The 230,686-nt window shown below is 34.0% G+C and carries 191 protein-coding genes and 21 pseudogenes (2 of these 212 cut by a window edge); 66 read left to right on the top strand and 146 right to left on the bottom strand.

Annotated elements, in window-relative coordinates; genetic code table 11:
* The 11 genes and pseudogenes from ATHE_RS01695 to ATHE_RS01645 all read right to left on the bottom strand — a co-directional run.
* On the bottom strand, positions 1–659 hold the 5' portion of the coding sequence (locus ATHE_RS01695) for a hypothetical protein (protein WP_015906950.1). It extends 226 nt beyond the left edge of the window; the window shows 659 of its 885 coding nt (coding positions 1–659); its start codon is at positions 657–659; its stop codon lies beyond the left edge, outside the window.
* A 61-nt stretch (positions 660–720) separates the two neighbouring features.
* A pseudogene (locus tag ATHE_RS01690) lies at positions 721–1,656 on the bottom strand (RHS repeat-associated core domain-containing protein); the annotation flags it as partial.
* Between the two features lie 132 nt (positions 1,657–1,788).
* Complete coding sequence (locus ATHE_RS01685; RefSeq protein ID WP_015906948.1) at positions 1,789–2,526, bottom strand: hypothetical protein; 738 nt, start codon at positions 2,524–2,526, stop codon at positions 1,789–1,791.
* A 3-nt stretch (positions 2,527–2,529) separates the two neighbouring features.
* The gene (locus tag ATHE_RS01680) at positions 2,530–8,637 is read right to left on the bottom strand and encodes an RHS repeat-associated core domain-containing protein (protein WP_015906947.1); all 6,108 of its coding nucleotides are present in this window, start codon (positions 8,635–8,637) and stop codon (positions 2,530–2,532) included.
* A gap of 311 nt (positions 8,638–8,948) precedes the next feature.
* The gene (locus tag ATHE_RS01675; protein ID WP_015906946.1) at positions 8,949–9,887 is read right to left on the bottom strand and encodes a sugar phosphate isomerase/epimerase family protein; all 939 of its coding nucleotides are present in this window, start codon (positions 9,885–9,887) and stop codon (positions 8,949–8,951) included.
* 45 nt (positions 9,888–9,932) lie between these two features.
* Complete coding sequence (locus tag ATHE_RS01670) at positions 9,933–10,976, bottom strand: Gfo/Idh/MocA family protein (protein WP_015906945.1); 1,044 nt, start codon at positions 10,974–10,976, stop codon at positions 9,933–9,935.
* 96 nt (positions 10,977–11,072) lie between these two features.
* Positions 11,073–12,056: a LacI family DNA-binding transcriptional regulator gene (locus tag ATHE_RS01665; protein WP_015906944.1), complete on the bottom strand. Its 984-nt coding sequence runs from the start codon at positions 12,054–12,056 to the stop codon at positions 11,073–11,075.
* Positions 12,057–12,162: 106 nt separating this feature from the next.
* On the bottom strand, positions 12,163–13,428 hold the full coding sequence (locus tag ATHE_RS01660) for an MFS transporter (RefSeq protein WP_015906943.1): 1,266 nt from the start codon (positions 13,426–13,428) through the stop codon (positions 12,163–12,165).
* Positions 13,429–13,473: 45 nt separating this feature from the next.
* A complete protein-coding gene (locus ATHE_RS01655; protein ID WP_015906942.1) occupies positions 13,474–14,169 on the bottom strand; it encodes an anaerobic ribonucleoside-triphosphate reductase activating protein in 696 nt (231 codons plus the stop codon).
* Positions 14,170–14,293: 124 nt separating this feature from the next.
* Positions 14,294–17,149 (bottom strand): UvrD-helicase domain-containing protein, encoded by a 2,856-nt coding sequence (locus ATHE_RS01650; protein ID WP_015906941.1) that lies wholly within the window; start codon positions 17,147–17,149, stop codon positions 14,294–14,296.
* A gap of 29 nt (positions 17,150–17,178) precedes the next feature.
* On the bottom strand, positions 17,179–19,809 hold the full coding sequence (locus tag ATHE_RS01645; protein ID WP_015906940.1) for a 3'-5' exonuclease: 2,631 nt from the start codon (positions 19,807–19,809) through the stop codon (positions 17,179–17,181).
* Between the two features lie 873 nt (positions 19,810–20,682).
* On the opposite strand from ATHE_RS01645, the gene ATHE_RS01640 reads away from it, so the two are divergent.
* From ATHE_RS01640 to ATHE_RS14180, 3 genes and pseudogenes are all read left to right on the top strand, one after another.
* Positions 20,683–21,966 (top strand): AAA family ATPase, encoded by a 1,284-nt coding sequence (locus ATHE_RS01640; RefSeq protein ID WP_015906938.1) that lies wholly within the window; start codon positions 20,683–20,685, stop codon positions 21,964–21,966.
* Between the two features lie 76 nt (positions 21,967–22,042).
* On the top strand, positions 22,043–22,591 hold the full coding sequence (locus ATHE_RS01635) for a hypothetical protein (protein ID WP_143287410.1): 549 nt from the start codon (positions 22,043–22,045) through the stop codon (positions 22,589–22,591).
* Positions 22,592–23,519: 928 nt separating this feature from the next.
* A pseudogene (locus ATHE_RS14180) lies at positions 23,520–24,744 on the top strand (IS256-like element ISCbe6 family transposase).
* 311 nt (positions 24,745–25,055) lie between these two features.
* Here ATHE_RS14180 and ATHE_RS01620 read toward each other — a convergent pair.
* The 18 genes and pseudogenes from ATHE_RS01620 to ATHE_RS01540 all read right to left on the bottom strand — a co-directional run.
* Positions 25,056–25,232 (bottom strand): annotated as a pseudogene (locus tag ATHE_RS01620) (cysteine peptidase family C39 domain-containing protein); the annotation flags it as partial.
* Positions 25,233–25,690: 458 nt separating this feature from the next.
* Positions 25,691–26,468, bottom strand: a pseudogene (locus ATHE_RS15425) (transposase); the annotation flags it as partial.
* 71 nt (positions 26,469–26,539) lie between these two features.
* Positions 26,540–27,130, bottom strand: coding sequence for a CPBP family intramembrane glutamic endopeptidase (locus tag ATHE_RS15325; RefSeq protein ID WP_143287411.1), 591 nt, complete (start codon positions 27,128–27,130; stop codon positions 26,540–26,542).
* Positions 27,131–27,429: 299 nt separating this feature from the next.
* Positions 27,430–27,651, bottom strand: a complete 222-nt coding sequence (locus tag ATHE_RS01605) for a hypothetical protein (protein ID WP_015906935.1) — start codon at positions 27,649–27,651, stop codon at positions 27,430–27,432.
* Between the two features lie 33 nt (positions 27,652–27,684).
* Entirely contained in the window at positions 27,685–27,870 is a 186-nt protein-coding gene (locus ATHE_RS01600; protein WP_015906934.1) for a lactococcin G-beta/enterocin 1071B family bacteriocin, read from the bottom strand.
* Between the two features lie 94 nt (positions 27,871–27,964).
* Positions 27,965–29,365, bottom strand: coding sequence for an HlyD family efflux transporter periplasmic adaptor subunit (locus ATHE_RS01595; RefSeq protein WP_015906933.1), 1,401 nt, complete (start codon positions 29,363–29,365; stop codon positions 27,965–27,967).
* Entirely contained in the window at positions 29,362–31,566 is a 2,205-nt protein-coding gene (locus ATHE_RS01590; RefSeq protein WP_015906932.1) for a peptidase domain-containing ABC transporter, read from the bottom strand. The genes ATHE_RS01595 and ATHE_RS01590 overlap by 4 nt, the downstream gene beginning before the upstream one ends.
* 228 nt (positions 31,567–31,794) lie before the next feature.
* Positions 31,795–31,994 (bottom strand): annotated as a pseudogene (locus tag ATHE_RS14465) (ISNCY family transposase); the annotation flags it as partial.
* Positions 31,995–32,272: 278 nt separating this feature from the next.
* Positions 32,273–34,090, bottom strand: coding sequence for a bifunctional homocysteine S-methyltransferase/methylenetetrahydrofolate reductase (locus tag ATHE_RS01585; RefSeq protein ID WP_015906930.1), 1,818 nt, complete (start codon positions 34,088–34,090; stop codon positions 32,273–32,275).
* Between the two features lie 23 nt (positions 34,091–34,113).
* Positions 34,114–35,355 carry a homocysteine S-methyltransferase family protein gene (locus tag ATHE_RS01580; RefSeq protein WP_015906929.1) on the bottom strand — a complete coding sequence of 414 codons (1,242 nt, stop codon included), beginning with the start codon at positions 35,353–35,355 and terminating at the stop codon, positions 34,114–34,116.
* Positions 35,356–35,423: 68 nt separating this feature from the next.
* Positions 35,424–35,762, bottom strand: coding sequence for an HPr family phosphocarrier protein (locus ATHE_RS01575; RefSeq protein WP_015906928.1), 339 nt, complete (start codon positions 35,760–35,762; stop codon positions 35,424–35,426).
* Positions 35,737–36,714: a DNA-binding protein WhiA gene (gene whiA / locus ATHE_RS01570; protein WP_015906927.1), complete on the bottom strand. Its 978-nt coding sequence runs from the start codon at positions 36,712–36,714 to the stop codon at positions 35,737–35,739. Before whiA ends, ATHE_RS01575 begins: the two co-directional genes overlap by 26 nt.
* Positions 36,715–36,754: 40 nt before the next feature.
* Entirely contained in the window at positions 36,755–38,077 is a 1,323-nt protein-coding gene (locus ATHE_RS01565; protein ID WP_041727004.1) for a gluconeogenesis factor YvcK family protein, read from the bottom strand.
* Position 38,078: 1 nt separating this feature from the next.
* Positions 38,079–38,951 carry an RNase adapter RapZ gene (rapZ, locus tag ATHE_RS01560; RefSeq protein ID WP_079504049.1) on the bottom strand — a complete coding sequence of 291 codons (873 nt, stop codon included), beginning with the start codon at positions 38,949–38,951 and terminating at the stop codon, positions 38,079–38,081.
* Between the two features lie 14 nt (positions 38,952–38,965).
* On the bottom strand, positions 38,966–39,910 hold the full coding sequence (gene murB / locus ATHE_RS01555) for a UDP-N-acetylmuramate dehydrogenase (protein WP_015906924.1): 945 nt from the start codon (positions 39,908–39,910) through the stop codon (positions 38,966–38,968).
* A gap of 61 nt (positions 39,911–39,971) precedes the next feature.
* Positions 39,972–40,604, bottom strand: a complete 633-nt coding sequence (locus ATHE_RS01550) for an SOS response-associated peptidase (protein ID WP_015906923.1) — start codon at positions 40,602–40,604, stop codon at positions 39,972–39,974.
* A 4-nt stretch (positions 40,605–40,608) separates the two neighbouring features.
* Complete coding sequence (locus ATHE_RS01545) at positions 40,609–41,436, bottom strand: HAD-IIA family hydrolase (RefSeq protein WP_015906922.1); 828 nt, start codon at positions 41,434–41,436, stop codon at positions 40,609–40,611.
* Positions 41,433–42,707: a glycosyltransferase gene (locus tag ATHE_RS01540; protein WP_015906921.1), complete on the bottom strand. Its 1,275-nt coding sequence runs from the start codon at positions 42,705–42,707 to the stop codon at positions 41,433–41,435. Before ATHE_RS01540 ends, ATHE_RS01545 begins: the two co-directional genes overlap by 4 nt.
* A 195-nt stretch (positions 42,708–42,902) precedes the next feature.
* Between ATHE_RS01540 and ATHE_RS01535 the strand changes: the two genes are divergently transcribed.
* The 3 genes from ATHE_RS01535 to ATHE_RS01525 all read left to right on the top strand — a co-directional run bounded on the left by ATHE_RS01535 (position 42,903) and on the right by ATHE_RS01525 (position 45,875).
* A complete protein-coding gene (locus ATHE_RS01535; RefSeq protein ID WP_015906920.1) occupies positions 42,903–43,280 on the top strand; it encodes an ArsR/SmtB family transcription factor in 378 nt (125 codons plus the stop codon).
* A gap of 19 nt (positions 43,281–43,299) precedes the next feature.
* On the top strand, positions 43,300–45,387 hold the full coding sequence (locus ATHE_RS01530; protein ID WP_015906919.1) for a heavy metal translocating P-type ATPase: 2,088 nt from the start codon (positions 43,300–43,302) through the stop codon (positions 45,385–45,387).
* A 71-nt stretch (positions 45,388–45,458) separates the two neighbouring features.
* The gene (locus ATHE_RS01525; RefSeq protein ID WP_013289631.1) at positions 45,459–45,875 is read left to right on the top strand and encodes a bifunctional nuclease family protein; all 417 of its coding nucleotides are present in this window, start codon (positions 45,459–45,461) and stop codon (positions 45,873–45,875) included.
* A gap of 6 nt (positions 45,876–45,881) precedes the next feature.
* On the opposite strand, the gene ATHE_RS01520 is transcribed toward ATHE_RS01525, so the two are convergent.
* From ATHE_RS01520 to ATHE_RS01475, 10 genes are all read right to left on the bottom strand, one after another.
* Positions 45,882–47,345, bottom strand: a complete 1,464-nt coding sequence (locus tag ATHE_RS01520; RefSeq protein WP_015906918.1) for a PIG-L deacetylase family protein — start codon at positions 47,343–47,345, stop codon at positions 45,882–45,884.
* Positions 47,346–47,808: 463 nt separating this feature from the next.
* Positions 47,809–48,357, bottom strand: coding sequence for a hypothetical protein (locus ATHE_RS01515; protein ID WP_015906917.1), 549 nt, complete (start codon positions 48,355–48,357; stop codon positions 47,809–47,811).
* Between the two features lie 4 nt (positions 48,358–48,361).
* Positions 48,362–49,600 carry an AAA family ATPase gene (locus ATHE_RS01510; RefSeq protein WP_015906916.1) on the bottom strand — a complete coding sequence of 413 codons (1,239 nt, stop codon included), beginning with the start codon at positions 49,598–49,600 and terminating at the stop codon, positions 48,362–48,364.
* A gap of 54 nt (positions 49,601–49,654) precedes the next feature.
* Positions 49,655–50,248, bottom strand: coding sequence for a TatD family nuclease-associated radical SAM protein (locus tag ATHE_RS01505; RefSeq protein ID WP_015906915.1), 594 nt, complete (start codon positions 50,246–50,248; stop codon positions 49,655–49,657).
* 27 nt (positions 50,249–50,275) lie between these two features.
* Entirely contained in the window at positions 50,276–51,040 is a 765-nt protein-coding gene (locus ATHE_RS01500) for a TatD family hydrolase (RefSeq protein ID WP_015906914.1), read from the bottom strand.
* Positions 51,037–52,998: a methionine--tRNA ligase gene (gene metG / locus ATHE_RS01495; protein WP_015906913.1), complete on the bottom strand. Its 1,962-nt coding sequence runs from the start codon at positions 52,996–52,998 to the stop codon at positions 51,037–51,039. The genes ATHE_RS01500 and metG overlap by 4 nt, the downstream gene beginning before the upstream one ends.
* 59 nt (positions 52,999–53,057) lie before the next feature.
* Positions 53,058–53,618, bottom strand: a complete 561-nt coding sequence (locus tag ATHE_RS01490; RefSeq protein ID WP_015906912.1) for a DUF6512 family protein — start codon at positions 53,616–53,618, stop codon at positions 53,058–53,060.
* A gap of 2 nt (positions 53,619–53,620) precedes the next feature.
* Complete coding sequence (locus ATHE_RS01485; protein WP_015906911.1) at positions 53,621–54,349, bottom strand: 2-phosphosulfolactate phosphatase family protein; 729 nt, start codon at positions 54,347–54,349, stop codon at positions 53,621–53,623.
* 28 nt (positions 54,350–54,377) lie between these two features.
* The gene (locus ATHE_RS01480; protein WP_015906910.1) at positions 54,378–55,016 is read right to left on the bottom strand and encodes a nucleotidyl transferase AbiEii/AbiGii toxin family protein; all 639 of its coding nucleotides are present in this window, start codon (positions 55,014–55,016) and stop codon (positions 54,378–54,380) included.
* A gap of 30 nt (positions 55,017–55,046) precedes the next feature.
* A complete protein-coding gene (locus ATHE_RS01475; RefSeq protein WP_041727001.1) occupies positions 55,047–55,352 on the bottom strand; it encodes a DUF6922 domain-containing protein in 306 nt (101 codons plus the stop codon).
* A 159-nt stretch (positions 55,353–55,511) separates the two neighbouring features.
* On the opposite strand from ATHE_RS01475, the gene ATHE_RS01470 reads away from it, so the two are divergent.
* On the top strand, positions 55,512–56,063 hold the full coding sequence (locus tag ATHE_RS01470) for a hypothetical protein (protein ID WP_015906908.1): 552 nt from the start codon (positions 55,512–55,514) through the stop codon (positions 56,061–56,063).
* A 66-nt stretch (positions 56,064–56,129) separates the two neighbouring features.
* Here ATHE_RS01470 and cheB read toward each other — a convergent pair whose 3' ends face one another.
* The gene (cheB, locus tag ATHE_RS01465) at positions 56,130–57,197 is read right to left on the bottom strand and encodes a chemotaxis-specific protein-glutamate methyltransferase CheB (protein WP_041726999.1); all 1,068 of its coding nucleotides are present in this window, start codon (positions 57,195–57,197) and stop codon (positions 56,130–56,132) included.
* Positions 57,198–57,445: 248 nt separating this feature from the next.
* On the opposite strand from cheB, the gene ATHE_RS01460 reads away from it, so the two are divergent.
* Entirely contained in the window at positions 57,446–57,892 is a 447-nt protein-coding gene (locus ATHE_RS01460; protein ID WP_015906906.1) for a DUF3842 family protein, read from the top strand.
* On the opposite strand, the gene ATHE_RS01455 is transcribed toward ATHE_RS01460, so the two are convergent.
* Positions 57,877–58,407 (bottom strand): FmdE family protein, encoded by a 531-nt coding sequence (locus ATHE_RS01455; protein ID WP_015906905.1) that lies wholly within the window; start codon positions 58,405–58,407, stop codon positions 57,877–57,879. The two genes, ATHE_RS01460 and ATHE_RS01455, sit on opposite strands and share 16 nt — an antisense overlap.
* Positions 58,408–59,261: 854 nt before the next feature.
* Between ATHE_RS01455 and ATHE_RS01450 the strand changes: the two genes are divergently transcribed.
* From ATHE_RS01450 to ATHE_RS01440, 3 genes are all read left to right on the top strand, one after another.
* Positions 59,262–60,224 carry a S8 family peptidase gene (locus ATHE_RS01450; protein WP_015906904.1) on the top strand — a complete coding sequence of 321 codons (963 nt, stop codon included), beginning with the start codon at positions 59,262–59,264 and terminating at the stop codon, positions 60,222–60,224.
* Between the two features lie 24 nt (positions 60,225–60,248).
* Positions 60,249–61,082, top strand: a complete 834-nt coding sequence (locus ATHE_RS01445; RefSeq protein ID WP_015906903.1) for a hypothetical protein — start codon at positions 60,249–60,251, stop codon at positions 61,080–61,082.
* 100 nt (positions 61,083–61,182) lie between these two features.
* Positions 61,183–62,571 (top strand): hypothetical protein, encoded by a 1,389-nt coding sequence (locus tag ATHE_RS01440; RefSeq protein WP_015906902.1) that lies wholly within the window; start codon positions 61,183–61,185, stop codon positions 62,569–62,571.
* A 487-nt stretch (positions 62,572–63,058) separates the two neighbouring features.
* Here the strand turns inward: ATHE_RS01440 and ATHE_RS01435 are convergent.
* Positions 63,059–63,376 (bottom strand): annotated as a pseudogene (locus ATHE_RS01435) (transposase); the annotation flags it as partial.
* A 147-nt stretch (positions 63,377–63,523) separates the two neighbouring features.
* Positions 63,524–64,778: pseudogene (locus ATHE_RS01430) on the bottom strand (IS110 family RNA-guided transposase).
* Between the two features lie 271 nt (positions 64,779–65,049).
* Between ATHE_RS01430 and istB (ATHE_RS01425) the strand changes: the two are divergent.
* Positions 65,050–65,370 (top strand): annotated as a pseudogene (gene istB / locus ATHE_RS01425) (IS21-like element ISCsa9 family helper ATPase IstB); the annotation flags it as partial.
* Between the two features lie 63 nt (positions 65,371–65,433).
* On the opposite strand, the pseudogene ATHE_RS01420 reads toward istB (ATHE_RS01425), so the two are convergent.
* Positions 65,434–65,883 (bottom strand): annotated as a pseudogene (locus tag ATHE_RS01420) (transposase); the annotation flags it as partial.
* 727 nt (positions 65,884–66,610) lie between these two features.
* On the opposite strand from ATHE_RS01420, the gene ATHE_RS01410 reads away from it, so the two are divergent.
* The 6 genes and pseudogenes from ATHE_RS01410 (at position 66,611) to ATHE_RS01385 (ending at position 72,803) form a co-directional block, all read left to right on the top strand.
* Positions 66,611–67,573: a S8 family peptidase gene (locus tag ATHE_RS01410; protein WP_015906901.1), complete on the top strand. Its 963-nt coding sequence runs from the start codon at positions 66,611–66,613 to the stop codon at positions 67,571–67,573.
* A 24-nt stretch (positions 67,574–67,597) separates the two neighbouring features.
* On the top strand, positions 67,598–68,533 hold the full coding sequence (locus ATHE_RS01405; RefSeq protein ID WP_015906900.1) for a hypothetical protein: 936 nt from the start codon (positions 67,598–67,600) through the stop codon (positions 68,531–68,533).
* Between the two features lie 13 nt (positions 68,534–68,546).
* A complete protein-coding gene (locus tag ATHE_RS01400; RefSeq protein ID WP_231503228.1) occupies positions 68,547–69,893 on the top strand; it encodes a hypothetical protein in 1,347 nt (448 codons plus the stop codon).
* A 718-nt stretch (positions 69,894–70,611) separates the two neighbouring features.
* A complete protein-coding gene (locus tag ATHE_RS01395) occupies positions 70,612–71,106 on the top strand; it encodes a S8 family serine peptidase (protein WP_231503227.1) in 495 nt (164 codons plus the stop codon).
* 24 nt (positions 71,107–71,130) lie between these two features.
* Positions 71,131–71,987, top strand: a pseudogene (locus ATHE_RS01390) (hypothetical protein).
* A gap of 123 nt (positions 71,988–72,110) precedes the next feature.
* Positions 72,111–72,803 carry a hypothetical protein gene (locus tag ATHE_RS01385; RefSeq protein WP_015906896.1) on the top strand — a complete coding sequence of 231 codons (693 nt, stop codon included), beginning with the start codon at positions 72,111–72,113 and terminating at the stop codon, positions 72,801–72,803.
* A 955-nt stretch (positions 72,804–73,758) separates the two neighbouring features.
* On the opposite strand, the pseudogene ATHE_RS01380 reads toward ATHE_RS01385, so the two are convergent.
* A pseudogene (locus ATHE_RS01380) lies at positions 73,759–74,022 on the bottom strand (IS1634 family transposase); the annotation flags it as partial.
* A gap of 67 nt (positions 74,023–74,089) precedes the next feature.
* Here ATHE_RS01380 and ATHE_RS01375 point away from each other — a divergent pair.
* A pseudogene (locus ATHE_RS01375) lies at positions 74,090–75,335 on the top strand (IS256 family transposase).
* A gap of 9 nt (positions 75,336–75,344) precedes the next feature.
* On the opposite strand, the pseudogene ATHE_RS14460 reads toward ATHE_RS01375, so the two are convergent.
* A pseudogene (locus tag ATHE_RS14460) lies at positions 75,345–75,473 on the bottom strand (IS110 family transposase); the annotation flags it as partial.
* Positions 75,474–76,084: 611 nt separating this feature from the next.
* Here ATHE_RS14460 and ATHE_RS01365 point away from each other — a divergent pair.
* The gene (locus ATHE_RS01365) at positions 76,085–76,306 is read left to right on the top strand and encodes a hypothetical protein (protein WP_231503226.1); all 222 of its coding nucleotides are present in this window, start codon (positions 76,085–76,087) and stop codon (positions 76,304–76,306) included.
* Between the two features lie 77 nt (positions 76,307–76,383).
* On the opposite strand, the gene ATHE_RS01360 is transcribed toward ATHE_RS01365, so the two are convergent.
* Positions 76,384–76,680 carry a hypothetical protein gene (locus tag ATHE_RS01360; protein ID WP_015906895.1) on the bottom strand — a complete coding sequence of 99 codons (297 nt, stop codon included), beginning with the start codon at positions 76,678–76,680 and terminating at the stop codon, positions 76,384–76,386.
* Positions 76,681–76,899: 219 nt separating this feature from the next.
* On the opposite strand from ATHE_RS01360, the gene ATHE_RS01355 reads away from it, so the two are divergent.
* From ATHE_RS01355 to ATHE_RS01345, 3 genes are all read left to right on the top strand, one after another.
* On the top strand, positions 76,900–77,577 hold the full coding sequence (locus ATHE_RS01355) for a response regulator transcription factor (protein WP_015906894.1): 678 nt from the start codon (positions 76,900–76,902) through the stop codon (positions 77,575–77,577).
* Positions 77,574–78,959 (top strand): sensor histidine kinase, encoded by a 1,386-nt coding sequence (locus ATHE_RS01350; protein WP_015906893.1) that lies wholly within the window; start codon positions 77,574–77,576, stop codon positions 78,957–78,959. Before ATHE_RS01355 ends, ATHE_RS01350 begins: the two co-directional genes overlap by 4 nt.
* A 118-nt stretch (positions 78,960–79,077) precedes the next feature.
* Positions 79,078–79,536, top strand: coding sequence for a DUF3842 family protein (locus tag ATHE_RS01345; RefSeq protein ID WP_015906892.1), 459 nt, complete (start codon positions 79,078–79,080; stop codon positions 79,534–79,536).
* Here ATHE_RS01345 and ATHE_RS01340 read toward each other — a convergent pair.
* The 7 genes from ATHE_RS01340 to ATHE_RS01310 form a co-directional block, all read right to left on the bottom strand.
* Complete coding sequence (locus ATHE_RS01340; protein ID WP_015906891.1) at positions 79,512–80,051, bottom strand: FmdE family protein; 540 nt, start codon at positions 80,049–80,051, stop codon at positions 79,512–79,514. The two genes, ATHE_RS01345 and ATHE_RS01340, sit on opposite strands and share 25 nt — an antisense overlap.
* 23 nt (positions 80,052–80,074) lie before the next feature.
* The gene (gene tsaA / locus ATHE_RS01335) at positions 80,075–80,509 is read right to left on the bottom strand and encodes a tRNA (N6-threonylcarbamoyladenosine(37)-N6)-methyltransferase TrmO (protein WP_041726978.1); all 435 of its coding nucleotides are present in this window, start codon (positions 80,507–80,509) and stop codon (positions 80,075–80,077) included.
* 37 nt (positions 80,510–80,546) lie between these two features.
* Complete coding sequence (locus ATHE_RS01330; RefSeq protein ID WP_015906889.1) at positions 80,547–81,311, bottom strand: ABC transporter ATP-binding protein; 765 nt, start codon at positions 81,309–81,311, stop codon at positions 80,547–80,549.
* Between the two features lie 3 nt (positions 81,312–81,314).
* The gene (locus ATHE_RS01325) at positions 81,315–82,391 is read right to left on the bottom strand and encodes a FecCD family ABC transporter permease (RefSeq protein ID WP_015906888.1); all 1,077 of its coding nucleotides are present in this window, start codon (positions 82,389–82,391) and stop codon (positions 81,315–81,317) included.
* A gap of 28 nt (positions 82,392–82,419) precedes the next feature.
* Positions 82,420–83,565, bottom strand: coding sequence for an iron ABC transporter substrate-binding protein (locus ATHE_RS01320; RefSeq protein WP_015906887.1), 1,146 nt, complete (start codon positions 83,563–83,565; stop codon positions 82,420–82,422).
* Between the two features lie 205 nt (positions 83,566–83,770).
* Complete coding sequence (locus tag ATHE_RS01315) at positions 83,771–84,232, bottom strand: type II toxin-antitoxin system VapC family toxin (protein WP_015906886.1); 462 nt, start codon at positions 84,230–84,232, stop codon at positions 83,771–83,773.
* Positions 84,220–84,477 carry a hypothetical protein gene (locus ATHE_RS01310; protein WP_013431220.1) on the bottom strand — a complete coding sequence of 86 codons (258 nt, stop codon included), beginning with the start codon at positions 84,475–84,477 and terminating at the stop codon, positions 84,220–84,222. Before ATHE_RS01310 ends, ATHE_RS01315 begins: the two co-directional genes overlap by 13 nt.
* A 259-nt stretch (positions 84,478–84,736) precedes the next feature.
* Between ATHE_RS01310 and ATHE_RS14890 the strand changes: the two are divergent.
* From ATHE_RS14890 to ATHE_RS14885, 10 genes and pseudogenes are all read left to right on the top strand, one after another.
* A pseudogene (locus ATHE_RS14890) lies at positions 84,737–85,076 on the top strand (IS481 family transposase); the annotation flags it as partial.
* Positions 85,072–85,241, top strand: a pseudogene (locus tag ATHE_RS15320) (argininosuccinate lyase); the annotation flags it as partial. The pseudogenes ATHE_RS14890 and ATHE_RS15320, both read left to right, overlap by 5 nt.
* Positions 85,242–85,661: 420 nt before the next feature.
* A complete protein-coding gene (locus tag ATHE_RS14570) occupies positions 85,662–85,835 on the top strand; it encodes a hypothetical protein (RefSeq protein WP_015906885.1) in 174 nt (57 codons plus the stop codon).
* Between the two features lie 33 nt (positions 85,836–85,868).
* On the top strand, positions 85,869–86,099 hold the full coding sequence (locus ATHE_RS01305) for a hypothetical protein (RefSeq protein WP_015906884.1): 231 nt from the start codon (positions 85,869–85,871) through the stop codon (positions 86,097–86,099).
* Complete coding sequence (locus ATHE_RS01300; RefSeq protein ID WP_408605149.1) at positions 86,084–86,455, top strand: DUF6973 domain-containing protein; 372 nt, start codon at positions 86,084–86,086, stop codon at positions 86,453–86,455. The genes ATHE_RS01305 and ATHE_RS01300 overlap by 16 nt, the downstream gene beginning before the upstream one ends.
* A gap of 2 nt (positions 86,456–86,457) precedes the next feature.
* A complete protein-coding gene (locus ATHE_RS01295) occupies positions 86,458–86,724 on the top strand; it encodes a hypothetical protein (RefSeq protein ID WP_015906882.1) in 267 nt (88 codons plus the stop codon).
* Positions 86,725–87,122: 398 nt separating this feature from the next.
* A complete protein-coding gene (locus tag ATHE_RS01290) occupies positions 87,123–88,085 on the top strand; it encodes a S8 family peptidase (protein WP_015906881.1) in 963 nt (320 codons plus the stop codon).
* A gap of 24 nt (positions 88,086–88,109) precedes the next feature.
* A complete protein-coding gene (locus tag ATHE_RS01285) occupies positions 88,110–88,949 on the top strand; it encodes a hypothetical protein (protein ID WP_015906880.1) in 840 nt (279 codons plus the stop codon).
* 90 nt (positions 88,950–89,039) lie between these two features.
* Positions 89,040–90,401, top strand: a complete 1,362-nt coding sequence (locus tag ATHE_RS01280; RefSeq protein WP_015906879.1) for a hypothetical protein — start codon at positions 89,040–89,042, stop codon at positions 90,399–90,401.
* Between the two features lie 809 nt (positions 90,402–91,210).
* Complete coding sequence (locus ATHE_RS14885) at positions 91,211–91,672, top strand: hypothetical protein (protein ID WP_232421993.1); 462 nt, start codon at positions 91,211–91,213, stop codon at positions 91,670–91,672.
* Between the two features lie 35 nt (positions 91,673–91,707).
* Here the strand turns inward: ATHE_RS14885 and ATHE_RS01270 are convergent.
* From ATHE_RS01270 to istA, 3 genes and pseudogenes are all read right to left on the bottom strand, one after another.
* Positions 91,708–92,655, bottom strand: a pseudogene (locus ATHE_RS01270) (transposase).
* Between the two features lie 220 nt (positions 92,656–92,875).
* Positions 92,876–93,640, bottom strand: coding sequence for an IS21-like element ISCbe3 family helper ATPase IstB (gene istB / locus ATHE_RS01265; RefSeq protein ID WP_015906876.1), 765 nt, complete (start codon positions 93,638–93,640; stop codon positions 92,876–92,878).
* Between the two features lie 20 nt (positions 93,641–93,660).
* Positions 93,661–94,863: an IS21-like element ISCbe3 family transposase gene (gene istA, locus ATHE_RS01260; RefSeq protein WP_013429593.1), complete on the bottom strand. Its 1,203-nt coding sequence runs from the start codon at positions 94,861–94,863 to the stop codon at positions 93,661–93,663.
* Positions 94,864–95,096: 233 nt separating this feature from the next.
* Here istA and ATHE_RS01255 point away from each other — a divergent pair, with 233 nt between their 5' ends.
* Both ATHE_RS01255 and ATHE_RS14880 read left to right on the top strand, forming a co-directional pair.
* Positions 95,097–95,633, top strand: coding sequence for a hypothetical protein (locus ATHE_RS01255; protein ID WP_015906875.1), 537 nt, complete (start codon positions 95,097–95,099; stop codon positions 95,631–95,633).
* A gap of 134 nt (positions 95,634–95,767) precedes the next feature.
* Positions 95,768–96,261, top strand: a pseudogene (locus ATHE_RS14880) (ISNCY family transposase); the annotation flags it as partial.
* Here ATHE_RS14880 and ATHE_RS01250 read toward each other — a convergent pair.
* From ATHE_RS01250 to ATHE_RS01195, 12 genes are all read right to left on the bottom strand, one after another.
* Positions 96,247–96,777: a CPBP family intramembrane glutamic endopeptidase gene (locus tag ATHE_RS01250; RefSeq protein WP_015906873.1), complete on the bottom strand. Its 531-nt coding sequence runs from the start codon at positions 96,775–96,777 to the stop codon at positions 96,247–96,249. The pseudogene ATHE_RS14880 and the gene ATHE_RS01250 overlap by 15 nt on opposite strands.
* Before the next feature lie 333 nt (positions 96,778–97,110).
* Positions 97,111–97,335 (bottom strand): hypothetical protein, encoded by a 225-nt coding sequence (locus tag ATHE_RS01245; RefSeq protein WP_015906872.1) that lies wholly within the window; start codon positions 97,333–97,335, stop codon positions 97,111–97,113.
* Positions 97,336–97,352: 17 nt separating this feature from the next.
* Complete coding sequence (locus ATHE_RS01240; protein WP_015906871.1) at positions 97,353–97,598, bottom strand: hypothetical protein; 246 nt, start codon at positions 97,596–97,598, stop codon at positions 97,353–97,355.
* 72 nt (positions 97,599–97,670) lie between these two features.
* On the bottom strand, positions 97,671–99,071 hold the full coding sequence (locus ATHE_RS01235; protein ID WP_015906870.1) for an HlyD family efflux transporter periplasmic adaptor subunit: 1,401 nt from the start codon (positions 99,069–99,071) through the stop codon (positions 97,671–97,673).
* Complete coding sequence (locus ATHE_RS01230; protein WP_015906869.1) at positions 99,068–101,272, bottom strand: peptidase domain-containing ABC transporter; 2,205 nt, start codon at positions 101,270–101,272, stop codon at positions 99,068–99,070. Before ATHE_RS01230 ends, ATHE_RS01235 begins: the two co-directional genes overlap by 4 nt.
* Before the next feature lie 321 nt (positions 101,273–101,593).
* Entirely contained in the window at positions 101,594–102,862 is a 1,269-nt protein-coding gene (locus ATHE_RS01225; protein WP_015906868.1) for a TIGR02679 domain-containing protein, read from the bottom strand.
* On the bottom strand, positions 102,859–106,911 hold the full coding sequence (locus tag ATHE_RS01220) for a TIGR02680 family protein (protein ID WP_015906867.1): 4,053 nt from the start codon (positions 106,909–106,911) through the stop codon (positions 102,859–102,861). Before ATHE_RS01220 ends, ATHE_RS01225 begins: the two co-directional genes overlap by 4 nt.
* On the bottom strand, positions 106,895–108,127 hold the full coding sequence (locus tag ATHE_RS01215) for a TIGR02678 family protein (RefSeq protein WP_015906866.1): 1,233 nt from the start codon (positions 108,125–108,127) through the stop codon (positions 106,895–106,897). Before ATHE_RS01215 ends, ATHE_RS01220 begins: the two co-directional genes overlap by 17 nt.
* A 22-nt stretch (positions 108,128–108,149) precedes the next feature.
* Positions 108,150–109,613: a TIGR02677 family protein gene (locus ATHE_RS01210; RefSeq protein WP_015906865.1), complete on the bottom strand. Its 1,464-nt coding sequence runs from the start codon at positions 109,611–109,613 to the stop codon at positions 108,150–108,152.
* A 100-nt stretch (positions 109,614–109,713) separates the two neighbouring features.
* A complete protein-coding gene (locus tag ATHE_RS01205; RefSeq protein ID WP_015906864.1) occupies positions 109,714–110,352 on the bottom strand; it encodes a coiled-coil domain-containing protein in 639 nt (212 codons plus the stop codon).
* A gap of 94 nt (positions 110,353–110,446) precedes the next feature.
* Positions 110,447–111,487 (bottom strand): tRNA preQ1(34) S-adenosylmethionine ribosyltransferase-isomerase QueA, encoded by a 1,041-nt coding sequence (gene queA / locus ATHE_RS01200; protein ID WP_015906863.1) that lies wholly within the window; start codon positions 111,485–111,487, stop codon positions 110,447–110,449.
* Positions 111,469–113,223: a SpoIID/LytB domain-containing protein gene (locus ATHE_RS01195; RefSeq protein WP_015906862.1), complete on the bottom strand. Its 1,755-nt coding sequence runs from the start codon at positions 113,221–113,223 to the stop codon at positions 111,469–111,471. The genes queA and ATHE_RS01195 overlap by 19 nt, the downstream gene beginning before the upstream one ends.
* 161 nt (positions 113,224–113,384) lie before the next feature.
* Here ATHE_RS01195 and ATHE_RS01190 point away from each other — a divergent pair, with 161 nt between their 5' ends.
* Genes ATHE_RS01190 through ATHE_RS01175 form a run of 5 tightly spaced genes read left to right on the top strand, consistent with a single transcriptional unit; the run spans position 113,385 to position 116,859 of the window.
* Positions 113,385–114,005 (top strand): potassium channel family protein, encoded by a 621-nt coding sequence (locus ATHE_RS01190; protein ID WP_013431227.1) that lies wholly within the window; start codon positions 113,385–113,387, stop codon positions 114,003–114,005.
* Positions 114,002–114,667 (top strand): potassium channel family protein, encoded by a 666-nt coding sequence (locus tag ATHE_RS01185; protein ID WP_013431228.1) that lies wholly within the window; start codon positions 114,002–114,004, stop codon positions 114,665–114,667. Before ATHE_RS01190 ends, ATHE_RS01185 begins: the two co-directional genes overlap by 4 nt.
* A gap of 21 nt (positions 114,668–114,688) precedes the next feature.
* Positions 114,689–114,820 (top strand): hypothetical protein, encoded by a 132-nt coding sequence (locus ATHE_RS15125; protein ID WP_015906861.1) that lies wholly within the window; start codon positions 114,689–114,691, stop codon positions 114,818–114,820.
* 29 nt (positions 114,821–114,849) lie between these two features.
* Entirely contained in the window at positions 114,850–116,361 is a 1,512-nt protein-coding gene (locus ATHE_RS01180) for a TrkH family potassium uptake protein (protein ID WP_015906860.1), read from the top strand.
* A gap of 6 nt (positions 116,362–116,367) precedes the next feature.
* Positions 116,368–116,859 carry a hypothetical protein gene (locus ATHE_RS01175; protein WP_015906859.1) on the top strand — a complete coding sequence of 164 codons (492 nt, stop codon included), beginning with the start codon at positions 116,368–116,370 and terminating at the stop codon, positions 116,857–116,859.
* A gap of 34 nt (positions 116,860–116,893) precedes the next feature.
* On the opposite strand, the gene ATHE_RS01170 is transcribed toward ATHE_RS01175, so the two are convergent.
* From ATHE_RS01170 to ATHE_RS01140, 7 genes are all read right to left on the bottom strand, one after another.
* Entirely contained in the window at positions 116,894–117,367 is a 474-nt protein-coding gene (locus tag ATHE_RS01170; protein WP_015906858.1) for a VanZ family protein, read from the bottom strand.
* 184 nt (positions 117,368–117,551) lie between these two features.
* Entirely contained in the window at positions 117,552–117,809 is a 258-nt protein-coding gene (locus tag ATHE_RS01165) for a hypothetical protein (RefSeq protein ID WP_015906857.1), read from the bottom strand.
* Positions 117,810–117,841: 32 nt separating this feature from the next.
* The gene (locus tag ATHE_RS01160) at positions 117,842–118,276 is read right to left on the bottom strand and encodes an SHOCT-like domain-containing protein (protein ID WP_015906856.1); all 435 of its coding nucleotides are present in this window, start codon (positions 118,274–118,276) and stop codon (positions 117,842–117,844) included.
* Positions 118,277–118,281: 5 nt separating this feature from the next.
* Entirely contained in the window at positions 118,282–118,647 is a 366-nt protein-coding gene (locus ATHE_RS01155) for a DUF2089 domain-containing protein (RefSeq protein WP_015906855.1), read from the bottom strand.
* A gap of 205 nt (positions 118,648–118,852) precedes the next feature.
* Positions 118,853–119,839 carry a glycoside hydrolase family 5 protein gene (locus tag ATHE_RS01150; protein ID WP_015906854.1) on the bottom strand — a complete coding sequence of 329 codons (987 nt, stop codon included), beginning with the start codon at positions 119,837–119,839 and terminating at the stop codon, positions 118,853–118,855.
* A gap of 72 nt (positions 119,840–119,911) precedes the next feature.
* The gene (locus ATHE_RS01145; RefSeq protein WP_015906853.1) at positions 119,912–122,050 is read right to left on the bottom strand and encodes a sugar phosphate nucleotidyltransferase; all 2,139 of its coding nucleotides are present in this window, start codon (positions 122,048–122,050) and stop codon (positions 119,912–119,914) included.
* A 39-nt stretch (positions 122,051–122,089) separates the two neighbouring features.
* The gene (locus ATHE_RS01140; protein WP_015906852.1) at positions 122,090–123,283 is read right to left on the bottom strand and encodes a glycosyltransferase family 4 protein; all 1,194 of its coding nucleotides are present in this window, start codon (positions 123,281–123,283) and stop codon (positions 122,090–122,092) included.
* 305 nt (positions 123,284–123,588) lie between these two features.
* On the opposite strand from ATHE_RS01140, the gene ATHE_RS01135 reads away from it, so the two are divergent.
* The 3 genes from ATHE_RS01135 to ATHE_RS01125 all read left to right on the top strand — a co-directional run bounded on the left by ATHE_RS01135 (position 123,589) and on the right by ATHE_RS01125 (position 125,177).
* Positions 123,589–123,951, top strand: coding sequence for a hypothetical protein (locus ATHE_RS01135; RefSeq protein WP_015906851.1), 363 nt, complete (start codon positions 123,589–123,591; stop codon positions 123,949–123,951).
* Positions 123,941–124,492 (top strand): hypothetical protein, encoded by a 552-nt coding sequence (locus tag ATHE_RS01130; protein WP_231503224.1) that lies wholly within the window; start codon positions 123,941–123,943, stop codon positions 124,490–124,492. Before ATHE_RS01135 ends, ATHE_RS01130 begins: the two co-directional genes overlap by 11 nt.
* Before the next feature lie 85 nt (positions 124,493–124,577).
* Entirely contained in the window at positions 124,578–125,177 is a 600-nt protein-coding gene (locus ATHE_RS01125; protein ID WP_015906849.1) for a hypothetical protein, read from the top strand.
* Positions 125,178–125,241: 64 nt separating this feature from the next.
* On the opposite strand, the gene ATHE_RS01120 is transcribed toward ATHE_RS01125, so the two are convergent.
* The 3 genes and pseudogenes from ATHE_RS01120 to ATHE_RS01115 all read right to left on the bottom strand — a co-directional run bounded on the left by ATHE_RS01120 (position 125,242) and on the right by ATHE_RS01115 (position 130,757).
* Positions 125,242–127,077 (bottom strand): glycoside hydrolase family 15 protein, encoded by a 1,836-nt coding sequence (locus tag ATHE_RS01120; RefSeq protein ID WP_015906848.1) that lies wholly within the window; start codon positions 127,075–127,077, stop codon positions 125,242–125,244.
* A gap of 737 nt (positions 127,078–127,814) precedes the next feature.
* A pseudogene (locus tag ATHE_RS14565) lies at positions 127,815–127,982 on the bottom strand (ISNCY family transposase); the annotation flags it as partial.
* 333 nt (positions 127,983–128,315) lie between these two features.
* Entirely contained in the window at positions 128,316–130,757 is a 2,442-nt protein-coding gene (locus ATHE_RS01115; protein WP_015906847.1) for a glycoside hydrolase family 2 protein, read from the bottom strand.
* Positions 130,758–130,937: 180 nt separating this feature from the next.
* Between ATHE_RS01115 and ATHE_RS01110 the strand changes: the two genes are divergently transcribed.
* The 5 genes from ATHE_RS01110 (at position 130,938) to ATHE_RS01090 (ending at position 134,607) form a co-directional block, all read left to right on the top strand.
* The gene (locus tag ATHE_RS01110) at positions 130,938–131,201 is read left to right on the top strand and encodes a helix-turn-helix domain-containing protein (RefSeq protein ID WP_041726970.1); all 264 of its coding nucleotides are present in this window, start codon (positions 130,938–130,940) and stop codon (positions 131,199–131,201) included.
* Positions 131,202–131,268: 67 nt separating this feature from the next.
* Positions 131,269–131,697: a type VII toxin-antitoxin system MntA family adenylyltransferase antitoxin gene (mntA, locus tag ATHE_RS01105; RefSeq protein ID WP_015906846.1), complete on the top strand. Its 429-nt coding sequence runs from the start codon at positions 131,269–131,271 to the stop codon at positions 131,695–131,697.
* 29 nt (positions 131,698–131,726) lie between these two features.
* Positions 131,727–132,125, top strand: a complete 399-nt coding sequence (hepT, locus tag ATHE_RS01100; RefSeq protein ID WP_231503223.1) for a type VII toxin-antitoxin system HepT family RNase toxin — start codon at positions 131,727–131,729, stop codon at positions 132,123–132,125.
* A gap of 19 nt (positions 132,126–132,144) precedes the next feature.
* The gene (locus ATHE_RS01095; protein WP_015906844.1) at positions 132,145–133,767 is read left to right on the top strand and encodes an NAD+ synthase; all 1,623 of its coding nucleotides are present in this window, start codon (positions 132,145–132,147) and stop codon (positions 133,765–133,767) included.
* A 126-nt stretch (positions 133,768–133,893) separates the two neighbouring features.
* Positions 133,894–134,607 carry a SurA N-terminal domain-containing protein gene (locus tag ATHE_RS01090; protein ID WP_015906843.1) on the top strand — a complete coding sequence of 238 codons (714 nt, stop codon included), beginning with the start codon at positions 133,894–133,896 and terminating at the stop codon, positions 134,605–134,607.
* Between the two features lie 189 nt (positions 134,608–134,796).
* On the opposite strand, the gene ATHE_RS01085 is transcribed toward ATHE_RS01090, so the two are convergent.
* The 15 genes from ATHE_RS01085 to murA all read right to left on the bottom strand — a co-directional run bounded on the left by ATHE_RS01085 (position 134,797) and on the right by murA (position 148,434).
* On the bottom strand, positions 134,797–135,735 hold the full coding sequence (locus ATHE_RS01085) for a DUF4097 family beta strand repeat-containing protein (RefSeq protein ID WP_015906842.1): 939 nt from the start codon (positions 135,733–135,735) through the stop codon (positions 134,797–134,799).
* A 141-nt stretch (positions 135,736–135,876) separates the two neighbouring features.
* Complete coding sequence (locus ATHE_RS01080) at positions 135,877–136,476, bottom strand: hypothetical protein (RefSeq protein ID WP_041726965.1); 600 nt, start codon at positions 136,474–136,476, stop codon at positions 135,877–135,879.
* A complete protein-coding gene (locus tag ATHE_RS01075; RefSeq protein ID WP_015906840.1) occupies positions 136,427–136,828 on the bottom strand; it encodes a hypothetical protein in 402 nt (133 codons plus the stop codon). Before ATHE_RS01075 ends, ATHE_RS01080 begins: the two co-directional genes overlap by 50 nt.
* 40 nt (positions 136,829–136,868) lie before the next feature.
* Entirely contained in the window at positions 136,869–137,945 is a 1,077-nt protein-coding gene (gene spoIID, locus ATHE_RS01070; protein ID WP_015906839.1) for a stage II sporulation protein D, read from the bottom strand.
* Positions 137,926–140,220, bottom strand: coding sequence for a SpoIIE family protein phosphatase (locus tag ATHE_RS01065; protein ID WP_015906838.1), 2,295 nt, complete (start codon positions 140,218–140,220; stop codon positions 137,926–137,928). The genes spoIID and ATHE_RS01065 overlap by 20 nt, the downstream gene beginning before the upstream one ends.
* A gap of 215 nt (positions 140,221–140,435) precedes the next feature.
* Positions 140,436–141,104 (bottom strand): PspA/IM30 family protein, encoded by a 669-nt coding sequence (locus tag ATHE_RS01060; protein ID WP_015906837.1) that lies wholly within the window; start codon positions 141,102–141,104, stop codon positions 140,436–140,438.
* Positions 141,105–141,140: 36 nt separating this feature from the next.
* Complete coding sequence (locus tag ATHE_RS01055; RefSeq protein WP_015906836.1) at positions 141,141–142,475, bottom strand: hypothetical protein; 1,335 nt, start codon at positions 142,473–142,475, stop codon at positions 141,141–141,143.
* 27 nt (positions 142,476–142,502) lie between these two features.
* Positions 142,503–143,057 (bottom strand): Uma2 family endonuclease, encoded by a 555-nt coding sequence (locus ATHE_RS01050; RefSeq protein ID WP_015906835.1) that lies wholly within the window; start codon positions 143,055–143,057, stop codon positions 142,503–142,505.
* Positions 143,058–143,085: 28 nt separating this feature from the next.
* The gene (locus ATHE_RS01045; RefSeq protein ID WP_015906834.1) at positions 143,086–143,880 is read right to left on the bottom strand and encodes an SDR family oxidoreductase; all 795 of its coding nucleotides are present in this window, start codon (positions 143,878–143,880) and stop codon (positions 143,086–143,088) included.
* A gap of 6 nt (positions 143,881–143,886) precedes the next feature.
* Positions 143,887–144,360, bottom strand: a complete 474-nt coding sequence (folK, locus tag ATHE_RS01040; protein ID WP_015906833.1) for a 2-amino-4-hydroxy-6-hydroxymethyldihydropteridine diphosphokinase — start codon at positions 144,358–144,360, stop codon at positions 143,887–143,889.
* 4 nt (positions 144,361–144,364) lie between these two features.
* Complete coding sequence (locus ATHE_RS01035) at positions 144,365–144,580, bottom strand: DUF3006 domain-containing protein (RefSeq protein WP_015906832.1); 216 nt, start codon at positions 144,578–144,580, stop codon at positions 144,365–144,367.
* Positions 144,581–144,606: 26 nt separating this feature from the next.
* Positions 144,607–145,737 carry a dihydropteroate synthase gene (gene folP / locus ATHE_RS01030; protein WP_015906831.1) on the bottom strand — a complete coding sequence of 377 codons (1,131 nt, stop codon included), beginning with the start codon at positions 145,735–145,737 and terminating at the stop codon, positions 144,607–144,609.
* Positions 145,738–145,754: 17 nt separating this feature from the next.
* On the bottom strand, positions 145,755–146,699 hold the full coding sequence (locus ATHE_RS01025; protein ID WP_015906830.1) for a biotin--[acetyl-CoA-carboxylase] ligase: 945 nt from the start codon (positions 146,697–146,699) through the stop codon (positions 145,755–145,757).
* Positions 146,692–147,105: a DUF1284 domain-containing protein gene (locus ATHE_RS01020; protein WP_015906829.1), complete on the bottom strand. Its 414-nt coding sequence runs from the start codon at positions 147,103–147,105 to the stop codon at positions 146,692–146,694. The genes ATHE_RS01025 and ATHE_RS01020 overlap by 8 nt, the downstream gene beginning before the upstream one ends.
* An 84-nt stretch (positions 147,106–147,189) precedes the next feature.
* Positions 147,190–148,434 carry a UDP-N-acetylglucosamine 1-carboxyvinyltransferase gene (murA, locus tag ATHE_RS01015; RefSeq protein WP_015906828.1) on the bottom strand — a complete coding sequence of 415 codons (1,245 nt, stop codon included), beginning with the start codon at positions 148,432–148,434 and terminating at the stop codon, positions 147,190–147,192.
* A 185-nt stretch (positions 148,435–148,619) separates the two neighbouring features.
* Here murA and ATHE_RS01010 point away from each other — a divergent pair, with 185 nt between their 5' ends.
* The gene (locus tag ATHE_RS01010; RefSeq protein ID WP_015906827.1) at positions 148,620–149,897 is read left to right on the top strand and encodes a methyl-accepting chemotaxis protein; all 1,278 of its coding nucleotides are present in this window, start codon (positions 148,620–148,622) and stop codon (positions 149,895–149,897) included.
* 41 nt (positions 149,898–149,938) lie between these two features.
* On the opposite strand, the gene ATHE_RS01005 is transcribed toward ATHE_RS01010, so the two are convergent.
* The 7 genes from ATHE_RS01005 to ATHE_RS00975 all read right to left on the bottom strand — a co-directional run bounded on the left by ATHE_RS01005 (position 149,939) and on the right by ATHE_RS00975 (position 158,879).
* Positions 149,939–150,634: an RraA family protein gene (locus ATHE_RS01005; protein ID WP_015906826.1), complete on the bottom strand. Its 696-nt coding sequence runs from the start codon at positions 150,632–150,634 to the stop codon at positions 149,939–149,941.
* Positions 150,635–150,663: 29 nt separating this feature from the next.
* Entirely contained in the window at positions 150,664–151,104 is a 441-nt protein-coding gene (locus ATHE_RS01000; protein ID WP_015906825.1) for a PPC domain-containing DNA-binding protein, read from the bottom strand.
* A 198-nt stretch (positions 151,105–151,302) separates the two neighbouring features.
* Positions 151,303–153,189 (bottom strand): ABC transporter ATP-binding protein, encoded by a 1,887-nt coding sequence (locus ATHE_RS00995; RefSeq protein ID WP_015906824.1) that lies wholly within the window; start codon positions 153,187–153,189, stop codon positions 151,303–151,305.
* The gene (locus tag ATHE_RS00990; protein ID WP_015906823.1) at positions 153,186–155,414 is read right to left on the bottom strand and encodes an ABC transporter ATP-binding protein; all 2,229 of its coding nucleotides are present in this window, start codon (positions 155,412–155,414) and stop codon (positions 153,186–153,188) included. The genes ATHE_RS00995 and ATHE_RS00990 overlap by 4 nt, the downstream gene beginning before the upstream one ends.
* A 19-nt stretch (positions 155,415–155,433) precedes the next feature.
* Positions 155,434–155,883 (bottom strand): MarR family winged helix-turn-helix transcriptional regulator, encoded by a 450-nt coding sequence (locus ATHE_RS00985; protein ID WP_013431266.1) that lies wholly within the window; start codon positions 155,881–155,883, stop codon positions 155,434–155,436.
* Between the two features lie 110 nt (positions 155,884–155,993).
* Positions 155,994–157,613 carry an acyl-CoA dehydratase activase gene (locus tag ATHE_RS00980; RefSeq protein ID WP_015906822.1) on the bottom strand — a complete coding sequence of 540 codons (1,620 nt, stop codon included), beginning with the start codon at positions 157,611–157,613 and terminating at the stop codon, positions 155,994–155,996.
* Positions 157,614–157,628: 15 nt separating this feature from the next.
* Positions 157,629–158,879 carry a 2-hydroxyacyl-CoA dehydratase subunit D gene (locus tag ATHE_RS00975; RefSeq protein WP_015906821.1) on the bottom strand — a complete coding sequence of 417 codons (1,251 nt, stop codon included), beginning with the start codon at positions 158,877–158,879 and terminating at the stop codon, positions 157,629–157,631.
* Between the two features lie 432 nt (positions 158,880–159,311).
* Here ATHE_RS00975 and ATHE_RS00970 point away from each other — a divergent pair, with 432 nt between their 5' ends.
* The 3 genes from ATHE_RS00970 to queE all read left to right on the top strand — a co-directional run bounded on the left by ATHE_RS00970 (position 159,312) and on the right by queE (position 160,721).
* Positions 159,312–159,581, top strand: coding sequence for an AbrB/MazE/SpoVT family DNA-binding domain-containing protein (locus tag ATHE_RS00970; protein ID WP_015906820.1), 270 nt, complete (start codon positions 159,312–159,314; stop codon positions 159,579–159,581).
* Complete coding sequence (locus tag ATHE_RS00965) at positions 159,578–159,988, top strand: PIN domain-containing protein (protein WP_015906819.1); 411 nt, start codon at positions 159,578–159,580, stop codon at positions 159,986–159,988. The genes ATHE_RS00970 and ATHE_RS00965 overlap by 4 nt, the downstream gene beginning before the upstream one ends.
* A gap of 88 nt (positions 159,989–160,076) precedes the next feature.
* Entirely contained in the window at positions 160,077–160,721 is a 645-nt protein-coding gene (queE, locus tag ATHE_RS00960) for a putative 7-carboxy-7-deazaguanine synthase QueE (protein WP_041727300.1), read from the top strand.
* Between the two features lie 69 nt (positions 160,722–160,790).
* Here queE and ATHE_RS00955 read toward each other — a convergent pair whose 3' ends face one another.
* Both ATHE_RS00955 and ATHE_RS00950 read right to left on the bottom strand, forming a co-directional pair.
* Positions 160,791–161,696, bottom strand: a complete 906-nt coding sequence (locus ATHE_RS00955; RefSeq protein ID WP_015906817.1) for a TIGR00269 family protein — start codon at positions 161,694–161,696, stop codon at positions 160,791–160,793.
* A 27-nt stretch (positions 161,697–161,723) separates the two neighbouring features.
* Positions 161,724–161,918: a MoaD/ThiS family protein gene (locus ATHE_RS00950; RefSeq protein ID WP_015906816.1), complete on the bottom strand. Its 195-nt coding sequence runs from the start codon at positions 161,916–161,918 to the stop codon at positions 161,724–161,726.
* Positions 161,919–162,059: 141 nt separating this feature from the next.
* Here ATHE_RS00950 and ATHE_RS00945 point away from each other — a divergent pair, with 141 nt between their 5' ends.
* From ATHE_RS00945 to queC, 3 genes are read left to right on the top strand one after another with little or no spacing between them, the layout of a single operon-like run.
* Positions 162,060–162,461, top strand: coding sequence for a zinc ribbon domain-containing protein (locus ATHE_RS00945; RefSeq protein ID WP_015906815.1), 402 nt, complete (start codon positions 162,060–162,062; stop codon positions 162,459–162,461).
* Between the two features lie 24 nt (positions 162,462–162,485).
* The gene (locus ATHE_RS00940; protein WP_015906814.1) at positions 162,486–162,863 is read left to right on the top strand and encodes a RidA family protein; all 378 of its coding nucleotides are present in this window, start codon (positions 162,486–162,488) and stop codon (positions 162,861–162,863) included.
* Positions 162,864–162,875: 12 nt separating this feature from the next.
* A complete protein-coding gene (gene queC / locus ATHE_RS00935) occupies positions 162,876–163,541 on the top strand; it encodes a 7-cyano-7-deazaguanine synthase QueC (protein WP_015906813.1) in 666 nt (221 codons plus the stop codon).
* A gap of 73 nt (positions 163,542–163,614) precedes the next feature.
* Here queC and ATHE_RS00930 read toward each other — a convergent pair whose 3' ends face one another.
* From ATHE_RS00930 to ATHE_RS00855, 17 genes and pseudogenes are all read right to left on the bottom strand, one after another.
* Positions 163,615–165,363 (bottom strand): peptidoglycan DD-metalloendopeptidase family protein, encoded by a 1,749-nt coding sequence (locus ATHE_RS00930; RefSeq protein ID WP_015906812.1) that lies wholly within the window; start codon positions 165,361–165,363, stop codon positions 163,615–163,617.
* 186 nt (positions 165,364–165,549) lie between these two features.
* Positions 165,550–165,831: pseudogene (locus ATHE_RS14175) on the bottom strand (GH39 family glycosyl hydrolase); the annotation flags it as partial.
* Positions 165,832–165,879: 48 nt separating this feature from the next.
* Complete coding sequence (locus tag ATHE_RS00925; protein WP_015906731.1) at positions 165,880–167,319, bottom strand: ISLre2-like element ISCbe4 family transposase; 1,440 nt, start codon at positions 167,317–167,319, stop codon at positions 165,880–165,882.
* Positions 167,320–167,450: 131 nt separating this feature from the next.
* A complete protein-coding gene (locus ATHE_RS00920) occupies positions 167,451–168,617 on the bottom strand; it encodes a GH39 family glycosyl hydrolase (protein WP_015906811.1) in 1,167 nt (388 codons plus the stop codon).
* A gap of 89 nt (positions 168,618–168,706) precedes the next feature.
* Positions 168,707–169,504 carry an alpha/beta hydrolase gene (locus ATHE_RS00915; RefSeq protein WP_015906810.1) on the bottom strand — a complete coding sequence of 266 codons (798 nt, stop codon included), beginning with the start codon at positions 169,502–169,504 and terminating at the stop codon, positions 168,707–168,709.
* A gap of 47 nt (positions 169,505–169,551) precedes the next feature.
* A complete protein-coding gene (locus ATHE_RS00910; RefSeq protein ID WP_015906809.1) occupies positions 169,552–170,565 on the bottom strand; it encodes an endo-1,4-beta-xylanase in 1,014 nt (337 codons plus the stop codon).
* Between the two features lie 19 nt (positions 170,566–170,584).
* Entirely contained in the window at positions 170,585–172,090 is a 1,506-nt protein-coding gene (locus ATHE_RS00905) for a GH39 family glycosyl hydrolase (protein ID WP_015906808.1), read from the bottom strand.
* A 42-nt stretch (positions 172,091–172,132) separates the two neighbouring features.
* On the bottom strand, positions 172,133–174,226 hold the full coding sequence (locus tag ATHE_RS00900) for an endo-1,4-beta-xylanase (RefSeq protein WP_015906807.1): 2,094 nt from the start codon (positions 174,224–174,226) through the stop codon (positions 172,133–172,135).
* A 16-nt stretch (positions 174,227–174,242) separates the two neighbouring features.
* On the bottom strand, positions 174,243–178,259 hold the full coding sequence (locus ATHE_RS00895; RefSeq protein ID WP_015906806.1) for a family 43 glycosylhydrolase: 4,017 nt from the start codon (positions 178,257–178,259) through the stop codon (positions 174,243–174,245).
* A 105-nt stretch (positions 178,260–178,364) separates the two neighbouring features.
* Positions 178,365–180,152 carry an ABC transporter substrate-binding protein gene (locus tag ATHE_RS00890; RefSeq protein WP_013431280.1) on the bottom strand — a complete coding sequence of 596 codons (1,788 nt, stop codon included), beginning with the start codon at positions 180,150–180,152 and terminating at the stop codon, positions 178,365–178,367.
* Positions 180,153–180,226: 74 nt separating this feature from the next.
* A complete protein-coding gene (locus ATHE_RS00885) occupies positions 180,227–181,246 on the bottom strand; it encodes a carbohydrate ABC transporter permease (RefSeq protein ID WP_015906805.1) in 1,020 nt (339 codons plus the stop codon).
* 29 nt (positions 181,247–181,275) lie between these two features.
* Complete coding sequence (locus ATHE_RS00880) at positions 181,276–182,196, bottom strand: carbohydrate ABC transporter permease (RefSeq protein ID WP_015906804.1); 921 nt, start codon at positions 182,194–182,196, stop codon at positions 181,276–181,278.
* 7 nt (positions 182,197–182,203) lie between these two features.
* The gene (locus tag ATHE_RS00875) at positions 182,204–184,405 is read right to left on the bottom strand and encodes a DUF5696 domain-containing protein (RefSeq protein WP_015906803.1); all 2,202 of its coding nucleotides are present in this window, start codon (positions 184,403–184,405) and stop codon (positions 182,204–182,206) included.
* Positions 184,406–184,432: 27 nt separating this feature from the next.
* Complete coding sequence (locus tag ATHE_RS00870; protein WP_015906802.1) at positions 184,433–186,583, bottom strand: YIP1 family protein; 2,151 nt, start codon at positions 186,581–186,583, stop codon at positions 184,433–184,435.
* Between the two features lie 29 nt (positions 186,584–186,612).
* A complete protein-coding gene (locus ATHE_RS00865; protein WP_041727298.1) occupies positions 186,613–187,461 on the bottom strand; it encodes a carbohydrate ABC transporter permease in 849 nt (282 codons plus the stop codon).
* Between the two features lie 54 nt (positions 187,462–187,515).
* Positions 187,516–188,409, bottom strand: a complete 894-nt coding sequence (locus ATHE_RS00860; protein ID WP_013431286.1) for a carbohydrate ABC transporter permease — start codon at positions 188,407–188,409, stop codon at positions 187,516–187,518.
* A gap of 52 nt (positions 188,410–188,461) precedes the next feature.
* Positions 188,462–191,326 carry an extracellular solute-binding protein gene (locus ATHE_RS00855; RefSeq protein WP_041726955.1) on the bottom strand — a complete coding sequence of 955 codons (2,865 nt, stop codon included), beginning with the start codon at positions 191,324–191,326 and terminating at the stop codon, positions 188,462–188,464.
* Between the two features lie 576 nt (positions 191,327–191,902).
* On the opposite strand from ATHE_RS00855, the gene ATHE_RS00850 reads away from it, so the two are divergent.
* On the top strand, positions 191,903–192,145 hold the full coding sequence (locus ATHE_RS00850) for an AbrB/MazE/SpoVT family DNA-binding domain-containing protein (protein WP_011917919.1): 243 nt from the start codon (positions 191,903–191,905) through the stop codon (positions 192,143–192,145).
* Positions 192,146–192,203: 58 nt separating this feature from the next.
* Here ATHE_RS00850 and rsmI read toward each other — a convergent pair whose 3' ends face one another.
* Together rsmI and ATHE_RS00840 are read right to left on the bottom strand one after the other, a co-directional pair.
* Positions 192,204–193,061, bottom strand: coding sequence for a 16S rRNA (cytidine(1402)-2'-O)-methyltransferase (gene rsmI, locus ATHE_RS00845; protein WP_015906800.1), 858 nt, complete (start codon positions 193,059–193,061; stop codon positions 192,204–192,206).
* Positions 193,058–193,780, bottom strand: coding sequence for a tRNA1(Val) (adenine(37)-N6)-methyltransferase (locus ATHE_RS00840; RefSeq protein ID WP_015906799.1), 723 nt, complete (start codon positions 193,778–193,780; stop codon positions 193,058–193,060). The genes rsmI and ATHE_RS00840 overlap by 4 nt, the downstream gene beginning before the upstream one ends.
* Positions 193,781–193,938: 158 nt before the next feature.
* Between ATHE_RS00840 and ATHE_RS00835 the strand changes: the two genes are divergently transcribed.
* Entirely contained in the window at positions 193,939–194,325 is a 387-nt protein-coding gene (locus tag ATHE_RS00835; protein ID WP_015906798.1) for a response regulator, read from the top strand.
* Between the two features lie 22 nt (positions 194,326–194,347).
* Here the strand turns inward: ATHE_RS00835 and hydG are convergent, their stop codons facing one another.
* Complete coding sequence (hydG, locus tag ATHE_RS00830) at positions 194,348–195,781, bottom strand: [FeFe] hydrogenase H-cluster radical SAM maturase HydG (RefSeq protein ID WP_015906797.1); 1,434 nt, start codon at positions 195,779–195,781, stop codon at positions 194,348–194,350.
* Positions 195,782–195,802: 21 nt separating this feature from the next.
* Positions 195,803–196,048 carry a TM1266 family iron-only hydrogenase system putative regulator gene (locus tag ATHE_RS00825; protein WP_015906796.1) on the bottom strand — a complete coding sequence of 82 codons (246 nt, stop codon included), beginning with the start codon at positions 196,046–196,048 and terminating at the stop codon, positions 195,803–195,805.
* A 370-nt stretch (positions 196,049–196,418) separates the two neighbouring features.
* On the opposite strand from ATHE_RS00825, the gene ATHE_RS00820 reads away from it, so the two are divergent.
* From ATHE_RS00820 to rbr, 5 genes are all read left to right on the top strand, one after another.
* Positions 196,419–197,516 (top strand): glycosyltransferase, encoded by a 1,098-nt coding sequence (locus ATHE_RS00820; protein WP_015906795.1) that lies wholly within the window; start codon positions 196,419–196,421, stop codon positions 197,514–197,516.
* Between the two features lie 2 nt (positions 197,517–197,518).
* The gene (locus ATHE_RS00815; RefSeq protein WP_015906794.1) at positions 197,519–198,145 is read left to right on the top strand and encodes a glycerol-3-phosphate acyltransferase; all 627 of its coding nucleotides are present in this window, start codon (positions 197,519–197,521) and stop codon (positions 198,143–198,145) included.
* A gap of 135 nt (positions 198,146–198,280) precedes the next feature.
* Positions 198,281–199,954 (top strand): glycoside hydrolase family 13 protein, encoded by a 1,674-nt coding sequence (locus ATHE_RS00810; RefSeq protein ID WP_015906793.1) that lies wholly within the window; start codon positions 198,281–198,283, stop codon positions 199,952–199,954.
* 158 nt (positions 199,955–200,112) lie between these two features.
* Positions 200,113–200,535, top strand: coding sequence for a Fur family transcriptional regulator (locus tag ATHE_RS00805; protein WP_079503995.1), 423 nt, complete (start codon positions 200,113–200,115; stop codon positions 200,533–200,535).
* Positions 200,536–200,559: 24 nt separating this feature from the next.
* Positions 200,560–201,096, top strand: a complete 537-nt coding sequence (rbr, locus tag ATHE_RS00800; protein WP_013404300.1) for a rubrerythrin — start codon at positions 200,560–200,562, stop codon at positions 201,094–201,096.
* 68 nt (positions 201,097–201,164) lie between these two features.
* On the opposite strand, the gene ATHE_RS00795 is transcribed toward rbr, so the two are convergent.
* Positions 201,165–201,446 carry an SHOCT domain-containing protein gene (locus ATHE_RS00795; protein ID WP_015906791.1) on the bottom strand — a complete coding sequence of 94 codons (282 nt, stop codon included), beginning with the start codon at positions 201,444–201,446 and terminating at the stop codon, positions 201,165–201,167.
* Positions 201,447–201,671: 225 nt separating this feature from the next.
* On the opposite strand from ATHE_RS00795, the gene ATHE_RS00790 reads away from it, so the two are divergent.
* From ATHE_RS00790 to ATHE_RS00780, 3 genes are all read left to right on the top strand, one after another.
* Positions 201,672–202,844 (top strand): hypothetical protein, encoded by a 1,173-nt coding sequence (locus ATHE_RS00790; RefSeq protein WP_015906790.1) that lies wholly within the window; start codon positions 201,672–201,674, stop codon positions 202,842–202,844.
* Positions 202,845–203,028: 184 nt separating this feature from the next.
* Complete coding sequence (locus ATHE_RS00785; protein WP_015906789.1) at positions 203,029–203,433, top strand: DUF4234 domain-containing protein; 405 nt, start codon at positions 203,029–203,031, stop codon at positions 203,431–203,433.
* Positions 203,434–203,435: 2 nt separating this feature from the next.
* Positions 203,436–203,768: a DUF2752 domain-containing protein gene (locus ATHE_RS00780; protein WP_041726951.1), complete on the top strand. Its 333-nt coding sequence runs from the start codon at positions 203,436–203,438 to the stop codon at positions 203,766–203,768.
* A 12-nt stretch (positions 203,769–203,780) separates the two neighbouring features.
* Here the strand turns inward: ATHE_RS00780 and ATHE_RS00775 are convergent, their stop codons facing one another.
* The 14 genes from ATHE_RS00775 to ATHE_RS00710 all read right to left on the bottom strand — a co-directional run bounded on the left by ATHE_RS00775 (position 203,781) and on the right by ATHE_RS00710 (position 220,205).
* A complete protein-coding gene (locus ATHE_RS00775) occupies positions 203,781–208,004 on the bottom strand; it encodes a C2 domain-containing protein (RefSeq protein WP_015906788.1) in 4,224 nt (1,407 codons plus the stop codon).
* A 44-nt stretch (positions 208,005–208,048) separates the two neighbouring features.
* A complete protein-coding gene (locus ATHE_RS00770; protein ID WP_015906787.1) occupies positions 208,049–208,285 on the bottom strand; it encodes a hypothetical protein in 237 nt (78 codons plus the stop codon).
* Positions 208,282–209,133, bottom strand: coding sequence for a glycosyltransferase family 2 protein (locus ATHE_RS00765; RefSeq protein WP_015906786.1), 852 nt, complete (start codon positions 209,131–209,133; stop codon positions 208,282–208,284). Before ATHE_RS00765 ends, ATHE_RS00770 begins: the two co-directional genes overlap by 4 nt.
* A gap of 15 nt (positions 209,134–209,148) precedes the next feature.
* On the bottom strand, positions 209,149–210,228 hold the full coding sequence (locus ATHE_RS00760) for a glycosyltransferase family 4 protein (protein ID WP_015906785.1): 1,080 nt from the start codon (positions 210,226–210,228) through the stop codon (positions 209,149–209,151).
* 43 nt (positions 210,229–210,271) lie between these two features.
* Positions 210,272–211,387 carry a hypothetical protein gene (locus ATHE_RS00755; RefSeq protein WP_015906784.1) on the bottom strand — a complete coding sequence of 372 codons (1,116 nt, stop codon included), beginning with the start codon at positions 211,385–211,387 and terminating at the stop codon, positions 210,272–210,274.
* A gap of 20 nt (positions 211,388–211,407) precedes the next feature.
* Entirely contained in the window at positions 211,408–212,214 is an 807-nt protein-coding gene (locus tag ATHE_RS00750) for a glycosyltransferase (protein ID WP_015906783.1), read from the bottom strand.
* Between the two features lie 166 nt (positions 212,215–212,380).
* Positions 212,381–213,310 carry a hypothetical protein gene (locus ATHE_RS00745; RefSeq protein WP_015906782.1) on the bottom strand — a complete coding sequence of 310 codons (930 nt, stop codon included), beginning with the start codon at positions 213,308–213,310 and terminating at the stop codon, positions 212,381–212,383.
* A 142-nt stretch (positions 213,311–213,452) separates the two neighbouring features.
* On the bottom strand, positions 213,453–214,418 hold the full coding sequence (locus ATHE_RS00740) for an acetylxylan esterase (protein WP_015906781.1): 966 nt from the start codon (positions 214,416–214,418) through the stop codon (positions 213,453–213,455).
* 221 nt (positions 214,419–214,639) lie between these two features.
* Positions 214,640–216,319 (bottom strand): phosphoenolpyruvate--protein phosphotransferase, encoded by a 1,680-nt coding sequence (gene ptsP, locus ATHE_RS00735; RefSeq protein WP_041726948.1) that lies wholly within the window; start codon positions 216,317–216,319, stop codon positions 214,640–214,642.
* Entirely contained in the window at positions 216,312–216,572 is a 261-nt protein-coding gene (locus ATHE_RS00730; protein ID WP_013431304.1) for an HPr family phosphocarrier protein, read from the bottom strand. The genes ptsP and ATHE_RS00730 overlap by 8 nt, the downstream gene beginning before the upstream one ends.
* Before the next feature lie 79 nt (positions 216,573–216,651).
* Positions 216,652–218,016 carry a PTS fructose transporter subunit IIC gene (locus ATHE_RS00725; RefSeq protein WP_015906779.1) on the bottom strand — a complete coding sequence of 455 codons (1,365 nt, stop codon included), beginning with the start codon at positions 218,014–218,016 and terminating at the stop codon, positions 216,652–216,654.
* Between the two features lie 21 nt (positions 218,017–218,037).
* On the bottom strand, positions 218,038–218,487 hold the full coding sequence (locus ATHE_RS00720) for a PTS sugar transporter subunit IIA (RefSeq protein ID WP_015906778.1): 450 nt from the start codon (positions 218,485–218,487) through the stop codon (positions 218,038–218,040).
* A complete protein-coding gene (pfkB, locus tag ATHE_RS00715) occupies positions 218,478–219,425 on the bottom strand; it encodes a 1-phosphofructokinase (protein ID WP_015906777.1) in 948 nt (315 codons plus the stop codon). The genes ATHE_RS00720 and pfkB overlap by 10 nt, the downstream gene beginning before the upstream one ends.
* Positions 219,426–219,452: 27 nt before the next feature.
* Positions 219,453–220,205, bottom strand: a complete 753-nt coding sequence (locus ATHE_RS00710; protein ID WP_015906776.1) for a DeoR/GlpR family DNA-binding transcription regulator — start codon at positions 220,203–220,205, stop codon at positions 219,453–219,455.
* 191 nt (positions 220,206–220,396) lie between these two features.
* On the opposite strand from ATHE_RS00710, the pseudogene ATHE_RS14170 reads away from it, so the two are divergent.
* Positions 220,397–220,543 (top strand): annotated as a pseudogene (locus tag ATHE_RS14170) (flavodoxin family protein); the annotation flags it as partial.
* Between the two features lie 68 nt (positions 220,544–220,611).
* Here ATHE_RS14170 and ATHE_RS00705 read toward each other — a convergent pair.
* The 7 genes and pseudogenes from ATHE_RS00705 to ATHE_RS00675 form a co-directional block, all read right to left on the bottom strand.
* Positions 220,612–220,962 (bottom strand): annotated as a pseudogene (locus ATHE_RS00705) (polysaccharide deacetylase family protein); the annotation flags it as partial.
* 39 nt (positions 220,963–221,001) lie between these two features.
* Entirely contained in the window at positions 221,002–223,080 is a 2,079-nt protein-coding gene (locus ATHE_RS00700; RefSeq protein WP_015906775.1) for an alpha-amylase family glycosyl hydrolase, read from the bottom strand.
* Positions 223,081–223,291: 211 nt separating this feature from the next.
* Positions 223,292–225,313 (bottom strand): SPFH domain-containing protein, encoded by a 2,022-nt coding sequence (locus ATHE_RS00695; RefSeq protein WP_015906774.1) that lies wholly within the window; start codon positions 225,311–225,313, stop codon positions 223,292–223,294.
* Positions 225,314–225,841: 528 nt separating this feature from the next.
* A complete protein-coding gene (locus tag ATHE_RS00690; RefSeq protein WP_015906773.1) occupies positions 225,842–227,689 on the bottom strand; it encodes a TIGR03986 family type III CRISPR-associated RAMP protein in 1,848 nt (615 codons plus the stop codon).
* A complete protein-coding gene (csx19, locus tag ATHE_RS00685) occupies positions 227,682–228,293 on the bottom strand; it encodes a type III-D CRISPR-associated protein Csx19 (protein ID WP_015906772.1) in 612 nt (203 codons plus the stop codon). The genes ATHE_RS00690 and csx19 overlap by 8 nt, the downstream gene beginning before the upstream one ends.
* Before the next feature lie 7 nt (positions 228,294–228,300).
* Positions 228,301–229,725, bottom strand: a complete 1,425-nt coding sequence (locus ATHE_RS00680) for an RAMP superfamily CRISPR-associated protein (protein WP_015906771.1) — start codon at positions 229,723–229,725, stop codon at positions 228,301–228,303.
* Positions 229,712–230,686, bottom strand: the final stretch of a protein-coding gene (locus ATHE_RS00675; protein WP_015906770.1) for an RAMP superfamily CRISPR-associated protein. It continues 1,299 nt past the right edge of the window; only the last 975 of its 2,274 coding nucleotides appear in the window; its start codon lies beyond the right edge, outside the window; its stop codon occupies positions 229,712–229,714. The genes ATHE_RS00680 and ATHE_RS00675 overlap by 14 nt, the downstream gene beginning before the upstream one ends.

Below are 230,686 nucleotides of genomic sequence, written 5' to 3'. Positions count from 1 at the left end.
CCCGATAGTGTTCTGTACCCTTCATCTGCAAATCTCACTGCCTCAATACCACTCTCAAAGGTTATTAATACTTCTTCTTGTAAATAATATCTTTTCTCATCATCTTCTCCTAATGGACTTTCTAGTAATATATCGAGTTTTCCTTTATTAAACACTATGTTTGTAATACTCATATACATTGGAAGTAGTCTATCTTCAAAATATTCCTTGTATTCTTCCTTTTTATACTCCCATGACATATTCGTAAGCTTTATCCCATTTATTATTTTGTTATCATCTACTTTAATATCTTCCTTTTTCAAAGGTGATACCAGCATTCCTGATACATCCAAATATTCTACCACATAGTTCCTAGTTGGTATTATATAATGTTCAATATAATCTGGTTCAAGTATTAGACTATCTTCAACAATCCATTCAATATACCCAGTATTTTTTGCAACATACATATACAGCCCTTCGTTATGATAAATTGGCTCTATTTTTTTTAACTGCTCCATTAGTTTCCTCCTGTTTTCTGTAGCACAATAGAGCACTGAATAATTCCACCCACCAACCCATACGTAAAATTTTCTTTCATCTTGAATTATCTCTATTAAAAGACCATCATCTTCATACCTAACAGCATTACAATTAACCCTTATGTTTAACCAATTCAACTTCATCAACCTTCTTTATTTTTTTATACCTTATAGGACTATTTTACATCTTACTATCATTTTAATCATCATATCTAAATTTTACTATCGTGTCTTTTTCAATTTTACCATTTTCTTCTACTGGCCCTATTATTTCCAATGTAGGTTTACCAAATTTACTATTCACTCTTGCATTTACTGTTATATTATTTTCAATTTCACCAATATATACAATGTTATCACCTGTTTCTTTTATTCTTACATTCCTTGGCCCTAAATTGTAAAAATCTCTCAAAGCACCTTCAAACCCTCCTTCTCTTGCATATTGTGGCACCTTTGAATTACTACCTTTGCCTTTTTTGGGAAGCTTAATCCGTTTTGATTCTTTTATCAAATCCTCAAGCGTAATCCTCTTCTTAGGTGCTGCTTCTGCTACCTTCCAAATTAAACCTTTTACTCTCTTACTTATATTACCTAACTTCTGTATTAACTTTGCTCCTAATTCTATCGCTTTCTTGCCTAATATAATATCTGCTACTGTTGCTACTATTGTCCCAACTACTATTCCTAACTTCTTTCCATATTCCTTAACTTCTTCATTACATGCTCTGCCACTAAACACTTCTCTTGTATGCTTTATAACATATTCAACAGGTTCTACATACCTATCATATAAACTCTTCAATAATTCCTTTATAACATCACTGTTTAATAATTTCGGTAAAGCTTTTGCTATATCAATAAATGCTCCTATAAACCTAAAACTGATAATATCTCCTAATGCTTTTAATTGTTCCCTTGCAACTTCCCATAAACCCAATCCCAATCCTTGGATTAACAATATGCTCTGTCTTACACTTAGCTCTCCGCTCGGATCTACATATATCAGCGGATTGTTCAAACAATATACATATGGGTTCTGACTTGTAAGCTCGGCTATCTCTCCAAATATCCTGTCCTTGCCTATAAATCTGCCTACCTGCGGTAAATAATATCTTGCTGTGGCATATATATACCCACTCTCTTTATTTTCTGTTAATTTGCTATTGGTTCATATTAAAAATATCAGGGGCTCTCATAAATAATCTGTTTAACAGAGCCCCAAAAATCTTCTGACAAACATGTTGGCCTATTTCCCCTATCCTGTTAACTATAGTTTATCTATATCTTCAATCTCTATCTTAAAATTAGGTCTAAAGTATACCACTACCGGCGACTTCCCTTCACTTCTCTCTATAATCAATCTCTCCATTACCAACTCCCCTTCTTTCCTCTCACTTTCTCCCCTCAATCTTCGCACTCCGTCTATCTCTATATTAAATATCGGCTTCTCAAAATTCTCATAAGTTAAACATAAATCACATATGCCTTCATTTACTGACATGTAAAATGTTAAACAAAACCCTTCTCTATCTCTCTTCCTCCACCAATACTTTTGCTCCTCTTCATTAGCTTCATATGCTTCACTTTCAAACAGGTCTATTAATTCATATACGTTATACTTTATCTTCTGCCCTATACCTGCATCACTCTTCGTTCTCACTTTGTTAATCTCTATCGCAAAATTAGGCTTAAAATATGCTACTACTCCTGCCCTATCCCCTTCCCTTTCTATTATCATCTTCTCACCTTCTTCATCACTCTCTCGCCTTATCTCTTTAACTTCGTATAAATCTAAATCAATTATTCCTTTTGTTTCGTTAAAATATAATGATAAACTACAATAAAACTCATAAACAGACATGTAAAAGTATATACCCATCCCATATTTATCTTCTATACTCCAACTAAATAATTGTTCAATATAACTAATCTCATCAAACTCCTTTTTACCGAATAATTTGTATAAATCATTAATATCATAATTAATCTCATACTCAATACCCATTCTCTATTTCCCCCTTATTTTGTGAACTGTTACAACATCTCCTCTCTCATTTACAACTACTTTTACATCAGAAGTTATATAATCCCACGTTCCTGGATTTTTCCCAGGCTGCCTTTTCCCATGCCTTATCGCATTCTCAACCACCATTGGCGGTATACCTCTAGGATTAACTTTGTCCTTCATAAAACCAATATAGTCTTTTGTTCCTGGTTTATAACCACATTCTTCTGTTGCTATTTTGTGATATTTTTGCACTAAAAAATCTCTTACTTCAGGAATATCAGGAGCCATTCTTTCAAGTGCATGTTGTGTATAATAACGTCCGTTAATGTATTTCCCACCATATGGTGGCAAATCCCATAAAACATCATATTTCTTTACTATCTTCCCTAATTTAACTCTGACTCTTTTTCCTGCCTTGCCAAGAACTGATACTAACTTTCCTGCTACCTTGCCAAATACTCCTGTGCCGCCTGTTGCAAAATCACTTATTATCTCTACTATGTTGCAAACGGCTATTCCTAAATATTTTCCATACTCTATTACCTTGCTGTCACATACAACTCCTCTTCCAAATACTTCTGAACTGAGATTTATTAACCTCTCTACAGGCTCTATATACTCCTTAAAATACCCCTCGGCTAATACACTTGCTATGTCACTAAGTCTTATTACACCTTTTATTATACCAACTACTATGTCCTTGAAAAACCCTAAATTCTTTAGCGATAATCCACCTATTGCTTCTACTATCTTCTGCGCTGCTTTCTTTACAAACGACTCGGCAAACGATTTTGCCAACAACAATATCTGTCTTACACTTAGCTCTCCGCTCGGATCTACATATATCAGCGGATTGTTCAAACAATATACATATGGGTTCTGACTTGTAAGCTCGGCTATCTCTCCAAATATCCTGTCCTTGCTTATAAATCTGCCTACCTGCGGTAAATAATATCTTGCTGTTGCATATAAATATCCGCTCTCTTTATCCTCTTTGTATCCTGTAAATCCTATTACATCTAACCCTCTTATTTTCCCTATCTCTACTACTTTTTCCCCAAATTCGCTATATGCTCTATATCCTTCTACTTTGCCTCTCGCATCAACGATTATCTGAGGGCTGAATAAGTCGTCTGTTAGATAATAGTAGCTATATAGTTTTCCTCTCTCTTTTACTTCTGCTCCTATTATACCATTCCCATATATATACTCTTCTTCTGCTCCAAAATTTGTATTAATTGCTACTAAATCGTCATTTTCACTTGTCTCATCATATACATACTCATATTCTGCTCTGTATTTTTTGCTATTTATTAACTCTTCACATCTTTCCTGAATTCTGCTAACTCTTTCTTCATTCAGATACTTCCTGAGTACATCTCTGCTAAATTTTGATAGCTCTACTATTTTACTTACTCTCTTGCCTGATGAATCGTATGTGTACCAACTTTCTATTCCCCATATTGTATTTACCTTTGTAAGCCTTCCCCGAACATCAAATGTATTTCTTACAATCTCTGTCTTGCCAGATTTTATACTTATTAAGTTCCCTTCGCTGTCATATTCCATTTTGATCTCTGGCAGTTTTATGCAGTCAATAAGTCCTGTGGCCTTTATTTCGTATAACCTCTGTTCATCGTCGTATTTATAGTCAATTACATTTGCAAGTATCCTTCCCGCATACTCTTCTTTTCTTACCCTGTTGCCAAGTGTATCGTAAAAATATCTCTCTTCAAACCCATTTTCTCTTTTTACTTTTATAAGTTGATTGCGTGTATCATACTCATAATATACTTTTCCTTCAGTTATTCCTGCTAATTTACCTATCTCTCTTTCGTTTATCCTCTTTTCTGCATAAATTTTGTTCCCGTTTGGATCATACTTGTACAGTATTTCACTTAGTATCTTAGATTTTGAACCGTAATTTGCAAGTCTTGTCAGCTGTGAAACCGCATCATATTCATAAACACTTCTTACTCCATTTGGCAATATCTTTTCTATTAGATTACCTTTAGCATCATACTTGTACTTTGTCTCTTTACCATCAGTTGTAACTTTTATTAACCTGCCAATAGCGTCATATTCGTACTGCACCAATCGACCGTTAGGATATTTTATTGCAGCTTTTTCTCCTCTTTGGGTGTAACTGTACTCAAATGCTCTGCCTTTGTAATCAACTACTTTTGTTACCCTACCCAAAACATCATATTCATACTTTTTGCTTCCTAACCAATCATTTACTTCAACAAGCCTGTCTAAATTATCATACTTGAACTCCACAGTTTTCCCATCTGCATAGGTTATCTTTGAAAGATTGTTCACTGCATCATATTCATACTTTGTAGTGTTGCCGTTCTTATCAACACTTTCAATTAAATTTCCATCTGCATCATAGGTATAAACTTTTACATTGCCTAACGCATCTTGCTCTGATACCAACTGTCCTCTTTTATTGTATTTGTACTTTATTACTATTTCCTTCAACTGCTCCGAATACTTTTCACCCTTTGTTTTGTTCATTCTTTCTCTCGTCTCTTTTGTTACTCCCATAAATTTGTGAATTTCTATTACGTTATCATTTGAATCATAAACAAATATTTCCCGCGCACCATCAGGCGAAATTACCTCTACAAGTCTATCAACAGCATCATATATAAATGTGGTCTTGTTACCCTTTGCATCAATAATTGCGCTCAGTTTTCCTGTTGGCGTATACTCATATCTCTTCGTATTGCCAAGAGCATCTTTTGTCATGACTAATCTGTCACAGTTATCATAGTAATACTCTGTTACCTGACCATTGGCATCAATATATTTCTTCAAATTACCATTTCTATCATATTCAAATCTGTTTGTTGAACCGTCTGCAAAGGTTATCTTGACTAAATTTCCTTTTAAATTGTATTCATAGCGTGTTGTTGCTCCAACCTCGTCAGTTTCAGTGCTAATTAGCCCAAGCGCATTATAGCTGTATTTTACAATGTTCCCTTGTGCATCTTTTTTAGCAACAAGTTCACCTGCTGGATTGTACTCATATTCGGTTACATTTCCCTGCGCATCGATAATTTTCTTTATCTTGCCATCGTAGGTATACTCGAATTTTGTACTTCTGCCTTTCGCGTCAATTTCTTCTATAACTCTGTTAAGAGCATCATAAACATACTTGGTCTCTTTCCCGCTGCTACTTACTACTCTGGTCACATTACCATTAGGGTCGTATTCGTACTTCACAATAAATCCTTCTTCATCTTTCACTGCAACAAGCCTGTTTAAGTTATCATATGAATATTCTATAAAAGTGCCATCCGGTTTTATTATTTTCTTCAAATTCCACATATTATCGTATTCAAATTTTGTCACCCTACCAACCGCATCTGTTATCTCACTTAGCTTGCCAATTTCATTGTACTTGTAAATTGTTTGTCTTCCAAGCTGGTCAATTATTTTTGTCACATTGCCTTTAGCATCATATTCAAATTCTTGAGACGTATTGTCAGGATACTTTATTGAGGATATATAACCTGCTTTTGTCCACGAAAATGCTGTTTTATTACCCTCGGGCTTAATCATCCCAATTAATCTGTTGAAAGTGTCATACTCATAAGTGGTTATACTTCCCAATGGATCTTTTATTTTTGTTACGTTTCCTTTCTCGTCATATTCTAACTCCTGTACTGCTCCATTTGGAAGAATAACCCTTTTAGGAAGACCCTTTTCGTTATATTCTACCTTGGTTTCTCTTCCAACTTCATCTCTTGTTAATATCACGTTGCCTTTATCATCATACTCAAAAGTAATCGCAGTTCCATCGGGATTTTTAATTTTTATTAAATTGTCTCTACTGTCATATTCAAATTGTGTAACAAAGCCAAGAGGATTAATTTCTTTTATTAGGTTGCCTTTTTCATCATATTCGTACCTGTAACTGTTGTTATTCTTGTCAATATAACCAATTATCTGATTGTTGTCGTCAAAGACATACTGAACTTTTCCATCTTCAAATTCCTGTTCGAATATCCTGTATTTGCCATCTTTTTTATAAACAATTTTAGCTCCATTTGGCTGAATATATGTGGTAGTGTGAGCAACATCATCATACATAAATGTGTGCAAGCTACCGTCTGCTGTTTGCTGACTAATTACTCTTCCTTTTTCATCATATACGTTTACTACTTCTGAAACTCCAAGCGGATTTATTATTTTTGTAAGTCTTCCTTTTTCGTCATATTCATATCTGTATTTGTTCCCCTCAACATCTGCAAACCAAATTAACCTGTCCCTATCATAGCCATATTCAACAAAACGCCCATTGTTATCAGTAACTTTTGTCACATATCCATCTGTATTGTAATGGAAGGTTAAATATCCAATCAAAGATTCAATTTTTACAAGTCTACCATCCTCATAAACCAGAGTTGTTTTATTGCTATTTTCATCTTCTATTGCTATTAATTGTCCGTCCAAATTAAAATAGAATTTGACCTCTCCATTGAGTTCAAGTATATAATCGTTCTGGTTTTTAGTGATAAATTTTTTGTTATCAAAAATTGATATATATTTGCTAATATCTTGATTAAAAACAAAATCTTCTGCATGCCCATCACTAAAGAATACTCTTAGTTTTTCACCCACTTTTTTAAGTTTAAAATCAAATGAGTATCTCCAATTATTGCCAAATATACCCTTGTATGAATCAATAGAATTATAAAATCTGCTAAATACTATCTTGTTACTACCCTCAATAGAAATATCATCAGAACTTGTTACAAAATTACCCACCGCTGGATTTACAGGCTCACCTACTAAACAGCTTGTGCCATTCTCAATGGTCTCAATTCCAGTTTGATATAAAAACTGGTCGCCAGCTGGATGGGAGGGTATTTTTATTGTTCTTGATAAAACTTTACCCTCAACATTATCTGCCACAACTGCAACAGAATAAGTCAACGTGGTTTCTTCAGGAAACGGTTCAACGAATACCTTCCACGAAACTAAACGTTCTTCTCCTGGCTTTAAACTGTCAATAGTTTTTTCAGCTTCTTCTTCAATATCAAGTCCGTCAGGTAATACAATCTTTGCTTTTACATTGTTTACCTGGACTTTTGAATTGTTCATTATATAAGCTGTTACAGTAAAAGGATTTGGATAATAATCATTTTCATTTGCTTGAATTTCACTTACAGATGTTAGACTTACCGCTAAAGGTGGTCTCAGTTCCTGTGTAAATTCGCCTATACCATAATATGTTACAAACTCTTTTTCTTCATTAGGAAGAAGAATTTCATTTTCCCAATATATTGCAACAGCACTGTCACCACCATATGAAGTACCATTAGAAAACCTCACATTTGGGTTAACTGTGTAATTCCATGGAGTACGATACAAATTTGACCAGTGAGCAAATTGAACTCTATCTGGTCTATTTCCTTTATCTGTATAAAATATCCCTTGAGTTATTATAGTGGGATTTGTAAGTGTATCAAAGGCTTGATAATATTCGGGTATATTATCACCAGAAAGTTCAATCTCGTTAGTAACTGCTCCAAGCCCTGGTACTCTAAATGGTGCTCCATCGTTACTTCCAAGCATTGTGTCAAGCATTATCCTAAGACCAATATTTTTAGCTTCTGTTGAACTATTTTTTATTTTATACTTTATCTGAACAGTATCTTCTCTTTGAGTTGTGGCACTTTTGACAATAGAAAGCTCTTGAACAATATATACATCATTTGCTACTTGCTGGCACAATGAAGTGGTTCCACTGTATGAAATGGATGAAGGATTGAAAATAAAGTATGAACCATCAATATTGATTGTTGTATAGCTTGACCATGCATCGGGATGCCCATAAAGCATTATTTTACCATCATCATTTGGATTTGAAGGATCACCTTTTCTTGCTCCTATTGTAAAACGGCCCCTTAAATCATTATTTTCTCCACGTAAAAAATACTCTATAAAATCATTTCCAACAAGCTGTGATGCATTTTGAACTGACGCTGACAGAGAAGCTGAGTTTGTGGAAAAAGTAGTTAAGCGCGAGATTGACTTTGTCGACACTTGTGGAGCAAGACTTTTTTTATAATTTTTATATTCCTCCTCGCTCATCTGAAGAAAATTCTGCTGATCAGAAGGAACTGTGCTGACCTGCTGAGCAAAGGCTGTGAGATTAAAAAATACATTAGTGGTTAAAAAAGATAACAAAAGCAGCAATGACACAACTTGTTTTGTTATTTTTTCATTCTATCTTCTCCCCTCGTCTATATAGTATTTTTTGACAATATTATACTTTTAATTTTTCTTAACTGTCAACTATTTTTATAATTTATATCTTAAGTAAGCATTATAAATAAGAAGGTTGGCAAAAACTAATCTTTGCCAACCGCAAAAATGTATACGTTGTTAAAATATATACGTTGTTATATTTTAGTGATAACATCCTTTAAATATTCAAACCCAAGCTTCAATCCCTCTTTTACTTTTTCTTCAGTCCCTTCATACTCTGGGTCTTCATGTTCTATACTCACAACAAAGTTATAGCCGTTTTGTTTTAGCTCTTTCAAAAATGCTTTCCAGTCAATCTCGCCACGACCTGGCATTCTGTACACCCAATATCCCATATCCCATTCATTTTTCCTTTGAATCTGGCTACCAAAAATGGAATATTTATTGAGCTTGTCTTTCAAAATCTGAGTATCCTTTGCATGGACATGGAATATTTTGTCTTTGAACTCTTTTATGACCGAAACAGGGTTAATACCAAGCCAAAGAAGGTGTGACGGGTCAAGGTTCAAACCAAAATTGTCGTAAGGTAGCCTTGAAAACATTTCTTCCCAAAGTTCAGGTGAATATGATATTGTCCCCATCCATCCACCGTTTGGGTTCCAGCCTGGCATAGGACAGTTTTCTATTATAATAGAAACTCCTTTTTCCTTTGCATACTCCAAAATCTCTTTAAACACAATCTCAAACTCATCAAAGTTTTCCTTGATTGTCTTGTTATAGTTTCTCCCAACAAAGGTCCCAACATACTTGACGCCAAGAAGATTTGCTGCATTAATAACCTTTTTTAAATGATCATGGTAAGATTTTCTTATCACAAGGTCAGGGTGCAGGTTGTTGTCATAGTATGCAAGAGAAGAAATTTGCATATTGTTCTGCTCAAAAAGTTTTTTTATTCTTTCTGCTTGGTCTTCTGTAAGATTTGCAACATCCAATGTTGTACCAGAGTAGTCTCTTGTATTTTTTACAGGCCAGCACGCAACCTCCAGCATCTCAAAACCAATGCTTTTTGCCCACACAACAAGATTTTCAAGGCTTTGTTTTGGCAGGCAGGCTGTTAAAAACCCAAGTTTCATTCTATCGTCAGCTCCCCTTTCCATCTTTAGAATTTGGACCAATGCTTAATAATCAATCCTCACAATCTTGCCAGTTTTTGCTGACTCAAAACATGCAAACACAACTTTCATGGTCTTCAAACCTTCTTCTCCAGAAATTCTTGGTGGTGTGTTTGTCAAGATACAATCAATAAATTCGTCTACCACACCTGATTTTGTTTGTCTTTCGTTTGTCTGCATTGTGTCAAGCTCAAAATATGCTTTTTGACCGTTTGCATATCTTATTATCATCGAAAATTTTGGATCTGCGTAAAGTGTAATTGAACCCTTCTCACAGTAGATTACAGTTGAGTTATCCTCACTTCCCGGGTATGTCCATGAAGCTGTGAGCGTTCCAATCGCGCCGCTCTGTGTCTTTAAAATGCAGACTGCATTGTCGTCAACGTCAATTGGCTGGCCATTTGGATACTTCTTGGAAAGAGTTGTAACAAACGCAGCTGTCTCAACAAACTCCTCACCAAGCAAAAATCTCATAAGGTCAATCTTGTGAACGCCAAGGTCGCCCATAGCTCCAAAGCTTGCTGCTTCTTTGTGAAAAAACCATGTATCGGGCCTGTCTGAGCTCCAACTCTCAGGTCCGCCATGACCAAAGGTTGTTTTAAAACTCAGCACTTTCCCAAGCTCACCGCTTTGTATTACCTCTTTTGCCTTTTTGTGGGCTATATTTAACCTTTGGTTGTGAGCAATCATCAAAAACTTACCCATCTCTTTTGCAGTCTCTACCATCATTCTGCACTCATCTTCGGTTGTTGCCATTGGCTTTTCACAAAGAACATGAGCCCCCTCTTTTAACGCTTTTATTGTAGCATCGGCATGAAGATAATTTGGCGTTGCAACCACTACTGCATCAGGTTTTATTTCTTTTAGCATCTTTTCATAATCATCATAGACATTTCCAACTTTAAATTTTTCTGCAATGGCTTTTGCATGGTCTAAATTCTTGTCACATACAGCAACAAGCTCAACATTGGGATTTTGTTTTGCCTCCGGCGCATGCCTGTGCTTTGTGATTGAACCGCATCCGATTATAGCAAGTCTTAGCTTTTTCAATTTTCCCTGCCTCCTTAATTGTGTAATTGATTACATATGATATTATAACTCATAGTGTAATCAATTACAATGGTTTTAAAATAAAAAATAACCTTCTTATGCAGACTCCCTTGTTTTTATTTCATGAGAAAGTATTATTTTTTGTTTTTCAAAAACGCCTGGACTTTCAAGTGCATCAATTAAAATTTGTGCTGCCTTTTCGCCTATTGAATACATAGGCTGTGCAACTGTTGTGATTGAAGGCTCATACAGCCTTGACATCATTATATTGTCAAAACCTGTCACAGAAAACTCATCAGGGACTTTAAGCCCCAGAGCTTTGGCAGCCTTTATTGCCCCAACTGCCATCAAATCTGAAGAACAGGCAATTGCATCATATTTTTTAAGACAGCAAAGATTTTTTAGTTTCTCATAAAGCTCTGTCCAACCATAGCTGCATCTTATGACATTCTCTTCTCTAAACTGAAGTCCATTTTCCTCAAGAGCTTTTCTGTATCCTTCTTTCCTCTCAAATTCAGAAGGAATGTCTTCGTTTCCAATTGCACATAAGATATTCCTTTTACCTTTTTTAATAAGATAATCTACAATGTCGTAAAACGCTTTTTTATGGTCTATTTCTACACATGATGTGTCCAAAAAAGGATAAAACTCACATGCCTGAACAATCCTTCTTGTATCAAGTCCTTTGCAAAAATCAATCTCAACCTTTGCAGATGCAATTATTGCACCATCAACCTGTTTTCTTTCTATAAGCTTTAAATACTCAGCTGCAATTTCAGGACTGTTTTGTGTTGTACAAAGAAGTATACCATAACCATTCTTTCGCGCTGTATCTTCAATGCCTTTTACAACACGTGCAAAATAGTGATTTGCAATTGTAGGAAGCAATACTAATATTAAGTTTGACTTGTCTTTTCTAAAATTTCTTGCAAGAAGGTTAGGCTTAAATCCCAGCTCTTCTATTGCCTTTAAAACCTTCTGTCGCGTCTGTTCAGAGACCTTTTCTGAGTTATTGAGAACCCTTGAAACTGTTGCAACAGAAACACCAGCTCTTTGGGCAACATCTTTGACTGTTGGCATTTTACACCCCCAGATACTTTTACTTCTGTTTTTTATTTTATATCTTTGGCAATATTCTTGCAACATTTGTAATTATTTTGAATTATATTTAAGCAATACTGCAGAGCTACTTTTCTTTTTGGGCTCTTCTTATTCTTATCTTGAAAAAAATCAAAATTGTGCACAAGAGAGTAAAGATTGTAGCAAGCACAAAAGGCAAACTCTTTGAAAAGGTATAACACTGTCCGGCTATTGCACCAACTGGCATTGAAAAAAGAGAAATCAAAAACATTGTAATTGACAGGACATGTGCTCTTCTTTCATCATCAACAGAATTTGCCAAGATAGCATCAACAAATGAATAATATACTGCAGCCCCTATGCTGCCAAGCACTGTTACAATTATCATCAAAATAAAGCCAAATGTCCCAGGAGGTGCAACTAAAATCAATGCATTGGAAACTGTAATTGAAAACATTCCCCAAAAAAGGACAGTATCATGTTTTTGTTCTTTTAAATTTGGAATTAAAAATATTACAAATATGAGAGCTACCGCACTCCACAGTGTTGGAAATACCGAAATTATGCTATCTGGATAATGCAAAGCTTCGCTTAAATATATATTTTTATATGTGTCTCTGAATATCAGGGCAACGTTGCCAAATATTGTTACAAGCACAATCAAAAGAAGCTGTCCGTTTCTGAACATATACTTTAAACTGTCAAACCACTCAGAAAAACCATTATTATTTTTGTCAGAATTTTCCTGTACAAGCTTTTGCCCCACAGAACTCTCAGATGTAACAAGATGTCTTACAACAATTAGTATATTTACTAAAATCCCAAACGCAAGGACTGTCCATTTAGTTGCAGGTATCAAGCCAAACCTTGCAACAAGGACGCCCATCACAGGCGCAAAAAGGTTACCCATATTCCACACAAATACAGTTACAGAATAAATTGCAACTCTTTCGTTTTCGGTTGCATCTTCCATTAAAAGAAGCCGCCATGCAAGTTCAGGAATTCTCATAAGTCCGTTAAAGATGGTAGCAATTAAAAACCATGCAAAATCTTTGGCAAAGAAAAATATATATGCATACACGCACCACGACAGAAAATCGCCAATGAGGAGAACCTTTTTGCGTCCAAACCTGTTCACAAGCATTCCTGCAAAGGGTGATGTGATAAGCATCACCAAGTTCAACACTGTTGACAGCAGTCCTATCTGGTAATCCTTTACTCCAACTCTTGTCATGTAAAGTGAGGAGTAGATGATAAACATAGCATATGGAATAGTAAAAACGGGCTCAAAAAATAGGATCTTTTTAGCGTTTGGATTTATCTCTTTGAATGCTAAAACAATCTGCTGCAGCTGTGCCTTGAACCTTGTCATAAAAATCACCTCGTATGTGTAAAACCGCTATAAATAGCAAAAAATTTAGACTTTGCCACCAATTTTGATATTGTTAATACCTTCCTGTTTTGCACGATTATAAATCTCCTGCAAGTACTCTATTTCTAAATCTTTGTTTCCGCTTACTTTTTCATCTAAAACTTCAGGTGTGTATTTATATGGTTTTATGATATAAAGCCTGCTATATTTTAAAAGCCTTGCAATATTTAATATATCCTCAACTGTATGAAGGTTTTTGTTTACTGTTGTTCTAAATTCATAATCAATATTTGAATTTTTCAATATCTCTATTGATCTTCTGATTTTGTCAACGTCAGAAAAACCTGTGATCTGGGGGTACTTTTCAAGCGGGGCTTTTACGTCCATTGCAACATAGTCAAGAAGCCCAGCATCTAAAAGCCTTTGCAGTACCTCGGGTTTAGAGCCGTTTGTGTCAAGCTTGACAAGAAGATTCTTTTGCTTTATTTTTTTTATAAACTCAGTTAAGTACTCTTCATTTAAGGTTGGTTCCCCACCTGTAATGCAAACAGCGTCAACTATACCTTTTCTTTTGTCCAAATACTCAAAAAAGATGCTGTCATCCATAAACTTTCCTTTGAAGTTTACAAGCTCTGAGTTGTAGCAAAAAGGACACGAAAAATTGCAGCCACCGAAAAAACAAGTAGCTGCAATCTTTTTTGGATAGTCAACGGTTGATATTTTCATAAAATCAACAAGCATATTCTATATCTCCTTTTAAATGTTTTTTGATAGAGTTCAAGCAAAGTGTGCATATTTTATTTTAACTTCTTTTCACCTTTCTTTGCAAACCTCTAATTTTTTAAAAACAAGGAAAAAAGAAAATCTATTCAAGCTTTTTCCTTACCAATTTAATATTTTGCTCATCCTTGCAGTAAAATTCATATTCACAGCCATTGCAATTTCTATCTAAAGAATCTTCAATAAGCTCAAGTACATCCTTTCTGGTTCTGATATTTCTTATTTTTTTTATCACATCAATTACATTTTCAAGGTGTTCATCTTTTTGCTCATAGTCAAACTTTTTCCCTTCTCTTAACCAGAAGATGGAAGAAAAAATCTTTTTGGAAGGAAATCTCTCTTTCATGGCTTTTGTGTAAATGAAAAGCTGGGGAATGTAAATATTGAATTTTGTATCATCAAAATGAAGGTTTGTTTTAAAATCAACAAGTAAAACTTCATCTTCAAGATGGTACACCTTGTCAATTATGCCATATATCATTTGATTGCTAAGTTTAAAATAAAACGGGAGTTCGCTTTCTTCTTTTATCACTTTATCTTTGATTTCTTTTACAAACTGGCTTTCAAAAAAGTTTAAAATAAGCTCTTTCACAATCTTTTCATCCTCAAAGTTATTTTCAAGCACGGCTAAGGCAATGTTGCTATCTAAGCTTTGAATATTTTTCAAGCTTGTGAGCTCTAAAACTCTGTGCACTGTGGTGCCAAGTACTTTTGCGTTCTGTTGTATCTCCTCTCTTGAACTCAGCTCATCAAAAACTGGAAGACCCATGATGTACTTTAACGAAAACATGGCAGGGCATCTTTTAAAATCCATTATGTGTGAGGGTGACAAAAACTTAAACCTATTTTCAAACTCGTCAGGCAGAATCATTAGAGGTAATACACTGCTAATTGTATTTTTCTGTTTACAAGTAAAATCATTAGATAGATCTTCTTCAGTGTCTTTTATCTCCACAACTTCTTTTTCAATTCCAATCTCTTCTGCCTTTGCGAGAATGTAATTCAAACCCACCTCTTCACCAAACGACTTTACTCCTCCTCTTTTCTTTATAGCTTCTCTTAAGCTTGAGTTTATCATGAAAAGCCCTGCCATCGGTCTTGTTATGGCAACATAAAAAAGCCTTTTAAGTTCTTCTTTTTCCTGCTGTTTTGATATATTCTTTATTCTTGTGTATTCTTTTTCCATCCAAAAAGGAGCAATTATATATTCTCTTGTGCTTGTGTCATAAGAACCTCTCAGTTTTGGACTTCTGCCCGGAAAGTACCCTGTACTTTCGCAAAGTCCGACCAAAAACACTATTGGAAAGCTGAGTCCTTTTGCTGAATGTATGCTAAGCAATACTGCGCTGTCATTAAAAGAAGAAAAGCTCGAAAACCTTTCGCCTTGATAATTTACAAAACTGCAAAGGTCTTCTATCGAAAAGCTTTTGCTCTCTTCTGCCAAGTCATAAAAAAGTCTGACATTTTCGTATGCACACTTGCCAAAAAACTTGTAGACCTTGTAGCTATATTCGAACATGTCTTCAAACTCATACAAAATCTCTGAAATCTTTTTGACAAACAGGTTATCACGCTGTTTTGCAATGAACTTTAAAACATCTTCTGGAACATAACATTCTATTTTGCTCATCTCGCAAAAGAGAAGCGTGAATCTGTCCACTTTAAATATGTCATTTGCAAGAAGTCTCAAGTACCCAGATTTTTTGTCTGGATATTGCAAAATCTCAAGAAGGCCCAAAAGCGGCACTATCTCTTTTTGTTCCAAAAGCCCTCTTTTGAAGTTAATATCAAGTGGAACATCATAATCCTCAAACACCCTTTTGTAAATATGAGCAATGTTTTGAATTTTTCGCGACAGAACTGCAAAGTCAGAGTATTTCACCTTTCTTTTTGGCTTGCCACCCACACTTATCTCAAAACCACTTTCAACCATCTTTTTTATCTTTTTTGCAACATAAATAGCTTCATTTTGAATAATCTCTTCTCTTGTTGGATTTACAATCTCCACAACCTTTAAAAATCCGTCAGCTTGATGCTTATAAGAAAGTGGTTTGTAGTTTGGAAAAAGCATGCTGCTTATCATATCTATCTTTTTGCCAAGCTCAGAGTTTGTTCTAAAGTTTTCACAGAGCTCTAAAACCTGGCTGCAGCTTTCCATTGCTTCATCAAAAACCTCTGGCTCTGCACCCTGAAAACGGTAAATGGACTGTTTTTTGTCTCCAACATAATAAATGTTTTCAGCTATATTTTCAAAGATTGATTTTTGTAAAAAGTTTGAATCTTGAAACTCGTCAACAATCAAGAATTTAAATCTGCTCTTTACATCTCTATTTACTTCTGGAATGCTTAAAAGTTCAAAGGTCCTATGCAAAACCAAATCGTATGTGAGTTCTTTTAAAAACTGGTCATTTAACCTGTCTGATAAGTAATCGAAAACATGAAACATTTCATCTTCAAGGTGGCAAGCTTTTTCAACATACTTTGCTGAATTAAAATACTCCTGTACAATACTTTCTGCGAAGTGAAAATACTCTTCAATGAAAAACCTCTCATGTGACAGTTTCCACAAAGTTTCAGGATAAACTGAAAGATAATGGTCCACAAGCTTTAGTATTAGCCTATTCTGTTCAGGGACAATTTTAAAGTTTGTGTCAACCTTCGCCCATGCCCAGTAAAATCTTAAAAGATACATACAAAATGAGTGTATGGTTTTAATATGAGAGTTTTGAATCTTTGAAATTGTGAGCAAATCAAGCCCTCTTTGTTTTGCTTTTGAGATTATTCTGTTTTTAAGCTCTCTTGCTGCCTTTTCTGTATACGTTATGCAGACAATTTCACTTGGCAAAGCTTTTTGGGAATTTATGAGGTCTATATAAAGGTTTGCTATACTTTCTGTCTTGCCACAGCCAGCAGAAGCAGTATATATGATTATATTGCTCATCTTTCGACCATCCCTCTAACTTTTTGTTTTTAAAACAGAATACAAACATGGCTGTACTCACATGACACACAGTTTTTAAAAGACTGCTCCTTTTGGTAAGTTTCAATATTAGAAAGCTTTTGTATTTTTTCTTTTATATCATTTAAAATCTGTTCATTTAACTTGTCCAAAGGGGCATGAGTAATTTCATAAATATCAAATCGTGGCTCTTCGAAAAGATAAATAACCGCAATCTTATCAAGCTCAAAGATGTAAGTTGCAAGCCAAATTTTATCAATACCTTCATTTTTAGACTCACGCCTTGCCTTTACAAAACCAAATATTTCCTCATCATCCACTTTGACGACAAAATTTGGAAATAGCTGAAGTTCAATACCTTCAACCATCTTTTTTATTACAAGCACTCTTTCTTTCATATTTTGAGGGATAAATTCTTCGACACCATATTCAATCATTCTCTCTACAATCTCTAAGGATATCTGGATGATGTCCAAAGCTGCAAGTTTTTTCACAGGTTCATTGTGGGTATATCGAATGTTTGAAATCAAAAAACCAAGAACTTCTTCGGGCAATTTGCCTAAAAGCATCTTTTGGATACATGAAAACAAAAGCTGCAGATTTGACAAAAAGTGTTTCTCTTCTTTTTCTATTTCATCAATGTCAAACTTTTTAAATGCAAACTTTAACGGACAACTTTCAAGTTCGATAAGTTCCCTATCTTTTATATGGAAAATCTCGGGAACCTGTGAAGTTTTGCAAGTTTTCTCAGTATCCTTTGCATTTACATTTTTTATAAACTTATACTCCCTGTATGTCAGCTTATCGTCACTTGGCATGTAGCTTTTCAAAACAGATACTTCTTCAATACCTTCTAACTCCAAAAATGGGCTCTTGTTTGTCTCTGTTTGGTAGTAACGAGGATATGACATATACACATCATAGGAGTTTAAAACGCTTCTAAAGTGCACAAGGTCTTTTTGGAATATGTAGTCAAAATCCTTTATCTCATCAAGCATAAGCTCTTCTTTTAATCTCATGTTTCGTAAAAATCCTTCAGAATTTGAGCGTGGCAAAATATCATCTGAAAGCCCAATCAGATAAACTTTTTGATAATCAGCGCCCAGAACATCCTGAATGCTGAGAACATTAATGCCGCTTAAAATATTAATCGAAACGTCAACCATCTTCTGAGAAAGAATTGTTTTAAAAATATCCAAAAACTCTTCAAAAGTAAAATCAGAGTCAAATTCTTTAAAATCTTCCTGGCCTTTTTTGAATATCTCATTCAAATGATAAAAAGCCTTTACAAATTCAATGTCATTTACAAATTCGGCATGTTTTGTTATTCCTAATCTCTCAAAAACTTTTCTAGTATTTTCAAGCCAGTTGCTAAATGGTTTTGGCAATCTATCATATTCATTTTTTATTCTCTTTAGTCTATTGAAAACCCGCTGAACCTTTGTGAGGTTTTCAATCACATCTTCAAATGCATATAAATTTGCAAAAAACTCCAGCTCTTCAAGCACTAATTCTATCTGCTCAAACTCTAGAATACTAATATCTTTTATCTTTGAAAACAAAATCTCAAAGTCTGCATTTTCTGTGTTCAAAAATCTATGCGATATTATCCTTTCAAAATTCTTTTTATCAAACTCTCCACCTAAAAACTCTAAAAGCTCTAAAACAAACCTGATAAATCCAAATTCTATAAGGCTTTTCTGATAACTCAGATTTACAGGCAGCATCTCCTCAGAAAATGTTTGTACAAGAGCATCTCTATACCTTTCCATACTTGGCAGTATAATTGCTATCTTGTCAAAATTTACTCTCTTCTCAGCCACATCTTTTTTAATCTCTTTCACAAGAGCGTTTATTTCAAGGATTATATTTGGATAGGAAAACACTTTAAGCTGAGAAGATTTTGAGTTAAAATCCCATTTTGAACCTTGCTCCTTCATTCCAAATACCAGGTCAAACCCAAGCGATTCTAAAAACTTGGCAGTTTCTATGCAGATCTCAATATCATCAAAAAATGGCATGAAAACTTCTATATCAGTTATTTTCTCCGCAACAAGCCTTAGTATCCTTTTTTGGTCGCATCTAAAATCTGGAAAAAATGCTATCTTAGCAGCATTATAGTTTTTAAGTTCAAGTTTGTGTTCTTCAAGAAATTTTATAGCTAAATCCTGAAGATAGGAAAAGTTCACAAGGTTGTTTTGGTCAAGGTATTCCTTGTACTTTTCAAAAAGTTCTTTTATAAAACTATAATTTTCAGCTACTTCAAAAATTTCCCGAGAATAGTCTTTTGACTCTAAAAACATCAAATTCAAAAGGTATATGACCTGGCTTGTAAACTCATATGTCAAAACATTTTCAAAGCTTGTCTTCCCTTTGAAAATACTTTTGAGAAGATGAAATATAATTAAAACTTCTTGATCCCTTGTGATTACTCTCCGTGTCTTTAGCACCTCATTTTTGCCAGGGGTTATTAAATCATCAAATGTAAATATATCAATATCAAAAAGAACTCCGTTTTTCTTAACAAGCCTTTCTTTGAGTTTATTTATAACAAAGCGTCGAGGAAGAATTATAAGTTCATAAGGCTTTGCATCATCAAAAAGGCTTAAATTAAGTTTTTGCAAAAGGTATGCTTTTTTCATTTTTGAGGTTTCTCCTCTCTATAACTTACATTTTTTAATTTATTTAACTTTTTCTTCTTCTGAGAGGTTTACCTTTTGTTCTATTTTTGAAAGTTTGTTTCGCAAATTTTGCTCTTCTACATTTATAAAATCATTCAATTTTACAATTTGTCCTTTTGTAGTTTGTTGTCTTTTTGCAATTTACTAATATTTTATCACAAGGGTAATATTTTTTATCTCATTTGTAACTATTTTTACTCTTCAGTGGTCATATCTTTTTTTGTTCAACAACTTTTTTAATTTACCATAAACTCTATGTCAAAATACATTGAAATATGTCGAATAGAATGAAAACTTATTGTAGTAACCTTATCTCCAATTTTTAGCACTCTCTTTGATTTTATGAAAGACTAGAATGTTTTCTGGTTTTGGATAGTATGTATAATTTGACATTTAACGGAAATTTACCATTATCATGCTGAAAAATTTTCTTACTCTTATTTGTATAATCTGGCAACATCATAAGGCTGCTTGGATTGTTTTCTATTAAATTTTTGTTTCGATATTGACAAAAATTTAATCTATTTAAAAAACAAAAGTTGTCCTACGCAAAATATTGTTTAAAGCAACTTTTTTATTTCATGGTAAGGAATTAAGATTGTGTTTTATTAATTCAAGTTGATGTTTTCTAAACGTAAACCCAACAATTCTTAATATTAGCACAAAGCAAATAATTGGTATAACATCCAGTTTTATCTAATTAGTTCCTTTTTAATTTACAGCTATATTAAAGAATCGTGCAACAATAATTTTTGTATAATTTACTTGCATAGGGGAAAAAATTATTATATAATCTTAATGTGAAATATATTTTTTCGTGAGGTGAAATTTAAATTGGAAATATTAAAGATAACAATATCTGGATTCAAAAATATTGAAAATACGACTATTGAATTTAATCATCCAATAACAGCCATTGTCGGCCCAAATGGTTATGGGAAATCAAATCTTTTGCAAGCACTTGAGTTTGGTAATTATTTTATTAAAAGTGATGAAATAGAAAAGTCGTTTTTTATGAAGCGTCCATCTTTTATACCTATTAACAAAAATATGATAAATTCTGAATTTCATTATGAAATTGAATTTAAAACAACGTTTGTGGAAAAGGAAGTGGTAGTAAATTATGGTTATAAATTTATGTGGCCATCTAAAGATATCAAGCCTTTAATCACAGCAGAGTGGCTTAAAATAAAACCAAATGAAAAAGGTAAAAGGTATTCTGAATATATTCGTCGAACTTCAGATAAAGCTTTTATTAAACCATCACCTAAGGATAGGTGTGATAAAGAAATTAAGATTGAAAACAATAACTTAGTAATTAACAAGTTGAAAAGTGATGATGAGCTTTTTTATCATAAGATAGTGAATGATATAAACAAATTAAATATTGAAATGATAACTAAAGTTTTGCCTGAATTCTCTTTTCATCTAATTCCATCAAAAGGTAATGTGCCAAAACTTACAATAGAAGAAACCGTACTCTTTGATATTTTACCTACAGTATATGATTTAAAAAAGAACTACCCAGAAAAATTTGAATATCTTATGAATGCATTTAAAGAAATATTTCCCTCAATTGAAGAGTTAGATGTTGCTGAAGTAAAACCGCAAAATATTTTTAAAGGACTGCTAAAAGATGAAGAATTTGTAGATAAGATTTATATTATGCGCGTAAAAGAAAAAAACCTAACAAAATCCTTAGATATTTTATCTCTTTCACGTGGAACCTTGCGAATTTTGGCCTTTTTAACATCACTAATATTGGCTGATATAAAAGGTTATCTATTGATTGGATTCGAAGAGTTAGAGGATTCTATTCATCCCAAATTACTACAAAAATTGCTAATGGTCTTGTCAAATATGAGTGATAATTGTAAAATAATAATAACTAGTCATTCGCCATATTTGATACAATTTTTAGATATTGATAACATTTATTTGGCAGTTCCTAATGATAAGGGAATTGCCACATTCAAAAAATTACCTTTGAGTAAACGCAATAAAATTTATAATAATCTTAGAGAAATGGGAATATCTTTAGGTGATTATATCTTTGAGATGTATATAAATCCAGAAGAAGAATTTTTGCAAATGCTAGGAGTAAGAGATAATGATTAAAAGCAATGAACATATGATTGTGTTTTTTTGTGAGGGAATTACAGATCAGATATTTTTCAAAAAAGTGTTAAATTACTTGTATTCATTGAGTTCAAAAAAAGTTGTCATTGAAGGACCTTTAAATGTTAGAGGAGCTGGAAAATGCAGAGATAAGCCGATTAAAGTAATGGAAAACATATATTTGAAAAGAAATGAATTCAAAAAGTATTGTTTTACTGTGTTTATTGCTTTTGATATAGATGTATCTGAGTTCAGTCCAAAACCGCCTTTTGATGAAAAAGAGTTTGAATATGTCAAGAAAGCTCTTATTAAATATAAGAGAATAAAAGATGTAAGTCCAATAAAAGTAGAAAAAATGATAGAAGATTGGTTTCTAGACGATCTTGAAGGTGTCTATAAATATTTGGATAAAAACTACAAAGGCCCTTTTAAAATACCAAAAGGGAAAGATGGTTTTCATAAAATATCTGAGTTATTTAAAAAATACAGGAAAGTATATACAAAAGGCGACTCATGTGAACACTTAATAAATTGTTTAGATTTAGAGATAATTATAAGGAAAAGGTTCGAATCTCTTCAAAAATTATTAGAAATATTTGGGGTAGAAGATAATTTCAAGAAATAAGCTACATAGTTTCTCTACAGCCTTAGTCATTACAATTTATAAAATAAAAATCTCTAAATAAGTGTTGATGTGGTTAAACAAAAAAAGAGCACTTGTTCTGAATACCTGGTACAATATAATCGATAAAAGAACAAAAAATATCAAAGAAAAGAAGGTATCTTGAATAAGTGTTCAACAGTAATTATATTACCAAACTCTCAAAGCCTGAAGATGTAATTATTGAGAACATACTGTAAATTACAACCGACGTAGAAATTCACTTAAAATTGATACAAAATTTCATATCTGCTTTAATTGCAAAGTCCAGACTTCAAAAGTTCACAACTACAGAGTTTAAAGAGTTAAAGAAATACCGATATTGAATAAGAAAACTTAGATTGTATTAAATCGTATTAAAAAGAATGCAGATATATTTGTAAAGTTTGTAAGAAGAGATTTTATAAACAAGTAGATTTTTTACCCAAATATTAAAGAAGGACAAATAGATTAGCAGCATGGAGAACAAGTCAATCAGGAAATATAGTAAGCCTGACAGATGTTGAAAAGCTAGTGATTAATATTCAATATCGATAAGATTGTTTGACAAAGTTAGTTTAGGAGAAGTAAAAATGAGTTACTAGAAATCATATGATATGCATAGATGAATTTAAATGGCATGCTGTGGCTGGATAAAATATCAATGCATAATCGTAGCTCCTTTAAATGATAAGATAATAAATATTTTGAAAGAAAAGATAGACGTCAGGAGGTTCTAATAGAATATTTCAAGAAGTTTGAAGACAGAGAAAAGGTAAAATACATGCTTGATAAAAGTGAAAGGTGGGCATTCAGAACGAGACTATAAATAATTTTGTGTAAAGTATAAGAACCTCCTTCTTGGTAAGAATCACAATATAAACAAAAATATCCAAGAAGGAGGTTTTTTGTTATGGAGAATGTTTTAACAAAAGAGCAGCTCTTAGAGTTTATAAGAAAAAATAATATTCAGAGTGTAAGTGATATTTACGAAAGTTTAAAAGACCTGTTCAAAGATGTACTTCAAAGCTTTTTAGAAGCAGAAATTGAAGAAACTCTGGGTTATGAAAAATATGATATTAAAAACAAACAAACTACTAACTCTCGAAACGGATATACTCAGAAAACCGTAAAAACAAAATTTGGAGAGATGGAAATTGATATTCCAAGAGACAGAGAAGGTGAATTTGAACCTAAGATAATTCCCAAATATAAAAGAGATATCTCTGAAATTGAAGATAAAATAATAGCTTTATATTCCAGAGGGATGACAACAAGAGATATTCATGAACAAATAAAAGATATCTATGGTATTGAAGTATCTGCTGAGATGGTAAGCAAAATTACAGAAAAAATAGTACCATAGAATAAGAGAATGGCAAAATAGACCATTGGAAAAGATATATCCGTTTATTTTCATGGACGCGATCCACTACAAGATAAAAGATGAGGGTAAAATTGTGAATAAAGCTACCTATGTTGTTTTAGGGATTAACATTGAGGGATATAAGGATGTTTTAGGAATATGGATAGGAGAAAGTGAAAGTTCTAAATTCTGGCAAGGTCGATTGAATGATTTAAAGACAAGAGGAGTAGAAGAAGTCCTGCTGTTTTGTGTTGATGGTCTTACTGGTTTGAAAGAAGCAATAGAAGCAGTGTTTCCAAAGAGTGATATTCAAAGATGTATAATCCACCAGTTGAGAAATTCATTTAAGTATGTTTCGTATAAACACATAAAAGAATTTTCAAAAGATTTCAAGAGAGTATACCAGGCAACAAATGAAGAAGAGGCATTTGAGAATTTTTGTCAAATAAAAGAGAAATGGGGGAAACAATATCCTTATGCATTTAGAAGCTGGGAAAGCAACTGGGAAATGCTGACCTCGTTTTTTAAGTTTCCCCCAGAGATTAGAAGAATAATTTATACAACAAACATTATAGAAGGTGTTCACAGACAGTTTAGGAAAGTTACAAAGTCAAAATCAGTATTTCCAAATGATATAGCTTTAGAAAAGATGCTTTATCTTGCAACTAAAAATGTTGTAAGAAAGTGGACGCAAAGATACAGAAACTGGGATATGATATTAAACCAGCTTTTAATAATGTATCCTGAGCGGTTGAGAGAATATATAAAGTAGAAGCAATCATTTGTTCGCGTTTTTTTTAACTGCTTCTATAGAAGCAGTTAAAAAAACAAATAAGAAAGAATAATATAACCCAGTATTAAATTTTCTCCATGAAGTTAAAAACTTATGCATAAAAAATATTAAAATGGTAATACTAAAAAATAGAAAGTCGGCAATTAAATTTTGAATGATTACTTACCAAGAAGGACGGCTTATCTTAAATACACAAAATTATTTACACACCCAAAAATTTGCAGTTACAATATATTACAGCTCTACAATATGCGCTATTGATGTGGAAACACAAAATTCTTGACAAGTCTCTCCTTTGCCGCTTTTACAACTCCATATGCTGTGGTGCCAAACCTGTCTGTACCTGCCATCTGCCTTATTCTGGCTATCGATACTTCTTTTCCATATTGCAAACAAATTGTTGCTAAGCTTGCTGCTGCACAATCTGTTATATCATGCTGCTTTACACAATAGTATCTTTTCCTCATCTCTTCATCCCACTTGATTTTTGATATATTTGCTTCTTTATTTTCTTATTTAGGCTGTTTTGTACTCAAGCTATTTTTTCTGTAAACATCTTCTTGGAATTTCTATGCAAATTTTATCTTATACATTTTCACTCTGTCAATCCCGTTTTTTTTAGCCCATTTTCAACTAAATTTTGAGCTCAGAATATACTTTTCTTTAAATAGCTTAAATTTTCTTGAGTTTTTAAAATGATAAGTTTGAAAATTGTTTATCTTACTATGTTTATAAATAAAACAAGATATATATGGCTTAACTTAAACTTCTTTAGTCCTCTTCTTTTATTACTTTTTATCTTTAATCTTAGAGTTTTAATACCTTCTCAATTGTCATAAAAACTTTTGAAAATTTTTTATTTTGAGTTTTAATAATAGGTTATTGAATAAAAAATATTAACAATAATACATGAAATAGACAAAAGTTATTGATTCCAGTCATAAGAGAAAGAAAACTTCTTACCTTCTAACTTTCTAAGAAGTTGATCAAATAGAAAAGTAATTAGTATCCAATCAATGTGCCTTTTATAATTTCTAAACCCCTTGAGCCTCACATTTTCAAGATTATATTCACCTTTTAAATTGCTAAATAACCTTTCGATCTTTGTTCTCTGCTTGTACAGCTTTTTACCCTCTTCAGTTTCTAAGAATCTTATGTTCTTGCTTCTAAAACTATTGCTAACATTGTTTTTATCTTTCATGTTACTTTTGTTTATCCCAGCAATAAATTTAATATTTAACTTATTTGTTATATTAAACCATCTGCCACAATCGTATCCTGCATCTGCTGATACAATCTCACCGTTATAACCCCATGCCCTATACAAAAGTTCTTCTTATCTTGAGTCATGTTTATTTGCTGTTGTTAAAACCAAAAAAGGGGTATTACTTCTTCTTTACCTGTACACAAAAGATGTAATTTGTATCCCTTGAAAAATCCTATTGTAATATGTATACCTATTTTCGATTCTGAATCATTTTAGCACTTCTCAGTGGAGTAGAGTCAACTATTGCTATACTCATCTCAAGTTTTATTCCAGCTATTACTATGTCCTTTATATCTTGCATGTATTCTTCCTCTATTTTTCTTGACAACTTTGCAAAATATGAATAGTTTGGACTTTCTTCTATACATATTGCCCTTTTAAACTCTGTGTTTTGGCTTATTCGATATTCTAATTCTCTGAAACTCTTTATCCCCTTGTGTTTTGTTGTGGTTTTCTCGTAAATTAAAATTATAACACAAGGGGGGCTTTTTTCTTTTGTTACTATGTTTACTCTATATGGTTATTTCTTTTATTCAACGACCTCAGCTTATAAAAGTTAAAAATAGTCTTTGTGAAAAAAATTAAACTTGCGAGAAATAGTATAAATACCAACTTCGAATTAATAGAAATATTTTTCATAAATAAAGTGAAAGTATTAGCAGATATGTGTATAATAATTGGAACAATAATTGTTCTTGTCCACAAATAGAAAAAGCAAACTAATATCCCAAAAGTAAATGCGTAAAAACCTTGATATAAATTTCCGTGGAAAACTGCGAAAACAAATGCATCTGACAATACTGCTACTGTAATATTTAATTTGTTCATAAAAATTTCTAGTAATAGTCCTCTAAATATTACCTCTTCAATTATTGGTCCAACAATCCCAATTGCCAGAACAATTAATCCAAATTTGATACCGCTATAATTTAAACCATTAATAAACTCAAAGTAGATCTTACTGTCAGGTATATATTTGTATAATTTTAATATTTTATCTACTGTATCTACTATTAAATTGTAAGTAATTCCAATGCCGATAAAACATACAATATTTCTAAATGTAAGTATATATCTCGAATTTGAATAATTTAACATATATTTCAACTCACTACTACAGAAAATTATCACAAAAATTATAGTTACCAGATCGCTAAATATTTGGCTTAAGGTTGAATTCCATTCATCTGTAAATATATATACAAAAAACAAACATAGCACACTTGAAATTAAATAAATCACAATACACTTTACTAAACATTGCTTTCTTTTTATAGTATGACTACTTTGACTCACCCAAATCTCTCCTCAGTCTAATTCAGTTATTTTAAACCAAAGAGTAGAGGTTTCTATTTTTATAAATAGAAACCTCTACTCAAATATGAAACTAACGTCAACTATTTCTTAATTGTAACAGTGGGGACAGACGTATCATAGTTGACTACATTTCCCCAAACAGTGTTTGAATCCATCTTCTCTGGCGGGTAAATTGGATCTGATAATGCAAATTTTGTAACAACACCAGCGCAATAACCTAAAATATATCCGACCCAGTGTAATATTTCTCCTCCATTTATTGTTAGTAAATCATCGTTGCTTAATTGAATGTTACCACTCATCTTCTTCACCCCCTTTAACAATTATTAGAATTTTTACTTTACTTTTATACCATCTTTAAATCCATCAATAAATCCTTTCCCAAATTCATATATTGCTTCCACAACACCAATAATTTCTAAGCCTTTTGCAAATATAGATAAAAAACTACCACCATTAATTTCCAAAAGTTCATTAACATTGACTAAAGCCTTATACCTTTTTAAAACTTCTTCACCCATAACATCTCGAACCTCCTTTTTGTATAATTTTATTTTTACTATTTTTACTATATCCCAACCTCCTGCGGCCGCAAAAAGAGGTTGTTGCCTACCCTCATAACCTCAATCCCAACTTTTCTAACACCCATTCAATCAAACGTTTCTGCTTAGACACTATGCTCATCTCACATGCTTGCCCTGCCCTCAAATTAATACCTTTTGGAACTTTCTTTGCTTCTACCTCAACCTCATAAAACCCTTGCCCGTTTTGAGTTGCTACCTTTATATCCCGCGATACCCTTACAACCTTCCCTTCCACTACATTCAAATTACTTGCTCCCGCAAATTTCACCCTTGCATTCTGCCCTATTTCTATGCTACTACCTTTTGTATTTGGCATGTATCCAATAACCTTAAATCCTCTTGACCCACTACCAACTATCCTGCCAATCTCAGCTCCGCTGTTTACCACCGCTCCCTTGAGAAGATTTTCACTGGATTCTACATAACCATCTTTTTCCGCTCTTATACTACAACTCTCTATCAATCTCTCTGTTTCTTCTAAACTTATTTTCAAATTCTTTATTTCACTGCTTAAATTATTAATCTCATTATCAATCTGCTGTAGTACATCAAACTTATACTTTTCAATTTCTTCTTTTGTATCATCACCTGAAATGTTTAGCAGTTTCAGCTGCCCTTCTATTTTCTGTTTCTGTAAAATTATCTCACTTTTTGACTGCCTCAGCTCATCAAGCTTTGAATCTATTTTCAATATTAAAATCTCATTATGTATATTACTACCATCCAATTTTGTCTTCACCTGCTGATTGTAAACTTCTATTTCACTTAATATAAATTCCAAATACCCTATGTCGTATTTTGTTAGCTTAACTTGCTCACCTTTACTTACAACTTCCTTTATTTCTTTTAACGTGCTTTCAAATTTATCGATATTTTTAATCTTCTCATCCAAACTCTCCATCTGCTTTTTAAAATCCATTATACTGTATTCTCTTTGTACTCTTGCTTCTTCTGCTGCTTTTTTTAATTTGTTTATCTCATAACTATAGCTCAAGTACCTCAAATAGTATGCATTATTTTTATTCCCAAGATTTTCGCCTTTTTCTATGCTTTTTCTCAATTCTTTCAAATCATCAATCCTTTTCTCATATTCGCTAAGTTGCTGTTTCAAAAAATCCCTCCTCTTTACATACTCCTCATCATCAATCTTAAATAAAATATCACCTTTCTTTACATATTCACCTTCTTTTACAAAAACCTCTTTTACCTTCCCTCCAACATAACTTACAACCTTTGCTTCATCTTCTAATGGTCTTACTATTCCTTGAACCTTTACATTTATATCAATTTTTCCTACCACACTCCACAAAACAAGCCCTATCACTAAGGCAAGCAAAATATATGTAATAAAAAGTCCATACCTTGGAATCTCTAATTCATACAAAAGCTTGCTTTCCTTAAGTTCACTAAAATCATATATTACTTCTCTCATCCTCCAGCTGCACTCCCAACCAAATCCCATAGCCCTTTTTGCTCAAGTCCCATCAGCTGCTCTCTCCACAGGTTATAATAATACCCTTTCTTTCTCATCAGCTCCTCATGCGTTCCCACCTCTACTATCCTGCCTTCATGCATTACCACAACCCTGTCGCATTTCAAAATAGTGGATAGCCTGTGCGCTATTATTATAGTGGTTATCCCCTCACATACCTTCTCTATTACCTTTCCTATCGCCTGCTCAGTTACAGAATCAAGATTACTGGTCGCTTCATCCATTATCACTATCTCAGGATTTTTTAAAAGTGCCCTGGTTATTGCTATTAGCTGCTTCTGCCCGCCTGACAAATTAGCTCCATTCTCTTCTATCATGGTATTGTATCTCAAAGGAAGTTTTGATACAAACTCATCCAGTGTGGTTAATCTGCTTATTTCAATTATATCTTCCATTTTTATATTCCTGTTGCCTAATACCAAATTCTCAAATATCGTACCACTGAACAAAAAGATGTCTTGAGATATATATGCTATCTTCTCCCTCAAATGCTTCTTGTTTATATCTTTTAAGTTATAGCCATTTATTCTTATCTCTCCGCTTTCATAATCATAAAATCCTAAAAGCAATTTTGCTAACGTGGTCTTACCTGAACCACTCTCACCTACTATCGCTATCTTCTCTCCTCTTCTTATCTTAAGATTTATATCCCTCAGCACAAGCTGTCTTGTACCGTATCTGAAGTTCAAACCCTCTATCTCTATATCACCCTTCAAACTGGGTGATAATTTCCTTTCTTCGTCATCTTGAAACTCACTCTCAAGTTCCAAAATTTCGCTCAGCCTTTCGGCTGCAACTATCGCCGTCTGCAACATCGGCTGCAATCCTATCAAGTTCTTTATCGGGTCTACAAAGTATGCAAGCAGTGCATTGAACGTAAACAACTCCCCTATGCTCATCTGCCCATTTATTACTTTGTGTGCACCAACCCATAGTATTACCATAACTCCTACCGCTGCTATTGCGCTGCTTATATTACTCTGCAAATTGTTTAAATTCGCTACCTTAAACACATCTTTTAATAGCTTTACAAACTTGCTCTCTGTCTTAAAATTTACATCCTCTTCTATATTAAATGCCTTTACTACTTCTATCCCATTCAGTGACTCTACTAAATACGATGTCAAAATTGCATTGTCTTCCATCTCCTGCCTGTTCGCTTCCCTCAATACCCTGTTAAATCCAAACACTACTGCTGCGTATAGCAAAACCATCACAAGCGCTATAAAAAACAGTGTGGAATTTTGCAGGTATAAAATACTTGCGCCTGCCACTGCCATTATGCTGTCTATCATTAGCGTCAAAGTTGCACCAGATACTGCATCCCTTATCTTTGATGCGTCCATAAACCTCGATATTATCTCCCCTATCTTCCTGCTACCAAAAAAACTCATCGGAAGCTCTATCACATGTTCATAATATCCCAGCATCAGCTTAATATCTAATCTTTGACTTAAATGTATCAAAAGCCTTACCCTGAATGCCCCTAATATCACCTTGAATATTGTAATCAGTATCGCACCTGCTGCTATAATGTGAAGTGTATTCTTCAAAAGATTCGGTATTACATCATCCATCAAAAACTTGTAATAAAATGCTGCCGCTATCCCAAGCAAGGTATATACAACTGACACTGCAAAAATATTCAATATCAAGTCCTTCTGTGGTCTCAATAACTTGAAAAACTTTTTCAAAACTCCCTCTTGCTTTCCTTTCTTGAACCTCTCATTTGGTACAAGAAGTATCAAAATGCCTGTCCATATCTTAAAAAACTCTTCTGGATTTAGCTTAACTATTCCTTTTGCCGGGTCTGCTATTACTATCCTTTCTTTTCTTATTTCATGTATTACAACATAATGAAATAGCTTGCCATCTATCAGTACATGTGCTATACACGGAAGTGGTATTTTTTCAAATATTGCTTCTTTTGCTTCTGCCCTGACTGCTTTTGCTTCAAATCCAAGCTTTTCTGCCGCTTTTACAACTCCATATGCTGTGGTGCCAAACCTGTCTGTCCCTGCCATCTGCCTTATTCTGGCTATCGATACTTCTTTTCCATATTGCAAACAAATTGTTGCTAAGCTTGCTGCTGCACAATCTGTTATATCATGCTGCTTTACACAATAGTATCTTTTCCTCATCTCTTCATCACACTTGATTTTTGATATATTTGCTTCTTTATTTTCTTATTTAGGCTGTTTTGTACTCAAGCTATTTTTTCTGTAAACATCTTCTTGGAATTTCTATGCAAATTTTATCTTATACATTTTCACTCTGTCAATCTCGTTTTTTTTTTTTTTAGCCCATTTTCAACTAAATTTTGAGCTCAGAATATACTTTTCTTTAAATAGCTTAAATTTTCTTGAGTTTTTAAAATGATAAGTTTGAAAATTGTTTATCTTACTATGTTTATAAATAAAACAAGACATATATGGCTTAACTTAAACTTCTTTAGTCCTCTTCTTTTATTACTTTTTATCTTTAATCCCAAAGCTTTTATTACCTTCTCAATTGTCATAAAGACTTTTATTAAAAATTTTTGATTTTGTGTTTTAATAAAATTAGTCATTGCCATCCTCTTTTGTTATGTGTTCTTGGTTTCTTTCGCTATTATTTTACCTCAAGGAGGATAGCTTTTTGTATATCCACCTATTGTCTTTTCTGTTAACCAGTTTTATTCAATAAGCTATTAACTTTTATTTAAATTCCTTTTGATTCTTCAAATTTACTATCTAAATTGTTACTAAAAGTTTAATCCATAAAAAAAACTTAAAAGGCTGCCTGTATGCAAATTCATTTAAATATATTATATGTTTACAAAGCAGCCTTTGGAAAAACCTAAAATGGCTAAATCTTGAAATTCCTAATTATCTCAACAGCCATCTCATATTTTTCGAAAGGTGGCATGATGTAAATGCCGCTTACCATGTGTTTTATTTTCTCAACTATCTCACAGGCAATCTCTACGCCCTCTTTTGCAGGTTCCTTGGAAGTGCGCATTCTCTCACGGATTTTGTCAGGTATTGTGATTCCTGGCACCTCGTTGTGCAAAAACTCGGCATGGCGTGGTGACCTTAGCGGCAAAATTCCGCCTAAAATTGGTGGGAGTTTAAAATCAACCTTTTCAAAAAATCTCTCTAAGGTTTCCGGTTCGTAAATTGGCTGTGTTTCTATAAAGTGCGCCCCATTTTCAATCTTGTGCTTGAGCTTTTCTATCTCTTTTCCCAAATCATCTGCGTTAAGATTTAGCGCAACACCTATTGTAAAGTTTGTCGCCTTGCCAATTGGATTGCCCATGTAATCTGTACCGTTATTTAGCCTACTCAGAATTAAAACAAGACCTTCAGAGTTAACATCAAAAACAGGTTTTGCCTGTGGATGGTCGCCAATTGATGGTGGGTCGCCTGTGAGCGCCAACACATTTTTAACCCCAAGCGCTGCTGCACCCAGAAGCTCTGACTGAAGAGAGATAAGGTTTCTATCCCTGCATGTAAAGTGCAGTATTGACTCCATACCCAGCTCTTCTTTGAGTATATGAGCAAGAGCAATTGGAGAAATTCTTACCCTTGCCATTGGAGAGTCTGCAATGTTTACTGTGTCTGCTCCGGCCTCTTTTAAAAGCTTCACACCCTCTTTTGTCTTTTCAAGCTCAATTCCTTTGGGTGGACTTATCTCAACTGTAAAGATAAATTTCTTACCAAGTTTTTGAGAAAGCTCAGATGGAGTGTCTTTTAAAACTGCTTTCTGTTCTTCTTTTCTTTCAACCACTTCAATCTCTATGGAAGGTGAAACCTCTTTTATCTTTTCTTTGACAGCCTTTATATGTTCAGGACCTGTTCCACAGCATCCTCCAATAATCTTTGCACCAAGTTTGATATATTCAGGAACAAACGATGCAAAATAATTCGCCGATGTTGAAAAAACAGGTCGTCCTTGAATAAGCTGAGGGTATCCCGCATTCGGCTGGACAGAAAATGGACCTTTCAAATGCTGTGAGAATATTTTCAATGCCTCTAAAGTTTTTTGCGGTCCATTGCCACAGTTAAGTCCTACAACATCTGCATTTGTAGATTTCAAAAATTCTATGACCCTGTAGATATCTTCCCCATATACTGTGCTCAGCTCTTTGGTAAAAGAAAACTGAATTATATATGGAATTTTATCATTTAGCTCCTTCAAAGCTTCAATTGCGATTTGAACCTCATGTGTTGATGCAGCTGTCTCAAATATTATCGCATCAACCCCTTCGTCCAAAAGAAAATAAAGCTGTCTTTTATATACATCTTTTGCTTTTTTATCATCTATCTCAAAACCATTGCCAACTGGTTTTCCAAGGGGTCCAACACTGCCTATGACATAAACTTTATTCTCTGCTACCTCTTTTGCAATCCTGACAGCACTTCTGTTTATCCTCTCAACCTCGTTTTCAAACCCAAAAACCTTGAGTTTGCACTCATTTGCACCAAAGGTGTTAGTTTCAACACAAGTTGCACCTGCTAAAATATAGTCTGTATGAATTTGCTTTACAAGCTCAGGATTTGCTACATTTGCCCACTCAAGTGGAAAATCAACCGAAAATCCTCTCAAAAGAAGCTGTGTACCCATTGCACCGTCAAAAATTACAATAGCCTGCTCTTTTAAAAATTCTCTAAAGCTTTTTTTCAATTTGCGCCCTCCTCATCATATACTTATATCTGCACATTGACCGCGCTTTTGCCGTGTATGCTTGATACTGCCCCATATGCACCAAAGTAATACCTTTCAATAACATCTACATGAGACTTTGTCTCTATATTAAAAATATAAGGTTTTTTAGAAAAATCCTGAGATTCTATTAAAAATTCTTTTAAAACCTCAGGCTCTACATTCTCATCAATATCAACAAATATCACATCCTCTTCAAGCCCTGCAAGTTCAAAGACAGCCTCTGGCGAGAAATCATTTGTGAGTTTGAATTCATAAACACTAAATTTTTGAGAAATATCAAGCAAGGAATAAATTGATGTTATAAACTTCTTCTGTGTGCTACTCTCAAATGAAACCTCTTTTCCTTTTAAAACCTTAGATATTGACTTGATATACTCAGGGTTTGTGCCACAGCAACCACCATAGAGCCTGACTCCATTTTCAACAAACTCATCTGCCAAATTTACAAACTCAGGAATGCAGCTTTCATAGATGGTCTTGCCATCAACCACCTTAGGCAGCCCTGCGTTTGGTTTTACTGAAAGCGGAACAAACGAAAAAAACTGCATCTGCTTTATAATTTCTAAAAGCTGTATCGCACCACCAGAACAGTTAGCACCAACAATGTCACAACCAATTGAACTAAAATAATAAGCTGCAACCTCAGGAGGAGTTCCCATCAAAAGCCTTTTGTTTTGCTCAAACGTAAGAGATATCAAACAGGGTATATCTTTTTTCAACTCTTCTTTTGCCTTTTTATATGCAAAAAATGCAGCCTTTGCTTCTTTTATATCAGACATGGTTTCGATTGAAACAAAGTCAGCTCCTGCCTCAATTCCGCTTAGAATCTGTTCGTAAAATATACTTTCTGCCTCATCAAAGCTAAGATCACCTGAGGGAATAAAAAGCCTGCCTGTTGGTCCAACAGAGAGCCCAACATACCCGCTATACTCTTTTGCAACCTCTTTTGCAAGCTTGACCGCACATTTGTTTATATTCTCAACCTCATTTTCAAGTCCATATTTCTTGAGCTTTTCTCTGTTTGCGCCAAAGGTGTTTGTCTCAACACAGTCAGACCCAGCTTCAAAGTACTGCCTGTGAATAGACGAAACTACATCCTGTCGTGTTACCGACCACAAATCAGGACATTCATCTTCTGTCAAGCCATTTTGAATAAGCTGAGTGCCCATCGCCCCATCAAAAATCAAAACTCTTCTATAAAGCTCATCTTGTAGCAATGCCAATACCATCCTCTCTTTTAAATTTTAAAAAAAGCTGCTTAAAAAAAAATTAAGCAGCCCCTCCAAAATACTTATTCATTGTTATCTTCACCATTTTCTCTTTGGTTTTCCTTTTTTGTTTCTTGTTGGGTGATTTCATCAGCAACCTGCTCGCTGAAATCTGACTGAATAAGCTTCAAAACAGCTTCCAAAGCTTCTTTCTCATCCTCACCATCTGTAATAATTGTCACTTCATCGCCATAGTCCACCATAAGCGACATCAAACCCATTATACTCTTTGCGTTGGCTCTTTTCTCATCTTTTTCTATTAAAATTAGGGACTTGAACTTACTTGCAACCTGAACAAGCAGGGCTGCAGCGCGTGATGTGATCCCCTGAGAATTTTCAATCTTCATGTGAAGGCTTTGCATGTACTACTCCTCCTTTTCTAAGTTCCTCGGCAATTTTATCTATTTTCCTCAGCCTATGATTGACACCAGATTTGCCAAGTGGTTTTTCAAGCATATTACCTAATTCTTTCAAAGAGGCATCTTTATATTTAATCCTAAGGCGTGCTATCTCTTGCAGATTCTGTGGAAGGTTTTCAATACCAATTGTTCTTTCAATAAATTCAATATTTTCTATATGCCTCATAGAAGCATTTATAGTCTTTTCTAAATTAGCTGTTTCACAATTGACAAGACGGTTGACATTGTTTCTGAGCTCTTTTACTATGCGAATATTTTCAAGCTCTAAAAGTGAAGAATGTGCTCCAATTATGTTTAAAAAGTCTACTATTCTATCACCTTCTTTTAAGTATACTACATAATGAGACTTTCTTTCAACAATTTTTGCCTCAAACTCAAAACTCTTTAAAACCTTCTGCAAAAACTCCGCATCATCCTTTGTTTTCACATCAAACTCCAAATGATACATCTTCTCAGGGTTTGTAATAGAACCGCACGACAAAAATGTTGCCTGCAAAAAAGCCTTTCTGCAGCATTTTTTCCTCACAAGCTCCTCTTTTAGCGAAAAACTGAGATGATACTCTTTTGCACCTTTTCTAACAAAATGAAGGTCTTTCAAAACGCCTATGTTGTCGCTGCTTGGAGGTAAAAAGATAGTATATACATAGTTTTTCTGCAGCTTACTATTTTTCTTGATACTTACCTCACAGTGTTTTGAAAACCCGTTTTTCATGAGAAGGAAAAAAGACCTTGCAGTCTGAGCATTTTCAAATGAAGTTTTAAATGAAAAAGTACCATCAAGTTCATATATGTTCCCTGTGAATTTCAAAAATGCTGCAGCTGCAGCTCTTGCGCAGCAGGAATTTTGAGAAAGTTTTTTGCTCACTTCTGCTTTTGCAGTCGATGAAAAAGACATTTTTGTTTACCCCCAAAAAGAAAGCTTTTTTTGCTGCGCTTCAGCTCTTAAACGGTTTACTAAAATTTTTCAATCTCAGATACCCTAATCTGTACTCATGGATCACATCCTTGCCATAGACGATGTTGCTCACAACCCTTGCAAGTTTTGCTGAGTTGTGACGAATAAGTCCGTTAGAAATGCTCAAAAGTCCTTCTTCTACCACTGTATATCCCTTCTCAACTGTTTTCTTGTCACTCCAGACAGGCTGTGCACCATCTTCCCTGTATCTCTCCAGCACATCTGGAGGAATTGGCTGGTTGTTCACAATAACAATGTCAAAAATCCTTCCGCCGCAATGTCTCTCTATTGCTTCTATATGGTCACACAAGAGGTATCCGTCAGTTTCACCAGGCTGTGTCATAATATTTGCAACGTAAATCTTTTTGGCTCTGCTTTTCTTTATACTCTCAACAACCTCCTTGAACACAAGATTTGGCATAATGCTTGTATAAAGGCTCCCCGGTCCAATTATTATCACATCCGCCTTTTCAATCTCATCCAGAACTTCAGGATATGGCTTTGCATCAGATGGAGTTATAAAAACTCTTTTTATTGGGGTCTTAGAATTTTTCACCTCTTCAGGAATTTTTGACTCGCCAACAACTACCCTGCCGTCTTCAAGCTCAGCACAAAGATTAATATTGTCAAGAGTCACAGGCAGAACTTTTCCTCGAACTGCTAAAACCTCGCTCATGAGTTTTACCGCTTTTTCAAAGCTACCTGCAATTCCTGTCATTGCAGCTAAGAACAGGTTGCCAAAACTCTGACCTTTAAGGCTTCCTTCCTTGAACCTGTAATTCAAAAGCTTTTGCATAATCTCTTCTGTGTTTGCTAAGGCCAGTATGCAGTTTCTGATATCACCCGGTGGAAGCATGCCAAGGTCTTCTCTGAGCTTTCCTGACCCCCCTCCATCGTCTGCAACAGTTACAACTGCTGTGATGTTTGCTGTGAGATTCTTTATACCCCTGAGCATTGTAGAAAGTCCTGTACCACCACCGATTGCAACAATCCTTGGCCCTTTTTCCAAAAACCCTTTTGAATATATAGCATCAAATATGGTCTTCTGACTTATTCTGTATGGCAAACTTTTGTTCAAAAGCCTTATAAAACCCTTTATTAAACCCATCAGCGAAATCAAAAAAACTCCAATTCCTAAAACAAATAATCCTATGCGCAAAGAGGTGCGAAGTCCCACTGAAATACTAAAAATGTCAATATCTTTCGTCAAAGAGGCAGAAATTAATATAACACTTAATAACATCAAAACAATCCATCTTTTTATATAAATACCTGTTTTTAGAAAATCAAATATCATTGGCATGTCACCCTTTTATATCTTTCTCTATATCTCTATGAAATATTGAAACTTTATATCCCTGGTTTTCAATAGTCTTTTTAAGCTCTTCAGCCACTGTGACAGAACGGTGCTTGCCACCAGTACAGCCAATTGCAATTACAAGCTGCCCTTTCCCTTCTTCTGCATAATTTGGTATTAAAAATAAAATCAGGTCAAAAAGTTTTTGCAAGAATTCTTTTGTGACGTCCCATTTTAAAACATATTCTTTAACTTCAGGGTCCTTACCTGTTTTGTACTTGAGAGTATCCACATAAAACGGGTTAGGGATGAATCTGACGTCAAAAACAAGGTCAGCATCAAGCGGAAGCCCGTATTTAAATCCAAATGACATAATAGTGATTAGCATTGCCTCTTTTGACTTTTGCTGGACAAAAATCTCAAAGAGTTTCTCTTTTAAATCCTTTGGCAAAAGTGTGGATGTATCAATCACAAAGTCAGCATACCTTTTTATATCCTCAAGCTTTTCTCTTTCCTTTTGAATGGCTTCTAAAATGCTGCCGTCACCTTCATGACTCAGAGGATGTTTTCGCCTTGTCTCTTTGTACCGTTTTATAAGAACCTCATCATGGGCATCTAAAAAGAGGAGTTTAAAGTTACGGTCATCCTTTTTCAGCTCCTGAAGAACATCTTTGAAGTCGTCAAAAAGTTCACCGCCACGAATGTCTACAACCGCAGCAATCCTCGAAATCTTCTCTTTTGTTGCACTTGCAAGCTCAGCAATCTTGGGTAAAAACTGCGGTGGTAGGTTGTCTATACAAAAAAATCCCATGTCTTCAAACGCCCTTATTGCCAAGCTCTTACCAGCACCAGACATGCCAGTTATTATTACTATCTCCAACAAAATCACCCTTTTTATCTTCTATTTTGTCCATCCACTGGTACAAAAAGTGGTGTCTCAAACTCGCCTATGAACTGAATTTCAGGTTCAAGCAAAATTCCAAATTTTTCGTACACAGATTTCTGAGCAAGATAGATGAGCTTTCTTACATCCTCAGCTTTAGCATCTCCTAAGTTTATGATAAACCCTGCATGTTTTTCTGATATACACGCACCGCCTATTCTGTATCCTTTCAATCCTGCATCCTCGATGAGCTTTCCTGCAAAGTTGTTTGGCGGTCTTTTAAACACAGAACCGGCACTTGGATAAGAAAGAGGCTGTTTTTCTCTCCGTCTTTTTGAAAATTCATTTGCTTTTTGCAAAGGAGATATATCTTCTCTGTCGGCAAATTTGAGGCAAAATACTGCTCTGAGAAGCACCATTTTTTCTTCCTTTAGCCGGCTGTTCCTGTAAGAAAATCTCATATCTGCCCTACCAAGTTCTACTGGGTTCAAGTTCTCATCCAAAACCTCTGCCCGTTCAAAAACATCTTTTATCTCGCCATCGTATGCACCAGCGTTCATGTACACAGCACCACCAACAGTGCCAGGAATTCCTACTGCAAACTCCAAACCTTTTAGACCTGCTTCGCACGCTTTTCTCGCAACATGAGAAAGCATTGCTCCACACTCTGCTTCAATTAAATTTCCATCTATTTTGAAAGAATCTATCTTAACTGTGGTGATTATCGCACCATTGTAACCTTTGTCAGAGACAAGAACATTTGAGCAGTTTCCAACAACAATGTAGTTTATCGCTTCATCTTTTGCTAAAGTCAATATCTCGATAAGCTGCTTGGTACTTTTGGGAAATACTATATATCTTGCTTTTCCGCCTATCTTGAATGTTGTAAACTCTTTTAGCGGATGGTCTTTTAGAAACTCAATACCTGAATTTTTTAAATACATTTCAAATTCCATTTTTCTATCACCTTAAAAGCTTCTGTTTCAAATTTTATTATATTATATTTAAACTAAAAATTTAATTGTTTTTTACCTCTACTATCTCCATTCCACCTTCCCATGGCTTCAATATGCGAGAAAACAAACTCTTTAGGGCTTTGGTGCTCCCATTTTCAAAAAGCCACAAATCTTCATACTCCTTTTTCAGTATCACAGGCATGCGGTTGTGAATATGCTTTATTTCTTCTGCCGGCTCTGTTGTGAGGATGACAAAACCATCTACAAGTATCCCACCTTCAAGCTCAATTCTTTTGTAAAGTCCTGCCATGTAAAAGACATTGCAATCTTTGGGTTTTATGAAAAACTTTTGTTTTTTACCGCCATTTTTGTTCCACTCAAAAAAGCCCTGAGCAGGAATCAAACACCTGTTTGATATTATGCTGGAAAACAGAGGCTTTTCCAAGATAGACTCAGCTCTTGCATTTATTATGACCTCTTTCTTGTTTTGAAGAGGCAATCCCCATCTTAAAATCTCAGCTTCTCTTTGAAAGTCTTTTGGTACAATTGAAGCAGCAAACTCTGTAGGAAATATCTCACCCGACTTTACTTTCCGCAAAATAGGATTTCCTTCATATTTTTGAGAAATCTCATCTAAAATTTTTTTAATCTCCTCAATGTTCTCATCAAGATTTAAAAAGTACCTTCCGCACATAAAATTACCCTCCAAAGACCAGCTTTAGCTCCTCATACATATCCTTTATTGAACCATATATCAAATCTGGTTTCAAAGTTGAAGCCTCAACATCTTTCATCTTTGTCTCACCAGACAGCACTAAAGCAGCAACCATACCGCTATCCTTTGCCATTTTCATGTCTGTGTAAAGCCTGTCTCCTATCATTGCAATCCTGCTTTTTTCAACCTTTTTAAGGTTCGAGATTATATCAACCATTATGGAAGAAGGTTTTCCAACAAATACAGGTTTTTTCTTTGTTGCATTCTCAAGCATGATGCAGATAGACCCGCAATCTGGAATATATCTTCCACCATCTAAAGGACAGACAAGGTCCGGGTTTGTTGCCAAAAAAGGAACACCTCTTCTTATGAGCTCACATGCATCTAAAAGCTTTTTGTAGGTAAGAGTAGTATCAAATCCTATAACAAGATAGTCTATATTGTAATTTGGACTGTCAACAACAACGATGCCCATCGACTTTAGCTCTCTCTTTAAAGATGTTGTGCCAACAACATATACTCTTGGTGGTTTTTCTTTTTTGTGGATTGTCTTTATATAAATTCCCATTGCCTGACCTGAAGTAAATACGTTTTCTTTTGTAATCTCAAAGCCCATGTTCAAAAGCTTTGAATAGTACTCTTCTGAACTTTTTGATGAATTGTTTGTCAAAAATAGAAATTCTTTTTGATTTTTATTCAAGAGTTTAATAAACTCTCTTGCACCTTCAAATACCTTTTCACCAAGATATACTGTGCCGTCCAAGTCAAGCAGGAAAAGGTCTATGTTTTTTAGAATGCTACTATTCTTCATTTGTCAGCTTCCCCTTTTTCATTTTTTGATGCTGCCAAAGCTAAAAGCCTTTTTGCAAAATCTTCATAGCATTTTTGAGCATTGAAATTCTCTTCCCATGTTTCTCTTGCACCATAGCAAAACCTTTTATAATCTTCTTCGCTCATGGTAGCAAATCTTTCTATAAGGCTTGCAAGGTCAAATTCTGAAAAGTTTTTGTCAAGCAAAAAGCCGTTTATTCCATTTTTCACAATCTCTTTAGTTCCACCAACATCTGTTGCAACAACAGGTATTCCATACGACATTGCTTCCATGATAGAAACCGGAAGACCCTCTGACTGGCTTGTGTTTATAAATAAATTAAAATTTTCATTTGCATAGAGATTTAAAATATCTTCATTTTTCATAAATCCCAAAAAATTATACGAAATATTACTTTTCTTACTGAGCTTCTTTTCGGCATATGATTTTACCTCTTCAAAAAGCTCCCCATCGCCAATGTGAGTCCACGAAATTTTGACGCTGTCAATCTTCTCAAGGCTATCAACAATCTTATCAATCCTCTTCACAGGGGCAAGCCTTGCGCAGCTGACAATCTTGAAAATCTCATCTCTTTTCTTATCAATGTTTACACTGTATCCATTAAAAGTCCCTAAGTACGACACTTCTGCTTTGTTCGTTTGATACCTCTTGTTTATATAGTCAGTACCCATCTTTGAGCAAGCAAAAACTTTATCAATGTTTTCAAGAATAAACTTTTTGCATGGCTGAGGATAGCTCTCTTCATACAAATCTCCTCTGTGTGCTCTTGAGACTTTCAGGGCAAAAGGCTGGTTGTAAAGTGCGGTTGACAACGCCAAAAAATGAAACCAGTACGAATAGAGTATTGTATCCTGAACAGGAATATTGTATTTTTTTATAAGTTTTCTTAAGTTTGCAACTGTGATGTTTGTAAGGAAAGTCCATCTAAAAATTATCCATAGATTTAATATCTTGTATGAAAAAGGCTTTGGAGCAAATACAGCCTTAAGTATCTCTTTTATCATAAGTTCTACAAGTTTTGGATTTAAAAATAGAATCTCTTTTAATCCAAAGCTTATATCAGCCACCTCAACCTTTGGATTTTGAATATGCTCTTTCAGGTTCTTTAGCTTTTTAGGTAGCACCTTTCCCGGCCAAATCGGTACGATATAGATTTTATCAAAAAACCTTGTAAGAATATCTATTTCGTTTCCCACAAATACATCTCTTTTGGGGTGTGGATAGCCTATTGTGAGAAGAATTAAGTTCAATTTCAGCTTTCCCCCTTGATAAAAATTGTTTTTTTATTCTTTTTTGAGTTTATCACTCAAAAGTCTAAAGCGTCAACACAACATTTCAGAAACATAAAATAAAAAGACTCTCTTGACCTCTTAAAAATCTTCTTTTATAATGAATATATGAACAATTATTCAAATGTTCAATCTTGAAATTGAGGTGAAAAGAATTTGAAAAATCAAGAAGTATCAAAAAAGATTGATTTGTGCAGCTGTAGTGTAATCCACAATGATATTGTGCAAAAAGTAAAAGAAAGTCTTCCAGATGAAGAAGTTATGTTCGACCTTTCTGAGTTTTTCAAGGTTTTTTCAGACTCAACACGCATAAAAATATTAAGCAGTCTCTTGGTTTCTGAGATGTGTGTATGCGACTTAGCAGCAGTCTTAAATACATCCCAGTCGGCAATATCTCACCAGCTAAGGCTACTAAAAGCTTTCAGGTTAGTAAAGAGCAGAAAAGTCGGCAAAGTTGTGTATTATTCTCTTTCGGATGACCATGTAAAAAGTATAATTGAACTCGGTCTTACGCATCTCAGCGAAAGCCAGTAGATGAAAGGATGAGACAAATTTGTCAAAAGTAAATGTAGAATTAATTTTGGAAAATCTTTCATGTGCTAATTGTGCTCAAAAAATTGAAGAAAAAGTGGCAAAGCTCTCTTTTGCAGAGGATGTTTCGCTAAATTTTGTAACAAAGAAACTCTCGGCAAAGGTTGACCAGAAACACTATAGTACATTTGTTGAAGCGGTAAAGAGGATTGTAGATGAAATAGAACCTGGGGTAAGAGTACTTGTGGCACCAAAAGAAAAACCAATGCTGAACATGGGTGAAATCTCAGCTGTAGTAATCTCTGCTATATTTTTTGGGGTAGGACTTCTTACAAGAAAAGAAGATTTTGCCTTAATCTTTTTTCTTTTCTCATATCTTCTTTCAGGAAAAAATGTTATCTTAAGCTTTTTCAAAAACCTCAGAAAATTTCAAGTATTTGATGAAAATTTTTTGATGACAGTGGCAACATTATCAGCTATTTTTTTAAAAGAGTACCCTGAAGCAGTATCTGTTATGCTTCTTTATAAAATTGGCCAAATTCTTGAGGATGTTGCACTAAACAAGTCAAGAAAAACCATACAGGCTCTCAAACACCTTGAAATAGAGTATGCAAACTTGAAAATTGGCAATAGCATCAGGAAAGTAAATCCAAAAGATATTGTACCTTACGATATAGTGGTGGTAAAACCGGGTGAAAGAGTACCGGTTGATGGAATTGTAGTATCTGGAAAGTCATTTTTGGATACTTCTGCTATCACAGGAGAATCAAAACTTTTTTCTGTTCAGCCAAATGACAAAGTTTTAGCTGGCAGCGTGGTAGTTGACGGGTTTTTGGAAGTCAAAGCTCAAAGTTTTTACAAAGATTCTGCGCTTCACAGAATAGTTGAGATTGTTGAAAATGCATCTGTAAACAAATCTAAAACCGAAAAGTTCATAACAAGATTTGCAAAGGTTTATACACCGTCGGTAGTTATTATAGCAATAATATTAGCTATCTTGCCACCACTGTTATTTGACCAACCTTTTTCGCTGTGGATTTACAGGGCTGCTATCTTTTTAATCATCTCCTGCCCTTGTAGTCTTGTTATTTCTGTGCCACTTTCCTATTTTGCTTCAATTTCAAAGCTTTCTTCGAAGGGAATATTAGTAAAAGGTTCTCAATATATAGATATTCTTGCATCAAAAATAGGCAGTTTCCTTTTTGATAAAACTGGAACAATCACAAATGGGACTCTTTCTGTTGAAAAGATAGTGCCTGTGGAAATTTCTCAACAAGAGTTTTTAAAAATTCTTATAAGTATCGAAAGTCTTTCGAATCACCCAATAGCAAAATCTATATTAAGCCAAGTTGAACAAAAAGATATTTCTCTTTCTTCAGTACAAGAACTCAAAGAACATCCGGGAAGAGGAATAGAAGGAATTGTTGAGGGCAAAAAGGTTTTAATAGGCACAAAAGAGTTTTTGCAGGAAAATGGAGTTAAAATTGAGTATAGCTTTGAAAAATCACCCGAATTTTTGTACATTTATGTATCGTGTGAAGGTAAATTCTGTGGGTATGTTGCCTTGAAAGATTCTTTGAAAGATGACGTAAAAAAGGTTTTTAACCGCCTCAAAAGTCTTGGTTCAAAAATATACATCCTGACAGGTGACAAAAAAGAGGCGGCTGAAAAAATTGTTAAAGACCTTCCGATAGACGGCATTTACTCAGAACTTCTTCCAGAAGAAAAGGTAAGAATTGCCGAAAAAATAAAACTTGAAAATAAAGAGTTGGGATATGTTGTATATGTGGGAGATGGAACAAATGATTCGCCAGTGCTCTCTGTGTGTGATGTGGGAATTTCATTTGTAAAAAACAGCAGTTATCTTGCAACATTGGCAGCAGATATTGTTCTTCTTGATGAAAAGCTATATAAGATTGTAGATTTGATAAAAGATTCAAGATTCACAAGAAAGATTGTTATTCAAAATATCGTTCTTTCTCTTGGAATAAAATTTGCGGTGATGTTTTTAGGAATTCTGGGAGTTGCAAATCTGTGGGAAGCAGTTGTGGCAGACACCGGTGCAATGCTTTTAGCAGTTTTGAATTCTTTGAGAGTGCTCAAAAGATAAAAAAAGAGGTATAATATTTAAGAGGGGGTTTTGCTTTTCTTAATATAGATGCTAAAAAGAGGTGTTTTGAGATGATAGAGATGTATGTTAAAAACGTTGCATTTTTTGAAGAGGGGGGAGGGTTTGCAGTCTTGCTGTGTGACAAGAACAACAAAATGGTTCTTCCCATCTTTATAGGACCGCTTGAAGCTCAGTCAATCGCACTTGCGCTTGAAAAACAAAAGTTTCCTCGCCCTTTGACACACGATTTGATGGTTGAGATTATGCAAAAGTTTTCAATTTCCATCCAGAAAGCTGTTATTACTGACATCAAGGATGGAACATACTTTGCACAGCTTCATCTAAGAGACTACAACAATGTAATTTCTGTCATAGATTCAAGACCAAGCGATGCAATTGCGCTTGCGCTGAGAGTAAACTGCCCAATTTATATGGCTCCAAAGCTCATAGAGTTCACCTATAAGTACGAAGAGCTGATTCCTCAGTAAAAAGAGTTATTTGAGCTTTACTACCTTCCATGCGCTTCTGTCAAGTTGACGACCAAGAAATTCTGTGCGCACGCTCAAATAAAGCATGTTCGGATTTTGTAAATCTTTTTTGGAAAATACTATCTCAATCTGATTCTTTTTTCTGCGCATCTTTGCATTTTGAAATGAAAAAGCAGGGGTTGTCATAGTCTTTACTACATTCATCTTGTTTCCAGAAACCAAAATATATATTCTGCCAAGATATTTATAATCTTCAAATGCTCTTATGTGAAGATAATACGAAATAAGTTTTTTAGCAGAACCAACCATTTCGATACCTATATAGATGTTCTTGCTATCGTGAGCCGCAAATATCGCTTCAATATCAGCACCTTTTTCAAAAATGAGTGACCATATGTCGTGCGTTGGCTCCTTGCTAACTAAATACTTGTCTGAAAACAGGTTATCACCCTCATATTTTTTTGCATCTTTGCTATCTGATTTTGCGAATAATTCGTTTTGACGAACAAATGCCTCCAAAAATCCTCTCATAACCTTCATCTGAGAGTGGTAGTCTGAGATTGAATTTGATTTTCTTTCTATCATATAGTCATCCAGTGGTACCTGATACCACTTTGTATCTGTAAATGCAAGCTTGAAAGGCGGAACAAGATACATCTGAGGGTGTTTGCCAAAAGGAGTCGGCCAGTCTCCTCTGTGCACAAGATATTGCCACTCTTCACATTTATAATTTAGCGTCAGGATTGAAAACTTGACAAATGCTGATGTTGCCCAGTGGTCAGGATGCTGGTCGCGTGAGTATGGATAGATTACTAAATCAGGTTCAAATAATTTTATTATGCTCTGAATATTTTTCACAACGTTTATTCCCTTGTATTCTACTGCCCTCTGATAGGAGTTTGAATACGGACTTTTGAATGTGCGTGTTAAAGGATTAAAATACCCTATCTTAGAATCAAAATATTTTTCCCATAAAAACCGCAAACCCCTATCAGGATATCCTAAAAAAATTATATCTTCCCTCTTCAAACCTAAGTCTTCAAGCGCATGGATTGTTTCATTCTGTCGAAGATAACCAAATCTTATATAGTCATCAGGAGTAAGTCTTATCTTGCCAAAGTTCTGCCCTGCAGCACGTGTAAAGCCATCTCCATTTGTCATAACAACAACTTTAACTTTACTCCCACTCAAAAGAGCTTTTTGTATCACACCTGCAGAAGACAAAGTTTCATCATCACAGTGTGGGGCAAAGACGAGTATACGTTTGTAATTTTCAACCCGAAGCTGCGGAAGCTGAGCGGAAAAAAAGCAGTTTGAAATATATTCTCTTGCCAAAAATACAAGAACATTTGCAACAATCCATATAACAAATGCATATAAAATGTACTTTCGCTTAAATCTTATTCTTCTTTCATTCTGAGGTTTTCTGTAAACTTCACCTTCAGAACTTTTAGCTTTAAACGGTGGCATATATTTTCCGCAATACTCCTTTACAGCAAAGATGCTCTTTTTATTTTACACTATCTTTGATGTATTTTCCATTAAAATTTACCCCTAAAATCGCAAGCGGGCAGAAGCTCTTTTACCTGTAGAGCTCCTGCCCGCTTTCTATATAAAAGGAGGAAACGAATCGGGGGGATTCTACTGTATGTATTTTTTAAAAACTCAAGGGGGTTGTCCGCAGCATTTCTTTGTTGTCTGTCCCTTGCTCCGCTCTTTACAGTTTTAATTATATGTTTTTTGTATACACCAATCAATACCAAAAATAAATGAACTTTTTCAAAGTTTTTATTCTGTTTTTGTAGATGTGGTTATGTGAATAATTGACCTATTTTAATAAAATATTTTTCTCTTTTTATATACTTTCGACATACATCAGAATTTTAAAACACCACCATACTATTATTAAAAAATACTTTAGAAGTTAAAATTTTTATTCAACATACTTTTCTATAAAATATTTAAAAGAAGCATTTCTGCTCTTAGCCCTCTCCATTGAATAATTTTTAGTAAGCTCTATCATGAAATCAGATCTGTCAAAATTCTTAGGGATAAACCTGTTAAAACCTTCCTTAGTTAATTTTTCTGTATTACTAATTTCTGATTCCGGAATTTTAAATTTTGAACAAAAATTATCCTCTGCACCTGCTAAATACCAACTTTCTATTTCTTTTTTAACTACAATTATTTTTGCTTTGTCTATATTCTTTATCAATTTTGCTATTTGTTCTTTTTTATATGTAACACATGGTGAATCATCTATATCTGCAACAAAAACGTAATCATTATTGCTTCGTACAAAAGCCTTTATAAGATTGGAATACTTTTGCAAATTTTTAGAACTTTTCAGCTCATCCCCAGAGTACCTTATAATCTGAACAAAAGAATATTTAGAATAGAGCTTAGATTCCAATATGCGTTTAAAAAACCTCTCATCATCTATACCTTCCACCAAAATGTATATACCTTTGCCACGGTTCATTTACTTACGCTCCTACCTCCAGAAGGTTTTGAACAAAGAGTTCTTCTATTCCCAAATCATTTTCTAAAAATATTTTTATCTCTTCTTTCTCAAGTGGTCGGTATATCTTTGAAAAGCCATCTCTACCGCGAGAAACCAAAAGAAGATTATCAACCCCCGCATATTTGACAACTTCAGGATTGTGCGTAGTAACGATAATTTGTTTTCTTCGCGAAATTTCTTTCATCATTTCAATAACTTTTGAAATAAGAAAAGGATGAATATTTCTTTCTGGTTCTTCAAAGATAATAAACTTTTTCCTTTCAAAATATAACGCAATTATCATTGCTATTACATTAATAGTTCCATCAGAAAGCAATGATGCAGGAATATCCTTTTTTTCAAAGTATGATTCTTGTAGTTTGAAAAGCAAAGACTTATCAGGTAATTTTTCTACAGTTAGATTATTAACAAATGGTAAAACGTCACTTACTAAATTAAAAAGCTTTCGACTTTTTTCTTCGTTCTCTAAAATGTTTTTTAACACTATTGAAAGATTACTTCCATTTTCTTCTAATTCAGCCTTACCTGTAATTGGAGCAGCCTCTTTAGACTTTTTTGGATCAAAATCGTAAATTGAAATATTACGGAATATATTATCTATCGTCAATCGCCGCCATATAAAAAACAAAGGTGTTTGAATTAGCAGAATGTTCTGGGGTAAAGAATCCATTTTTAAATATAAAAGCGGAATAAGACTTTCCACTTTCTCCTCAATACCTTTTGGAAAAATTCCGTACACTACTTTATCTTTTTTATGGGACAGTCTGATTTCACCCTCAATAATTTTCCCCTCTTCATCTTTAAATTTAAACTTTTGAAGCAAACAATCGTTAACAATTTTAAAACCTGGTGCTCCTTTTTTCTCTTTTAGAGAAAACTCATACCTCATTTCATGGAAAGTCATTTCAATGTTTTGCTTTGTATTTGCAATTTTTTCGTCATCTTCCATTTCGCACACTATACTAATTGATAATTCTTCACCTCGGCCAACTTTTAAATTAGTAAGATATTCAATATCTCCTTGGATGGACACAGCATTTTCTAAACCAAGATTCATAATATCGCGTAGAAATTTAAATACTTGAACAAAATTTGACTTTCCTGAAGCATTCGCACCAATAACCACGTTAAAATCTTTTAGCTCTACATTTATTTCTTTGAAGCTTTTGAAGTTTTTAACGCTCAAACTTTTTAATTTCATTAAAAGACACCTCAATTTATTTTTTTATCCTGATAAATTCACCTTTATTCTATATTATCCCTCATATGCTCTCAATTTAAAATTCACGCCAAGGTTTTTTGCAAGCTCCATACACCTTTTTATCTCCTCTTCATCTATAATATCCACACACGAAACCCAAACTTCCTTTATATATTTTTTGCTCTCTTTTATAAATTCAATTACATAGTCATATATGTCTTCAGAAAACGGTCTGCAAATCTCATTGTACCTTTCTTTGTTTGGAGCATTGAGACTTATTGATATCCTGTCAATAAGGTTTGACAAAAGCTGTGGCACATTCTTCTTGTGAATATAAGAGGCATGGCCGTTTGTGTTGACTCTCAAGGGCACAGATGTCTTTTCTTTTAGCCTTTTTGCAACCTCAATCACAGTATCAAGTCTTATAAGAGGTTCTCCATAGCCGCAAAAGACAATCTCATCATACTTTTGTGGGTCTTTTATGCTATTTAAAATCTCATCTGCTGTTGGGTCTTTTGCAAGCCACAGGTCATACCCCTCACCAAGACCTCTTGGCGTGTTTCTTATACAGAATATACATGAGTTTGTGCATTTGTTTGTCACGTTTATATATAGCCTGTTGTCAATTGTATATGTTATCATTCCCATTTTATCTTCATTTCATCTCCATTCTTTTTATTTAATACCAAAAAAGTTTTTGGCATTTTGTGTTGTTTTTTCAATTACTAAATCCTCAGAAATCTCTTTTATTTGTGCAATCTTTTGTATCACATACTTTAAGTAGGTAGAATCATTTCTTTTACCTCTGTGCGGGTGTGGTGTCAGGTATGGACTGTCTGTTTCAAGCATCAAAAGTTCAAGGGGGTATTCTTTTACAACCTCAATAAGCTTCTTTGCATTCTGAAAAGTGACAACACCGCCAACCGAAATATAAATGCCATGTTTTCTCAAAATCCTGCTCATCTCAACGCTTCCTGAATAACAGTGTATCAAAACTGGAATCTTTCCAACTGCGTTCTCAAGAAGAATATCTAAAGTTTCTTTATGTGCCTCTCTTGAATGAACAACTATTGGAAGATTTAATGCTTTTGCAACCTCAATCTGTCTTATAAATACCTCTTTTTGAACATCTCTTGGTGAAAAATCATAGTGGTAATCAAGTCCAATTTCACCGATTGCGACGTTCTTTTCAAACCTTGCAAACTCAAAAAGTACATCTTCAAAATCATTTGGTGCATCCTTTGCCTCGTGAGGATGAATCCCAACAGTTATATAAATGGTATCATATTTTTTTGCAATTTCAATGTTTTCTTTTGAAGACTCAATAGAAGAAGAGGATGAGATGGCAATTATATTCTCTTCTTTTAGCTTTGCCATCACATCCTCTAAATCTGTGGCAAATGCTTCATCATCATAGTGAGCATGAACATCTATTATCATTTTACTCTTGCTCCCTCTTTTATGTCTTTTTCAGGTGTGATTAAGCACAGCTCATCTCCAATTGACGCTGCCAAGAGCATTCCCTGTGACTCAACCCCACGCAGTTTTGCAGGCTTTAAGTTTGCAACAACTACAATCTTTTTGCCAACAAGCTCATCAGGAGTATAGTGTTTTGCAATGCCTGCAACTATCTGGCGTTTTTCATTTCCTAAATCAACAATGAGCTTGAGCAGCTTGTCTGCCCCTTCAATTTTTTCAGCTTCTAAAACTTTGGCAACTTTGAGTTCAATCTTTGCAAAATCATCTATTGTGATGTATTCTTTTTGCTCTTCATTTTTGTCATCTGCAGGCACAGCTCCCTCAGGTCTTTTAACTTCTTGCTTGTTTGTGTCTTCCATAGCATTTTCCTCCTTTTCTACTATTCTTGGGAAAATAGGATCTCCTCTTTTAACCTTTGTTCCCTCTGGAATTAAACTAAACTGCGAAGCACTTTCCCAAGTAGTTATATCAGGATTTTCATCTTTTGAAATTCCAAGCTGCTGTAAAATCTTTGGTGTTGTCTGCGGCATAAATGGTTCTATCAATATTGCCACAATTCTCAAAACCTCTGCTAAGTTGTACAAAACAGTTTTCAAGCGCGGATACTTAGATTTATCCCTGCCAAGCACCCACGGCATTGTCTCATCTATATACTTGTTGGCTCTTGCAATCAACTTCCAGATTTCTATCAAGGCATTTGAAAATTGAAGCTCATCAAGACATCTGCACACTTTTTCGTATACTTCTTTTGCTAAGGTTATTAGCTCATTGTCAAGATCTTCTTTTGCTTCAGGAAGATGGATAATTCCATCAAAATACTTTTCAATCATTGCTACTGTTCTTGACAATAAATTCCCAAGGTCGTTTGCAAGGTCACTGTTGTGTCTTGTCCTTAGAGAATCTTCTGAAAAGTGACCATCAGCACCAAATGGAATCTCTCTTAAGAGGAAATACCTCAGACTATCAACTCCATACTTTTGCGCAAGTATTACTGGGTCCACAACATTTCCCTTTGACTTTGACATCTTACCGCCTTCTAAAAGTAGCCAGCCATGACCAAACACCATCTTTGGAAGAGGAAGACCCAGTGCCATCAGTATTGCTGGCCAGATAATTGTGTGGAATCTTACTATCTCTTTCCCAACAAGATGCACATCTGCTGGCCAGTATTTTTTGAACTTGCTGTCATCCTCACTCATGTATCCCAGCGCTGTTATATAGTTTGAAAGTGCGTCTATCCAGACATAGATTACATGCTTGGGGTCAAATGGCACAGAAATTCCCCATTTTATAGTTGTTCGCGAAACACACACATCTTCAAGCCCAGGTTTTATGAAATTGTTTATCATCTCGTTTGCGCGCGACTGTGGAACAATAAAATCCGGATGCTCTTCAATATACTTAACAAGTGCATCTTGGTATTTTGAAAGCCTGAAAAAGTAGCTCTCTTCCCTTGCACGCTCAACAGGTCTGCCGCAGTCAGGACACTTGCCATCAACAAGCTGTCTGTCAAGCCAGAAAGACTCGCATGGTGTACAGTACCAACCCTCATACTCGCTCTTGTAGATATCGCCCTGCTCATAAAGCTTTGTAAATATCTTCTGGACAACCTTCTTGTGGCGCTCTTCTGTTGTTCTAATAAAGTCATCATATGAGATGTTCATAAGCTTCCAAAGGTCTTTTATTGACGCAACTATCTCATCAACATACTCTTGAGGAGTCTTACCAGCCTCTTGCGCTTTTCTTTCTATCTTCTGGCCATGCTCATCTGTCCCTGTCAGGAAAAACACGTCATACCCTCTTAGTCTTTTGTATCTTGCAATTGTGTCTGCTGCAACTGTGCAATATGTGTGACCAATATGGAGTTTGTCCGATGGATAGTATATAGGCGTTGTTATATAAAATTTTGGCTTTTCCATAAATGATTTTCCTCCTTTTGTTAAAATTCTTTCCTCAGAGTTTTTAAATACTTTTATACCTACATTCCATAACGTTTATGAGCAAAATCATAAAAAAGATCTGGTATCTTTGGTGGGAAGTATGTAAACAATGGAAATAATATCAGCATTATAATTAAAAGTAGCACAAACGGTGCCTTCTTTATCTTTTTGTTAGATAGAGTTATGGCAAGTGAAACAAACTGAGCAATTATCACTGCTAAAACAAGAGTGAGTATATCAAAAATCAAATTGTCTTCCAAAAATATCCTATAGGTGTAGAAGAACACTGCTGTCAAAAATGGTATCAAAAATAGTGCAACTGTCTTCCCCACAATAAAATTGTCAAACTTCTTTCCATAAATGATAAATTCAATTATGTAAAAAATCAACCCTCCGAAAAATCCAATTTTAAGATGCTCCCATACACTTTCGTTGACTGCAAAAAGTACAGCAGTGGCTTTTATTTTTCCGAAAAAGTCAAACCCAAAGTGAAGTAAGCTTGATATTGCAATGATTATAAATATGCCTACAATAGATGTTATTTTGGCTCTTTTTCTATAAATTTTCTTTGAGTATGAGGAAAGATAGATTTCAAACATTTTCACACCTTCTCTACTACCAAGTTTTTGTACTCACATACACAATCCACAAAGTCTTTTTTGAGACAAAATTCAAGGTCAGCTTCAAAACCAAGTTTTTTTAAATGATTATAGTGATATGAATATTTTAATATTTCATGAGGGTCATTTTCAAATTTTTTATAAAGCTCATACGAAGCTAAAGACAGATCATCAACCTCAATTTTTTCAAGGCAGGTTTTAAATATATCCACAAAATATCCCGCACAAAGGACATCTTCAAGGGTGAATTTCTCCTCGGTTCCTGCACATACAATTGCTATTTTCTGCATATCATCTTTTAAAGCTTCTTTTAATATATACTCTGCAGTTTTTTTGCCGTTTATAAACGAACCAAGAAAGATTCGCTTTGCAAAGGATGCCTTCTTGAGCGCTCTTGTCCCATTTGTTGTTGTCATTACGATAGCTTTGCCAAAAACAACTTCCTTTTTGTACGAAAGAGGTGAATTGTCAAGGTCAAACCCTTCAATTTTCAAACCGCCTCTCTCTCCTCCAAGAAGAACGCTTTCATCTAACCTTTTAAAAAGCTTTGCTTCTAAAATATTCTCAACAGGAATTATTACGTTTGCACCATTTGAAATAGCCCAAATCATAGTAGATGTTGCCCTGAGAAGGTCAATAACAATGGCGTATGAATCTTTTAAAATTCCTTCAGTTAACTCTTTATAGTGCGAAAATGTCATTACCTTCAAGATGGTACACCTTCTTTCTTGAAAATTATTATTCTATTAATTTTACTAATTTCTGATAATTATCTAAGAAAAATCTCTTGACAATATCCCAGTCAAGTCTAATGAACATCTTGGGCATTGCTTCATCCTCAGCATCATCAAAGTAACAAAGACTCATAAGGATATGATAAAGATTTACCATTTTGTTTGGAAATTTTTGTGGAAGAAGCTTAACAAGCTCCTCTAACTCTATTCCTGATTGGCATATACAGTACAAATCAATAAAATCTTTTTTTGAGCCTCTTGAAGAAATAGCAACTAATTTCATCATACCTATATCTATTTTTGAAGCAATTTTCAAGCCTTTTATTTCAGTTGGTATTACAAGATTATCTAATAAAGGATTAGGATAATATAGCCATGTTACTCTAACTCCATCTAAAAGCATATGAAGAGTATCTTTTGCTGAGTACAATATGTTTATATCGCCTACTTTTTCCAATTTATATATTATATAGTCGCTTGAAAATTCTATTGGTGAAAAAAAGTTGAAGTCCTCTGAAACTCTATGTCCAAGCTGCAAAGCAAGTCCTGTCCCCCCACCTAAGTAAAACTCTCCAATTACATCACTTTTTACAATCTTATTTAGAACTTCATACCTTTGATACTCTAAAACATTTAAAATCATTTTAACGTTAACCCCCATTTTGAAATACCCCTAAAACGGAAACATCCCTTCCATCTTTTTGAAAACCTCAAAACACCTCATTTCATCCTCTTTCAAATTGAAATATAGTTGCCAAAATCTTGCAGGTTTTTTCAAAAGACTTCTGCTATTTTTTACTACATCCTTAATCTCTTCTTTTGAATATGTGTTAAATAGCCACTTTATGCAATCTTGGTCTCCAAAGTTAAGAAGGCGTGTGATGATAAATGCTTTGTGCCTCTGAATGTCTAAATCTTCAAATCCAATATCCCAAAAGAATTTTTTAAACTTTTCGGGTATTTGAGTTTGGCTGTCCATCTTAAAATCATAAGCCCCCAAAAGAGTTTGCTTTAACTTTATATATACCATACTTGAGCAAAAAGATACACATCTTTTTTGAAAACTTTTGAGTAAGAATTGTGGTATAATAAAAATATGAGGGGATATCCAAAAAAGTATAAAAAGAGTTGAGGTAAAATGGTAGGTGTATCATACATTAGTTCAAAATCTTTGATAAACACTTTTTCGCAGAGTTTGCATAATTCAATTGACTATACAATAATTTCTCAAGGAAATGTTTTGAACAATTTGAAAAACAACATAATACCTGATAAAGTAGCTATCCTTGAAAAGCAAGCACAACGTCCAAGTTTCGAAAACCAGCTTAAAATATACAGTCCAGAAATCCTAAGCTCTAAATCAGGTTTAGAGGTAGTACAAAATAGTTTTGAGCAAATGTCGGATTTACCCTCACCAAGTACATTAGTTGAAATGGGAAATCAGCTAAACCTTTTAAATAAAGGAGTTTTGACATCAAATCAAACTCTTCAAGAGCAAGACATTACTATGCTCTCCAGTAGTTATTTATTTTTGACCAAAGGACTGTCAGCTGATAATTTAAAAAATCTTATGAGCAAAAACATTCCTATTTTGCAAGACATTATGATGTATACTTATAGTCCTCAAAATGGAGTTGTACCTTATTTGCAGAGCAATTTTTCAACTTCTGTTTTGGATGTAACGGTATAGGAACAGCGTGAATATATCCATGTGTCTTTTTATTTAAAGAGATATTTTACACCTATTATTTTAGGTTTATACTTCATTTAAAAGTCTTATAATATCATCTGTACTTAGTACTGCTTCTGCCGCTCCCTTTTCTATGGCGACTCTTGGCATGCCAAAAACTACGCATGATTCTTTGCTTTGCGCAATTGTCAAGGCACCCTGATTTTTCATTTCCAAAAGACCATTTGCTCCATCACAGCCCATTCCAGTCATAATTATGCCTGTTGCATTTTTCCCGTACCATTCAGCTACTGAACTGAATAAAATATCACACGATGGTTTGTGGCTATTCACCTTTTCAACATTTTCAAGAAGCCTTATGTAATACTTTCCTAAAATTTTTTCAACAGCCATATGCACTCCGCCTTTTGCTATATAAATCACACCATTTTCAATCTTTTCACCATCTTCGGCTTCTTTCACTTGTCTTTGAGATATTTTGCAAAGTCTCTCAGCCAATGCTTTCGTAAATGTCGGTGGCATGTGCTGAACAACTAATATAGGAATCGAAAAATCTTTCTTAAGATTTGTAAAAATCTTTTCTAAAACAGGGGGGCCTCCTGTTGAAATTCCAATTGCTATTACCTTACTTTCTCTTAGCTTGTCCACTAAATAGTTGGAAGTATAAGTCTTAAGCCCCTCAAGGGAGTTTAAAACCTTAGTTTTGTCTTTCTCTACCTTACTTTTTTTACGGCTAAGTTCTCTCCCAGCTAATATCCATTGAACTTTTTCTGACAGTTCTTTTTTAAATTCTTTAAACTCTTCTTTATTTGCAGGTTTTAATATATAATCAATTGCACCTTTTGCAAGTGCTTCAAGAGTAATCTGGGCACCAGGTTCAGTATAAGCAGAAACCATTACAATTTTTGTTAATGGATTTATCTCCTTTAAATAGCCGATAAGTAAAAGACCATTCATATAAGGCATCTCATAATCAACAAGTGCCAAATCAATTTTAAATAAATTTGCCTTTCTAATAGCTATAAGAGGATTTGTCGCTGTAAATATAACTTTATCTTCCTCTAAACCCCTCAAAGTCTCTTTTATAAGTTCACACATAAGCTCTGAATCATCAACAATCAATATCCTTTTCATAGTTTTGTTCACCATATAAATTTCTTTATCTTAACATTATCACAACTTCATATGTAAGAAATTATACACAAAATTTTTGCAAATATTCAATTAAATTTTTTGTGATTTTTTGAAGGCAAAATAATACAAAAGCTATATAACTGAAAAAACAATAAAGATGATAGACAATTTTTTTTTGACAACCAAATTCAAAAGGTTTTATAATTAAAATTACTTAAAAAACACAATGTCAAAGGATTGAGATACACATGGTCATTGCAGTTTTAGACGGACAGGGTGCTGGAATTGGAAGAGAATTTATAAAAAGATTGAAAAAAAAAGAATTTGAGGATAAAATAAAAATTGTTGCGCTTGGTACAAATAAAGTAGCTATGCAGAACATGCTTAAAAACGGCGCAGATGTAGGATATTGCGGTGAAGATGAAATTGTTTATTTTTTGACAAACTTTGTCCCAGATGCAATTGTTGGACCAATTGGAATTTTGACATGCAGTGGAATAAAGGGTGAAATTTCTGCAAAGATAGCACAGACAATTTTCAGCCTTTATTGTAAAAAATACATCATTCCTTTGAATCTGCATGGTATTTCTATTCCTGGTACGGTAAATTCATCTATGAAAGATATATATTCTTTGATAATAGATGATATAAAAGAAAATGAAAAAAAACTTTATCTTCCTCATCCTCTTGAGTAGTCCTCATAGCAATCAAGACACAAAAACTTTCCATCCAAAATTCTTATTCTGTGCTCTGCTGTTTTTTCTCCACAATTTTCACATTTCAAAGACCTGAAAATACGTGCATTTTGTGGTAATTTATCTTTTGGTTCTTTGTACTCAAAAATCTCATCTAAAGGCGCATCAAGAATATACTGGAGGTTTTCTTCTCTTGACCTATTTTCATTAAAACCCTTGAACACAATTCTAATACCCTGATTTGTATCTCTTCTGAAAAATGTAAATGCCTGTTTGCCTCTGTCTTTGAAAATTAGATTACCTTTGCCGGCAGTACATCCCAAAATTGCCTGAATAGCATCAACTCCACATGCATCATTTTCTGTAATGCAAACTATTTCTTCATCTGAAGAAAAATCTATAGAAAGTCTTTTTATAGCTGCCTCACATGCTCTAAATCCTATCGCAAGACCTGGACATATGTGCCCGTGAAACTCAGCTGCCTTTTTCCAGAAAAGTTCTTTTTCCCATGTCATATTAACACCACCTCTCTCAATGTATCTTTGATTTTCTCAAAATATCTCGCGATTTCTTTAAATTTCGCTATCATTGAAAATGATTTGTTGCTTGATATTACTATTATTGCTTTATTATACCATGTTCAGTTTAGAATTAACCTTTTCACTGTATTTATCTTGTTGCTATACCATATTGCGGCAGGTATTGATCCACAATAACCATGGCGTTTACCCTCTCATGGCTCTCAGGGTCTTTTCTCCCTTGCCCTCAATTCCCTCGTCCCATCTACCATGGCGTGGACTTAAGTTTCGGCTCGTATGCAGGGTCTTCGCCCGTATGGGGATGTACTCTGACCACCCGCTCTCATTTTTCAATCTACTTTCTATAAAAATTTAATCCTTTCTCCTTCTCCTAATAAATTTAGGTATTCTTATTTATTGTTTTGTAAAAAAAATAAAAATTGATTTTGTTAATTTTTTTTATTAAATGTTTTGTATCAAGATAATTTAAAGTTTCTAAACTCAAAAAAATGAGAAAAGTGGCATTTCGTAATTTACACCTGTTACCTTTTTCTCGACTTTGTCAGTTTGAAACTCAAAAAGTTTGGGAGGACTGGGATTGACAAAATTTGGACCTCAATTTTGTCACTACATCATTTGCTAATACCAATAAATTCTAAGCCTTCCTCTTGTTTAAACTCTCCACATGAAGAAAATAAAATTTATTCAATTTGCCTATTGCGTTTTTTTTTTTTTTTTGATATAAGTATTTATAGCTATTTTATCCATTGAAAGGAGTTGATAACTATCATTATGCTTAACACCTCTTAAATACTTTAATCCTATTTATTTTGTTAGGAGGTTCTAATTTGTTGCACAAACACAAGAAGCTTTTTTTACTGTCAGGTGCTATCTTTGCAATATTATCATCAATACTTGCTGCCAATCTCTACATGAGTAATAATCCTTCTACACAAAACCCTCAACAAGCCTATAAAAAGCAAATTGTTCCCTGGAGCTACAAAAAACTTGGTATCACTAAAATGTGGAAATTTACAAGAGGCAAAAATGTTAAAATTGCTATTCTGGATTCTGGTATTGACCTGAACCATCCTGACTTAAAAAGTGCAAATATTATCAAAACTATTAACTTTATTGAGCCAAACAAACCCGCATCAGATGAAACAGGACATGGAACTTTTATCGCAGGTATAATCGCAGCTCAAAATAACAACTTTGGTATTGTCGGCATTGCACCTGATGCTGAAATTTTCATCTTAAAAATCTTAAATAAAAAACTTGAAGGAAAAGTTGACCTCGTTGTACGTGCTCTTGACTTTTGTATAAAAAACAAGATTAACATCGTAAACATGAGTTTTTCTACCTCATCTGATAATCCAAAACTCAGAAAAGCTGTTTCAAAAGCAGCAAAACATAAAATAATCATTGTTGCCTCGGCAAGAAATTCATTTGGTTCAAAAGCAGGCTTTCCTGCATCATACCCCGAAGTTATATCTGTTGCTTCTGTCAACTGCAAAAATCAAATATCTCAGTTTTCTTCTCAAGGCAAAATTGATTTTTGCTCTTATGGTGAAAATATTTTGTCCACAGCTCCAAACAATAGCTACAAACTCTCAAGTGGAAACTCTGTGGCTGCTGCACACCTGACAGCAATTATCGCTCTTATCTTAAGCAAACCAGAAAAGTGGGGCTTGCCCCCTAAACACAGCATAAACAAAGATAAAATCTATAATGTATTGCTAAAACTTTCTGAAGACCTCGGTGAAAAAGGTAAAGATAATATATTTGGCTTCGGTCTTGTGAAATTTAAATAAAAATAGTTCGGAGGGGTGTTTAAAATGAAAAGTAAAATGAAAAGAATATTAGCTATCATTGTTTGTATTAGTTTTATATTAACCTTTTTGCCTATCAATTCTGTCAGCTTTGCAAAGCCAAGATATGATGTTTGGAAAGATAAAATAAAGGTCTATGATGTTGACAAAAAAATTAAAGCAGCAGAAGCTGAGTATGAAGGATACAAGTATATTGCTACACTTGATAAAGATACAAATGAGATAAAATTAAAAGTCAAGCCAACTGCTGCTAAAAAGTTTGATAAAAGTTTGGACACATTAAGCCCAGAAGAAAGAAACTTTTCTGTAAAAGTAGAATACTTTGATGGTGAGAATTTAAAAGCAAAACTAATTGATGAAAAAACAAAAGAGGAGTATAATATTGGTGATTCTGATACTGTTTCGGCACAGTATGTTATTGATATTTCAATAGCCTTAGGACTTGCTGAAATTCTAACAGCAATTTTATTAGCAATTGGTAAAATAATTGTTTTATTTGGAGAAAAATATGTAGAAGCAAGTGAAGTAATTGAAAATGTTAAAAACAGAAACTATGATTATTATAAAGCAGCAATAAAAAATGGTATTCTTTATATCGGTCCTGCAATAGATTATTCAGAAGCTTATATGAGAGTATATAATTGGTTAGATGTTTTCTGTAAATATAAAATCAAGGCTAAAAATCTTGCTGATTCAGTAGCAAAAAATTATATCACATTTGGTGGATACGTTTATGGACCAGAAATTCATGGAAGCATGCCTAATTATTTTTATCATTATCATATTTATATGAATAAGGATACTAAAATTCCTGCTCATATTTTTTATCTTTTATATTGAAATTTTTCAAATAGCTTTCTTGAGGGTTGTCATTATTAAATACTTCTGGCAACCCTCATTGCCAAAAATAATTGAAAATTAGGAGGGAATTCCTAAAATAATGTTTGAAATTCCTGTATATGATTTATCAGAAATGTTAAACAATTATCACAAAATTACATATAATCATTATAATTTTTTTGCTAATAAAGACATGTTATCTTTTCATCCTATCTATCAAAGTTGTAGTAATATACTGTTTGTTATGGAAAAGAACGATATACTTGGAAGTATTATTGAATCTATTATAGTTTTATCCTTTATAAATGGCAAGGTCGAACAAACTATTAGTTATAAACTCAAAAATAAAATATCTCAAATAATTTTTTTTGATGAGGAGAAATTTACTCTAACTGGTTACACAATAATCTCAACTAGTACTAAAGTTAGTGAAATTAGAATATTTAGTGTAGATTTAGCAAAAAAAGAGGAAAGCTTGTTGTTTAGTTTTATTATGGAGTTTTCTGAAGAAAATGAAAACAAAGATATGCTTATTCCATTTACAACTCACGTATTGGCATTAAATGAAAGATATATAATGCTAATAAATAATTGTGAAAATTTTAAAGATAAATTTGTTCTGATTATTGACCTATATAATAAATCTGAATTTTATCTTGATGCATTTATAACAGATAACCACTATATTTGCGAAATTTCATTCGCAGAAATAAAAAAATTCAAAAACAGAAATTATCTATTTATTAAAACTGGTAGAATTAGCTCAGATGAAAAAAGATACTATTTTAATTTAGGTGAAGATATAATTAATAAGATTGAAACTTTACTGATTATTCCTTGTGAAGAGTTAATTCAAGATTTAATCAGCGGTGTAATGCCTGCGTTATCTAAATATATAATTGATAAAGTTGAGTATTCTGAAACATTAAGTTTTTTAAACTATGGAAAACCTTATTATGGTTTTTTTTACAGTATAAAAAGTCATTCTCTTTATATCGATTCTCCATTTGTTCCTTATGTAAAAGAAAATTTTTTGACAAAAAGAACCGACATCTTTACTTACAATCTAGAAACGAAAAAAAGAGCTTTTATAGGGTCCCTACCTTTTCCCTCAGAAAAAATACGTCCAGTATATATAGAAGAGAATAGATACTTTTTATTATATCGTCCTTTCCATTCTTATTTACTACCAATTAAAAATTTTTTTATAAAACATTATATAGGAACCAATGAAATTTCCTTCTTTGAACTACCAATTAACATTCCATATAAAGAACAAATTGAAGAGTTTTATCTTTTAAAAAACTGTTCCATTTTTGTCACAGTTAATCCAGAGGAAAAATACACATATATTTATTTAAACGATAATGAGTTAATAAGAAAGATATCATATATGGAAGAATTTTTCTCATTAATTATAAATTCTGAAACAGAAGAACTAAATGCTATTATAATATATCCAAGATTTTTAATAAAACATGACTCATAAGTTTATTGTCCTTAATAGTCTTTAGAAAGCTTATATTTTTATTGTGATGACGAAAATTTATTTTTAGATTATTTTCCTGATTTAGTATTTGAAAATTTTTAAAATAAAGTATTCCGTACACATTGGCTGTGCATATGGACTTGCTACTAATCATGTTAACAAAAGGAATTTCTTTTAATATTATGTTAATACAATCTTTAAAATTTAGCTTTATAGTTTATAATAAAGTAACCATAGATGACACTACAAGTAACATGTTTTGTTTTTGCATTTGATTTGACTCTTAATAACCGTCGATGATAAGAAGTAAAAAGCACCAGAAAGTAGTTTTTACCCAGTTTGAATAATTGAAACTCATTTTTAGGGGCTTCTTTTATTTTCATTCGCTATTAAAAAGTTTGGTAAAAGTTTGCACAACTCAAGCTAAAATGAGAAGAGAAACTTTTATGTAAAAATAGAATACTTTTATGGTGAAAATTTAGAGGCTTTAATAGTTTCTCTTTCCGTAAGACAACTTAGTAGGAGCTGTCCCAAAACAATAATTTTTAATAATCAAAAAAGAATGTATTGTGGTATTAAATACCAATATTAAGTTATAAAGCAAACAAAAAGAGGGTTGGGCGACAGTTTTACCCCAGCCCTCTATCATTATCTTTGCTAATTTTTCTATGTTATAGGCAATACAAACCAAAACCCACTCAAGCTTTACACCCTTCAAACCCCTGAGCAGGAATCTCCTAAATCCTTTATTGTTCTTTATTATCCCAAATACTGTTTCAACTTCTACCTTCCTTTTATTGTAAATTGTAGCACGAAAATAGATTGCATTCAAAAATGATTTTGAACATAAACAATAGAAGATTCTCAATCATTTAATAAGAAAAAAAGACAATAACAAACTAACCGATGCTAAAAAGGCATCAGCTGGAATTATTATAAATTTAATCAAGATTTAAACTGATTGGGGGCTTATAACTTCTAAACCAAACTTTTTTGCTTCGCTGATAAGTCGATTAACACGAATTATCTCTTGTTTCTTTCGAACTTCACTAAAAACTTTTTTATCATAGTCAGTGTCATTCTTAAGCATATTATAGATTATAACCAGTAATTTTCTAGCAAGAGCTACTATTGCTTTCTTTGCCCCTCGGCGCTGCTTTACTTTCCAATACCACGTAGCAAGGTATGAATCTCTTACGCGAGTTAGACTCCATGCAACTTCACACAGTATCCTCTTGATGTAGGTATTACCCTTTGTTACTCGAGTGGACTTTTTTTTCCTGCACTTTCATTATTGCCAGGACTTAATCCTGCCCATGAACAAATATGTTCTGCAGTTTTAAATTTGCTCATATCTATGCCAATTTCAGCAATTATTGCAGCAGCCGCCGTTTTATCTATACCTGGTATGCTATCCAATTGCTCAATCTGCCTTTTAAATTTTTCAAGTTCAAAATTAATATTTCCTTCTATTTCACTAAGATGTTCATATGTCTCATCTAAATGCTTAAATGCTTAAGCAGAAGCCTTAAAAATTCACGCTGATGTCTGTTCATCCTGCCATTTACCGACAGTTTTATCTCTTGTAATTTATTGCGTGCTCTTGTTTTTACATAACTTTCAACTTCTTCTGCGGTTATACTGCCATGTTCTGCTATGTGGTTTATTATTGCTCTTCCAGATACACCAAATATATCTGTGAGAAAATTTGAAAGTTTAAAACCACAGCTTTGAAGATGCTTTTCAATGCGGTTTTTCTGTGATGATAGTTCTTCTATTATGCTTTTACGATATCTTGTAAGGTCTCTTAATTCTCTTATTGTTTGCGCTGGAATAAAACTCCCATTTAAAAGTCCTGCCCTCAAAAGAGTTGCAATTTATTTTGCATCTTTCATATCAGTCTTTTTGCCAGGAACATTTTTCATATGCCTTGCATTGGTAACTATAACTACCATAGTGCCGTCCAAAGCACTTTCCAAAATATTATAAACAGGTTGCCAGTAGACTCCTGTGCTTTCCATTGCAACATGATGGCAGTTTTCTGATTCAAGCCATGCTTTTAATTCTTCAAGCCCTGGCAGTAAAGTGGAAAATGTTCTTATTGTTTTTTGGGGTTTATCGTTATGGACAGAGCCTTTAAGCAAGCAGGCTACAACAGTTTCTTTGTGAACATCCAATCCACAACAAATCTCAAGTAAATCTTGCATATTATTATCTCCTATTCTGAATTTATTACAGGGATGATTACCTGAGAAAATAAGAAGTTTAGCACCCGTGCTGTTCCCATATCAGGATAATATGGGGCGACAATTGGCTGTGCTCAAAGGTAATCAGGTTAGGTTAATGATCGAGGTATTATATCCATCAACAATAAATCAACCTTTGCCCTGTTAACTTTAGTTTAACAAAAAACAAATCTTTTGCAACCTTTTCTTAAGTCTATTTTCATCAATGGTTGTGCTTTCCTAAGCATGGATGGTTAATGTGGATTTGTTAATAATAGATGAGCTGGGCTTAAGGAAATTTAATCAAAGCAGTGTAGATGATTTTTATGAGATAATATCAAAGAGGTATGAGAGAGGATCGATAATAATAACTACAAACAAGGTATTTGAAGAGTGGCCGAGGATATTTTATGATCCAGTTTTAGCGACAGCGATTTTAGATAGATTTGTACATCACTGTCATTTTGTAGTTATCAAAGGTGAAAGTTATAGGATGAAGCAAAGGGAGGGTGCTATAAAAGCTTTAACAGATGATTCCAAGAATGAATCAAATCAGTTAAATAATGATAATTAAATTTTTTTGAAAACAGGTGGGGAAAAAATGTTATCAAAAGTGGGGAAAAGGTATTGACAATAACAAAATTACAGGATCAAGATTTTTGCAAAACTCTGAAATGGTGGATTTTGAAAACTCAGTCCCACATAACTCATAAGTAATTTCTTCAATCTTTCGTGTGGATACTCCATTTACCACCATCTCACTAAATAGCCAATAAAAGCGCTTGTTTAGTTCGCTGATAACGTTCAAAAAGGTTACAAGTCAAATTTACCATTACGCAGTCTTGGTACTTTCAAAGTCAAAGTCCCTACTCTGGTAATTAATTTCACAGAAATAATAACCGTTATGATAATCTTGTCTTTCCTCTGTCCTCTCGTAGGCTTAAGCCTTAATTTGTTCAGTAGCAAGATACGCTAAAATTTGATTAAGTATTGATTCTAATAACTTGGCTAATTTCTCGTCTTTTGTGCCTGTTGTAAAAAGGTAATGCAAAATTTCAGAATCTATGGTAATATTGTATTGAGCCATTCCTCATCCCTCCTGAAAGAATTTGGTTTTTGGTTATTCTTAATTTCTATTCTAACCAGAGGGTGAGGGGTGGCTCAATCCCTTTTTACACAATTATATAGACTCAACTGTCGCTCATGGTTTTTTTATTTGAATTTAATGGAAAATATAGTTTAGTTGCTTACAGTGAAGGATTAAAATCTATTGATATAAATTGCTTTAGAATAAAAATTGTTGGAACCTCTGCTCAGATTGTCAACAACTATCCTCTTTATATAACCTGTGTAGCTCTCCTAATAAATTTAGGTATTCTTATTTATTGTTTTGTAAAAAAAAATAAAAATTGATTTTGTTAATTTTTTTTATTAAATGTTTTGTATCAAGATAATTTAAAGTTTCTAAACTCAAAAAAATAAGAAAAGTGGCATTTCGTAATTTACACCTGTTACCTTTTTCTCGACTTTGTCAGTTTGAAACTCAAAAAGTTTGGGAGGACTGGGATTGACAAAATTTGGACCTCAATTTTGTCACTACATCATTTGCTAATACCAATAAATTCTAAGCCTTCCTCTTGTTTAAACTCTCCACATGAAGAAAATAAAATTTATTCAATTTGCCTATTGCGTTTTTTTTTTGATATAAGTATTTATAGCTATTTTATCCATTGAAAGGAGTTGATAACTATCATTATGCTTAACACCTCTTAAATACTTTAATCCTATTTATTTTGTTAGGAGGTTCTAATTTGTTGCACAAACACAAGAAGCTTTTTTTACTGTCAGGTGCTATCTTTGCAATATTATCATCAATACTTGCTGCCAATCTCTACATGAGTAATAATCCTTCTACACAAAACCCTCAACAAGCCTATAAAAAGCAAATTGTTCCCTGGAGCTACAAAAAACTTGGTATCACTAAAATGTGGAAATTTACCAGAGGCAAAAAAGTTAAAATTGCTACTCTGGATTCTGGTATTGACCTGAACCATCCTGACTTAAAAAGTGCAAATATTATCAAAACTATTAACTTTATTGAGCCAAACAAACCCGCATCAGATGAAACAGGACATGGAACTTTTATCGCAGGTATAATCGCAGCTCAAAATAATAACTTTGGTATTGTCGGCATTGCACCTGATGCTGAAATTTTCATCTTAAAAATCTTAAATAAAAAACTTGAAGGAAAAGTTGACCTCGTTGTACGTGCTCTTGACTTTTGTATTAAAAACAAGATTAACATTGTAAACATGAGTTTTTCTACCTCATCTGATAATCCAAAACTCAGAAAAGCTGTTTCAAAAGCAGCAAAACATAAAATAATCATTGTTGCCTCGGCAAGAAATTCATTTGGTTCAAAAGCAGGCTTTCCTGCATCATACCCCGAAGTTATATCTGTTGCTTCTGTCAACTGCAAAAATCAAATATCTCAGTTTTCTTCTCAAGGCAAAATTGATTTTTGCTCTTATGGTGAAAATATTTTGTCCACAGCTCCAAACAATAGCTACAAACTCTCAAGTGGAAACTCTGTGGCTGCTGCACACCTGACAGCAATTATCGCTCTTATCTTAAGCAAACCAGAAAAGTGGGGCTTGCCCCCTAAACACAGCATAAACAAAGATAAAATCTATAATGTATTGCTAAAACTTTCTGAAGACCTCGGTGAAAAAGGTAAAGATAATATATTTGGCTTCGGTCTTGTGAAATTTAAATAAAAATAGTTCAGAGGGGTGTTTAAAATGAAAAGTAAAATGAAAAGAATATTAGCTATCATTGTTTGTATTAGTTTTATATTAACCTTTTTGCCTATCAATTCTGTCAGCTTTGCAAAGCCAAGATATGATGTTTGGAAAGATAAAATAAAGGTCTATGATGTTGACAAAAAAATTAAAACAGCAGAAGCTGAGAATGAAGGATATAAGTATATTGCTACCCTTGACAAAGATACAAATGAGATAAAATTAAAAGTCAAGCCAACTGCTGCTAAAAAGTTTGATAAAAGTTTGGACACATCAAGCCCAGAAGAAAGAAACTTTTCTGTAAAAGTAGAATACTTTGATGGTGAGAATTTAAAAGCAAAATTGATTGATGAAAAAACAAAAGAGGAGTATAATATAGGTGATTCTGATACTGTTTCGGCACAGTATGTTATAGCTCTGCCGTGGGCATTAGGACTTCTTGAAGAACTTTTATATATCCTGCTTGGTGCTGCTGGGATAGTTTTTGTCGCTGGATATGCTTATTATCTTGCCGAAAAAGTGGTTGATAAAGTAAGAAACAGTTCATATGATTACTTTTTGGCATATATTTCCTCTGATAAAAAACTTTTTGTTGGACCAGCTGTTGATTTTGGTACAGCTAAGGCTACTGTTTTAGATAGTGGTGATATCTTTGCTAAAAGTCGAAGTCTTGCAGAACTATTAGCAAGAGAAGTAGTTTTTTTGCATCTACTCATAGTTACCCACAAGCATATTATTATGAACATAAAACTCCTCATAATGATGACCCAAATTATTTTCCTCACTTTCATGTATTTTTTAATGAGATTAGAAAACGACCTCATATATTCTATCCTTATTAAACTCAAATTATTTAAATTTCAAGAGGTAGCTAAACTGACTTTTAAAGCTACCTTTTGTTCTTTTAAATATAAAGTAGTCAATGCTTTTATTTAGGAGGATAAAAATGATGAACATTGATGTTGTTTATATTCAAGATTTATCATCCGAAATGCATAATGTTTTAAAAAATAATCAATTGGGTAGTCTACCAATAGAGTGCAAAAATTTCTTATTAAGAAGTGTATTAAAGCAAAGCACATATAAATCTGTTGGTATATGTTTTATTGATATCTCAAATCTTCAACTTAAAACTTACCTGTTTAAAAAAGAGTTAGATAAAATCATTTATTTTGATGAAATAAATAATACACTATATGGGTATTACTGGAATATTGTAGATGACTATGTTAAAATCACTGTTAGGAGTATTAACTTGCTAAATAGACATGAAAAAGACATTCTTGAAATTCCTATTGTTGAATTGAAGCTATGGGAAAAACACCTAAAACAGGAAGGTATAAGTAATTTCATTGTGCCTCCCCTTCTTTTTTTTGAAATGGTAAATTTTCGCTATATAATAACTATACACGACAAGTTTTATGCTTTCAACTCTAATAATAAATGGCAAATTTATGTGATAGACCTTTTTGAAAATAAATTCTATAGTTACATTTACGATAATGATCCTAAAAAGCCGTTTCCTATATCCTATATAAGGTATCTTCCTGTTAGCAATGCTGACGGTTTTATATTTATTAAATTTGGACAAATTGACGCTGAGGAAAAGGAAATGTATTGGCCACCAAAAAATTCAAAAATGACTCAACACTTTTGGGAGGCTTTTGCATTTTATCCACTGAATAAATTTATTGAAGACATTAAAAATCAAAAATTATTTTTAGACGCTTATATTGTTGAACGTATCTCAGAAAATTTTTCTTTTCGCTTTTTAGATGATATTGAATCGATAAAAGATTTGTGCTTCTACTATATTAAGAAATCTATAAAAACTAATTTATCCAGACTTATAAAATTAGAACTTAAAAATTATACCAAAGAGATAATGCAAACTTCAATCAATCTTTATAATAAATTCCTGCACTATAATAATGGTTTACTAACGGCTATTTCTTTATCAATTGAAGAAATAAATGATAAACAAAATCTGTTAAGAATAAGTAAAGAATTTTTAAATGGTAACAATACAAAAAGTGTAAATATTCTCCTGAGCAAAGAAGAGCAATTTATGCCAGATATCATGTACAAGTACATCTTAAAACATGGTCTTTTTTTAACTTTCTCCCCTCGTTTTGACTATAGAGATATTCCAAAGCATTATAAAATAAAGGTATATTCATTAGAATCTTCTTCAGCTTTTCTTGAATTTATCACAAAATACCCTCTTTCAAGTCCTTTTACAATTACACTTGTGGAAAAAAGCAAAGCGAATGATGAATTTTTATTAATCTTATAATAGCAAGTTTTTTGAAATCATTTTCAAAATCTTTTCATTTAAAGCAAAACTTGAAAAGGATAAATAAAAGTTTGCCACGTTTAAATTTCTGAGAGAGAATTTTTTAGCTTTTCCACCAAATTATTATATCATACGTAAATATATACAATAAGTCTGGAAGATGGAATAATTGAATAAAATAAATTTTGTTGGCCATTTATTTGAATCACAACGAACATTAGAAACGGCTCCTCTAAAACTTCTTCCTCAATATATAATATTGGGTTCATCTAACAACTTGACTGTTATTACAAAGAGAAATATTATAAAGGAACCCATAACTAAAATCAATAATTTTTTAATCTACGAATGGTAAAATGATAGAAAATAGCACCTTTTGCCTTTTTATGATCTTAAAACACCTATTGATAGGGTTTTAGAAATTTATGGAAATAGAAAATTTATACATGCTTTAGTAACTGATGGTAAAAACTGTGAAATTTTATAATAGAAATAGATATTCTAAACAAAATGGAAAAGAAAATTTTCTATTTTTCTTATGGAATCTATAATTTAAACTCCTGCATCGGTTTATAAAAATGAAAAACATTTTGCTTTTATCTTTGATATTGCAAACAAAAAATTGTACCAATTCCCTCCTGAAGCAGAAGCCTATTTGAATTAGCTTGAACAAAAATCTTAAAGGCAAAGTCGGAACAATTACCAAAGCTCTTGATTAGTGTTCAAAAATAAAATCAACATTGTAAACATGAATTTTTCTACTACAACTAACAACCCCATACTGTACAAAGCAATACAAGAGGCAACTAAAAAAGCAATAATCATAATAGCTGCTGCCAGAAATTCCTTTAACAGAAGACCTGGATTCCCAGCATCATACCCCGAAGTTATATCTGTCGCTTCTGTCAACTGCAAAAATCAAATATCTCAGTTTTCTTCTCAAGGCAAAATTGATTTTTGCTCTTATGGTGAAAATATTTTGTCCACAGCTCCAAACAATAGCTACAAACTCTCAAGTGGAAACTCTGTGGCTGCTGCACACCTGACAGCAATTATCGCTCTTATCTTAAGCAAACCAGAAAAGTGGGGCTTGCCCCCTAAACACAGCATAAACAAAGATAAAATCTATAATGTATTGCTAAAACTTTCTGAAGACCTCGGTGAAAAAGGTAAAGATAATATATTTGGCTTCGGTCTTGTGAAATTTAAATAAAAATAGTTCAGAGGGGTGTTTAAAATGAAAAGTAAAATGAAAAGAATATTAGCTATCATTGTTTGTATTAGTTTTATATTAACCTTTTTGCCTATCAATTCTGTCAGCTTTGCAAAGCCAAGATATGATGTTTGGAAAGATAAAATAAAGGTCTATGATGTTGACAAAAAAATTAAAACAGCAGAAGCTGAGAATGAAGGATATAAGTATATTGCTACCCTTGACAAAGATACAAATGAGATAAAATTAAAAGTCAAGCCAACTGCTGCTAAAAAGTTTGATAAAAGTTTGGACACATCAAGCCCAGAAGAAAGAAACTTTTCTGTAAAAGTAGAATACTTTGATGGTGAGAATTAAAAGCAAAATTGATTGATGAAAAAACAAAAGAGGAGTATAATATTGGTGATTCGGACACTGTCTCTGCACAGTTTGCTATAGCTTTGCCTATTGCATTGTGATTAAGTGAGGCATTAATTTCTGCTCTTTTAGCAATCTTACATGCAATAGTAATTGGTGGAATAACATGTGTAATCGTTACAGATATAGTCGAAAAGATTAAAAACAGCAGTTATGACTATTATGAAGCATATATATACAATGGAAACGTGTATATTGGTAGAGCTATAGATTTTTTCACAGCAAAAGAAAGAGTTCAAGCAGCTGATTTTGAAAGAGATGATAATAAGGCTAAATTTAATTACAATGTCTTTTGCAAAAATTATGCACTTGCAGAAAAATTAGCACTAACTGCCACACGTGTGTATGGTATAGAACATCATTCAGTTCACAAAGAATCTCCCAATTATTATCCTCATTTTCATACGGTAATTAGCAATCAGTGGATAAAAATACTTGGTTCTGCTCATATATTCCACCCATAGATTAATTAAAACCAACCGAATAGAGGCACCTATTTTTATATTTTAAGCACTACTTAAAATTTTATTTTTTAAAAATAGGTGCCTCTATGCCAATATACTGAATGTTATAAGGAGGTTAACCAATTGAAGAAAATTTGCTTATTTGATAGTTTAAAAGAATATTTATCAAATTATAATACTATAGAATTTTCAAACTTTTGTCTTTACAAAAATAATAAAATTTTTTGTTGGACTTATAAACATCCATTTAAATTATATCAGACGGGAGTATTTTATATTGATACTAAAAAATATAAATCTAAATACTTTAAAGTTTTCAACGATGTTAAAATTTTATATAATGATATGTGCGAAGATATATTTACAATTCACAGCTCTTTTACTTCTTGTCTCAAACTCCATATAAAAAAACTGAACTCTGAGTTAGAAGAAGAGGATATAATAGACATTCCTCTCCTTTTAGAATTGGAAGACTTTGATAACAGCCTTTTTTGTAAAACTAAATATTCAATACATGCAAAATTATTAGATAAAAGATATATCTTCGTGAAATTAATACCATATTTAGGTAAAAAAGACCAATTAGAAAGGTTTGAACCATTGTTTGTTTTTATTGACATTATAGCAAAAAAATATTATCTATTGTCTTCTCGATTATCAAAAAAAATAAAACATATCGACGTGGTCCAAGTACATTTGTTTGATTCTAAATACTTATTTTTTGAAATTAGCAACCTTGGAAATTCCGAAAAACATGATCTCCTTGTCAATAATAAAGAAGGAAGTGATATTGTTTCAACCGATCATTTTACTTAAAAGCACATAATATATCCTATTGAACAATTAAAAGTTGATATTTTAAAAGATTCAGTAGATTTCGAAAAATACACTTTTACATGTACTCAATTCGATGCTGTTTTACCCTTTTATTTCATTGAGAATGATAACTATTACTATCTTAAAACATATGTTAATAAAAATAAATCTGAATTTTACAAAATTAATCTTCTTGAGAAGAATAATTCTTCACATCTTATTTGTACCACCAGGGGAAAAATATTAGAAAATTCCAGTTATACTAATTACAAAATTATTAAAGTAAAGAAGATTGATAAAAAAGATGTTCTTTACATTGCAAGAGAAATACTTGAAAATCAAGAAATAAGTATTATAGAAGCTCTCTATTTAGGAGAAAAAATAGTTACTAAGAATTACAACACATTTAAGTTTAACAAAAAAGAAAGATGTATAGATATTTGTGAAAGTGATGGCTACCTTGTAACAATGGAATATTTGCAGCCTAATAACACCATTTTTAAGTTTTTTTCGCTTTATGATAAAAGATTACTGCTAAAAACCGAACCTTGTTCAAATATTTTGTATTTTAATAATCCTCTAAATAATGAGGAAATTTTGGTTGTACCATATTGATATAGAATTTTCAATCATTAATATTTTTTGAACTACAGGCATTTTCCAGTTGCCAAAAGGGTTTGGGACAATAATAAAAATAATGTATACAAAATAAGCTTGTTACGCCAAAAAGTCAAAAATAGAAATATTAATTGAGGTGTAAAAAGACATATTCATTTGATACTGGTAAGCTTGCGTATGAATTCAGTACAAAATATCTTCTTTTTGAGCCCTTTTCTCTTTTAGTTAAAAAAAGTGAATTCAAAGATAAACCATTTCTTGACTTTGTCAGTTTGAAACTCAAAAAGTTTGGAAGGACTGGGATTGACAAAATTTGGACCTCAATTTTGTCACTACATCATTTGCTAATACCAATAAATTCTAAGCCTTCCTCATATGCGATGAAATTTTTCGGCCCCTTTATCTTCATCACATTCAGGATGTCTATAGCTCCTCCTTCTGTCCTTTGCTTTATCAAATATTTCTTCCCTTTTATCTCTATTTCAATAAAATTCATTGAATCTATCGCTTCCATTATCCTTTCACTACTTATCTCTTTACCTTTTTTCCTCAAAATATATTCCAATGTCCGTTGTAATAAAAATGCCAAAAAACATATCAGGGAGTTAAAATAAAATTGTGTCCACTGTATAATTAGTATTGAAATAATCACCAAAGGGTTCACGATTATGGAGAAAAATGAAATTTTTGAGACCGCTAAAAATATGGCTATCGAACAAGTGCTAAATATGTATTGCTTCCTGTGATGATCCTACTCGCCCAGCTCTAAAACAGCTAAAAGTAAAACTTGCTCGATTGCTTTATGTTATCGGAAAGAAAAGTAGCCCTTGTTAAAAATGACAATGACAAAGGCAATGGTTTTTATTGAAGTAAAACTTTCAACACCTGCTATGTAGTTTGAAATCTCTGTCCCTCGCACACGCCCTTAGAATTTCCGACCTTCTATCCTCTTCTTTCCGCTACAAAAGAGTTGATAGCTTATCTACTTCCCTGCTTATGTCGCAAGTACATCAATGGTTATTTTTGAGCGTTCCCTTATTCAAACTTTAAAAGCTTTGAATCTTCCATATTCCGAAAATGAAATACTAAAAATCAAAGAAGACCTTAAAAATGAGCTTCAGTTATTCAAACAAAGAGAACTACCAACAAGTGCTTTTGCTCTCATCATCGACGGTTATTCAGAAGTGAAGTTAAGGATAATTCTAAGGTTAAACAAGCTACTTGCAATGCCAGCCTCGGTATCGACTCAAGAAAGGTAAAAAAGACATTTTCGGTGTCTACACTTTCTTCGGCAAAGAAAATAAGGCTGATTGGATGAAAGTTTTTGACGATTTAATTACAAGAGGTCTTAAAGAAGTTTTAATTGTCATAAGTGATGACTTTCCTGGTATTATAGATGTTGCCAAACTTGCTTATCCTCTTGCTGACCTTGAGCTTGCTTTTGTCCACCTCCAATGAAATAGCAGAAAACATATGACAAAGGATAAAGCTTTCAGCTTTTAACAGGATTTTAGACAGACTTAGAATTTCTTTCTCCGATTTTGACGAAGCTGTACTGAAATTTAAAGAACTTTGTAATGGATACCTTTCAAAATATCCTCGATTTTATTGCTGCAATATCAGAAAAAGCAGAGTTTTATTCTGTTCATATGAAATACCCTGAGGAATTAAGGAAGCATATTCTTTGCTACAGACGCCGCCTTGCGTGTAAACAGCATGATTGAAAAGTAAAGAAGTAAATTCAGGTGGATACTTTTAAGGCTGCCAAAGTCTTAGAAATTAATATTTACTTAACAAGAAGAAAACTTACGCCGTACAAAATGGAAAAATGGAGTTCCCAGTATTAGAAAATGCATCAATAACATAACCCAACTTTACAACTTACGTTATAAATTGGAAACACAAAATTCTTGACAAGTCTCTTCTCTTGCCAAGCTCCACTCCTCTAAAATCAAATGCTCTGCCAACATGCCTTTCCTTTGCTATATCTACTCCTACAACTAATGTTTTCTCTGTGACTTGTAATATCTTCTCATTTTGTGTATACTTCAAGGTAGGTACCTCCTTTTGTGATGATTTCTCGTAAGTTCTAGAACTTACTTAACTATATTTTATCAGGAGGTACCTTTTCTTTTTCAAATCTCATTTCACTTCATTTTCACTCATTTTCGTTCATTACAGGAATGCTTGTATAATTATTTTCGTAAGGCACATCAAAAAAATTTAAATAAAATAACAACCAAAGTTTCGATTAACATAAGATTTTAAGTCTCATTAATTTAAAATAACATTTCCAATACTTCCTCTTTGAGAGGAAAGCAGCCTAAAATCACTTCCTGCTGCTTGTGGCTTCTAATCTTTGGCCACACTCTAATTTACCGCTGGCCTCTTGCCAGCCTTACTAACTTTGATATAATTCTTTCTATCTGGGCATGGAATTTATCTGCACATTCACTCCTGGGAACGGAAGCATATTTCCGTATACCCGCACAAAAGACTATTATTCCATTCCAGGTAAGTCTAAACTATTTGGCTGGTTGAGGCCAGCTTAAATCTTAGTTTAAGCTGGTTCCTCGTTCTACTGCCCAAGGTTGTATACTTACCTTGGCTCGGAATGGAAAACTCATGCCCTAATTCAATTTTAAAACTACTTACGAGGAGTGTTGACATCATATCAAACTTTTCAAGAGCAAGACATTGCTATACTCTCCAGTAGTTACTCATTTTTGATCAAAGGACTATCAACAGATGAGCTAAAAAATCTCATAAGCAAGAACATCCCTATTTTGCAAGACATTATGATGTATGGTTACAGTCCTCAAAATGGAGTTATACCGTATCTGCAGAGCAATTTTTCAACTTCTGTTTTGGACGTGAAAGTATAAAAAAGGGGGCTGCACCTTGAGTACAGGGCAGTCCCTTAAATCTTTATTGGGATTGTAGCAGTGCACTTTTTCGGAGGTTACTTACCAGCAGCTTTAACTGTTGACTTTACAGACGTAGCACTTTTTGAAGTTGCTGTTTTCTTTTTCCTTAGGCTAAACTTTTTAGAAGCGCTTTTTGATGTTTTATTGGTCTTTGCAAGTTTTGAAACCTTTCCACCTGTCTTTGTGCTGCTCAACACTGTTGCTTTTTGAGCTGTGTGTTTTGCTTGAGTGCTGGTTGTTGTTGCAGCAAAGCTCAGCATCCCTACTAATACAAAAGCGGCTAAAATCCCTATCGCCAAAACTCTTTTTAGTACTCTTAAATTTCTTTTCATGTCCAAACTCCACCTCCTTTTCACAAATCAAATTTTTCCCAAACGCATTTTTTATTTTAAGCCTTTTACATTAAAACACTCTTAAAGCAGAATTAAATTTTTTTAATTTACTGAAATCCTTTATGAGCTATAATTGATTTTAGGCTGCAAAGTGTATCTTCTAAAAAGAATTGAGCCAATAAAAAAACTATTATACAAAAGGGTGAGGAATATTCTACCATGAGAATTCTTGTAATTGAAGACCAAAAGTCCTTAGCAAATACAATAGCAAGAAGGCTTCAAGAAGTAGGCTATAGTGTAGATATGGCACTTGATGGACAAGAGGGATTAAATTTTATCCAAACTGCAAGCTATGACTTAATAATCCTTGACATAATGCTACCTAAGATTGACGGCATAACTTTGCTAAAACTTGTGAGAAACAAAGGTGTCCAGACTCCTGTTTTGTGTCTGACTGCCAAGGATTCTATAGAAGACAGGGTAACAGGGCTTGATGCCGGAGCAGACGATTATCTTGTAAAACCATTTTCTTTTGATGAGCTTTTAGCAAGGGTAAGGGCTCTTTTGAGAAGATACAGCCAGATAAAAGACCCAATTATCCAGATAAAAGACCTTGTAATAGACACCAATTCCAGAAAGGTGACACGCGCAGGAAAGGTAATTGACCTTACATCAAAAGAGTATTCTGTTTTGGAATACTTGGCAAGAAACAAAGGAAGAGTACTTACACGCTCACAAATAGCTGAACATGTTTGGAACTATGACTTTGAAGGGACTTCCAATATTGTAGATGTATATATACGATACCTCAGAAGAAAGATTGACGATGGTTTTCCTGAAAAGCTCATCCATACAATAAGAGGTGTTGGGTATATGTTGAGGGATGAAAAAAGATGAAAAAGATTCCCAAAAATATTAACATCCGTACAAAACTGACTCTATGGTACTCAGCAATGTTGATGGTGATTATAATTCTCTTCAGTGTCTTTGTATACCTTCTGATGCTCCAACTACTCTATGTGGGTGAAAAAAATTTCATTCAAGATTTTTCAGATGAGGTTGCGCTAAGAGTAAGTATATCCAAAGCTCAAAAGATAAGTGTAAATGAGTCGCACAAAATCATCAGTTCAGGTGTGCAGATTGTAATATACTCAAAAAATGGCATTCCAATTTATAAAACAAGTAATCTTTTTACAAAGGCAGTTGAAAGTATACCTTTGTCAGAAAGGGTCCGAAAGATAGAGATAAACGAAAAGGATTGGTTAATATATGACCAGAGATTATTTGACGATAAAAACAGGATGATTGGCTGGCTGAGGATAGGAAGACCTTCACTTACAAAAAGGGTGTTGCAAAACTTAAAAAATGTTATATTTCTGTCCATTCCACTGCCATTTTTAATTGCAATATGGGGCGGTTATTTGCTTGCTAAAAAAGCATTAAAACCAATTGATGATATTGCCAAAACCGCAAGAACAATTGGACACACTGACCTTAGCAAACGCTTGAATTTTCCAAAGGTAGAAGATGAGATAGGTCGACTTGCAATGACATTTGATGAGATGCTTGACAGGTTAGAAAATGCATTCAAAAGAGAGCGTCGGTTTTTGTCTGATGCCTCTCATGAGTTAAGAACACCACTTACAACAGTCAAGGCATTAGTGGAAGAAGCTTTAGAGGACTGCAAAACACAAGATGAGTACAAGGAAGTACTTTATGTAATACACAAAGAGATTTCAAAGATGAACAAGATAATCTCGCAGCTTTTTATGCTTACAAGGTGCGAAGAAGGAAACTGGCCGGTCGACTTTGAAAAGATAAACTTAAGGATTATTGTTGAAGATGTCATGGAAGAGATGCAAGAGTTTGCTCAGCAAAAGGGTGTAAAACTTTACAAAGAGTGTGATAAGGACATTTTCATTGAAGGAGATCAAACACTTATAACAAGGCTTTTTATAAACCTCATTGAAAATGCAATAAAATACAATAAAAAAGATGGATGGATTCTGGCAAAAATTGAAGAGCAAGAAAATGAAGTCAAAATTACAATTGAAGATGGAGGTATTGGCATCCCTGAAGAAGACCTTCCTTTTATATTCAACAGGTTCTATCGCGTTGACAAATCAAGGTCAACTGAAGGAATAGGACTTGGCCTTTCCATTGTCGATTGGATTGTAAAAATTCACAGGGGGAGAATAAATGTCACAAGTAAAGTTGGCATTGGCTCATGTTTTGAGATTATACTGCCAAAAAAACGATTTATTTATAATAAATGTTAATTATCAAGAATTATTACAACGGATATTCCTCCTTTACAACCCTCTTCAAAACCACTATAATTAAATTGCCTGAATAGTAAGAGCTGCAAAGCAATTAAAAAAGGAATGAATTAGCAAAATGATAATAGCTGTTTTGGACGGGCAAGGTGCTGGTCTTGGAAGGACATTTATAAAAAGACTCAAAAAAGAGCTTGGGCAATATGTAAAAGTTGTTGCACTTGGAACAAATGAAGTTGCTATGCAAAATATGCTTAAAAACGGGGCAGATAGCGGATATTGTGGTGAAGATGATATTGTCTATTTTTTAACAAACTTTGTGCCAGATGCAATTGTTGGACCTATTGGAATTCTTACCTGTGGCGGAATAAATGGTGAAATTACTGCAAAGATAGCATATTCAGTTTTCAGCCTTGATTGCAAAAAATACATAATCCCGTTGAATCTTCACGGTATATTTATCCCTGGCACTGTGAATTTATCTATGAAAGAGATATTTTCTCAGATAATTGAGGATATAAAAGAGACTTTAAAAAAGAGGATGAGCAAAAGTCCCTATTTTCCCCATCCTCTTGAGTAGTCCTCATAGCAGTCAAGACACAAAAACTTTCCATCCAAAATTCTTATTCTGTGCTCTGCTGTTTTTTCTCCACAATTTTCACATTTCAAAGACCTGAAAATACGTGCATTTTGTGGTAATTTATCTTTTGGTTCTTTGTACTCAAAAATCTCATCTAAAGGCGCATCAAGAATATACTGGAGGTTTTCTTCTCTTGACCTATTTTCATTAAAACCCTTGAACACAATTCTAATACCCTGATTTGTATCTCTTCTGAAAAATGTAAATGCCTGTTTGCCTCTGTCTTTGAAAATTAGATTACCTTTGCCGGCAGTACATCCCAAAATTGCCTGAATAGCATCAACTCCACATGCATCATTTTCTGTAATGCAAACTATTTCTTCATCTGAAGAAAAATCTATAGAAAGTCTTTTTATAGCTGCCTCACATGCTCTAAATCCTATCGCAAGACCTGGACATATGTGCCCGTGAAACTCAGCTGCCTTTTTCCAGAAAAGTTCTTTTTCCCATGTCATATTAACACCACCTTTCAAGCTTGTCATTTGCTTTGTTCTTCAAAAATTTTTTCTTGTAACCCTTTGGGAATGTCAATTCTTTCATAATAGGGTTTTATATCTATTACAGGTGAACCATCTATTGCATCAAGCCCTTTTACAACAAGAACGTTGCCTCTGCGAGCTATCAGCTCTGCAACGTTAAAAAGTATTGGGTTTGGTCTGTTTGGAGACCTGCATGCAAAAACACCTTTGGGAACATCTGAAAAGGGTGTCTTGGTAATTAGAGTGTCCCTGTTTGATTGATGTCCCCAGTACAAAACAATTAAGTACTTTGCCTCTTCGATATCCTTTAAACCATCAATATAATTTTCAAATATCTCTAAATAGAAAACTTCTTCTGAATCTGCACCTTGCCTTGGTGCCTCTTCTTTTGTTTTATATGGACTGTGAATTATTCCTATTTTCACAAGTTCCATCATGCCTAAATCTCCCCTTTTAAAAATTAACTTATGTTTAAACAGCAGCTACTATTGGAACAACAAAAATTTCATCATTGTGTTTTTCCACTTTTACATCTACCCCATATACTTTCGAAATCACATCAGCTGTTATTATTTCTTTTCCACCTGATGCAAATATCTTTTTGTCTTTTATAAAGATGAACCAATCAGAAAATCTAATGGCAAGATTCAAGTCGTGTAAGATTACAACTACTAAAATTTCTTCTTGCCTTGAAAGTTTTCTTAAAATCCTTAAAACCTCTATTTGATTCTTCAAGTCAAGATTGTTTATCGGCTCATCCAAAAGCAGGACTTTGGGCTCTTGAACAAACGCTCTTGCAATCACTACTTTTTGAAGTTCTCCACCGCTTATCTCATCTAAGTATCTGAAAGCAAGGTGTTTCAAATCAAAAATATCAAGTGCCATTTCAACCTTCTCCAAATCTTCTGAACAAGGAGCAAGTCCAGTAAAATGCGGCTTTCTTCCAAGAAGTATTGCCTCATACACTGTTATTCTGTTTGTAGTGTATCTTTGTGGAACATATGCTACATTTTTTGAAAGCTGGTTCAATGAATAACTATTCACATTCTTACCATCTATTAGCACAACTCCTCTTTTTGGCTTTAAAAGCTTTGCTATACACTTTAAAAGCGTAGATTTCCCTGCTCCATTGTTACCTAAAATTGACACAAACTCACCCTTTTTTGCTTCAAAAGAAATCCCACTTAAGACCTGAAAGTCTTTAAAGCTAAATTCAAGGTTATCTACTTTCAGCATTTTTCATACCTTCTTTCCGCGGATTAAAAGATACATAAAAAGCGGTGCACCAAGGAAAGATGTCACAGCGCCAACTGGCAAAACAACTGGCTGTATTATAAGTCTTGCTACTGTGTCTGACAAAAGAAGCAAAAACGCACCTACAAGACCAGATGCCATAGTCAAAAACCTCTGGTCATTCCCTATAAACCTTCGTGCTATGTGAGGCGCTACCAAGCATATAAAACTTATAATTCCTAAGAAGGATACAATTACAGATGTTATAAAGCTGCTTACTAAAATCCCAAAAAACCTTGTTCTTTCAACATTCACACCAAGGCTTTTTGCAACATCTTCTCCACTTGCAATTGCATTGTAGTTCCATGAATTTGCCAAAAAGTACAGCCATGCTAAAATTACAAAAACCGCCATAATCTTTACATCATCCCATGTCGCCCTTCCAATATCGCCAAATGTCCAGAACACAAGCGCAGCAATCTTTACATCTGATGCAAAATACTGAATTATAGTTGTTGCGGCAGAAAAAAGAGAACTCAAGGCAACTCCAGAAAGCACAACTGCCTCTGGTGAAAACCTCTTTATTTGTGCTAAAGCAAGTACTACTCCAGTTGATAACATTGACCCCAAAAAAGCACACACAACGACCACTGATGGATGCAAAATGGTAACAGAGTCAGAGGCGGCAGAGGATGCTACCCCGCCGCCCAGCACAATTATTCCAATTGCCGCACCAAACGCAGCACCTTGTGAAATTCCAAGAGTAAAAGGAGAAGCTAAGGGGTTGTGAAAAAGGCTCTGAATTGCAGCTCCTCCAATTGCAAGGCCAATCCCTGCCAAAATTGCCGCAACAACTCTTACAAGTCTTATGTCAAAGACTATAAGAGCTGTTCTTTCATCACTTCTCCCTAAAAAAGCCTTTAAAACATCAGAAAAACTCAAATCCGATGAACCTGAGGATATTGCATATACCGAAAGTATCACTGTCAAGATAGCAATAGTAATTAAAAACAGCACTTTCTCAGCAACAAGCTTTTTGTACTGGGATTTTAGTTTTTTGTGTTTCTCTACTTCTTGAGTCATCTTCATAAAACCTCTTTGCTCTTAATTTTTAGTCAAGCTTTATTTTCACAAACCCTCCAAATTTCTTTGCCATCTTGGTATAAAGCGGCTTTCCTAAGAAGAATTTGTAAATCTCATCTGCTCGCTTGATTGGGTCAACATCTTTGAATCTATCTGGATACACAACCTTTGCAATAAAGAATGTGTTTGCCAAAACAGTGTCAATGTTGGTCCAATAGAAATTGTAAGGAAGCTGACCGTAGACTTTGCCATATTTGAAAGCTGAAAGTGATTTATAAAACTCAGGGTTTTTCTTGTAATCCTGTTTTACAAGATCCAAATTTGCCTCGTCAATAAATATAATATCAGGGTCCCACTCTAAAATCTTTTCTTTTTCAACCATGAACCAGCCTTCTTTATTGGCCTGGTCTGCAACATTTACTGCATTTATGACCAAAAATGGAAAATATTTGCCCATTGTGCTTTCAAATCCGTGCCCGCCTTTGAAACTGATAGCCCCAACATACATCCTTGGCTTTTTAGAAGCCGGGATATTTCTGGTTCTTTCATTGAAAAATGCCTTGCACCTTTGCATATAGTTTATGAGGTCTTCTGCACGCTGCTGTTTCCCTACAATTTTACCAATAAGTCTTAGTGATTTATAGACATTCTCATCAAAAAGTAGTTTTGTACCATAGTCAAGCACAACAACAGGTATCTTTGTTTTTGCCTGAAGAGCGTCTGCCTTTGCCTTGTCTAAAAAGCTTGCAGCAAAGATTACATCAGGCTTTACAGATATTAACTTTTCAGGATCAGGGGATGAATCAGCACCTCCTTGTCCAATTGTTGGAAGTTTTTTGAGCTGTGGATATGCCATGATATATGTTCTTGAGCCTTCTTCCCATGCCTTCTCTGCATTTTCAACTCCAACTATATTTTTTGTTCCATCGACATACAAAACAAGCCTGAGTGCCCCAGGTCCTATCGCAACAATTCTTTTGTTTTTCTTGTCTTCAATCTCTACTTTTCTGCCAAGAAGGTCTGTGATTACAAGCTTTTGAGAAGGCTTTTCTTGTTTTGCTTGCCCAGAAAATGTGTTCAATACAATTAGTAAGAAAAGACTCAAAATTAGCAGAATACTTATTGCCTTTTTACTCGCTCTAAAGTAATCAGAACAAAAACTCTTGCTTCTCACCAACTTCTTACCTCCTCTTTGTATATTTGTAAACAAAATAAAAGCCCACAAAAGGTGAAAATCTCACCCTTCGTGGGCCTTGTTCTCAAAATCTTTGGTTATACCTTTGTCGAATTTATCTTACCCCCAACTCTAAATATTTACAGCACCTTCGTGGTGCTATTTAAGAATAATTCCGACTATCTTGATGCATTTAATTCTGCTTTTAATCTATAATCACTCTATCAGTTTGATTAAGCAATTCATCTAATATTATAATACTAATCTCATTTACAATTTTCAACCTTGTGTCATTAGTTATAAATATTTGTGCCTTTTCAGCTATTCCTGTTGCAATAAATATTGCATCTGGAGTTTTTATTTTATATTTGGCACGTAATTTTGCAGCAAGGGTTGCTATATCCTTATCCACTTCTTTAATTATTAAGTTTGGAAATGTAGCTAGGAGTACTTTGTATTTATTCACAAGGACTATATTTTCTTCTTGAAAAGGCTTTGAAAGTAATTCAGTATATACAAGGCTAGAAGTTACCCCATATAGTTGTCCTTTTTGGATTTTTTCAAATAAGGACTTAACTAATGGAAAATAAGTTTTATTCTTCTCTATGAGATATATAAATAAATTAGTATCTAATGCAAGTTTTTGCCCCACTTTTATTGGTCCCATTCTGTTCTCATCTCTTCAATAAATTCTTTACTCTCAAGCTTTTCCCATATCTCCTGCCCTAATCCAGCCAGAGCATCTACATAAGATTCAGGACGTTTCATAATAATCAATTCACCTGTTATATTGTCATAGTCCCATATTATATCATTTCCAAGTCTTTCTATAATATATTTTATTGTGTCCACTGGAATTGATATTTTTTTTACATTATCTATGTCCTTAATTAATTCTGACACAGCTAACATCACCACTCAATTATTTTTCTATTTACTGTATTATTATACCCCTTTATTTGAAAGAAGTAAAGTTTTATTGAAACCAACGAACTCAAATAGGTATAGAGATACTTACCACAGCGAAAGAATGTGCGAAAACTCTAAGGAGAAGGTTATAAAAAGAATTGAGGCTGCCTCCGTCTTGATTATGAATGTAATTAAAAATTGTAATGTACCATTCAAAAGAAACATCAAAAAACTACCAGGTTGGAAGGGCAATCTGCTGTGAATATTATTTATACTATATTATGAGCTCAATAATCTTCATGATGAAGAAAAAAAAGAATTAGTTCGAAAAGTGACAGATAGCAATTAACAAAAACATATAAAAAACTGCTAAAATACTATGTGTATCAAGGCACACTGTAAGGAAAGCAATATATGGTTATCTTAAGGATAAAACAAGAAAACCTGCAAATTCTCCCTGAAAAACTTTTGTTTGAACTTGAAAATCTCATTATTGAGTAATTTAAAAAAACTGGTGTAAGATTATATGTCTTCCTTTTTACTTGTTCAGAAAATACAGTGTTAAAATAAACAAAAATACGATAAGGTCAATTCTCAAAAGAATGTAAAAGATTCTGTGAGAAGATTCAAGAGGACGCATATCAGTTTATACAGATTGAAATCTGCGTAAATCGGAAAAAAGCTATGGCGGAACTTTGCTGGAGAGTGTAAAAAAGCAAATTAATAATCTAAAAGAATTTTTAATAAACTTTAGAATAATACATTGAAAATAAATTAGATTTAAGGTGAGTGTTCAATGTAGTTTTGAACAATTACCTTTTTTGCTTTTCGGACCTAGAATCTACTTAGATTTTTAAGAAAGACTATAAGAAGGAATAGTTCACAAAATATTAATAACAGTATATAATTATATTTGCAGGAAGAAAATCTAAAAATTTAATAATATAAGGGAGGAATTTTGGCATGTTGTTTTGTAGATTCATTAATAGTTCTTAGATGTTAAAAAATTTATTTATTATATTGAATTTGCGAACTCTTCTCATTGGAGCACATCTGTTTTATATGTTCTCACTACATGTATTAATAAGGATGACCAAAGTTTTTAGATATTGGCTATTCTGGATAATGCTTATATTGAATGTTTTTGCTAAAGATTATAAAAAATAGAAAGAAAGGAGTTGAATGTTATGAACAGAGCTTTAAAGGTTTCAGTAGCTACCCTAATAGTTTTACTGTTTATAATAACTGGGGTAATTGCATTTGCACAAAGTAATGTGACTGGAGATTTAATGAAAAAAGATATGAATCAAGTTGTAGGGAACAATGAAGTTGAAGATATTAGGAATAATATAAATTATTGAGCATTAATAAAAACAATAGATGTTGAGTATTTTATGTCTAAAGTAAATGATTATATTCAAAATAAACCCAATGCTACAGAAGACGAAATTAACAACTTTCTGAGAAAAGAAATAGAGAATAAATATTTGTCGAAGGAAAAAATTAATGTTAATAATTCTAATAAGATAATGGGGTCATCTGATTATCCTGGACTACCTGACTTAAATCCAAAAGAACAAGAACTATTTAATCAAAATCCTATCAAAGGATTAAAAGCAATATAGGCGGATATAAAGCTGATACTGAAGCTAAAAAAAGATATAATGATTCAGTACTACACAATGGCAATTGCGATGCATTTAGACATGCATATTGGAATGCATTAATGGTTAAGTATATCGATTATAGCTGGGCTTATGATTGGGCAACAGCTCATGAAGAAGGAGCTACTGGACAACCTGCTATAGAAAAAGAAATGGATTTATATAATAATATGATGGGTCGAACGCTTGTGCTTGGTAATGAATCAAAATCTGATGAAGAAATTGCCGATATAATACAAAATGCAGTTAGAAACGGAAAGATGAAAAGAATTGTAGATAATAAATTAATTTCAACTAACTCTGAAGGAGAGAAGTAATCATGAAAAAAGTTACATTAATAAATCTAATAATTATGTTTTTAATTCTTCTGTCGCTCATGGTTTTTTTATTTGAATTTAATGGAAAATATAGTTTAGTTGCTCACAGTGAAGGATTAAAATCTATTGATATAAACTGCTTTAGAATAAAAATTGTTGGAACCTCTGCTCAGATTGTCAATAACTATCCTCTTTATATAACCTGTGTAGCTCTCCTAATAAATTTAGGTATTCTTATTTATTGTTTTGTAAAAAAAAATAAAAATTGATTTTGTTAATTTTTTATTAAATGTTTTGTATCAAGATAATTTAAAGTTTCTAAACTCAAAAAAATGAGAAAAGTGGCATTTCGTAATTTACACCTGTTACCTTTTTCTCGACTTTGTCAGTTTGAAACTCAAAAAGTTTGGGAGGACTGGGATTGACAAAATTTGGACCTCAATTTTGTCACTACATCATTTGCTAATACCAATAAATTCTAAGCCTTCCTCTTGTTTAAACTCTCCACATGAAGAAAATAAAATTTATTCAATTTGCCTATTGCGTTTTTTTTTGATATAAGTATTTATAGCTATTTTATCCATTGAAAGGAGTTGATAACTATCATTATGCTTAACACCTCTTAAATACTTTAATCCTATTTATTTTGTTAGGAGGTTCTAATTTGTTGCACAAACACAAGAAGCTTTTTTTACTGTCAGGTGCTATCTTTGCAATATTATCATCAATACTTGCTGCCAATCTCTACATGAGTAATAATCCTTCTACACAAAACCCTCAACAAGCCTATAAAAAGCAAATTGTTCCCTGGAGCTACAAAAAACTTGGTATCACTAAAATGTGGAAATTTACAAGAGGCAAAAATGTTAAAATTGCTATTCTGGATTCTGGTATTGACCTGAACCATCCTGACTTAAAAAGTGCAAATATTATCAAAACTATTAACTTTATTGAGCCAAACAAACCCGCATCAGATGAAACAGGACATGGAACTTTTATCGCAGGTATAATCGCAGCTCAAAATAACAACTTTGGTATTGTCGGCATTGCACCTGATGCTGAAATCTTCATCTTAAAAATCTTAAATAAAAAACTTGAAGGAAAAGTTGACCTCGTTGTACGTGCTCTTGACTTTTGTATAAAAAACAAGATTAACATCGTAAACATGAGTTTTTCTACCTCATCTGATAATCCAAAACTCAGAAAAGCTGTTTCAAAAGCAGCAAAACATAAAATAATCATTGTTGCCTCGGCAAGAAATTCATTTGGTTCAAAAGCAGGCTTTCCTGCATCATACCCCGAAGTTATATCTGTTGCTTCTGTCAACTGCAAAAATCAAATATCTCAGTTTTCTTCTCAAGGCAAAATTGATTTTTGCTCTTATGGTGAAAATATTTTGTCCACAGCTCCAAACAATAGTTACAAACTCTCAAGTGGAAACTCTGTGGCTGCTGCACACCTGACAGCAATTATCGCTCTTATCTTAAGCAAACCAGAAAAGTGGGGCTTGCCACATAAACACAGCATAAACAAAGATAAAATCTATAATGTATTGCTAAAACTTTCTGAAGACCTCGGTGAAAAAGGTAAAGATAATATATTTGGCTTCGGTCTTGTGAAATTTAAATAAAAATAGTTCAGAGGGGTGTTTAAAATGAAAAGTAAAATGAAAAGAATATTAGCTATCATTGTTTGTATTAGTTTTATATTAACCTTTTTGCCTATCAATTCTGTCAGCTTTGCAAAGCCAAGATATGATGTTTGGAAAGATAAAATAAAGGTCTATGATGTTGACAAAAAAATTAAAGCAGCAGAAGCTGAGTATGAAGGATACAAGTATATTGCTACACTTGATAAAGATACAAATGAGATAAAATTAAAAGTCAAGCCAACTGCTGCTAAAAAGTTTGATAAAAGTTTGGACACATTAAGCCCAGAAGAAAGAAACTTTTCTATAAAAGTAGAATACTTTGATGGTGAGAATTTAAAAGCAAAATTGATTGATGAAAAAACAAAAGAGGAGTATAATATAGGTGATTCTGATACTGTTTCGGCACAGTTTGCCATTGCTATCCCAATAGCCTTAGGGCTTGCAGAAGCTTTAATAGCTTCTCTTTTGCTAATTGGTAAAGTAATTGAATTATTTGGAGAGAAATACGTAGAGGCAAGTGAAGTAATTGAAAACGTCAAAAATAATAAATATGAATATTATAAAGCAGCAATAAAAAATGGTATTCTTTATATCGGTCCAGCAATAGACTATCCAACGGCATTTACAAGAGTATATAATTTTGAGCTTGATGTCTTTTGCAAAAATAAAAGTTTAGCTTATACACTTGCACAAAATGTGGCAAATTCATTTCCTTTTGGTGGTTTTGTAAGAGGACCTGACAAAGATGGTTATAGCTCTATTTATTTTTATCATTATCATGTTTATAAATATATAACATCAAGCTTTGTATATAAATTACCATGTCATATTTTCTTCCCGTAAGATAACTTAGTAGGGTTGTTGTAATTAAAACTACAACAACCCTATGTCTTATGTTGAAAACAAAATAAGGAATGGAGTGAGCATAGCAATATGTCTAAAATTATCATATACAATTTAAATGAATCATTAAATATTTTTGGAAATCCTACTAATTTTGATGTTTCTTCATTATTAGCAAAAAACATTAATAATGTAAGTGTCATTTATCAGAGTGATAGTTACGTGTTATTTACCATTAGCGATTGTTATGATACCTATAATATACAATCAATTATAATTGTGGCATTAGAAAATAACAATATTAAAGCGACTTTTACTCATATCATAAAAAATGAAATTTCAGAAATAATTTATTTTGATGAAGAAAAATTAAACTTGCTTGGTTATTCAGTAAAAGCCATCTCATCAAATTTAGTCGAATTGAAAATATTTCAAATTGATTTAATTAAGAATGAAGAAAAAATAGTTTACAGATATACTTTAGATTATTGTGAAGAGAATGCAAATTTAATAAACCACATACCCATTCATGTATGTGCTATAAATAATAGATATATTATGGTAATAACTCCAAATATTGATCATTTTAAAAATAAAATTGCTTTAGTTTTTGACATCATAGGAAAACAACAGATTTTTATCGATCCTTACATTATAGATGAGCACTACATTTATGAATTATTAGACATGTCCGTTGTAAGCATTAATGGTAAAAAAAATATATTAATCAAAACTGGACAAATATGTTCATTTGATAAAAGAGTATTTTTCTATGCAAAAAAGCAATATTTTGTAAACTCAACAGAAACTATTATAATTATACCCTGTGAAGAATTAATTCAGAATTTAGTCAATGGAAAATTTAAGTTTACTAAATACATAGTAGATAAAGCTGAGTATTGCGAAACATTAGATTTCCCAATTAAAGCACGTATTTATAATCCATATTATGCAAACAACAAATCCTATTCAATCATATACTATAAAGAAAATTTCATAACTAAAAAAACTGATATTATTTCATATAATCTGGAGACTAAAAAGAGCTCTTATATTGGTTCTTTATCATTCCCGTTAGAAAAAATACCTCCAATATATAAAGAAAAAGATAAACACTTTATTATGTACATTCCTTTTTACCCTCATGCAATTGGAGGAATACCGAGTAAATACTTTATAAAACATTATATTGAATCTAACCAACTTTCTTTTATTGAATTACCAATTTCAATTTCATCAAATGAGATTTTAAATGAAGTGGAGTTTTTTAACAATGATACAATTATTGAAACAAAAAACTTTGAGTCAGGACAAAATCTTATATATTCAGTAAATAATGATATGCTTATTGCAAAAATAGGCTATGGAGAAAATTACTTATTTGTTGTAAACCCTAAAACAAATGATCTTAATGCGATTATGGTTTATCCTCGATTTTTAAAAAAAAGTTAAGAAGTTGTTGAATAAAAGATATAACCATTGTAAGTAAAAATATCCATAGGAGAAATAAAAAAATATCCTCATTATTTAATCTTTTCTATATTACGAAATATCTTGAGTATCAAATGTTTTAAATATTACCTATTTTTAGTAAGGTGTCAATAAGTGCATAAAATAACTTTTATGGGACACTTGTTTGAGCCCCAAATTGTACTATCAGAAAATCCACTTAAAAAACGTTACAACTTAAGGCTCTTATATCACAAAGAAAGTTTGTTTATAGCAACAAGAGAGGAAAATTCTAACTCAAAAATTATAAACTTACTTTTATATTTCCTTGAGAAAGATAAATATCTTCATTTGTTAAGTGATTATGAATTAAAAACATCATTAGATGATATCATTGGAATTGATAGGTTAAAAAAATGTTTATGGATTATCTGTAAATTGCAGTTTATTTACTTTACGTATATTAAAGATAGATGTTCTAAATCACATTGAAGAATGTTTATACGAAATAAAATTACCTTGTAACTCATTAGTTGAATTTGACAAGTTTTCAGAGCAATATAAATTTTTTGCCAAACAAAAAATTTTAAATGACAGATATTCTATTTTTACATTAGAAGTGCAAACAAAATCAATTAATTATAGAAAGTCAAAATCATTTATTTTTTTCTTTGATTTTTCATTAGAAAAAATTTATGATCTTTCATATATTTCTGAAAAGATTATAAGAAAGCTTAATTTGGGTAAAACAACTCTGCTACATGGAAAATACATTTTATTTGAAACTGGCAGAATTGGTGATTCCGAAAAATTTGATATTATCTTTGAAGCAATACAATAGAAAAGAAAAAATTGACCACACAGAATTTTCTGTTGAACAAACTATGATAATCTACCCTCTTGAAAAATTTTTAGAAGATATTGCAAACTGTAATTTAAGTTTTGAAAAATATTGTTTTGAAAAAACTGATTTTCAAGTTGTTATTCTAACCGACTGTCGGTGGTTTGAAAATGATGAGTATTTTTATATAAAAACTTTTACGACAGAAAATAAGTCAGAACTTATAAAAGTAAAGGTTTCAAACAAGGGTGTCGAAAAAAAAGAAATTATCTGTAGACTTAATGAAAGAATTATAAGTGACTCAATTTTTGCAAAGGAAAGGATATTAGATTACGGAAAATTAATTGATGAAAATTTATTCTATGTTGTAATAGTTAATAGAATAAGTCCATATTGTTCTAAAATTTTAATTCTTATATATTTAAGTTGTTGAATAAATAATTATACCATTAATGTTACTATATAGGATTACAAATTATTCCACGTGTATTTAAAAGAAAATTTACAGTTTTCAATTTTTTGAATATAGACCTCTATCAAATAAGTAATCATTATTCCCCTCTACATGCCTCTTATATGTTCTAAAACCTCTTAACCTTACTTGTTCTAAATTGTATTCTCCTTTTAATTTCCCAAATAATCTTTCAATTTTTGTCCTTTGCTTATACAACCTTTGCCCTTCTTCACTTCCTAAAAATTCTATATTCTTTATCCTCAAAATATTTTTTACATTACTGAAATCCTTACTATTTCTCTTATTTACCGCCGCTACAAACTTTATCTCAAGTTTATCTGCCACCTCAAACCACTTTACACAATCATAACCTGCATCCGCTAATATCACATCAAGCCAAATATCTTAGCTTCATACAAAAGTTCTACTACTTTACTGTCATGGACGTTTGCACGTGTCAACCACCATACTATTGGTATAACCTCATCTCCAATTGTTGCTATTACATGTAATTTATATCCATTGTAAAAACCTAAACTAATACATACTCCTGTTCCTGCTTCTTTGTCACCCCTCAAACTTCTCAAAGGGGTAGAATCTATAGCACAAATTTTTGTCTGTGGATCTATTTCTCTCACTAAAATTCTTGCTATTCCTTCTATATATTCTTCTTCAATTATCTTGGCCCATTTCGAAAAATATGAATGATCGGGGCTCTTCTCTATCCCTATAGCTTTTTTAAATTCTTCATCTTCGTTTATCTTGTATTCTAATTCCCTGAAGCTGTTTATCTTGTTTTTGACTTTGTAAACAAAACAAGCTATTATATGGCTTAACTTAAACTTCTTTGGTCTTTTACTTCTGCTGCTTTTTATCTTTAATCCCAGAGCTTTTATTACTTTCTCAATTGTCATAAGTATCTTTAAAAATTTTTGGTTTTGTGTTTTAATAAAATTAGTCATTGCCATCCTCCTTTGTTATGTGTTTTTTGTCTTCTCTTCCTATAATTTTACCTCAAGGAGGATGGCTTCTTATATATCTATTTATTATCTTTTATGTTAATTTCTTTTATTCAACAACCTAAATTGATATTTATAATAAATCTGAATTCTATTTAGATCCTGTAAATGTCAATATCAAAATGAACAAAAAATCGAAAATAAAAATGTACAAAAAATAAACTTAACTTTGCTGGTTTGTATTGCTAAAATATGCTGTTTTTGACTGTAATCTGTATGAAGGACCTTTTATGAAAATCACGTAAGAATGATGCAGTAGCCTATCTAAAATTGCATTTGCTATTGTCGCTCCACCAAATATCTCTCCCCATTCTGAGAATACAACATTAGTTGTTATTATTGTACTGCTCTTCTCATATCTGCTCGATATCAGCTGGAAAAATAAATTTGCTCCATCATTGTCTATTGGCAAATAACCTATCTCATCTATTATTAAAACTTTGTATTTCGAAAAATGCTTAAGTCTGTACTCTAATCTGTTCTCCAATAATGCTTTCTTTAGCTGGGCTATTAACTCTTGAAAATGTATAAAATATGTTGAATACCTTCGTTTTGCACACTCTATACCTATTGCTGTGGCTAGATGCGTTTTCCCTACCCCTGGTGTTCCGACAAATAGTATATTTTCATTACCCTCTAAAAATCTCAAACTCATTAAGTCCATTATCTGTTGCTTGTTTATACTTGGCTGAAATGAAAAATCAAAATCTTCTATACCTTTTATAAATGGGAAATTTGCCACCCTCACACATCCTAATATCGCCCTTTCTTCTTTGGCTTTTATCTCTAAATTACTAAGTTCATATAATGCATCTGTCATACTTTTTTCTCCGCTTGCCACTAAATCTAAGTATTTGTCAAGGTTATTCTTTATGTTGTGAAGACCTAACTCTTCTAAGTTGTTAAGTAGTTTCACATAGTTGCTCATTTTTAGATTTTCTCCTTTCTTTAGGTTTTCAACAGATTATCAAATTTCTTTAGGTTTTCCTCACATATCTTGTTAAGCTCTTCTCTTTGACCAACTCTCATTAGCATTAGCTGCTTGTAATCTTCATCGTGATAATTGATATTTTTTTCATCAATAACATGTATCCTTAACAGGTTTGTGTTATAATAAATATAAATTTTGTTTTCCACCTCCTTTACTTGGACTGTCTTTCCTATGTATTCGGGTGGAACAGAGTATTTACTTCCCTTGTAGTAAATCAGAGAGTCCTTTTGGACTTTAACTGACTTGTAGGAATTTAGGTAACTGTCTATTAACCTTTTGTCTGGCAAGGGTTGTAAATACTCTTTTTCTTTTTGAAACAGAAGAGCAGGTGGAACTTGAGTTGTTTGATTTGGCTGCATATTGACCTTTGCGTTTATCTCTTTTATTATCCTTACTAAGTCCTCTTCTGTTTCAAATTCACCCTGATATGGCAGTATCCAATCTATAAACTTGTTTGCTGCTTCAACTTTTCCTTTTGTGTACGAATGTCTTGGTTTGCACAGTTTTACTTCAAACCCAAAGTCTTTTGCAAAACTTTTAAATCTTGAATTTACTTTAATTTTCTCACCTGTTATATCAACAACTGCTGCTGTATTGTCAAATAAAATCTCTCTCGGTACTCCGCCTATATCTTTGAATATTCTTATTAGAGTTTCTATTAATTCTTCTTGAGTTTTTGTCCTGTTTATCTCAAAGCAGCAATACCTTGAATAACCTAATTTAAAATCAAGAACATTAATGATAAACTCCTCTCCATTTCTTGAGACAAGCTTTATATTCTCTTTCCAATCAACTTGCGCTTGCTCACCTGGATCTGTCTCAAATCTTGGGTGACCTTTTATTTTCTTCTCTGGCTTTAATCCTTTTTTCTTAACATACTTATTGAAGTTTGAATATGTTCCTATTGTCTCATCTTTTGATTTTAAATACTCATAAACACCCTTGACTGTAACTCCTTTGATAGCAAGCTTTGATTTTATCTCATCATAGTATTTGTCCAATTTACTTGGTTTATTTCTATTCTTAGGTTTTCCTTCATAACCCTCATAATATTTTTTAACTGTTCTTCTATCCATCCCATATATTCTTGCAAGTTCTGAAAAGTTAGGTTTCATTTTCATCGCCCTTATCATGTTTAAATGTGCTGTTAAGTTCTGCATTTGATATCCCTCCTCACTATGAGAAAGGATATCATATCAATGTACAATTTTGTACATCATTATATTCCACTTTCAGTACATTTTTATTTTATCATTAACATTTTTGATTATTCCTTGTGAAGAGTTAATTCGAGACTTAAACAGCGGTACAAAGCCTGTATTATCTAAATATTTAATTGACAAAGCTGAGTATTCCGAAACATTAAGCTTTTTACATTATGGAAAACTTAATTATGGCTTTTTTTTACAGTATAAAAAGTTATTCTCAGTATATCGATTCTCCATTTATACCTTACATAAAAGAAAACTTTTTGACAAATATAACCGACATCTTTTCTTTCGATTTAGAAACAAAAAAGTGTACTTACATAGGATCTCTACCCTTTCCATCAGAAAAAATACGCCCAGTATATAGAGAAGACCACAGATACTTTTTATTGTACTCCCCCTTCCATACCTATTTACTACCAATTAAAAAACTTTTTATAAAACACTATATAGGAACCAACGAAATCTCTTTTTTCGAACTGCCAATTAATATTCCTGCTAAAGAACTAATAGAAGAGTTTTATTTTTTAAAAAACTTTTCCATTGTCATCACGCTAAATCCAGAAGAAAAGTATATATCTATCTATTCACTGAATGATAATATGCCAATAGGGAGGATAAAATACACGGATGAATTTTTCTCATTAATTGTAAATCCTGAAACAGACCAACTCAATGCTATTATAATATATCCCAGATTTTTAATAAAATGTAACTCTTGAGTAGGGTAACGTCAGGAGTTTTGAAGAGAAATTTTTCAGTTATAAATATGTCTTTATTGTTAGAAATTGACCATATTTGGCTTTTTAGGTGTTAAAATAAAACTGTGCCTTAGGTATAATAAATTTTAAACCTTCCTTATATTATTATTTCTAATAATAACATACCTTTATGCAAAAATTTAATCTCACTTTTAAACCAGAAGGTATTTGCCAATGCAAAAACCGCTCAACATGCCTTAAATTGGTCTGTCCTCTGTTTTCTTACAAAAGCAGAAAATGCACCTGTTCCTGCCCTCAGCCCTGTATTTCTTCTAAGTCGGGTACAATAGTTACATATACTATGATAACCTTCGTTCTTTCCCCTGGTATCAATAGAAACTCCCAAGAATTATTAAACCTTTACAAAAAACGTATTGTTATCGAGTATACTGTTGCTCACCTTAAATCCTACATGGGCTCTGACATCATACCCACACGTGACCATATTTCATTGTTTTCTGATTTCTCACTCTCTGCTATATCTTTCCTCTTGCTGTTTATTCTCTCTCTTGCTATTAAACTTTATTGTTCTAAACTTACTATTATTATGTTATGTTTCAAATTCATGTTAGAATTAGAATGTACTTAAGTTTCTTTTCTTTACACAACTTATAATTATCGTGTTTATAACAGTTAAACTCAATGAAATAAAAAACATCAATAAGCTAAAAAAATTACTAAAATTAGTCCCAATCAAAATTGCAATTAATAAAACAGTAGAATTATGTCCCATATGAATTGCTATGGGATAAAATATAGAACCATAGTAAAAATACATTACAGATGATAACAATCCTAATCCAAAAGCAATAATTCCCTGTTTAAAATTTAAATGGAAGAAAGCAAATATTGCTGAACTTATAATAACTGACATAATTAAGCTATTTGTTTTTAATAAACTTCGAAAAATAAGACCTCTAAACAATATTTCTTCTATAATGGGTGCTATTATGCAAATAGACAAAAATCCCATTAATTTATTACTATAGATAAATTTTGCAATCTCAAGGCTAATCTCCCCTCGCTCTACATTAATTTTGTCTATACCTAAGAAAGTATAAAACGATAACATTGCTAATGAATAGCACACGCCATATATAAACATTAATATTGTTAACCTCCAATTACTTCTTGTATTGGTTTTTCTTGACAAAACTTCCTTTAATTCTTTCCGACAAAAAAAGATGATTAGTATCCCTGTGATTATATCAGAGGAAACAATTAATTTTACTATCAAATGTCTTAAACTGAAAAGTTGGATAATGCTATACGTGATAAAGTTAGAGATAAAAAACAAAATAATATATTTGCTAATACCATAATTCTTTACGTTGTTCACTTCAAACAACTTCCTTTCATTTTTAAATACTAAAATAATTAATGGCAAAAGGGAACAACATCGCATATAAAAACTGATGTTGCTCCCCTTTTAAAATATTTATCTTGTGGCTCCATGACCTCTAGAACTTCCACCACCAAAACTACTATCTCTTTGGGCAACTTCGTAATAACCATCCCAAAATCCTTTATTAAACTCATATGCAAACTCTATAACCGGTAATAACCGAGAAAACCAATCTAAGTATTTTCCAGCCTCTCTGAGAAAATTCCCACCTTCAATTTTGTGTAATTCGTATTCTTCAATAATATTTAAATTATCCATTTTTTATCCTCCTACTATTAATTTGTCAAGTATAATTTTAATAATTCTATTTGTATCCTGGGCAATTCATTTATAATTGCAAAAAACAACATTGCTCTTTTTTCTAAAGGTTCTATAATATTTTCACGTATATTCATACCAATTTCGATAGACTTTTTTCCCCAATTATAACATAAAACCCCACAAACTTTCCCACTGTCATAAGCAATTCCACCGCCATTTATACTAAAAAGATTTTCAGCATCTACAAACAAATTAGCCATAACACTTAATACCTCCTTTTTTTTATATTCCCAACCCCCACAGCCGGCTGATAGAAGGGTTGTTGCCTATCCTCATAACCTCAATCCCAACTTATCTAATACCCATTCAATCAACCGCTCCTGCTTAGACACTATGCTCATCTCACATGCTTGCCCTGCCCTCAAATTAATACCTTTTGGAACTTTCTTTACTTCTACCTCAACCTCATAAAACCCTTGCCCACTCTGGCTTGCTACCTTTATATCCTGCGATACCCTTACAACCTTTCCTTCCACTACTTTCAACCCATCTGCTCCTGCTATCTTTACCTTTGCTCTTTGCCCTATTTCTATGCTACCACCTTTTGTGTTTGGTATGTATCCAATAACCCTAAATCCTCTTGACCCACTGCCAACTATCCTGCCAATCTCAGCTCCGCTATTTACTGCTGCACCATTGAGTATTTCGCTACTGTATTCCACATATCCATCTTTTTCCGCTTTTATACTACAACTCTCTATCAATCTCTCTGTTTCCTCTAAACTGATTTTTAAATTCTTTATTTCACTGGTTAAATTATTAATCTCATTATCAATCTGCTGTAGTACATCAAACTTATACTTTTCAATTTCTTCTTTTGTATCATCACCTGAAATGTTTAGCAGTTTCAGCTGCCCTTCTATTTTCTGTTTCTGTAAAATTATCTCACTTTTTGACTGCCTCAGCTCATCAAGCTTTGAATCTATTTTCAATATTAAAATCTCATTATGTATATTACTACCATCCAATTTTGTCTTCACCTGCTGATTGTAAACTTCTATTTCACTTAATATAAATTCCAAATACCCTATGTCGTATTTTGTTAGCTTAACTTGCTCACCTTTACTTACAACTTCCTTTATTTCTTTTAACGTGCTTTCAAATTTATCGATATTTTTAATCTTCTCATCCAAACTCTCCATCTGCTTTTTAAAATCCATTATACTGTATTCTCTTTGTACTCTTGCTTCTTCTGCTGCTTTTTTTAATTTGTTTATCTCATAACTATAGCTCAAGTACCTCAAATAGTATGCATTATTTTTATTCCCAAGATTTTCGCCTTTTTCTATGCTTTTTCTCAATTCTTTCAAATCATCAATCCTTTTCTCATATTCGCTAAGTTGCTGTTTCAAAAAATCCCTCCTCTTTACATACTCCTCATCATCAATCTTAAATAAAATATCACCTTTCTTTACATATTCACCTTCTTTTACAAAAACCTCTTTTACCTTCCCTCCAACATAACTTACAACCTTTGCTTCATCTTCTAATGGTCTTACTATTCCTTGAACCTTTACATTTATATCAATTTTTCCTACCACACTCCACAAAACAAGTCCTATCACTAAGGCAAGCAAAATATATGTAATAAAAAGTCCATACCTTGGAATCTCTAATTCATACAAAAGCTTGCTTTCCTTAAGTTCACTAAAATCATATATTACTTCTCTCATCCTCCAGCTGCACTCCCAACCAAATCCCATAGCCCTTTTTGCTCAAGTCCCATCAGTTGCTCTCTCCACAGGTTATAATAATACCCTTTCTTTCTCATCAGCTCCTCATGCGTTCCCACCTCTACTATCCTGCCTTCATGCATTACCACAACCCTGTCGCATTTCAAAATAGTGGATAGCCTGTGCGCTATTATTATAGTGGTTATCCCCTCACATACCTTCTCTATTACCTTTCCTATCGCCTGCTCGGTTACAGAATCAAGATTACTGGTCGCTTCATCCATTATCACTATCTCAGGATTTTTTAAAAGTGCCCTGGTTATTGCTATTAGCTGCTTCTGCCCGCCTGACAAATTAGCTCCATTCTCTTCTATCATGGTATTGTATCTCAAAGGAAGTTTTGATACAAACTCATCCAGTGTGGTTAATCTGCTTATTTCAATTATATCTTCCATTTTTATATTCCTGTTGCCTAATACCAAATTCTCAAATATCGTACCACTGAACAAAAAGATGTCTTGAGATATATATGCTATCTTCTCCCTCAAATGCTTCTTGTTTATATCTTTTAAGTTATAGCCATTTATTCTTATCTCTCCGCTTTCATAATCATAAAATCCTAAAAGCAATTTTGCTAACGTGGTCTTACCTGAACCACTTTCATCTACTATCGCTATCTTCTCTCCTCTTCTTATCTTAAGATTTATATCCCTCAGCACAAGCTGTCTTGTACCGTATCTGAAGTTCAAACCCTCTATCTCTATATCACCCTTCAAACTGGGTGATAATTTCCTTTCTTCGTCATCTTGAAACTCACTCTCAAGTTCCAAAATTTCGCTCAGCCTTTCGGCTGCAACTATCGCCGTCTGCAACATCGGCTGCAATCCTATCAAGTTCTTTATCGGGTCTACAAAGTATGCAAGCAGTGCATTGAACGTAAACAACTCCCCTATGCTCATCTGCCCATTTATTACTTTGTGTGCACCAACCCATAGTATTACCATAACTCCTACCGCTGCTATTGCGCTGCTTATATTACTCTGCAAATTGTTTAAATTCGCTACCTTAAACACATCTTTTAATAGCTTTACAAACTTGCTCTCTGTCTTAAAATTTACATCCTCTTCTATATTAAATGCCTTTACTACTTCTATCCCATTCAGTGACTCTACCAAATACGATGTCAAAATTGCATTGTCTTCCATCTCCTGCCTGTTCGCTTCCTTCAATACCCTGTTAAATCCAAACACTACTGCTGCGTATAGCAAAACCATCACAAGCGCTATAAAAAACAGTGTGGAATTTTGCAGGTATAAAATACTTGCGCCTGCCACTGCCATTATGCTGTCTATCATTAGCGTCAAAGTTGCACCAGATACTGCATCCCTTATCTTTGATGCGTCCATAAACCTCGATATTATCTCCCCTATCTTCCTGCTACCAAAAAAACTCATCGGAAGCTCTATCACATGTTCATAATATCCCAGCATCAGCTTAATATCTAATCTTTGACTTAAATGTATCAAAAGCCTTACCCTGAATGCCCCTAATATCACCTTGAATATTGTAATCAGTATCGCACCTGCTGCTATAATGTGAAGTGTATTCTTCAAAAGATTCGGTATTACATCATCCATCAAAAACTTGTAATAAAATGCTGCCGCTATCCCAAGCAAGGTATATACAACTGACACTGCAAAAATATTCAATATCAAGTCCTTCTGTGGTCTCAATAACTTGAAAAACTTTTTCAAAACTCCCTCTTGCTTTCCTTTCTTGAACCTCTCATTTGGTACAAGAAGTATCAAAATGCCTGTCCATATCTTAAAAAACTCTTCTGGATTTAGCTTAACTATTCCTTTTGCCGGGTCTGCTATTACTATCCTTTCTTTTCTTATTTCATGTATTACAACATAATGAAATAGCTTGCCATCTATCAGTACATGTGCTATACACGGAAGTGGTATTTTTTCAAATATTGCTTCTTTTGCTTCTGCCCTGACTGCTTTTGCTTCAAATCCAAGCTTTTCTGCCGCTTTTACAACTCCATATGCTGTGGTGCCAAACCTGTCTGTACCTGCCATCTGCCTTATTCTGGCTATCGATACTTCTTTTCCATATTGCAAACAAATTGTTGCTAAGCTTGCTGCTGCACAATCTGTTATATCATGCTGCTTTACACAATAGTATCTTTTCCTCATCTCTTCATCCCACTTGATTTTTGATATATTTGCTTCTTTATTTTCTTATTTAGGCTGTTTTGTACTCAAGCTATTTTTTCTGTAAACATCTTCTTGGAATTTCTATGCAAATTTTATCTTATACATTTTCACTCTGTCAATCTCGTTTTTTTTTTTTTAGCCCATTTTCAACTAAATTTTGAGCTTAGAATATACTTTTCTTTAAATAGCTTAAATTTTCTTAAATTTTCTTGAGTTTATAACAAGGGTAAGTTCGCAAATAGTTAAAAATACAGTCATCTCATGATGTCAGAAATATGTTCTAGTAGATTGGGGAAGCTGTTAAATATTAACTTTTAGCTTCTCAACAATCCTATCCACAATCCTCTCCTGATACCCAGCAAGCTGAAGCTCCTTCATTTTCTTGCAGACGCTTTGTAGCTGAGCACTTTTTACATTCTTTAACATCTCTAAGCGCCTTTCATCTATCTTATTTTCAGACAGTGCCAAAAAATAGTGGACTTCATCCATACAAAGTGGCATTGCACCAAAGTTTTGAATTACTCTGTCTGCAATCAAAAGCCCTTCTGGGTCAAAGTCGCCTGAGTACAGCAAAGATATATTTGTCTTTGCAATGCTTCCAATGATTATCTTGCTTGAGAGCCTCAGGTGCCCATTTGTGCACACAGCAGAAATAGCTGGGACTCTTTGCACAATCGCAGAAAATACAGCAGGGTTTTCAACAACCACAAGCTTATTTGAGTATGCAAAAAATCCTTTATAATCCTTTATAGTATAAAGTGGTAAGATAATAGGCTTTTTTTGATTGCTAAAGTACTTGAGCCCTTCATCTTCTTTTCCATCTTCAATATACCCGCCAATGTTATACAAAAGGCACCAGTTTGAAAGTTCATCAATTAAGATGTTGTTACCAAAAAGTAGTTCTGATTTTTCCTCTGCATTTTGGGGAAACTCTCTACCGTTTATAATGCTCAAAAGCTTTAAAAATATCTTTCCTGCATCTTGCTCATCATCAAAAAAGTGAGGGTTGCCTGTAACCCTTGTTGCAAAAATAGCCAAAGTCTCAGGGCTTTGTGGTTTTTTTAAAATTGCTTCTATGACCTTTTTCATTATCTCTAAAAACTCTTCTTGTGAATACTTTTTATAAAAGCTCTCAAATGATTTGAAATTCTCTTTAAAAGCATTTAAAACCTCTGCAGCATTTTCATCACCCTCAAAATGTGCTGACAAACTTTTAAAAAACTTTAATATCCTTCCACTTTTCAACTCCTTTTCTTCTTTTTTGGTGATAACCTCTTTTCTCAAAACTGCTGACAGAATGCTTTTAAAATCAAGCCCTGAGAACTTAGTGTCCTGAAACTTTGTCACGGTAAAGTCTTTTACATCAATGACAACCTTCTCGCCTCTCAAAACCCTTCTAAGATACCGCGATAAAGTCTCTTTTTCCTCTTCAGATGGATTTTCTAAAATAATCTTGCCAGAAAATCGCCCCAAAGACCTATACTTACTATGAATAAGCTTCAGCGCACGCTTAAATCCTGGCTTTGAAAAGTACTCTACACACTCATCGAAAATCTTATCTTTTGTCATATCTCCACCAACACCTTCTTGTACCCGTTCCAGATGTATTTTACTTTGAGAACACAGCCTTTGCTTCGGTCTGAAATAAGTTCATAAATGCAAAGTCCTGGCACTGTTTTGTAATCTCCCCATAGAATCTGAGAGTTCATGATATAGTCAAACTCTAAATTTTCTATTAGTTCAAACATCTTTTCAATGTTGTTCTCATCAACGCCGGCAAACGCCTCGTCAAGCGCAATTATACGTGGTGCATAGCTTGCAGCACTCTGGTATTTTGCGCACAGCGCTGCCAAAAGAGGTACATAAATAGAAAGCGCTTTTTCACCGCCAGAAAACTTGTCGTATGCATTGTTTGTAAGCTCTCTTCTGTTATCTTCACCTCTTTGAAAGTAGAGTCTAAATTCAAACCACTGCCTGTAATCCAAAATTTCTTTCATTATCTCATAAAGACTTCGAAAACTTTCAGGTGAGTCATGAAGCCTTTTTGCTCTTTCAATACGTGCCCTAAAATGCTTGACAATCTTTTGTCTGTCGGTATCTGAAGTTGTTGCCGGGTCTTTACTAATAAGTTTTACAAGTTCTGATGTTGAAAGTTCATCTTCAAGTTCCTGTTTCTTCTGTTCCCACGAAAGTCTGAATTTAAGATTTCCTGAAAGGTCCATGCCGTCCATCAGCTCATTCATTCTCTTTACCCAGTCCTGGGCAAGCATTATCTTGCGCGAGATTTTAAAGCCTATGTCTTTTGCCAAAACCTCTTCAAAAAGTTCTCTTTCTTGCTGGGTGATAAGATTTTTCTTCTCGATTATTTCAGAATCTATTCTCTCTAAAAATTCATAAAGCGAAAGCAATCTTCCATCCTTCTTAGCAGTCCACAAATATCTTAAATATCTGGTTTTTTCATCTTCTTTAAGAAAAAGATTTGCACCAAACTCTGCAAGCTGAACTTGTGCTTCATAGTGTGTAGCAATAAGCTTTTGTAAAACCTGATTTAAATCCTTAGATTTATATTCATTGGCAAAGCTACTTTTTTCCTTTGCAAACTCTAAAAGTCTGCTCTCATCCTCAAGATTTTCTTCCCTGCAAACAAAACCAAAAGAAAGTTCTATCTTCAACACTTCAAGGCTATTTGTGTACTCCATTTTAGCTTTTTCGAGCTGCGAAGCTTTTGTCTCAATTTGTGCTTCATATCGCGAAATTTTTGCAACTTTATCCTGAAGATCTTTGTTGAAGTTTTCTATCTCCTTAGGAATACTATCAAGCCGTTCAATTGCCTTTTGCTGTTCTTCAAAAAGCTTTTGAGCATCATCACTTGAGAGTCTTTTTTCAATTTCTATTTTTTTTAGTTCTAAGCCTTCCCATCTTGTTTTTAAAACCTGCAAATCGAAGCTTAAATTTTGAATATTTTCTTCTATTTGTAGGATTTGATCTTTTCGTAAGTCTAATGTCCTTGAAACCAATTTTTCTTTTTCCACTTGGTTTTCTAAATCAACAAGCAAACTTTTAAGTTTTTGAGCATCTTTACTTAGCTTCAAAAAATTATCTTTTGCTGCTGTAACAGAAAGCTTTGTTGCAATGACAGAAATCTCATGTTTTAAATTATTTTCTTTAGTAAGAAGCTCTCTTATCTTTTTTTCCAAAAACTCTATCTCTTTTTGTATGTCTGATTTTCTATCTTCTCTTTCTTCAATCATCTCAAATGCAGTGTCAAGGTCAATTAATGAAGGGAAACTGTCTCTCTCGTTTTGTAACTTTTCAAGCAATACCTTTTGTGCGTTTCTCTCCTGTTTTTTATTATCTACTTCAACTGAAAGTTTAGCTATTTCATCTTCCAGCTGTGATATTAGCATCTGCCTGTATCTTCTTCTATTTTCAATTCCTATAAACCTTGCATTTTCGCATGTAGTTGTTCTGCCTTTTAAGATGCTATTACCAAATCTTCCATCTTCACAGATATAAATACCATCATCTTTTTCGGTAGCAAAAATGCTGTCAATCACAGCTGCCACTTCCTGTTTTAGCTCGGCAGGTCCGTCAAAGTTGGCAACTTCTAAAAACTCGTTCAGCGTATGCGAAAAATATGCAGGTTTTGAAATTAGAATCATTTCTTTTTCATCATCCATAAGTTCTGAAAGAACATCTCTGTACTTTTCTGGAACAATCAAAGCGTTCAAAATACCAAGGCAGTTCAAGGCATCTTCAATGATAGCTTTCTTTTTTTCGTCCACACCGTCTTTAAAATCCACAGCCATATAAAAAGGTATAAATGGCACCCCTTTTTGTAAAAGCCTGTCTCTTACTTTCTTTTGCTGGGGTGAAAGTATAATTTCATCATCTTTCTGGCTTTTTATTTTTTCAATTTCCTCTTTTTTAGCTTTAATTTTGTTATTTAACGTTTCTATTTCAAACTCAAGCCTTCTTATTGTATCTGAGATAGCAAGATAATGAAACTTATAAATATCATCTAAGATTGAATATATTCTGACATAATCACCTTTTTTCTCACAACTATTTATTGCCTGGAAAATTGCTGTTCTCTGCTCATCTAAAGCTTTGAAAACCTCATTTTGTTCAAAGTAAATAGAAATAGCATTCTTCAGACTATTTTTTATTTCCTCAAGCTGAAGCAAAAGATTTTGTATATCTTCTTCAATCTTTTGTGCTTCTGCCTTGTTCATATCAAGATTTTTATAAAAGCCGTCTAAATCTTTCTTGATTTCAGCTAATTTTTCATAATTTTTAAGTACTATCTCCACCTGATATAAGAAAGATGAAATTTCGTCTTTTAAAATGTCAAGACTTCCCTGTCCAAAAAGATACATATCAAGCGTTTCTAAAAATCTCTGAAAACCAATTGATTCGATTAGCAATTTGCCTTCTTCGACGCTATCTTTTATTTTTCTTTTGTACTTTTCAAGCTCTTCTTCTAAAGCGATAAGCTGTTGTCTTTCTTTCTCAAGCTTTTGAGAAGCTGAATTTATCTGGGAAAGCTTTTTGTTTTTCTGCTCATCAACTTCTTTGAGCTCTTCTTTTATATTTAAAAGTTCCTTTTGTAGCTTGAATATATCGTTTTCTTTTATACTTTCAAGCCTCAATGTCAAAGACTCTTGTTCTTTTTTTAGCTCTCCTATTTTTTCTTCTATCTTAAGCTTTTCTTCCTTATTTTTCTCAACCTCAGCTTGAGCTTTTTCAAGATCTATTTTAAGACTAAAATATTCTTTGCTCTTCTCAAGCACGTTAAGTATACTTTGCGCAAGCAAAAGCTTATTGTACTCATCGTAAACCTTTTTTAATTTTTCTAACACATCTTTTATAATTTCAAGATTTTTAAGCTCTGTTTGAATTCTGTCCATATTTTCTATTGAGTCAGAAAGGCTACGCAAGTCTGACTCAGAAAGAGCTGGCAAAGACTCCTGAAGCATCTTATAGACAGAATCAGGTTTTATATCTTTTGAAAGCTTTGGCGCTCTTATTCGAACTATCAGTTCAATTAAATTTTCAAACTCTTCTGTGTCTTCAAAACCAAATAATATTTTATTGACTTCTTCCATATAATCTTTTCGAGCTGAAAATACCTTCCCACCGTCTCCTAAAAGATTTTCAAACTTTTTTTTGGTAAGTGGGATCTTCTGGTCTCCTATCTTTTCATAAAAGAATATATCTATACCAAATCTTCTTCCATCCGTCAAAACAAAATACCAAGTATCAGGATTTGTACCTCTTTTCGCTCTTATTCCCATACCTATGGATACAAATACATTTTGTTTTTTAAACTCAAGAAAAAGATAGGCTATTGCCTCATTTTTCTGACCAGGCCCCTGATCACCAAGAACATAGTCTTCAAGCTTTCGCGCATTTGAGCCAAAAGAGTCAAGCCTGGATGGGTGGTAATTGCCATCCAAAAGCAGGGTAATAAAACTTTGCATTGTCACAGACTTGCCTGAAGCATTAGCACCACGAATAAGCATCCTGCCATCGAAAAAGTCAAAATACTCCTCGTCATAATACCAGTAGTTGAAAACTCCGGCTCTGCTGAGCACCCATCTATTTTCCTTGCTCATCTTCAAAATATAAACCTCCATCTACATTTATATCTTCTATATCCTCAAACGATCTTACTGTACTCTCATTTTTAACAGAAAGCTGATTATTTATTTCATAGTCCTGATATTCACCAACAACTCTCAAAAAAATAGGTGATATAACAAGATACCCATCCTCATTTGTCTTTGCAAAATTATGAAGCTGTAAAAACTCTAAAAGCTCTTCAAATATTTTCTCTGTTGACTTTTCCCTCCACTCCTTGTTCCAAAAATTTCCGTATTTTTTCTTGACATTCTCCACAATTAGCTTAAAGTGGTCAAGCGAAATTTCAAGCATCTCATGTGGGGGTGAAAGCCTCAGCTCACCCTTTTCTACCCTTTCAAAAATCTCTTTTGAACACAAAAGTAACACATCGCATATATTTGAATTGTCAGGGTAAGTATATCTGTAATCTCCCTCAACGCTAATATATGCAAACGACTTGAACAGGTGAAGCTCAAGCTCTGGTACAAACTTTTCAAGGTCCTGTGAAATTGTTGTCTTCTGCTTTTTAATGTAATAAAGTGGTGCTTCATTTTCAAAGTCTACAATTCCATCTATCAAAAGCCCTCTGTAGGCTTTTATTCTCTTTATATCAGTGATTTGGTCAGAAAGTCCATTTGTAAACTCAAACTCGCTATTTAAAATCTCTTCGACTGACGAATACTCAACAAGGCTTTTAGGAAATGTCCTCATAAAGTACTTTGATAGCCCTGTTGATTCATAAAGTACATCTACATCAGCTCTTTCCACAAACAGCTCTTGATTGCCATCATCTATTTTAATTAGCCCCATCTTTTCGCAAAACTTAAGAACTCTTATAAGCGACCTTCTATCAGAATACATAGTCCAATCAATTTCTTCGTAAGGATAATTCGACCGTATATACTGCGTGATATCCTCAAGCAAAAACTGAGTGTCTTTGCCCTTGTCCTCTAAAAATGCAAGAACAAGACAGAAAAATACATAGTCTTTCGGCTCTTCAAACTCCAGAATACCCATGTACTCTCTTGGAACAAGTGGTATCTTTTCAAGTCTGACTATGTCAGATGTAGCATAGAATTTAAGTCCCAGTTTGGTAACTATAAAGTCTTTTAACTCTTTGCCAATGTTTTTACACTCATAATAGTTTTCAACCTCTTTTTCTTTTAAAATCCAAAAGTTTTCAAGTAATTTTAAAAGTGCACTTTTCATCTTTCTGCTTTCCTGCCTTTCTTTACTCAACAAACTCAATCACATACGCCGGCATCTCAAGCTCACCATCTATAGATTTTAAAACACAATATCTCCCATCCTTTGGTTTTACCACTTTAAATCTTTTACCTGAGTCTGTATTACCAAAACCTGTTGAAAGTCCTCTTGAAAGCCACACCAAAAGTTTCTTCCTCACCTGTGGAGTCAAAACAGGAAGATTTTCAAACTCAATTTTTCCATCTTTTATAAGCTCAGCAACAAGTTTTTCTTCCTCTTCAATCTTCTTTTTATACTCCTCAAATCTTTTTTTCTTGTCTTCAGAAAATTCAGATGCCGGCAAAACTTTGCTCTTTTCTCTCACAAGCCTTCCTCTTGAGTGAAGCAAACTCTTCATTGGCGGCACGTCAAGAATGCTAAGACTTGCAAGTTCGCTCTGCCTCTTTTCCTCGGTTGCAATGTATCGCGGCAAAAGCACACCAAACACAACTGCAGAAAGCTTGTGACAGGTTGCCAAATCAAGGTTTGAAAAGATTTTTGCTAAGTGTTTGTACTCTTCCTGCCTGTTTACTTTGACACTCGACATCTCTGAAAGCCTTGCTGCAAGGTCAGACACCTTTTTTATAAGTCCCTGTATCTGATCAGAAAGTTTTTCTGCCTGACCATGGGGAGCAACAAACCAGAGTTTTATATTGTCAAACCTTGCTTTTATATTCCTTTCTATACTCTCTGGATCTTTGAATATGTTTTTGGGATGTTCCTTTTCCTGAGCGATTATATATTTCAAAAGCTTTTCAACCTCAGAGTTTTTTAATTGCAAAAAGATGGATCTTATTTTTGGAAGATAGTTCTGAAATACAATATAGAAGTTGTAAAGGTACTGCACAAGCTTTGATTTGTACTCTAAAAAATTCTCTTTTATCATGAGATTTTCAGCTTCGTACGACTTTAACATTGAAATATATTCAGAATAGCTATTTTCAATCTCCTCAAAAGATCTTGTTAGCTCGTCCCACCAGTCAACTGCTCTTTTTTGTGGCTCTTGCAATATACTATCCACCTGCTGAAGCAAGAGAAATATCTTCTCAATATGCTTGGGATTTAACTCTGCTTTTGTGTCCTCTTGAGTTTCAAGTTCAAACAAAAACCTTTCAATCTTAAGTCCGATATGTGTAAGTTCATATAAAAATCTTTTGTTCTTAAACTCCTCAACAGTTCTAGTCTTTGAAGTGTCCTGAATTGAATTCAAATTGCCCCACTCAACAAGACTTTTCAAGTCCTGTTCGCACATCTGTTCAGTGTAGTCTGCAAACTGTGGAAAACCTTTTAAAAATGTAAATATCTCTTCTTTTGTGAGCCTGTTTTTGTATTCTAAATGGCACAAAAAACAATATCTCATGATTGTTCTGTATCTTTCTGAGTTAGGCGCTGTGAGGTACTCAAAATATTTGAGTTTGCCCAAAAGTGGAGCTTGAAAACTATTTATCATCTTAAAGTTCTACCTTCCCTCAAAATCTTATCTTAAATTATATCACATCTTACCAAACAAAAAAGGGGCTGAAACATTTTCACATACAGCCCCTCTTATTCTAATTTGCTGAAAATACAGCTTTTTTGAGATTGCTTATTTCAACCTCGTGCCTACCAAGGATTTCATAAAAAACCTCAATCTTTACTCTGTTTTCTTTTAATTCTTTTATATCCTTTTTCATCTCTTCCATATCGCTTGAAAGTTGTTTTATAGCAAACTCAATAACAGCAAATCTGCCATCAACATATCTTCTCAGCTCTTCATGTTCACGCTTGTCTTGATCAAAGTGAGATTGCTGGATTTCTGCCATAAGCTCAAGTTTTCTTTTGAGATCTTCGAGCATAACAGAATTCTTGGCTGTCTCAACCTCAAGCTTGTCAACCCTCTTCTCAAGAGTGTCAAGTCTTTGTTCTACTGCATCAAGTCTTTGTTCTACTGCATCAAGTCTTTGTTCTACTGCATCAAGTCTTTTCTCTACTGCATCAAGTCTTTTCTCTACCCTGTCAAGTCTTTCCTCTACTCTGTCAAGTCTTTCTTCAACTCTATCAAGCCTTTCTTCAACTCTATCAAGCCTTTCTTCAACTCTATCAAGCCTTTCTTCTACCCTGTCAAGCCTTTGTTTTACTTCTTCCAAGCCTTTATCAATGCTATCAACCTTTTCTAAGACAAGAGTTAACATTTGCTTTATCTCATCCATATTTTAACAACTCCTCTTATTTTGGCTTAAGATTATTATATATTAAAACCTATTAATTGTAAATTAACAAATTTTAGAATTTATAGAAATAAATTTATCTTCTCAATATCAGCATTGCATCTCCAAAGCTGAAAAACCTATAACGCATATCGACAGCAATCTTGTAAGCATTCATGATTCTCTCATATCCGCCAAACGCACAGACAAGCATCATCAAGGTAGTATCCGGAAGATGGAAGTTTGTAACAAGCCCGTCAAGAACTTTAAATTCATAGCCAGGGTAGATAAATATATCTGTCCAACCTTTTTTAGCTTTTACTTTTCCATTTTCATCACAGCACGATTCTAAAACCCTGCAAGATGTCGTCCCAACCGCAATCACTCTTTTACCAAGTTCTTTTGCTCTATTTATTCTTTCTGTAACATCTTCAGAGATTTCATAATACTCCTCATGCATCTTGTGCTCCTCTACATTTTCAACCTTAACAGGCTTAAAAGTTCCAAGCCCAACGTGAAGTGTCACATACAAAATTTCAACACCTTTTTTTGATATTCTGCTAAGTAGCTCTTCCGTAAAGTGAAGACCTGCAGTTGGTGCTGCAGCAGAACCAGGCACTTTGCTGTACACTGTCTGATATCTTGAAAGATCATCAAGCTCCTCTTTTATATATGGTGGAAGAGGAATCTTGCCCAGTCTCTCTAAAACCTCTTCGAACACCCCATCGTAGTAGAACCTTACAACCCTTGTACCTTCTTCTCTGTTTACATGTAAAACCTCAGCTTTTAACTCTCCATTTCCAAATACAAATCTTCTCCCTTTTCTCGCCTTTTTTCCAGGCCGTGTCATGACCTCCCATGTGTTTATATCAAGCCTTTTTATAAGTAAAAACTCTATAAAACTGCCAGTCTCTTCCCTTTGCCCAATTAACCTTGCTGGTATGACCTTAGAGTTATTTAGAACAAGACAGTCACCCTCATTTAAATATTCAACTATATCGCGGAAAATTCTGTGCTCAATCCTGCCGTCTGGCAAAATAACCATGAGCCTTGAGCTGTCCCGCGGCTCTACAGGTTTTTGTGCAATCAGCTCATCTGGCAAGTCATAGTGAAAGTCGCTTAGTTTCCATTTTCCCATCTTTTTTCAATCTCAACTCCTGTGTAATAGTATTTTATAATTTGCTTATAATTATAACCACTTTCAGCAAGGCCTTTTGCACCCCACTGGCTCATTCCAACACCGTGTCCCCAGCCCTTGCCATTGAATGTGTATGTGGTAGGGACAAGTGGCACCTTGTCAATGCTGCCATCCGGATTTATTACCTCTATATACTGCTGTGAAAATGTCTGCTGCTTACTCTCAAAACCTCCAACATCGTCAGGCTGATACACCTCATCATATGTTGAAAGGTATACACTCTGGGCTGTTGATTGTGGAAGAAATTCTCCATTGCCAGAGCTTTGATCTTTCCGAACATAGCCTGCATTCTTTACACTCCCATCCTCGAACAAAATCTTCTGGCTGCTCACTCTTACCTTTTTCACCTTCCCATTTTCATCAACCACAGCTACATCCGCATCTGTTGTAATTGTATATGCCTGGCTGTAAAGCCCAAACAAAAGCCGTGTTGCTTCTTTTTGACACTCATATTCACCTTGTGTGCCCACAATTTTTAGCCTCAAAACCCTTCCTGCTTTTGTGTACTCAAGAGCTTGAATATCCAAAACATCACCAATGTCTATGTTTCTTTTTTTGAGCATATTTTTTATCTCATCTTTGGTAAACTGAAATAACCACGACGACTTTGAATTTTTTGCTTCTTTAGAGTTGTCAACAGACCTCAGATACTCAACAGGGTACCTCCAAACATTTTCAGAATCCTCTGTTGGAATACCGCCTGTTGATGAAAAATACACAGCGTCAATCGGGTTGCCTTTGTAAGTTATAATCTCACCTCTTGTTGCATCAACAGCTGCAATTGCCCATTTTTCTCCATATGTGCCGTCTACTGCACCGCCATATACCTGGCAGTGGTCTGTTGGGCACAGGTCAAACCCAATTAACTGGTGCTTGCCAAGGTTTCTCACAGCATACGTTCGGGCAATCACTGCAAATGCTTTTACAGCCTCAATTGGCCACAGAGGATCAATCTCCATCCTGATAACACCATACAGATACTCTTCAAGCTTTGTAACATTTATAACTGTTATATCACTACCTTTTATTCTTTTAAACTCAGCCCTGCCCCTGAACCATCTATCACCAATCTTTATTCTCTCAATTCCGTTTTGCTTTTGTGGAATTATCATCAAAAACCTTGTACCTTGACCGTCAAATCCAAAAAGTATTTTGCCATTTTCATCTTTTACAAGCACCATAGTATCTGAAGAAAAAATGGTGGCGCCGGAAAGTTTTGCTGCCAGCTTACTTGCTTCACTTATATTGTCAAAACAGCCAATCAATATACTATACCCACCATTTACAAAGCCAACAAAGGCATCTTTAAATGAAGAAAAATTTTTTAAGCTATTCTCTGCTGTTTTGTATGAAATATATCTTCCAACTGCTACATGATAATTTGGCCCTTCCTGACTATTTTTTTTGTATACATCTTTTGAAACCGTAAGGTTATTTTTTTGTGTATCAGCAATTGTAATAAAGTTTTTGTCATCAGAAATAGCTAAAAAAAGGCTTCCTTTCGCCTCAATTCTTACAGAATCTACCGGACTTGACTTTTTATATGTATCAGTGTAAAACACACCTATTCTTATCCACTCTGGGATTTGAGTCTGTGAAAATGTGGGTAATATATTAAATGAAAAAACTACAAAAAATACTATCGCTACAGTCCCGCACAAAACTTTTCTAACCATTTTTTCTCTCCTTTTATTCCTACGATGAGTTTTTATTTAATTATCTTATATACTTTCTATTACTTTATTTTATCAAAATCCCTCTTGTGAGTCTATTGCAAAAGGAATATAATTTAATCTATGAATTTTTAGAGGTAATATCAAGTAGGGGTGCAGAAAAATTGTATATAATAGTTGTGGGGTGCGGAAAAGTAGGCTCAACATTAGCAAAGTCTTTAGCAGATGAGGGGCACGACGTTGTTGTGATTGACTCTGACCAAAAAAATTTCGAAAGACTTGGACCTGACTTTAATGGCATGAAGATTCAGGGTGTTGTAATAGATGAAGATGTTTTAAAACAAGCAGGGATAGAAAAGGCAGACGCCCTTGCAGCAGTAACACCTGATGATAGTACTAACATAATGACTGCTCAGATTGCTGAAGAGATTTATAATGTACCAAAGGTTATAGCAAGGATTTATGACCCTCTGAGAGAAGATATCTTTCATTCTCTCGGGCTTGAAACAATCTGTCCTACAACCTTGGCTGTTGAGTATATTAAATCAATTCTTCTTTCACGTGAAATAAGGCATAAGCACAGGTTTGGAAAAGATGATGTATTTTTTAAGTACATTACTCCAAAGAGAGATGATATTGGGAAAGGTCTGGATAAAATAATTCTTCCTGAAAATTGCTATCTTTTTGGAATAATCCGAAATGAACACTTTTATTTCAAGAATAAAAATATCAGGCTTCAGGAAAATGATATTATGGTAGTGGCAGAAAAGAAGGTGAATAAATGAAAATTGTAATTATTGGCGGTGGAAAAGTAGGGTATTTTTTAACAAAGCTTTTAGCAGAGAGAGGAAAATATCAGATAACAGTTATAGAACAGCAGCCAGAACTTTGCAGGAAAGTTGCCGAAGAGTTTTCAAACGTAACAGTTATAGAAGGAGACGGAACATCCTTAGATACCTTGGCTGATGCAAAGGTCCACAAGTGTGACTTTTTTATTGCCGTAACCGGAAAGGATGAGGATAACCTCATATCATGCCAGCTTGCTAAAAAAGTATTTGAAGTAAAAAGAACTATAGCACGGGCAAACAACCCTAAAAACATAAACGTTATGAAAAGGCTTGGGGTTGACAATGTGATATCTTCAACTGATATTATCGCAAAGATAATCGAACATGAGGTGGAGATAGAACCTCTTTCTGTTCTTGCCACGTTAAAAAATGGGGAAATAATAGTTTTTCAGGCGGTTGTTCAACAAAATTCACCTGCTGCAAACAAAAAGATTGCAGATATTCCGTTTCCCAAAGAGAGTATAATTGGGGCTATCATGAGAGAAAATGAAACATTTGTCCCTTCTGGAGACAGTATTATAATGCCGGGTGATACACTGCTTGTAATTGTAAGTGAAAGTGCTAAAAGAGAGTTTAAGCGTCTTATAAGTTCAAAATAACGAAAAGGGTGATTGAGTGCAATGCTCAAGAAAAAAGAAAAAAACCTAAAAACCACATTCATTGGTGTACTTGTAGAAATTGGTCTTGCACTGGGATTCATCGCTGCTGGTACCATTGTCACTTTAATTCCTTATCTTTTTGGTCACAAATAAAAATGTGCTGAAAAAGAGGGCTGGATAAAATGTACAAAACCAAGTTCAAAGATGGTCATATAGAACTTAGGCATGTCCTTTACATGACAGGAAAAACTTTAAGCGCAATTGGGATAGTGGAAATATTAGCTGCAATAACTTCTCTTTTGTATTGCGAGTGGAATATGTTATTTAATCTTATGATTGGTATTGGACTTTTTTTTATTGTAAGTTTTATATTCATCTTTATTGGAAGGGACACAAAAGAAGAAAGGTTTTCGTGGGGCGCTGGAATGAGCATGGTGGCTTTGACTTGGGCGCTTGGTGCACTGATTTCAGCTGTACCTCTTTATCTTTCAGGACATTTTAAATCCTACCTGGATGCATTTTTTGAAGTCATGAGCGGATATACAACAACAGGTCTTGTTCTTATTCAGGACTTAGACCATGCACCAATGGGACTGAATATGTGGCGACATCTTATTTGTTACATCGGTGGGCAGGGTATGGTTTTAATGACCCTTAGTTTTCTTGCATCAGGGATGCGCGGACTTTTAAAGGTATACATGGGTGAGGCAAGAGATGAACAAATATTCCCTAACGTTATGCATACAGCAAGGATAATCTGGTCTGTAAGTCTTTTGTACCTTGTTCTGGGGACTTTGGCTTTGACAATAAATGGTGTTTTAATAGGTCTTCCTCTGGATATGGCATTTTTCAGAGGACTGTGGATGTTTCTTGGTGGCTGGGATACAGCAGGGTTTGCTCCTCAGTCTCAAAATGCAATTTATTTTCACAGTCTGTCATACGAGATTATTTGCATGACCATAATGATTTTAGGAACAATAAATTTTGCGCTTCATTATTTTATCCTCACTGGTAATTATAAAGAAGGTATCAGAAACGCTGAAATAAAAAGCCTTTTTACAACAATAACAATTTTGAGTTTTCTTGGTGCTGTTGCTTTAAAAGGCATTTATTCAGATAGCACAGTTTCGTTCAGAAAAACATTTTACCATTTTCTTTCTGCACATACAGGTACAGGATTTGCAACACTTTACTCGCAGCAATTTTTCTCTGAATGGTCAGACGCAGCAATAATTCTTATAGTTATTGCCATGCTTGCGGGCGGTTCTGTGTGCTCAACAGCAGGTGGTATAAAGGCACTGAGGTTTGCAATACTTGCAAATGCTATTGTAAACGACATAAAAAAGATGATAAAACCTGATTCGGCAGTTGTTGTTGAAAAGTTTCATCATCTAAAAGAAATAACATTACAAGATAGGCATGTTCGAAATGCATCAATTATTATACTTTTGTATATTTCAACATTTGCGCTCGGAACACTTGCAGGTACGTTTTTTGGGTATCCTCTGAAGGCAGCAATGTTTGAATCAGCCTCAGCTCTCGGCAACGTTGGACTTTCAATTGGAATTACCCAGCCTTCCATGCCAGATGCATTGAAAATTATCTATATTTTTATGATGTGGGTTGGAAGGCTTGAATTTATGTCTGTGATTGCTCTTTTCGCATTCCTATTTAAAGAGGCAAAGGAAGGATAAAAAAAGATGGCAAGAAAATTATTTATGTTATTATTGATATTAATTGGAATAGAGGTATCATATTTAACCGAAACTTCTTTGGCAAAACCTATTGATAGCAATACGCTTATAAATAATGCTTTTAAATATGACGGCAAATTTATCGAGTTTCAAGGAGAAGCTATAGGCGAAATAATGAAAAGAGGAAATTACGCTTGGGTCAATGTTCACGATGGTAACAATGCAATTGGTATTTTTTTGAAATATGAAGATACTAAAATAATTAAATATCTTGGAAGACATGGAGTAAAAGGCGATACTGTATATGTAAAAGGAATTTTTAATAGAGCTTGTAGGGAACATGGCGGAGATTTGGATATACACGCATATCAAATTAAGATTTTAAAAAGAGGCTATGAAATTGAAGAAAAAGTTGACAAAACCAGGCTTGTCATTGGAATATTGATTTTCACAATAGGCAGTTTTCTTATGTGGACTGTGTTTAGATATAAATGGTAACGGCTGGCCAATTTTTTAGACCAGCCGTTTAATTTTATTTACAACAAAATTTTAAACTATTTTTTATTATATTTTTTGTCCTTTTAATCAAAAGATAGCCAATTATACCAATTGTATCAATCATTACATCAACAGCGCTTGGTCCTCTACCAGATACAAATATCTGATGAACTTCGTCTGAAATTGCGTAGGCAACAGAAAAAATAAATGTCAATATAAAAGACTTTTTTGAATTTCTGTTGCATTCAAAAAACGCTTTGTAAAACAGCATACTTAAAATGAAGTATTCTGTTACATGTGCAAGTTTTCTTATAAATAATTCAAAATTCTTCCTATTATGAGAGTTAATCAAATCCTTTCCCGTAAAAAATTCTATAAATTTCTCCGCAAAAATTGCTATTGAAAAACTTTTTTGATGTGAAATAGCACCTTCCTGTGCTGAGAAACAAAAAATTACAGTCATCCATACAAAGACAAGTGCCCATCTTATGTAAATTCTGCTTTTCATAAATATCAGTTTCCCTTCCCATATTAAAATGAAAAATCTAATACATTACAATTATAGCCTTTATGTGCTAAGTTTTATATTAGCTTAATTTAACAAACTAAAAATAATATTTTGTTGCAAACTGCTTTAAATAAAGATTAGCGTACTTTCCTTTAATGCGTAGTAACTCATCATGATTTCCTTTTCATATTTTTATTATCACCTCTGAACCATCTGAGTCTTTTATCTCCACAATAACTAATCCCTTATACTTTCCAAGAGAATAAATTGCGCGTGAGATGGCTCTAAAATCCATGTCATCAAACGATATCTTTGCTTGTGCTTTTTTTAAGGTATGTTTAAGCACAAATTTTGGTGTGAATCTTAACAAAAATGCTACTGCAAAAAGAGGAAAATATGTATTTATTTTTCTTTCATCGCGGTTGCCTACTATTATTCTCATATTCCTAAAAACCACCTTTATAAGAATAAAATTTATTCAATCCCAATATAAACCTTATCCCCATTTGAAGATTGAATGTTTACAATTTCACCCACAAGACCACTTTCAATAGCACTTAAAACCATATTAATATCGACACCTTCAAAAATGTTTTGAAAATTAGATTTATCATTATCTTCATGAGTGATATTTTCAATTCCTCTTTGAATTGACTGATCAACTATCTTTTGAATAAACTTTGGACCAGTCGCCTTTATCATGCTCTTTATAAACTCAATTGGCAGACTTATTTTAACCTCATCATTATTCGACGAACTTACCAATATCCTGAGTATCCTACCTTTATTTTGCTGTTCAGTTGGACTAAAGCTTTTCTTTTGAATAATCTCAAGCATATCATATGCCTTTTCAGCATCAAGTTTGCCTTCTTCTACCATTTTTAGTATTCTTAATATCTCCTCTTTCATAATACTTAATCCTCCTCTTTTAATATTTTTATAGCTTCATCAGGGCTAATCTCACCGCGTTCTAACATCTCTAAAACTTCTATTGTATCCTGTCTCTTGCCACTGTCCTTAAGACCAAGTACCTCTAAAATACTTTCAAGTCTTGCCCTGAGTGTTGGATACGAAAGTCCAAGTTCCCTTTCCATTTCTTTGAAGTTCCCCCTTGCTTTTAGAAACATCTCAACAAATTGAAGTTGTTCATCTGTTAATTTCATAAACTTGTTATACTCAAAACTGTTTTCTATAGTAGTTTTGCAAGATGGACACCTTAGCCTGACAATTTCAAGCCCAGAACCACATACAGGACATTTGCTCAATAGCTTTACCCTCATTTCTTTTGCCACCCTTATTCTTTTGTTGAAATTAATTATACTCTAAATTTTAATATGTTGCAAGTGTAATTTTAATAATATTAAAATTTAGAATACTTTTATTTTAATTTTATTAAAATATGTTTTTTCAAAATAAAAAATGGAGTCACACTTTTATCTTATATGACTCCATTTTATTCAACTATAAAAATTTAGACATATATTTTCAAAATCTCATCAAAAGTTCGAGTAACTTTTTATCAAGCTTGTGCCCATAAAAGTCTTCATATTCGACATCATCTCTTCCAGAATCAATAATTCCAAAAGGACCACGCAAATTCCAAAGCGCAATCCCAATCCCAAGCTCTTTTAAAACATCCAATACATCAGCCAGCCATCTCACAACAATATGATGGGGTGTTTTATTGTATGCTCCACCTTCACCACAAATTACACCAACATCGTATTCAAACAATTTTGCCCACTTTTCATAATGCCTTCTTAAATAATCCTTGTCAACAACCTCACCATTTTCGCGTACAAGCGGCCACGATGGCTCAGCAAATTTGTTACTCTCCTCAACCCACTCTGCCTTGTAATGGGTAAGCTCAAACGGAATGTATGCCCTGCAAGCTTGTGCTACATCTAAATTTGTGAGCTCAAAAACAGGTTCATTGCCATAATCAACACCGTCAATTATAATAAGCCTCTCTTTATCAATCTCTTTTATCTTTTCAATTGTATATGTCATAACTCTTATAAAATCCTCTTTTGTCATCTCCTCTTTTGAATACTGTCTTGGTTCATTTATAAGGTTAAAACTCAAATGTTTTGAAGATATCCCTTTATACCTTTTAGCAAATGTCTGCCAATATAATACAAATAACTCAAGAGGTTCTCTGTCTTTCCACAGGTTATAGCCTTCTTTTGTTCTTTCATTCACGCAATAGCCTGGCGCACCGTGAATGTTCAAACAGATATGAATACCATACTTTTGCCCCCAGACAACAATCTTGTCTACCATTTCTAAAACTTCCTCTTTTATTTCCGGTCGCCCTTCAACATACCAGTTCTTGTAGTTCATAGGTATTCTTGCAAAGTTAAATCCCCACTCCTGCATCCATTTAAAATCATCTTCAAAAAATCCATAGCTCATATTTGGAACAAAAAGACCAAGTAGATTGAATCCTTTGTATTTTGGTAATTTATTCATTGTTTACTCTCCTTTACTAAAAAATCAAAAGGAAAGGGCAGACTCTAATTCCCCTTTCCTTATATATTTTAATTATTTCAACACATGAACTTCCTCTAATTTCTTTACTTTTTCTATCAAATCTTTCACTTCAGCAAGTTTTTCCAATATTAGCATCACTGATGAAACTGCATCGTAGTAGAAAAAGTAATTAATACCTTCCTCTAAAATAACTTTCATATAATCTCTAATCTCATTACCCGTATATCTTACAGGAACATCTAAAAGCTTGTCTACATCACTCAAAAACGCTTTGAAAAACTCAGGCAATATAATATGATTATTCCTAAACTTTTTCATCTCAAGCCAGGCAAGAAGCATTTTTAGCTTTTCCCCATATACTGTGCAATCTCCTACCATCATAATGAAATGTTCACCTTGTCTGTCAATTAAAAACCCCGCATCATATTCGCTCTGTATACACATGTTTTTAAGATTCTCTATACACTGTTTAGACCCACCACTGATTAAAGTACTCTTTAAGCCATATCGCTCAGAAATCCTGTCAAAAAGTGAAATTATAGATTTGTCTTCCGAAACTATGCAAACCTTTAAACCTTTGAACTTGGCGCTTTCAAATGTCTCTTCAAGCCTCGCAAAGTACATCTCAAGCGGTGATGAGACAAGTTCATTGACAAAATTGATGTTTGAGGATGTCCTGAAATCACATGTAACAAACAGGTTTTCAATTTTTCTTTCGAGTGATTTGTCAATGTTAATACCATTATGGTCAAATATTTCAATTCGTATGCTGTTACCTCTTGATCGAACATAAATGCCAGCATCATAATAGTCTTTGACAATGTATCTGAAAACTGGAAGTATTATTCCTCTTGTTCTGTAAAGTCTTGCACCGGTTATCTGGCAGCCTGTTTCAATAGCTTTTCGAATAACGCTGCTTTTTTCTGTGTAGTCATCACCAATTAAAATTCTTGCATTTCTGTCAAAGACAGAACCGATTGAATTTCCAAGTTTTATGCCAAACTGGGGTGTTATCTCCTGATTAAAATCACCTGTAATTCCACGAACCCAAAACACGCTCTTTATAACCTCTGTTCCCCAGTAGATGTTTTCATCTATCACTGTGCCAGATTCAATTGTTTTTTCTGGCCAGATTTTGGCTTCTGCTTTAACCTCAACAAAATCTTTCAAAAGGTTGTTTTCACCCACAACTGCCTTTTCAGACACTCTTACATAGTCTTTCAAAATAGATTTGCTGCAGATGACACAGCTTTTGAGCTCACAGTTTTTTCCTATGAAACTTCCGCTCCACAGTATAGCCCTCTCAAGCTTGCTTCCTTTTGCAATCTTTACACCATCACCAATTACACAAAACTCTCCTATTTCAACATCGTCCTCTATCTCACACTCACTTCCAATAAACACACTCCGACTTATTTTCGCATTAAGTGAAATGTTGGAATTCTTGGAAATTTGAGAACTTTTTAGATCAAGGTCAAGTATTCCACCAAGTTTAAATATATCTCTGTGAGCTTTGATGTAGCTTCCCACATCTCCAATGTCACACCAGTATCCATCCATCTTAAACCCAAACATGGGGACTTTTTCTTTCAAAAGTTTAGGGAACAAGTCCTTGCTAAAATCAAATGGTTTGCCATCTTCTATATAGTCAAGTATCTCTGGTTCAATTATATATATCCCTGTGTTTGCAAGGTTTGAAAAGACCTCGCTCCAGGAAGGCTTCTCAAAAAACCTTTGAATCTTTCCTTCTTCGTCTGTAAGAACAATTCCATACTCTATAGGTATTTCAACTTCTTTTAATACAATTGTGACCTTGCTGCCCTTTTGCTTATGAAACTCTATAGCTCTTGTAAGGTCTGCATTTGTAATCCCATCCCCGCTCAAAACGACAAAAGTATCATCCAAAAAAACTTTTGCATTCTTGACAGAACCTGCCGTGCCAAGAGGCCTGTCTTCAACAAAGTGCTGGATATTAACCCCCCATTTTTGTCCATCTTCAAAATAGTTGATTATCTTGTCAGGGTGATATTGAAGAGTTGTTGCAATTTCAAAAATGCCATGAGCTTTAAGAAGCTTTACCGCATACTCCATCACAGGTTTTCCGAAAAAAGGTATCATCGGCTTTGGAAGTGAGACAGTCAAGGGTCTGAGCCTTGTTCCAGACCCACCTGCCATTATAACGCCTTTCATACTTTTTTAGACCTCCTCCTTTTGATTTGAAATTTTCCTCTAACGTACTGAAAACCATTCCATCTTTTTGGCTTCTGTGACAATCATCTGGTACACATTTTTCAGTCTTTTCACTATCTCATCCCATGAATAAATTTCTTTTGCATCAGACTGGGCTTGTTTTGACAATTTTTGTCGAAGTGTACTATCTTTCAAAGCAAGCAAAATCATATCAGCAAGTGAATTTGAATTCCCGCAGAAAAAAGTAAGTCCGTTGTGAAGGTGTTTTACAATCTCAGAAAAACCTCCTGTGTCAGATACAACTGGCAAACATCCTGATGCCATTGCTTCTAAAGCAACTATTCCAAAAGGTTCATAAAGACTTGGGAACACAGCAATATCAGAAACTTTAAATAGTTTTTTCCTTTCTTCATCAGAAATAAAACCTGTAAACATCACTTTATGTGAAAGCCCTAAAAAGTGAGCTTTTGAGTAAAGTTCACCTGTCATTGGACCATTGCCCGCAATTATTAGCTTTGCATCATAAAAATTATCAAGCACCTTTCTGAAAGCTTCTATCAAGATGTGAACTCCTTTTTCATAAACATGTCTTCCAATGAAAAAGACTATCTTTTCACTGTCCATTGCATACTTTCTTCTAAATTCTAAATCAAACTCTACATTTGCAAACTCACCATAATCTATACCATTTGGAATAGTAATGCATTTGTCTGGTGTTAAACTGAAAATTCTTTCACATTCGTGTTTCATAAACTCAGAGTTCACAATTACTTTCCATGCCTCAAATGTCAGCCACCACTCAACATTGTGGATGAATCTCTGCATATCTGTGTATATACCACCGTTTCGTCCGTGTTCTGTTGCATGGATTGTAGCAACCAAGGGAATCCGAAGAGCGTACTTAACGATGCGCGCAGCAAATGCCACAAGCCAGTCATGCGCGTGGATTATATCAAATCTTCCTTCCTTTTGTGCAATATATATAGCTTTTTCAGCAAGTGCCATGTTCATCATCATAACCCAGTCGATAAAGTTAAGGGAATTTAGTGGATACACTGGAACTCTAAATATTTTAAGACTCCCATGATCTTCTATTCTTTCGTAATCTTCTGAAATGGTAACAACACAAACTATGTCTGTTTCAGATAGCTTCTGTGAAATGCTTCTGACCACCCTTGAGATGCCGCCAACAATCCTTGGTGGATATTCCCAAGTAAGCTGCAGTATCCGCAACCATTCATCTCCTTTCTTTTGGCAATTTTTTAAGAGGGTTTATATAATTTATACCACTTTGTGTATAGTATTAACAAAAATTTTTCTATATTTTTAATTTCTTTTTCTAATATTATCTTCTCCAATTTATAATACTTTAAGTTTGCAAATCTTTCCCTCAGGACTCTTTTTGCAAATTATATAACTTGCATAAATATTTTATCAAAATTTTGACATTATTGATGTTGCTTTTTTTTTTTTTTATGGTATATTCAAAATATCAGCTTAATTTCTAAAATACAACTTTAGAGGAGGGGTTATGTAGAATGCAGGTATATGTTGTAAGAAAAACTCCTATACAGGAATTGAAAGAGTTTGGAGGCAGAGTTTTAAATGGAGCAAAAGAGGGATTAAAAGAAGTCTGGAAAAATAGTGGTATAATTGCAGGCGCATCAGCTGCAGAAAATGGAATTAAAGAAGCTGTAAAGGGTTACAAAGCAATACAAGAATTTAATGTAACAATGAAAAATGGATATACTTTGCGCGGAATACAAGAAGCAGGATTGCCTGGAGCAGCCAGGGGATTTGCAAGAGGTATGGTGAAAGCACCTGGAATCGTAGGCTATGCGGCTATAGGAATTTCATTTATAAAAGGTTTCATCAGAGGTTGGAATGAGTATGGAAAATAAAACCAAACATAACTTTTTGAATTGGGCACTCAGCGGAATTATTCTTTCACTTTTGACATTAATTTTCTTCTATCTCAATAGAAACTCACCAATTTTAAAAGGAAATATAACAAACAGAATTGCACAACTATTTATTGTAGTTGGAGTAGCAGTTGACAGCATATTAGATTTGTCAGTAGAACAAAATTCAAATGGTTACTCAAGAAAAATTTTAATAAAACCTGTGATATTTTTTATTAGTTTCTCTTGCTTATTTGATATTGGTATATTTTTGCTCAAGATTATATCTTCACTAAAACTTCTTTTAACGTTAATAATATTTGAATTTCTGTTTGCACTTTTTACCATCCGCTTTTTTCATTTAGAAAAAGTGAAATTTTATAAATATAAGAACTTTAGCAAAATAGTAGTCTTCTTTATACTTGCGACAATAATACTTTTGATTATTTTTGCCCCATCTTTAGAAGGTATTGGTTTGTATATCGCAATATGTGTTGTAGGTATTGCTTTCTTTGAAATACTAAACTTGTTATTAAAATAAAGCAAATTGTAAAACTAATTTTATGATTTGAAATATTTAGTAAAAGGTTGCCCTATAAATAACTTAAAGTGCGAGGTAAATTCAAATGAATCTTTATCTTCCTTTAGATACATTTCAAGAAGTGAAAATCATCACAGAAAACAATATCATTGAATGTGAGAGAAATAGTGATTTTATTAATATTTCAACTTTCTTAAAAGAAAATGAAGCTTTTATTATTGCTTGTAACGAACAATTAATAATTTTTGCAACTATTGAAAAACTAAAAAAACTAAAAAAAGAGTTAAAAATAGAAAAAGTAAAAATTGGTTTGGAAACGTTTAAAACTGAAGATGGATTTTTAAAACTATTACATGAAACCCATGTTCTTTTTGGGAATGATAAAAAGTTTGTAGTATATATTGAACTAATTAACCCTGTTGATACATGCCCTATTATTATCGAGATAAAAAAGAATTCTGAAAAATGTTATTTCTCCTTAGCTAATATTCCACCAGGAGAAGAAAACAATAATTACTTAATAAAGTATGCAGAACATATCATTCTCGACTTTTCTCAACTGGAAGAAGCAACATATGACGTCGAAATAAAATTTATTGATGGTGAAATGATTGGAAAAACAACCTTTAAATATCAACCTTTAAAAAAGAGATTGGAGAAATATTTACCTTATAATCCTGTGTAATAATAAAACTAAAAGACCAGCTGTGTTTAAAACAAACAAGCTGGTCTTTATTTTTATCATTAATTTATTCATAAAGATACAGCACATACATTGCATGAGACCATGCTAAAGGAACAACCCATGCAGGCTTTCCTGTTATTCTGTCAACCTGCTCTGGAAAAAGTCCGTTTGGCAAACTGTGCGCTTTTGCCCACTCAAAAAGTTTTTCTGCCCTGTCAATCTGCCCTGTTTTTTTGTAGTAAATTGCAAGCCAGAGTGTTGTCAGTATCCATGGATTTCCACCAATGTATCTGTCATCAGAGTATCTCTTGTAGCCCCCGACAATTGAATTTTGACACTCCCTTTCAATAGCCAAAATGGTTGCTTTGAAAGCCTTATCGCTGCTATCTACCATTTCAAAAGGATAATAAATGCCAAGCATTGAAATGTCAACAACTTCATCTTGCTTTTTGAAATAATAGGTTATCTCATATCTCTCATCTTTTTGCATGTACCTGTTCTCTTCAGGAAGCTTTAAAAATTCCTCATGTGGAATTCTAACATCTGTTGACCTTACATACCGGGAAAGTTTAGGACTGTAAAATCTTGTTGCCATCTGATTTTTTATTGCCTTTAGCTTCTTTTCAATTTCACTTTCAAGCTCAGGAAAATATTTTTTGGCTTTCTTTAGCGCTGCATATATGCTTGCATTTGAGTAAAGATGAATTCCTTCTCTTTCTTCCCACAGGTCAAAGCTTCTAAAGATAACTCCCTTTTCGCTATCCACAGCAGCTATCAAAAACAGCAGTGCTTTTTTGAGCTGTTCTTTATGCAAATCAATCAAATGAAGAGAATTTTGCTTCTCGCAATGTTCTAAAAATCCCCACACAACAGAAGCTGTCTCATCAATCTGAATTCCCCAACTTGGAGCTAAGCTGCCATCTGTGTAATATCTCTGGTCCCAGAATCCTTCCTTTTCCTGACAAGAAAATTTGAATCCAAAAAATTTTTCAACCTCCCTTGAGAGCCCAAGCTCATCCATTGCAGATACTATAAACGCAGCGTCTCTTCCCCAGACAAAACCATACCCGCCACAGTGGAAAAACTTCTCGTCAACCTCTGATGCAGCTAAAATTCCACCTGTTTTGGAGTTCTGCAGTACATAAAATACATATGCACTTCTTTTCTGAAGCTGCATATCTTTTGGGTCTTGTGTGCAAATGAGCTTTACTTTTGAGAATTTTTTTTCCCAAAAGGCTTTGTTTTGCCTGTAAACTTCGTCATACCCTTTTTGCTTTAAATAAGAAAGCTTTTGATAGATTTCATCTTTTGAGTTCCCAAAAGCAAGAAAACATACAACCTTTCCTGTATTTTTAAGTTTTACGGCAATCTGAGGATTTGTAGCTTCATTCCAGCCTTCCAGTTGATTATCGTTTGCATCATCAATTCCGTTTTTAACTGTAAAGCTTTTTATCTTATTCTCAAAAGCAAGACCTATATATGTCCCTTTAAAATATGCATAGACTATTTCATTTTCCTTATCAACCTTTGCAGCATTAAAAAGACTTGAAGAATTTATCATGGGTTCTAAAAAGACATAGAAGTCTTCGAAGCCAGTTTCCCATAAACGAACCAAGCTATCTGTTTCAAAGTCAACAAAGTCAAGCTGAAAAATTGTCTTGTCTGCAATTTTATATTCAAAAAAGTACACAAAGTCATCCACAAATCCACTTTTTATCTTGAAATTTTCATCCTCGAAAAATACAAGCCCATCCAAAAAAACAGCTGCCAAAAAGAGTTTTAGCTGCTGATAATAATCTACTGCAGGCCAATAAAACCTTTGCAATATGCCATTTGAATCAAGCTGCCCTAAAACCTTTGTGTTCCCAATTATAGCTTCTATAATATGTGGCTTTCTCATATGATCCCTCTTTCTTATATTTAAATTTTTACGCAAACATTTGCAGTAATTTTATTATATCAAATATCTGACTAGTTGTGCATTCAGCAATTTTACTAATTTTAATTTTCCTCTTCTGTACCAAAAATAAAAAATCCCCTCCGGCAAAGTTTATATTGTAGCACCAGAGAGGATTCTTCCTGTTACATCTTTTATTCCTTATTTTGAAACGCTTTAATACTTTTAAGGCACAGAAAAATACTAAAAGTTATTGAAACACCAATTGATATTAAACCTATTTGGGTTTCTGTAAACATTTGTTGCATATATTGATGTGTATACTTATAAATGTATAAACTTGAAAAATACAAAATAATTATTATATATATTGTTTTTTGTGCTTGACTGTAATTATACTTAAAATTTAAAAATAGATAAAATGAGTTATAAATTATTATTGCACTCAATATTATCAAAGAAATATTAGATTAGGTTGTTGAATAAAAGAAATTAACATAAAAGATAATAAATAGATATATAAAAAGCCATCCTCCTTGAGGTAAAATTATAGGAAGAGAAGACAAAAAACACATAACAAAGGAGGATGGCAATGACTAATTTTATTAAAACACAAATAAGTTGTTGAATAAATAATTCTGACATTAATGTAATTATCTAAAGTTAAAAATTATTCCATGAGTACCTATAAAGAAAATTTTTGGTTCTCAATTTTTGAACATAGATATCTGTTTAAATTATTTTGCCAATTTAGAAAAATATAAGTGTTCAAGACTCTTTCCCATCTTTATCACCTGCTTAAACTTTTCATCTTCATTTATCTTGTATTCTAATTCTTTGAGGCTTTTCATCTTATTTTTTACTTTATAAACAAAACATGCTATTATGTGACCCAAGTTAAATTTCTTTGACATTCTATTTTGCTATTTTCTAACATTATTCCTTGATATTAGATACTCAATTAATTATCATAATGAGTTCTAAAAATTTTCATTTTTGTGTTTTAATAAAATCAGTCATAGTCCCTACTCATTGTGTGTTTTCTTCTTACTTTAATTCTCATCATGGAGAATAACTTTTTTATCTATATTTATCTGTTATCTTTTATGTTAATTTGTTTTATTCAATAAACTAAATTTTACTTTATCCATTCTGTGCCAAAAATAAAAATCCTCTCCGGCAAAGTTTATTGTAATGCCAGAGAGGATTTTACCTTAGAGCTTTTTTTAGTAGCTTTATTTTCATCGCTCAATCAAATCTAACAAATCACAAACCTTTCTGACCTGTCCTCCATTTAGATTAATCTTATACTCTTTTTCAGGTCTCGCAAAAATGAAGTTGTTCTCTACATCCCTGTCAGCTTCAATTATAAGGCAAATTGCAGGAGTTTTGGGTTTTATTATAATATGGTCATCTTCTATTCTGTACTCAAACTGACTGGGTTTTAGTTCAAGGTTTATTGGCTTTTCAAATACAAAGTAATTTTCGTACTCTACTCTATCGACAAAAAGGCTCACAAAAACTATGCTTTCCAAAAGTCCTCTGTCTATCTTATCCCCAATTACAGCCGTTTCAACATGTTTGGGTATATACAACCACTCGCCCTTTAAAATATTCAAGTTTTCTACTTTTTCAGAAAATGCCTCAACCACACTATTTTCAGGAATTTCCACAGTTAGGTTTTTCTCGTATAACTTTTGCCCATCAAAGTTCCAGATTGTAATATTGAGCTTACCTTGTTTTGGCTCTAGCTCATCACTAACAATATATACCTTTAGTTTTCCATCCTCATACTCAACCACTGGCAAAAACTTTGCAAATATCCTTTTTGACTCATAGTAAAGTGCTTTTCTTCTTTTCAGATAGTCAATTGACGACCATGAGATGACAGGCCAGCAGTCATTAAGCTGCCAGTAAAGAGCCCCTGCTGTTGCGAACTTATTCTTCCTGTAATGCTCAACCGCAAGCTTAATAGCCTCTTTTTGAACAAACTGTGACAAATACACAAAAGAGTCAAAGTCTTTTGGTAGACCAATTGAGCCTGCCATATACCTTATAAGCCTTTCCAAACCTTCTTCCTGCTTTTCGTGCATTCTCAAAGTTTTTGAGAAGATTGTTTGGTCTTTAAGAGGAATGTACTTTTTCATTGTATCAAGGTGTGCTGCCGCCTGAAAACCAAACTCAGAGACAAACCTTGCATTGTCGTGCTTATAATAGATGTAGTCTTTCCAGCCAGCCCAGATATCCCATGTATGTTTGTCGCCAGCTTTTTCGCTGTTTGGATGCTCACCTCCATACGGGCTTGAGATGTGGTACGGTCTTGTTGGGTCAAGTTTTGCCAGAATTTCAGGAAGCACCTTTTTGTATATCCTGTTGCCCAAAAACTCTGGATCGCCGATGTGCCACCAATCTCTAAAGCCCCAGTTGTTTTCGTTATTCCCACACCACAGCACAATGCACGGATGGTTTCTGAGCCTCTTTATCTGGTACTCTGCCTCCTTTATGAAATTCTCAACGAAAAAGTCAAACTCATCAGGGTAGATTGCGCATGCAAACATGAAATCCTGCCACACCATTATACCGTTTTTGTCACATTCGTCGTAAAACCAGTCATACTCATAAATACCGCCGCCCCAGACCCTGAGCATGTTCATGTTCGCATCTTTTGCCATTTTAATTAATTCTTTATAGTCATCTTCTTTCAGCCTTGGCAGGATGGAATCTGCAGGTATCCAGTTTGCTCCTTTTGCAAAAATCTTCTTGCCATTTATCTCAAAGATAAAACTTTCGCCATATTCATCCTTTTCCTTTATTACTCTTACAGTCCTGAGGCCTGTTGTGACCTTCTTTTCTTGAGCTTCATTTGAAGTCTTTGCAGTTATTTTAAACTCATATAAAGAAGGCTCCCCATACCCGTTTGGCCACCAAAGTTTGGGGTTTTCTATCTCAATCCTCTCATCAATAAAATACCCATCTTTTGATTTATAAACCTCTGGAAAAACTTTCACAGAAAAGCTACCATCAAATAACTCTATCTCTACTTCTGATGGTTTTTCAAAACAGTTTATCTTTGCAAACACTCTTACAATGGCAAGCTCATCTGAGATACTTTCCACTTTTACAAACTCATCTTGAATTTCAAGCCCATTGTGAAGCTCTAAATACACGCTCTTCCAGATTCCTATCTGGAGAATTCTTGGCCCCCAGTCCCAGCCGTATGAATACTGCGACTTTCTTATCCAGCTTCTTTGCGGATAGCTGTAGCTTGACTGGTAAATGCTTTTGAGCCTTTCTGCTTCTTTTATTGGTGAAAGAAGGACCACCTTTAAAATGTTTTTCCCTTTTTTAAGTGCAAGACTCACATCAAATTCATACTTCAAAAACATGTTGTCGGTCTTACCCAAATAATGGTCATTTAAATAAATCTCAGATACCGTATCAATTCCTTCGAACACAAGCTTTTTGACCTGAAAATCGACATTATCAACATCAAACTCTTTTACATACTCAAAATCTTTTTCTTCTAAGTCATAAAACAAAACCTCGTTTGTGGCATAAAAAGGGTCGGGAAGCTTTCCAAGGTTAATCAAATCAAGCTGGACACATCCTGGCACACTTGCCTCGTAGTACTCATTCTGACCAACTTCTCTGAACTTCCATTTTCCGTCAAGATTTATTCGCACAGTTTCTGCCCTCCTGTGTTTGTAAAGTCTCTTAGAATTTATTATAATACTTCTCACAGCAAGTTTTTCTTTCTTTATTTTCAGTCTTTATCTCATTTTTTAAGAAAAAAATAAAAGGGTGAAAATCTTCATATCACCCTTTGACAGCGCCTGCAACAAGCCCCTGAATTACTTTTTTAGATGCTGTCTGACATTGCTGAGGTTTGCGGAATCTCGCCCAATTATTTTTGCAAAATATTTAAAGAAGAAACTGGTAAAAGTTTTGTGGACTTTTTAAATGAACTGAGGATAAACAAAGCAAAAGAGCTTCTCCTTTCTACAAACTTAAAATCTTATGAGGTTGCCGAAAAGGTTGGATTTAGCGACTATAAATATTTTTCGATGATATTCAAAAAATACACAGGAACGTCTCCAAGGAAGTTCAAAGAGGAAAGACAAAAATAAAAGCGTTTTTTCCTTTTTTGTGATATAATTTTATGAAAGAGTTTGAAAAAAGCCGTGTGGATGTGTTATGGAACAAGAAAGAGTTATAGACTTGGCAAGAGAGTTTGTTGAGAGGATAAGCAAAGAATGTCCAATAAAGTTTGCATACTTGTTTGGATCATTTGCAACAGGAACATTTAACAATATGAGCGATGTTGACATTGCAGTTATGTTCGAAGAAGATTTACTTGCGATGAATGAAGCAATCTTAAGAGGTCTTTTGATGGAAGAGGGAAAAGCTCTATTTAAAAGAGATGTTGATATTGTCAACCTGAAAAATGCTAATATTTTTCTTAAGTACAGCATAATCAAAGATGGAATAATTCTAAAAGACCATGAAGAAAGAAGCTTATTTGAAGCAAGTGTCCTCAGAGAATACCTTGATTTTAGTTACTATTCTGAAATATTATACAATCAAAAGATTCTTGAAAGTATAAAAAATAAAGAATTTTTTTAGAAGGTGACTTTTTTATAGTCAAAAGAGATGTGATTTTGTCTAAAATATCACAGCTTAAAGAGTATATTGACTTTTTAAAAGAGATTAGAAATATTCCAAAAGAAGAATATATTTCAAATAAATTCGTATACGGTTCTGCTGAGAGATTCTTACAGCTTGCAATAGAAGCTATTTTTGATATATGTAGTCATGTAATTTCTGATTTACGTTTGCGAAAGCCAGAAAACTATAAAGATATTTTTAAAGTGCTTTTTGAAAACAATATTATTAGCAAAACCCAGTTTGAAAAATTTTCTAAAATGGCTGGTTTTAGTAATATTCTTGTGCATGATTATGCAAAAATAAACAGAGAAATGGTTTATGAAATTATACTTAACAATTTAAATGATTTTGAAGAGTTTATTGACACAATCTCAGAGTACATTTAGCACAAAGAAGGTGAAAAATGTGAAGGTTTTGCTTTGCCAAATAAATCCTATTGTTGGAGATATTGAAGGTAACACAAAAAAGATAATAAGAATTATAAAATCGCACAGAGACGCAAAAATTCTTATATTTCCGGAACTTGCAATATGCGGATATCCTCCAAAAGATCTCTTGTTTCAAAAGGACTTTATAGAGGCTGTTGACAAGGCAATAGAAGAAATTGCAAAAGAAGTGGAAGATAGCTTTGTAATTGTAGGTAGCCCAACAAAGAGCCACCATGTTTCAAAGCTTTTCAACAGTGCTATTATTATCCACCAAGGCAAAATAGAAAAGATGATACACAAAACTCTTTTACCCTCTTATGATGTATTTGATGAAAACAGGTACTTTATCCCAAGCCCTGCAAGAGAGGTTGTGACTATTGAGGGAATAAACTTTGGTATAAGCATATGCGAGGATATATGGAACATAAACAACGATGAAAATGCAATGTATGACATAAATGTGCTTGATGAGCTTTCTCAAAAGGGTGCAAAGGTGTTTATAAACCTTTCTGCATCACCCTATCACTACACAAAACTTGAAACTCAGAGGCTAAAAGTTTTGAAAGAGGCTGCAACAAAGTATGGCATTCCTGTTATATATGTGAATCAGGTTGGCGGGAATGATGAGCTGATATTTGATGGAAACAGTGTTGTGCTCAGTTCAGACGGGAGGCTCGTGGCAAAAGCAAAAGAGTTTGAAGAGGATATTTTAGAAATTGAGCTTGAAAAGATTGATAAGATGCCTGAAGTTGAAATACATGAAGACATCTCGTGGATTAAAAAAGCGCTCGTGCTTGGAATAAGAGATTATTTTGAAAAGACAGGAATAACCAAAAAGGCAGTAGTAGGTCTTTCTGGAGGAATTGACTCGTCAGTTGTTTGCTGTTTGGCAGCAGAAGCGCTTGGACCTGAAAATGTGCTTGGTGTTGCTATGCCATCGCGATATTCTTCAGAGCACAGCTTAAAAGATGCAAAGCAGCTTGCAGAAAACCTTGGCATAGAATTTAGGGTTTATTCTATTGAAGAACCATTTAAAGCTTATCTTAAAATGTTCAATGGGAGCGAAGTTGCTCAGCAGGACTTGGCAGAGGAAAACATTCAGGCGCGAATTCGCGGAAATATCCTCATGTTTATATCAAACAGGGAAAATCGGCTTGTTTTAACAACAGGGAACAAGTCTGAACTTGCAGTTGGATACTGCACGCTTTACGGTGATATGGCAGGCGGGCTTGCAGTTATATCAGATTTGCCAAAAATGCTTGTGTATGAGCTTGCAAGGTATATAAACAGGGAAAGAGAAATAATCCCACACAACGTTTTAGTAAAACCACCATCTGCAGAGCTTAGGCCAAACCAAAAAGACCAGGATACTCTTCCACCGTATGAAGTGCTTGATCCAATACTTATTGCATATATAGAAGAGCAAAAGAGCATAGAAGAAATTGTAGAAATGGGATACCCAAAAGATCTTGTACTTAAAGTAATAAAGATGGTGGAAAGAGCAGAATATAAGCGAAAACAGGCAGCACCAGGCTTGAAAGTAACATCAAAAGCGTTTGGTTTTGGCAGGCGCATGCCAATTGTCCAAAGGTGGGTGTAGATGATATAATATAAGATTCTTTGAAAATTTTTTTGTTATGTAAATAACTTTTGATATTGACATTTTTCTTCTTTTTTTATATTATCATTAGAAAGGAAACTTATATAAGTTTGGAGTTTAATAGTAATGAAAAGGAAAACAATCAATATATTGGTATTTGTGGTTTTAATAATAGCAATTGCTGGTGGGGTTCTTCTCAAGAAAACTGTTCTTTCTGGTGAAGATAACTTAAGCTTCACAGTTAAAAAAACATTGGAAATAGAAAAGAGTAATAATAGCGACATTATTGCTAAGGTTGATGGTATTCCTATTTATAAAAAGGATCTTGAAATTGCTGATCTGTATGAAAAGGTTCGATTTGATAATCTGGCAAAATTAGGAGCTATAACTAAACAAAATACCTTAGTTACTCCTTATCAAAAAACCAAAAAAGAACTTCTCAATGAACTCATCGAAAGAAAAGCCTTAATGGAATCTGCAAAGAAAGAAGGATATTTAGTATCAAAGGAAGAAGCTGAAGACTACTTTAATAATGTGAAAAAAACAATAGATGATGTTTTAAATGAGAAGATAAAAGGTGATATTGAAAATGCTAAGCAAGCTAAAGAAGTGTTAGATATGTACAAAACACAGCTTTCTGAAAATGAATTTAATGAAAAAGTCATCAGTGCTTATCAGGAAATATTAACTATAAGCAAATATTTAAATGCAAAAGTTGATGAATATGTAAAGGAACATCCTAATGCAACACCTGACGAAGTAAAGAAATTCATAAATGATTTTAAAAAGAAAGTTAAATCAAATTCAAAAATTGAAATTATAATTTCTGAATTGCAATAAACATTTTTCCTCTACCTTTTTTAGAAATACAGTCAAAAATAACAGAGGGGCCGTCCAAAAAGATATTTGGATGACCCCTTTATTATAACAATATATAGTTTGTTTAGTATCACCTACATATTGTAAAATAAAATTTTTAAAACTTTGTTTTTAGACTGCCCCTTTAAAATATTTTCTACGCTTATCCGATCAGTAATTTTTATATATTCTCACAAAACCTTTTAGGCTTGTTATCTCAATAGTATTTCCCCCTGAATCAAGGTCTATATAGTAGCTGTTTCCTGTTTTTGTGAGATCAAAGTCAGATTTTACCTTCCCTTTTGCCAATATCTTAATCTTTGCTTTAACACCTTTACCTGCAGCAAAAGAAATATCTCCTTCACCTACACTTACAAAAGATGAATTTCCGTATCCATTTATTCTATCTATCTTTGCAACAACATTCCCTTTTGTTGTTGAAACTTTGAAGCTACCTGTTTTTTCAATTTTGAGGTTTATATTGCCCTTTCCATTGTTAATTAGAAAATCTCCGCTGACATAGTCAAGCTTGATATCACCTTCACCATTTTTAATGTCAAGCGGTACACCTGTGTTTGTTACCGCAATGTTCCCCACTCCATTTACTATGTAAACAGAACCGTCTTTAATATCCGAGACACTTACACTTCCACTATTGTTTTGAACAACTACTTTGCAGTCCTGCGGAAGAAAAACCTCAAACTCAAATTCTCTTTTTGGATTTGAGACCTTGTTAGCTAAAACTGCCTCAGAAGTAGTATATGCTCTTGCTTTTACATATACTCTGTCAACCTCGTTTTCAATGCTCAAATCCATGTCATCAAAAATCTTCTGCAGTTCCTTCTCATCAAGTTCACTAACATTGCTGCCACTTTCATTATATGTCCATACCACTTTTTTGATATATCTTATAGCAATATCAGACGTAGCCTTCTTGCCCCTGATGGCAATAAAAGAGCTGTCACAGTCAATGACAAAAGCCTTCCCTTTATAGTCTAAAACCGTCCACCTTCCTTCCTGTGAAAACTCTTTTGTCTTTGTTTTTTGAGGTGTGCAAGCAACAAGCATTAGAAGAAATGTCAGTAAAATGATCATTAATTTAAACTTCATAAAAATCCCCCTTGAGTTTTCAAAAAAAGAAAAGCTCTAAAAACAATTTTTATATAAAAATTTTATAATAAACGAGATGTTTTGTATACTACCTCAAAGCCAATTTTGTAAAGGTTGCTTAAAATCTCAAGGGTACTATTGTCAAATCTCTACAGTCCATGCAGACTCCTCTTTTCTGTCAATAAACACATAAAGTTTGCTGCCTTCTTTTTCCACAACCTGCGCTGTAAAATCATTATTTTGAAGGCTGAGCTTTGTAAAATAGTCTACAATAATGTGTTTTGCAACGTTTGTGTTTTGAAAAATTTTTTCCACAAGACAATCTATATATATTCGGTCACATTGAAAAAGAATTTTATCACACAGACCTATTGTTTCTTTTACATCCACTATATCTTCTTTTTTGACAGAAGACAAAATCAAAATCTCTGGATTTCTATATTCTCCAAACCTATATTTTTTTGTATTCACAATAGATTCTATATACATCTTATTGAATATTTCATTTTTTGAAAGTTTGTAAGCGAGCCAAAGGTCATGATTTGCAATGTATGTTCTTTGAGTATCCACATTTGTTGCAACCCAGTCTGCTGGTATATGTCCAGGTGTTAAAAATCCCGATATGCACTTGACATATACACCCCTCAGCCCGATCTTCTTGTTATAGTCCTTTTCTATATTTATTCCATTTTCAAGTATCATCTTTTTCTTGTTCGGCTCTACTGGAATATAGACAATCACGTTCAAATCCCTCCACAATCTTTTGTATTTTCTCTGCAAGTTCTTTCAGTTTAAAAGGTTGCTTTTTTAGCTTTTCACACAGCATTTTAAGCTGCAGGAGATTCCCAAATACCAAACAGTCACTCTTTTGGACTGAGTGGTCTATTGAGCCTTTGTTAACAACAGCGTCTGTTCCAATGGAAAGCATTGTCTGTTTTATTATATTTGCCTGTGTAGGTGTCAGGTCTTCTATGTATATGTGAAGATACACCATTTTTTTAAGAAGATACTCTTTTGCATACCTGTCAGGCCCTATTTTTTCAATATAGTTTCTTAGCTTTTCAATATTATTTTCCACTAAATAACAGTTCAATTTAATTTTCTCCTTTCCAAAATTTATATTAAATTTTCTACTATTTATATTTTAACCTACATATCTTGACATTTTGATAGTAATAAAGAAGAATTTGCTTATAATTTTTTCCCTGTCGTGCAAGATGGTTTGCTCCCCACTGGCTCATCCCAAGCCCATGCCCATATCCTCTTGTTTGGATTCTCAACCCCCTTCTGTCAGGGTAAAGCCAAAACTCTGTGGAATACAGTCCAAAGATACTCCTGAACTGATTCCCACTCAAAATTGTATTTCCAATTTTTACAGTTTTCACTCTTTGTGTGGCTGTCCTTTCAACCACCTTTATTTGAGAAGATATATTTTGTGTGTTCACTTTTAATCCGGGAAAATATTTTTTTAATCTTTTTAGCAAATCGTTATAGGTAAAATAAAACTCACCAGAAAACTTAGGACAGCTTTCCTCGCCACGGCTCACAACACTTTTTAAGTATGGAATTTCTTCTTTAAACACCTCTTTAGCATCCTCAGTTCTCCCACCTGATGCGGCATGAAACAGACTATCTATAACCTGACCTTTGTAAACCAACACTTGTCCTTTTGTTTCCTCCACAGCCATGCGTATCTTCTTATAGTACTTTTCAAAGTTTTTACCCCACCTTCTCTTCATCTCATCCTTGTCAATGTATGCCTGGCAGTGGGAAAAGTCATCGCAAAGATAGACCTTTTTTTCTTCATATCCTTTGTGCAAAGCTTTCCCTACAATCTTTCGCGCAGCATATGTTCTTGAAGCAACTGTCTGGGCTTTCAAAGCCTCCAAATTAAACTCGGCAGGCATTTCTGCTGCTACAACGCCTATAACATATTCTTCAAGCGAAATTCTTTCTATTCTGTTCTTATTTTTTCTTAGGAGATTTATATAAATATCCTCTTTTTGATTTTTGTTCTGTGGCAAAGTCGGTGTAGATTGAATACCACTTTCTTGTGTAACCTTGTCTTTCTCTTTTTGCATATTTTTGTAATTATTTTGTTCTGGTTTTGTAACAATATTTGCAATCAAAAGCACAACAAGAGCAAGCAGCATCAAAGTTTTGTCAAGCCAAAAGAAATTATACCTTCTTTTACTCACCTCTTTTTTCAAGTCCACCTCCAACTTTCAAGACAATTATGGTTACATCATCTTTTATCAAAAACGAATTAGAAATTGCCCATTCAAAAATCTGTTTGGCACTGCTCTGGGTTGAGACAAACTGGTTTTTGGCAATGAACTCTTTCAAAATCCTATCACCATCCTCACCCAAGAGCTCAAAAAGCCCGTCAGAGAACATAAATATCATATCACCCTTTTGAAGCTTGCAGGTTGAAAAATCAAACTGACTTTCGGCTTCTATTCCAACCGGAAGAGAGTTTGACTCAACCGTCAAAACCTCACTTCCTCTTTTGATAAAGGTTGGCATTGCCCCAGCTTTTAAAAACTCACACGTAAGAGTAAACCTGTCTATACACACAACGTCAACAGATGCAAATTCTTCAGCGTTTTTTATACTAAGAAGTGAGTTTATAAACCTGATTGCGATTTTTCTGTCAAACCCAAGTGATGAGAATTTTTTGAGAGCATCTATCACAATAAAGCTGTTTTCCGAAGCTGTCTTTCCGGTGCCCATACCGTCTGATATGCAGGCTAAAAATTTCCCGTTTTTAAGCTGCAAAAAGCACACCCTGTCACCGTTTATGTTTTCTTTGCTCTTTGAATATATAGAATAATCTATGTGCACGTTTGGTTTTTTGATAATGGAAACTGTATATCCCCCTGAGATTTTTGGCACCTCTGATATAATTTCTACACTGCAACCTACAACTCCTTTCACAATCTCTTCTATCTCCATTTTTCTCGGAGCTTTAAACCCATCTTTGAGATCTATATCTATTTGGAAATAGTGATCGTATCCAACATAGTCTACCTTCTCAACTTCATAGCCAAACCGCACAAGTTCAAGTTCAATCTCTCTTGATGTTCCCATGTCTTTTTTTGCTTCATTTTCAGCCATACTTGCAGCATCAATTACAATATCTTTTAAAATTTCTATATGTGTTTTGAACATGTTTTCTTTGGGGCTTGATGCCTCTTGAACAAGCTTTGAATATTTCAAAGATTCCAAAAAACCATTTATAATTATTTCAAACTCTTTTGCTTTTTCACACAAAAATCTAAATTCTTTTAAATCTTCTTGAGAAAGCTTCCCCTTCTTCAATATTATATTTTTTATCTCGTTCAAACTATGATTTGTCCTATGATAATCTATATTCCAGCACACATTTGAATTTCCGCAATCCAAACAAAGTTTTTGACACGCACTTTGAACAATATTCTTTGCTTCATCCTTGCAAATTAAAACTGCTGGTTTGCTGCAAACATTCTGTTGTATATTTTCAATTATAGATGCAACTCCAAAAATCTTTTCTTTTATCATTCTCTGTACCTCCCTCTCATCAGTACTTTGTAATTTTACAATCTTTTCTAACGGGAACAGGCAGAACAACACGGCAGATATCAAAATCTCACGAAATCTAAGTGTCGGGTTTGACGATATGTAAAACATTGATATGATATATCCACAAAACCCGCCCAAAGCAATTCCAAGCTTGCCAAACCCTTTCATTAGACCTGCCAGAAGGCTTGAGAATGCAAAAACGCATGCCATTTCAATGCTTCTGCACTCTTTTATGCTTTCTAAAAGCCCAATTACAAAACCCATTGCAGTCGACATTATCATTCCGTGAAAAAGCGATACCGCAAAAAGGAGAATGAAAAACAAAATATTTTCAATATCCAGTACCGAATCCAAGCTGTTTGAAAGCCCCAAAAAGCTCAAAGCCAGAACTACAACCACAACCACCGTCTGATCAGCTGTATATGCTTTTTTGGGATAAATTGCAGCAAAAAACCTTTCAAACATAATTACAGCCCAAAAACACCCAACCATCTCAAGTACAAGATACAAAAACTCTATCGGTGCTTTAGAAAACAGAAAAATAGAAATGCTGCCACTGCTTCCTACACTCAAAGCGCAGAGCAGGGCCTTTGAATAAAGGTTTAGGTCAAAAAAATGGTTGATTGTAGTTATCAAAAGAATGGAAAGCACATATTTTAATATTGAGCTTTTATCTGAGCACGAAATTATCCCGAAGATGGAAAAAAGCGAGGCTAAATAGTACATGTAATCCCTTTTTTTGAAACTTGCAACATACGCAGATGAAAAAAAGCTTCTTGAAAACAGGCTACATCTTCCAAGCAAAAAGGCTAAAATCAGAATAAACAACTCCTGTGCACTAAAAACCAAAAACCGGTCTGATATAGTATTCTTTGGTCTTTCTGTCTGCTGTCTTTTAAACTGCAGAACCTCAAGTCTTTCCAAGGCAACATCATCTCCTTTTGTATAAATTCTCAAAAGTCTTTTGTAAACCAATCACCTGTACAATCTATTCTACCTACCCTGCCCTGTATTTTTTGTTGTAAATAGTAAGATAGCTAAAAAATTTTTTACGACAAAAAATAAAAAAGGGTGCAAAGGTCTAAAAACCTTTTTGCACCCAATATAAAAAGGTTGCTTGCACGAAAAATCTATTCTTTTTACTTACCCATTTTCTCTTTTAGTTTTTGAAGCTCATCCAAAATGTCCTCATCACTATTTTCGAGTTCTTTAAATCTGTCTTCAAGTGTTTTTGAAGCATTTAAAAGCTCTTCATGTGCCTGAGCTCTTGCCTCTTTCTGTTCAATCTTCTGCGCAAACTTTTCAAACGACTCAAACGCAGATGCGTCTGTTAACTTGCTCATTGTCTGTGTGATTGTAACCTGAGCGTCAGCCCTTTTTGACTTGGCAATGAGCAGGTCTCTTCTTCTCTTTGCCTCTTCAATCTTGTCTTCCAGCATCTTAAGCCCGCTTTTTAGCTTTTCAACAGCCTCGTGTTGTGCCTCATATTGTTTTTGATATTCATTAGCAAGTCTTTCGAATTCTCTTTTACGTTTGAGCGCTTCTACCGCAAGTTCATCCTCGCCTTTTGATATGGCAAGCTCAGCCTTTTTCTGCCAGTCTTCAGCAGCCTTTTTGTTTTCTTCAACCTTCTTTTGCAAAATCTTTTCATCTGCAAGAGCGTTTGTAACCTCAGCCCTTGCTTTTTGCAGCTGGTCTTCCATGTCTTCAATCAACTGATTGAGCATCTTTTCAGGGTCGGCTGCTTTTTCAATAAGGTCGTTTATGTTCGCCTTGAGAAGCTGGGCAATCTTTTGAAATACCCCCATAGCAATAAAACCTCCCGAAAATGTATTATTTTATCTTTATCTAAAAAACTCATCAAAAAGGTCTTTTATGACCTTTTTAATTGTATCGCTTGAACTGGTTGAAAATGAAGTCGACTTTAAAAGCGCATCTGAGATATCGTTCTGGTATTCTATATAGCGTTTTTTGAACTCGTCAAAGTTACATTCATAAAAAAGCTCTTTTAAGTTTTTATAATATGAGTCAAAAAGGTTAGATGATAGGCTAACTTTTAGCCTATTTTTTGCCTCTTTCAAAAATCTCTCGAAATTTTCAAGAAGCTTTTTGCATTCTGAAAACTCCCGTGTAAAGGTCAAAATGACGCTTTCTAACTCAGATATCTCTTTTTCTAACTTTTCATTATCAGCACAGCTTTCAAGTAAGTTTTTTACTCGTTCAATCTCAAGGTCTACTTTATAGAATTTAAAGCCAACCTTGTCGTAAACTGACACAATTTTTTCAAACTTGTCGACAAGATCTTTTTTAGATCTCATCTTTTTCTGAAAATCCTGTGCTAATTCATTTTCAACCTGCAAAAGCTTTTCCAAAAAGTCTTCTGTCAGGACAATCTTTTCAGAGTCGCTTGACACCTGAAGTTTTAAAAGCAAATCGTCAAACTTCTTTTGAAGCTGCAAAGCCAAAGAAGAAGACTTTGAGAGAATCAGCGGATACTTTTCTTCAAACCTCTTTGTTAAAAGCTGTATCATTGTATTTATATAGCTACTTTTCTTCTCATCATCAAGACTTTTGAAATATTCTATTTTCTCATCAATTCTTTTTATACCCTCAACCGCCTTTTTCAAATCATCATCTGAAACTCTTTTTGCAAAAAGTTCATCTATCTTTTTCTTTAAAACCTCCTTGTTTTTAATCCCATCTACAGCTTTTTTTACCTTTTCAATGTACTCTAATTCTTCTTGAAGTGTCTTTTCAGAATCTTTTAAAACCTTTTCCAGAAAATCTAAATCACTTTTGAGTATGTTGTAGATTGTCAAAAAGGTTTTAAACTCACTATCTGAATAGCTATTTTTTATTCCTTCATAATATTCTTTTAGGTTTTTGAAATTTATTGTAACCTCTTCAAACTTGTTCTCAAGGTTTTGTCCATCATTAAGTAATCTTAAAAATTTTGCCTTATCCTCTAAGTTCAAAATTCTGTTTGAAATTTCTTCAAAATACCCTTCCACCCTCTGCAAGTTTTTAAGATTTCTCATCTTCTCAGCTTTTTTTCTCTTGATAGTAACAGCTGCCACAACCAGAACAATTATAAATAAAAACCCCAGCAAATACCTCAAAAGCTGTACCCACAACAATTTTGAAAAGTCTATGTCAATCTCGTAAAACCCACCCCACATATTTTTTAAGCCTCTCTTTTTTATTTTTTAGAAATTGAACACATTCTCTATGTCAAATTCTAAGTTCTCAAATACAGCTGACTTTACAATCCCTTTTTGAGACAGTGCAGCATATTCTATATATACTCCATTTTCTAAAACGAAAACCTGGACAGATTTGTTACGCGGATTTACAATCCAGTACTCACAAACACCAAAGTAGCTGTAAAGCTGCATCTTTTTTATATAGTCAATAGAAGCACTTGATGGTGAGAGCACCTCAACAATCAGTTTTGGCACACCTTTGTATCCTTTTTCTGTGATGAATTTCTTGTTGCATATTACCACAATGTCCGGCTGTACAACGTGAATGTCTCCTGTCTTTTCATCTTCAAAAATCACATCAAACGGAGAGATTACAGGGATACACTCTTTCCCCTCAAAATATCTCATAAACTCAAGGTTCAGCTTCGATATTGTCATCTGGTGCTCAAACGAAGGCGACGCTAAAAGATAGATACTTCCGTCTATAAACTCTGCTCTTTTTTCCTGCGAAATTTTTAAAAACTCCTCATATGTTGCTCTTTTCTTTTCAGGAATCATAACTGTTTACCTACCTTTTTGCTATTTTTTACTCCTCATAAATCATCTTAACTGTCATTCCACCGTCAACAATTAGATTTGTGCCTGTAATAAATGAGCTTTTCTCAGATGACAAAAACAAAATGGCGTTTGCAATGTCTTCGGGCATACCCACCCTTCCTGCCGGATGCTGAAGATGATCAATGCTTCTGAGCTCAGGTTCACGACGATATTTTCTTTTTTTGTACTTTGATGTTTCTATCCAACCGGGACTTATCGCATTTACTCTTATTTTTTTGTGTGAAAGTGACACTGCTAAAGAGTGTGTAAGTGCAAGTATACCACCTTTTGACGCTGAATACGGTTCTGTATTTGGCTCTGACATCAAAGCTCTTGTTGATGCTATGTTGACAATAGATGCACCCTCTTTTAAATACGGCAGGAGAAATTTTACCATTAAGTATGGTGCTCTCAAGTTAACATTTATCACTTCATCCCACTCATCAACGCTTCTATTTTCAATCCACTTTGTTGAAGATATAGCTGCATTGTTGACAAGAACGTCTATTTTCCCAGCTTTTTCACCAATCTTATGGCAGACAAGCTCAAGTTCTTTTGCGCTTGCTAAGTCACACTCAAAAAAGGTTATCCTGTCTTTGAACTTATCAAAAAAGTCCTGCAGAGCATCTTCAATTGCTTCTCTGTCATTGTCAATGGCAAAAACGGTTGCACCATTTTCAAGAAAAGAGAGTGCTGTGACAAGACCAATTCCCTGGGCAGCACCAGTTATAACCACATTTTTGCCTTCAAACTCGGCTATCGAAAGAAAAGGTGAATTCCCCACTTTCTATCATTCCTTTCTTGAAGAGATTAGCTGGGTGTAAAGTTCATACACACTTTTTTTCAGCACAGGATGTACAAAATCTTTTTCAATCTCGCAAAGAGGTTCAAGTACAAACAGTCTTTTGTGAAGTTCTGGATGGGGGATTTTAAGATTTTCTGTGTTTATAACACAGTCATCATAAAAAAGAATGTCAATATCGATGTTCCTTGGCCCCCATTTAAAAATCCTTTTTCTCCCCATTTTATTTTCTATCTCAAGTACAAACTCAAGAAGTTCAAACGGCAAAAGCATGGTTGTGCCTTTCAAAACACAGTTTAAAAACTTTGGCTGGTCAACAAATCCATAAGGCTGGGTTTCAATTATGCTTGAAATTTTTTCAATTATTATCTTATCTTTTAGGTGTTCAATTGCTTTTTGTATATTCTCATGTCTGTTGCCAAGATTACTTCCAAGCCCTAAAAAAACAATATGTTTATCCATTTTTTTACTTTCCGCCTTCCTCTCTTAAGCTCTCAAAAAGATCTTTTATTCTTTGTTTCCTCTCTTGAGTACTCTGCACCTCTATTGATATTACCAGAACATCACCCTCTTTTGCATCTTCTGGCACAATTTCTATGGGAACTGCTACCATTTTTCTTCCCTCAAGCTCAACTATTGCAAAGTTACCTTCAAACCTGTCGATGACTACTTTTTTTACCATAAAGTGCACACCTCTTTTTTAAAAGTTTAAACTCCATCAAAGACAGCCTGTGTCATCAAGATGGCTCTTTTGTTTTCTTTTACATCATGCACCCTTACAAATTCAATCTTTTTCTGAGCACATATTACAGAGATTGCCAAAGTTCCTTCAAGCCTTTCCTCAGGGGGAAGATTACTCAGCACATGGCCAATCACCGATTTTCTTGATGCCCCAATCAAAATGGGTCTTCCTAAAACCTTGAACTCTTCACACCTTCGCAGTATCTCCAAGTTGTCTTCAAGCCTTTTCCCAAAGCCAATGCCAGGGTCTAAGATGATGTTTTCAAGTTTTACACCGGCTTTCAGAGCCTGTTCAATCCTCAGTTCAAAAAACTGCAAAATCTCTTCTATAACATCTTCATAGTAAGGGTTTTTTTGCATATCCTTAGGCGTACCCTTGATGTGCATAATTATGATAGGAACATTGTAGTGCGCTGCCACGTAAAACATGTCTTTGTCAAACGTTCCGCCGCTAATATCATTTATAATGTCAGCACCGGCCTCTATTGCTTTTTGAGCTACTCTGCTTTTATATGTATCAATTGAAATTGGGATATTTTTATCCATATCTCTTATCGCTTCAATTGCAGGAATTACTCTTTTTAGCTCCTCCTCTTCCTCAACTGGCTCTGAAAAAGGTCTTGTGGACTCACCGCCAATGTCCAGAACATCTGCACCATCTTGAATCATCTGGAGTACTCTTTGGGTTACCTTTTCAACTTGAACTCTTGAGCCCTCATAAAACGAGTCTGGTGTAACATTTATAATCCCCATCACGTTTGTCTTCAAAAGGCTCAATTTTTTATCTTTTGCAAGCAAATACCTTTGTGAAATGGTAAAATCTGCATCAAAATTACACTCTATCCCTTCCTCTGTCAAAACGCATCTTGTCTTTTCAAAGTTGTAAAGTGTTGTTGTTGCAAAGCACATATTGCCGTTTGAAATTGTAAAATAACCGAGGTTTGAAAGAAGCTGGACAAACTCTGAAGGATTTTTTATGTTATCAAATCTCAAAATTATTGAGTTTGCCTTTTTTTCAAATTCCAAAATGTCTTTCTCATCAAAGCCTTTTTGATACAAAATCCTCTTTATATTCGCATCTTTTGATATCAGCCTCAAGCTTTACCATCTCCTTTTTAAAACCTCATTAGTACCTCACCGCTTGAAATCTCTATTATTTCCCCATCCTTTTCACATACAAGCTCCCCATTTTCGCCAATATCTCTGCAAAACATCCTCTCACCATTTATCAAAATCTCTTTTCCAAAATTTAAACAAAAGCTTTTATATTCATCCTTGAAATATGAAAAACCATATTTATCAAAGTTGGGAAGCTCTCTTTCAAATTCATTTAAAATGTCAATAATTAGTCTTGTCCTGTCAAAATCTTGCGATGTTTCAGCTTTCAAGGTTGTTGCGATGTCTTTTATATCCTCTGGCACGCTTTTTGTATTGACGTTGATTCCTATACCAATTATAATACTGCCAAGACCTTCAACCTCACCTGACAGTTCTGACAAAATTCCACAAACCTTTTTGCCATTTAAGTATATGTCATTTGACCATTTTATAAAAGAGTTAACTCCATATTTTCTTAAAACCCTGTTTATCATAAGTCCTGTGAAAAGTGTAAGCGGTACAATCTTTTCTAAGTCAAACAAAATAAGTTTCAATAATATGGACATCTTTATACCCTTTTCAATGTCTACCCACTTGCGTGAAAGCCTACCTCTTCCTTGAGTTTGTCTCTCAGCATATACAACTGTTGCGTTTTCAAGATGTTGTTGGTTCTGTTTTACATATGTATTTGTTGAGTCTATTTCATCAAGGTATATAAACTCTTTGAAAAGGTTTGAAGATTGGATGTAGTCTTTTACTTCCCAAACTCTTATTATATCTTTGTCAACAAGCTCATAACCTTTTTTCCTGGCAGACTCAATCTTGTAGCCCAAAGCTTTCAGCGATTTTATCCTCTTGTTTATTGCCATTCGGCTAATATTCAAAGAAGAGGCAAGCTCTTCACCAGAGATATACTCATTTTCATATAGCTTTCTTAATATGAAGATGTCTTTTTCATCCATTTTTCCACAAGTCCTTTCTATGAAAGCTTTCTCTACAAAAACCAAGGGCAAACCATTCACATGTTTGGCAGATACTCTCCAGCTGCTGTGGCAAAGCTTGTTTCAAAACATTATAAACTTCAGATGGCAACACATCTTCTAAATCAGAAAGCCCATATAGCTTTAAAAGCTCAACTACTTTTTCATCATACTTTTTGACCTTCCCTTCAAACCTGCACTCTGTAGCAGCCAAATTTGGGCAATATCTGCAAATTTCATCTGGAAAAGATACAATTGTTATAGGTGCATTTTTAAGGTAAACACTTTTATAAACCCTCTCAAAATTTCCAACAAACTCTTTGCTATACCCTGCTCCTTTAAAGCCTAAAAAACACAAAAGATGATGTGCTCTGAGTATAATTGGCATTTTTGTTCTGCTCATTTCTTTTCGGCAAACAAACTTTTTAATTTAATTATACCACAATTTTTCATCAAGGAAGACAAAATCCCTTTAAACTCTCTTTATCTTACCCCCAAGACTTGTAATGTTTTTCTCAAATTCAAAATACCCCCTGTCAACGTGAGATGCACCTTCAATCTCGCTTACACCTTCTGCACAGAGCGCTGCCAAAACAAGTGCAGCACCACCGCGCAAGTCTTTTGCTTCAACCTTTGCACCTTTGAGCTTTTTAACACCTTCAACCACTGCTACTCTTCCTTCCACTTTTATATTCGCACCCATTTTGACAAGCTCTCCAACGTGCAAAAATCTGTTTTCAAATATTGTCTCAATGATAACGCTTGTGCCTTTTGCTATACTTAGCATACTCATCATGGGTGCCTGCATATCAGTCGGAAAACCAGGGTAAGGCAGGGTTTTTATGTCTGTTGCCAAAATCCTTTCGGGTGCTTCAACGCGCACAGCATTTTCCCCTTCATAGACCTTCACACCACTTTCTTTGAACTTGGCAACAATAGACCTTATATGCTCACAAATCACATTTGTAAGTTCAAGCTCCCCACCACACATTGCAGCCATTGCCATGTACGTCCCTGCTTCAATCCTGTCTGGAATTGGAACAAATGAGCAGCCAAAAAGTTTTTTCACACCCAAAACCCTGATGGTATCAGTGCCGGCACCCATCACTTTTGCGCCCATTGAGTTTAAAAAATTTGCAAGACACACAACCTCTGGCTCTGTCGCAGCGTTTTCTATTATGGTCTCCCCCTCTGCTAAAACAGCTGCTATCATGATATTTTCTGTTGCACCCACGGACGGAAAGTCTAAATATACCTTAGCACCTTTTAGCTTTTTAACCTTTGCTTCAATGTACCCTTGATTGAGTTTAATCTCTGCACCAAGCTGGGAAAGCCCTTTTATGTGAAGGTCAATGGGTCGTGTGCCAATGTTACACCCGCCCGGCATACCCAGCACAACCTTTTTCCCACGCGCAAGAAGGCTTCCTAAAAGAAGTATTGAAGCTCTGAGTTTGTTTACCCCATCTACGTTTATATCACCGTTTTTGATATCAGGAGTGATTTGCAGTTTGCCGTCCTCAATTTTTACATCGCACCCACAATGTGAAAGAAGCTGCAAAAGCACCTTGATGTCTTCCAAAAGCGGCACATCCAGAATTTCAACCATATCATTCGACAGCAAAGATGCTGTCAAAAGTGGTAAAATCGCATTTTTCGAGCTGTGAACCTTTATTGAGCCAGAAATCTTATTTGCACCTTCTATTACAAATTTCGACATTTATTTTTCTCCTCGTCTTAAAGTTTTGTTTATTATAGTAGTATTGAAATCTTTTTATGGTTTTAGACAAAAAGTTTTATATAATTTTTAGATACTATTTTAAAAAGAAATATTAGCAAAAAGGTCACATCTTGTATTATAATAGAAGTAACAAAAGAAATTTTTGGGTTAAAGGAGTGAACTAAATGCCACCAAAAAATGAGCAAAATGGCGCTGTCAAAAAAGGAGTTATAAGTCTTACATATGTTGCTTTAGCTTTTATTATTCTACTTGACATCATACTTGGCATTATAATGCCAACAGCCAAATTAAAACTCTACTCTATCTTAGTTGCAACAGTTACATTTTTACTGACACTTTCACTGACTGCTTTTATGATTCGTTATGAAATGAACAAAATGATTTTAAAGCTTGAAGATGTTCTTGAAAAAATCAAAAACGGGGATTACAGCAAACTGATTTCGTCAAAAGAGTTCGGCAACATCCAGAGAGTAGCATCGAGCGTAAACATTGTTCTTTCGGATATAAAGACGCTTATTGAAAGCTTTTTTGACCTGTCAAACGCAATTGTCGGTGCGTCCAAAAAGGTCACAAAGACATCTGAAGAAGCAGCCGCTGCAATTGAAGAGATTGCAAAGACAGTTGAGGAAATTGCAAAAGGTGCATCCCAGCAAGCTGAAGAAGCACAGCATGGTGTTTTGCTTGTAAATAACCTTTCTGAACAGATAAATGCTGTGTCAGAAAGTTATAACGGTGTGATTGAAGAGGCAAACAAGATTGATGTCCTCAACAAAGATGGAATTGAGAAGATGAGTGCTCTTCGGGAAAAGAGTGAAATTGCAGTGTCAACAGCTGAAAAGGTAATCGACACTATTATGTCTTTTATTGACAGGATTAAGAACATCTCAAACTTTGTTGAGGTAATAAACACAATTGCTGAGCAAACAAACCTTTTAGCACTCAATGCTGCAATTGAGGCAGCAAGAGCAGGTGAAGCAGGAAGAGGGTTTGCAGTTGTTGCAGACGAGGTCAGAAAACTTGCCGACCAGAGCAAAAAGGCAGCAGATGAAATAAATTCTATTGTTGATGTGATTTTGGGTGAGACAGAAAACACAATAAAGATCATAGACGAAATAAAAGAGGCAGCACTCGGTCAGAAAGATGCAGTGGTGGAATCACAGCAGTCTTTTTCAAAAATCTCTGATGAGATAAACGCAATTGTAGAAAAGACATATGTTGTAAAAGAAGCACTCAGTAGAATGGAAGAGGCAAGAAATGCAGTTATTCGGGCAATAGAGAGCATATCTTCTGTATCTGAAGAGACGGCGGCAGCATCACAAGAGGTTGCAGCAACTGTTGAAAATCAGCTAAACTCAATAAACGAAATGAAATACTCTGCACAGTCACTTCAAAAGCTTGTCGATGAGCTTGAAAAGAGGCTCAAAAAATACAAGATACGATAAAAAAAGAGGGTTGTCCAGCAAATGGACAGTCCTCTTTTTCTCTATTTCACAGTCTCATCATACTCCCAGCCCATAAGGTCATACAGTTTTCTTCTTGAGACTTTATCATTGTCAAGTTCTTTTTTAGCAAAGCTGTAAACATCATATGCAAGCTCGCGTGGAACAACCACAACACCATCGCCGTCTGCAACAATCACATCGCCTGGTTTTATTAAAACCCCTTCGATATTCACAGGAATATTCATTGCATCAAACTTTAGTCTTCCAATCACCGTCTTTTGTGATACAAACTTCGACCAGAAAGGTATCTTTTGGATTATCAGCTCGTCTGTGTCGCGCGGCCCACCATTTGTTACATACCCGACAGCTCCTCTTGAAAAGCCGTCCAGTGAGTTGTTCGAACCCATCAGCCCGGCATCAACACCGCTCTGGTCTATGACAATAAAATCTCCTTTTTGAATCTCAGAAATCCAGTGATATGGGCATATGTTTGTATAATAATATCCACACCACTTTTCATATTCCTGCGGTGTCATTTTAGGAATTTCTCCATCGTATGGTAAGTATCTTACAGTCTTTGCAATCCCAACTGCTTTTGTTCTGAAAAGTGGCTTTATTGTGTACGGAAGACTAAATCTGTGATGTAAAAGAAGATAATCAAGACCATCTCGAACATCAGCAACTCTGAGCTGTGAAAACATCTCAATTAGCTCCAAGTTCTCTCTTTGGTCAAACATTGATTTTTAACCACCTTTCAAAAATACTTTTATTCTTGTAGAAGGTTTATAAAAGAGATTCCTTTTTCATCTGGAATTCTCTTTAAGTTAATATCCTCCAATTTCAAAATTAAAACTTCTGCAAGGTAAAGCACAATGCTTCCATTTTCTAGATGCCCGCTATAAGTGGATTTGAGGTCTGAGGCAACAAAGTGGATGTGCGGTTGAAAATCCACCACAAGCCCTTGCATACTTGAAAGCTCTATAGGCCCCTGCACCTCTAAAAACTCATTTGTTGGATTCGGCTCAACTGTTGTGACCCTATGATACACAAGCTTTTTAAGCGTCCCTATGCCGCTTACAATACAGCCGTTTTTAATCCCCTTTTCTCTGATAAAATTTTGAAGTGATTCAAGCAAAAGCTCGTCTGGTTCAAGGTTCAAAATGAACATAGAAATGCCATTTGGATTTTTAAGTTCAAACGCCCTCATTCCAAATCACACCTTCTTTAAGAATCTGGTGTTCTTTCTCATTTTTAATTTTATCTCTTTTCTGTTCTCTTCTACATAGACATTTTTACTCTCTTTATTGCAAAATTTTGTACAGTATTTTTAAATTTATGAGAAAACAAAAGTACCCTGGGAAATAAAGCCACCCAGGGCCCATAACTTTTATGGTAAAATGTCTTTTTATCCTGCAAGCTCTTCTTCCTTTTCGAACTGGCTGTAGTAAAGCTGAGCATAAAATCCGCCTTTTTGCAAAAGCTCTTTGTGTGTACCTTGCTCAACAATGTCGCCATGGTCCATGACCAAAATGAGGTCTGCGTTTCTTATTGTTGAAAGCCTGTGGGCTATTATAAACGATGTTCTTCCTTTCATGAGATTGTCCATTGCCTTTTGTATCTGGATCTCTGTCAAAGTATCAACAGAGCTTGTTGCCTCGTCAAGTATCAAAATTTTGGGGTCTTTGAGGATTGCCCTTGCAATTGTCAAAAGCTGTTTTTGACCTTGAGAAATATTTGTTGTCTCCTCATTCAAAACGGTGTCATATCCTTGAGGTAGTGTCCTTATAAAATGGTCAACGTGTGCAAGCTTTGCAGCTCTTATTACTTCTTCATCTGTTGCATCTGGCTTGCCATAGCGGATGTTGTCTTTGATTGTGCCATTGTACAGCCATGTGTCCTGCAATACCATTCCAAAAAGCGATCTCAAATCTTCACGTTTGAACTCCCTTATATCATGCCCATCTATCAAAATCGCACCATCATTCACATCGTAATACCTCATTAAAAGTTTTACAATGGTAGTTTTACCCGCACCTGTTGGACCAACAATTGCAATCTTCTGCCCAGCTTTGATTTTTGCTGAAAAGTTCTTTATAACAACTTTGTCTGGCCTGTAGCCAAACTTGACGTTTCTAAACTCTACATCTCCTTTTATGCTGTCAAGCTTAATCTCCGGATTTGGTGTATCTGGCACTTCTTCCTCTTCTTCTAAAAACTCAAACACCCTTTCGCTACAAGCAGCTGTCTGCTGCAGGATGTTTGATATGTTAGCAATTTGGGCAATTGGCTGTGTGAACGACCTTATATACTGGACAAACGCCTGAATGTCGCCAACCTCAATTGCTCCTTTTATTGTAAGATAGCTGCCCATGACAGTCACAACAACGTATCCAAGATTCCCTATGATGTTCATAAGCGGCATCATGACGCCTGTCAAAAACTGTGATTTCCATGCAGCTTCATATAACTTGTTGTTAAGATTATTGAACTTTTCTATACTCTTTTTTTCAGCATTGAAAGCCTTGATAACAATGTGACCACCGTAAACCTCTTCAACATGACCATTCACATGCCCTAAATATTCTTGCTGCTGCATGAAAAACTTTTGTGACTTCCCAATTATGAACGCAACAACCGAAAAAGAAAGAGGAATTATAAGCAGTGCAACAACTGTCATCAAGACATTTATGCTGAGCATCATAACAAGTGCGCCGATAACCATGGTTGTTGAGGTTATTATCTGTGTTAGGCTCTGATTTAAAGTCTGTGTGAGTGTGTCAACATCATTTGTGATTCTTGACAGTATCTCACCCTGGTTTGTGCCCTCAAAGTACTTCAAAGGAAGCCTGTTAATCTTTTGTGAGATCTCTTTTCTGAGCCTGTACGTTAACTTCATCGAAATGCCTGACATTATCCAGCCCTGAATGTAGCCAAAAAGAGCACTTACAATATACAGCCCCAGCAAAATTAAAACGATTTTACCAACATACTCAAAGTCAATGCCGTTTCCTGTGCCTGTTATTCTATTCATGATGCCTTCGAATATCTTTGTTATTGCTTTGCTGAGTATTTTAGGTCCTGCAATTGAAAATGCAGCAGATAGCATTGCAAGAACAATTACTGCAACAAGTGAAACCTTGTAAGCAGATAGATACCTTATGAGCTTTTTCATAGCAGTCTTAAAATCCTTGGGCTTTTCACCCACAAACCCAGGTCCCATAGGTCCACCAGGCCCACGTCTTCTCGGTCTTTGTATATGAGGTCTGTACGATGTTGTCTGTCTTTCACTCATGCCAGCAATTCCTCCTCTGGAAGCTGTGAAATAGCAATCTCGCGATATGTCTCACAGCTTTTTAAAAGTTCTTCATGCCTGCCAATATCAGCAATTTTCCCATCTTCAAGAACTATTATCTGGTCTGCATGAATTAATGTTGCTATCCTCTGTGATACTATTATCACTGTTTTGTCCTTTAGCTTTTCTTTTAAAGCTCTTCTGAGCTTCAGTTCAGTTCTAAAATCAAGTGCCGAAAAGCTCTCATCAAATATATAAATATCAGGATTTTTGACAAGCGCTCTTGCAATCGAAAGTCTTTGTTTTTGCCCACCTGAGACGTTGCTTCCACCTTGTGCAATCTCAGTATCAAACTTTTGCGGCTTTTCCTCTATAAACTCAAGCGCCTGGGCAATCTCAGCAGCCTGCCTTAAATCCTCATCTGTTGCATTGTCGTTGCCAATCTTGAGGTTTGACCTGATTGTGCCGCTGAAAAGCCAGCTTTTTTGTGGCACATACCCTATTTTTGATCTTAAATCTTCCAGCCTTACCTTTTTAACATCAACGCCGTTTACCAAAACCTGACCTTCTGTTGCATCATAAAACCTCATGATAAGGTTTACAAGTGTGCTCTTGCCACTTCCTGTTCTACCAATAATTCCAACTGTCTGACCAGGCAAGATTTTAAAATTTATATTTTGCAGAACATACTCTTCTGCGCCTGGATATTTGAATGATACATTTCTAAACTCTACCATACCCTTCATATCTTCTTTGAATTTTTCAGGTTTTTCAGGATTCTTAATTGTAGGCTCTGTTATAAGAATCTCTTCAATACGTCTTGCAGAAACAGCAGCTCTTGGAACAAGAATAAAGAGCATTGAAAGCATCAAGAACGAAAAGATTATCTGGATAGAATACTGCATAAACGCAAGCATGTCACCAACCTGCATGCTCGAATTTTGAATATAGTGAGCACCTACCCATACAATCAAAAGCGTCACACCGTTCATGATAAACATCATGGACGGGAAAAGCATTGCCATTGCCCTGTTAACAAAAAGACCTACTTTTGTAAGATCCCTATTTGCCTCGTCAAACCTCTCTTCTTCAAACTTCTGTGCGTTGAATGCACGAACAACCATGATACCAGACAGATTTTCTCTTGCCACAAGGTTTAGCTTATCTATTAGCTTTTGCATAATCATAAACTTTGGCATTGCAATGGCATACAAAATCATGATAAGCCCCAGAAGTACAATCACAGCAAGCGCAATGATCCACGACATTGAATGGCTCTTTGAAAGTGCTTTGAACACGCCTCCAATTCCCATCACAGGTGCAAAGAATATCATTCTTATTCCAATTACAAAAAGCATCTGAATTTGCATGATGTCGTTTGTCGTTCTTGTGATGAGTGATGCTGTCGAAAACTTATCAAACTCCTCAATAGAAAAGCTTTCAACCTTGGAAAATACATCTTTTCTCAAATCTCTTGCAACACCAGCTGCAGACCTTGCTGCAAAAAATGCAACTAAAATGGTTGAGATTGCTGAAATCAATGTCAAAAGAAGCATAAAAAGACCCATCCTGATGATATACATTGTCTGCTTTTTGCCTATATCTATACCAATTTTTTTATACTCATCTTTTATTGCAGAGGCTGCGGCCTGAACTATCATATTGTCGCCAAGTGATGAAAACTTTTTGTTTATCTCCTCTTGAATTTGGTATATCTGCTGCTGCGGAAGTTGTTTTAATAAGGCAAAAAGGTCAATATTTGCAGGTATTTGCCTGCCGTTAAAGTTAATAACTCCATTTTTCGCCTCTTTTTTCATCTTCTCTATTCCTGCAACAGCCAAAATTGCCTTGCCCATGTCAACATTGATTTTATCAATTTTTTCTTTATCTTTTGTTTTTAGTACATAAATATCTTCTTTGGATGATATTGGATATTTCTTTTTATAACTTTCATAGTCAGAAGAAGTTTTTGTCACAAGTTCGTACATAGAAAGAATCTCATCTTTTTTGCTCTGTGGAATAAACAAGAGAACCTTTTCCATAGTAGAACTCGATATTGCCTCTGGTGTTGCATCTTCAATACCACTTTGCTGAATTCCGATATTAACTATCTTTGACATATAATCTGGTAATGTAAGTTCGCTCATGGCTTGAATAAATACGAACAAAATTGCTGCTAATACAAGCAAAGTATAAGGTTTTAGGTATTTTAGTACTCTTTTCAACTTGCTATCACCCTTTTTGTTAAAATTTTTCAAGCTGTTCTCGGTCTAAAATATTTTTAAGAGTTTCAAAACCTTCGATAATTTTATCTATTTCCTGTTCTGTTGCCTTGCTGAGTAAATTTTCAAACTGTTTTTCAGCTTCTTTAAAATGCTTTTTTAAACTATCTTTAAATTTTTGAGTTGTTCTAACCCACACAACTCTTCTATCTTCTGTACTTCTGGATCTTTCAATATATCCAAGTTTTTCTAATTTATCTAAAATTCCCGAAACTGTTGAGTTGGAAAGCCCTAAAACATTACTCAAATCTCCAACTTTCATCTCACCATTTTTGTCAAGAACACTCATAATCATCCAATGAGAAGCAGGTATCTCAACATCATCACCTCTGTATTTAAGTGCATCCCGAACTTTTATTGATACCTCTTTCAGCAGCTTCAAAAGTTTAATCTTTTTTTCTCTTAATTCCATTAACACCACCATATAATAAATTATTTCTATTCGAATATTTTTGATACAAATATTTCGGATGCGAATTATATTTTACTCTTGCAAAAGTTGCATGTCAAGCGGGAAAATTTCTACCCTCTTTTTTCAAGCCCAATCAAAGCCGCACCCAGCGCTCCTGTTATTTGAGGTTCAAAAGGAGTAAAAAGTTTTAGCCCCAATCTTTTTTCAAGTTCTGAAAAAATGCCTTTGTTTTTTGCAACACCACCTGTGAAAACAAAGTCTTCTTCAGCCTTTACTCTATTTACAAGTGAAATTATTTTAGTTGCCACAGCCTTATTTATAGCTCTTATTATATCCTCTCTTCTTTTCCCTTGAGCTACCAAGCTTATAACCTCTGACTCTGCAAACACTGTGCACATGCTTGAAATTGTCAAATCCTCTTTACCTTCTTGCCATTTTGAAAACTCTTCAACTCGAACCTCTAAAACCCTTGCCATATATTCTATAAACCTTCCTGTACCAGCTGAGCACTTGTCATTCATGACAAAGTCAACCACATTGCCGTTTTGGTCTATTTTTATAACCTTACTGTCCTGTCCGCCTACGTCTATTATGGTCCTTGCAGATGGAAAAAGAAAATGTATCCCTTTCGCATGACAGGTAATCTCTGTCACTTGAAGGTTGGCAAATGGTATGCTAATTCTCCCATAACCAGTCGAGACAATAAAACCAATATCTTCTATTTTCAAACCTGCAAGTTCACAAGCCTTTTCAAGGGCAGACTTGGCACTTTTTATAACATCAAATCCTGTTTTTGTAATATAATAGCTCAAAATGTTTTTGCTGTCATCAATAATCACAACTTTTGTGGAGGTAGAGCCACTATCAATACCAGCAAAATATTTTTTTCGGCCTTGTTTTTCCATAGATTTTATTTGAGGCTTTTCTGTTATTTCTACAAATGCTTCAATACGTGTTACAATTTGCTGAGAAAGTTCTTGGCTATAGTCCATTTCAATTTTTAAAACGTTTTGCCTATCTTTTATCTTTGCATATTCAAATGAGTAAAAATCACAAAATTTTATTGTGTTATAAATAATTCCTTTGTAATGATTCTTATTTAAAAAATCCCTCTCCATATTCATTCTCATACATGGCAGAAGGCTTAAAAGAATTTTTGCATAGTCCTCAATACTACCATCAAACTTATTATCTTGCAAACAAATTCGCGGTCCTGAACAAGTAAGATTCAACACCCTTCCATTTGACAGTTCGGTAGCTGTCTTCACAACATCTTCTCTTGCATGTGCTCCTAAAATTGCTATTTCACACTCTTCATTTTTGTAATTGTTAGTAAGCTTTCTTACTTCACTTTCGAATATCTCCCTGTCAAATTCTTTTTTCAGGAAGTAGGAAAGCTTCTCTTTAAACCTTTTTAGCTCAAATGAGAAATATTCAACTGATTGAGGCAAATCCATCCGTGGAACGTCAATGATATCTATAAATTCCATTTTGTCTTTTAAAACGTCATATACTCTTTTCATACTATCACAGCAAGCTGTCAGAACAACTCTTTTTATATCATTTTGCAATATGTACTCCAAAACTGCCTTGCTAAAACTGCAAAGATTTGTGTGCAAAAACCTTTCTGCATTTTCAACCGATGCTACTTTTGGCTCTAACTTATAAACTTCTTCACCAAAAGCTTTAATCAGCTCAACGGGAGTATATTTGCAAACATAGGCTATCATTCATCGCCACTCTCCTCATTTGACTCTTTCTAAAAATGCTTCAAGCCGAGTTCTTATTTGTTCTTTGCCATTGTTCTTCTTGTTAACGCAATCTACATCTATAGTGGTAAATGGAATACCCAGAGTTTCAATGTTCGATTTTAAAAGCATTGAGCATCCTATGGACTGTTTGCATCCCATCTGGCATATCTGCAAAACTCCATCTGGCTTTAAAATTTCTATTAATGTTTTGATGTGCTCAAATCTTCTTTTAAAATCACCATTGTATGGATTTTTCAGAAGTTTTTCGCAAATTGCTTCTATTGGATCTTGTTCGTTTATTTCATCTAAAAAGTCGAAATTTAGGTCCATCCCAAGGACATTTATTCTGCTACTGAAATTGAAATACTCTTTAAAATTTTCTTCAAATATAGGAAGTGTGTGTATAAAGAAAATACTTTTACCGCCTCTTTCTTCTGAGTTTTTCAGGTCATCAACAAACATCTGATAAAACCTCAAAGCCGGGTCAGTGCCACAGAACACATGCGAAGGATAGAGCATAAACATCTCAAATGTAAGTGTGGTTTTAATGTTTTTTGTTGATCTCAGCTGTAAGCTTTCCTTTATAAGTTTTCTTGTCGCATTTTCTTTTTTTATAATCTTAGCTAAATAGTCAAGATTACGTTTTCGACCTGTCAGCTTTTCTATGGAGTTTATAATACTGCTCAGCTGTGCTTTTAAATACTGCATTGCCTCTTTGGAATCTTCAGAGGGAACATCTAAAAAGAAAAATGGCAGTTTTAAAGTCTCAGACAAAAATCTAAATGTATTTAGGTTGGCATCGCAGATATTTGAAGTTGCAACCAAGAATTTCGGCTTTTTTAAAAGATTTGAAATTGCAGCACCTAAAAAAGCTTTGTGAAAAGTACAAAAGCTTTCGCTTATTCCCTGGCTTTCTGCTTTCAAGATGAGCTCGTCTTCCACATCAAGTCCTGATAAAAACGCAGAAATTGCCTCAACAAAGATGGGATTGAAGCCAAAAGCAAGTAAAATTTCACTTGGAGCAAATAGATTTACCCATACACTACTTTTACTTGCAATTCCTTTGTAAGTCCAATCAAAGACTATTTTGTGCAGATACTGAAACGACCTTGGAAGTCTTTTGTCTGGAAAATACTTAACATAGTTTTTCCCAATCAATATCCCACTTTTCAAAAGCCAATATCCGTTTTTGTTGTTTTGAATTAGCTTATTTAATAATTTGCTGTAAAGTTCCATATAATTCATTTGAATCATCCACATGCAAAAGGATTTATATTTTTTATAATTCTATTAGGTCTTTAAGTCAAGCATATTTACAGGACTTTTTATTGCTTATAAACATGCAAAGTTTTAGAAGTTTAATTGCATAAATTATCATTTTGATCAAAAGTCATATCAGTTGAGCTTAGGTGTATTCTTGAGTCTGTTTGTTAGTCTTTTCTTTTTTATGTTGTATTGGGAGATCTTGAGAACCTTCTAAAACAGTAAGAATGGATTTTTTTGAGCCATTAATCGCAACAAGAATGAGTAGTTTGTGAGTTTTTAGATTTAATATACTTGAAAGAATCAAAAAAGTATTTATAATAACATTTTACTGATTCATCTAATTAGTCATTGAAATTTTAAATATCATTGATTATAATAAAGGTAAGAACAATTTATCTTAGAGGTGTTTTCATGATACAAGCAAGATCAAAGATTACTGGAAAAGGTCAGCTACAACTGCCAGCTGAGATAAGGAAAATTATTGGTGGGGAGATAGGTGATAGTGTACTTTTTACCGTGCAGGATGATGGCAAGGTTATAATTGAAGTAATAAAGAAAAAGAAACTATCAGAGCTTGGAGGGACTTTGAAATCATCAATTGAGTTTACAGATCTGGAACATGAAGCAAATATTACAAAAGAAATTTGGGTAAGCAAAAGAGTAAAGGAGAAGCTAGAATGAAAAAAGTTTGGATTGATGCAAATGTCATTTTAAGATATCTTTTGCAAGACCACCATGAATTATTTAAAAAAGCTCAAAAAATTATGCTTGAAGCAGAACAGGGGAAATTAAAATTACTTGTTGCACCTATTACAATTGCAGAAGTTGTATGGACTTTAGAATGGTTTTATAAGATACCAAAGAACCAAATAGCTGATATCCTGAGTGCTTTTATATGTGCTGATGGTGTTGAAGTAGAAGAAGGAGACGTTATTCTGTTTGCACTCAAAAGTTACAAAGAATACAACGTTGATTTTATTGATGCATACCTTTTTCATCATATGGTTAAATTAGGAAATAATAAGATATTTACTTTTGATAAAAAGCACTTTTCAAGACTTGATGTAGAAATTCTTGAATTATCCTAAGTTTTAATACAATAATTTTATACTAAATTTTAGTAAAAAAGGGTGAAGATATCAATTGTCAGATTTATACATTAAAAGCGAAAATCCTATTAAATTCAATGTAGTCGAAAAGTTTGTGAGCATTGAAGGAGAAGGTATAAGAAGTGGATATCCTGCAGTATTTGTGCGGTTTGCAGGATGCAATCTCAGCTGCTCTTGGTGCGACACAAAGTATGCAAATGAGAATCCTCAATATGAGCAAATTGGTATCGACGCTCTTTTGGACTTTATTCTATCTACCGGGATCAAAAGAGTTACTCTCACAGGTGGAGAGCCTCTTATTCAACCGCACATCTATATATTGATTGACAGACTCATTTACGAAGGATTTGAGGTCAACATCGAAACAAATGGATCCGTAAGCATAAAGCATGTACCGAGAGATGCCATAATCACCATGGACTACAAGTGCCCATCAAGCGGTATGGAAGACAGGATGATTGTTGACAACATCTCTTTGTTAGGTCAAAAAGATGTGCTCAAGTTTGTTGTTGGCACATATGAAGATTTAAAAACTGCGGAAAGAATTATAAAGACATTCAAACCAAGGTGCAATATCTTTTTCAGCCCTGTTTTTGGAATGATAAAACCAGCTGAAATTGTAAAATTTCTTATTGAAAACAAGCTTTTTGATACAAGAGTGCAGATTCAACTTCACAAAATAATTTGGTCAGAGAATACCAGAGGCGTGTAAAAACTAAAAGGGTTGCCAAGAGGTTTTTATACGCGTTGTAATTTCTCGGTTTTGGCAACCCGTTTTATTTTATGCATCCTGCTTTAAAATCTGAACAAATCTGCAAAATGAGCAAATTTCTGTTGTTGTAACCTGACCGCAGCTAATGCACTCTTTCAGTTCAACCTTTTCATAAACATCCTGAAAATGTCTTCTGCCCTTTTCCAAAAAGCTTGTGATAAAACGCTGTTTTGTCCCTGGACTTTCTTCCTCAAGCCTGTTCAAAACCTCTTTGTACAGAATTGACCGTGCACCAATGGCATGCGGACATTCATCGTGCAAAAATTCTATCTTGTTGATTAAAACATAAAACAGATTCTCACGCTCAGTGAGAGTATAAAGCGGCTTTACTTTTTTTACAAGCTTTGGATGGGTGGATTCAAGCACAGGCGATTGTCTTGCGAGATATCCCTCTTCCCACGAAAGTACATTTCCCAAAAGCGTTGCTGCTTCATCGTCAAGGTTGTGTCCTGTTGCAACAGCTGAAAACCCGCCATCATATGCTACTTTGTTAAAGAGGTATCTTTTTATTGAACCGCAAATGGAACATGTGCTTCTTTTTAGAAGCTTTGAAAGTTTGTATATGTCAAGCCCATACTCTTTTTTAATATCTTTTACAATAAGCTCAAGACCGTTTTTTTGCGCAAAGCTTTCCACAACCTGCTGTGATTTGTCAGAATAATGGCCAATTCCAAGGTTTATATACATCCCTGTGACATTGTACCCTTCGCTTGCCAATATGTGCCACAGAGCCATGCTGTCTTTCCCACCGGAGATTACCACCAAAATCTTATCTTTTTTGTCAAACATCTTGTGCCTTTTTATATTTTTCTTTACCTGATTTTTGTAGTAATATAAAAAACAATCCTGACAAAAAGCTGCATTGTGGCGTTTGAGATAAATTATGCCCTTTCCTTTACATCTCACACACTTCAAAGCCTTTTTCAGCTCCTTTCAAAACTTCTAACCACCTGAAACAGCTGAAATAATCTCAATTGTGTCTTCATCATTTAAAATATCATCAGGTGCAACTATCTCACCATTTCTGATGAACACGTTTGCCTCTAAAGTTATATTAAGTTCTTTAGCAAGATTTATAACTGTCTTTGGTCCTTTTACCTCAACCTCTTTATTTTTACCCACAAATATTATTTTCACCTCTGCATTCACCCTCCTCACACATCTTAATGTGCGCTTTACAAGCTGCAATAAAATTATATCACAAATCTTTAAAATCAAAACCTAAAATGATAAAATACAAAAAGAACAATGATTTTTGAGGAGCAGGATTAACTTACGATGTTTTTTATAGGTATATTTGGCATTGAAGAGAAAGCAAAAGCTATACGGCAAATAGATGTAACAATTTGTCCTTTTTGTTCAAGAAAGGGAAATTATACTTTGCTAAAAGTTTATAGCTATTTTCATTTTTTCTTTATTCCACTTTTTAGATGGAATGTCAGATATTTTTTGCAAACAAGCTGTTGCAATCGAATTTATATTATTACAAATCAGCAACTTGCTAAAGACCTTGAACGTGGAATTGATACTCCAATTACCCTTGCTGATGTTGAGCTCTTTAGAAAATTCGAAAACGAATATGGTTTTGATGATGAAAGGTCTGATTTTTGTCCAAATTGTCAAAGAAGAGTTTCAAAGACTTTTTTGTACTGTCCTTATTGCGGTAGAAAGCTTGAATAAACTTTCAAGGAGAGTGATATTAAAATGAAAAAATGTATAGTTTCAAATGATGCTCCAAAACCAGTTGGACCGTATTCGCATGCTGTGCAGGTTGGAAATCTTCTTTTTGTCTCAGGACAGCTTGCCATAAACCCAATGTCTGGGAAAATAGAAGGTGACGATATAAAAGTTCAAACACAGCTTGTCTTCAAGAACATTGAAGCTATTTTGAAAGATGCTGGATTTTCTTTTGAAGATGTTGTCAAAGTAAATGTATATTTGTCCTCACTTGAGGATTTTGCAAAGTTTAATGAAGTTTACTCCACAATCTTTACGCAGAATTTCCCTGCAAGAACAACCATTGAGGCAAAGCTTTTGCCAGGTGCTCTTATAGAAGTTGATGTTATTGCTGCAAAGGAGTGAAAAACTTTAAAAATGAGAGCAGTTGTGGTGTTATCTGGCGGTATGGACTCAACAACACTTCTTTATGATGTTAAAAGTCAGGGTTATGAAGTTTTTGCAATAAGTTTTTTGTACGGACAAAAACATTCAAAAGAGCTTGAGTTTGCAAAAAAGACATGCAGCCTTTTATCCATCCCTTACAAGATTGTTGATATCTCATTTTTTGCAGAGCTTGCACCATCTGCACTCACAACGCCTGACTGGAACGTACCAGAAGGATATTACACCGACAGCACCATGAAACAGACAGTTGTTCCAAACAGGAACATGGTTTTGCTTTCTATTTCTGCAGCATATGCTATATCGCTTGGGGCAAAAAAGCTGTTTTATGGCGCACACGCAGGTGACCATCCCATATATCCAGACTGTAGAAAAGAGTTTGTTGAGGCAATGAAAAATGCACTATATCTTGCTGACTATATAGGTCTTGAGCTTGAAGCACCTTATGTTGATATGAAAAAAGAAGACATACTCAGAAGAGGTCTTGAACTTGGAGTAAATTACAGTTTAACCTGGTCATGTTACAAAGGAGGGCAAAAAGCCTGTGGCAGGTGCGGAACATGCACGGAGCGAATTGAAGCTTTTAAAAAAGTGGGCGTGAAAGACCCAATTGAATATGAAATTGAAATTGACTGGTAAAAACAAAAGGCTGGTTTGTCGCTTTTTTGAAGCTCAACCAGCCTTTTTTATGCTTGTACTTGAAATTCCTTTATTAGTGCAGATACACAAGCGGATTTTGTGGTACGCCATTTTTCCTCACCTCAAAATGAAGATGAGGACCTGTACTTCTACCGGTTGACCCGCTTTTGGCAATAAGCTGCCCCTTTGCAACCTTCTGTCCTGGGCTTACCAAAAACCTGCTAAGATGACCATAGTAAGTTTTGTAGCCGTTCTGGTGATTTATAATAATGAGCTTGCCATAACCACCTGACCACCCGGCAAACTCAACAACGCCACCGTCAGCTGCATACACGTTTGAACCCCACGGAACAGCAAGGTCTATCCCTTCATGAAATTCTCTCCCTCTGTATCCAAATCGCGATGTAAGTAGCCCCCATACGGGATACGAAAATCTTCCTGTTGCAAAATATCTCGGAGGTTTTTTTGTTCCAACAACTACAACCCTGTCAACTGGTCTTTGCAAAATTTGCTGGAAAAGTATCTTTCTGTCATACTCAAGACCGTTCATGTATACAATCTTAGCTTTTATCTTTGCCCTTCCATCTTTCCCTTCCTGCTTTACAATAGTCTGTGTTGTATAATAGTTTTCAGATTTTATAACTTTTACTTGCTTGGGCAATACATCCTCAAACTCCACTTCTTTTTCAAGCACAACGTTAATAAGCGGTGTCATCTTGGAAAGTTTTATCTTCTGCCCAGGCATTATCTTTTCAGTAAGGCCCGGGTTCGAGGCAAATATATCATCCACAGAGATATCATATTTTCTGGCTAAATCCCACAGCGTATCTCCTTCTTTGATAGTATACTCTATTACCTCATCTTTTCCAAACATTATTTTAGTCAGCGCCTGATCTTCAGTTGCAACTGACACACTTGGTTTTACATACACAGGCTTTATCTCAACCTTTTCTAAAAATCTTGCAGATTGAGCTTCATTTTTGTAATAAACGCTTTTTAGTTTAAGCAAAACTTTATGTGGTATCTGAGGATTTTCAAATACCATGTAAGCTTTTGTGTTCACAAAAAGCGCATACCTTTTTAAAAGCACAACCCCTTTTTCTATTATGGTGTTTTTAAGACTATCTAAACTTGTACTTTTGTACTGACCAGGCGGAATTTCCTTCAGCTGAGGTTTGTTCTGAAAAACAAATTCATCTGTTCTGTGCTTGCTTGAAATTTCTTCTTTCAAATTACTGAAAAGTTTTTGAGCCTCTGTTTTGTCCTTTACGTATCCTACAACGCTTCCATTGAGTAAAACTGCATAAGCCTTCTGGTATGTTGTTGGAATTTTATGTATGGCAAAAATCATAAAAATCATAAATGCTAACGTTGCAGATATCTTTAGCTTTAGCATACCTTCCTTTGAATTTCTTATATTGCCAATGAACCTCAGACCAATAATTATCCTTAATATCTCCTCAAATAAGCGTTTTAGAGGATCTTTTTTAAAATGCTTGTGAGAAAAAACAACGCTTTCTGGTTTATTTTTGAAAACGCGGATTTTCTTAATTATCGCTGGTTTTACTTTGGAAGATATAGTTCTCCAAAATCTATGTAAATAACTATTATTCTCCCTCTCAATTGTTTTTTTATCTTTTGATTTTCTCTTTTCTTTTTCTGCATCTGCCAGCACAATAGGTTTTTCACTCTTTATTGAAAGCTCTTTTAAATCAGGTTTGAATTCATTGTCCCTTGTATCTTTTGAGACAAACTTTGCTTTTTTCTGGTCCAAAACGGTGGCTGTGGCAGATGTTTTAGATTTTGTATGGTTCTTTGCCACAAGAACACCCCCTGCTACAAAAAATAAAAGGGTATTTAAATTACCCTTCTATATAATTTATACTATGTTGAATATGCAAAATACTATACTTTTATTTTAATTGACATTGTTTGAGATGTCAAAACCAAAAATTAGTTGAAAACTGACTTAAATCACATAATAACTATTACTTTTGAAACTGCTTTTCTATACTATTTTTATAGAAACTCCTATAACTGAATGGGGTAAAATATTTATCTCAAAGGCAACTTGATTCTCGCCTTTTGCTCTCCATAATATCTCTTCTTTCTTCATTTTTGATGATTTAATCAGCTCTTCAATTTGTTCATTATTCAGATATTCTGGACAGCCCATTTCAACCCACTTTCTTTTGGGATTTGCATTGTATTCATCTATCCTCTCTGCATAAATTTCTTTGCATTCTCTAATACCATTTATTGTAACAGTTATTTTTTCACTGTTTATAGGGGATAGCGGAACATGATAGTGTCAAGAGTTTGTAGGAAAAAATTTTTATCAGAATATACCTGCATTATAGAAGCTACAACTAATCAAAGACTTTAATGCTCTTCGTAACTGGTTAACTTTACCATTTGCTATAACTGGTATATTATTCCACTTTTCCGTACCTTTTCGTACTCTTTTCCCGTTCTTTATAATTCCTTTTGCTATTTCTTTAACTTCTTGCCTTTCTGACTTCTTGGCTTTTATCTTCTCTAAATATACATTCATAAGTTCAAAACCATTATATTTTAAACTCAATAACTTTACCATGGTCTCCGCTATATCTTCGCTCCATCCTCTTGGTCTTGAACTCATCCTCTCTGCTAATACATGACTTACATGCCCTTCTGCACTACATCCCTTTATATTAACATTCGCTGCTTCTAATACTATATTATCCCAGTGCGAAAGTATGTATCTCCTTCCCTTCTTTATCCTCCTCTTAGCTAACTCATCTTCTTTTACCTCCTCCATCTTTTCTTTTACTAATGCCTCAAATCCCTCTCTATCCTTCTCTCTTAATGCTTTCAAAATCTCATTAAATAATTTTCTATCCCCTCCTGCTATTTTCATTATCTCCTTCGTTAAGTGAAACTTATCTAATACAAATTCCGCTCCATCTATCCACTCTAATCCCTTCTTTATCCAATTAGCTCCATCTCCTAAAAGATATATGTTTTCTATCTTCTCAACTTCAAAATTCTCTTCAATATACTTACCCACTTTTGCCCAAAAATCATCTGCATCCTCTTTTACACTGCTAAAATAATGCAAATCCTTTAATTCCTTCCTAATAACAACGCCCTTCTCTTCCTTATATCCCGTATTTATGTAAGCAAGCTTCGCTATCTCTTTCTTCCCATTCTGTAATGAAATATGGTCTTCATCCGCCTCGATATAAAGCTCTTTTACAACTTTCTTCTCTCCTTTTACACTCTTGCTATGCTGGATTTCATCTAATTCTTTACTATCTATCCCTTTCAAAATATTCATTACACTTTGTCTACTAATCCTATCCTCCCCTAATACTTCCTTTGCTGCCTTCTCATATGACATGTCTACTACTCTCTCTATTATCGCTCCCTTTACCGCATTGTCTATCCTTTGATATCTCTCTATCCCTAAAACTATATCAACTAAATAAACATATCCTTTGCCTTCCTTATCTTTGTAATATGTTCTCTCATATTCAATATCACCAAATATTGTCTTTAAACCCCTCTTGTCTCTCCTCACAACTTCATACCTCTTCTTCCTCTCTTCGTTTTCTTTCAATGATTCATCTATAAGTTCACATGCTTCCTTTATCATCTCCTTGCCTATCAGGTCTAACTGCTTCTTAAGTTCAATTGAATATTCCGCTAAATCCTTCTCCCTTTTCACTATCTTCTCTAATCCTTCCTCAAAAGTCTTTAAAAGTTCTTCTATTTTTGATACAATATTTTCAGTCATTTTGCTCCCTCCTTTGGTTTGTTTTTCCTTTTTCTTTTTTTATTTTTTCATCATTATATTCTACTTCATTTTTTCTCTTCTACCAAGAGGAGGGAGCTTTTTTCCATCCAATGTCCTATAAATATTTTACACTAAGGCGGAACATTATGGTTTGAAATAACAAGAACTAATTCATTGCCATTTATAGCTGCTATGCAGTCTACAGTTGGACTTTTTTCTTCAACTTTAAGTTCTACCTTTTCTCCATCTAATTTATTCAATATTTGAAATGCTCTATATGACGGCTTTGGTATACCGTGAATATTTAAAAGTCCAAACCCTCCATGGAAAGGCAATGAACTTAGCCCACACTCTTCAAATATATCTGTGAATGTCCAGTATGAGTAACAACCAAGCGGCAAATCAATAATGTCTATTATAGTCTTCACAATAAATGCTGCATCATATGGAATATCGTGGTACGGGTCTCGCGGACTCGGCGAGTTATTCCACTCAGTATAATACAAAGGCAAAGGTTCTGCTTCACTCAAAGCCTTTTTTACTCTTTCAGCAAGCTCACCTCTTTTTGCTTTTGCCATGGCTTCTTCCATATTAGAACTTGTGCTAAACGCTAAATCTGTTGGATACTGGTGTGTTGTTATAAAATCTATTGGTACTCCATTTTTCTGACAATACTCTTTCAGCTCCAAAATCCACGCATCTACTGCTGATGCAGGTCCTCCTACTTTCAGTTCAGAGTCAACTATCTTGATTGCAAACGCTGCATGCTTATAAAGCTCAAAATACTCCTCCATTGTCCCTGCCCAGAAAAAGTCCTTCAAATTCGGTTCGTTCCATACCTCAAAAAACCACTCTCTTACCTCATTTTTACCATATCTTTTTACAAGATGTCTTGTAAGTTCTTTAACAAGTTGTCCCCACTCTTCATAGGATTTTGGCGGAGTTATATTGCCCTTATAATGAAAAACTGTCTTTGTACCAGATGCTAAAGCTTCAGGCATAAAGCTCAATTCTATAAAAGGTTTCATTCCAATATCCAATAAAAAGTCAATAATAGAATCAATGTTGAAAAATGAAAACCAAAGTTTGCCCTCATCATTTCTGAAGCAAACACTCATATCATCGTTAAGCCAGCCATGAAATCTGACATATTTAAACCCAAGTTCTTGCCTACACTTTTTCAGCTGCTTTCTCCAATCCTCCCTCAGGGCAGTTGCTGCATGACAGCTGCCTACACACTTTGTCCAGAATTTATTTATCTTGCCTAACTTAATTTCTGGATAAATATTTATTTTCATGTGTGTTTGCTCTCCTTTCATATACTAAATTTTTTAAAAAAAGGAAAGAGAGGAGGCGTAAAAATCTCTCTTCCCCTAAAAAAGCTATTTTAAAAGACTTTTTCTACCCATTCAAAAGCCTTAAAAATATACCTGTTCCAGAACTGCCAATCATGAGTACCTTCATCTTCTTCATACGTTACATTTAGCTCTTCTTTTTTTAGGAAATTGTACAATTCTCTGTTCTCATGAACAAGGAAATCATCTTTGCCACATGCCATATAAATTTTGGGAATGTCTACACCCTCTTTTTTCAGCTTTTTGGCAAGAGCATTTATATCTTTGTCACTGCCAATCAAAGAGGACAGGTCGCCAAATACATGTCTGTAATATTTGTAGCTTGCAATACCATCCTTAAAATCTGGTGTTATTCCAGCTATTTTATGGATTATTAAAGCTGAGGAAAGCGCAATTATCCCACCAAATATCTTGTGATATTTTAAGCCATTTCTCAACGCGCCGTAGCCACCCATAGAAAGTCCACCAATAAACGTTTTTTCTCTATCTTCAGGTATTGGAAATACATTTCTTGTAAACTCGATAAGTTCATTTCCTATATACTCACTATAGTATGCTTCCCTATCCTCATCATCCAAATAGAAACTATTTTCTCCACAAGGCATAAATATCGCTACATTATATTTTAAAGACAATTCTACAATCTGAGCTCCATACAACCAATCCATGTGATTGCCCGCATATCCATGCAACAAATAAAGTACTTTCAAACTGTCAACATCACTTTTTTTCGAAAAACTCCTATCAAACCTATCAACTGGCAAAACTGCCATGAGGGTTGTGCTTCGTTTGAGCCTCTTTGAATAAAAATTTATTTCCATTATAGCCATTTAAATCTATCTCCTTTTTGAGCATTATTTTTTTTAAGTTCATTAATTCAAAAGTCAATTATTCTGAAAAATGCCTTTTTTGGCTTTCCATCAATGTCAAACAGCAATGGCCAGTCTTTTCTGCCTATTACCGGAAAATTGTCTTTCCATGTATGTCTATCGCTAATCCCCCATAATGTAACTGACGTTATAACATCTCTATACTCCCTAAATACTCTAAACACATCCTCATAAACCTTAGCTTGCAACTCCACCATCTCTTCAGTGGGCTCTAATAGGTCAGTTCTTCTGTCTTCAAATTCAAATACTGATATATCAAGCTCTGTTATTTGTATTTCAAGCCCCAAGGATGCATATGTTTCAATAGCTCTCTTAAGGTTGTCTATTAAATTCTTATCCCAAATATTCCAGTGTGCTTGTATGCCAACACCATCAATCGGAGTTCCTTCTTCTAAAAGACTTTTTAAGACCTTGTATGTCTTTTCTAACTTGTATGGCATTTCATTGTTATAGTCGTTATAAAATAGTTTCCCATTTCCTGTATACTTTTTAGCTATTTCAAAGGCAATCTTAATATAATCATCACCTATGATTCTTCTCCACTTTGAATCTCTGAGCAGAACATCTGTTTTATCCTCAACAGCTTCATTCACAACATCCCACGAATAAACCACATCGCGGTATCTTGTGCAAATTGTCTTTATGTGTTCCCTCAGTCTTTCTATTACAAGCTCTTTTGGTGCTTCTTTGTCATTGTCACGAAAAACCCATTCAGGTGTTTGGTTGTGCCATACAAGTGTATGTCCTCTCAGTTGCATATTATGTTTAAGTGCAAAATCTTTAATCTTATCAGTAGCTTCAAAGTTGTAAAAATCTTCTTTCGGATGAATTCTTTCAAATTTCATATCATTCTCAGGTGTTAAACTGTTAAAATGCTTTGTAAGAATTCTTCCGTGTATTCCTTCAAAATCTTTCACTGTAACAGCTGCACCAATTTTAAAGAACTCTTTATATTTTTCCGTAAGTGATACAGTAGACTTTTCATAATAATCTTCGCTCATTATACAATATCCTCCTTTTTCAATAACCTGGAATTTTACTATCATCAAGCCCTATATATGTATGCGTCTCGTCATTAACTTTATTGAGCTCATAAAGCACAACTGCATTCTTACCTAACTTGATATTAAGTGTTACATAACCCTCTCTTGCTCTCATTCTGCAAGTGCTAACATACGGTTTTGCAATTTCCTTCAAAGTTTTTATCTGTTCCTTTGACGGATACCTTGGTCTTCCCATCTCAATCCATACACGCCATGGATTTGCATGTTCTTCGTCAATTAATTTTTGCTTTACAAAAATATCCTCAAAGTCAATAGGAATTTCCAGCTTGTATTCTCTTTCAATCTCTTGTTCTTTACTTATAACTTCATTCCATGCCACAATCGCAACTGAACCATCTGCTCTTTTTGTTACCAAGATATGGTCATCTCTATACAAAATATCTCTTCCCATTGCATTGAAAAATGTAAACATGTGAAACACAGGTTTTGGAATATTATTGAAAGCTACAAGGCCAAACCCACCATGAAACAGAGACCTTGGTACATCTGCTTCTTCAAATACATCACTGAATGTCCAATAAGAAAACGAATCTACATAATCTCCTCCTTCGCTTAATATCCTTGCAAGGTATGCCGCATTAAACGGCGTGTCGTGAACAGGGCAAAGCGGATGGTATGAACTGTTGTATTCAGTAATATGTATCGGCAAATTTGGAAACGGTGAATTTTTTACCTGCTCTCGTACCATTTTAAATTCGTTTAACATGTAATCAATTGGATGTAAATCGTGATAAACAAAATGTGGTGTATAAGTAGGGGGTTTTGCTGTATACGCATGTCGTGTAACAAAATCAACAGAAACATTATTTTTATAACAAAAATTCAAAAAATCGTCTATCCAGTGGTCTGCCCCGCCACATATTGCAGGCCCACCAACCTTTATATTCTCATTTACATCTTTTATAGCCTTTGCTGTCACTTCATATAGCTTAAAATATTCATTTTGATCAGCATCTTTCCAAAATACATTTAAATTTGGTTCGTTCCATATTTCAAACGGCCAGTTTTCAACCTCTTTTTCGCCATATCTGTCTATGAAGTGTTTAACAACTGCTTTAATTAGCTTCTCCCACTTTCCATAATCACTGGGAGGGGTAACATTACCCCTCCAGTAAAATACTGTTTGTGTTCCAGATGCAAGTTTTGACGGCATAAATCCTATCTCAACAAAAGGCCGTATTCCAAGCTCCAAAAATGAATCATATATCTTATCAATATAAGTAAAATTGTAAAACGGCTGCTTCATATCCCCAACACTATCTTCGCGGTAGATTCCAACATCGTCATGAAGCAAACCATGAGCTCTTAAATATTTAAAATCAATATGCTTTTTTACATATTCTAATGCTTCCATATACTCCTTTTGAAGCGCAAGCCCTATACGACCGCTACCAACACAAAATTTCCAATTATCTGGAAATACACCAAATATTTTTCCTCGTTCAATTTTTACATATGTCATTATCTATTCCCCCAATATCATGTAATGTTAAACGATAAAATATTATTTTTTAGCCTTTACTTTTGGAATAGCAGGTGGTGTAGGCAAATTGGCATTTTGTGGTAATATTGAATAGTCTATCAACGCCCAGAAAGCAGGTTTGCCATCATAATGCTCATCAAATAAAAGCGGAAAATCTGGTTTGTTAAAAACTCCTCTCAGCCAAGAGTTGTCATCCTTAAGCCCCCAGAATGTAACGCTTTTTATGACATTTTTGTACTTCTTAAATAGGTTAAATAACTCATAGTATTTCTTTGCCTGTTTTAATAACATTTCTCTTGATGGCTCTGCGTAATAAACAGAAGAACCCCATTGATAAAAGCTCATGTCAAGCTCAGTAATTTGAATCTCAAGCCCTGGAATTGTGCTAAATAGTTTTATCGTCTCCTCTATATCTTCAACAGAAGGATTGTCAATATTTATGTGACATTGAAGACCTATACCATGTATTGGAACACCTTTTGCTTTCAAATTTTTAATCATGTTATATATAAACATTCTCTTTTGTGGAATTTCGGTATTGTAATCATTGTAAAATAACTTTGCTTGTGGATCTGCCTCATGTGCCCAAATAAACGCTTTTTCTATATATTCGGGTCCACAAATATTGTACCAGTTTGACCTTCTGTAACCATCAGGTTGTGTTTCATCAATAGCTTCATTGACAACATCCCAAGCATATATTTTGCCTTTATACCGGCTAACAACTGTGTATATATGATTTTTTAACCTTTTCAAAAGTTCATCCTTCTTTAAAAAATTGCCATTCTCATCTTTGAAGAACCAATCAGGTGTCTGGTTGTGCCAGACAAGAGTATGTCCGCGTATACCCATTTTATTTTTTGTTGCAAAATCCACAAATGCATCCGCTATTGTAAAGTCATAGTTGTTTGGTCCTTTTAGCACACTTTCGGGTTTCATCTCGTTGCCTGGTGTTATACTGTTAAAATGTTTTTTGATAAATTGTGTGTCTATATCACTAATAAGTTCACCATATCCAATAGCTACACCAACTTTAAAATCTTCTTTATATTTCTCTTTTAAAGACGGCAAATTATAATTAGGTCCCTGTAACTTAAACGGATCAGATATTGTAACATCATCTACCCAAAATGCTAATGTTGGGTTCCACGAAGAAACACAAAATACAAGTTCTTCTATTTTGCCATCCTTTGGTACATAATAATTACCACTTATCTCAACCCAGCCATCACCTTCAATCTGGCTTCCAGTTATCCAATCATATTTATATTGTTCATCGTTTGCCATCTTTCTTTGAATGGTAAGACCAAAACCTTGCTTGTCAATTGATTGATGATACAGCCATACGCTAAATTTGTATACCTTCCCAGCAACAAGATATTTTGTCACAGGAATTTGAACTCCATGCCAGAATGCCGAACGACCTGATACATAAAGACTCTTATTTCCATTATGCGATTTTGTATTATCTATTTTTAGTTTTACAGTATCACCTCTTGGCTGCCAGTTTGTCAAATTTGATTCAAATGTATCTTTAAAAACAACAGCTTGTGATTGATAAACTTCTTCTGTCATTATTTGAATATTGTCCACATTATATGCAGTTGTTTTATCAACTGTTGGATGAATTGCAATAATCAAGTCCATCGGGTTTTTTAACGTTGGTTTCCACTTAGCAACAATTTTGTCCCATTTGTTTGGTATGACAATTTTCTCACCAAGCTGAAGGTACTTTAACCCCCTGCCGTCATTATAAATAGCTGTTATTGAAAATTCTATCGGCTTCTTCCCCTTATGTTTTACATAGGCTGATACCACCCATGTTTTTCCTCTTTGTAAAACATCTTTTACATCTATCCCAAAGCTATCCCATACACTTTTCCTGTCTGTAACTTTTATACTCTTTTTTCCTTCTTGTGCTATGTTTTGGTCTATTGTTATTTTTGCTTTGCCATATGCAAAAAATGTTAACTTGTCTCTTCCTTCAAAGTTTATGTTTGTTGAGGTTGTCTGTGCCGCCTTAAAAAATGATGGAAAAACTATTGATATAATAAATGATACAGAAAGTACTATAATTAAAAATAAATATAATATTTTGAATTTCCTTTTTTTCATCTCCCAGTTACTCCTTTCATTTCATAAATCTCCAATAGTCCATATCAAACAATTTATTTTGTTTTTTACCTCTGAAAACAAAATACAAATCATGCACTCCTGTTACTTTTTCAACCTTTGTTTCTACCTTTGTCCACTTGGATAAAAATTCTTGCTGATGTTTGACTTCCACAACTGCAATGGTTCTCCCATCTAAAGAATCAAGCTTTATCTCTATTAAGCTTTCACCATTTACATTATTCACAATCGCTTCAAACTTTTTTGCTCCAGCATTCCCAAAATCTACTTTTGAAAGAGCTATCCAATCACCATCATTAATATCAGTAAGACACATGTTGTTACTTGCATCTGCTTTCTTTGTGGACACACCTGCACACCATGCAAATGTCTCAGCTTCAACCAGTCTATACGGATCAAACAGCTTTACTTGATTGACACCTTTATAATCCGCAACAACCTCTCTGATCTTATCACCCTCAATAACAACCTCGTTTATATGCGGTGACCTGTATCCTTTAGCTGCACCCATATCTTTTGCAAGAGTTTGCGCATGATATGTAATATACCATTTACCTTTAAACATAAAAATCTGGTGATGATTATTGCCACCAACTCCAAAGAAATATCCAGGATTGTTGAGTATAACTCCTCTGTATTCCCATGGCCCCATAGGATTTTTACTAATCATGTAAGCTATTACACCAGCAGGTGGACTTCCCTGTGGTCTTGATCCACCATAAAAGTTTGTGCAGTAGGAATAACAGTAAATTCCATTTATCTTGTTAATACCAGAATCTTCAAACATAAATGGTGCATGAATGGTTTTTGCACTTCCTACAACACTTATCATATCATCACCCAGTTGCATAACACGTGCAGTATTTGGCATTTGGTCTTGTCCTTGCGGAACTCCACCGCCAAAGTAAATGTATGCCTTTCCATCATCATCTACCAAGACTGCAGGGTCAAATAGCCAAACAACGCCTTCTACTCCCGGTGTAGACCTTGAAATTAATGGTCTTCCAAGAGGATCCACCCATGGACCTATTGGACTGTCGCTTGTCAAAACACCTATACCGCTTGCGTTATTTGCAAAGTACAGGAAGAATTTATCTTTGCCATTTATTTTTTTGTAAGCAATGCTTGGAGCCCATGACTGAGTTGCCCATTTTGCAACTCCATTTGGTCCTGCAACTTCAATCTCTCCATGGTCTGTCCAATTGACAAGGTCTTCAGAAGAAATAACAGTAATTTTATTTATCTTACTATAGGTATTGTCCACAATATTTCCGTCTGCGTCATACTCTAAAATGTCGTTTGTAAGATAAACATATACCCTATCATTGTAAACAAGAACAGCGGGGTCAGCACCAAACTTGTGTGAAATTAGAGGATTTGCATTAGGTGGAATTTTACCTATTGGTACTTTAGGTGCAGTGTATTCTACCTTTGTCACTGCAGCGTCACTCCCATAACTAATTTTTTCTTTCTCTGTTTGTAAAACAAATGATTTAATTGATATTTCACCTTTATTTGACTCTGATAGTTTTATTTTTTGTTTTAGTTGAATATTTACTATTCTCTGCCATTTATTATCTTTGTCTATAAGCTCTTTTTTTATGTTAGAAATTGAAATTGTTGTCTGATTTGCTTCTCTTTTAATTACTTTTACAATTGCATTTTCAAGCAGCTTATTTTCTTTTTTTATGCCAGCAACATCAATCCATTCAGGATGGTTCAACAAAAGTTCAACTTGTTCTATTTTTTCATTCTTAGGAAGAGAATTTACGCAAATAGAAACTTGATATTTTTTATCAGTAGAGTTATCAAGTAAAATTTCAGTTTTATCAAAATATGCCTTCAAATAATTTTCTGTTTTTATGCCAGTTAGTTTATTCTCAAATTTAAAGAAATCTATATCAACATAACCGCCTGGCTTTTTTGTCGCAAAATTGAATATTGCAAATCTGTATCCCATAAAATGCTGGGGCAAGGTATACTTCATTTCAAGTTCAGAACCACATTTCGTCCAATTAATTCCATCATAGCTGTAGTAGAAATATGCTTTATCAACTTCAAAATCAAAATCAATCTTTAAATACACCATCATTTGCTGTAAATTTTCTCTTGCAACTTCTTTCCCTTTATCAACCATTATTATATAATATTTGTTTCTCTGCTTTGAAACACCGATAAACCCATACTCTTTTTGAAATGCAGCAAGTCCAGCAACATCCCCATCATTCATCTTACTTACATCCATAAGTATCCATCCTGAACATTTTGGACCTATAGTTCGCTGAGTCAACGTATTTCTTGCCTGCTGTATATCATTTACCACATCACAAGTTCTTAATCTAAGAAAGCCTTTTCTTTCAAGCAAAGACCACTTTGTGTTATCAGGGTTATGATTCCATTGCCACGTCAAGTTTAATACCGAACCATTTGGTGCTACTTGTTCTGGTTCTTTACTTGTAAAAAGCACCTCTTTTACAGAGAAAAAGTCCACATAAAATTCGGTTACTTTCTCCTGTTTATTTCCAATAGATAAAACTTTTACTAATAATGATATTGTATCAAAATTCTGGTCAATCTCAAATATACTAGATATTGTTGTCCATTCATTTTTTTGCGCCAATCCCTTTACAAGCTCTTTGGAAATCACATTATTTCCATTTGACAGTCTTGCACATAAGACAAATTCTACAGTTTCAGCACCTTTTGTGTATTTAACTCTAAAAACAGATTTATATTTTTTTCCTTTCATAATTTTACCAGTAAAGTTTTGTTGCACTCCTGTACCTTGGTCTGAAATAGAATAGACATGAAGAACATTTCTGTTTTCTTCTTTCACAACTTCCACCTTTGAACCATCTTTGCCTTTCCAGCCAACTTTCCCCCTTTTAAAATCGCCGTTTACTGCAAGCTCTTCTTGTGCTGTAATTTCCAAATTTCTCTCAACTTCAAATCTTCTGAAATTTGTTTCTATTTTTTCTTGGTAAAACTCATCGCTTTTCACAATTTCAGTTTCAAAACTGCTCCTGCCCGGCTTTACAAATCTTATCGGAACTTTACCATTTTCATCTCCAAAGACTGGCCATCCATTTTTCCACCTGACAGGCACAAGAACTGGAACACGCCCAACTGCGTCATGGTCTTGAAAAAGCATTGAAAACCATTTTCCATCCGGTGTATCGATAAGTCCTCCCTGTGCAACACCGTTATTCTTGTATCCCATGGTATCACTGAGTACAACTTTCCCTTCATATGGCCCATCAATTCTATCTGATCTGTATATACATTCTTCTCTTATTTTTCCTTTTTCCCACCGAATTGTTGTTATGTAGTACCTACCGTTTATTTTGTAAGCATGTGAACCTTCCTCAAGTCCTTCAATTTTAGATTTAATAATTACCTTGTTCAGTCCCAGTGGATTAAAAGCTTTTAAATCTGGAGTTAATTCTCTAATTCTTATTTCTTTATTACCGTATATAATGTAGACTTTCCCATCATCATCAAATAAAAGGGTTGGATCATGGAGATATTCGTGAAATTCCACCCTCTCCCATGGTCCCGTAATTTTCGCTGAGCTAAACAAGTAAGTCTTGCCAGAATCTAATGAAGCAAATATTACATAAAATTTACCTTTATGGTATCTTATACAAGGTGCCCATTGCCCTTTTCCGTAAACGTTTTGACCATTTTTTAAATTATGTGCATCATTTTCTTCTAACCTGTCATAAACATAGCCAATTATCCTCCAGTTCACAAGATCTGTTGAATGCATAATTGGAACACCTGGTGTCATATGCATTGTGGTGCTGACCATGTAATAGTCTTTTCCAACTCTAACAATGTCAGGATCAGGAATATCAGCAAGAATTATCGGATTTGTTGCAGCTGTTCCCCCTCTCAATGCTTCTCCTCCTACGGCAGAAATAAAGCTTGCGTTATGACTAAAAAACAACCATAGTATCATACTCAAAATGATTGTTTCTATAATTAAATTTTTAAACATCCTCAAAATCTTCATATGATTCACTACCTTCACTACTTTAAATACACTAGAAATATTTGTTATTACAGGGCATACTCTTATTTTATGAGTATGCCCTGTAATAAGTGTCACATTTTATAATTATTCAAGTTCTACAACCTTAATATTATCAATTACAAAGTCTACTCCTTCTTGAACGCCAATTCTCAAGCACATCTTGTCAGAGTTATCTGGAATATTTGTAATATTACCTTCTACATGGTAGACAGTCTGACCTTTATCAATTGTCTTTGTAATGCTGCCATAAGATGTTGCATTTGGTTTTGTATCATTGAGGATTGAACATACAACTGTCGTCTTGCCAGCTTTTGGTGCTTTCAAGACTTTGACATCAAAGCTTACAGTATAGTCATGCCACCCGTATATCTTAACCTTTTCTGGTGCTGTTACTACATAAATCTCGCCACCGTCTTTTCCTTGGTCCCAAGTTACCTTCAAGGATTTTCCTTTTATAGCTTCTTTACCTGAAGCAATTGAAAGTTTAACTGTCTTCTTTGATGTATCTAAAACTTTGAATGTATCTAATTTTCCATCCTCAAAGTTAATTGTAAATGGCTTGAATGGTTTGTAAACTGCATTAATAGCACCAGCTGAAGCTTCTTTGACGTTCTTTTCAACTTGAGGTCTCAAACTTGACAATGCAGCTGCAACAGAGTCAGAACTGTCAACTCTTCCGAATATATCCCAGTGTGGCATACCAAGCATTGACTCTCCTAAGCCTGGATAGAAAGATTTTTCTGCAAGCTTATTAACAAAATCTACTAAGTATTTTGGTCTATTTTTTGCATTGACATCATCATGATTCTTTTGGACGCTTTCTAATAACAGGTTAATAAACTTTCCAGCACCAACTGGATTCTTTGAACCCTTCATAATGCCATACCCGTCTGCATCGAATGGATAAAGCCCTGACTTGTTGTCTGGTCCAAGTGGCAATGGAGCAGCTTCAAGCTCATCTTCAACCTCTCTCTTGTCCTGATCAAATTTATATTGTGGTGCAACAAGCATTACAGTTTGTCTCTTCTTCAAACCAGAAACTGTTATATCCCAGTCTCTAGCAAGCCAGCCTTCTTTTGCACCCTTTTTGTAGAAGTTCAATGCTCTCTGAAGCGCTGGATTATCAAAGTTTACCTTGCCTTTACCAGATGAATCAACCTTAACAAACTGTGTGCCGTTTGCGTATACAATAGCTGTTGCTGCCCAGAAGTTTACACCATACCTATCAATCTTTCCATCTTTATTTGTATCAGCTGTCAGCTTCTTAGCAAGTGCGGCAAATGTATCCCAGTTCCATCTTCCCTTCTTGTAAAGAGCAAGCGGCATTTCTTCTTCATCAATACCTTCTTCTAACATTAAGTCTTTGTTATATATAACCAGCCATGGAACATTCGAACCTTTCTGGCTTGCTAAATAGTAGTGACCATTGTACTTGAATGCATAGTCCATTGCTCTTTTGTTTATATATGGAGCTTTCAAATCAACATACTTATCAAGTGGTTGTACAAGCCCTCTGTTGTAAAATGCCGGAAATGTCCCGGTTCCTCCAAAAATAACATCGATTGGATCACCTGCAGCCATCCTTGCAATTATCTTTGTTTGCCAGTTGTTCCAGTCAGAATATACTATGTTTACTTTTCCACCATATTTTTTCTGATAGTCTTCAATTGCCTTTGCAACTGCTTTGTTGAAAATGTCAGTACTTTTTAAACTCTCTTTAGAAAAACCAGGTCTTAAGAATGAAATGTCACCAAGTTTTGATGACGCTTGCACTCTTTGTGGAGACTTGCCCACAATCAAAGCAACTGAAGCAAGCATACAAATAGCTACTAAAACCGAAATAATTCTTTTAACAATCTTTGGTCTTACCATAATCTCAAACCTCCTCATTCATGTTTTTTATTTTTAATCCCCTACTGTTTTTATGGGGATTAAAGCCCAATTTTTTAACCAACTATACCTGTACGTTCAATACTTTCAGTAAAATATCTCTGTCCAATGATATACACAATAATCAGTGGTAAAATTACCATCAAACACCCTGCTTCAAGTACATTAGAACCAATCAGGTAAATATCATCTGATGAAAAACCATATGCATCCTGAATCATGCTCATCCTGTTGTTGAGTGCGGTTAACATTACTGATACAGGCAAATTCTCATTACAGAACATAGCCGAAACATAATAGTCGTTCCAGTGCCATACTATTGTAAAGAGCAAAATTGTTATTATTGCTCCTGTCGCGTTAGGAACCATTATTCTCAAAAATGTTGAAAATGGTCCGCATCCGTCAATCTTTGCTGCTTCCTCCAATTCAACTGGCATATTTCTAAAGAATTGCCTGAAAACAAAGATGTACAAACTTGACCTTATTCCCATCCCGAAAAAATTCAGTATATAAAATGGCCAAGGTGTATCAAGCAAATTTATTGTCATTGGTTTTCCAGTAAAAATTCCTATAAGTTTGCCAATGTAAAGAAAATCAAAATATCTAAATTTCATATAAAGTGGGACTATTATTGTTTGCATTGGAACAATAATTGTAAAAAGCAATATCCCGAATAATAACTCTCTTTCTGCAAATCTAAACCTAGCAAAACCATACCCGACCATCATGCATATGAATGTCTGAATAATAACCGATGGAATTAGGATAATTAACGTATTTTTTATTGCCAATGGGTATGATAAAAGCATATTGGCATATTCAAAGTTTTTAAAAGTTATATGCTTCGGTATCCATATAACGCTCGGGTCAAACAAATCCTCTTTTGCCCTTAGTGCATTACTTATTAGAAATAGTATTGGATACAATAGTATGTAGCTCATGCATATTATGAATGTGTACAGAAATAGCTTCTTTAAAACTATAAATAGATTTTTTTTGAATACTAGCTTTGAAACATCTGTAATTCTAAACTTTTCAAAGGTATAGTTGAGCTTAATTGCTCTTGCAACTTTCATTTAATCTCGCCTCTCTTCATAAATCAAATTTAAGTTAAGTAAACAACCCTTTTACCAATTATTCTGTTTACAATTAAAATTATTATCATAACCACTAAGAAATAGGTTATTGCTAAAGTTGTACTATATTCAAACTTCCCGTTATTCGCCTGATTTACAACCATTCTCATTACTTGGTTGCCATAGTCAGTAAAATAATCAATTATTGAATATATGACTGCAACAAGTATTGTGGGCGAAATCATTGGAAAAGTTATCTTCCAAAACTTCTCCCATTCTGTCGCACCTTCAATTATTGCAACTTCATAAAAACTTTTTGGAATGTTGTGTAGCGCTGCAAGTATCAAAAGTATCTGAACCCCAGACCTCCATGTCAGGTCAAATATCTTATTTACTATGTCGACAATATACATACTGAACCATCTTGGTACACCTGCGTTTATCATAACCGCTCTCAAATTCTCAGCCTTAAAAATTGTTGTAGATGAAGCCACCATGCTTGATGTGTTGCTTCCAAGGACGTTTTCTTTCAATACCGTTATAACAACTCCTGATGCTATAATTACCGGAAAGAAAAATATGGTTCTGGCAAAGGTTCTTCCCTTGAAATCATCTTTTAACAAATATGCAACAAAAACACTGAAAATTATTACTATAGGAACTTCATACAGCATATTTGTTATAGACGATGTCAAATTTTTTAAATAGTCGGGGTCCTTTGTAAACGCATATATATAATTTTCCCATCCAATAAATTCAAACTCCAAACCATTGTCGCCTAATCTTATTTTGTGAAACGTGTAATATATGGAATTTATAAAAGGAATTATAAAGAATATAACAAGTCCAATTAGCCATGGCAGGATAAATAATCTGCCGTATAACGCTTCTTTTTGCCTAAGAGTAAGCTTTCTTTTTGGAAATATTTTTAATAAATTAGTTCTTTGCATTAAATATTCACCTCTTAATAACTTTAAAATCTCTTGCTTTTACAACAGTATTTCCAACCTTTTGGTCAGATGAAGTATAATTTAACAATATCTCCACTCCACCATCAAACTTAACATACACAAGTCCCTCCTTTAATACCTTGTGCTCTAAGAATTTTTTATTATTTATTTGTTGCAGTACAGGATAAATTTTTCTGTACATACTCTTTACGTCATTTAACCACATCCTATAATTTGATGAGTAGAGAAAATCACACATTGTTTCCTTCAATTCATCCTCATTTCTCGCGGTCCATGTAAACTTTAAGAATGATCCTGTTTCCAATGTTTTCAATAACACCATCCAATCATTAGTATAATCGTTTATTGCTGGTGTAGAATAAGGAATATATCCTCTTAGCACCATCTGATAAAATGGTATTTCATAGTCCTCAATTGCAAATTTGCTGCTTGAAATAGGTACATCAATTATTTCTTTTCCCTTAGGTATTAAATAGCCGTTTGGACTTGTTAATAAAACATTATACTGCTTTGTCACCTTCTCTACCAAATTAGTAAAAATCTCTTCTGTTTTTAACCTGTTTATTTGTTTTGAACCAAAGTCTGAATATAACATTTTAGAAATTGTTGAGATAGATATATTTTTTATCTCTGCATGTTTGGATCCAATAAATTTGTCAACAAACTTGGTCACGTATGAAGGAGATACCATAAATAGTAGAGGATAATCATCATCTGCATAGCATGTAGCTGGTGAATATCTAATAAGTTTTGCTGGCATTTTTCTCAAAGACTTTGTGGCAACAACATTCAGAGGATAAAACAATGAACCTTTTCTAAATGTTACAAAATCTACATCAAAATATGCTTTTATATTATTTCTATTGAAGTAATCTATCATTTTTCTAAACCCTTTCCACCCACCCAGAACTTTCTCGGGTTTTGGTGAAATGGGAAGATTATAATACACTCCATTTTCATACCATCCTGTATACTTCACAACTATGTCTTTAATACCTATATTTTTCAATCTCTTTGAAATTTCAATAGCATCATCAAATGTAGTTAATGGTATTGTTACATTTCTTGGTAGCCCAACAATATATTTTGTTTTCTTCATTCCACCGTATAATTCAATATATAAAGGTAATTTCTGCTGGTCTTCTTTTTTAAGACCTTTCTCCTTTATTAGATATTCTCTATACTTTTCAGCCATCGCAATATAGTCTGATTTATTCTTGTCAAGGAAATAATATCTAATAGAGTACTTTGTTTGATTTGGAATGTTCTCTTCAAATATATTAAACGTTTTTTCATTCCACTGCTTTTCTCTAAATGTGACACTGTCTTGTTCTCTTATGATAAATTCGCTGAAAACTTGATTAAAATTTGTTCTAACGCCACTAGTATAGGCATTTATTATTGCTTTTGAATCTCCATTCGTTACAACCGCCAAAAACCCCGAATCATTCTTATTCATTCCAAAGACAGGTAACCTTGCATACTGCGTAACATACGTGTTGGGCTCTCTAATTAAGGCATAATCAGGACCATATACTCGCTGTGAATACTCTTCTTCTCCTTTTTTATTGTTGAAATTTATCACAGCTCCACAACCGTCTGGTACAACAATATAACCCTTATCGCTTTTACTTGCCGCTCCAAAAAACGGCAAGAGCATAATGGAAACAAGCCGGTATTTTTCTTTTTTAAGTTCTTTAATTTGATTGACTAACACTTCAATATTCAGATAGTCGTTCGAAATTGTTACTGCAACAGGTATTACAAAACCCTCTTTTTTGAATGAATACGTGGCTATATATCCATTTTTTATTGGCTTTATTTTCAAACCTCTTTTCATTGCAGAGCTTACATAGCTGTTTGACGTTTGAATTGCATATGACTCCATAAAAGCATATTTTACTACAAGTTGAGATGCAAGCTGTGTTTTCATACTTCCTGCTGCAACAGTGTCTTCTTTCCAATTTTCTGGATTGCTCAACCATACAATATTTGTTTTCTTGTCTAAAACTTTGAAATAACCATATTTTTTATTCACATACAATTCTAACCTATCATTGGCAGCAATCTTCTGAAAACTTATTTCAGAGTCTGCATAAATCTTTTGAAAACTTAATATTTGTGTAATGATTATTGCAAATATTATTCCAATTGTTCTGATTAGTTTATACTTTTTTAAATCAAACAATTTATATGCCTCCTTTTAAAAGGTTAGCTATATCCTGAGGAGTATCTCGCTGTACACATTATTGATAAAGTCTATTAACTGTCCAAACAGTGTAAGCATTAATACAATAATGAAAAGAATTATTCCTACTCCCAAAACACTCAAAGCTATTGTGCCTATAGTTTTACTTGGAGTATACTGATGAACAGATTTTATTGCATTAAATATGCATATTACAAGCCATAAGGTGCCAATAAGTCTTACAAAGTTTATAAACATTGCTTCTTCTGCAATCATGAATTGACTCATAACAACTGCTAAAAGAGTACAAATAATATATGGTGTCAGAGAATATGCCGAAAATACCCATATTTCTCCAAACTTGCCTTCACCCTCAGTAAGAGTGGATACCATCCAGTTAGAAAGTACCCAGAAGAAAAATATACCAACTGTACTTGAGAATATTGACAATATGTTAATTTTATCTTGTCTATACGGATTAAAGATAAATCCTGTGTATTGTCTATTTATGACCATAGTTACAAAGAATATAAACACAATAAATGTTGCAATTATAACAGAACCTTTCCTCTCTTCTTTTAATTCTTCAAAGCCTCTAAATGGATGCAGCATTACATGTAAAGGATATTTATACTTGTCGATCTTTTTAGTATAAATGTCTTGAGCTGTAGGTGGCTTTCTAAAGCGTTTTATTAATACATACAAAAGTACTATTATAGCAATTACAGTTGTTGCTATAACCCCAAAATTTCTTTTTAAAAATTCATTTCTTAAAACTTCTTTTGCCTCTGAATAACCATCTTTATCATTTGCAAGCCTGAAATAATACATCGCATCTGAATATTTATCCATCCTCAAAAGTGCTTTGCCAAGACCTACATGTGCAAGTGAAAAATTGAAATCCATTTTGTGAACTTGTTCCCATAAATGCCTTGCATCATCGTACTTACCTTCATTATATAGCAGCGTTGCTTTATGTACTAAGCTTCCTAATTTTGTTTCTTTAAAAACTGTGATTGTTCCTTTTAGCTTATCAAGAACAACTAAATCATTTGCTATACTATCTATAGCCACTGGATCTTTAAATGTGCCTACCTGATCACCTTTCCCTCCACATATGAATAGCAAATTCGCATTTTGATCATACTGAAAAATTCGTCCTCGTTCATAATCAAGTGCATTGATAAATCCATCATCAGTCACGTCAATATCTATAAAATATGAATCTTCCAACTCCTTCCCCTGATATTTTGAAATATCACCATAGTCTCTTGTTCTGCCTTGCTTTTTATACCAAAGTATGTTTTCGCCTAAATAGTTTAATTTTCTTATTTCACCTTCGCTTACATCAGTGTAATTTGAACAGGTATATATAAATCCATCTTTAGCTATGTCGATGCTGGTACATTCCGTTGGTAAATATCTTACCATAGAACTTTTCTGTTCTTTTGTTAAAATACTCTTCCAAAACCTATCAACCAATAACTGCCATGTAACAACTACTTTGTTGCTCCCGTAAAACCCCAAAAAATTCCCATTTTGGTCAAACATATAAGCACCTTCAAAACTTCCCAAAGAAAGAACATAGATAATCCCTGCATTATCAACAACAACTTTAAATGGAATAAAATCTTTTTTAGCAGCTTTCAGGTCTGATACAGGCTTTTCTATGGTTCTTATTAATTTGCCATCTTGGTTGAATATCCAGACCAGTTTAGAACCCTTATCACATATGTAAATTAAACCACTTTTATCGACAAATATTCCATCTGGTTCAATAAGTTGAATAGTTCCATTAGAATCGAAAAATTTATCTATAATTTTCTTAAGTTTGAAGTCTTTATCGCAGACTATTACTCGCTTGTTGCCACTGTCCATAATATAGATAGTATTATTGTTATCAACATATAGATCTGTTGGATTTTTAAAACTGCCTGAACCGATATATTCTCCTCTTATGGTTTTTGCTGGATAATAACCAGCAGCGCTTGGTATTTCATGCTGATATACATCATAATTGTATTGATAATATGGAACTTCACGCATATCTTCAATTATATATGCGTACACTTTTGTAGTACTTATTATTTGGAATATTAGGCTTATGGCAAAAATGAGTACTATACTTCTCTTTATACTTTTTAATTCAACTTTCACTGTCCTCACCTTTACTTTCATAGTTTAAGAAATTACAACATAACTATTTACTATTTAATACCTGCATTTACCATTGTTTCCATGACGCTGCTTTGCGATATGATAAAAAGTACAATAGGTGGAATCATTAGCACAAGCGCAACAGCAGCACCAACTCCAGCACGAGCAATACCCGCTGCTGCTATTTGTGACATAAGAGTAGGCAGTGGCTTTAAACTTTCACTGAATATGAACGAACCACCTGTCTGGTTCCAGAGCTGCTGAAATGATAAAATCATAAGCGTCAGCCACGCAGGCTTAACATTTGGCATAACTATACGCCACCATGTCAAAAATTCATTTGCACCATCAATTTTAGCAGCTTCTAAAAGTGCATCTGGAATCTGGGTCATGAACTGTCTCATTAGAAATAGCCCCAGAGTCATTTGCCAAGCCGGAAAAATCAGTGCTCCATAAGTATCAATAAGCTTTAAGTTAGACATAATTATATAAAGAGGAATATATGTAACCTGCGGTGTAAAAAGCAGTGCAAGAACTATTATCTCATTTATAATCCTCTTTGCCGCAAATTGATGCTTGGCAAGCGGATAAGCAGCAAGCGATGCAATGAAAATATGACCAACTGTGCCAACAATGCATATAAATAAGCTGTTGAAAACATATCTTGAAAAAGGCACCCACATGTTTGTTGCAAGTTGAAACAGTAAGACAAAGTTATCAAGTGTAGGACGCCGTACATATAGCCGTGGGGGGAAAATAAAGATTTCATCAAATGGCTTAAATGCGTTGACTATCGTATAAACAAGCGGTAATGCCATAAATATACCCAGTACCGCTAAGATAATGAATATTACTATATTCCCTCCAAGGCTTCTGTTTTGTTTTCTCCACACCAACATTGCTTTTCTGTTCAACTAAACTCACCTACTCTTTGTAAATTTAGAATACATATACTAATCAAATGAATATCTTCTCAAAACTGACGTAATAACCTTGTTAGTCAAAAGCATAGCAATAAAAAGCACAACTGCAATTGCTGAAGCATAGCCCATTTCAAATCTGACTGTCCCATAGTCAATAAGATAAGTCACAACAGTGTCTGCACTGTACTCCCTTGTTGGCAGTCCCCCAAGTGCCATAACAACTGTGCTAACACCAAATGATGCACCTATTTGCATTACAGCCCCAAACAAAAGCTGTGGTGCCATCTGCGGGATTGTGATGTACCAAAGTTCTTGAAATCTGTTTTTTATGCCGTCAATTGCTCCTGCTTCAAATAGTTCTCTATCAAGATTCTGAAAACCTGCAACAAATGCCAAAAATCCAGCACCCATACTAAGCCAAAGCTGAACTATTATAATTACCCATAAAATGTAATTTGGGTCCTGAAGCCAGTTAATAGGCTCATCTATAATCCCAAGTTTCATCGCCCATCCATTTATAAGTCCATAAACATCGCCACTGAATATAAACGACCATATGAAAAACACATTTCCAGCAAGTGAAGGTGAATAAAATACAAGTGTTAAAAATGCTCTCAACTTCGGATTGAACTCACTTATAAACCATGCAAGGAAAAAAGACATAAAATAGCTAAGCGGTCCTGTCAAAAATGCAAATATTAGAGTATTCCTGAGCACCTTTAAAAATATTTTATCATTTAGAAACAATCTTATATAATTTGACCATCCAACCCATTTAGGTGGCTGAAGCATATTGTAATTTGTAAAACTTAAAAATATAGAGCTTATAACTGGAATTAATGTGAATATCGTAAATAATAACATATATGGAGCTATCATTAAATAACTTGCTTTATTCTTTTTTATGTCTTCAATTAGGCTCATCTATAAAATCTCCCTTCATGGAATTATGAAAATCTTTTTAAATATTTTTCAATTATTTATTCAAACTAAGCTCTATCCTCTTTCTTTCAAGCTCATCGTTGATTTCTTTTGTATATTTCCACATACTTTCTCTTGGATTTATCCCCTGATAAACAACAGCTGAAAATGCACTGTCTATACTTCTTGTAATGTAATAACTTCCTGGAACTTCCTCTATTTCTTTTACATATTTCCACTGTGTCTCTAAATTTTCTATCTCCTCTTTGTTCCATGGAAGTCTTTGAAAAGCTCTCAAATTTGCTGTATTGTATCTTGCAGCAGTACCCATCAGCATCTCAAGCTCTTTCCCAAACTGTGTTTGAATTTCATCAGATGTCCACCATTTCAAAAACTCCCAGCATGCTTCTTTATTTCTGCTTTTCTTTAATATTATACATGCTGTACCTGACCCACCTGTAGAACGGTCTATTTCACCGTTTGGCTTTTTTACCCCAGGTATTGGTGCCATTCCCCATTCATTTCGAATTTCAGGTGCAGCTGTCGATAACAGGTTATACGTGGTATATGGTGCTATTCCAAGTGGCATCTCACCTGTTCTGAATCTGTTGTAAAAGTCATATATCAAAGGAAGATTGTACTTTGTGTAAAAATCTGTCCAAGTCTTAAATGCAGCTACAGCTTCTGGTCTATCCAATAGTGTTCGTGTTTTTGTTTTGTCATAAAAGCTTCCACCAAACTGAAGCAATAATGTAGGAAAGAGATTTCTTGCACCAAGCCCCGCATCAATTGCTTCAAGAGCGTCAATCCTTTGATATGGAAGACCAACCTGAAGATTATATCTCTGAAGCTTTGCTATGACTTTGTACATATCATCCCATGTTCGTGGCAATTCAATATTTAGCTCTTTTAAGATATCTTTTCTGTAAAACATCATATAAAAATCCTGAGTAACTGGAAGCCCATATACACCGCCATTATACGTATATGGAACTAAAGCAGTTTTAGCAAACCTTTTTTTAACTTCATTAAAATCTTTAAATTTGCTCAAATCAACAAGTGCACCACGTGCGGCTAAATTAACTGGTTGTGCCCTTGAAACTGTTAAAACTATATCTGGACCTTTTCCTGCAAGTATTGCTTCAATTAATCCTGCTTGAACCAGGCTAACATTTACTTTAATTCCTGTCTGTGGTGTAAATGAATCATTGATTAGATCTCTTATAATCTGCGCCTGATCGCGACCACCGCCAACCCAAACTTTAATAACCTTTTGCCCCTGATACACTTCACCTACGTTATTGTAATCTTCAACAAAGGAATACAAAAATGCTTTTATTGAATTAACAATCTTATTACCAATAGAAGCTGTCGGCGAGGGCAGCTTTTCCTCAGGAGATGTAATCAAAATATAATCTATCTCTAATGGCTGATCTCTTCTATATGCAAGCCACGAAGATAATCCACTCAAATTGTCTCTAAAACTTGTTAATCTTCCAGGTATTGTGTCAGTATCTTCAGCCATACTCCTGAGTTGAAGAGCAACTCTTCTTAAAAACTCAGCTTCTCCGCCTTTTTGCCCTGCAAGTTTTTCAAACATAGCAGCTTCTTCTTCCAGCTCATTGCTTAATCTTTTTAATGTACTGACAAGCTCTGGTATTTGCTCTTCAAGGAAATAGTCACGATACAAGTCAGGTGATGTGCCTGTAATCATTATTATTTTTCTATACAAATTGTTTAAATCTATTGTGGTACTTTCAACTCTACTCAAAATCTCTGAAAAAGCACCCAGGGTTGATTCCAACCTTAATTCATGAACACCTTTTTTCAAATATATTAGATATGGTTGATTTTTCTTGCCTATTGTTTTCATATACCAGCTAATACTATATGGAAATTCAATATCCTCAGCTTCTTTGAAAGGAATTTTTCCGTCAATATATAACTTTCTGTGAACAGATAACCCTCGGACAAAATTCTGTCTTGCTTTTATTGCAATTTTATAATATCCATCCTGCGGAACTTCAAAAATCCAGCTTATCCACATCCCCGGATAACGCCAATTCCACTGACCTATTGTGTTAAGTCTTATTTTAGAAACATGATAAGGCTCTGTTGCGGGGTCGGTTCTATCATAAGTAGGATATAGTATTGGATCAGATTTTAGATATGTATTCTCACCTTGAATTTTTATAAACACATTTTTTGAATTTTTTTCACGACTTTTTGATATGTACTCCTCATAAGTTGGTAATTCCTCACTGTTATATATAATCAACTGCTTCAATGCGATAGGCTCTCTAATACTTATAAGTCTAATTTTATGTTCGCCTTTTGTAAAATAGAACGGTAAAGCTTTGTTATAGAAACCCTCAGTATCTATAAAATCAATTTTTTGCCATTGCTGGTGTTCATCACATTTTGGTCTCAAATCATTGCCTTTTTTATCTTTCCTAATTCCTGTTGTATCCTTCCATACTCTTGGAAATGTAACTTTTTGGGCTTCTTTATAAGGAATTTTTCCATCAATAAATACGCTAAATTCTATCCCCAGCCCTTTACCTGGCAAAGGATAATAGAGAAGAGCCATATTATAAAATCCATCTTCCGGAATATTTACACTCCACTCTAACCATCCACCTTCTTTTTCCCATAAAAGCACATCTTTTTGCCCATAGAATTGTGATATTTTTCTGACACTTGCATTACTTGAACTTGTGTAATTAATTGCCTCAATTATAATTTCTTTCTTTGGTCTTTCAACATTTCCCACTTTTTTTAGGTAATCTTGAAGGGTAGGTACTTCACTTGAAGCAAATGCTGAGATTTTACAGAGCAATATGAGTAATATGACTAGTAAATATACAATGACAAATTTTGTCCTTTTCAGAATTGTTAAAAACCCAGACAAATCTATCATCTCCTTCGATACATTTATACGTAATTTTGCCCAAACTATATTTGTTAAGAAATTAGGCAGTTTAACCTATAAACTCTTTATATAAATGGTTTTGTAACCTTTTTTAAAATTGAATATATTAAAAATCAACTTTCTTTTGTTTATATAATATATCGTAAGCGTTTACTAGTCAATATTTTTTGTGTGTATTTTATTAAAAAACTTGTATGTGAACAAGTTGATCCTACGATCTAATATTATAATTACTTATTTCAAAATTTGATACTATTTCTAATCTGTCGAATCGTGTCGAAAATTTATTAATGCTCATTTAAAACGTTATTCCCAGTCTATATTTTCTTGTTCTTTATTAATCTGTATTATACAATAAATATTGATTTAATCGAATTTTTTTGAAAAAAACAGAAAACAAGCAGTGCACCTTTTTTGAACACATAAACCCTACAAAAGCTATTGTTTGCTTGAATAAAATTTATTGTAAAAAGATTTAAAAAATCCTTGACATAAAATTGTAACGATGGTATAATAGCAATGTAAGAAAAATGTCGAAATTTGTTGAAAGGAGGAAGATTTGAAATGAAATCAACAGGCGTTGTAAGAAAGGTTGACGAGCTTGGCAGAATAGTTCTTCCTATCGAGCTTAGAAGAACACTTGACATTGCTGAAAAGGATGCTCTTGAGATCTTTGTTGATGGTGACAAGATAATCCTCAGAAAATATGAACCAGCTTGCATTTTCTGCGGTAATGCAAAGGATGTTATCTACTACAAGGGCAAGAACATCTGCAAAGACTGCATGGAAGAACTCAAAAAGAGCTAATTGAGCAAAAGAAGACAAACACCACAAGAATAGAGGGCAGAAAAATTCATTCTGCCCTCTATTCTTTTTTAATCGCATCACTGCTTTCAACCATAATCTTGTACACCTTGTTCTTAGGTAGCTTTAGCTCATCTGCAACCATTCTTGCTGCCTCTTTTTTGGAAAATCCCTGCAAGAGTTTTTCATTTAATTTTTCTCTTATTAACTCAATATTGTTTTCCTGTTCTTTTTCTTTAGCATCTTCATAGCCTCTCACAACAAGCACATATTCACCTTTCGGAGGATTTTGTTTAAAAAACTCTATTGCTTTTGAAAGATTTGTTAACATAACACTTTCATGCACTTTTGTTATCTCTTTGACAATGCTTATTTCTCTTTCTTCTCCAAAAATCTCAGCCATCTGAGAAAGTGTATCCAAAAGTTTGTGAGGAGCTTCATAAAATATGAGTGTCCTTTTTTCATATTTTAAGCTTTCAAGTTTTTCTCTCTTAACTCTCTTATTTTTGGGTAAAAACCCTTCAAACACAAAACTGTAAGTGTTCTGACCAGAGAGCACTAAAGCACATACAAAAGCAGAAGGTCCTGGCACCACTGTAACCTCTATATCTTCTTCTATGCACCTTCGAACAAGCTCATACCCAGGGTCTGAAATAAGAGGCATTCCCGCATCAGACACAAGCGCAATCTTCTTGCCATCTTTTAGCTCATGAATAATTTTCTCTTCTTTTTCTTTTGGACTGAACTCATGAAAAGAAACAAGTTTCTTTTTTATCCCAAAATGGTTCAAAAGCCTTATGGTGACCCGTGTATCTTCACATGCAATAAAGTCTACTAAATTTAAAGTGTCTATAGCACGTTTTGACATGTCATCTAAATTTCCAATCGGTGTTCCAACAATAAATAGCTTTCCACTCATGCCTTTTCATCCTTACTATCATTTTGCATCTCAAGGTAATATTCCATTTCATCAATAAACAGTGGCTTGTCAACTACCAATGAACACTGTTTACCTTTTTTGGCCTCTATCAGCACAAGTGAAGACTCTTTTCCCTTGTTCTGGTGAACAAATCGTATAAGGCTTGGTTCTAACTTGTAAAGTCGCAGATAGTATAGAGCATCTGTAAGCCTGTCACTTCTGTAAACCATATAAAAACGCCCACCAAATTTTAAAATCTGCATTGCGCTTCTGACAACATCTTCAATTGTACACATAATTTCATGCCTTGCAATGGCTTTTTTAATGTTGGGATTTATAGTACCACTGTTTACTTTTCTGTAAGGCGGATTTGTAAATACTACATTTGCAAACTCAGAACCAAAAATTTTGAGAGCATCTTTTAAATCAGCATTAATCACTTCAATCCTATCCTGAAGATTATTGATATTCCTGTTTAACACAGCAAGGTCACAAACCTCTTTTTGAATCTCAACTGCATAAAGCTTTTTGAACTTTTTACCTTTTGCCCAAAGTAAAATTGGAATTATAAGATTACCAGTGCCAAATTCAACTACAACGTCATTTTTCTTTATCTGGATAAAATCGCTTAACACAACAGCATCTGTACCATACAGGAAAAAATCTGTATCCTGATATATACAGTAGTTTCCTATCTTTAAATTTTCCTTCCTGAGCATACTCCTACCTCTTTGTCTGCAAAATTGATAATATGACAAAGATATTATTCACATGAAAAAATTCTATTCAATTAGTGTTGTTTTTTTTAGCAAAAGCATTATAATATATTATAGTGCCCTTGAAAATATTTGACAATCTCAAAAAGAGGAGATTTGTTATGAAGGTTTGTATTGTAGATGACGCCCAGTTTATAAGGATCATGTTAAAAGACATCTTCACATCACTTGGGCACCAGGTTATAGCAGAGTTTTCTTCCGCCTCAGATCTCATAGAGGAGATAGAGGACATCAAACCTGACATTGTCACACTTGATATAACCATGCCTGATATAGACGGTCTTACTGCGACGCGTATCATCAAAAATATACTGCCAGAAACACATATTATCATAATCTCTGCCATCTCCCAGCCAGATATTGAAAAAGAAGCAAAAAAATGTGGTGCTTTTGAGTTTATAAGAAAGCCGTTTTCAAAGCTTGCGATTGAGCATGTTATAAAACAAATTGAAGAAGAGCAAAATAGCAAAAATGGGGCTATGCGATAAGCCCCTTTTTGATTGAAAAACTTTAGAAATATAAATCTCTCACACCATTTCTTATCATCTCAAGCCTCTTTTCAGTTTCTTTGCGCATTTTTTCATCTTTTATTTGATTCAAGCTCTCATATATAATTTTTCGCCCAACCTCTTTTGTCTTTTCAGAGCCATAGTCCTCTAAATACTCCATAAAAGTCAAAAGCGCATTTGGTGTACAAAAGTCTTGAATGTCACCTGTCTTTGCATACTGCATAAATAAATCCCCAGTTCTTCCTCTTCTGTAACAAGCTGTACAGTAGCTTGGAATATAACCCTCCTCGCAAAGTGTTCTTATGACCTCATCTGGACTTCTTTTATCTTCAACCTCAAACTGTGCAAGGTCTTCATCTAAATTACCCGTGGATTTTTCTTCATACTCAAGAGTATAGCCACCAACACCCGTGCAGGACCCAGCGCTTATCTGCGATATTCCAAGGTCAATTACCTCTTCTCTAAAACCTGGTCTTTCACGGGTAGATAAAATCATTCCAGTGTAGGGCACAGCAAGTCTTATTATTGCAACAATCTTTTTAAACTCATCATCAGAAACAAGGTAAGGATACCTTTCTTTTGTCACCTCAACACCCTCGGCAGGTCTAATCCTTGGCACAGAGATTGTGTGTGGTCCTACTCCAAATCTTTCCTCAAGATGCTTTGCATGCAAGATTAGCCCAACAACCTCAAATTTATAGTCATAAAGCCCAAAGAGCACTCCAAGCCCAACATCATCAATTCCACCTTGCATTGCTCTGTCCATTGCCATTGTATGCCAGTCGTAATCTGACTTTGGGCCTTCGGGGTGCATGTATTCATAGGTTGGTCTGTGGTATGTTTCCTGGAAAAGTACATAAGTACCTATTTTTGCTTCTTTTAGCATCCTATATTCTTCAATTGTTGTTGCTGCAATGTTTACATTTACTCTTCTTATATTTCCTTTTTCCTTGTAAACAGAATATATGGTTTTTATGGCATCTATGACATATTCAATTGGCGCTTCTTTTGGATCTTCGCCAAGCTCAAGAGCAATTCTTTTGTGCCCAAGAGATTCAATTATTTCAACCTCTTTTCGTATCTCATCCATCGTAAGTTTTCTTCTTTTCATTTTGGTATTTGACCTGTGATAACCACAGTATCGGCAGTTGTTTACACAAAAGTTGCTGATGTAAAGAGGTGCAAAAAGCACAATCCTCTTGCCATAAATCCTTTCTTTTACCTGCCTTGCCGCCTTAAAAAGCTTTTCTAAAAGGTCCTTGTCCTCTATATAAAGAAGGGTTGCAACCTCCTGAGGCTCAAGTCCATTTAACTGCAAAGCTTTTTCAATTATTTCTTCTGCTCTGTCAACATTTTTTCTACCTTCTTCAAGAATATCATAGACCATCTGGTCATTTATAAACTCAGTTCTTTCCCATTCATCTTTTCTAAACATCTCAAAATCACACTCCACTTTTTATTTAGTAAGAGCACTTTTTACTTTAACACCTGGCAAGCTACCAAGCTTTCCTGTGAGCGCGCCAATCTCATCAGTTGTTCCATCAACTATGAGCGAGATTACACAAAGCCCTCTTTCTTTATATGGTATACCCATCCTGCCAACAATAATATCACCATGATCGCTTAAGACTTTGTTGAGCTTGTCTGATACCTCTTTTCTGTTTTCAATCACAATTCCAATAACGCCAATTCTCCTTTCCAATTTGCTTCACCATTCCCTTTTTCAGGTAAAATAAAACCACCTCTCCTGACTTTTTAACCTTTTCAGCCAAAAGAGGTGGATTTATGTCTTATTGTTGACATCAATCCCATTCCCCTCCTTATCAGGCCATGATGCCCTCTAAGTCAGGATCAAATATTTTGTTTGTTAATATTATAACATATTCTTTAGAATATTAAAAGTGTACTATTTAAAAGTGTACTATTGAGAATTTTTTCTTTTTGTAAACTCAAGATGTTAGAAAGAAGGTTATTGATATTATTTCATTTAAACAATAACTCAAATGATATATAATATAATAAATAAACACGCTCTGCGATACTTTCCCTTTTAAAAAGGAGCTGGTTTTTTTATGATATTTTTTATTATCTTCATCCTGGGCATAGCTTCGGGATTTCTCCTTTTCTCAAAAATATTTCTGGCAGACACTAAGGACGATTCTCTTGAACTAAATCAGAAGATTTCAGTAATAATACCTGCTCGGAATGAAGAGAAAAATCTGCCTTACCTGCTCAAAAGTCTTTTTAGTCAAACTACTGTTCCCGATGAAATAATAGTTGTAGATGATTTTTCTGAAGATAACACTTCTAAGATTGCCAGAGAATTTGGCGTTAAATTAATTAAAAATCCACCTTTGCCTCCAGGCTGGACAGGTAAAAATTGGGCTCTTTGGAATGGGTATTTAAATTCAATAGGTGATATACTGATATTTTTAGATGCTGATGTGAGACTATCTGAAAATGGTATAGAAAGAATTATAAAGACACTCTTTTCAACAAATGGTGCAATTTCAGTTATACCATATCATACAACGCAGCAGCTTTATGAAAAATTGTGTCTAATTGTAAATATCCTTGGTGTATTTGCGTTTATGTCACCTTATGAAAGAAAGAGCAAGAACAAAGGTATGTATGGTTCATGTATAGCAGTTTTTAGAAAAGACTACGAAAAGGTTGGCGGGCACAAACGTATATGTAACAGAGTAACAGACGATTTGAGCCTTGGCAAGCTTTTTTGCGAAAATGGTATTAGAGTTGAAAATTTTTTAGGATACGGTGCTGTTACATTTAGAATGTACCCAAATGGAATGAAAAGCCAGCTTGAAGGAATTGCAAAAAGTGCAGCTTTAAGCATGCAGCTTTTAAATACAAAAACAGTCATTTTAATTGCTCTGTGGACTTTTGGGCTTGTCTTAACAGGTTTCTTAACACCGATTTTGCTGTACATTCATCATCCTTTAGCAACTAAATTTTTAATAGGCTATATTCTTTATGTCATTCAGATATTATATCTCCAAATATATATAGGTGATTTTGGTTTTCTACTTCCTATACTGTACTTTATTCCTACTGCATATTTTTTACTAATGATTTTGTATTCTTTTTATCAAGTAAAGTTTATTAGAAGTGTCTACTGGAAAGGAAGACAAATTAAAGTAGGGGGTAAATAAAAATGCTTGTTGCAATCACTCTTTTGGAATTTTTCTGTGGATCGTTGATGTTCTCCTACTGGCTTGGAAAGCTTGTCAAAAAGGATATAACAGCTGTTGGAGACGGAAATCCAGGAGCTTTTAATCTGATTCAGGCAGCTGGAGTTAAAATTGGACTTTTGGGAGTATTTCTTGATTTTGCAAAAGGTTATTTTCCCCTTGTGTATTTTGTTGAACAGGGATACCTGCCAAAGTCATATATTATTCCCGCTGCAATCGCACCAATTTTAGGACATGCATTTTCACCTTTTTTGAGATTTAAAGGAGGAAAATCCATTGCAACTACATTTGGAGTGTGGAGTGCTACAACTCGCTTTAAAGTTTCTCTGTTCTATGCGGTAGTACTTGCCCTGCTCTTTTTAATAGCGAAAAAGCTAAAGCATGGCAGTCGTACAACAACACAAGAGGATGCTTTTATGGTAGTGCTTGGCTTTACAATTGTGGGTGCATATCTCTATTTGAATAACTTTTCGGTTTATCTTTTGGCTTTGTGGTTTTTAAACCTAATTATAATGATATATAAAAACAAGGAAAAACTTGCTACTTTTTATATTTCGCTCACTGATAGACAACATGAGATAAAAAAATAAATTCTTTTTCCTCAAAAGCATGTTTTAGTATATTTTGTACTGATAATGTTTTGTATAGCAAGTAATACATAGTGCTTTTGTTAAATTTATGTTATAATATCTCCCAGAGTACATTATTGTAGGAAAGGAGCAGAGATGGACTTGCACAAAAAGTGGTGGAAGGAAGCTGTTGTATATCAAATCTATCCTCGAAGTTTTTATGACTCAAACGGTGATGGAATTGGAGATTTGCCAGGAATAATAGAAAAACTTGATTATTTACAAGAACTTGGAGTGGATGTTATTTGGCTAAATCCTATTTACAAATCCCCAAATGCAGACAATGGTTATGACATCAGCGATTACTATGATATCATGGACGAGTTTGGTACAATGGAAGACTTTGATAGGCTCTTGAATGAAGCTCACAAAAGAGGAATTAAAATTGTAATGGACCTTGTTGTGAACCACACATCTGATGAACACAAATGGTTTTTGGAGTCCAGAAAATCAAAAGACAATCCTTACAGAGATTTTTATTTTTGGCGGCCTGGTAAAAATGGAGGGCCTCCTAATAACTGGACATCCTTTTTCAGCGGCCCTGCTTGGGAATACGATGAGCTGACAGGAGAATATTACCTTCACCTTTTTGCTGTAAAGCAACCAGACCTCAACTGGAACAATCCTCAGGTTCGTCAAGAAATTTACAAAATGATGAAGTGGTGGCTTGACAAAGGCATAGATGGTTTTAGAATGGATGTAATAAACCTCATTTCAAAAGTTGAAGGACTGCCAGATGACCCAGATGAAAATCAAGGAGGTTTGATTGGTTTTAAATACTATGCCAACGGTCCAAGGGTGCATGAATATCTTCAGGAAATGAACAGAGAAGTACTTTCTAAATACGATATCATGACAGTGGGAGAGACTCCATTTGTAACTCCTGAGATTGCAAAGCTGTATGTAGAGTATGACAGAAATGAGCTTAATATGCTCTTTCATTTTGAGCACATGGATATGGACTGCAGCGGCAGCAAGTGGAATATAAAACCTTGGAAACTCACTGATTTGAAAAAGATAATGTACAAGTGGTATTTGGCTTTAAAAGACAAGGGCTGGAATTCGCTTTATCTTAACAACCATGACCAGCCAAGGATGGTCTCACGCTTTGGAAACGACAAAGAGTACAGGGTTGAGTCTGCAAAGCTTTTAGCAACCCTGCTTCACACATGGCAGGGAACTCCTTATATCTACCAAGGTGAAGAGATTGGTATGACAAACTGCAAGTTTGAAAGTATTGATGAGTTCAGGGACATTGAAACACTCAACTGGTACAAAGAGATGAAAAAGCTTGGAAAATCAGATGAAGAGCTTTTAGAAATCTTAAACAAAAGAAGCAGAGACCATGCACGAACACCTATGCAGTGGGATGATTCTGAAAATGCAGGATTTACAAAAGGTACCCCATGGATAAAGGTAAATCCAAATTATAAGGAAATAAATGTTAAAAAAGCTTTAGAAGATAAAAATTCAGTGTTTTATTACTATAAGAAATTGATTGAACTTAGAAAAAAGCATCCTGTCATTGTATATGGGGATGTTCAAATGCTTTATGAGGACGATGAAAAGATCTTTGCATATACAAGAAGCTATGAAGATGAAAGGCTTCTTGTTGTAATGAACTTTTCTGAAGAAGAAAGCGAGTTTTTAGCACCAAATGAAATATTTACCCAAAAACCTGAACTTCTGATAAGTAACTATGAAATTGACGACAATATCCAAGAAAAAATTGTTTTAAAACCTTATGAATCGAGGGTATACAAAATATAAGAAACTAAAAAGGGCTGTAAATGTGAGACAAATACGGCCCTTTTGTTTTTAATAAACTAAATCGATTTTTAAAATCCTATTGACAAAATCAAAAGTTGTAATTATAATAAAATTGTAATCAGTTTAATTTTAAATCAATTTTATAGGGGGCGGCTAAGATTAATGATATAAATCTTTTAAAAGAGGATCTTGAAAAAAGAGGTATAAAACCATCACTGATTAGGATTAAAGTTTATGAGTATTTGAAAAAACACAGAACACATCCCACAGCTGAAGAGGTATATTTAAATCTTTCAAAAGAGATTCCAACACTTTCTAAAACATCAGTATACAATACTTTAAGTCTTTTTGTTGAAAAAGGACTTGTTCAGATGTTGACAATCGAAGAAAATATAGCAAGGTTTGACGCTGACACCTCTGTTCACGGTCATTTTCAGTGTAAGGTGTGTGGCAAGATTTACGACTTTTTAGTTGAAAAAGAGCCTATTCAATCTTATTTAGACAAAAACTTTGAGGTTGAGGAAATTTATGTCTACTATAAGGGTGTATGCCCTTATTGTAAAAATAAAAGTTTATCTTAATTTTATGGGAGGTTGAGCTTTGAAATGAAAGATTTGAAAGGAACACAGACAGAAAAGAATTTGTGGGCAGCGTTTGCTGGCGAGTCTCAGGCAAGAAACAAGTATACTTATTTTGCATCACAGGCAAGAAAAGAAGGCTACGAGCAGATTGCTGCAATCTTTGAAGAGACAGCTGAAAATGAAAAGGAACATGCAAAGCTATTTTTCAAGTTCTTAAACGGAATTGGCAACACTCAAGAAAACCTCAAAGCTGCTGCAGAAGGCGAACATTACGAGTGGGCTGAAATGTACAAAGAGTTTGCAAGGGTTGCAAGAGAAGAAGGATTTGAAGAGATAGCTATTGCTTTTGAGTTTGTTGCGAAGGTTGAGGAAAAACATGAAGAAAGATACAGAAAACTCCTTGAAAATGTTGAAAACGGCAAGGTATTTGTAAAAGATGATGTTGTTGTTTGGAAGTGCAGAAACTGCGGCTATGTGCATGTTGGCAAAGAAGCTCCAAAGGTATGTCCAACCTGCAAACATCCACAGTCATTTTTTGAGATTAGAGCTGAGAATTATTAAAAAATTAATGGCTGCCACTAGTCATTGGTTAGATTTTTCAGAAATAGCATGTGGCAGCCTCAAATTTTTTAAAGTTGCTTACTCTGAATCAATCGTTTCTTTCTTTCATACTCCTCTTCAGTTATCTCACCATTTGCAAATCGCATATTTAAAATCTTAAGCGCTTCGTCTTCTGGCGAAAAAGATTGCATACCATTTTTCTTTGTTTGCATATACAACTGGCTAAATTTGTTAATAGCATAAATTATTATAACCACTAATACTATTAAAAATAAAATACCCACAATAAAACCTCCTATCATATGAAGTCCCCAAAGACCATCAAAGTGATTATAAAAATATCTCATCATTGTTATTCACATCTCCTTTCAATTAACTTTTGATTACATTATCTATAATACCCCTTTAATGTGAAGAAAGTATGATTAAATTGTAAAGAATGTGTAAAATCAAGTGATTAGTAATTTTCTTTGGCGTATTAATCTGTTATTTCAAATAATTATTGACAGTAGAAGATTTTTTGGATATACTTAGCATATATTCAATTTCTAAAAATGCGCGAGGGGGTAATTTTTTTGAAACTAAAAAGGTCAATAAAGCTGCTCATCACATTTGTAGTTGCTTTTAGTTTTGTAATTTCTTCTATTGCATATTCTCAGACAAATTCTGCGCTCCTTTTCAAAGCTGGAATTGCTTACCTGCAGGCACAAAACGCAAAAACGGTTGATGAAGAGATAAGAATTGACTTAAGACTTTCTGCAGGCAAAAATGCAACAGCAGAGGATAAGAAACTGGAAGAATTCTTGAAGAAAACGTATATAAAAGCAAGAGTTGTAGCTGATGTTTATAACTATGAATCCAATATGTTACTGAGTTTGTATTACAACAACAAACAAGTCCTTAGTGGTTCTGTTTACGTCAACAAAGAATTGGCTGTTTACAACTTCCCACAAATTTACTCAAAACCATTATATGTAAAATTCAGTGATACTTATAAGAATATGCCTATTCAGATTGATGTCGAAAAATATACAAAATTGTTTGATGTAAGATCTAATAAACAGCTTCAAGAACTGGTGGCAAGCTATGCTGCGGTTTTGATGCCTCAACTTGCAGCTGCTGTTAAGTCTTCTGATAAAAAAGTGGAAGTTGTTTTTAGCGATGGTAAAAAACAGAGCTGTAGCGAAGTCATTTTTGAATTTAACAAAAACTCAAGCTTAGAAATTGTAAAAGTGATTTTAACAAAAGCAGCCAATGACACTAAAACAAAAGAGTTTATACTTCAAGTTTTAAAACTAATACTTGAAGATTCAAAAGCAATTCTTCAGACCCAGATGTTACCTGAAGGAGAAGGACTAAACGCTGAGGATTTAAATGTAAGTGAAATTTTAAATCAGGTAAACCAAAACTACACTCAAGCTGTTAACAGTGCTGTTTATGCCATTGATGAAATAAAGCCACAGATTCCACCTTTTACTCTTCAGTACAGAATGATGATAGACGATAAGAATAACTTAAAAGGTGAAAGATTATACTTTTACTTAAAAGACTCCAATGATTTTAAGATTATGTTTGACATGAAAGGTGTTATAAATTCTTTGAATGCAAATATAAAGGTGCCCAAGATTGATATATCAAAAGGTGCTGATATGTCAAAGCTGACTAATAAAGATTTTGAAAATATGCAGAAGAATTTAGAAAATATATTTAAAAAGCTGGGCTTGCCAATGGAAGAAATGAAGATGTAGGATTGTTTTTATAAGTTTTCAGAAAATTTAATGGGCTGCTAAAATTTTTTAAAAGCAGCCTCATTTTATTTTGCTTTACTTTCAATTAAATTTTAAAGTTCGACATATTTTTCTTATTTTCGACAAAGAAAAATATTATAATTTATATACATAAATATTATTTGCAATTAAAAGGGGGAGTTTTATGCCAGGTAAAAAAAGATCTGTTGTGGGTGTGTTGATATTCTCAATAATCACTTTGGGTATCTATTACTTATACTGGATTTATGTAACCTCAAAAGAAACCCAACGGTACTTAGAAAAGAATACTACAAGCCCAGGTCTTGAACTTTTACTATGTATAATTACATGTGGTCTTTATTGGTTTTATTGGATTTTTAAATATAGCAAAATTGCTGTTGAATGCCAACAAAAAGCTGGTTTGCCTACAGAAGATAATGCTGTTATAAACCTTATTCTTAGCATCATTGGACTTGGAATTATAAGTTCTATGATTCTCCAATCAAGTTTAAACAAAGTTTGGGAATTTGAAAGTTCTAAAAATAGTCCAGTTATTTCAACAACTAATACTTCTGAAAACAATAAGTAAAAATGTGTCTGTTCAAAAATACATGGGGAATCCCCTGCCCCAGCTGCGGTATGACAAGAGCTTTATTAGCTGTGTTAAAAGGAGATTTTTTAGCTGCATTTTACTACCATCCGTTATGGGTGATAGTAATTTTGTATCCTTTAATATACGCCTTTTTTAAAATTACAAAATCCAAGCAAGATTTTGATGTCTGGAAAAATAAATCACTTAAATTAATTGTTAAAATTTTTCTTTTTGTTTGGATAGTTCGAATGATATTTATCTTCCCTCATACTCCACCTATGGATTTCGAAAAAAATTCTCTAATTGGACGTTTATTGCATTATCTATTTTAATAAAATACTACTTTATTTTTTTCTTCTTAATAGCAACCACAAATTTACTGTAATATATAAAATTGATATTAGTAAACCAAATATATAAGCTATCCATATTTTTTTACCAAATACATATTTGTTGCTTTGAGTGTAAAAACCATTTAAGAAAATGTTTACTTGTTTCGCTTTTTCACCATTGTTTTCCCATAGAGGATTATAGGTTTCATTCAGTATATTCAATTTACTACCTTTTTGTATACTACTTGGTAAAATTACTATTGATGAAAATTTGTTCATTTTACTTATCTCTAGTAATCTAATTTGCTTTAATTCAAACACACCATCTTCTTTACCGTTACTACGCACAAAAAATACTATTTGGATAAAGCCATTTTTTTTAGCTGAAAATATACTTTGTCCTTTATTGTTAAATATGTCAATATATTGGCTATTGTAAAGTACTTTATTCTTATCCATAAACAAAATCTTAGCACTAACCTCTGCCAAACCTTTCGTTTCAATATCAAAGTTCACGTAATATAACTCATTCTTTTTTGACTCTACCTGTTTTGTTCCATAGATGAGCCAGTATTTTACTTTATCAGAATATATGTCTGAATACTTGCTGCTAAAAATTTTATTTTCTTTCTTTTGAGTCGTCACATTTTCTTGAAGAATGTTTGAAATTAATATATAAAGAGTGTCGTCAACTTTTAAATTAACTTTAACCTCTTCTGGACGTAAAACATGAATATCATTAGGTTCTGTTAAAGATTTTATTCCATTTTCAAACTTTATCTCTAAAGTATATTGCCCTTTTTTCAAAAAACCAAGGTCAATATAATACAATTGTGAACGCCATTTTGGATTTTCTTCTTTTTCAATATTTAAAAAGTACGAGTAAGGCTTGTTAGAAACATAAAATCTTATACCATTAAAGTTATTATTAATTAGTTTAAAAAATTTCAAATATCCAAATCTTACAACTTTATCGTCTTTATTCTTCAATGTTATTGTAACTTGACTTGTAACGTTTCCTATAAAATATAGTTTATAGTGATCACTTCTTAATATATCTATTTTTTTAGTATAAATCCCATCACTTATTACGTCTAAAAGACTATCAACAAAATTTGGATGAATAATGTAATCATCCATTTTTTTAACTTTAAAACCTTCTTTTAATGCAAATTCATTGCTAAACAATACTATTGCTTGTTTACTCTTCAAATCTTCGTTTTGAATTTTTTTATATAACCAATCAGGTAAAGCACAAAGAAGGTTCAATAGTACAAACCCTTCTTCTGGTTTTATAACAATAGTATCTCTGGTATATTTACCAACATACAACCATTTAAACTGGTTCTCATCACCTTTTAAGTTTATTTTGGTATCATTGATCTTGACCTTCCCACCATTCTCATTTACCAGAGCTCTCACGTAAAGATGGTATTCTCCTTTAATATATGAAGGAATTTTTATTCTCAGTTCATTAGATGAAATGCTTGAAAAATATCTTAACTCAATGTCATGAATCCAAAAATATACTGGTGTTTTTTGATCTTCAAGTAGCCAAAGTTCCACCCTCATATACTTTGTTGCAGGCGGTACAACAGCATTAGCAGTTATAAGTGCTTTATTAAATTCAGCTATTTCTCCCGGAACATTACCATAGACCACTCCCAATTCATTCATGTTTTGATTGAAAAATTTGAGTTTAAAATGAACTTTTCCAGCATTTACACCGGAAACCACTGCCCGAAGATTTACAAACCCAGGTTTTATCGACATAAGTTTTGACCTTGCAATTTTCCAGAAAACATTACCAATAAATTTTTTGGGAGCAACTTCCGCTGCTAAGATGCTATTGCCCATTACATCTTTTGTAATCTCAAGTTTAAAATTTGTCTCCTCTTTGTCAATTTCAAAAAAATCTGTTTTTACAATATCATTGGAGTTGAGTATAACCTCCCCAACATTCTTATTTAACTTATATGGAGGAAGTTCCACTTTATAGGGTGTATATGTGAATATAAATCCTTTACCATAATCATAATCCCATGGCAGACGATTTAAACCGTTTACTTTGTGAATCCAAAACCAATCTGACTCCTTGCACATTGACTTAGCCCAACCTACATATGGATTTCCTGTATTTATCTTGTCAAATAATGAAATTATATATTTCTCAGGTATATTTTGTTGAAAAATATCAAATTTATTATCGCCTACCACTAAATTTACCTTGTTAAGATCAAATTTCTCCCTTTTACCCTGAGACCAGATTATATTATATCCTTTTGATCCCAGTATATTTTCAAAGTCAAAGAGCTGAACAAAATGGTTTAATCCCTTGGTATTGTAAATGTCCACCTTAGCGTTATCAGAATTCTTCTTTACATTGTAAAGGTGAATAAATCCTAATTTCTTTCTCAGAACAATTCCTCTCTGTCTTTCCAGAACAAAAAGATTAAACTTTTGTCTCTCTTCTTGATTTTGGACATCTCTGTGATAAGCCACTTGATTGAAACCTGTAAGTTTTAATAACCTGCCTATTTTGTCAGTTCCACCTTTATCCAATAGATGCTGTAAATAAGAATAAAAATAAGAAACTGTCCCTACATTATTTTCATGTTGAAATATTGTATTTTTAGAAGATGCATATACATGAAAATCCCCAGCCGCTTTCATTGAACCAGGCATTTCCTTGTTTATATTCCATCTATAAGCCGAAATGCCATTTGAAAGTACCATGTTGTCCATAGTAGGTATCCATAATATTTTACCATCTTTTGTATAATATTTACTTATTTCTTTATATTCTTTTGGAATTGGCACACCTTTGTAATAATTATCGATGTAGAAAATTTTAACTGGTCTTTGATAGAAATAGAAACAAAGCAACATGACTAAAACAAAAGCTACTGCAAATTTTCTGCCAAAGCCTGCATTTAACAGGAAAAATACTATTCTGTCTACTCCAAAACCCAGGATTATAGCTAAAAAACAAGCCAGTACACCTACAATTTTGTTAGGGTCTCTAAAGAGATGACCTATTATCGGAACGTTTGTTACTACTTTAACATATACATCAGCTAAGGGGTCAACGTTTGTTCCTAAAGAGAGTAAGATTACCAGACTTGTTACTAGGGTGAAAAGTCTTACATAAAAATGCCACCCAAAGCGATAAAATATTATGTATGCAATTATAAGCAGGAAGACTCCTCCTGCAACCCAAAACATTTTGTCTAAAAACATTTCTAAGTTAAAAAATGGAAGCCAATAGGAAATTAAATAGAGTACATTCTGTACAGAGCTATTTCGTGAAAATAATTGAATTGTATCAACCACATTTACATTTTGAGGTTCAATATTAACAAATAATAGTGCTATAGAATATGTCAAAAACCAATACATATTTCCAACTATCATCAAAAAAATCATTAAAAAGTACTTTTTTAGATAAAACAAAAGTACAACTTTAGAATACCTATTTAATTTCCATATTCTTGGCATAATGCCTATAAATAATATGGTAAGGAAAATGACATAAAAGAAAAAATAGTGAATAGCTGCAGAACCAATCATGGAGTACAAAACTATTTTGAAGAAGTCCTTAAGATTTATTTTTTCATCTATAATAATATGCTCTTTCGGAACTCTTCTTCTTTGTTGATATTCTTCAATATCTTTTTGAAAGTCAAAAATCTTTATTTCATACAACCTCAAAAATTCTTTTATTATAAGCGGAAATACACTGTACCCGCTCAAAAGAAATATATGCTGAATTCTGAATATAACCCATGGATTTAATGCATAATACACAGCCGGTATTATTAATCCAAAATAATGCACATAATCAGGAAAACCTCTGAAGGTTTTTATCAATAGATACTCACATAATAAAAACATACCTATTCCTGATATTAGTAAACAAGACAAAATTATCAACTTAAGCATTGCTTGATTGTAAAAAGAAGAGACCAAAAAGTTTAGGGCATAAAAAGGAAATATAAAAAACAAACGAGATAAATTAAAAAAATTGGTTGAAGAAAAATGCGGATTAAAAACACCCCATATTCTCTCAATATACCTTTTATCATTAATTCCACTAAAGTCAAGATCACTGAAAATAATAAAGCCATTATTCAACCAAATATTTTTTGTATCTATGAGGATTATAACTACTACAGCAATCAACGAAATAGTCTTTGCTATCTTCCTTTGTCTTTGCAATATCTCTTCTTGTTTCATTTTATCCTTATCCCTCGTTCATTCTGCTTTTAAAAAATGTTAGCTTATTCTCCTCGAGGATGTGTTTTTTTAGGTGCATAAGGCTGGATACTATTTGAATCTTTTCCATAGTTGTAGTCCATGTTCTCGATAATAATTGATTTAAACCAATTACTTGACTTTACAACCGTATGCCATCCTAATAAAATAAGGCACCCTATTAATACAGCTATTATAACTATTTTTGCATAATTTTCCCTTCGTCTTACCTTATATAGAACATTTCTCCCCCTTCTTCTCATTTTTCCATCAATCCTTTTCTAATTAAATTTATTGATATACTCGTCCATATAAAATTCAATGTCAATACAAGGTACATAAACACAACTCCAATAGCTAAAATGGGATGTCTTATGTATTTCTTTAAATTTTCCTTATGGTAAAGATGGGGACGAAAGAAATAATACCTTTTCATTATCTCCCACTTTGAACATTTTTCAGAACCAATCATACAACAAAAGTAAGTATTCTTTTTTCTTATTAAGTCTTTGAAAGTTACCTTCTTTTCATCATGAAGAATAAAAATCTCTTGGATTTTTAAAATCTTTAAACCTTTTTTAACACCCAATATTGTTGGCTGAATCTCTTCAAATGCTTCTAATCCTTCAACAAAACCCGGAAATGCATTTGTTTTCCATAATCTGGCAGCTTCAATATTTCCACTTTCTTTGCAATAACTTACTCTATATAAATTTCTTTCAAAGACCTTAACTTTTGTCCAAAAATTGTTATAACTACTAAAAGCCACTTCAGGGATAATGAAAGCATCACTATCGTAATTTTCAACTACTGTCTTCAACTTTTTGAGAAAGCCTGGTGGAAGGACCATATCGCTATCTAAAAATAAGAAATGTGTGCAATTTTCAGCTAAAATTTTTTTCAGTCCCTCAATTCTCGCATAGCTTCTTCCCCTATGTTCAGTTCTTAGAATATCAAAATGAGGATATGTAAGAGGCAAATCTGAACCATCATCAACACATACAACATAAATTGGAAAATCTATCTCATCAAGTTGGTTATAGATAGAATCTAAGCATCTTAAAATAATATAGTCATCATTATATGTTGTTATCAAAATTCCCAGCTTCATAATTGCTCCAGCCCTCTATGTATTTTCTATTATACTTTGTATAACCTGTTGAAACTCTTCACATTGTTTATTATAGTTTAGCTGTGAAGTAAATTCAAATGCACAAATTCTCATCCTTTCATATTCTTCCCTATTAATAGTTAGAAATCTTTCCAACAAATGTTCTTTGCCTATTCTCTTTGTTACAAAACCAGCTTTTCCGTAATTTACTGCATCCAGGCAGCCAGGAACAGGATATACTAAGGAAGGTGTCCCTAAGTTAGCTGCTTCGCTTATTACAAGTCCCCAACCTTCTCTTATAGATGGAAAAATGTGCATATAGGCTTTCTCTACTATGTCTTGTTTTTTCTCTTCAGAAATATATCCAGTAAAAATCACATCTGCGTTAATTTTTTTTGCATAATTTCTTAATTTTCTTTTATAATTTTCCTGACCTTCTCCTATAATAAATATTTTTTTGTTAACTTTTTTTGCTAAATAAATTGCATCTTCAAATCTTTTATATGGAACTAATCTCCCGACACTAACAAGAAAATCTTCTTTCTCCATATGTGGAAGTGAAGTATATTTATGCTTTAATGAATTTTTTACAATCCATATAAATTCTTCTTTAAAACCAAACCTCTGTAAATCCTCCTTAGTTGACCGGCTAACTGTTACTGCCATTCCGGATGATAGACGCCAAAGAAGTTTTTCAAGTAATTTTAGCGCTTTTCCAATGTACTTTGGAAAATAATATTCCCAAATCTCAAGTGCAAGCTGGTGAACTATTAATAGTCTCTTATTTTTCGGAACGTATAAAAAAGTAAAAAACTGATGTGTATTTGTATGGTCAATTATTAAGTCAATGTTTTCCTTATTTCTTTTATAATAGAACATTGCTTTAAAAATTAGGCTAATTAAATTAGTTTTAATTCGAATAAACGTTATATTATCATATATCTCATAATCTTTCTGAGTACCATCATTTTGACACAGACAAGTGATTTTGTAATGATCACTCAACCCTTTTAGCACATTAAACAAATATCTTTCTGCACCACCAGCTTTTTTATGGTATATATCCCTTTGCGTTAACACTAAAATAGTCTTCATTTCTTTCCCTCGCAATATTTAACTTGTTATTTTAGATTTTCTTCTACATACATTTGTTATAAGTTGAATATAAAAAAATTAAAAACAAGTGAACAATTATCAAAAATGTTAAAATTAAAATTAATACCTCAAATTTCAATTCTCTCATTAGAGAGATTTTATTTTTTAAGACTTCAATTAATAGGAATAAGCACAAAGGTTCAATTATTAACTGCTTCTTTTTTGCATAATTTAAGTAATTTGTAAATAATATCGTAGCCATTAAAAGGTAAAATAAAATTGGTAATATACTTAAATCAAACGAATATGGAATTTTGAAAAGATAGTAATTTATGTGTTTACCCAAAGAAATATATCCAATGAAAATTCCAGCCCATGCTACAGTTAAATAAATCCAATAGGGATATGTTTTTTTATTAATCAAGACTAAATTTCCAATTGATACTGTAACAACATAAGCAACTAAGCCCCACGGCCTTGACAAAACAAGCAAGTTATAAAAATTCATTCCCTTTAGTGCTAATAGATCAATATTTTGAATTACAAAAATTATCATTACAAAAAGTAAATAATAAGCTCTTTTTCTAATTTCATCTATGTTTAAACTCATAATGCTATTTTTATCTTCTCTTTCAAAAATCCACTTTATCAAAGATAAATACATTGCCAATACCAGCAAATATCCACCGATATTAGATACAATCCATCTTGTCAAAAGACCATCTAAAGGAAACAGTATTAATATCCCAAATCTACTTGTGTGCAACAGAAAATTAATTAAAGCCGCTTTCATGTAATTTTTCTCTCTCAACATAGTTCCTCTGAGAAAAACTACAAAACTGTCCATTAATAAAAGTATACTTATTGCCCATCCATAAGATGGATATAAGACTTGCAATATAATTCCTAAAATTAATGAAATTACACTTATTACTTTTGCAGTTGCGTAGAAGCTAATATTATATTCTATTTTGAGAAACATAACTATGTTAGAAATATAAAAAAGTGTACTTAAAAGGGAATTAGCATATACAACTTCTTTTAAACTTTCTAATTCTGTAACTCCTAATCTGTAAAGGTATGTAATATACAAAAATGGAACGGCAGCAACGAATAAGTCAAGAATAATATATGCAATTTCTTTATTTCGTTCGTTCACTTTATCCCCACCTATAATGTTCAAATACTTGTAGCTTTTATGCTTTTACTTTTATCATTTATCATAACTTTATCTGTACATTTTCTAAGTAATTTTGAACGCGTAAACAATATATATTTGCAAAACTTATAAGTAGTTTTTATTATTTCAGCGACAGAAACAGAAGACTTGATTTTCCTTTCTACAACTTTTACATTTACTTCTTCAATTTGATATCCTTCATTTAACATCAAATCTGTTAATATCAAGTCAAACAAAAACCCATTCTCATTAACTTTTTGACAGAACTTTTTTGCTACATCTGCTCTAAACAATTTAAAACCTAATTGTGTATCACTTACAGGAAACTGTAATAACAACTGTCTAAAAACAAAAAATATCAGTGAAACAATACTTCTTACAAAGCCTCTTTCTTTCCTGCATGTTTTTATAGCTAAGGCAGTGGCAAAAACTGCAGCAACCTTTTCATCTCTCTTTAATAGTTCTAACATAGGAAGAAAATATTTTTTTATGTCCACAGGAAGGTCCGCATCGCAGGTAAGTATGTATTGTCCTTTTGCAAAATATATACCTCTTTTTAAACTATATCCCTTGCCATATTTTTTTGTATTCTCTAATACGATAGTTTTTTGATTTTTTCTTGAGTTTATTACTTCCAAAGTATTGTCTGTGCTTTTTTCAACTACAACAATTACTTCATAGTTAGGTACAAACTCATCTAAATAATCATAAATTTCTTTGAGTGTTTGTCCAATATTTTGTGCCTCGTTATAACAGGGAATTATAACGCTTATTAGTTCGTTTTTTGGAAATTCTTTTGCACTCATGTTTATCCCTCTTTACTAATTTTCTTCTTCTAATTAAATAATACCCATTTTGTGGGTTGTTATAATTCTGTCAGATTCATTATAACATTATTATTTATTATCTCAATAAAAAAAATTTAAGGAGTTACCAAAATAATTGTGGCAACTCATTGAAATTTTTTCTTTTTTACCCAATAATATTATTATAAGTTCCGTAAAACTGGCTATCTATATGGTTTGCATTTTCAACATGGCTTTTCAAGGTATTATACGGTAGATACTGTAACACAATAAAGTAAGGCACTGCTATAAGGTAAAAAACAAATCCTATCAAACTTAAAATAATAAATAATATACTCTCTTGAGATGTTTCTGTTTTAAATAATGTATCAACAATATAAACTGGTATTTGGAAAACTATGGATACCAAAATACTATAAACAAAAGCTGCTATTACAAATCCCATTTTCCCCTTTGTAAGCTTTAAACTCTCTTTAATACTTTCTATAACTCCTATATCTTTATCCACCAACGCTGCATTAGCAAACATTAACCTTAATAACAGGTAAACACCTAATACTATACCAACAATACCAATTATAATCAAAGCAAAGCGTGCTAAATTATCGACAGTATTGGTACTAAAAGCTATACCTATAATACCTATAAAAAGGATTGACCCAACTATAAGTGTTAATAAAAATCCCAGTCCAACTATTTTCAAGCCCATCATCAGATTCTTTTCTTTTATTCCGGCAAAGAAAATTTCAAAAGGTTTTTTGTATATATCCTTTTCTCGTGTTATTTCAATAAAGGTCTTTACAAGTGGATATTGGATAAAAGCTAATACTAACAATACCCACATTATAAAAAGTAGAATCATTAAAATCATATAGAAAATAAATTTGCTACTTAAAAATGGAAAAACATTTTTATCATTTAATAAACCTAATGTAGACATATCCACACCCATTAACATAGCCAATAAAATACCAAGTATTAGTAAAACCACAACTGCCAAAGTACCAAGAATAAATGATATAACCAATAGACCAAATATGTATCCATAGTATCTTTTTGTGAAGAAAAATGAGTCTTTTAAGAAATCTTTAAACATCTCAGACTTCCTCCTTTTCCCTGTGAGATAAATTTATATATTTATAAAATACCACATTTTAATTAGATTTAAAACAAAAAGGCTAAAGCATTTTTTGGTATTGCTTTAGCCTTGCTAATACAAAATCCTATTTTTCAGTTTTTTATTTTATCATCTCCATAAGATACATAAATATCTTGTCATTTAAGTAGAAAATCTGTTCATGTCCAAAGTCAGGGTAGATGAGCATTTGTTTTTTGGACTGTATTTTATTGTAGGCAGCAAACTGAGTAGATGGTGGGCAGATTGTGTCCATAAGACCTGTAACCATTAAAACCTCTGCTCTTATCCACTTTGCAAGGTGCTGAACATCTATGTAGCCAAGCTTTGTAAATATCTCATCTTCTCTTTCATGAAGAGGGTCTCTAAATCTGAAATATGTTCTTATTTCTTCATAAGCCTCTTTTGCTAAATCCATCTCCCAAACTCTCTTGTAGTCACAAAGAAAAGGATAAACAGAGACAACCCTTGAAATATAAGGAGATAAAGCTGCACAGGCAAGAGCAAGCCCGCCACCTTGAGAATATCCTAATGCTGCAATTCTTTTTTCATCTACTTCTGGCATGTTAGCTATTATCTTTGCAAGCTCAGCTGTATCTAAGAAAATCTGCCTGTATAAAAGCTGGTCTTTATCATCGTCAAAACCCCTTATTATATGTCCTTGAACCGTGTTGCCCTTCACGCCACCAACATCTTCTGAATAACCATTTTGTCCTCTTACATCCATTGCAGCAACTATGAAACCTGCAGCAACAAGTCCAAATTTGTCACTCCAGTCGCCAGAGTACCATTTGTATCCATGAAACATCAAAATTGCAGGGCATTGCTTTTCAATTTTCTTAGGTTTTATAAGCTGAACTCTTATTCTTGCTCCTTTTACTCCGGTAAAATACATATTAAAACACTCAGCATATGGAGCTTCTACTGACTCTTCTTTGACAATCTCTACATTGGGTTCAACCTCATCCATCTCTTTTAACGCCCTTTGCCAGTACTCATCAAAATCTGGCGGACACGGATTTGTCCCCATATACGTTTTTAACTTTTCAAGTGGCATTTCAAAAACCATACAAGTTCACTCCTTTTTGGATATTCGTATATACGAAGAAAATACATAATATATTATCTTACAAAGTAAAAAAAATGTGATAGGGATTATATCTCATTTTTTCAATATTTGTCTCATTTATTTTCTTATGCTAAATTGTATTCCCAAAACAAAAAGCAGGACTGTTTTTTTACTTTAGCATTTCAAATCCAGCCCTGCTATTTTTTATTTTACTGCCAATTTCAGAGCTCTTTTACACGAAGGTTTTCTTCCTCAAACCTTGTTTGTAAAATTTTCTTCTTTACATTTAATATCTTAGAAGGATTTACGCTTAGCTCATCAACACCAAGTCCTATCAAAACAGGAACAAATTCCTGGTTTGATGCAATCTCTCCGCACACCCCAACCTCTATGCCTCTTTTGTGAGCATTTTCAACTGTCATCTTAATAAGTCTCAAAACAGCCGGATGCAAAGGATTGTACAGGTACGACACTTTATCATTTGTCCTGTCAATTGCAAGTGTATATTGAATAAGGTCATTTGTGCCTATGCTAAAAAAGTCAACTTCTTTATCCAAAATATCTGAGATAACTGCTGCAGCAGGAGTTTCTATCATTATACCAATTTCGATGTTTTGTGAGAAAAGAATATTTTCTTTTTTGAGCTCTTCTTTGGCTTCCTGGATAATCCATTTTGCCTGATACACTTCATCAATACAGGTTATCATAGGAAACATTATTTTGAGTTTTCCATAAATAGATGCTCTTAAAAGCGCCCTCAGCTGAGTTTTAAAAAGCTCTTTATTTCCTAAGCAGAGCCTGATAGCTCTGTACCCCAAAAAAGGATTTTCTTCTTTATCTATATTCAAATACGAAATATTCTTGTCTCCCCCAACATCCAAAGTTCTTATAATAACCGGCTTGCCTTCCATCTTTTCAAGTACAGTTTTATAAACTTCAAACTGTTCATCTTCTGATGGTGGCTGGCTTCTATCCATGAACAAAAACTCTGTTCTGAAAAGCCCAATTCCTTCTGCTCCATTTTTCAGGGCAGCGTCAATCTCTTCTATATGCGCAATATTTGCAAACAGTTTTATCCTTTTCCCATCTTGTGTTTTGGACTCAACATACAAAAAGCTTTTTAACTCTTCTTTTCTCTTATTTTCTTCGTCAAGTTTTTTTTCATATTCCTTTATTAAATCTTCTTCAGGATTTACATAAACAAACCCCTCATACCCATCCACAATCAAAAAATCTCCATCTTTTATCCTATTGACTATACCTTCTACACCCACAACTGCAGGAATTTCGTATGTTCTTGCAATTATTGCTGTATGAGAAGTTTTGCCACCTTTCTCTGTGACAAATCCCCGCACATTTTGTTTATTTATTTGAGCTGTTTGTGAAGGAGTAAGGTCATGCGCAATCAAAATACTGTCCTCAGGAAGATTTTTTAGGTCTATTTGTTCTTCTCCATTCAAATTTTTAATTAGTCTCAAAGCTACATCTTTTATATCATTTGTTCTCTCTCTCATATATTCATCTTCTAAGCTCAAAAGCATATTTTCAAAAAACCTTGCCGACTCATCAATGGCAAACTCAGCATTTATCCCTTCTTCTATCTTTCCTCTTACCATATTTACAAATTCTGGGTCATCAAGGATTAAAAGATGGGCATCAAAAATCATTGCATTTTTTTTGCCCAAACTTTCCTGAGTTGCAGCTTTTATCTTCCTTATCTGTTCTTTTGCTTTTTCTATGCTATCCAAAAAGCGTCTAAGCTCAGCATCAGTATCCTCTATTTTTGTCTTTTTGATTGTATATTCACTTTCTTTGATTACAACTGCTCTCCCCAAACCAATCCCTTCTGAGACAGGAATGCCTTTTATCACCACACTATTTACCCCCATCAACTTACTCATTTAGATTCTCTAACAAATCCACTAAACGTTTTAAAGCTTGGTCTTCATCTTCGCCTACAACTTTGAGAATAATCTCATCACCTTTTTTAGCTCCCATTGCTAAGATGTTTAAAATACTTTTTGCATTTACTTCCTTCCCGTCTTTTATAATAAAAATATCACTTTTAAACTTCCCTGCTTCAGTCACAAATATGCTGGCAGGCCTTGCGTGAAGACCTGTTGGATTTTTTAAAACAACTTTAGCTTCAACCATTTAAAATCCTCCTTCGCCATATGATAAGTTTATTTGAAAGAAGAAAAGGCAGGCACTCACCTGCCTCGAAAGCTTCTTATCAAACCTTCTTTGGCTTTAAAACCGAAACTATAAGTGCTGTTACAACTGTTCCTATTGCAATAGCCACCGCATACAAGAGTAAATTTCCTACAGCGTTTGGTATCGGCAGTACAAATATCCCGCCATGTGGAACTGCCAAAGTACATTTGAACAAAATACTCAGGGCCGAAGTTACTGCTGATCCAATCATAATAGATGGAATAACCCTCAGTGGATCTGCAGCAGCAAATGGAATAGCCCCTTCAGTTATAAATGAAATCCCAAGGAAGAATGCCGCCTTTCCTGCTTCTCTTTCTTCTGTTGTAAATTTATCCTTTGCTATCAAGGTGGCAAGCGCAAGTCCAAGTGGTGGTGTCATGCCAGCTGCCATGACAGCTGCCATTATTGTTGATGGCTGACCTGCCGCCAAAGTTGATACAGCAAATGTATATGCAGCTTTGTTGACAGGTCCACCCATATCAAACGCCATCATCAAACCCAAAATTATTCCAAGTAACACAGCGCTGCCACTGCTCATGCTCTTGAGCCATTCAGTCATTGCCTTATTTAAAGCTGCAACAGGTTCACCTACAACATATATCATACCCAAACCAATAATCAATGTTGACAAAACAGGAAGTATCAATACTGGTATCAAACCTTCCATTGTCTTTGGTAACTTTATGGTTTTCTTAAGCCATGCAACTAAATACCCGGCTGCAAACCCTGCAACAATGCCGCCCAAAAAACCTGCTCCAAGCTTATTTGCCAAAAGCCCACCTATCATTCCTGGTACAAGCCCAGGCCTGTCTGCAATCGAAAATGCAATAAAGCCAGCCAGAATTGGAACCATGAGATAAAATGCACTGCCACCGCCTATGTCCATGAGCGCTGCTGCAAGTGTTCCTTTTTTCTCAAAAGCTTTAATTCCAAATGCAAAAGATATTGCAATTAAAATACCACCTGCGACAACAAATGGAATCATATAAGAAACACCTGTCATCAAATGCTTGTAAACACCAGTTGCTTTTTCTTTTGCTTCTTTTTTGGCCTCAAAGACCTTATCAACATAGTCCTTCTTCTCCATGTTCATAGCCTTTGTAATAAGCCCTTTGGGATCTTTGATAGCATCCTTCACACTTGCTCGTACAATTGGCAATCCTTGGAACCTATCTTCATCAATCTTGGTGTCACAAGCTAAAATTACCGCATGTGCTTGCTTCAAATCCTCTGGAGTTATCTCATTTTCTGCACCGACAGATCCTCTTGTTTCGACCTTGATTTCAACCCCAAGCTCTTTTGCCGCCATCTGAAGTGCCTCTGCCGCCATGTACGTGTGGGCAATTCCAGTGGGGCAAGATGTGACAGCCACAATTTTTTTCATCTTCCCATTCCTCCTCATTTTTTATTTTTCTTCAAAAGCAGTTATGACATCTTCAAAAGACTTAGCATTATATAATTTTTTTCTCACATCTTCATGCATAAGTTTTCGTGATATAAAACTCAATACATGAAGATGTGTATCATCCGCATTTTCGGGAACTGCAATTAGAAAGAATATATATACAGGCTCTCCATCCATAGAATCAAAATCTACTCCTTTTTTAGAAACACCGAAGGCAATACAAGGCTCTAAAACTGAACTATCTTTTCCATGAGGAATTGCAATGCCCATACCTATACCTGTTGAAAATTCTTCTTCACGTTTTATAACTGCCTTTTTAAACTTTTCTTTATCAGATAGTTTTCCATCTTTATGAAGAAGCTCTATAAGTTCATCAACAACTGCTTCCTTTGTTTCTGCCTGCAGTTCAAAACTCATTCTTGATGGTGAAAACAAAGCTTTTATATCCATTTTAATTCCCCCAGCCTTTCTAATTTTATTTTTTCTAAAAACTCCTCAATATCATTTTTCTCAGGCGCCTTTACACCTTCCTTTGAGACTTTTGCCGCTGCACAGGCTAAAGCAAGCTTGAAAATAGATACATCATCCATATTTTGCGAAAGCCCGTAAGAAATAGCTGCAACCATTGAATCGCCTGCGCCTGTTGTGCTTTTTACTTTAACCTCAGCTGCCTTTGCAAACAGATCCATGTTTTCTGTCACAAAAACTGCACCCTTTGATCCCATCGAAATCAAAACCTTTTTTATCCCATTTTCTATAAGTTTTTTTGCTGAACTTACAATAGAATTTAAATCATTTTCCTCGACATCAAAAAGACATTTAAATTCATGGATATTAGGCTTTATAACATCTGGCTTTTCTAAAACACCGCTCTCAAGCGCTTTTCCGTCGGCATCATATATAACCTTTGCACCTTTTCGTTTTAGCATTCTTATAAGCTCTACATACACATCTTCATCTGTACCAGGTGGAAGGCTTCCTGAGAGCACAAAGATGTCATCAGTTTTTGCAATTCTATCTATCTTATCAAACAAAAGGTTTATGTCTTTCTTCTTCACTTCAAAACCATTTTGATTGAGGTCAGTATAAACTTTTTGTGCCGTCTCAACAATTTTGATGTTTGTTCGTGTAAGACCATCCACAAGGATGAAGTCAAAATCAAGTTGCAAGTCTTTTAAATATTTCAAAAACCAATCCTTGTTGTCATTTCCTAAAAAACCAAGAGCAATTGACTGCCCACCCAATGCTTTTATAACCTTTGAGACATTGATGCCTTTCCCACCAGCATCCATTAACCAACAATAACTTCTGTTTACCTGTCCTTTTTTTAGACTATCGATGTATATTGTCATGTCTATTGCTGGATTTAGTGTAACTGTATAAATCAATTTGATCCCACCTTGAAATTTAAAATTTTACGTGATGACCTTCACACTAAGTTTTTCATACTCAGCTCTTTGTCTGTCATCCATCTTATCAGTTATAATATAATCAAGCCTTTCCACAGGACATATGAGTGAAAAAGTAACCTGGCCAAATTTTGAACTGTCTGCAACCAAAAAAACTTCTTTTGCATTTTCTATCATTGCTCTTTTTATAGCAGCCTCAACATGGCTTGGCGTTGTCACTCCAAACTCTATCGACACTCCGTTTGCTGCCACAAAAGCTTTGTCAACCCTAAATTGCCTGAGAACGCTTTGTGTTATATCTCCAACAAGAGCTTTTGTCTTTGTCCTTATAACTCCTCCTGTCACAATTACTTCAAGATTATCATTGTTAGAAAGTTCGTATGCTATATTTACTGAGTTGGTTATTATGGTTATATTTTTTGCAGTAATGTTTCTTGCAATATACTGGGTTGTTGTTCCAGAGTCAAGGATGATGGTATCACCATCGTGAATAAAGCTTGCTGCAAGCTTGCCTATATACTCCTTTTCTTTTGCAAACTTGTCCTCTTTTTCTGCAAAAGAAGGCTCAAAAGAGGTAATAAAATTGTTGACCGCCCCACCATGGGTTCTTTTTATTATCCCCAGAGCTTCAAGCTCCGCCAAATCTCTTCTTATGGTAGACTCTGACACACCAAACAGCTTTGCAAGCTCTGAAACCTTGACACTTTGCCCACTTTTTATCATCTGCGCAATTCTGCTTTTTCTTTCCTCTGCAAACATTTTATTCACCTTTCGTTTATGCTCATTTTAATGAATGAATTTAATCATTTATGCTCATTTATGATTAATTTCATTATAGAACATGAAAGCTACCCTGTCAAGCACCTTTTACAAAAAATATATGCCTTCTTGTCTAAATTTGTTTGATTTGCACATACATAATAAAATGATATTGTGAAAAGTGAAAAAATAAAGTTTTGCAGGATGAAGAAGGCGTTCAGATTATGAGAGTGCTTGGCAAAAATATGGCTTGGCTTTTGAAGCTTGTTGAAAATGGAAAAGGCAGTGTTTTGGAACCTGCAAAAGAACCAAAAGTAGTTACCAATTTTATAAGGTAATAAAAAAAGAGGGGTTTGGGAAAAACTTACTTACTTCCAAGCCCCTCTAATGTTCTTGTTATCTATTATCAAAGCTTTGTTATCTTCCCACCTTCAGCCTTAACAATCTTATCATCTACAGAAATCCAGACGTCAATTGAAGATGGGTTGTATACAAAGTCGCCGTTTGCTGAAAACTTGAGATTTTGCAAGGCTTTTATGTAGTCAACAATCTCGATGTTTGTTGCATACCAGATATCTGGTTGGTTACCCACCATTTTGCAAAACTCTTCAATTAAATCCCAGTTGTTGTCATTGTCAAACTCATAGCTGTGTCCCCAGACATAAAAAAGATACAGATATTGCTTCTTATAAAAGCTTAAAAACTGCTCTGCAAGTTTTAAAAGATTGTAGTTGTGGTGGCAGGTTGCCTTCCATTTATTTTACCCCTTTGCTCATGCAAGGAAAGTGCCAATTTTTTATTTTACCTTTAAAATTTTTATATCAAGAGTTTCCATATCAACTGTAATGTGTGGAAAATCGTACATATGATTTTTATTTCCTTTTAGAGAGTAGATACACTCAATTTGTCTTCCTTTCCCCACATCAAATAAACCTGCTTTCATCAAATTCAAACTGACTTTTCTTTTTCGCAGAATATCAGCGTTTGCAACTACAATCAGGTACTGCTTCCCATGTTCAGAAAAAAGTTTGTATCCAAATGCCAAGACAAATTTGCTGTTGTGAGGAATCTTGAAAAAGTTTTCTTTGCTCATAAAGTCCAAATATTCTTTTCTTATCTTAGCTACTCCTTCAATTAAGGCTATCATTTCATCTGCACCTTCGTTTGTCCAGTGAAGAGCGTACTTGTCAAAAAACGCAAGTTTCCCATAAAGAGGGTCTGATTTAGAAAGCATAAATTTGCCTTCTGGTTGCGGGTCAAGACCTAAGTTCATTGGCTGAACTTCATAAACTTCCTGCCCGCACGTGACAAAAGGCACACTGTTTGGTAAAAAGAAATTGAGCACTGTCGCAAACCGTGAAAATTCTCTTTTTCCAAGCCTTGAAGCTGCGCGCGGACTGTCTGGGATTTCACATGCCGCAAAAACAGGGACTTCAAGCTGCAAAAGTATATCCAAAACCTTTTTCAGCGTTCCTTGATAGTATCGTGGTTCTCTTGCCCAAAGATCACCTATTATCATGTCATACCCTGACTCTTTTGCTTTTCTGTGCGCATTCATCGAAAGCTCTTCTGCTATAAAGCAAAATTCGGTGTCTACTTTTCTGGCATTTGAAATTATCATGTCTTCCAGTTCTTTTGGAAGAGCATGACCCATGTCAATCCTTGCACCATCTATGCCAAAGTTCTTCTGGTAGTATACAATGATGTTTGCGATTTTTTCCCAAAGTTTTTTGTTTGGCTTTTTACCTTTGAAGATATTTCCTCTTATAACATCAAAAAGAATATACGGCGGCTGGCTTTCATCTACATACTTTGCAGACTGTACAGGATGGTCAAGATAAAGCCTCAAATATGTCACATCTGTCCAAGGTGGCTGCGGGTCATTAAGACAATCTGAAAAAGCTGGTGCAGTAGTTATCCCAATCTCTTTTTCAATTAGCTCGAAAAAGTCAAGGTTTTTGTCTTTTTCGCACCTTTCTTTTATACTCTGCCACTTTTGAGGGTCAAACCTGTCAGGTGATGGTACAAACTTTTTAATATGCTTTTGCACAGCCGGGTCTTTGTATATAAGCTCAATGTTTTCTTCATTTGCCTTTGTAAACTCTTTTATCAAAGTCAGCTTTGGCGGACCGTAGTCTTTCAAATCCTCTACTTTAATCCAGTAAAACCAATCAGGATGTTCCAGTATGAAATCAGAATCTCTCGCAGATGTGCGTGGAATAATATCAATTATAAATCTTATGTCAAGAATATGGCACGCTTCAATCAAAGCTTTAAATTGTTCATCTATTGAAAGTTCATCAGCCATAGGGTCAAAAAGCACTGGGTCAAGTTCAAAAAAGTTCTTGACTGCATAAGGTGAACCCATCTCACCTTTTTTATACTTTGTGCTGTTTTTGGTAATTGGAAGTGTATAAATAGCATCAAAGCCCATTCTTTTTATGTATGGTAAAAGTGCAATTGTTTTAACAAATGTACCTGTATCTTTTAGACCGAAGCTATTTTCAAGTTCAAGTTCTTTTGAACCATCATGATCCCAGGCTGAAAATGTACGAATTTGCATACCATATACACTGCTCTTTTCAATCCAGCTGCTATAACTTTTTTCTGAAGGTCTATTATCTTTAGAAAGTATTTCTGAAAGTGGTTGAAGATAATCAGTATTATTTTTCATACAAGGCAAAATTGCTTTTTCTATCGCCTGTGCAACAAACTTATAAGGGTTTACTGAGATTGTGCCATCATTGTTTTCTTTTTTCTCAAACCCATCATAGCCGAAACTATCCCAAAGTTTTGGTACTCTGAAATCGTTTTTTCCATCCCACTCTTTTGCTTTATTATTCAGAATCTCAACAAGCTTTTTTAAAGCTGACATCTTTCTTATTTCTCCCCTTTTTCAATTTGTTCTAATTAATTTATACCCATAGCTTATTTTGAGCAAACGTTTGCAATCTATATTATTTTAGCATACAAAACTCAAATTTTGTAGTGTCTTTTCTGAAAAGCAAAGCGGCTCTGGCACATCTTGTAAAATCCTACTTTCCAGAGCCGCACTTTCATGCACTGTATATTTAATGCTCTAAAGCTTAAGATACTGCATTTTGCTGCTGTAACCCCTGAGAAACCTGTTCAGTTTTCTCTTCTTTTTCATTTTCTTTTGCAAGAAGGATTGAATTTAGTATTTCTTGCTTTATCCTCTTTATATTCTCATCCTCTGTCTCTTTTGCCTTGAATTCAACACCGAGTTCTTTTGTCAAAAGCAAAGTGAGTAGCATTTCAAACGCATTAAATGAAACTGAAGATGATTTTTCACCCATTGAAACAACTGTCTCAGGAACTATATCAATACCAGTTTTCTCTAAAGCCTGAGTAAACTTGCCCATGACATCCTGCAGAACTTGATATTGCGGTCCGCCGTATGCCTTTACCTGTTCTTCTATTGCAATTGCCCGGCCAATACCAATTCGTGCTTCTTTTTCTGCTTCTGCCTCAGCCAATGCTTTTATCTTCTGAGCTTCTTGAAGTGACCTCTGATATTCTGCCTTTCCTTGGTTTGTCTGAATCTGAATATTTATCTCAGACTCTGTCAAAAGTTTTTGCTGGGCAGCCCGAGCTTCTGCCTCTCTGAGCTCTCTTTCTTTTTCAGCTGCTTTTTGCTGGCGTGAGTACGTCTCTATCTGCTCAAGGGCAATTTGCCTGTCGCGAAGCTGCTCTAAGATTGCGTCTATCTTGTTGTCGTTTGGAGATGACATTGGTGTTCCAATTAAAACCTCTTCAAGCTCTAAGTTGTAATGAGCAAATCTCTCTTTCATCTCAGCTGATGCTATCTTTTGAATCTCATCTCTTTGCTGAATAAGCTCAATGAGGGTCTTTTTCTGCCCTATATTTTTAAAGTATGCAGATACCATCGGGTCAAGAGTCTGCTCAACAAGCATCTTCAAATCCCCAAATCTCTGGACAACCAAAGGAGCTTTCCTGTAATCTATGTGAAGAACAACTGCTAATGGCAGCGACGGTTCAAACGCATCTTTTGTGATTAAACTTACTTCTTTGAGGTTTTCGTCATAGCGGTGCGTACCTGTCTGGTTACTTATCCATTTTAGAATTATGTTTGTAGTGGGAACCTTTACAATTTTCCCAGCATATGTGTTAAAAGCGTATTTTCCAGGCATCAGAGGATCTTTCCAAACACCTCTGTATCCTTTTTCAACAAGCTCACCATGTTTGTAGTCCTCACCCGATGTATCCTGCCCTTTTGGACCAACATATGATACAACAACTCCGACATATCCAACTTCAATAACCGTTTTGTCAATCAGCTCAACTGTTGCAAACAGGCGGTTTATAAAGTATGTCCCTTCAACAAGCACCTGAAGCTGTCTTCCACGAAATCCCCCAGCTTTTAAAAATTTTTCAGGATCCTGGAAGTTGTTGTGATAAGTCTCAGGGTCAGATGGGTCATCGCCAACTGTCGGTGCGACAATATCACCACTTGGAAGTGATGGTCCGTCGTGTACAGTTACAATCCCAACCTTGTCCTCTGTTATTACAATCGGCCTGAATGCATTTCGTGATTTTAAAGTCTGGACCATCTTCTCTATCATCTCTTTTTCTTCTTTGTTGCCCATTGGAAGATAGTAAATCTTATCTTCTGTGATGACTATAAACTGAGCAAGGTTAAAAGCATATGTTCCTTCTCTCAGTATTGCCCTTTGAGGTCCTCTTTGCCCTCCATTTTCTAAAAATGCACGTACATCTTGGAAATTATTGCACTCTGGAACAACTCTGCCGAGCGTCTGAGTAGGCTCGAGCGGTTTCCCATCTCTTGCAAACACATAGCCAATTTGACCCTGTGGAATTGTAACAAGCGGAACAATATGAACTTTGTACATAAGCGGTGTCCTAAAATGAATACCACCTCTTAAAACCTCTGGCTGAAAGCCTGCTTCACCGTGCAGCGCTATAATCTGCTCATCCAGTGAACCTTTGAAAGACCACCATTTTTCGACAATACCCACTTTGTCATTTGGAATGACGCGAAGACCTATGAGCTTAAGCAAAATATAAATGGAAATTAACACACCAGCAACTTCAAGCAATATGCCCACTTGAAATCTCCACTCCTTTCACTTTTTTGACAATTTTCTCTTAATTTCGACAAAATTCGACCTGATTCTATCAAATATTAACTTAAATTCTTTTGTTTCCTTTTATATTATCACAATGAGCTTAATTGTACAATAGTATAATCTTAGAATTTGGCTTCACTATATCATAACGCGGCAGACCACCAAAGTGTTGCGAAAAATTAACGTATAATTTGCAAAAGCTATTAAACAGATGTTTCTAGTTCAGATAGGCTTGGAAAAAATTATGAAAGTCCACAGGCTGGGTCAGAAAAATGTGGTTTAGGTATTCTAAATCATTGCCAAAAATTCTATTGAAGAAAAGGTAATAGCGATTCAGTAAAGAAAAAAGATCTGTTTGACAACATCAAAGAAACAAATCAGACATTTCTGACAAAGCTGACAAAAGAGGAAGTGAGGAAGTTTTGGAATTAAATAAAATAAATAGGGCTATTGGTATATAAACATAGCAGCCCCTTTGTGAGAATATTTTTTCTATGAGTATTTGCTTTAATCTCCTTGAATAACTTCAGAAGGTTTTGGCAGCACAGTTCGTTTCCTAAATTCGTTTTCGATTTTTTTCGCCCTGTCACCTATGGTCATGTATCTTGTTTTTTCTAACCATCCTACACAATTGTTGTGTTCCCAACAAAGCAATATTTTTAACTCCTTCAAGCGCTTAGTTTCCCACAATGAATTTGCGTTATCTTTTTCTTCATCTGGAATGTTTCGCATAATATATTTTTCAAAATCACTTTTATAATCTTGCAAAGTTTCTTTCCTTTCAATCCCTAATTCCCATTCATCTTCATGAAAGAGAGAGCTATATCTTATTTTTTTATCTATGAGGAATAATGTTGGCTTTATTTTTATAGTTCCAAGTCCAAGAGGTTTCCCCATTCCAATTTTGTGATAGTAACCATCTGGCAAATCCAAAACAAATAGTAAACAACCAAGCTCTTCTTTCGATAAGTTTTCAAATCTGATGCGAGATTTAAATTTCACTCCTCTGCCTATGGGCTTGATAACAGTATGCTGTTCTGAATCTTTTATAATTTTTCCTTCACTCCAACTATGCTCATGGTATGGCTCATCAGGTGTGTTCCTGTGCCAATAAAGTTTATATCCTCTTATTTTAGCTTCCTTCGTATTCCAATGATGCAGTTTATCTTTTGATGTCTGAACACCTTCTGGTTGTTCTAAATAATGCTGAAAAGCTGTAGGTTTCGGTGCACTCAAAATTTTAGGTGAGGTTTCTGTTAAAAATATATTCTCCAAATTTTCTGGAGTTTCAATCAATTCCGCATCTTCAAAAAAGACCCTGGAAGCAAAAGAATTTGTTTGGCCTGCTTTCCCAAAAATAGCTTCAGCAAAATCAATAACATCATCTGATTGTAGATTTTTTGGAATATGCTCTCCAATTGTATAATCATAAGACAAGCGGAAAAAACCTGTATGTCCAAAGGCTATAACATTATTTGCTTGGTCAGTAATAAAAAATACTGGAACTTCACCACACTCATTAAGTATCTTGAGAATATCAAATGAAGGATCTCTTTTTTCATCATTTCTGTATTCTTCAATCTTTTTTTCAGGAATCACAATATAGTTGTGTTCTTCTGGTTCATTTATAATCCAGTGCATATGTTTCTTTTTTTCTACGTTACCCGAAATAATAAGATAACCCCTTTGAGGATGCTCAGAGTCTTGGGATAAGGAAATAGAAGTTATTTTAGCATACTTCAAATTCACTTTAGAATGCTTGTGAACTTTTACAGAAACTGGTTTATAGTAAACTACTTCAAAATAATAAGGTTTTTTATCTTTAAGTTCGTCGGGAAGATTGTTAAATTCTATTCGATAAATCTGTGTTTTCTCACAAAATTTTGACGGATATATTCTGTATGTATTTCCTTCTTTTCTCATTATTCCTGCACTAAACTTATATTTAAAATAATCATTTCTGTCCACAAATAATTCTCTATAGCTTTTATCTAAACTTGAACTACCTGCAACTGCTCTGTAATATAATCTTCTACTTTTATCGCAAAACCCATACTTCCCATACGATACAATTTCTACAAGAGTTCTTGTCATACCTCTCAATGTACTTCCAGGAATTCGGGGTTTGCCAGCAGGCGAAAAAAATTGTGAGCACTTTTCCTTTGTTCCTATAAAAAGTGGTGTTATTGTCTCTATTTCAAGTTCTATATATCCTGAGTATCTATCTTTATAAAATTTGCTAAAAGATGGCACTTCTTGGGCTTTAACTACACATATGTTCAAAGGAACAAAATTATAAGGTGCTTTGGCGGCCATTCGTTGGTTAGGTTTTGCTTCTGTGTTTCTTTTATCCATTTTGTTCTCCTCCCCTCGCTTCAATCTTTACAAACCGGTAATCTATAAATCCAGCTTGTCCAATTTCGTTGTAACCTATATAGTTTCGAGTATATAAAATTAATCTCATATCAGATTGGGTCAACTTTTCACCTAGTAAAAATTCTTTGGGAACAATATATTTGATCCCTCTTGGCTCAGAAACTTCGACAAAGCCATTTTTAAGGTCATAAAAATTCTTACCAAACATCACCTGTTGTGCATCAATAACATCAATATACTCTACTTTATGCTCATCTACTTTATGTTCACCAACATAATCTTTTCTTAACCTTCCTTTTAGCACCAAATTGTTATTCCTCCAAAGATATAATTCTTTATTCTCATCAAAGATTCTTGCCTTCAAAAGATATTTTCCAAAATCCCTGGAAAGTTCTTTATAAAATCTTAGTTTGCCACTTTCAAATGTTCCAAACAATACTTCGTAATCTAACCAAAATACAATGCTAGCATTAAAAAAATATGAAGAAATTATTTCTATAATCTTTTCTTTCTCTATTTCACCTATAAGATTGACACAAGAAGATATTTTTTTGACCTCATACATTTTCTTTAACATAATCATCAGTTTCTTACACCCCCATTTCCTTTAAAAGTTGTTCTACAAAATTTTCAAGCTCAGCTTTGTTGCCTTGGATTTCTAATTTTCTGCCATTCTGTTTTATTATATATTCTTTATTTCCATACTTAATTTGAGCTAATTTGCCGCTCAAAAGCCCCCTTCCTATACTTTTTTCACCACCTATTGGTAAATCTTCAGACCATAAATCCTTAAGTACAAGTAAAATTAATCCAATCTCCCATTCTTTGGCTTTTTCAATTTTTATGCACATTTCTACTTCTTCATTTTTGTGCCATACAGGTTTTGATTTAACTAACGCCCCTTCAATAACTCCTCCTGTAAACCTGTCAATTTTTATTCTTGTTTGTTCACTTTCCTCTGCTCCCTCTATGATACTTTCTTCAACAATCAATCTGCTTTTTTGCTTTCGTTTTGTTTTGCCTTCATTATCCACAAATCCAAAAAGGTCGTTAAGAAGACTTTCAATTTTGTCAGGCAAAATGTAATTTTTATTATCAATTAAGGTATTTATAATTTTCACACATCTTGCTTTAATGGCACCCTTTAAAGACGTACCAGGCAATACAGGCTCACCATTGTACTTTATATGAATCTTATCTACATCTTCTTGTTCTTTATTTCCTGTCTCTTCAGTATTCGTGCCATAACTGTTTATTAAAATAGAACTTTTTAGAGTAAACTTGGCCTTTAATTCAAAATCTCTGTCATCGCTATCTTTAACTTGAAGAGTACCATATTCGCTTAAATCAAACTCTTCTAATTCTTTTAAAGCGTTTTCCTCATCTGCTAAAAACTTTAAATATTTTTCTCCGTCTTTAGGGAACACAAATAGGTAAACATTACAATCTACTAATCTAAATTTCCCAAAACCCTTAGTGGTAAAAGCTCCTATTCTCACACGCCCCTGTTTTAGTTCATTTAAAACAGTGTTTAATATCTTAAAAAACAAATTTTCATTAACTCCTTCTCTTAAAATTAATTCTGCACAGAAGCCCCATGTTAGATTTTTATTAACTACTTCATAATCATACTTTGCTTTTTCTTTGGCAACCCCATATCTTGAATCAATAGCAATACCATCTCTGATAGCCAGTATCCCAGTTTGTTCTTCTTCCAATTTTATATCGCTAACCATAAAATGACTTTGTATGCCTGTATTAGAATCATTATCATTTTCTTTTACATTGTCTCCCCAAAAATAATTCCATGTATATTCATCTTCAATGTCAAATTTTTCATTGCAAATGTGATGTTTGAGCACTCCAATAAATGATGTAGCTGGAATATAAGGCATTCCCTTTTCACCTTTTAAAATCTCTATGTCTATTAAATCCCCTTTACCCTTACCAATTACAAAAGGCGATTCATTTTTCAAAATTCCTTTTAAAATTAGTCTTCCTTTAATTTTGCACATTAACTTCTTCCTCCCGTTTTTTAAATAACCTTAAATATCGCAGAAAAGAAAGCCAATATGCTTTGAAAAATTCCCAAAGAAAATCTGTATCTTGCTCTATATTCCACTTTAGATTTCCGAAAATACTTTTATGAAAATATTTATTAAAGTCCCTTTCTTCAGCAAGAGAATTATATAATTTAACAGTGATATCCACTTTGCTATTTTCATCAAACAATTCATCCCACAATCTAACTTTTTTTAATTTTTTTCCTGCTTGTTTGTCGCTAAATTTTGAAAGACCTTTTTTCCATGTGTCTAAATTTTTAGAATCTGACAATAAATTCTCTAACCTGCCTATTAAATGGCTAGAAATTTCTTTTTTCTTGTCAAACTCTCTGGCTTTTTCAAAGCCTTTAATTTTAGCCCACATAAATAAATCTGACTTCACTATATCCTCAATGAGATTAACACTTTTATTAATTATAACTTTTTCTTTATGTTCCTCTTTAGAATCTCTTTTTTGATATTTCTTAGCTAAATCAAAATAAATTTTTACCCTACCATAACCATTTTGCGTCTTCTCACCTATACCATTAATAAGAATTTCATTTATTTTATCTTTAAAATCCCTAATTTGACATCTTAATTTAATTCTAAAACAAGAACCCGCAGCATAAGCTATTTCAGAACTGCTTTTCATTTTCCATACTCCAACAAAATTTTCTAATCGTTCAACCTTTGCAGCAGAGCTCATGATTTCTATATCTTCTTCTTTACATTCTAAAATTTTTGCCAAGTAAGATTTTAAAACCCTTTCCGAAGGCTCTGTAAAACCATAGCAATTGTAAACTATTATAGGAGACAAAGCATAAATGATATATTCGTCATCAATATCTTCCTGAGTTTCTATATCTTTAATTTCTCCAAAATCAAACTTTACCAAACCATACTGAGCAGTTTTGGACCTGCCTATAAATCC

The sequence above is a fragment of the Caldicellulosiruptor bescii DSM 6725 genome, assembly GCF_000022325.1.
GTDB lineage: Bacteria > Bacillota > Thermoanaerobacteria > Caldicellulosiruptorales > Caldicellulosiruptoraceae > Caldicellulosiruptor > Caldicellulosiruptor bescii.
Note: the sequence above shows the minus strand (reverse complement) of the source record. Positions and strands in the feature narration are given on the sequence as shown.

Bases quoted from the DNA above. Each gene is read 5' to 3' on its own strand.
- ATHE_RS01220 (WP_015906867.1), bottom strand. From the start codon at position 106,911: ATGAGCAAGGAAAATAGATGGGTGCTCAGCAGAGCCGGAGTTTTCAAC.
- ATHE_RS01280 (WP_015906879.1), top strand. From the start codon at position 89,040: ATGTCTAAAATTATCATATACAATTTAAATGAATCATTAAATATTTTT.
- ATHE_RS00770 (WP_015906787.1), bottom strand. From the start codon at position 208,285: ATGAGAAGAAGGGGGAGAAATGTTCTATATAAGGTAAGACGAAGGGAA.
- ATHE_RS00915 (WP_015906810.1), bottom strand. From the start codon at position 169,504: ATGGCTATAATGGAAATAAATTTTTATTCAAAGAGGCTCAAACGAAGC.
- ATHE_RS00775 (WP_015906788.1), bottom strand. From the start codon at position 208,004: ATGAAACAAGAAGAGATATTGCAAAGACAAAGGAAGATAGCAAAGACT.
- ATHE_RS14570 (WP_015906885.1), top strand. From the start codon at position 85,662: ATGAACAGAGCTTTAAAGGTTTCAGTAGCTACCCTAATAGTTTTACTG.
- ATHE_RS01510 (WP_015906916.1), bottom strand. From the start codon at position 49,600: ATGAAATTAAAAAGTTTGAGCGTTAAAAACTTCAAAAGCTTCAAAGAA.
- ATHE_RS01230 (WP_015906869.1), bottom strand. From the start codon at position 101,272: ATGAGGAAAAGATACTATTGTGTAAAGCAGCATGATATAACAGATTGT.
- ATHE_RS01595 (WP_015906933.1), bottom strand. From the start codon at position 29,365: ATGAGAGAAGTAATATATGATTTTAGTGAACTTAAGGAAAGCAAGCTT.
- ATHE_RS01060 (WP_015906837.1), bottom strand. From the start codon at position 141,104: ATGGGGGTATTTCAAAAGATTGCCCAGCTTCTCAAGGCGAACATAAAC.
- ATHE_RS00970 (WP_015906820.1), top strand. From the start codon at position 159,312: ATGATACAAGCAAGATCAAAGATTACTGGAAAAGGTCAGCTACAACTG.
- ATHE_RS00860 (WP_013431286.1), bottom strand. From the start codon at position 188,409: ATGAGCCTAATTGAAGACATAAAAAAGAATAAAGCAAGTTATTTAATG.
- ATHE_RS00995 (WP_015906824.1), bottom strand. From the start codon at position 153,189: ATGAGTGAAAGACAGACAACATCGTACAGACCTCATATACAAAGACCG.
- ATHE_RS01680 (WP_015906947.1), bottom strand. From the start codon at position 8,637: ATGAGCGAGGAGGAATATAAAAATTATAAAAAAAGTCTTGCTCCACAA.
- ATHE_RS01110 (WP_041726970.1), top strand. From the start codon at position 130,938: ATGCTGTCTGACATTGCTGAGGTTTGCGGAATCTCGCCCAATTATTTT.
- ATHE_RS00870 (WP_015906802.1), bottom strand. From the start codon at position 186,583: ATGAAAGTAAAGGTGAGGACAGTGAAAGTTGAATTAAAAAGTATAAAG.
- ATHE_RS01005 (WP_015906826.1), bottom strand. From the start codon at position 150,634: ATGTTTGACCAAAGAGAGAACTTGGAGCTAATTGAGATGTTTTCACAG.
- ATHE_RS01545 (WP_015906922.1), bottom strand. From the start codon at position 41,436: ATGAAGAATAGTAGCATTCTAAAAAACATAGACCTTTTCCTGCTTGAC.
- ATHE_RS01055 (WP_015906836.1), bottom strand. From the start codon at position 142,475: ATGTGGGGTGGGTTTTACGAGATTGACATAGACTTTTCAAAATTGTTG.
- mntA (WP_015906846.1), top strand. From the start codon at position 131,269: ATGGAACAAGAAAGAGTTATAGACTTGGCAAGAGAGTTTGTTGAGAGG.
- ptsP (WP_041726948.1), bottom strand. From the start codon at position 216,319: ATGAGTAAGTTGATGGGGGTAAATAGTGTGGTGATAAAAGGCATTCCT.
- ATHE_RS01520 (WP_015906918.1), bottom strand. From the start codon at position 47,345: ATGCCACCGTTTAAAGCTAAAAGTTCTGAAGGTGAAGTTTACAGAAAA.
- ATHE_RS01550 (WP_015906923.1), bottom strand. From the start codon at position 40,604: ATGTGCGGAAGGTACTTTTTAAATCTTGATGAGAACATTGAGGAGATT.
- ATHE_RS01240 (WP_015906871.1), bottom strand. From the start codon at position 97,598: ATGGCTAATTTGTTTGTAGATGCTGAAAATCTTTTTAGTATAAATGGC.
- ATHE_RS01130 (WP_231503224.1), top strand. From the start codon at position 123,941: ATGGAAAATAAAACCAAACATAACTTTTTGAATTGGGCACTCAGCGGA.
- ATHE_RS00680 (WP_015906771.1), bottom strand. From the start codon at position 229,725: ATGTGCAAAATTAAAGGAAGACTAATTTTAAAAGGAATTTTGAAAAAT.
- ATHE_RS00855 (WP_041726955.1), bottom strand. From the start codon at position 191,326: ATGATAGATTTGTCTGGGTTTTTAACAATTCTGAAAAGGACAAAATTT.
- ATHE_RS01050 (WP_015906835.1), bottom strand. From the start codon at position 143,057: ATGATTCCTGAAAAGAAAAGAGCAACATATGAGGAGTTTTTAAAAATT.
- ATHE_RS01160 (WP_015906856.1), bottom strand. From the start codon at position 118,276: ATGAAAGAGGAGATATTAAGAATACTAAAAATGGTAGAAGAAGGCAAA.
- tsaA (WP_041726978.1), bottom strand. From the start codon at position 80,509: ATGGAACTTGTGAAAATAGGAATAATTCACAGTCCATATAAAACAAAA.
- ATHE_RS01400 (WP_231503228.1), top strand. From the start codon at position 68,547: ATGAACATTGATGTTGTTTATATTCAAGATTTATCATCCGAAATGCAT.
- ATHE_RS00745 (WP_015906782.1), bottom strand. From the start codon at position 213,310: ATGTTTAAAGATTTCTTAAAAGACTCATTTTTCTTCACAAAAAGATAC.
- ATHE_RS00820 (WP_015906795.1), top strand. From the start codon at position 196,419: ATGATATTTTTTATTATCTTCATCCTGGGCATAGCTTCGGGATTTCTC.
- ATHE_RS00895 (WP_015906806.1), bottom strand. From the start codon at position 178,259: ATGAAGATTTTGAGGATGTTTAAAAATTTAATTATAGAAACAATCATT.
- istA (WP_013429593.1), bottom strand. From the start codon at position 94,863: ATGCAGAACTTAACAGCACATTTAAACATGATAAGGGCGATGAAAATG.
- ATHE_RS01315 (WP_015906886.1), bottom strand. From the start codon at position 84,232: ATGGGACCAATAAAAGTGGGGCAAAAACTTGCATTAGATACTAATTTA.
- ATHE_RS01180 (WP_015906860.1), top strand. From the start codon at position 114,850: ATGTACAAAACCAAGTTCAAAGATGGTCATATAGAACTTAGGCATGTC.
- ATHE_RS00885 (WP_015906805.1), bottom strand. From the start codon at position 181,246: ATGAAAGTTGCAAGAGCAATTAAGCTCAACTATACCTTTGAAAAGTTT.
- ATHE_RS01460 (WP_015906906.1), top strand. From the start codon at position 57,446: ATGGTCATTGCAGTTTTAGACGGACAGGGTGCTGGAATTGGAAGAGAA.
- istB (WP_015906876.1), bottom strand. From the start codon at position 93,640: ATGAGCAACTATGTGAAACTACTTAACAACTTAGAAGAGTTAGGTCTT.
- ATHE_RS01185 (WP_013431228.1), top strand. From the start codon at position 114,002: ATGAAAATTGTAATTATTGGCGGTGGAAAAGTAGGGTATTTTTTAACA.
- ATHE_RS00965 (WP_015906819.1), top strand. From the start codon at position 159,578: ATGAAAAAAGTTTGGATTGATGCAAATGTCATTTTAAGATATCTTTTG.
- ATHE_RS01475 (WP_041727001.1), bottom strand. From the start codon at position 55,352: ATGGACAGCCAAACTCAAATACCCGAAAAGTTTAAAAAATTCTTTTGG.
- ATHE_RS00785 (WP_015906789.1), top strand. From the start codon at position 203,029: ATGCCAGGTAAAAAAAGATCTGTTGTGGGTGTGTTGATATTCTCAATA.
- ATHE_RS01020 (WP_015906829.1), bottom strand. From the start codon at position 147,105: ATGCCAATTATACTCAGAGCACATCATCTTTTGTGTTTTTTAGGCTTT.
- ATHE_RS01175 (WP_015906859.1), top strand. From the start codon at position 116,368: ATGGCAAGAAAATTATTTATGTTATTATTGATATTAATTGGAATAGAG.
- ATHE_RS00940 (WP_015906814.1), top strand. From the start codon at position 162,486: ATGAAAAAATGTATAGTTTCAAATGATGCTCCAAAACCAGTTGGACCG.
- ATHE_RS00890 (WP_013431280.1), bottom strand. From the start codon at position 180,152: ATGGTAAGACCAAAGATTGTTAAAAGAATTATTTCGGTTTTAGTAGCT.
- ATHE_RS01645 (WP_015906940.1), bottom strand. From the start codon at position 19,809: ATGAAAAAAGCATACCTTTTGCAAAAACTTAATTTAAGCCTTTTTGAT.
- csx19 (WP_015906772.1), bottom strand. From the start codon at position 228,293: ATGATTATGTTAAAGAAAATGTATGAGGTCAAAAAAATATCTTCTTGT.
- ATHE_RS00730 (WP_013431304.1), bottom strand. From the start codon at position 216,572: ATGGTTGAAGCTAAAGTTGTTTTAAAAAATCCAACAGGTCTTCACGCA.
- ATHE_RS01675 (WP_015906946.1), bottom strand. From the start codon at position 9,887: ATGAAACTTGGGTTTTTAACAGCCTGCCTGCCAAAACAAAGCCTTGAA.
- whiA (WP_015906927.1), bottom strand. From the start codon at position 36,714: ATGTCTTTTTCATCGACTGCAAAAGCAGAAGTGAGCAAAAAACTTTCT.
- ATHE_RS01600 (WP_015906934.1), bottom strand. From the start codon at position 27,870: ATGGGTGAAGAAGTTTTAAAAAGGTATAAGGCTTTAGTCAATGTTAAT.
- rbr (WP_013404300.1), top strand. From the start codon at position 200,560: ATGAAAGATTTGAAAGGAACACAGACAGAAAAGAATTTGTGGGCAGCG.
- ATHE_RS01350 (WP_015906893.1), top strand. From the start codon at position 77,574: ATGAAAAAGATTCCCAAAAATATTAACATCCGTACAAAACTGACTCTA.
- ATHE_RS01330 (WP_015906889.1), bottom strand. From the start codon at position 81,311: ATGCTGAAAGTAGATAACCTTGAATTTAGCTTTAAAGACTTTCAGGTC.
- ATHE_RS01225 (WP_015906868.1), bottom strand. From the start codon at position 102,862: ATGACAAAAGATAAGATTTTCGATGAGTGTGTAGAGTACTTTTCAAAG.
- ATHE_RS00815 (WP_015906794.1), top strand. From the start codon at position 197,519: ATGCTTGTTGCAATCACTCTTTTGGAATTTTTCTGTGGATCGTTGATG.
- ATHE_RS01660 (WP_015906943.1), bottom strand. From the start codon at position 13,428: ATGACAAGGTTCAAGGCACAGCTGCAGCAGATTGTTTTAGCATTCAAA.
- murB (WP_015906924.1), bottom strand. From the start codon at position 39,910: ATGGAATTTGAAATGTATTTAAAAAATTCAGGTATTGAGTTTCTAAAA.
- ATHE_RS00850 (WP_011917919.1), top strand. From the start codon at position 191,903: ATGAAATCAACAGGCGTTGTAAGAAAGGTTGACGAGCTTGGCAGAATA.
- ATHE_RS01310 (WP_013431220.1), bottom strand. From the start codon at position 84,477: ATGTTAGCTGTGTCAGAATTAATTAAGGACATAGATAATGTAAAAAAA.
- ATHE_RS00765 (WP_015906786.1), bottom strand. From the start codon at position 209,133: ATGAAGCTGGGAATTTTGATAACAACATATAATGATGACTATATTATT.
- ATHE_RS00840 (WP_015906799.1), bottom strand. From the start codon at position 193,780: ATGCTCAGGAAGGAAAATTTAAAGATAGGAAACTACTGTATATATCAG.
- ATHE_RS01575 (WP_015906928.1), bottom strand. From the start codon at position 35,762: ATGCAAAGCCTTCACATGAAGATTGAAAATTCTCAGGGGATCACATCA.
- ATHE_RS01605 (WP_015906935.1), bottom strand. From the start codon at position 27,651: ATGAGTGGTAACATTCAATTAAGCAACGATGATTTACTAACAATAAAT.
- ATHE_RS00985 (WP_013431266.1), bottom strand. From the start codon at position 155,883: ATGGAATTAAGAGAAAAAAAGATTAAACTTTTGAAGCTGCTGAAAGAG.
- ATHE_RS01235 (WP_015906870.1), bottom strand. From the start codon at position 99,071: ATGAGAGAAGTAATATATGATTTTAGTGAACTTAAGGAAAGCAAGCTT.
- ATHE_RS01405 (WP_015906900.1), top strand. From the start codon at position 67,598: ATGAAAAGTAAAATGAAAAGAATATTAGCTATCATTGTTTGTATTAGT.
- ATHE_RS01340 (WP_015906891.1), bottom strand. From the start codon at position 80,051: ATGACATGGGAAAAAGAACTTTTCTGGAAAAAGGCAGCTGAGTTTCAC.
- ATHE_RS01345 (WP_015906892.1), top strand. From the start codon at position 79,078: ATGATAATAGCTGTTTTGGACGGGCAAGGTGCTGGTCTTGGAAGGACA.
- ATHE_RS01325 (WP_015906888.1), bottom strand. From the start codon at position 82,391: ATGACTCAAGAAGTAGAGAAACACAAAAAACTAAAATCCCAGTACAAA.
- ATHE_RS01665 (WP_015906944.1), bottom strand. From the start codon at position 12,056: ATGCCAACAGTCAAAGATGTTGCCCAAAGAGCTGGTGTTTCTGTTGCA.
- ATHE_RS00780 (WP_041726951.1), top strand. From the start codon at position 203,436: ATGTGTCTGTTCAAAAATACATGGGGAATCCCCTGCCCCAGCTGCGGT.
- ATHE_RS01360 (WP_015906895.1), bottom strand. From the start codon at position 76,680: ATGAAAAGAAATTTAAGAGTACTAAAAAGAGTTTTGGCGATAGGGATT.
- ATHE_RS01205 (WP_015906864.1), bottom strand. From the start codon at position 110,352: ATGGATGAGATAAAGCAAATGTTAACTCTTGTCTTAGAAAAGGTTGAT.
- metG (WP_015906913.1), bottom strand. From the start codon at position 52,998: ATGGAAAAGCCAAAATTTTATATAACAACGCCTATATACTATCCATCG.
- ATHE_RS01590 (WP_015906932.1), bottom strand. From the start codon at position 31,566: ATGAGGAAAAGATACTATTGTGTAAAGCAGCATGATATAACAGATTGT.
- ATHE_RS00725 (WP_015906779.1), bottom strand. From the start codon at position 218,016: ATGAAAAAAATTGTGGCTGTCACATCTTGCCCCACTGGAATTGCCCAC.
- ATHE_RS00750 (WP_015906783.1), bottom strand. From the start codon at position 212,214: ATGAGTGCAAAAGAATTTCCAAAAAACGAACTAATAAGCGTTATAATT.
- ATHE_RS01090 (WP_015906843.1), top strand. From the start codon at position 133,894: ATGAAAAGGAAAACAATCAATATATTGGTATTTGTGGTTTTAATAATA.
- ATHE_RS01145 (WP_015906853.1), bottom strand. From the start codon at position 122,050: ATGAAAGGCGTTATAATGGCAGGTGGGTCTGGAACAAGGCTCAGACCC.
- ATHE_RS00920 (WP_015906811.1), bottom strand. From the start codon at position 168,617: ATGAAAATAAATATTTATCCAGAAATTAAGTTAGGCAAGATAAATAAA.
- ATHE_RS00690 (WP_015906773.1), bottom strand. From the start codon at position 227,689: ATGGATAAAAGAAACACAGAAGCAAAACCTAACCAACGAATGGCCGCC.
- ATHE_RS01440 (WP_015906902.1), top strand. From the start codon at position 61,183: ATGTTTGAAATTCCTGTATATGATTTATCAGAAATGTTAAACAATTAT.
- ATHE_RS15325 (WP_143287411.1), bottom strand. From the start codon at position 27,130: ATGTTAAATTATTCAAATTCGAGATATATACTTACATTTAGAAATATT.
- queA (WP_015906863.1), bottom strand. From the start codon at position 111,487: ATGGGAAAATGGAAACTAAGCGACTTTCACTATGACTTGCCAGATGAG.
- ATHE_RS01120 (WP_015906848.1), bottom strand. From the start codon at position 127,077: ATGAGAAAGCCACATATTATAGAAGCTATAATTGGGAACACAAAGGTT.
- ATHE_RS01150 (WP_015906854.1), bottom strand. From the start codon at position 119,839: ATGAATAAATTACCAAAATACAAAGGATTCAATCTACTTGGTCTTTTT.
- ATHE_RS00900 (WP_015906807.1), bottom strand. From the start codon at position 174,226: ATGAAAAAAAGGAAATTCAAAATATTATATTTATTTTTAATTATAGTA.
- ATHE_RS01500 (WP_015906914.1), bottom strand. From the start codon at position 51,040: ATGATAATAGATGTTCATGCTCACTATGATGATGAAGCATTTGCCACA.
- ATHE_RS01210 (WP_015906865.1), bottom strand. From the start codon at position 109,613: ATGATAAATAGTTTTCAAGCTCCACTTTTGGGCAAACTCAAATATTTT.
- rsmI (WP_015906800.1), bottom strand. From the start codon at position 193,061: ATGAGTGGAAAGCTATTTATTGTTGGAACACCGATTGGAAATTTAGAT.
- ATHE_RS01135 (WP_015906851.1), top strand. From the start codon at position 123,589: ATGCAGGTATATGTTGTAAGAAAAACTCCTATACAGGAATTGAAAGAG.
- ATHE_RS01565 (WP_041727004.1), bottom strand. From the start codon at position 38,077: ATGCCAATGATATTTGATTTTCTAAAAACAGGTATTTATATAAAAAGA.
- ATHE_RS00880 (WP_015906804.1), bottom strand. From the start codon at position 182,196: ATGCAAAGAACTAATTTATTAAAAATATTTCCAAAAAGAAAGCTTACT.
- ATHE_RS00795 (WP_015906791.1), bottom strand. From the start codon at position 201,446: ATGATGAGATATTTTTATAATCACTTTGATGGTCTTTGGGGACTTCAT.
- ATHE_RS00810 (WP_015906793.1), top strand. From the start codon at position 198,281: ATGGACTTGCACAAAAAGTGGTGGAAGGAAGCTGTTGTATATCAAATC.
- ATHE_RS01250 (WP_015906873.1), bottom strand. From the start codon at position 96,777: ATGTTTATATATGGCGTGTGCTATTCATTAGCAATGTTATCGTTTTAT.
- ATHE_RS00740 (WP_015906781.1), bottom strand. From the start codon at position 214,418: ATGGTTTTTGAAATGCCACTTGAAAAGTTAAAAACGTATATGGGGACA.
- ATHE_RS01285 (WP_015906880.1), top strand. From the start codon at position 88,110: ATGAAAAGTAAAATGAAAAGAATATTAGCTATCATTGTTTGTATTAGT.
- ATHE_RS00700 (WP_015906775.1), bottom strand. From the start codon at position 223,080: ATGTCAGCTTTAAAAAAGCTTGTTGAGATTCTGAATAATAAAGCAAAA.
- ATHE_RS00980 (WP_015906822.1), bottom strand. From the start codon at position 157,613: ATGATAGCCTATGTTTGCAAATATACTCCCGTTGAGCTGATTAAAGCT.
- ATHE_RS00865 (WP_041727298.1), bottom strand. From the start codon at position 187,461: ATGTTGGTGTGGAGAAAACAAAACAGAAGCCTTGGAGGGAATATAGTA.
- murA (WP_015906828.1), bottom strand. From the start codon at position 148,434: ATGTCGAAATTTGTAATAGAAGGTGCAAATAAGATTTCTGGCTCAATA.
- ATHE_RS01170 (WP_015906858.1), bottom strand. From the start codon at position 117,367: ATGAAAAGCAGAATTTACATAAGATGGGCACTTGTCTTTGTATGGATG.
- ATHE_RS00945 (WP_015906815.1), top strand. From the start codon at position 162,060: ATGTTTTTTATAGGTATATTTGGCATTGAAGAGAAAGCAAAAGCTATA.
- ATHE_RS01515 (WP_015906917.1), bottom strand. From the start codon at position 48,357: ATGAACCGTGGCAAAGGTATATACATTTTGGTGGAAGGTATAGATGAT.
- ATHE_RS00975 (WP_015906821.1), bottom strand. From the start codon at position 158,879: ATGAATTATATGGAACTTTACAGCAAATTATTAAATAAGCTAATTCAA.
- ATHE_RS01650 (WP_015906941.1), bottom strand. From the start codon at position 17,149: ATGAGCAATATAATCATATATACTGCTTCTGCTGGCTGTGGCAAGACA.
- ATHE_RS01445 (WP_015906903.1), top strand. From the start codon at position 60,249: ATGAAAAGTAAAATGAAAAGAATATTAGCTATCATTGTTTGTATTAGT.
- ATHE_RS01505 (WP_015906915.1), bottom strand. From the start codon at position 50,248: ATGGGAATGATAACATATACAATTGACAACAGGCTATATATAAACGTG.
- ATHE_RS01165 (WP_015906857.1), bottom strand. From the start codon at position 117,809: ATGAGAATAATAGTAGGCAACCGCGATGAAAGAAAAATAAATACATAT.
- ATHE_RS00710 (WP_015906776.1), bottom strand. From the start codon at position 220,205: ATGTTTGCAGAGGAAAGAAAAAGCAGAATTGCGCAGATGATAAAAAGT.
- ATHE_RS01480 (WP_015906910.1), bottom strand. From the start codon at position 55,016: ATGATTTTAAATGTTTTAGAGTATCAAAGGTATGAAGTTCTAAATAAG.
- ATHE_RS01215 (WP_015906866.1), bottom strand. From the start codon at position 108,127: ATGAAAAGTGCACTTTTAAAATTACTTGAAAACTTTTGGATTTTAAAA.
- ATHE_RS00925 (WP_015906731.1), bottom strand. From the start codon at position 167,319: ATGACTGAAAATATTGTATCAAAAATAGAAGAACTTTTAAAGACTTTT.
- ATHE_RS01010 (WP_015906827.1), top strand. From the start codon at position 148,620: ATGCCACCAAAAAATGAGCAAAATGGCGCTGTCAAAAAAGGAGTTATA.
- ATHE_RS01295 (WP_015906882.1), top strand. From the start codon at position 86,458: ATGAAAAAAGTTACATTAATAAATCTAATAATTATGTTTTTAATTCTT.
- hydG (WP_015906797.1), bottom strand. From the start codon at position 195,781: ATGTTTAGAAAAGATGAATGGGAAAGAACTGAGTTTATAAATGACCAG.
- ATHE_RS01195 (WP_015906862.1), bottom strand. From the start codon at position 113,223: ATGGTTAGAAAAGTTTTGTGCGGGACTGTAGCGATAGTATTTTTTGTA.
- ATHE_RS01455 (WP_015906905.1), bottom strand. From the start codon at position 58,407: ATGACATGGGAAAAAGAACTTTTCTGGAAAAAGGCAGCTGAGTTTCAC.
- ATHE_RS00905 (WP_015906808.1), bottom strand. From the start codon at position 172,090: ATGACATATGTAAAAATTGAACGAGGAAAAATATTTGGTGTATTTCCA.
- ATHE_RS01000 (WP_015906825.1), bottom strand. From the start codon at position 151,104: ATGAGGGCGTTTGAACTTAAAAATCCAAATGGCATTTCTATGTTCATT.
- folK (WP_015906833.1), bottom strand. From the start codon at position 144,360: ATGGATAAACATATTGTTTTTTTAGGGCTTGGAAGTAATCTTGGCAAC.
- ATHE_RS15125 (WP_015906861.1), top strand. From the start codon at position 114,689: ATGCTCAAGAAAAAAGAAAAAAACCTAAAAACCACATTCATTGGTGTA.
- ATHE_RS00760 (WP_015906785.1), bottom strand. From the start codon at position 210,228: ATGAAGACTATTTTAGTGTTAACGCAAAGGGATATATACCATAAAAAA.
- ATHE_RS01655 (WP_015906942.1), bottom strand. From the start codon at position 14,169: ATGCTTGTTGATTTTATGAAAATATCAACCGTTGACTATCCAAAAAAG.
- ATHE_RS01035 (WP_015906832.1), bottom strand. From the start codon at position 144,580: ATGGTAAAAAAAGTAGTCATCGACAGGTTTGAAGGTAACTTTGCAATA.
- ATHE_RS01085 (WP_015906842.1), bottom strand. From the start codon at position 135,735: ATGAAGTTTAAATTAATGATCATTTTACTGACATTTCTTCTAATGCTT.
- ATHE_RS01155 (WP_015906855.1), bottom strand. From the start codon at position 118,647: ATGAGGGTAAAGCTATTGAGCAAATGTCCTGTATGTGGTTCTGGGCTT.
- ATHE_RS00720 (WP_015906778.1), bottom strand. From the start codon at position 218,487: ATGGATATAAAAGCTTTGTTTTCACCATCAAGAATGAGTTTTGAACTG.
- cheB (WP_041726999.1), bottom strand. From the start codon at position 57,197: ATGAAAAGGATATTGATTGTTGATGATTCAGAGCTTATGTGTGAACTT.
- ATHE_RS01245 (WP_015906872.1), bottom strand. From the start codon at position 97,335: ATGGATAATTTAAATATTATTGAAGAATACGAATTACACAAAATTGAA.
- ATHE_RS01470 (WP_015906908.1), top strand. From the start codon at position 55,512: ATGGTAGGTGTATCATACATTAGTTCAAAATCTTTGATAAACACTTTT.
- ATHE_RS00835 (WP_015906798.1), top strand. From the start codon at position 193,939: ATGAAGGTTTGTATTGTAGATGACGCCCAGTTTATAAGGATCATGTTA.
- ATHE_RS01125 (WP_015906849.1), top strand. From the start codon at position 124,578: ATGAATCTTTATCTTCCTTTAGATACATTTCAAGAAGTGAAAATCATC.
- ATHE_RS01025 (WP_015906830.1), bottom strand. From the start codon at position 146,699: ATGGATGAAAAAGACATCTTCATATTAAGAAAGCTATATGAAAATGAG.
- ATHE_RS00910 (WP_015906809.1), bottom strand. From the start codon at position 170,565: ATGAGCGAAGATTATTATGAAAAGTCTACTGTATCACTTACGGAAAAA.
- ATHE_RS01525 (WP_013289631.1), top strand. From the start codon at position 45,459: ATGATAGAGATGTATGTTAAAAACGTTGCATTTTTTGAAGAGGGGGGA.
- ATHE_RS01305 (WP_015906884.1), top strand. From the start codon at position 85,869: ATGTCTAAAGTAAATGATTATATTCAAAATAAACCCAATGCTACAGAA.
- ATHE_RS01355 (WP_015906894.1), top strand. From the start codon at position 76,900: ATGAGAATTCTTGTAATTGAAGACCAAAAGTCCTTAGCAAATACAATA.
- queC (WP_015906813.1), top strand. From the start codon at position 162,876: ATGAGAGCAGTTGTGGTGTTATCTGGCGGTATGGACTCAACAACACTT.
- ATHE_RS01255 (WP_015906875.1), top strand. From the start codon at position 95,097: ATGGCTTTTTTTTACAGTATAAAAAGTTATTCTCAGTATATCGATTCT.
- ATHE_RS01490 (WP_015906912.1), bottom strand. From the start codon at position 53,618: ATGTTTGAAATCTATCTTTCCTCATACTCAAAGAAAATTTATAGAAAA.
- ATHE_RS01685 (WP_015906948.1), bottom strand. From the start codon at position 2,526: ATGGGTATTGAGTATGAGATTAATTATGATATTAATGATTTATACAAA.